This is a genomic window from Pseudomonas petrae (assembly GCF_021728295.1).
GTDB lineage: Bacteria > Pseudomonadota > Gammaproteobacteria > Pseudomonadales > Pseudomonadaceae > Aquipseudomonas > Aquipseudomonas petrae.
Window position 1 is genome coordinate 230687 of sequence record NZ_JAKJXE010000003.1, and the last position, 219787, is coordinate 450473.

The window sequence follows — 219787 nt, forward strand, 5'->3', positions numbered from 1 at the left end:
ATGTCATCGATCAGGCTGACGATGTCGCCAATCTCCTGGGAAGACTCGCCCAGGCGCTTGATGCGCTTGGACGTGTCCTGAATCTGCTCGCGAATGTTGTCCATGCCGGTGATGGTGTTGTGCACCACCTCGTTGCCCTTGTTGGCAATGGTTACGGACCGCTCAGCCACCGTGACGGACTCGGACGCATTGGCCGAGACCTGATCGATGGAGGTCGCCATGTCATGGATGGCATTGGACGCCGCCGCAATCTGCAACGCCTGATGCTCGGACGCCGCAGCCAGTTGCGTGGCGGTGGTCTGCGTATCTTTCACGGCGCCGAATACTTGTTCGGCGGTGAGGTTGATGGTCGACACCAACTCGCGCAACTGGTCGATGGAGTAGTTGATCGAATCGGCAATCGCACCGGTGAAATCCTCGGTGACCGAAGCCGCGACGGTCAGGTCGCCGTCTGCCAGGTCTTCGATTTCGTCGAGCAGGCGCATGATCGCGTTCTGATTGCGCTCGTTTTTCTCGGCGGTTTCGCGCAGTTGCCGGTTGGTTTCGCGCACCATCACCAGGCCAATCAGGATGATCGACGCCAGGGCCAGCAGGCCCAGGATGTAGCCGCCATAGCTGTAGGCCGCGCGGCCACCCGCCATGTGCTCGAAACTGTTGGCGAGCACCGATGCTTCGTCGAGAAGCGTCTGCGACAGGTTGAAGATGCTGCCCGCCGCTTCACGGACTTCCAGCAATTCCGGCGAGGTTTCGAGAATTTCGTCGACCGACCCGGACACGAACTGGAACAGCTCGGCGATCTCGGCCAGCCGCGCCCGCGCATCGCGGTCTTCGACCTGGGCGATCTTCAGGGTGGCGTTGCCTTCGAGCATGCCGTTGAGCACGCGTCCGTACTGGCTGGCATCGCGACCGAAAGCGTCCGCTGCCTGAACCGCCGTTTCGTCGCCCGATAACACCGTGTTGACTGCGCCCAGTATCCGCTCGGCCAGCAGCGACTGGCGTTGCGCAAGCGCCACCTGAGCTGCCGGCGCGCGGGTTTGCAGCAGGATGTCGACGACCTTTTCCGATTCGATCTGCAATTGCGGGATGGTCTCGGCCAGCGTCGCCGCGACCTGATGCAGCGAGAGCACAGTCTGCTCCCGGGCAAGAATCACGTCGGTGCTTTTGCGCAGGTTTTCCCAGTCGGTCTGCACGGCTTTCAGCTCGTCGCCCACAGCGGCGGGTGCGGCGGGCAGGCCGGTGTTCTTGTCGCCTTTCTTCAGATACTGCCAGCGCGTGTCGAAGTCGTTGCGCGCATCGGCAAGCAGCTTGAATGCCGCCGCCTTGCCCGCTGCCGCTTCCGTGGCGTTCTTGGCGATGCGCTGGGACAGCACGCGCAGCTCGCCGGCGTGGCCGATGTATTGTTTGTCGTAGTTGGACTGCGTGCTGAGGTACGCGAAGTTGACGAACAGCAGCATGATGAAAACGATGAGGCAGATGAACAGCACGACGATCTGCGATCGACTGCGCGCGCCTTCCAGTGACTTGCCGGTATTACTCATTTCTCAGGGCTCCGCCTGATGTTCGGTTTAGGAGGGGTCGCCGGGAACATAATGGTTGGAACACGCACCCTCTACTGTATGAGCCGGCTTGCCGGCGAACCCACCGTGTCAGGCATCGCATCTGCAATTGACCCACCGCATTCGCCAGCAAGCCGGCTCCTACAGGGGTTTGGGCAGTTGGAAGCACCGAGCGTGTGCGGGCGCGTGCGGTCGTGCGAAAGGTAGGGCACGCGGGCTTAGCAATACCGCCGCGCATCAAAGCGCCACATCCATGAAATCAGGCGACTGCACCAGCGCTCTGGGGCTGAACACCTGCCAGGCCTGCTCGCGCACGAAACGCCCTTGTATGTAAGGCGCGACGCGGGGTTCGCTGTCGTGCCCCGGTTCCGGCATCAGACTGCGCTCGCTGAAATGCTGCATGCCCAGCACTTCATCGATGAGCAAGCCGACAAACACACCCTGAAAATCGATCACCAGCACGCGACGCTGTTTGCGCAGGGGCGAGAGCTCGTGGCCGAAGAATGCGCACAGATCCATGATCGGCAACAAGCGTCCGCGCAGGTTGGCAATGCCCCGGACCCACGCCTTGGCGCCCGGCAACAGCGCACAGCGCGGCTCGTGGAGGATCTCGTCGACCTCGCCCATGGGCGCCACGTAATGGCGCTCGCCCATGCGAAAGCCGATGCCGGTCCAACCTTGTTGTCGGGTTTCCTGCAGCGGCAGGCCGGCAGCGAGGGAGCGGCAGCGCTGGTCGATATCGAGCAGCAGCTGGAAGGCGGTTTGTGACTGAGCCATGAGCGTCAGCCGGGGGTCAGCCCGCGAGCACCGCGTTCAGGGTTTTCATGAGGGTTTCTTCGTCCACCGGCTTGGTCAGGTAATCCCGCGCGCCCTGGCGTTTGCCCCAGACCTTGTCGGTTTCCTGATCCTTGGTGGTGATCATGATCACGGGGATCATGCTGGTGTCAGCGTCTTTGGTCAGCTGACGGGTCGCCTGAAAACCGTTGAGGCCCGGCATGACGATGTCCATCAACACGGCATCGGGCTTTTCCTGACGGGCCAGGGCCACGCCGTCGGCACCGTTCTCGGCCTTGAGGACCTGATGGCCGTGCTTCTCCAGCATGCCTGTCAGCTTGTACATTTCGGTCGGCGAGTCATCGACGATCAGAATTCGAGCCATGGTGCTTCCCCATAGAAACAGCCGTCCCGCACGAGGGGGTCGGCATCAAGATAGTTGTTGTTCGACTGCAACGAACCCGGGCACATGGGCCTTGATCGCACTGAGCAGTTCTTCCTTGCTGAACGGTTTGGTCAAAAACTGATCGGAACCGACGATGCGCCCCTTGGCCTTGTCGAACAGCCCGTCCCTTGAGGACAACATGATCACCGGCGTGGATTTGAACGCCCGGTTGTTCTTGATCAATGCGCACGTCTGATACCCGTCGAGCCTGGGCATCATGATATCGACGAAAATGATTCTGGGATGATTGTCGGCAATCTTGGCCAGTGCGTCGAAGCCGTCGATGGCGGTGATCACTTCACAACCCACGTTTTTCAGCAGGGTCTCGGCGGTGCGACGAATCGTTCGGGAGTCGTCGATGACCATCACTTTCAATGGGGCTGAATGCTGTTCCATATCTGCTCTACCATCGCCGCGGCGAATCAGATGGGTTGCCTTCTGCCGGGCATCTGGTTTTGGGTCGGGAGGATCGGGAAGTACCAAATCAGTGCCAAAGCACGGCTGGCGCAACACCGGATGCCGAGCCTTTTTAGCACACTCTCCACGGCCAATCCATAAAGCCTTGCCCCTTGACCCAAAGCCGGCGCGGCGCCACCCTGACGCCTATTTTCGGCCTGTCGTGGCCTTTACCGATCAGAGGATATTACCCATGAGCATTCGCCTGGGAATCGTCATGGACCCCATCGAGCGCATCTCCTATAAAAAGGACAGCTCGCTGGCCATGCTCCTGGCAGCGCAAGCCCGCGGCTGGTCGTTGTTCTATATGGAGCAGCACGACCTGTATCAGGACGCCGGCCAGGCCCGCGCCCGCATGAAACCGCTGAAAGTCTTCGCCGACCCGGCCCACTGGTTCGAGCTGGAAGCCGAAGTCGACAGCGGTCTGGACGACCTGGACGTGATCCTGATGCGCAAGGATCCGCCGTTCGACATGGAGTTCGTCTACTCCACCTATCTGCTCGAACAAGCCGAGCGCGCCGGCGTGCTGGTGGTCAACAAGCCGCAAAGCCTGCGTGACTGCAACGAGAAGCTGTTCGCCACGCTGTTCCCTCAATGCACCCCGCCTACCCTGGTCAGCCGTCGCGCCGACATCATTCGTGAGTTCGCCGCGAAGCACGGCGATGTCATTCTCAAGCCGCTGGACGGCATGGGCGGCGCGTCGATCTTCCGCCACCGCGTCGGTGATCCGAACCTCTCGGTGATTCTGGAAACCCTGACCAAGCACGGCCATGAGCAGATCATGGCGCAGGCGTATCTGCCGGCGATCAAGGACGGCGACAAGCGCATTCTGATGGTCGATGGCGAACCGGTTCCGTATTGCCTGGCGCGCATCCCGGCCGCCGGCGAAACCCGAGGCAATCTGGCCGCTGGCGGTCGTGGCGAAGCCCGCCCCCTGACCGACCGCGATCGCTGGATCGCCGCCGAAATCGGCCCCACGCTGCGGGAAAAAGGCCTGTTGTTCGTAGGCCTGGACGTGATTGGCGAGCACCTGACCGAGATCAACGTCACCAGCCCGACCTGCATCCGCGAGATCGACAACGCGTTCGGGACGGACATTGGTGGCATGTTGATGGATGTGATCGAGAAGAAGCTGCAGGCGCGCGCCTGAAAACAGGCATTTGGGATAACTCTCCTGAGGCCACCGTCCTGTAGGAGCGCGCTTGCCCGCGAACGCAGTGTGTCAGCAAAAAAACTGAATCTGACGCACCGCAATTGCGGGCAAGCGCGCTCCTGCAAGGGACGGCACCTCCCACTAATCGGCCCAGCCACATCAAACGCCAGGCAAGTCCTGACATTGCGTTATCATGCGCGGCCTGAATTTTTGCGCTAGGTGAGTAGTAATGCTGGCACATGTGCTGCCGGAGCGTGGATGAACGCTGCGGTCGACGATGATCTCCCCCTGTCCCTGACCCGCACCGGCGTGCGCCCTGCCGATCGCCTCGGGTTTACCCTGATGATCGCCGCACTGGTGCATCTGGCGGTCATCCTTGGCGTCGGTTTCACCTACGTCAAACCGGAAAAGATCAGCCAGACCCTGGAGATCACCCTCGCCCCTTTTAGAAGCGACACCAAGCCCAAGGACGCTGACTTCCTCGCCCAGGAAAACCAGCAGGGCAGCGGCACCCTCGACAAGAAAGCGGTGCCCAAGACCACCGAAATCGCCCCGTATCAAGACAACCAGATCAACAAGGTCACGCCACCGCCTGCCGCCAAACCGGTGATCAAGCAGGACGCGCCGAAGACCGCTGTCGCCACCAAAGCCCAGTCCCCGCAAAAGACCGTCGCCAGGCGCGACGAGGTCAAGCCGGAAGAACAGAAGAAAGTCGCGCCGACCATCGACAGCACGCAGTTGAACAGCGAAATCGCCAGCCTTGAAGCCGAGCTGGCGGATGAGCAGCAGGCCTACGCCAAGCGTCCGAAGATCCACCGTCTGAGCGCGGCCTCGACCATGCGCGACAAGGGCGCCTGGTACAAGGAAGACTGGCGCAAGAAAATCGAGCGCATCGGCAACCTGAACTACCCGGACGAAGCGCGACGCAAGCAGATCTACGGCAGCTTGCGCATGATGGTGTCGATCAATCGCGACGGTTCGCTGTACGAAGTGCTGATTCTCGAGTCATCGGGCCAGCCACTGCTGGATCAGGCGGCGCAGAAGATTGTCCGGCTGGCGGCACCGTTTGCGCCGTTCAGTGGCGATCTCGCCGATATCGACCGGCTCGAGATCATCCGCACCTGGAAATTCGCGCGCGGGGACAAGCTGTCGAGTAATTGATCAGCCGATGCCGCGCAATATGAAACCTGACCTGCGTCGCGATTTATCCGCCCGCGAGTCGGTTCTGCCAGTTGTCACAACAGCCCCGCGACGCCACACTAGGGCTCATGAAAAACGTCTCTCCGTCGTACCTCAAACATCAGTTTCTGATCGCCATGCCCCACATGCACGATGAGAACTTCGCTCAGACCTTGACCTACATCGTCGAGCACAATGCCAATGGCGCCATGGGCCTGATCATCAACCGACCGCAAAGCCTGTCGCTGGCAGACGTCCTTGAACAGCTGCGCCCCGAATTGCCGCCCCCTGCGCGCTGCAAGGACATCCCCATTCACCTCGGCGGCCCGGTGCAAACCGATCGCGGCTTTGTCCTGCACCCTTCCGGCCAAGTGTTTCAGGCGACCGTGGACCTGGGCGGCATTTCGCTCTCGACCTCTCAGGACGTTCTCTTTTCCATCGCGGATGGCTACGGCCCTGATCAAAATCTGATCACCCTCGGCTATGCCGGTTGGGACGCCGGCCAGCTTGACGCCGAGTTCGCCGCCAATGCGTGGCTCAACTGCGCGTTCGACCCGGCGATCCTTTTCGAGGTGGAAAGCGAGGACCGCCTCGACGCCGCTGCCGCCAAACTGGGCGTCAACCTCAACCTGCTCACCAGCCAGGCGGGCCACGCCTGATGGCCGGCCTGCGTCTGCTGCTGGGATTCGACTACGGCACCAAACAGATCGGCGTCGCGGTCGGCCAGGTGATCACCGGCCAGGCCCGCGAGCTTTGCACGTTGAAAGCGCAGAACGGCGTGCCGGACTGGGACAAGGTGCAGGCGTTGATCACCGAGTGGAAACCGGACGCCATCGTGGTCGGCCTGCCGCTGAACATGGACGGCACGCCCAGCGAGATGAGCGCACGCGCCGAGAAGTTTTCGCGCAAGCTCAACGGCCGCTTCAACCTGCCCGTCTACACCCACGACGAGCGCCTGACCACGTTCGAGGCCAAGGGCGAACGCGCCTCTCGCGGCCAGCACGGCAGCTACCGGGACAATCCCGTGGACGCCATCGCCGCAGCGCTTCTGCTGCAAAGCTGGCTGGAAGCCAACACCGCGCTGTTTGAAACCTGATCCATCTACGCTGCACCGAATTCGATTTACCCCGGCCGTTCGTGCAGCGCACGCCGGGGCACCTGAAGGAGCAACCATGAGCCTGCCAAATCCCGCCGAACTGATCAGCCAGATGGCGATTGATCTCAACGCGCACCTGAACAAACGCGGCATCCAGGAGCCTCGCTTCATCGGCATTCGCACCGGTGGCGTGTGGGTCGCGCAGGCGCTCCTCGAAGCCCTCAACATCCAGTCGCCGCTGGGCACGCTGGACGTCTCCTTTTACCGCGACGACTTCAGCCAGAACGGCCTGCACCCGCAAGTGCGCCCGTCGGAGCTGCCGTTCGAAATCGAAGGCCAGCACCTGGTGCTGATCGATGACGTGCTGATGAGCGGGCGCACCATTCGTGCGGCGCTCAACGAACTGTTCGATTACGGCCGCCCGGCCAGCGTGACCCTGGTGTCGCTGCTGGATCTGGACGCCGCTGACCTGCCGATCCGGCCGAACGTGACGGGCGCGACCCTGTCACTGGGGCCCAACGAGCGGGTCAAGCTGTCCGGGCCAACGCCGCTGACGCTTGAACTGCAAGACCTTTCCACCGATTCCGCCGCCCTCTAAGAGTCCTTTGCGATGACGCCTCTCGACGCCAAGCGCCCGCTGCAACTGAACCATCAGGGCCAGCTGCAACATTTTCTCTCCCTCGACGGTTTGCCCCGCGAACTGCTGACCGAAATCCTCGACACCGCAGACTCCTTCCTGGAAGTCGGCGCCCGGGCGGTGAAAAAGGTCCCGTTGCTGCGCGGCAAGACCGTGTGCAACGTGTTCTTCGAAAACTCGACCCGCACCCGCACCACGTTCGAGCTGGCGGCGCAAAGATTGTCGGCGGACGTCATCACGTTGAACGTGTCGACCTCCTCGACCAGCAAGGGCGAGACACTGTTCGATACGCTGCGCAACCTTGAGGCCATGGCCGCCGACATGTTCGTCGTGCGCCACGGTGACTCCGGCGCGGCGCATTTCATCGCTGAACATGTCAGCCCGCAGGTCGCGATCATCAATGGCGGCGACGGCCGTCATGCGCACCCGACCCAAGGCATGCTGGACATGCTGACCATCCGCCGCCACAAGGGCAATTTCGAAAACCTCTCGGTGGCGATCGTCGGCGATATCCTGCATTCCCGCGTCGCGCGCTCGAACATGATCGCGCTGAAGGCGCTGGGCTGCCCGGACATCCGCGTGGTCGCGCCAAAAACCCTGCTGCCGGTGGGCGTCGAGCAATACGGCGTGAAGGTGTACACCGATCTGACCGAAGGCCTGAAGGACGTCGACGTGGTGATCATGCTGCGGCTGCAGCGCGAGCGCATGTCGGGCGGCCTGCTGCCGAGCGAGGGTGAGTTCTACCGGCTGTTCGGCCTGACCACCGCGCGCCTGACCGGTGCCAAGCCCGATGCAATCGTGATGCACCCGGGCCCGATCAACCGCGGCGTGGAAATCGAGTCGGCGGTGGCCGACGGCGCGCACTCGGTCATTCTTAATCAGGTCACCTACGGCATTGCGGTGCGCATGGCCGTCCTGTCCATGGCCATGAGTGGCCAAACCGCACAACGTCAGTTCGAGCAGGAGATCGCCCAGTGAAGTTCAGCATCCTCGGCGCTCGCGTCATCGACCCTGTCAGCGGTCTGGATCAAGTCACCGACATCCATCTGGAAGCAGGCAAGGTTCTCGCCCTCGGCGCAGCACCCGCTGATTTCAGCCCTACGGAAACCATCGACGCCGCCGGCCTGATAGCCGCCCCCGGGCTTGTCGACCTGAACGTGTCGTTGCGCGAGCCGGGTTACAGCCGCAAGGGCAACATCGCCAGCGAAACCCGCGCAGCAGCAGCAGGCGGCGTCACCAGCCTGTGCTGCCCGCCGCGAACAAAACCGGTGCTCGACACTTCCGCCGTTGCCGAGCTGATTCTCGACCGCGCTCGCGAAGCCGGCCACAGCAAGGTCTTCCCTATCGGCGCGCTGAGCAAGGGTCTGGAAGGCGAGCAACTGGCCGAACTGATTGCCCTGCGCGACGCCGGTTGCGTGGCGTTCACCAATGGCATGGTGAATTTCCGCAGCAATCGCACGTTGTGCCGTGCCCTCGAATACGCGGCGACGTTCGATCTGACCGTGATCTTCAACTCCCAGGACCACGATCTCGCTGAAGGCGGCCTGGCCCACGACGGCCCGACGGCTGCGTTTCTTGGCCTGCCGGGCATTCCGGAAACGGCTGAGACGGTGGCACTGGCGCGTGACCTGCTGCTGGTCGAGCAAAGCGGTGTGCGCGCCCATTTTACGCAGCTGACCAGTGCGCGCGGCGTGGCCTTGATTGCCCAGGCGCAGGCGCGAGGCCTGCCGGTGACGGCGGATGTGGCGCTGTATCAGTTGATCCTGACCGACGAGGCGCTGACGGGCTTCTCTAGCCTCTATCACGTACAGCCGCCGTTGCGCACACGTGCAGACCGCGACGCGCTACGTGAAGCGGTGAAGTCGGGTGTGGTACAGGCGATCTCCAGTCATCACCAGCCCCATGAGCGTGACGCGAAGCTGGCCCCGTTCGGCGCGACCGAGCCGGGCATCAGCAGCGTGGAGTTATTGCTGCCACTGGCGATGACGCTGGTTGAAGACGGCCTGCTGGACCTGCCGACGCTACTGGCACGCCTCAGTTCGGGACCGGCCGCTGCGCTGCGCCTGCCAGCCGGAAAGCTCACCGCCGGCTCGCCTGCGGATCTGCTGCTGTTCGACCCTGCCGCTTCGACCGTCGCAGGCGAGAAGTGGCTGTCGAAAGGCGAAAACTGCCCGTTCCTCGGCCATTGTCTGCCGAGTGCAGTGAGGTACACGTTTGTGGATGGGCGGGTTAGCTATATCGGTTGACCGACGCGCTGAGGGATTCATTACAACTGACCCACATCCCGGCGGATTCCTACTCACGGAATTCCAACTGACACACCCAAGTCCGTAGGAGCCGGCTTGCTGGCTGGCTCCTACAGGATGTCGCAGGCTACGCACGTCCCATGTAGGAGCGCGCTTGCCCGCGAAAAGACTCACGCCTCACAAAGACGAAACTGACACCCTGCAGACGGATTCACAGGGTGTTGCGCACGGCGCAGAGTGCGCGTTCGGCACGATGAGTTATCGGCGGGCGTTCTTCACCGAGATCTGGTCATTCAGCGTCCAGAAGTCGTACAGCACGCCCAGCAGCGCCAATCCCCCTGTCAGCAGGTAAATGATCCCCGTGATCCATTTGCCCTGATACATCCGGTGCACACCGAACACACCCAGAAAGGTCAGCAGAATCCAGGCAAGGCTGTAATCGGTTGAGCCTGCGTTAAATCGCAGGTCCGCTTCCCGATCCATCGCCGGAATCAGGAACAGATCGATCAGCCAACCGATGCCCAACAGCCCCAGCGTGAAAAACCAGATCGTGCCGGTGACCGGCTTGCCGTAATAAAAACGGTGAGCGCCGGTGAATCCCACAATCCAGAGCAGATAGCCCATGACCTTGCTGTGGGTGTCCGGACGCTGAACGTCGGGTTGATAGGTGTTCATTGTTGACCTCGACTGCTGCGATAGAAAAAAATATTCGTAGGATTTGTGACTTTCGTGACGCCGTCCGACGTATGGCTTGAACCTCTTTTCAATCGTGCAAACCCTTGTTCTGCAAGGTGATCACCACAGTGAGATGACGATTCTGCGGCCTAAACTGACTTTAAGGGCAGTAAATTGTTCGACAAGGGGGCTCAGAATTTCGCAAAAAGCTGTTATAAAGTTGCGCGCTGACCAACAAGAGCCCTGCCTAATGCGTCCATTTTTCAAGACATGGCTGACTATTTGTCTATTTATGCCACTGGCCGCCCACGCCACCAATCGTGAGCAAACGCTTCCACCGAGCTTCACCGGTTTCACTGCCAGGTCCGAGTCGCCGGAATCCGTTTCACGCAATATTGCCGCTCAACGGGCTGCGATGGCTGCACTGGAACAGACGGCTACTCCACTCGAGTCCTCTGGCAAGCGAGCCACAGCTGTTAAAGGGAAATCGTCCCGCAGCACTCGCAAGATTTCGCAGAACACTGTCGCCCTGGCCAACACGGCGCAGATGGGTACCAAACAGAGCAGCACCGTGGTCAACCGGGCCGTTAACGCCATCGGTACACCTTATCGTTGGGGCGGCACCAGCCCAACAAAAGGGTTCGACTGCAGCGGACTGGTGAAATATGCCTTCAACGACGTGAGCGAAGTCGATTTGCCGCGCACCTCCAACGCCATGGCCGAAGGTCACGGGCAGAAGGTTGACCGCAAGGACTTGAAGCCGGGGGACTTGCTGTTCTTTAACATCAAGAGCCGCACGGTGAATCACGTTGCGATCTACCTCGGCAACGACCGTTTCGTTCACGCGCCACGCCGTGGCAAATCCGTGACGATCGATACGCTGAAGAAGCCGTACTGGGACAGCCATTACGTCGTCGCCAAGCGTGTGCTGCCAAAGCAGCCGCCGAGCCAGAAAGGCACTGTGCGCATCGCCCAGCGATAAAATCTCTCCGCGACGCGCTGTATGAACGTGCTAGCCGCGATTGCGGGCTGTCAGCTGAACACCTTTGGCTGACACATCGCAATCGCGGGCAAGCGCGCTCCTACAATGGGCTACTCATTAAAAGTTATCAGGCGTCTTCGCCTTCTCCCGCGCACTCTCGCGCGTGATCAGCCCCTTGCTGATCAGATCCTTCAGGCACATATCCAGCGTCTGCATCCCCAACGATCCCCCGGTCTGAATCGACGAATACATCTGCGCCACCTTGTCCTCGCGGATCAGGTTACGAATCGCCGACGTGCCGATCATGATCTCGTGGGCCGCGATACGACCTCCGCCGACCTTCTTCAACAGCGCCTGCGACACGATGGCGTGGAGCGACTCGGAGAGCATCGAGCGGATCATTGACTTCTCCTGAGCCGGAAACACGTCGACGATCCGGTCGATGCTTTTGGCGGCGGACGTGGTGTGCAGCGTGCCGAACACCAAGTGGCCGGTTTCGGCTGCCGTCAGCGCCAGACGAATGGTTTCCAGGTCACGCAGCTCACCCACCAGAATCACGTCAGGGTCTTCCCGCAGCGCCGAACGCAACGCTTCCGCGAAGCCGTGGGTGTCGCGGTGGACTTCGCGCTGGTTGATCAGGCTTTTCTTGGACTCGTGAACGAACTCGATCGGGTCTTCGATGGTGAGGATGTGGTGGTGCTTGTTGCTGTTCAGGTAATCGACCATGGCGGCCAGCGTGGTCGACTTGCCCGAGCCGGTGGGACCGGTGACCAAAACCAGGCCGCGCGGCACGTCGGTAATTTTGCGAAACACTTCACCCATGCCCAGCTCTTCCATGCTCAGGACCTTGGATGGAATGGTCCGGAACACGGCGCCCGCGCCGCGATTCTGGTTGAATGCATTGACCCGGAAGCGCGCCACGCCCGGCACCTCGAAGGAGAAGTCTGTCTCCAGATCTTCCTCGAAGTCCTTGCGCTGCTTGTCGTTCATGATGTCGTAGATCAGCGCCTGAACCTCTTTCTGGTCCAATGCTGGCAGGTTGATCCGCCGCACATCGCCATCGACTCGAATCATCGGTGGCAGGCCGGCAGAGAGATGCAAGTCCGACGCGCCTTGCTTGGCACTGAAGGCCAGCAGCTCGGTAATATCCATACAGCTCCTCATCACATAGAATGCCGCAGACTTTAGCCCTGCTGGCGCAAATCAATGTCCACGATAGCAGAGAACATTTCAACGCTCGCCGAGCGAATTCGCAGCGCGGCGCAAGCGGTGCAGCGCGATCCGGCGTCTGTCGGCCTGTTGGCGGTGAGCAAGACCAAACCGGCGAGCGACCTGCGCGAAGCCTACGACGCCGGCCTCCGCGATTTTGGCGAGAACTACCTTCAGGAAGCCCTCGGCAAACAGGCCGAATTGATCGACTTGCCCTTGATCTGGCATTTCATCGGCCCCATCCAGTCCAACAAGACTCGCGCTATCGCCGAGAATTTTGCCTGGGTGCATTCCGTGGACCGTCTGAAAATCGCGCAACGGCTGTCCGAACAGCGTCCGCCAGAACTTCCACCGCTCAACATCTGCATTCAGGTCAACGTCAGCGGCGAGACCAGCAAGTCAGGCTGCAGCCCTGAAGACCTGCCCGCACTGGCCCAGGCCATCAGCGCGCTGCCCAACCTGAAACTGCGCGGCTTGATGGCCATTCCCGAGCCCACTGACGACCGCGACGAACAGAACGCTTCATTCGCCGCCGTCAGCACGCTGCAGGCACAAATGGGCCTGCCGCTGGACACGCTTTCCATGGGCATGAGCCACGACCTCGAAGCCGCCATCGCACAAGGCGCGACCTGGGTGCGGATTGGCACTGCCCTCTTTGGCGCCCGCAATTATGGGCAGCCTTAACCTTTGCCCCACAGGAAACCGTTCATGAGCAAAACCCGTATCGCGTTCATCGGCGCCGGCAACATGGCCGCCAGCCTGATTGGCGGCATGCGCGCCCAGGGCGTCGACGCTGAGCTGATTCGCGCCAGTGACCCGGGCGCAGAAACCCGCGAGCGCGTGGCAAAAGAACACGACATCAAGGTGGTCGCTGACAACGCCGAAGCCATTGAAGGCGCCGATGTGGTGCTGTTGGCAGTCAAGCCGCAAATGATGAAAGCCGTGTGCGAAGCGCTGAAGCCTGCGCTCAAGCGTCATCAACTGATCGTGTCCGTCGCCGCCGGCATCACCTGCGCCAGCATGAAGGCCTGGCTGGGCGAACAACCCCTCGTGCGCTGCATGCCGAACACGCCCGCACTGCTGCGCCAGGGTGTCAGCGGTCTGTACGCCACCGCCGATGTCACCCCGGCCCAGCGAGAACAGGCCGAGACGTTGTTGTCAGCCGTCGGCATCGCGCTGTGGGTTGACGAAGAAGCGCACATCGACGCGGTGACGGCGGTATCAGGCAGCGGCCCGGCGTATTTCTTCCTGCTGATCGAAGCCATGACCGCCGCAGGCGTCAAGCTCGGTCTGCCGGCTGACGTTGCCAGCAAGCTCACCCTGCAAACAGCGCTGGGCGCCGCACTGATGGCCACCGGCAGCGACGTCGATGCGGCCGAATTGCGTCGCCGTGTGACCTCGCCTGCGGGCACCACCGAAGCCGCCATCAAATCGTTCCAGGCCGATGGCTTTGAAGCAATTGTGGGGAAGGCGCTGGGCGCCGCCGCACATCGCTCCGCCGAACTCGCCGAACAGCTGGGCAAATAAGGAGCCATTCATGAATGCACTCACCGGCGCCACGATTTTCGTCATCCAGACGCTCATCAGCCTGTACCTGACCATCGTTCTGCTGCGCTTCGTGCTGCAGCTGGTCAAAGCCAATTTTTATAATCCGCTTTGCCAGTTCGCCGTTCGTGCGACCCAGCCGTTGCTGAAGCCTATCCGTCGCATCGTGCCGAGCGTCTTCGGTCTCGACACATCCTCGCTGCTGCTGGCGATTGTCATTCAGGCGCTGTTGATGGCGTTCGTGCTGATGATGACCTACGGCACCATTGGCGATATCCCACACCTGTTGATGTGGTCGATCATCGGCATCACGTCGCTGCTGCTGAAAATCTTCTGGGTCGCGATGATCATCATGGTCATCGTGTCGTGGATTGCTCCGGGCAGCCACAATCCGGCCGCCGAGCTGGCGTACCAGATCAGCGAACCGATACTGGCGCCGTTCCGTCGCATCATCCCTAATCTGGGCGGTATGGACATCTCGCCGATCTTCGCCTTTCTGGCGATCCAGGTGCTGCAGTCCTACGTCATGCCTGCGCTGGCGGCCTATGCCGGCATGCCGCAAGAGCTGTGGCGGCTGATTTAAACGCTGCACCCTATCCCTTGTTGATGTTACCGCCAGGTTAATAGCCTGGCGCGGACTGGGTGTAGGAGCGCGCTTGCCCGCGAAGGCGTCGGAACATCCAACATGATCGTGTCCGGTCCACCGTAATCGCGGGCAAGCGCGCTCCTACAGGGCCTTGGGCGCGAAGTCAGATTGCCGGTTGTTGCGGGACTTTGTTGCCGCACCCCGGCGCGATCTTTAGACTTACGCCTCACTTCAGCGAGAGCAGGTCGATGTCCACGGTCTTTCCCAAAGATTCTGTCGGTCTAGTCACGCCGCAAACGGCGCATTTCAATGAGCCGCTGGCCTTGGCCTGCGGACGTTCGCTGCCTGCCTACGACCTCATCTACGAAACCTACGGTCAGCTCAACGCCGCCAAAAGCAACGCGGTACTCATCTGCCACGCGCTTTCGGGTCATCACCACGCGGCGGGTTATCACAGCGCCGAGGACCGCAAGCCGGGCTGGTGGGACAGCTGCATCGGCCCCGGCAAGCCCATCGACACCGACAAATTCTTCGTTGTCAGCCTGAACAACCTCGGCGGCTGCAACGGCTCAACCGGCCCCAGCAGTATCAACCCGGAAACCGGCAGGCCTTTTGGCGCCGACTTCCCGGTGTTGACGGTAGAAGACTGGGTGCACAGCCAGGCGCGTCTGGCCGACCGACTGGGCGTCGATCAATGGGCCGCTATCGTCGGCGGTAGCCTGGGCGGCATGCAGGCGCTGCAATGGACGATCACCTACCCCGAGCGCGTGCGGCATTGTCTGGCGATTGCTTCCGCGCCCAAGCTGTCGGCGCAGAACATCGCGTTCAACGAAGTCGCGCGGCAGGCAATCCTGACTGACCCGGAATTCCACGGCGGCTCGTTTCAGGAACACGGCGTGATCCCCAAGCGCGGCCTGATGCTCGCGCGCATGGTCGGGCACATCACTTACCTGTCCGATGACTCGATGGGCGAGAAATTCGGCCGGGGCCTGAAGAACGAGAACCTCAACTATGACTTCCACAGCGTGGAATTCCAGGTTGAAAGCTACCTGCGGTATCAGGGCGAGGAGTTTTCCGGGCGTTTCGACGCCAACACCTACTTGTTGATGACCAAAGCGCTGGATTACTTCGATCCGGCCGCCAACTTCAACGACAACCTCGCCGCCACCTTCGCCAATGCCAGCGCCAGGTTCTGCGTGATGTCGTTTACCACCGACTGGCGCTTCTCCCCGGCCCGCTCGCGGGAGCTGGTTGATGCGCTGATGGCGGCGAAAAAGGACGTCTGTTATCTGGAGATCGATGCGCCCCAGGGCCACGACGCCTTCCTGATCCCGATCCCGCGCTATTTGCAGGCCTTCTCCAGCTACATGAACCGAATTGCACTCTGAGGACACCATGAGAGCCGACCTGGAAATCATCCAAGACTGGATACCGGCAGGCAGCCGTGTGCTCGACCTCGGCTGCGGCGACGGCGAATTGCTGGCCTGGCTGCAGCAGCACAAGCAAGTGACAGGCTACGGCCTGGAAAACGACGCCGATAACATCGCGCGTTGCGTGGCACGGGGCGTCAATGTCATCGAACAGGATCTGGACAAGGGGCTGGGCAACTTCGCCAGCAACAGTTTCGATGTCGTGGTCATGACCCAGGCGCTTCAGGCCGTGCACTACCCGGATCGCATCCTCGACGAAATGCTGCGCGTAGGCCGCCAGTGCATCATCACCTTTCCCAACTTCGGGCACTGGCGTTGCCGCTGGTACCTGGCGAGCAAGGGGCGGATGCCGGTTTCCGAGTTCCTGCCTTACACCTGGTACAACACGCCGAACATCCACTTCTGCACCTTCGGGGACTTCGAAGAACTGTGCCGCGGTCGGTCGGCGAAGGTCATTGACCGGCTGGCAGTCGATCAACAGCATCGGCACGGCTGGGCCAGCAAGCTTTGGCCTAATCTGTTGGGTGAAATCGGCATCTATCGCGTCAGCAGCCCAGGCTTGCAGGACCACCAGATTGCCGTGTGACCCCACGCCGCAATGAGCAGGATCATGGGCCGTCCAGCGTCAGCGGGGCGATTCCAGACCTCACGGGCGACAGCGACGCGCGCACGCGCAGCTTCAATCAGCAGATTTTCACGCAGCCGATTTTCACGGACTCATCATGAACCTCACCCAGCTTGTACTGGCCAGCCATAACGCCGGCAAACTCAAAGAACTTCAGGCCATGCTCGGCGCTAGCGTACAGCTGCGCTCGATCGGCGAGTTCAGCACCGTGGAGCCCGAAGAAACCGGGCTGTCGTTCGTCGAGAACGCCATCCTCAAGGCGCGCAATGCCGCGCGCATTTCCGGCCTTCCGGCGCTGGCCGATGATTCCGGTCTGGCTGTTGATTATCTGGGCGGTGCGCCGGGCATCTACTCCGCGCGTTACGCTGACGGCCAGGGCGATGCGGCGAACAACGCCAAACTGCTGGACGCGCTCAAGGATGTCGCCACCGAGCAACGTGGTGCCCAGTTCGTCTGCGTTCTGGCACTGGTGCGCCACGCCGACGACCCGCTGCCGATCCTCTGCGAAGGCCTGTGGCACGGCCGCATTCTCAACGCGGCCAGCGGCGAGCACGGCTTCGGTTACGACCCGTTGTTCTGGGTGCCGGAGCGCCACTGCTCCAGCGCCGAACTCACCCCGGCCGACAAGAACCAGATCAGCCACCGCGCCCGCGCCATGGCCATCCTGCGTCAACGTCTGGGGCTGAGCCCTGATCAACAATGACTCAGGATTCCACGACCCGGCCGTTGATTCTGGGCGCGGCCGGCTTCACTTCAGAGCAGCCGCGGGCTCCGCTTGCCGAGCTGCCGCCGCTGTCGCTGTACATCCATATCCCGTGGTGCGTGCGCAAATGCCCGTACTGCGATTTCAACTCCCATACGGCGAGCCCGGTGTTGCCGGAGCAGGAATACGTCGACGCGCTACTGGCCGATCTCGACCAGGACCTGCCCCACGTCTTCGGCCGCGAGCTGAGCACAATCTTCTTCGGCGGCGGCACGCCCAGCCTGTTTAGCGCCGATGCGCTTGGCCGCTTGCTGCGCGGCGTTGAACAACGCATCCGCTTCGCCCCCGACATCGAGATCACGCTGGAAGCCAACCCCGGCACCTTCGAGCAAGTGAAATTCAGCGCGTACCGCGGCCTGGGCATCAATCGTTTGTCCATTGGCATCCAGAGTTTTCAGGAGGCCAAGCTCAAGGTGCTGGGGCGTATCCATAACGGCGATGAGGCCGTACGCGCTGCGGACATGGCCCGTCGGGCGGGGTTCGACAACTTCAACCTGGACCTGATGCATGGCTTGCCGGACCAGTCCCAGGACGACGCCCTCGGCGATCTGCGTCAGGCGATCGCCCTCGCACCGACGCACCTGTCCTGGTATCAGCTGACCCTGGAGCCGAACACGGTGTTCTGGAATCAGCCGCCCACGCTGCCGGAAGACGACATTCTCTGGGATATTCAAGAGGCGGGTCAGACGCTGCTTCGGGAAAACGGCTACGGCCAATACGAAGTCTCGGCCTACGCACAGCCTGGACGCGAAGCCCGGCATAACCTGAATTACTGGAGCTTCGGGGATTTCATCGGGATCGGCGCCGGGGCCCATGGCAAGCTCAGCCACCCGGACGGGCGGATCATCCGCACCTGGAAAACCCGGTTGCCCAAGGATTACCTCAATCCGGCCAAGGCCTTCCAGGCTGGCGAAAAGCTGCTGCCTATGGACGAGATGCCGTTTGAGTTCCTGATGAACGCCCTGCGCCTGACAAAAGGCGTGGACGCTGCATTATTTCAGCGCCGTACCGGTCTAAGCGTCGATTCACTCGCCAGCGCCCGTCTTGAAGCGGAACAACGCGGCTTGCTGGAGACCGATCCGTCACGGCTGGTGGCGACCGCTCGCGGCCAGTTATTCCTCAACGACCTGCTGCAGCACTTTCTTCTGTAAGGCTCAACACTAAGGACACTGAATGGAATTCGTACTCGACTTGCTGGCCACCGTCTCGCGCTGGAGTCGCAGCAATTTGTCGGAAATCGCCCTGGCATTGGTGGGCTGTCTGCTGATTCTGTTCGGGACTGACATCAAGGGCTGGATCGAAGGTCGCATCGGCAGCTTTGCCGGCGCCCTGCGAATCCCGATCATGGCGCTGCTCTGCACCGTCGGCAGTGGCGCTGCGCTGATTTATGCCACGCCATGGGTCGTGCGCGGCCTGAGCCAGTTCAACAACTACAGCCTGGCGCCGGTGCTGTTGGTGGTGCTGGTGTTGATCGGGGTCGTGGCGGATCGTAAATAGCCCAAAGGAAATGAAAAAGCGCCCTTGCCCGCGATGGCGGGAAGGGCGCTCTCTAGCAATAACACTCCGCTGTTGCCGAATGCGATCAGCCCATTAGCGAATGCTCTGGATGCTGCCTTTGTTGCCGGTCACTTTCACGTTCACTTGCTTGAAGATGAAGTAATCGTTGACGGTGACTTCGTAACGCGGCGCGACGATCAGATCGGAACCGGACGATTTGACGGCCTTGAACGCTGCGGCTGCCTTGGTGGAGGAGATCGGGTCCGGCAGAGGCAGGCCCATGCCACCACCGCTCGCGCCGCCGTAGGTCACACCGTCCGCAAACTGCGTATCACCGCCGATGTTCAACCAGCCGAACAGAACGTTGGTGGACGACTCGCCGCTGATGGCTTCACCGACTTTGACGTCAGCCTTCAGATCAGTCTTCACGTCGCCGGACAGCGAAGCGCTTGGCTGGCTGACGTTGTAACTGACACAGCCGCTGGTGGTCGCAATCAGCGTGGCGATCGCAGCCATTTGCCAAAACTTGTTCATCTTCATTCCTCGTCATCAATATTGATATATGCAACGGCGGGGACTATGAAGATCAGAACTGAAAATGGATGTCGGACGATTCCGAAGACCTTGTAGCCTTCTTAGGAAGAAATCGAAGGGTTCGTCGTACAGGGCAATTAGCGGCTGAAATGTGCTGTAAAAACTCAAAAGCGGCCACTACCGGGCCGCTCCTGGTCGAGAAGTGATCAGGCCAGCTTCTCGAACTTCAGATCCCAAACCCCGTGACCGAGCCGTTCGCCACGGCGTTCGAATTTGGTGATCGGACGTTCCGCAGGGCGCGGAACGCATTTGCCGTCTTCGGCGAGGTTGCGGTAACCCGGGGCCACATTCATCACTTCCAGCATGTATTCGGCATACGGCTCCCAGTCGGTCGCCATGTGCAGCACGCCGCCCGGCTTCAACTTGGTGCGCACCAACTCGGCAAATTCGGCCTGGACGATACGGCGCTTGTGATGGCGCGACTTGTGCCAAGGATCCGGGAAGAACAGCATCAGCCGGTCCAGGCTGTTGTCAGCCACACAACGGTTGAGCACCTCGATTGCATCGCAATCGTAAACGCGCAGATTGGTGAGACCCTGAGTCAGCACGCCGTTGAGCAAGGCGCCGACGCCCGGACGGTGCACTTCAACGCCGATAAAATCCTGCTCCGGCGCGGCGGCTGCCATTTCCAGCAGCGAGTGGCCCATGCCGAAACCGATTTCGAGGGTGCGTGGGGCCGAACGGCCAAACACCTTGTCGAAATCAACGGGGGCGTCCGCCAGCGGCAGCACGAACAGAGGCTTGCCCTGATCCAGGCCACGTTGCTGGCCTTCGGTCATGCGACCGGCGCGCATCACGAAGCTCTTGATGCGCCGGTGATGGCTGTCATCGCCGGGAGCTTTGGCATTTTCGTCATTCATCACTTCATCGTCCGGAAGTGGGTCGGGCGTTTGCGAATCAATCATCAACAGGCTCTTACTTGATCAGACCATCCAGCGGCGAAGACGCGCTGGCATAGAGTTTCTTGGGCATACGACCGGCCAGGTAGGCCATGCGGCCAGCCAGAATGGCGTGTTTCATGGCTTCGGCCATCAGCACCGGGTGCTGGGCGTGAGCGATGGCCGAGTTCATCAGCACCGCTTCGCAACCCAGTTCCATGGCGATGGTGGCGTCGGACGCAGTGCCGACACCGGCATCCACCAGCACCGGGACTTTCGATTCTTCGAGGATGATCTGCAGGTTGTACGGGTTGCAGATCCCCAGGCCGGTGCCGATCAGGCCCGCGAGTGGCATCACCGCGCAGCAACCGATTTCGGCGAGCTGGCGGGCAATGATCGGGTCATCGCTGGTGTAGACCATGACATCGAAGCCGTCCCGGACCAGCGTTTCGGCCGCCTTCAGGGTTTCGATGACGTTGGGGAACAGGGTTTTCTGGTCAGCGAGGACTTCCAGCTTGACCAGATTGTGGCCATCGAGCAGCTCGCGAGCCAGGCGGCAGGTGCGCACGGCTTCGATGGCGTCGTAGCAACCGGCAGTGTTCGGCAGGATGGTATAGCGGTCCGGCGGCAGCACGTCGAGCAGGTTCGGTTCGCCCGGGTTCTGCCCCAGGTTGGTCCGGCGCACTGCAACGGTGACGATCTCGGCGCCCGAGGCTTCGATGGCCAGTCGGGTCTGTTCCATGTCCGTGTACTTGCCAGTGCCGACCAGCAGGCGCGACTGAAAAGTACGACCGGCCACGGTGAACGGCTTGTCGCTGCGAACGTTGCTCATCTGAAATCCTCTTTACGGTTGAGGTTCTTGCAGTGCTTGCGGATCAGGCCAGCGGCACGTCGAAGGCTAGCCGCCACCAATGGCGTGCACCACTTCGACCTGATCGCCTTCGGTCAGCGTCGTGGCGACATGCTGGCTGCGCTGGACGATGTCCAGATTGAGCTCGACGGCGACTCGGCGCCCGGTCAGATCCAGACGTGTCAGCAATCCCGCGACGGTCTCGCCGTCGGGCAGCTCAAAGGATTCACCGTTCAACTGAATGCGCATGCGAGGGGCAGCCATCATTTTAGGGGGCGAGCATTCTAGCCCGATCGGCCGGTATGACCAAGGCAAAGCCACGCCATTCGTCTCAGGCGTGGCCGGTCGCTTGCGGCGCGTTGCGGTAAACGCGCGCTCCAGGCGGGGTCAGAGCGTGTCCAGGCCCAGGCGCCATGCCGTCCAGCCGAGAATCCCCCAGCCGATCAGAAAAAACAGGCCACCGAATGGGGTGATGATGCCCAGCTTGGTCGCGCCTGTGAGCGTCATCAGATAGAGGCTGCCGGAAAACAGGATGATGCCCAGCGTGAAGGAGATCCCTGCGTAGGTGACGAGCCGGCCCTGGATCTGCATCGCCAGCAGTGCCACGCCAAAAATCGCCAGCGCATGAATCAGCTGGTAGAGCACGCCGGTGTGGAAGACCGCCAAGTACTCGGGCGTCAGGCGGTTTTTCAAACCATGGGCCGCGAAAGCGCCAAGGGCGACGCCGGTAAATCCGAAGAAGGAGGCCAGCATCAGAAAGGTTCGTAACATGTACAACTCCAGGCAAGTTCAATGACGCGTGGTCTGTATAATGGCCCGCTCAACCGGTTCGGCCAAGCCATCTCTATGCTGCAATTACTTCTCCGTCGTGTCGCCAAAGGCCTGCTCTGGTTCGCAGCGGCAAGTGTCGTGCTGGTACTGATTTTTCGCTGGATCCCTCCTCCGTTTACCGCGTTGATGGTCGAACGCAAGATCGAATCCTGGTTCGACGGTCAGCCCATCGACCTGCAGCGCGACTGGGAGTCATGGGACAACATCTCCGATGACCTGAAAATCGCTGTTATCGCGGGCGAGGACCAGAAGTTCGCCGAGCACTGGGGTTTCGATATCGACGCCATTCAGGCTGCACTGGTTCATAACGAACGCGGCGGTTCGCTACGCGGGGCCAGTACACTGAGCCAGCAGGTGTCCAAGAACCTGTTTCTGTGGTCCGGTCGCAGCTACTTTCGCAAAGGCCTGGAGGTCTGGTTTACCGGGCTGATCGAAGTGTTCTGGTCCAAGCAGCGCATTCTTGAGGTGTACCTGAACAGCGTGGAATGGGACGACGGCGTCTTCGGCGCCCAGGCCGCTGCGCAGCATCACTTCCATGTGAATGCCAGCCAGCTTTCCACGCAACAGGCCAGCTACCTGGCCGCCGTCCTGCCCAACCCACGGGAGTGGAGCGCTAGTCACCCGAGCAGCTACGTCTCACAGCGGGCAGGCTGGATCCGCCAGCAGATGCGCCAGTTGGGTGGGGATGAGTATTTGATGGGATTGAATCACAGTCGAAAGTGGTGAGCTCAAGTCTGGCTTTATAGCTTTCGTAGGACTGGCTTTAGCCGGGAAAGCGTTACGCGTCGCGCCGCAATCCTAATGGTGCTCAACCCGGCCTCTTCCCGGCTGAAGCCGGTCCTACTCAGAAACCGCGTCCACCTTTCGGGATGGGCAGGGTCAGATTCGCGTTCACGCTGTAGTAGTTTCCGCATCAGGCGCAATACACCCCACAAACAAAAACGCCCCGATCATCTCGCGGCGTTTTGCGTTGCAGCGCAGGAATCAGGCCGCGATCGACAGCTTCAGCTTGTTCATCGCGCTCTTTTCGAGCTGACGAATACGCTCGGCAGAGACGTTGTACTTCTCGGCCAAGTCGTGCAGCGTCGCTTTTTCTTCTGCCAGCCAACGCTGATACAGAATGTCGCGGCTACGGTCGTCGAGCACGTTCAGCGCTTCGTGCAGGTTGGCCGTCGAGCTGTCAGTCCAGTCGGAATCTTCCAGCTGACGCGCCGGATCGTAACGATGGTCTTCCAGGTAATTGGCCGGCGACTGGAAGGCGCTGTCGTCATCGGCTTCTGCAGCCGGATCGAAGGCCATGTCGTGGCCGGTCAGACGGCTTTCCATCTCCCGCACTTCGCGGGGCTCAACGCCCAGGCTTTCCGCCACGCGATGCACTTCTTCATTATTCAGCCAGGCCAGACGCTTCTTCTGGCTGCGCAGATTGAAGAACAATTTGCGCTGAGCCTTTGTGGTCGCGACTTTCACGATGCGCCAGTTGCGCAGGATGAACTCGTGAATCTCGGCCTTGATCCAGTGCACTGCAAAGGACACCAGACGAACACCCATCTCTGGGTTGAAGCGCTTGACGGCCTTCATCAGGCCAACGTTACCTTCCTGAATCAGGTCAGCCTGAGCCAAGCCATAACCGGAATAGCTGCGTGCGATATGCACAACAAATCGCAGGTGGGCGAGCACCATCTGCCGAGCCGCCCCTAAATCCTGCTCGTAATAGAGACTCTCGGCCAGTTCGCGCTCCTGCTCGGGGGTCAGCAGTGGAATGCTGTTTACCGTGTGCACATAGGCTTCCAGGTTTGCACCTGGGACCAAGGCATAAGCAGGTTGCAAAGAAGTGGTCATACGAAAAACCTCCGACACATAACTCGTGCAGTTCAGCACTGCGAAATTGACCGGGAACCGCTAGACAAGTTCCCTTAGCTGAAAAGTCAATAGATGAAACAAAATTTACTCACAACACCACACAACACCACACAACACTCACATCACTAACGAGGTGCCAACTCTCTCAGATGGCGTGCCACTGCAATCCAGGCACCGATATACCCCAACAGCACCGCTCCAAGCAAGAGCGACACGCCGTCGGACACTGGCACGCCGGCGAGGGCAAAATCACTGCCGTACAACCCGGCCAGCTTGACCACCGCATCATTCAGCCAGTCCAGTCCGAATGCCAGTACGCCCCAGGACAGAACACCGGCACCCAGCCCGTACAACGCACCCATATAAAGGAAGGGCCGACGCACGTAGCTGTCGGTGCCGCCTACCAACTTGATGACCTCGATTTCCGTGCGACGGTTCTCGATGTGCAGACGAATGGTGTTGCCGATGACCAGCAGCAGCGCCGCGACCAGCAACACCGTCAGGCCGAACACGAACCGATCGCCCAGCTTGAGGATCGCTGCCAGCCGCTCGACCCAGACCAGGTCAAGTTGGGCCTGCTGCACTTTAGGCAACTCGGCCAGACGCGTACGTAATGCTTCCAGCGCGGCTTTGTCAACCTCCAGTGGCGTGACCAGCACAACACCGGGCAGCGGGTTTTCAGGCAATTCCTTCAACGCCTCGCCCAGACCGGACTGTTTCTGGAACTCGTTCAGCGCCTCATCGCGGCTGATGTACTCGGCGTCAGCGACGCCGCCCATTTCCTTGATCTGACGGACCAGGCCTTCGCCTTCGCTCGGCGATGCATCTAGCTGCAGGTACAGGGATACCTGCGCCGCACGCTGCCAGGAACCGCCAAGGCGCTCGACATTACTGAGCAACAAGGACAACCCCATCGGTAAGCTCAAGGCAATCGCCATCACCAGACAGGTGAAAAAGCTGCCGATGGGCTGTTTACCGAGACGGCGCAGGCTGTCCAGCAGGCTTGAACGGTGGGCCTCGATCCAGGCGCTGAACAGCGCGCCGAAACTCGGGCCATCGTCGTCATCGTGTTTTTTCTTTTGCGGCGCCGGATCTGAAGCCTTGGCCGCGACGCGCTCGGACACCTTGGAGCTGCGGGTGGCACTCATACCCCAGCCTCCCCGTCGCCGATCAATCGGCCACGCTGCAACGTCAGCATGCGATGACGCATGCGCGCGATCAGTGCCAGGTCGTGGCTCGCAATCAGCACGCTGGTGCCCAGTCGGTTGATGTCTTCGAACACGCCCATGATTTCGGCCGCCAGACGCGGGTCGAGGTTACCGGTGGGTTCGTCCGCCAGCAGCAGGGCCGGGCGGTGAACGATGGCGCGGGCAATGCCGACGCGCTGTTGCTGACCGGTGGACAAGTCGCCCGGGTACAGCTCGGCTTTGTCCGACAACGCAACGCGCTCAAGGGCCGAGTCGACGCGCTTGACCACTTCGGTCTTGGACAGGCCGAGGATCTGCAGTGGCAGCGCAACGTTATTAAATACCGTGCGATCGAACAGCAGCTGGTGGTTCTGGAACACGACGCCGATCTGCCGACGCAGAAAAGGAATCTGCGCAGTGCTGATCTGACCCAGGTCCTGACCCGCCAGCAAAAGCTTGCCGGTGGTCGGACGCTCCATTGCCAGCAGCAGGCGCAGCAAGGTGCTCTTGCCTGCACCGGAGTGACCGGTCACAAACAGAAATTCGCCACGACGTACTCGAAAGCTCAGCTCATGCAAGCCGACGTGTCCGTTCGGATAGCGTTTACCGACCTGTTCGAAACGAATCATGGGCGCTCCCGCTCGGCGAATAGGGCTTGGACGAACGGCTCGGCTTCGAAGGTTCGCAGATCGTCGATACCTTCACCGACGCCGATGTAGCGAATCGGCAGGCCGAATTGCTTGGCCAGCGCAAAGATCACGCCGCCTTTTGCCGTGCCGTCGAGCTTGGTCAGCGCAAGGCCGGTCAGCTGGACGGTCTGGTTGAACTGTTTGGCCTGATTGATCGCGTTCTGGCCCGTGCCGGCGTCCAGTACCAGAAGGACCTCGTGGGGCGCGTCGGCGTCGAGCTTGCCGATCACGCGACGAACCTTTTTCAGCTCTTCCATCAAGTTGTCTTTGGTGTGCAAACGGCCCGCCGTGTCGGCGATGAGCACGTCGACGCCGCGCGCTTTTGCCGCCTGAACGGCATCGAAAATCACCGAAGCCGAATCAGCGCCAGTGTGCTGGGCGATGACCGGAATCTTGTTGCGCTCGCCCCAGACCTGCAGCTGCTCAACGGCTGCGGCGCGGAAAGTGTCGCCTGCCGCCAGCATGACCTTCTTGCCTTCCAGCTGAAGCTTTTTGGCAAGCTTGCCGATGGTGGTGGTTTTACCCGCGCCATTTACGCCCACGACCAGGATCACGAATGGCTTGTGCTGCGATGTGATGACCAGCGGAGCTTCCACTGGCTTGAGCATGTCGGTCAGTTCGTTTTGCAACGACTTGTACAACGCGTCGCTGTCGGTGAGCTGCTTGCGCGCCACCTTCTGCGTCAAGTTGCGCACGATCGCCGACGTTGCTTCCACACCGACGTCTGCGGTCAATAGCCGGGTTTCCAGCTCGTCGAGCATGTCGTCGTCGATGGCTTTCTTGCCGAGGAACAGGCTGGCCATCCCTTCGCCCAGGCTGGCGCTGGTTTTCGACAGACCCTGCTTCAGACGCGCGAAGAAGCCCGGCTGCTTGGGTTCGGTGGATCCTTCGAACGGAACAGGTGGCACATGCGTTTCGACAACAGGCACGGCAGGCGCGGCTGGAACCATCGGCGCCATCGTCAAAGGCGGCGTCAACGACGGGAGATCATTGCCGGAAACCGGATCAGGCAGCGCGACCAGGGTAGGCTCGATAGATGCCACTTCGAACGACGTTGTGTCGATGACTGCCGGTTGAGCGGGCACTTCAGCCAGGGGAGCGGCTGCGGATTCCACGTTGGACTCGGTGTGAGCCGGAATGGACGGTGTAACGTGAGGCTCGCGCTCATCGGTGAAAGCGACTGGCTCTTCAGCGACAGGCAGGTGAAGCCAAGGCGCTTCGACAGGGGCCGAAAGCGCTTCAGTCGTAGCTGTTTGTGGCAAGGGCTGCGGCGCGGGTTGCGTCGGGCGCTCGGCAGGGATGACAGGGGCGTTGTGCTGCTCAGCAACAGCCGGGGCCTGATCGGGCACGGACTCTGGCGCTGGTGCGGGGGAATTCTGAGGCGGCTCGGGAGTGACTTCCTGCGGCTTTTTGCGCAGCCATCCGAACAGGCCTTTCTTCTCGCCAGCCGGGGCTGGGGTCTTCTTGTCGTCGTTGGAACCAAACATGGAGGACGGCTATCTCACGGTAACGACGCGCCAGAGCGGCGCCTCTGAAAAATTCTGTATGCGAAACAGACTGTAATAGAGCTCGCTTGTTCAGCCAGAGCCCTTCCGTTTACACCGTTTGCGCATCGCCTTCCGGCATTGGACGAAGAGTCCTACGTCACAGCCGTAGTCGCCGAGCAAACTGGCCGCTATCCTAACACCCCCGCGCCCGCTGACGCTAAGCAGGCCGTCTCCAAGGTTCAAATCACGAATGAATGCTCTTGCCCGCTGTGCCGCAGGCCTGCTGCTCAGCACAATCTGTTTGCCCTTCGCCGCATTGGCTGCCGACCCACAACCCACCACCGAATTCACGCTGGACAACGGCCTCAAGGTCGTCGTGCGTGAAGATCACCGCGCACCGGTCGTGGTTTCGCAGGTCTGGTACAAGGTCGGCTCCAGCTACGAGACGCCTGGTCAGACGGGCCTGTCCCATGCGCTGGAACACATGATGTTCAAGGGCAGCTCGAAGGCGGGTCCCGGCGAAGCATCGCTGATCCTGCGCGATCTGGGCGCCGAAGAGAACGCCTTCACCAGCGACGACTACACCGCTTATTACCAGGTGCTGGCCCGTGATCGACTGGCGGTGGCCTTCGAACTGGAAGCCGACCGCATGGCCACTCTGCGCCTGCCACCGGAAGAGTTCGCCCGGGAAATAGAAGTCATCAAGGAAGAGCGCCGCCTGCGCACCGATGACAAGCCGAATGCCAAGGCCTATGAGCGCTTCAAGGCCATCGCCTACCCCGCCAGCGGCTACCACACGCCGACCATCGGCTGGATGGCCGACCTTGATCGTATGAAGGTCGAGGAGCTGCGCCACTGGTATGAATCCTGGTACGTACCCAACAACGCCACGCTGGTGGTGGTCGGTGACGTGAAGCCCGATGAAGTGAAAGCCTTGGCTGAGCGCTTCTTCGGTCCGGTGCCGCGCCGCGATGTACCGCCGTCGAAAAAGCCGCTGGAGCTGCCCGAGCCTGGCCTGCGCCAGATCACCGTGCATGTCGCCACGCAGATGCCGAGCCTGATGTATGGCTTCAACGTGCCGAGCCTGGCCACCGCCACGGATCCACAGTCGGTCAACGCGCTGCGCCTGATTTCGGCCCTGCTGGACGGCGGTTACAGCGCGCGCATCCCAACGCGTCTGGAGCGCGGCGAAGAGCTGGTCACCGGAGCCTCATCCGACTACGACGCCTACACCCGTGGCGACAGCCTGTTCACCATCAGCGCCACGCCCAATCAGCAGAAGAAGAAAACCCTCGCCGACGCTGAAGCCGGCATCTGGCGCCTGCTCGACGAGCTGAAAACCAAGCCACCCGCCAAGGAAGAGCTGGAACGGGTCCGGGCCCAGGTGATCGCCGGATTGGTGTATGAGCGCGATTCCATTACCAGTCAGGCCAGTACCATCGGCGAACTGGAAACAGTGGGCCTGTCCTGGAAGCTCATCGATCAGGAACTGGCAGCGCTGCAAAGCGTGACGCCGGAAGACATCCAGAAAGCTGCACGCACTTACTTCACCCGCGAGCGCCTCGCCGTTGCGCATGTTTTGCCTGAGGAGAAAACCCAATGAGCCAGCGCAACGAATCCCGCTTTGCGCGAACGCGGGCCTGCTCATTCGCACTCGCCGTGACGTTTGGTCTGTTGGGTGCGGCATCGGCGATGGCAGAGACCGCCGCCGAAGCCCCGAAAGCCATCGACAAGGCGGCCAGTACGTTGGAATCCCTGAAGGAGCTGGACAGTAAAGCGCCGGCTCGTCGCTCGCTGAACATCCAGTCGTGGAATACCGCCGAAGGCGCTCGCGTGCTCTTTGTTGAAGCCCATGAGCTGCCGATGTTCGACATGCGCCTGCTGTTCGCGGCCGGCAGCAGCCAGGATGGCGCTACCCCTGGCATCGCGCTGGTCACCAACGCGATGCTCAACGAGGGCGTCAAAGGCAAGAACGTCAGCGCTATCGCCGAAGGCTTCGAAGGGCTGGGCGCTGATTTCGGCAACGGCTCCTATCGCGACATGGCGATTGCCTCACTGCGCAGCCTGAGCGCCGCCGACAAACGCGAGCCCGCGTTGAAACTGTTTGCCGAAGTGGTAGGCAAACCGACGTTCCCGGCGGACTCGCTGGCACGGATCAAAAATCAGCTGCTGGCGAGCTTCGAATATCAAAAGCAGAACCCGGGCAAGCTTGCAGGCGATGAGCTGTTCAAGCGGTTGTACGGCGATCATCCTTACGCGCACCCGAGCATGGGCACGGCCAAAAGCATCGCGCCTCTGACTTTGGCTCAGCTGAAGGCCTTTCATGCCAAGGCCTACGCCGCTGGCAATGCGGTGATTGCGCTGGCCGGTGATCTGACGCGCGCGGAAGCCGAAGCGGTCGCGGCCCAGGTTTCAGCCGCGCTGCCCAAAGGTCCGGCGCTGGCACAAACCCTCGCACCGACCGCACCCAAGCCGAGTGAAACCCACATCGAGTTTCCGTCCAAGCAGACGCACCTGATGCTGGCTGAACTGGGCATTACCCGAGGCGATCCAGACTACGCGGCCCTGTCACTGGGCAACTCGATCGTCGGTGGCGGCGGCTTCGGCAGCCGTCTGATGACCGAGGTGCGGGAAAAACGCGGCCTGACCTACGGTGTGTCTTCAGGCTTCACGCCGATGCAGGCACAGGGTCCGTTCATGATCAGCCTGCAGACCCGGGCCGAACTGAGCGAAAACACCCTCAAGCTGGTCAAGGACATCACCCGTGACTTCCTTGCCAATGGCCCGACCCAGAAAGAACTCGACGATGCCAAGCGCGAACTGGCCGGCAGCTTTCCTCTGGCAACTGCCAGCAATGCGGCCATCGTTGGCCAACTGGGCGCGGTCGGCTTCTATAATCTGCCGCTGACCTACCTTGAAGATTTCATGACGCAGTCCCAGAGCGTCACGGTCGAGCAGATCAAGACCGTGATGAACAAACATCTGGACGCTGACAAGCTGGTGATCGTGACTGCAGGTCCGACCGTCCCGCAGAAGCCACTGCCGCCCCCTACTGACAAACCCGCCGAGCAACCGCTCGGCGTTCCGGAGCACTGATGACCTCGACTTCCAAGCCGCCGCGTATCCACAAAGGGCACAAAATCCACACGGGCCTCGGCCAACTGCGGATCATCGGCGGCGAATGGCGCAGTCGGCGTCTGAGTTTCCCTGACGCCCCCGGTCTGCGCCCGACGCCGGATCGTGTGCGTGAAACCCTGTTCAACTGGCTGGCGCCGTACATCGAGGGCGCGCGCGTCCTCGATCCGTTCGCCGGCAGTGGCGCGCTGTACCTCGAAGCCCTGTCGCGCGGCGCCAGCATGGGTCTGGCACTGGACACCAACTCGATGGCGATTTCCAGCCTGCGCGAACACCTCGGCACGCTGCGTTGCACCGTCGGCAAAACCGCGACTGGCGACGCGCTACGCCATCTGGAAACCCAGCCGGCCGAACAATTCGACGTGGTGTTCCTCGACCCGCCGTTCCACCAGGACTTGCTGATGCCTGCTTGCACGCTGCTGGAAGAGCGCAACTGGCTGGCGGACAGCGCGTGGATCTACACCGAAAGCGAAACCGCGCCGTCGACACTGGGCATGCCCGCCAACTGGCGCCTGCACCGCGAAAAGAAAGCCGGTCAGGTTCACTACGCGGTATGGGAACGCAGTGCCGTCGCGAGCTGACCTTCCCGGGTTCGTCCCGGCGTTCGGCCTGGGCAACCCGCACTTGCAGACGCTGTGGGGACCGCTCTGGCGGCCGACCACTCACCTCGAGCGCCGGCGCGAGCGCATCTGGCTGGAAGACGGCGATTTCCTCGACATGGACTGGCACGGCCCGCACGACGCCACTGTGCCGGTCGTGCTCGTGCTGCACGGTTTGACCGGTTCGTCCAACTCCCCCTATGTCGCCGGGCTGCAGCACGCCATGGAAAAACGTGGCTGGGCGAGTGTCGCCCTCAACTGGCGAGGCTGTTCAGGGGAGCCAAACCTGTTGCCCCGCAGCTATCACTCCGGCGCCAGCGAAGACCTTGCCGCCGTGATCGATCATCTGCGCAAGGCCCGACCGTTGGCGCCGCTTTACGCTGTCGGGTACTCCCTCGGCGGCAACATCTTGCTCAAGCACCTCGGCGAAACCGGACTCGACAGCCACCTGCAAGGCGCTGCGGCGGTGTCGGTGCCGTTTCGTCTGGACGAATGCGCCGACCGGATCGGGCTGGGCTTCTCCAAAGTCTATCAACGCCACTTCATGCGCGAGATGGTCGGCTATATCAAGGACAAGCAGAGACGCTTCCAGCACGAAGGCCTCAGCGATGGGCTGGCGGAACTGGCGGCACTGGGTTCACTGAAAGACATGCGCACTTTCTGGGATTTCGATGGGCGCGTGACAGCGCCGCTCAATGGATTCGTGGACGCCCATGATTACTACCGGCGCGCCTCCAGTCGGTACTTCCTCGGCGCCATCCGCACGCCAACCCTGCTGATTCAATCCCTGGACGACCCGTTCGTGTTCAAGCACAGCCTGCCTGAAGCCTCTGAGCTGTCGTCCAGCACCGAGTTCGACCTGCAGAAAAAAGGCGGGCATGTGGGTTTTGTCGGCGGCACCGTCAGAACGCCGACGTATTACCTGGAGCAACGGATTCCGGCGTGGCTGACGGACGTCCATGGCGCGCAGATAAACCGCTAACGCGTGCACGATCGTTCAAGACACGTATGTGCCATCCGCTTACCATCCGGGGCATAAGGAGAAAAACCATGTCCCGTGATCAATTCTTTGTCCGCGGCCTTCGCGACAGCGTGCCGATGCTGGTCGGCATTGCACCATTCGGCATTATCTTCGGCACCCTGGCCGGCGTGGGCGGGTTGACGTTGTGGCAGGCCGTCGGCATGTCGATGTTCGTTTACGCAGGATCGGCGCAGTTCATCGTCATCAGCCTGATGGGCGCCGGGGCCGGCGCGGTGGTGATTCTGTTGACGACGTTCATCGTCAATCTGCGCCATGTGCTGTACAGCGCCACCTTGCAGCCGCAGGTTCAGGGTCTGCCACAGCGCTGGCGATTGCTGCTGGCGTTCTGGCTGACGGACGAAACCTTTGCCATCGTCCAGCGCCACTATTTGGTCCACGGCCGGACGCCGCTGGCGCATTGGTACTGGCTGGGCGTGGCGAGCTCGCTGTATGCCTGCTGGGTGAGCAGCTCACTGGTAGGCGTGCTGTTTGGTCAGGCGTTTCCCGACATGGCCAGCTGGGGCCTGGAGTTCGCGATGCTGGCAACCTTCATCGGCATCGTCGTGCCCCTGCTGCGCAACCAGCCGCAGATCGCCGCCGCGTTGGTCGCTGGCGCGGTTGCCCTGCTGACCTGGTCGTGGCCCTACAAGCTGGGGCTCATGGCCGCAGCCTTCAGTGGCATCGCGGCGGGGGTGTTTCTGGAAAGACGGCAGCCAGAAAGGCAGGACGACGTGACCCCGAACGAGGTGCGCCCATGACGTACTGGTGGCTGATTCTGGGCATGGCCGCGATCACTTTTTTGATGCGCTACAGCCTGTTCGCCTGGCCGAACCTGCGTTTCCCGCCGCTGGTGCGTCAAGGCCTGCATTACGTACCCACCGCCGTGCTGACCGCCATCGTCGTGCCCGGCATGTTGCTGCCCGACGGCGCGCACTGGCAGCTGTCGCTGGGCAACGCCTACTTGTTGGCCGGGATCGTGTCGATTGGCATTGCGGCCATCAGCCGCAATCTTCTGGCGACCATCGGCGGCGGATTGCTGGTGTTCTTCTTGCTGCGCTGGGCGATGGGCCAGATGTGATTTAGCAGACAAAACGGCCTGTAGGAGCGCGCTTGCCCGCGAAAGAGTCGTTCAACAACATCACTGTCACCTGACACAGCGCAATCGCGGGCAAGCGCGCTCCTACACCGATGCGCAGGGCTGCGACCTTAGTCCCCCGTCGCAACGCCCCGCTGCGGATCATTGATCCACTCGCTCCAAGACCCCGCGTATAGCGCCCCCAACGGATACCCGGCGAGGGCCAAGGCAAACAGGTTGTGACAGGCCGTCACGCCGGAACCGCAATAGGCGACGAGCTCATGGGCAGGACGACCTTGTAACGCCTCGGCGAAGCGCTGCTTCAGTTGCTCTGCCGGGAGAAAGCGGCCATCCGGCCCGAGGTTGTCAGTGAATGCCGCGCACTGCGCGCCGGGAATGTGCCCCGCAATAGGGTCGATGGGCTCGACCTCACCCCGGAACCGCGCAGGTGCACGCGCGTCGATCAGCGTCATGGCGGGATCGCCGATGCGGGCCAGCAGTTGCTCGGCCGTCAGCACCATCGATTCATCCGGCACGCCGTCGAACGAACCCTCAAGTTGGTGCGGTGGATCAAGACTCAGCGGCAGACCCGCCGCATGCCAGGCCTTAAGCCCACCATCCAGCACATACACACCGTCGCGCTTGCCCAGCCACGCCAGCAACCACCAGGCTCGGGCGGCATAAGCACCCGGCCCATCGTCGTACAGCACGATATCGCTCTGATTATTCACACCCCAGAACCGCAAGCGCTCGATCAGCGTCTGCGGATTCGGCAGCGGGTGGCGACCAGTGACACCTTTGGTGATGGCCCCACTGAGATCATTGAGCAAGTCAGCGTAGGAAGCGCCTTCGATATGGCCCTCTGCGTAGCTGCGCTGGCCGTAGTCCAAGTCGTCCAGCGACGAACGACAATCCAGTATCACAAGCCCGGGCTGGGTCAGGCGTTCTGACAATTGTTGCGGGCTGATCAATTGCGCGATGGACATGACAGGCTCCTGCAGGCAGTAAAAAATGGCGATATGACAATCGATTGAGACAACCGGGCCGATTCAGCCAGCGTCTTCCAGTGCCTTGGCCAATGGCACATAAAACTCCGCACACAGCGCATTCACCGCTTCCCGCGCCTGGGGCGTGACGTAGGCCAGTTCCAGCATCAGCACCTGATAGACCCCGCGACGAATCGCGTCCTCATTCAGATGGGCGGCGTTTTCCCGCGTGGTGCACAGAAAGCGTACCCATGACGTGAGGATGATCCACGCGTTGAGCGTCAGCGATTCGATCTGGACCTTGTCCATGCTCAGAATCTGCGCGTCGACAAAGCCGCTGTAAATGGACATCGCCTTGATCAGGCAGTGTTGGGAAAAGCGTCGGTAACGCACCGCCAGCTCAGGGTCGGTTTCAAGCAGGTGCTCGAGGTCGCGGTGCAGAAAACGGTAGCGCCACATGCCGTCGAGAATCGCCATCAAGTAATGGCGCTTGTCTTCAACACCTGGCAGACGGCCCTTGGGCGGGTGCAGAAAGCTGTCGACCAGCGTTTCGTATTCGGTGAACAACTCAGCGATGATCGCCTGCTTGTTAGGGAAGTGGTAGTACAGATTGCCGGGCGACATTTCCATGTGCGCAGCGATGTGATTGGTGCTGACGCTGCGCTCGCCCTGCTGGTTGAACAGCTCCAGGCTGCTGTGCACGATGCGTTCACGGGTGTTGATGCGTACGGTTTTGATGCGCGGCGCCATGTTCAACTCGAACGTCGAAACGTAACAGGGATGTGCCGGATCTTAACGCAAGCGTCGGGCCCGTTGCAGACTTCATCGCTCCACGGCAGTCGCCACCCTGAGCCTAACCACCGCTGCCACGCCCACGCCGAGCACGGCTGCCGCCAGCGCGTTGATCAAAATGACCCCGCGCAGCCCGATCGGCGCCGTCAGCACCCCGACCAACAGACCGGCAAGCGGCTGCGACAGATTGTTCAGCAGCGTGATGACGCCTACGGTCTTGCCGAAGTCGCGCGCCGGGATGACCCGCTGACGAATGCTGCGCATGTACACGTTGAACATCTTGTCGAAGCCGACGATCAGCAGAAAGCCGACAAGGTAGACCTCGGATGACGCACTCGTGGCGGTAGTGAATGCCCCCAGCAGCAAGGCGATGTATGACATCGAACCGAGCAGTTTCAGCGGCAGGCTGATCCGCGCAAGGACGAAGAGAATCGCGATGGTCAACAACGCGCCCGCCGCCTGCAGACCGGCGTAGAAATCTTTAGTCTCGCCAAACGAGCCGATCACCATGGCGGCCGAGCTGGCCAGCGTGACACCGACGATCAGGTTGACGCCGACCGCCAGCAAAATGATCTTCTTCAGTTCGGCCAACCGGAGGATGTGTCCAAAGGCGATTTTCAGTGGCTGCGTCCAGTTGCCTGCGTGCTGATCGAAGCGCTCCAGCGTGACATCGCTGTTGCGTCGCCAGACGCGTATGGCGAGATCCGCCGCAACGAAAACCAGCGCTGCACCGATGACAACGCCCCACCAGGGACAGATCTCCAGCGCCAGCGCCGCCAGCAAAGGCCCGAGCACCAGGCCGGTCTGGTCGGCGATTTGAGAGTAGGACAGCGTCTTGCCGTAGCGGTAATCAGGGAAAATATGCGGCATCACCACTTCCCGGGCCATGATCCCCTGGGTGGTCAGGACGCCGCAGATCGCCGACAGCCCGATCAGCCAGCCGATGCCGCCAAACAGGCCGTACAGCCCCATCGCGACCAGACAGATCAAGGCGCGGTAGATCTGGCTGATGTGCAGCAGCCGGATGGGCGAGTATTTGTCGCAAAGCGCGCCGCACATCGGGAATGCAAGGAAGCGCGGCAACGTCTCGACGAAGAACGCCAGCCCCGCCAGGGACGCGCTGTTGGTGGTCTGGAAAACAATCAGCGGCACCAGAAACAGGAGAACCTGATCGGCGAGGCGCGAGAGGAACAGGGAAATGAAAAACGCCAGATAGTCCGTGCGCATTGAGACTCCGTGTCAGGTATTTCGGGACGGCAGTGCAGCGTTTGCCCGGACAGTCTGGCGTGCGCCTGTGATTAAGCGCAAGGGCCGTTGACTTCGTAGAGCAATGACTCTAAAAGCACTGCATAACGTCAATAAGGACCGCTGCGATGCCCGTCGAATCCATGCTTCTGCCATATGCAGACGATGCTCCTTCTCCGCGCAGCAGTCAGGAGCAGGTATTCGACGCGCAGCGTCGCGCGTTCGCCGCCAATCCGATGCCGACTCTGCAAGAGCGTCAGCAATGGCTCGACCGCTTGCACACGCTGCTCAGCACCGAGCGTCAGGCGATCATCGACGCGATCAGCGCTGATTTCAGCCACCGCAGCGCCGACGAAACGTTGCTCGCCGAGCTGATGCCCTGCCTGCACAACATCCGGCACGCCCAGCGTCATTTGAAGAAATGGATGCGGCCTTCGCGCCGAAGCGTCGGCATGGCGTTCCAGCCCGCCAGCGCCAAAGTCGTTTACCAGCCATTGGGCGTGATTGGCGTGGTAGTGCCTTGGAATTACCCGCTGTATCTGGCCATCGGCCCGCTGGTGGGCGGATTGGCGGCGGGTAACCGCGTGATGCTCAAGCTCAGCGAATCCACGCCCGCCACCGGCGCGTTGCTAAAAAGCCTGCTGGCGCGGGTGTTTGCGGAGGACCACGTCGGGGTTGTATTGGGCGAGGCGGAGGTTGGTGCGGCCTTCTCCGGGCTGCCGTTTGATCATTTATTGTTCACGGGTGCCACCAGCGTCGGGCGGCATGTCATGCGCGCGGCGGCGGAAAACCTCACGCCCGTGACGCTGGAGTTGGGCGGCAAATCCCCCGCCATTGTGTCCCGCGACGTGCCGCTCAAGGACGCCGCCGAACGCATCGCTTTCGGCAAAACCCTCAACGCCGGACAAACCTGCGTGGCGCCCGACTACGTGCTGGTGCCCAGGGACCGCGTCGACGAATTCGTCGAATCCTACAAAGAAGCAGTCACACGCTTCTATCCGACGCTGGCCGACAACCCGGACTACACCGCGATCATCAATCCGCGGCATGTCGCTCGGCTGAACGCTTACCTCGCCGACGCGCAAGCCAAGGGTGCCCGGGTGATTCAGCTGTTCGCCGAGGGGCAGGACCGCAGAATGCCGTTCAGCCTGATCCTCGATGTCAGCGACGACATGCTGATCATGCAGGACGAGATCTTCGGACCGCTGCTGCCGATCGTGCCCTATGACCAGATCGAGCAAGCGTTCGCCTACATCAATCAGCGTCCCAGGCCACTGGCGCTGTACTACTTCGGCTACGACCGGCATGAACAGAACCGCGTGCTGGAGCAGACACATTCGGGCGGCGTCTGCCTGAATGACACCCTGCTGCATGTCGCCCAGGACGACTTGCCTTTCGGCGGCATCGGCGCGTCGGGCATGGGCCATTACCACGGGCACGAGGGGTTTCTGACGTTCAGCCATGCCAAAGGCGTGCTGATCAAGCAACGGTTCAACGCCGCACGCCTGATTTACCCGCCGTATGGAACGGCGATCCAGAAACTGATTCAGCGACTGTTCGTGCGCTGACACGTTTGCGAGTTCTGACTGACACAACGCGCCCGGCCAGCGGGACTGGCTGTGGAGCATTGTGGGACCGGCTTTAGCCGGGAAGGCATTTGGCGTCACACCACAAAATGTGTGGCGCTCAGACTGGCCTCTTCCCGGCTGAAGCCGGTCCCACTATTTGAACGCGGTCATCCTGTAGGAACCGGCTTTAGCCGGGAATGCGTTTCGCGCTACACCGCAGAATTGAGGGTGCCCACACCGGCCTCTTCCCGGCTGAAGCCGGTCCCACTATTTGAACGCGGTCATCCTGTAGGACCGGCTTTAGCCGGGAAGGCGTTTCGCGCTACACCGCAGAATTGAGGGTGCCCACACCGGCCTCTTCCCGGCTGAAGCCGGTCCCACTATTTGAACGCGGTCATCCTGTAGGACCGGCTTTAGCCGGGAAGGCATTTGGCGTCACACCACAAAATATGTGGCGCTCAGACTGGCCTCTTCCCGGCTGAAGCCGGTCCCACTATTTGAACGCGCTCATCCTGTAGGACCGGCTTTAGCCGGGAATGCGTTTCGCGCTACACCGCAGAATTGAGGGTGCCCACACCGGCCTCTTCCCGGCTGAAGCCGGTCCCACTATTTGAACGCGGTCATCCTGTAGGACCGGCTTTAGCCGGGAATGCGTTTCGCGCTACACCGCAAAGCTCCCCTACACTCTGCGGCGACTTGGCCGGTCCATTGCGCTGCGTTACCATCCAGTCCCCAACGAACTCCGACCAGGACGACGCGATGAACCGAGTGTTGTACCCCGGCACCTTCGACCCTATTACCAAGGGTCACGGCGATCTGGTCGAGCGCGCCTCGCGCCTGTTCGATCAAGTGGTCATCGCTGTTGCCGCCAGCCCCAAGAAAAACCCCCTGTTCCCGCTGGAGCAACGCGTCGCGCTTGCCCGCGAAGCGACCAAACACCTGCACAACGTGGAAGTCGTAGGATTCTCGACGCTGCTGGCGCACTTCGCCCAGGAACAGAACGCGAACATCCTGCTGCGCGGCCTGCGCGCGGTGTCGGATTTCGAGTACGAATTTCAGCTCGCCAACATGAACAAGCAACTGGCCCCGGATATCGAAAGTCTTTTTCTTACGCCGTCCGAACGCTATTCGTTCATTTCATCTACGCTGGTCAGGGAAATCGCAGCGTTAGGCGGTGATATCACCAAATTCGTACACCCCGCCGTGGCCCAGGCGCTGAGTGAACGCTTCAAAGCCTGAGCCCTTGCGTCGAGGTGAGGTGCATACCGAGCGCTAATGCGGCACAATTCGCCGCATTCGTTTTGATATGCCCCGGTGTCGACCGTGGCAGGAGTATCCATGTCCCTGATTATCACCGACGATTGCATCAACTGCGACGTCTGCGAACCCGAGTGCCCGAACGAAGCAATTTCCCAGGGTGAAGAGATCTACGTGATCAATCCCAACCTGTGCACCGAATGCGTCGGCCACTATGACGAGCCACAGTGCCAGCAAGTCTGCCCGGTGGATTGCATCCCGCTGGATGAAAACCACGTCGAGAGCAAGGACGAGCTCATGGCCAAGTACAACCTGATCACCAGCAAGGCATAACCGAACGCATATCCTGTCGGCATACGTGCTTTCGCCGAAGACACTGGCTTGTAACGCCTGTTGAATTGAGCGAGATACGCATGATCTCTATGCTGGAACGGATACCTGTTTTGTCAGGCGCAGTGTTTCTGCTGTGCGTTTTTTCGGCCCAGGCCAGTCCCGATCACCCTGAACAGGCTGCCATCGCCAGCCCGCATCCCATCGCGACGGCCGCCGGTCAGGAAATCCTGGTCGACGGCGGCAACGCATTCGATGCCGCCATTGCCATCAGCGCCACGCTCGCCGTCGTTGAACCTTACGGGTCGGGCCTCGGCGGTGGCGGATTTTTCCTGCTGCGCCAATCCGGCGACCCCGTTCAGTATCAGTTTCTGGACGCGCGGGAAAAGGCGCCGCTCAAATCCAAACCCAAGATGTTCCACCGCAAGGGGATCCTCCAACCGGACCTGTCCCTGAACGGACCACTGGCGGCCGCGATTCCAGGGCTTCCCGCTGCGTTGGTCGAACTCGCCGAACGCTATGGCCGATTGCCGCTTTCGATCTCGCTGGCGCCGGCGATCCGGGTCGCCTACCGCGGCTTCAAAGTGGACAGCGTTTATCGCGAACGCGCCAGTTGGCGGCTCTTTGCGCTACGTAACAACAAAGAAAGCGCGCGCCTGTTCCTGCGCAACAACGATGTGCCAAATCTGGGTGACGTTATCACCCAGCCGGAGCTGGCGCAGACGCTGGAGCGACTTGCCGACAATGGCCGCGCAGGGTTCTACAGCGGCCTGGTGGCGCAGGCGATGGTCAGCGGCGTTCGTCGCGCCGGCGGCATCTGGAATTACCACGATTTTGAAGAGTATGAAGTCATTACGCGCACGCCTATGCGCTTTCAGATGGCCGATCAACGCGAGCTGATCAGCGCACCGCCGCCCTCGGCAGGTGGCATTGCTCTGGCGCAAAGCCTGTTTATGCTGCAACAGCTGCCGTGGCGGGAGTCGGGCAAAATCCAGCGGGCGCACTTTGTGATCGAGGCGCTGCGCCGCGCTTACCGTGATCGGGTGTTGCTGGGGGATCCGGACTTCGTGCCCAACCCCGTAGCTCAACTCCTTTCCACCGACTATTTGCTGCAGCTGACCACCAGCATCGATCCTCACCGCGCTACGCCCAACAACATCCTGCCCCCCGCCCCGCGCTGGCGTGAGGGCGACAACACCAGTCATTTCGCCGTACTGGATAACGAAGGCAACGCCGTGACGGCGACATTGTCGCTGAATCTGCCGTTCGGCTCAGCGTTTACCGTGCCCGGCACCGGAATCATCCTCAACGATGAAATGGACGACTTTGCCATCGACCCCAACGGCCAGGGCAATTCGGCGGTGGCAGCGGGTCACGCCAATGCCATCGAGCCGGGCAAGAGACCGATCTCAAGCATGAGCCCGAGTTTTATCGAAGGCCCGCAATCGCTCGCCGCTTTCGGCACCCCGGGCGGCAGCCGCATCCCCAGCATGGTGCTGCTGTCGATGCTGCAGTACCTGGACGATCAGCCCATTGCCAGCTGGACATCGACCCCGCGCTATCACCACCAATACATGCCGGACGTGGTCGAGTACGAGCCCGGGACATTCACGGAGCAGGAATTGGCTGACCTGCGCGAGCGCGGTTATGCGCCGAAGGAGACGGCAAAGAATTTTGGCAATCAGCAGGTGCTGCTGTGGCACAAGAACAGTGCCCGGGTCGAAGCGGCCAGTGACCCGCGGGGCATGGGCGTTTCGACGACCTTCAAGCCCGATGGCGCGCTGAAGCTGATGCGCGCCTGCGCCGATCAGTCCTGCTTGCCGTAACCGTCGCCGGTGCAACCCAGGCAGCGGACGAATGCGGCCTTGCCCGGATCCACGACCAGCGCCTTGCCGGTGCGGCCAATGCCGCCGCCCGTGGCGGTGAATGGCAGTGCAACCACAAACAACCCGGCGCCAATGATGGTCGCGACGATGAGAATCGGCCGCGCAATCAGCAGGTCGCCGATCATCGCGTAGGCGGGAGGGCTTTCGATTTCGTAGACAGGATCACCACTGCCGGTCGCGTCCTGAGCCAGCGCAGGCGTGAATTGCAAGCCGAAGAACACGGCCAAGGTGGCAGCAAGCATGCGAAACGGGCTCATGGCATGGTCCTTCAGGCAAGGCAGATATGAAGCTATTCACTATAAACAGGGCGCGGGCTTACGCAAGGGGCGGCGTGTCTCATTGACGACATACGCCCTGTAGGAGGTATCGGATAATCCCTGGCGATCGCGCGGCGGTCAGTCATTCCGGCCGACCGCGCTGCTGCTGTCGGGGACTACTTCTGGCACTTCGGGCAGTAAACGCTGGCCCGCTGACCCAGCTTCACTTCTCGCAGCGTGGTCCCGCACACTTTGCACGGCTGCTCGCCGCGTCCGTAAGCGAACAGTTCCTGCTGGAAGTAACCGGGCTGGCCGTCCCCGCCGATGAAATCACGCAGCGTCGTACCGCCCCGCTCGATGGCTGCGGCCAGGATGCGTTTGATTTCAATCGCCAGCTTTATATAGCGCGCCTTGGATACGCTCCCGGCGGCGCGGCGCGGATCAATGCCGGCCGCAAACAACGCTTCGGTCGCATAGATGTTGCCGACGCCCACGACGATCGCGTTGTCCATGATGAACGGCTTGACCGCCATCGCCCGGCCGCGAGACAGCTCGAACAGACGCAGACCGTCAAACACGTCCGTCAGCGGTTCCGGCCCGAGGCGCGCGAGCAATTCATGGTTGAGCGGATCGAGGCTCCAGAGCATGGCGCCGAAACGCCGAGGGTCTGTGTAGCGCAAGGCCAGACCGGACTCGAGTTCGATGTCGACGTGCTCGTGCTTGAGGGGCGGCAGACCGACATCCACCAGACGCAAATTGCCCGACATGCCGAGGTGGCTGATCAAGGTACCGACCTCCGCCTGGATCAACAGGTATTTGGCACGACGCTCGACGGCCACGATTTTTTGCCCCGACAGGCGCACGTCGAGGTCTTCGGGGATTGGCCAGCGCAGGCGACGATCACGCACGATCACCCGGCTGACGCGCTGGCCCACCAGATGCGGCGCGATGCCCCGGCGTGTGGTTTCGACTTCAGGTAATTCAGGCATGCGGCAGCTCGATGAAGGGCAAGATCAGGCGCACAGGGTCAGTGCACGCTCAGCTCACGAATACTTTCTTTGAGGTTTTCGAAGTCGTAGCCGGACAAACCGACGTAGTCGAGCACCAGATGACCAACGCTGTTCCACTCGTGGTCGACGGGCTCGTTGCCCAGGACCCGGTGGGATTCGCAGACATGCTCGGCCATTTTCAAGATGGCCAGCATGTTTTTCAGCGGCGCATTGCGACCCGAGTCGTCCTGAAAAATCGCCAGCGCGTTGTGGTGATTGGCGATTGCGTTGCTGACATGTTCGGGCAAACGCCACGATTTGGCGGTGAAATAACCGACAACGGCATGGTTGGTATTAAGCAGCCTGTTCTCGGTGTCGATCACCCGGCACTCAGCGGTGGCGTTGGAATAAGCTTCTTCGAGCACGCTCATGTAATCGGGGAAGCGCTTGATCATCAACGGCACCCCGCAGTCATGAAACAGGCCCAGCGCGTAGGATTCGTCGACCGTTTGCGAGCCGATGCGCTTGGCGATCGTCAGACTGGTCATTGCGACGTCCTGGGCGGTGTCCCAGAAACGGTTGAGCACGACGATGGTTTCATCACTCATCTCACCCTTGATCGACTGCGCGTTGATCAGGTTGATGACCGAGCGACTGCCGAGCAGATTCACCGCCCGCTGAATCGAAGCGATTTTATTGCTCAGGCCGTAATGGCTGGAGTTGACAATTTTCAGCAGCGCGCCGGAGAGGCCCGGATCCTGCGCGATCAACCGGGCGATCGCACCCAGGTCAGGGTCGGGCATGTACTGCTCCATCTGCAAATCCACCATGATTTGCGGCTGGGGCGGAATGCTGATGCCTTGTAACGCCTGCTGGATCTGCTCGGACGTAAGCTCTTGGGACATAACTTCACACTCGGGGTCAGGCCACGATTCTAACCCCTGGCAGCCATGCGTCGACAACTGGGTGACGATTCAACGGATCCGACGGACAGCCAGACGGTAATCGAGCACGGCGCGCCCGCCAGCAGGCTGACGCGCTATACTCCCGCTCTTTTTTCCGGAGCGACGTCATGTCCCTGCCTAGCTTGCGCCTCAAGCCCAACGCCGATCGCCGCCTGCGCGCCGGTCATTTGTGGGTCTACAGCAACGAAATCGACGTCGCTGCCACCCCGCTCAACGGCTTTGCTCCGGGCGCTCAAGCCATTCTGGAAGCTGCTGGCGGCAAGCCGCTGGGCATTGTCGCGATGAGCCCGCAAAATCTGATCTGCGCACGTTTACTGTCCCGCGACGTCAAGCTGCCACTGGACAAGTCGCTGCTCGTGCATCGCCTTAACGTGTGCCTGTCACTGCGCGAGCGTCTGTTCGACAAGCCGTTCTATCGTCTGGTCTACGGCGACTCCGACCTGTTGCCGGGTCTGGTGGTCGATCGCTTCGGCGATATTCTGGTGGTGCAGCTGGCGTCAGCGGCCATGGAGCAGCTGAAGGACGACGTGCTCGCGGCGCTGATTCAAGTGATCAAGCCAAGCGGCATTCTGCTCAAGAACGACTCCGCCGCGCGCGACGCCGAAGGGCTGAACCGTTACGTTGAAACTGCGTTCGGCCTGGTGCCGGAGTGGGTCGCGCTGGAAGAAAACGGCGTAAAGTTCGAAGCGCCTGTGATGGAAGGCCAGAAGACCGGCTGGTTCTACGACCATCGCATGAACCGCGCGCGCCTGGCGCCGTACGCCAAGGGCAAGCGAGTGCTGGACCTGTTCAGTTACATCGGCGGCTGGGGCATCCAGGCCGGTGCGTTTGGCGCCAGCGAAGTGTTCTGTGTCGACGCGTCGGCTTTTGCGCTGGACGGCGTGGAGCGTAACGCGGCACTGAATGGCTTCGCGGAAAAGGTCACCTGCATCGAAGGCGACGTGTTTGAAGCGCTGAAGGAGCTGAAAGCAGCTGAAGAGCGTTTCGATGTGATCATTGCCGACCCGCCTGCATTCATCAAACGCAAGAAAGACATGAAAAACGGTGAAGGCGCCTACCGCCGCCTGAACGAGCAAGCCATGCGCCTGCTCAGCAAGGACGGCATTCTGGTCAGCGCTTCCTGCTCGATGCACCTGCCGGAAGACGACCTGCAAAACATCCTGCTTACCAGCGCCCGCCATCTGGACCGCAATATCCAGCTGTTGGAACGCGGCGGCCAGGGCCCGGACCACCCGGTCCACCCGGCCATCCCCGAAACGCGCTACATCAAAAGCATCACCTGCCGGTTGTTGCCCAATAGCTGATGTGGCGCCTGGACTGACGCCTTCGCGGGCAAGCGCGCTCCTACACTGACCGCGCAGGCCCGCGACGTTTGCGTTGTCCGCGTTGTCCGCGTTGTCCGCGTTGTCCGCGTTGTCCGCGTTGTCCGCGTTGTCCGCGTTGTCCGCGTTGTCCGCGTTGTCCGCGTTGTCCGGTAGACGATGTGGCCAGCAGTCGACGCGGTCAACTGTAGGAGCGCGCTTGCCCGCGAAAAAATCTCACAGCCACACGGCATCCCAGAGCGGATAATCCCCCACGCGTTTCACCAGCCCGGCCCGCAACGGATTGGCAACGATGTAACGCGCGACGGCTTGCAAATCTTCCTCCCGCCTTACCGCCCGGTCGTGATAACCCTTCTGCCATACCCGAAGCGGTGTGTAACCCGCCCGCATGATCGCCAGCGCGCTGCCGGATTTAACCCGGCGCACCAGCATTCCCAAGGTCCCCTCTCTCAATACTACAAGCCAGTGAAAATGGTCCGGCATGACAACCCACGCCAGAGATTCTGCAATGCCAGCCTGCTGGGCCCGGCGAAACTCCTCGACCACCAGCCGGCCGGTGCGCCAGTTGGCGAACAGAGGTTGTCGGCCATGCACCACAGAGGTCAGAAGATAAATCTGCCCTACTCCCGAATATCGGCCTAGCCGCAAATCAGCGCTTCTTTGTGACATTCGCATTCCTTTGCGCAGTGAGAGGTGTGCGAGATCAGGCTAGTGCACAGGCGATCAGTCCTGCGGCAAACAGATATTCCGGATGTGTCCGCGATGACGCGTTCGCGGGCAAGCGCGCTCCTACAGTGGACCGCATAGATCCGTGATATCAGCGTTGTCCGCGATGTCGTGTATCGCGTCTCATCCGCCATGTACATCGAGGAATGTCGTCGGCAACCGACGCGGTCAACTGTAGGAGCGCGCTTGCCCGCGAAAAGGCCTGAAAGTCACCAGAGCTCCCGAATCAGACCTGAGACCTGACGGCCACCACTTCCCACCATTCCCTCCCGCCCTCACAGGTGTAGAATCAGCGCTATTCATCGCCAGTCACCCCCGGCGGGTTTATGAGCTCAGGCTGGGCGTACGGTGATCCCGTATCGTTCGGTTTCTTCGTTGCATCCGGTCACTGCCTTTTGCACACGACGTCACTAGAAGCTCACTCCCTTCCTCATTCAGCCGATTAGCCGGAGTGTTCCAATGCCTGATTACCGTTCGAAAACGTCCACCCACGGCCGCAACATGGCCGGCGCGCGCGCCTTGTGGCGTGCCACGGGCATGAAGGACGACGATTTCAAAAAGCCGATCATCGCCATCGCCAACTCATTCACCCAGTTCGTGCCGGGCCATGTCCACTTGAAGGACCTGGGTCAGTTGGTGGCGCGAGAGATCGAAAGAGCAGGCGGCGTGGCCAAGGAATTCAACACCATCGCGGTGGATGACGGCATTGCCATGGGCCATGACGGCATGCTGTATTCGCTGCCCAGCCGCGAGATCATCGCCGACTCAGTCGAGTACATGGTCAACGCCCACTGCGCCGATGCCATCGTCTGCATCTCCAACTGCGACAAGATCACCCCCGGCATGCTCATGGCTGCGTTGCGCCTGAACATCCCGGTGATCTTCGTTTCCGGCGGTCCGATGGAAGCCGGCAAGACCAAACTCGCGAGCCACGGCCTGGATTTGGTCGACGCGATGGTCATTGCCGCCGACCCAACCGCATCCGACGAGAAAGTCGCCGAGTACGAGCGCAGCGCTTGCCCGACGTGTGGTTCGTGCTCCGGTATGTTCACCGCCAACTCGATGAACTGCCTGGTTGAAGCCCTGGGGCTTGCGCTGCCGGGTAACGGTTCCACGCTGGCGACTCACTCCGACCGCGAAGCGCTGTTCCTGCAGGCCGGCCGCACCATCGTCGACCTGTGCAAAACCTACTACAAAGACAACGACGACTCGGTGCTGCCGCGCAACATCGCCAACTTCAAGGCGTTTGAAAACGCGATGACCCTCGACATCGCCATGGGCGGTTCGACCAACACCATCCTGCATTTGCTGGCCGCTGCCCAGGAAGCGGAGATTCCGTTCGACCTGCGCGACATCGATCGCCTGTCGCGCCGCGTGCCGCAGTTGTGCAAGGTTGCGCCCAACATCCAGAAATACCACATGGAAGACGTCCACCGCGCCGGCGGCATCTTCAGCATCCTCGGCTCGCTGGCCCGTGGCGGCCTGTTGCACACCGACTTGCCGACCGTGCACAGCAAATCCATGGAAGAAGCCATCGCCAAGTGGGACATCACCCAGACTGACGACGAAGCGGTGCATCACTTCTTCAAAGCCGGCCCTGCCGGTATTCCGACCCAAACGGCTTTCAGCCAGTCGACTCGTTGGGAAACCCTGGACGACGACCGCGAGAACGGCTGCATCCGCAGCGTCGAGCACGCGTACTCGCAAGAAGGCGGCCTGGCCGTGCTGTACGGCAATATCGCAGTGGACGGCTGCGTGGTGAAAACCGCCGGTGTGGACGAGTCGATTCACGTGTTCGAAGGCAACGCCAAGATTTTCGAAAGCCAGGACAGCGCCGTACGCGGCATTCTGGCGGACGAAGTAAAGGCCGGCGACATCGTGATCATCCGTTACGAAGGCCCGAAAGGCGGCCCGGGCATGCAGGAAATGCTGTACCCGACGTCGTACCTGAAATCCAAAGGCCTGGGCAAAGACTGTGCGCTGCTGACTGACGGGCGTTTCTCGGGCGGAACCTCTGGCCTGTCCATCGGCCACGCTTCTCCTGAAGCCGCAGCCGGTGGCGCGATCGGTCTGGTTCGTGACGGCGACAAAGTGCTGATCGACATTCCCAATCGCTCGATCAATCTGATGATCGACGACGCGGAAATGGCCGAACGTCGCGCCGAGCAGGACAAGAAAGGCTGGAAGCCGGTTGAGTCGCGCCCTCGCAAAGTGACCACCGCGCTGAAGGCGTATGCATTGTTGGCCACCAGCGCCGACAAGGGTGCCGTGCGTGACAAGGCGATGCTCGATAAGCTGATGCCGTAAGCATCACCCCGCACTGAAAAACACCCCGCAGGTCGGGGTGTTTTTTTGTCTGCCTGCCGCTTAGAGGAGGTAAGGCTCGAACACGCGTCGAACATCCACCCGGGCCTTCAATTTCGCCGCCACCAGATAAAGCCCGGCGACCTTGCGATGCAGGAACAGCACATCGACCGGTGGTGTGTGCCAGAAATCCCGGTCAGTCCCCAACTGCCATCCGGCATCGCGCAACTGCGAAGCCAGATCGGACGTGCCGAAATCGTAAGCGCCGTTATGCCGCAATGGCTCGCAGGCCTTGATGATCAGGTCGATCAAAACCTGGCGATGGCGCGGCAGGTTTTCACCCTGAAAATAACCCACCTCAAGTGCCTCTTTCGCCAGTGTCGTCCTGTCTGCGCGCAATCCCGCATTGAGTAAACGACGATAGGCCTGGGCGGTGTCCGGTGCATAAAGTCGTGTGGCGCCGAAGTCGAGCAGCACCAACCGGCCGGTATCCTGCTGGTAGCGATAGTTGGCGAAGTTTGGATCGGTCTGCACGCGACCAAACTCGAAAACCTCGCGCAGTAACAGGCCAAACAGCAACGTGATGATTCGGTCACGCACTGGCTGAGAAGCCTGCTCCAGCGACTCCACGGCAACGCCATCGGCAAAAGACATGACCAGAATATTTGATGTGCTCCATTGCCCATGGGCCTTGGGCACCAGAAAGTCGCTACTGTCGGCCAACAACTCACCGAAAGCGCGCAAATGCTCGGCCTCCTGCAGGTAGTCGGCTTCATCCTGCAATTGACGCTTGCCCTCGTCGAGCAACGGTTTCACGTCCATTTCCTTTGGTAGCAGGCCCGACATGCGCAACAACGTCGCAACGTTGTCCACATCACTGGCGATGCTCTCGCGCACGCCGGGATACTGGACCTTGATCGCCAGACGTTGACCGTCCTTGCTGACGGCCTCATGAACCTGACCGATAGACGCGGCCGCCAGCGGTGTGAAGGAGAATCGCTCAAAGCGCGCTTCCCAACCTGTGCCCCAGGCCTCGTTGAGGACCATCACCAATTGGCTCATGGGCATCGGATTCGCTTCAGAGCGCAAACGCGAAAGGACCTGACTAAGTTCTGGCGGCAATAGATCACCGGCATCCATCGACAGCAGCTGACCCACTTTCATGGCGGCACCGCGTAGTTGCGACAACTGCTCGGTTACCCGGTGCACATTGCCTGGCGTCAGCAACAAATCACTGAGCGAGGGCCGCTTACCCTGCGCCCATTGCCGCGCACCGTCAGTCAGCATTGCACCCGCAACGCCCGTGGCCAGGCCGCCGAAGCGCATCAGTCTTGAAAGGCGACCGCCCGGTACGGGCGTAGAACCGGACACCGGCGGTTTCATGAGCCAATGGCTACAGTGATCGCGCCCAGCAGCAGGCAAAGACTGGCGACCAACGTTAAACGCAGACGCATTGGCAAATACCAGGCGGGCAGTGTCGTGGCTTTCACCAGACGCCGGTCCTGCCAGTAGTGCGCGACGAAACCGAAAATCAACAGCAAAAGCCCCAGCGGTGCCGGCAATAACAGAGCAGGCCAGGCGATCAGCGCCGGGATGACACTCCAGATGAACCGCCCGCGACACTGATCGGCATTCAAGCCTTGCAAGGTCATGGCGAACCCCCAATGCAGCGCGCCCACAAAGCTCAGGATCACGGCCCCGTAAGCGACCAGCGCCTGCGTCAAGAAAGGACGGTATTGGACTGAGAACAGGATCAGCAACAGCAGCCCAACGAACGGCAGCAAGCCACCATAACCCAGCAGGCCGACATACCTTGGCGACGAAGACAGCGACAACGCTTTCATTTGAGCCCCTTCAAGTCATTTACTTGAAGGACTATGGCTCAAAAGTGCAATCCTGTTTAGCTTCTCTTCGCACGGAAAAGGGACCACGTCCTGTCACCCACTGATCAAGGCCTTGATCCATAGACGCTGAGACCTTCACATGAATACGTTGATCTATTGGTTCCGTCAGGACCTTCGGCTTGCCGACAACCCTGCGTTCACTCAGGCGTGCGACCAGGCTCACCTGTTGCTGCCGGTGTATTGCGCCTCGCCGCAGACGTCAACGCCGTGGGGCTTTCCACGAAAGGGACCTCACTGCCAATCCATAGAAAGCGCAGCGGTGAACGCCCTGGCCAACCAGTTGACGGCCAAGGGCAGCGCACTGCTGCAAATGGAAGGTGATCCCGTTGAACAATTGATCGCGCTCGCGCGGCGGCTGGGCGTCGAAAAAATCGTCTGCGAACGCATCGCAGCCCCTGAGGAGGAGGCACAGGTTGAAGCGCTGCGCGCCGACGGTCTTCAGGTCGAAGATCACTGGCAGTCCAGCCTGCTCACACTCGACTCGCTGCCGATGCACGTCGAGCAACTGCCGGACGTATTCAGCAGCTTCCGCCGCTCGGTGGAAAAAGCTCGCACGCCCTCGCGCACCGTGCTGGACGCACCGGCAGCCCTACCTGAATTGCCAGACGGCATAACCGCCCAGCCCACACCGTGCATCAAATCGCCCGATCTTGATCCACGCTCGGCCTTTCCTTATCAAAAGCCTGCATTCGATGGCAGCGAGCAATCGGCGCTCCAGCATCTGCATCAGTATTTCGACCGGCAACTGGCGAATAGCTACAAGGCGACCCGCAACAACCTGAGCGCGGTAGACGACTCGACCAAGTTCTCACCCTGGCTTGCGCTGGGTTCACTGTCAGCACCGCAGATTGATCAGGCGCTGAAGGCTTTCGAAGCCGAACACGGCGCCAACGACAGCACGTACTGGATCTATTTCGAGTTGCTGTGGCGCGATTACTTTCGCTTGTTGCACCTGAAATACGGTCGCCTCCTGTACCGCGCCAGTGGCCTGAAAGGTGGCAGCGAACCGGGCCACAACCCACAGGGTTTTGCGCGCTGGTGTCGGGGTGAAACCGGGGAAGCATTGATAGACGCTGGCATGCGGGAATTGGCAGCGACCGGCTATTTGTCCAACCGAATGCGCCAGATCGTCGCCAGTTACCTGATCTTCGATCTCAAGGGCGACTGGCGCGCCGGGGCCGCGTGGTTCGAGGCGCAGCTGGTGGATTACGATGTCTACAGCAATCAGGGCAACTGGCTGTACATCGCCGGCTACGGAACGGACCCGAGGGGCGGTCGGCGCTTCAATACCGCGAAACAGGCCGACGAGCATGACGCCGACGGCGCGTATCGCAGGTTATGGGCCTGACAGTGCGCGGCGCGGCAATCGCCGCGCCGCGCGATGAGACGGCTTACTGAATCTCGTCCGGCTTGACGATTACCCAGTTCTTGTCCGCCGTGACCGGCAAGCCCTCTTTGGCCTGAGCCTCGGCGTTGGTCTTCATCATGCCGTTGAGCTGGGTCATGTACTTGTCCTTGCGATTGACCCACAGATGAACACCACCTTTGCTGACGTCGACGCTGTGGAACAGCATGTAGCCATCGCTGGACGGTGTGTCGCCGCCCACCAGCACCGGTTTTTTCCATTGATCGATGTAGGTCAGGATTGCCGCCTGCTTGCCGGCCATCCAGGTTGCCGGGGTCCACAGGTAAGGGGTCAGCTCAAGACCGAGGTTGGCCTTTTCATTGTATTTGCCGGCGGTGATCTGCTTGCGCGCGGTGGTCAGTTCGCCTGTCTCGCGGTTCTTCAGCAGCGTGGTCACGCCGATGACGTTTTGCGGCTTCACGTTGTAGCCGTACTTGGGATCAGCGGCGACCATGCGAACCAGCTCTTCGGAGGCCGCGGTCATCACATAGACCTCGATGCCGTTTTCCATCAGCTTGTTGTACAGCTCGGCCTGACCGGTGAAGACCTTGGGCGGCTGCACTTCGATGGTCTTGACCACGTCGCCTTCGTAATACGTGCTCGGCACGGGCTTGCCCGATGCCATCAGTTCGTCGACGTAGCCTTTGAGTTCTTTGAGGGTGAAGCCGGAAAACACCTGCGCCACCCACGGGTAGCAGACCATGTCGTCGATTTCGCAAAGGCGGTAGTAGTAGCTGAACAGGCTTTCCTTGTGGTCAGCGGTGTCCTTGAACGGGATGAGCTTTAGGGAAGGATCGAGCGTCTCGCGGGTGATCAGCCCTTTGTTTTCCATGTACGGCAGCAGCGACTCTTCCAGGTCGTAGCGGTAGCTGGTGTTGTCCATGTCAAAAACGGCGAAGTTACCTTTGTTGGCATTTGCCGCAATCATGGCGTTGAGCTGCTTGGCAGCGGGCTCGGGCCAGTGGGTCAGCTCGGTGGCGAACGCCTGTCCGGCAAGGCCCAGACACATCGCAGTGGCCAATAATGCTGGTACGAATTTCATGGTGATCTCCTCCCCTTTTTTGGTTCGAGGAGGACCGTAACAAAAAGCCATGACTGTTTGGATGCGTCAGCGACAGCGTCCGTCCTGATGGCGTCACCTTGATCGCCATTCGCGACAGATGACATTAAAACGACGTTTTTGTGACAAGACTGAGCCTTTTTAAATCTGTGGGAGCCGGCTTGCTGGCGAGCGCGTCGTGTCAGGGGATTAATGGGTGGCAGACACAACGCATTCGCGGGCAAGCGCGCTCCTACAGTTGACCGCACTCCCCTGTAGGAGTGAGCTTGCTTGCGATAGCGATATCAGACTCGCTCCCAAACCTCGAAGCTGTACGCAGGCTTGTCATCCAGTGCCGGGTTCTCTGTATTCGAGACCAGCGTCCACCGGCCCTCGTCATACTCCGGAAACCACGCATCGCCTTCAGGACTCAGCGCCACGCGGGTCAGGTACAGGCGGTCAGCGTGCTCGAGGGCCTGGCCATAAAGCTGGGCGCCGCCGATCAGCATCACTTCGCTGACACCTTGCTCGCGCGCCCACTCCTCAGCGCGATGCACCGCCGCTTCCAGAGAGGTGAAAACCTCCGCGCCCTCAAGCTGCAAATCCTGTTGGCGAGTGACCACCAGATTCAACCGGCCGGGCAGCGGACGGCCGAGCGAATCCCAGGTCTTGCGACCCATGATGATCGGCTTGCCCAGCGTGGTCGCCTTGAAATATTTAAAATCCCCCGGCAGGTGCCAGGGCATGGAATTGTCGACGCCGATGACCCGGTTTTCAGCGAGTGCGGCGATCAAGCTCAGGGGGAGATGTTTTTTCATGGCGCGAGGATATCAGAGCGCCCTCTCCCAGCACATTCACTCGCCACGCGGTCCAAGCACCGATACCCGTTCGCTGCGCGATCGCAGCCACACCGGTTATGCTCACCCACGACTTTACCGACGAGACGCCGCGTGACTGCACTGACTCCCCTTGATGAACTCTGGCTGACCGAAGCCGTGCGCTTGCGTGAAGAACACGCCGGCGCGCTCGAAGACGAAGAAGCCAACCGCCGCGCCCGCGCCGCTGCGGGCGACCTGCAAACCCGGATCAAACACCGCGCCCTGTGGCTCGCCGAACGTGACGGCATGCGCAAGGCCCTGCATCACTGGAAACAAGGTGCGCGTCTGGCGTTGATCCTGCTGGCGGTTTTCGCGGTGGTCAGCGGGGCCGGACTGGCTTTCGCCGCATTGGGCGACGGACAGACGCCCGTCAATGTGTTCTGGGCGCTGGGCAGCCTGCTCGGCCTTAATCTGATTCTGCTGTTGAGTTGGGCCACAGGCGTGCTCTTCGTCGGGGAAAGTACCGCTGGCCTCGGTCGCCTATGGCTGTGGCTGAGCGAGAAACTGGCGCGCGATGCCCAGGCGGCGCAGCTCGCGCCTGCGTTGATATTGCTGCTCCAACGCAAGCGTCTGAACCGCTGGGTGCTGGGCATCTGCGTCAACGGCCTGTGGCTGCTTGCCCTGCTCAGCGCCCTGGTGCTGCTGCTCTTGCTGATGGCGACGCGGCGCTACGGCTTCGTCTGGGAAACCACCATTCTGGGCAGCGACACCTTTGTCAGCCTGACCCGAGGCCTGGGAGCGATCCCCTCGCTGCTGGGTTTCAGCGTGCCCACCGAGTCCATGATACGCGCCAGCGGAGACAACGCGCTCGCCATCGAAAACGCCCGTCAGGCCTGGGCCGGATGGCTGGTCGGCGTGCTGGTGGTGTTCGGAGTTTTGCCGCGCCTGCTGCTGACGATATTTTGTTACCTGCGTTGGCGCGTGGGTCGACAAGGGTTGGCCCTTGATCTGAGTCACCCCGGTTTCGTCGAACTGCGCGAGCGCTTGATGCCCAGCAGTGAACGGCTGGGCATCAACGACGCAGCGCCCCCTCAGCTTCACGCGGTAAACACAGGTCCATCAGCGAGCGAAAGCCAGGGCGCGCTGCTGGTCGCCATCGAGCTGGACAATCAGCAGCCGTGGCCGCCCGAGCTTCCCGACAGCGTGGTGAACGCCGGCATTCTCGACTCCCGGGAGTCACGGCGTAGGCTGCTCGACCAATTGACACGCTATCCGCCTGCGCGCCTTGCCATCGCCTGCGACCCACGTCGCTCGCCGGATCGCGGCAGCCTGGCGTTGATTGCCGAACTCGCGCGGTGTGCTACCGCGACGCGCATCTGGCTGTTGCCTGCCCCCACCGGACAGGCGCTGGACGCCGACCGACTGGAGGATTGGCACACAGCGCTGCAGCAGCTTGAACTGCACTGGACCGACAGTGCGCCAGTGACCTGGCTGGAGAGCGCACATGACTGACAAGGACGCAATGCGCCCGCTGAAACTAGCCGTGGTTGGCCACACCAACGTCGGCAAAACGTCGTTGCTGCGCACGCTCACGCGCGATGTCGGCTTCGGCGAAGTCTCCCATCGTCCCAGCACCACGCGGCATGTCGAAGGCGCGCGGTTGTCGGTGGACGGCGAAGCGTTGCTGGAGCTGTACGACACGCCCGGTCTGGAAGACGCCATCGCCCTGCTCGACTATCTTGAACGGCTGGACCGACCCGGCGAACGGCTCGATGGCCCGGCGCGGCTCGGACGCTTTCTCGAAGGCAGCGAGGCGCGTCAGCGTTTCGAGCAGGAAGCAAAGGTGCTGCGCCAGTTGCTCGCCTCCGACGCAGGCCTTTACGTGATCGACGCGCGGGAGCCGGTGCTTGCCAAGTATCGCGACGAGCTTGCCGTGCTTGCCAGTTGCGGCAAACCGTTGCTGCCCGTGCTCAATTTTGTCAGCAGTGCGCAGCAACGCGAACCAGACTGGCGTGAAGCACTGGCGCGTATTGGCCTGCATGCGCTGGTGCGCTTCGACAGCGTTGCCCCGCCCGAAGATGGCGAACGCCGCCTGTATGAAAGCCTCGCCCTGTTGCTGGAAACTTCACGCGAAAGGCTGGAGCGTCTTATCGCAGACCAGCAGGCCCAGCGTGACGCCCGCAAGCAGAGCGCAGCCAGGCTGATCTCTGAACTGTTGCTGGACTGCGCAGCCTGCCGTCGAAGTGTTGCGACGGATTCCGGTCAGGTGCAGGCCGCCATCGACGGTCTGCGCAAAGCCGTGCGCCAGCGCGAACAGCGTTGCGTCGAGTCGCTGCTCAAGCTCTACGCGTTTCGTCGTGAAGACGCCTCGGCCAGCGATTTGCCGTTGATGGATGGCCGCTGGGGCGATGACCTGTTCAATCCCGAAACCTTGAAATTGCTTGGCGTGCGCGTGGGTGGCGGTATCGCTGCGGGCGCGGCGGCAGGTGCAGGCGTGGACTTGCTGGTCGGCGGCATCACGCTGGGTGCGGCGGCAGTGGTCGGCGCGATTGCCGGCGGCGCTCTGCAAACAGCGCGCAGTTACGGCGGCCGCCTGATGGACAAGTTAAAGGGTCAGCGCGAACTGACTGTCGACGATGCCGTGCTGCGACTGCTGGCGCTGCGCCAACGGCAACTGCTGCAAGCGCTTGAAGTGCGCGGCCATGCCGCGATGGAGAGCATCAAACTGACAGAGCCTCTGGACAAGACCTGGCGCGAAGGCAAGCTGCCGGAGGCGCTGCACAAGGCACGGGCGCATCCGCAATGGTCGTCGCTGAATCCGGGGGCAAAGCTGAACCAGAGCGAGCGGCAGGAGCAAGTCGAGGCATTGGCGAAGACCGTGCTCGTCTGAAATGAGCGACAGAAATGATCTGCCTGGCAGCAGCCGACAGTCGCATCGATTATTTTGCGATAGGGGAATTGCGCGCGGACCGGTATGATCGCGCGCCCGATACACCCGGAAGCACACGCGCATGAAACCCACCTTGATCGCCGCTGCAGAACTCGACCGCATCGAGACCTGGCAGAAATACTCCAGCTATATGTGCGGAGGCTGCGTGTCCAGCTGCTGCACGCTGCCTGTGGAAGTGAAGATCAAGGACCTGATCCGCATCGGCATCGTCGACGAGTTCGAACAGGGCGAAAACCCGAAGAATATCGCCAAGCGGTTGCAGAAGGACGGGATCGTCGAGCGCTTCAATCAGAAGTCCGGGATCTTCACCCTGCAGCGCATGAGCAACAACGATTGCCTGTATCTGGATCGTAAGAGCCGCCTGTGCACGATCTATGAAAAACGCCCCGACACTTGCCGCAACCACCCGAAGATCGGCCCGCGCCCGGGTTACTGCGCGTACAAGCCAAAAGAAGTCGTGCGCGAAAGCACCGGTACGCTGAATTCGAACTCCGGCCGGGTGCCGTTGAAGTTCTAAAGCCTCTGTAGGGTTCGCGTACGCCTTCCCGGCTAAAGCCGGTCCTACTAGTACGCACGGCGTCAGTGGGACCGGCTTTAGCCGGGAAGAGGCCAGTTCGAGCGCCACCGGCAGCAGCGCCCTTTCATCGCCTAAACCCCACACAAACAAAAACGCCCCCGACCTTGCAGTCGGGGGCGTTTTTTTACGGCTGACTAAAAGTTAATCAGTTGCCGCTTTTCTTGGCAGCGCGGGTACGCTCGCTTTCGCCAAGAATTTTCTTACGCAGGCGGATCGACTTCGGCGTCACTTCGCACAGTTCGTCTTCTTGAACGAACTCGAGCGCTTGTTCCAGCGTGAAGCGGATAGGCGGAACCAGAGCGATGGTTTCGTCTTTACCGGAAGCACGCATGTTGTCGAGCTTCTTGCCTTTGGTTGGGTTGACGCCCAGGTCGTTGTCGCGGCTGTTGATGCCGACGATCTGACCTTCGTACACGTCTTCGCCGTGGCCCAGGAACAGTTTGCCGCGAGCTTGCAGGGTTTCCAGCGAGTAAGTCAGAGCCTTACCGGTCGCAACCGAAACCAGCACGCCGTTCTGACGGCCGGACATGTCGCCGGACTTCATCACGTCGTAACGGTCGAAGATCGAGGTCAGGATGCCTGCACCGGAGGTCAGGGTCAGGAACTCGTTACGGAAACCGATCAGGCCACGTGCCGGGATGTTGTACTCAAGGCGAACACGGCCCTTGCCATCCGGAACCATGTTGGTCAGATCGCCCTTACGGATACCGATCTGTTCCATGATTGAGCCCTGCGATTCTTCCGGCAGGTCGATGGTGACGTTTTCGTACGGTTCGTGCTTGACGCCATCAACCATGCGGATGATCACTTCAGGACGACCAACACCCATTTCGAAGCCTTCGCGACGCATGGTTTCGATCAGTACCGAGAGGTGCAGCTCACCACGGCCCGAGACCTTGAACTTGTCGGCGGTGTCGCCTTCTTCAACGCGCAGCGCAACGTTGTACAGCAGCTCTTTGTCCAGACGCTCTTTGATGTTACGGCTGGTGACGAACTTGCCTTCTCGACCGCAGAAAGGCGAATCGTTGACCTGGAAGGTCATGGATACGGTAGGTTCGTCGACGGTCAGCGGCTTCATCGCTTCAACATTCTGTGGGTCGCACAGGGTGTCGGAGATGAACAGCTCTTCGAAGCCGCTGATGCAGACGATGTCGCCGGCAGCAGCTTCTTCTACGTCTACACGGTGCAGACCGTGGTGACCCATCAGCTTCAGGATACGGCCGTTACGGCGCTTGCCGTTGGCGTCGATCGCCACAACCTGGGTGTTCGGCTTGACCTTGCCACGGGCGATACGGCCAACGCCGATGATGCCCAGGAAGCTGTTGTAGTCCAGTGCCGAGATCTGCATCTGGAACGGACCCTCACGGTCGACTTTCGGCGCAGGTACGTTGTCGACGATCGACTGGTACAGCGGGGTCATGTCTTCGGCCATGGCGGTGTGTTCCAGACCGGCAATACCGTTCAGCGCAGAGGCGTAAACGACTTTGAAGTCCAGCTGTTCTTCGGTGGCACCCAAGTTGTCGAACAGGTCGAAGATCTGGTCCAGAACCCAGTCCGGACGCGCGCCCGGACGGTCAACCTTGTTGATGACCACGATTGGACGCAGGCCGGCTTCGAACGCCTTCTTGGTCACGAAACGGGTTTGCGGCATAGGGCCGTCTTGAGCGTCGACCAGCAGCAGAACGGAGTCAACCATCGACATCACGCGCTCTACTTCACCACCGAAGTCGGCGTGGCCCGGGGTGTCAACGATGTTGATGTGGTAGCCATTCCAGTTGATCGCGGTGTTCTTCGCGAGAATGGTGATACCACGCTCTTTTTCCTGGTCGTTGGAGTCCATCACGCGCTCATCGTTGAGCTCGCCGCGTTCCAGGGTGCCGGATTGACGCAAGAGCTTGTCAACAAGGGTAGTTTTACCGTGGTCAACGTGAGCAATGATGGCGATGTTGCGTAGATTTTCGATCACTTGTGTATCTCGATCAGAGGATTCGGTCAGCTGCCTGATTGTAGGCAGCTATGAACGGTAGAGCCGGCGAAAGCCGTTACGGCTGACGACTGGTGTCGGGGGGCCGGTGACGCAAGCCACAGGCAAACAGCCCCGGGCACTTAGCTCGGTCGATAAACGCGCACATTGGCATGCCCCTCACTGAGCAGATGATGAGCATGCAGGCGACTCATGACGCCTTTGTCGCAATAGAGCAGGTACTGGCGCGTGTCATCCAGTTCCTTGAAACGGCTGTTCAATGCAAAGAACGGCAGCGTTTGTACTTCAACGCCAGTCAGAGCCAGCGGGCGGTCTTCAGTGTCATCCGGGTGACGGATGTCGATAACCACTTGCCCGGCCAGCGCCTGACTGACTTCTTCAATCTGAATGTCCTGGCCCAATTCCTCGATCACGCGATCGATCGGTACCAGACGAGCGTTTTCAAGCGCACGCTCGAGCACGGCCATGTCGAACGATTTTTCTTCGTGCTCGACCCGGTTGCGCTTAGCGGCGGTCTTCGGATTCACCGAAATCACACCGCAGTATTCGGGCATGTGCCGGGCAAAATCGCCGGTGCCGATCTGATCGGCCAAGTCGATGATGTCCTGCTTGTGACTGGCGATCAGCGGTCGCAGGACCAGCTTCTCCGTCACACAGTCAATAACCGACAGGTTGGGCAGCGTCTGGCTGGACACCTGAGAAATCGCCTCGCCGGTGACAAGCGCGTCGATTTCCAGCCGGTCGGCAATGTCGCTCGCAGCGCGCAACATCATACGCTTCAATACTACGCCCATATGACTGTTATCGACTTTTCCGAGAATTTCTCCCAGAACTTCCTCGAACGGTACGCTGACGAACAGCACTCGCTGGGAGCTGCCGTACTTCTTCCAGATGAAGTGCGCGACTTCCATCACGCCCAGTTCGTGGGCACGTCCGCCCAGATTGAAGAAGCAGAAATGGCTCATCAGGCCACGGCGCATGATCTGGTAGGCCGCCACGGTGGAGTCAAAACCACCGGACATCAGGATCAGGGTCTGTTCAAGCGAACCCAGCGGATAACCGCCAATGCCGTTGTGCTGGCTGTGAATCACGAACAGGCGCTGGTCCCGGATTTCGATTCTGACTTCGACTTCCGGCGCCTTCAGCGAGATGCTGGCGGCGTTGCATTCACGGCGCAGCTTGCTGCCGACGTATTTTTCGACGTCCATGGAGCTGAAGTCGTGATGACCGGCACGCTTGCAGCGCACCGAGAAAATCTTGCCGGGGATCGCATCGCCGAAGTGCAGTTTGCACTTCTCGTAAATGTCGTCCATGTCGCCCAGCGGATATTGGTCAACCTGCAGAAAGTGCGTGATGCCGGGCATGCAGCTCAGCCGCTCGGTCATCTCGCGCAGGACTTTGGCATCCTCGACCTTCGTTTCGACCTCAAGGTTGTCCCACACACCATCCACCACCAACGCCGGGTCCAGATCGCGGAGCACCGTACGGATGTTCTTGGCCAGCTGTTTGATGAAGCGCTTGCGCACAGGCCGGCTTTTGATAGTGATTTCTGGGAAGACTTTGACGATTAATTTCATGAAAACAGCGCGCTAGGTCCCGGTCGAAAAAGGGGGGCGCGGATTATAGCGGAAATTGCTCAAGGTTTAACCAGTTATCGTATAGCCAATCGTCCGCGCACCAAAACGGCCCTGTATACAATTACTTAGCACCACAACGGTGCGCATGTTTTCGAATTTGCGACGTTTAGTACGCTTAAAGGCAGGTATTCCCTCGGAAAACCCAACACAGGGCATTGGCATGCAAATTGCTCCCTTGTGAGGCAGGTTGCCTTGGTCGAGTATCGCGCCCGGCATCACCCAAATTGAAGGGCCAACCACTACTCAGGCCCTAATCCACCCCGGAGGACAACATGTCGAAGTCGGTTCAACTCATCAAAGATCATGACGTTAAGTGGATTGATCTGCGCTTCACGGACACCAAAGGCACTCAGCACCACGTGACCATGCCGGCCCGCGATGCGCTGGAAGACGACTTCTTCGAAGTCGGCAAAATGTTCGACGGTTCCTCCATCTCGGGCTGGAAAGGCATCGAAGCCTCCGACATGATCCTGCTGCCGGACGACGAAACCGCCGTCCTGGATCCGTTCACCGAAGAGCCTACCCTGATCCTGGTGTGCGACATCATCGAACCTTCGACCATGCAAGGTTACGACCGCGACCCACGCGCCATCGCTCACCGCGCCGAGGAATACCTGAAGTCGACCGGCATCGGTGACACTGTATTCGCCGGCCCTGAGCCAGAATTCTTCATCTTCGACGAAGTGAAGTTCAAGTCCGACATCTCCGGCTCCATGTTCAAGATCTACTCCGAACAAGGTTCATGGATGTCCGACGCGGACATCGAAGGCGGTAACAAGGGCCACCGTCCAGGCATCAAAGGCGGCTACTTCCCGGTTCCACCGTTCGACCACGACCACGAAATCCGCACCGCAATGTGCAACGCTCTGGAAGAAATGGGCCAAGTCGTCGAAGTTCACCACCACGAAGTGGCAACCGCTGGCCAGAACGAAATCGGCGTGAAATTCAACACGCTGGTTAAAAAGGCTGACGAAGTTCAGACCCTGAAATACGTCGTGCACAACGTTGCCGACGCTTACGGCCGCACCGCTACCTTCATGCCCAAGCCTCTGTACGGCGATAACGGTTCGGGTATGCACGTTCACATGTCCATCTCCAAAGATGGCAAGAACACCTTCGCAGGCGAGGGTTATGCCGGCCTGTCCGACACCGCTCTGTACTTCATCGGCGGCATCATCAAGCACGGCAAGGCACTGAACGGCTTCACCAACCCGGCAACCAACTCGTACAAGCGTCTGGTTCCAGGTTTCGAAGCCCCGGTCATGCTGGCCTACTCGGCTCGTAACCGTTCGGCGTCGATCCGTATTCCTTACGTCAACAGCCCTAAAGGCCGTCGTATCGAAGCACGTTTCCCGGACCCGGCAGCCAACCCGTACCTGGCGTTCGCTGCACTGTTGATGGCTGGCCTGGACGGCATCCAGAACAAGATCCACCCTGGCGATGCTGCTGACAAAAACCTGTATGACCTGCCGCCTGAAGAGGCGAAAGAGATTCCACAAGTTTGCGGCAGCCTGAAAGAAGCCCTGGAAGAGCTGGATAAAGGTCGTGCGTTCCTGACCAAAGGCGGCGTATTCAGCGACGACTTCATCGACGCTTACATCGCTTTGAAATCCGAAGAAGAAATCAAAGTGCGCACCTTCGTACACCCACTGGAATACGAGCTGTACTACAGCTGCTGATCCAGTCGCGCCGGCGAAAGCCGCGTGAAAAAGAGGCCTCCTTCGGGAGGCCTTTTTTGTGCCCGCCGTGCGCCACCGCATGCAGATGGGCAACACCTTCCACGTGCAACGCCACGATGGCTTTTCTCCTTGCCTGCTCCTGCGTCATGTACATACATATGTAACGCACTTGAGATGACCTACTGGGGCAATATGGTCAGCACTCCTACTTTTCCGAAAACGTGAATCACATGCCTCGCCGATCGCGAGCCAAGATCACTCATGCGAGAACACACCATCATGCTCAAGCTGATTCAGATGGCCCTCCTTACGCTGGCCATTTTCGCGCCAGGCCTTTATGCAGCGAACGCTCAGCAGCCTCCCGCGCAACTTCAACCGCTTATTGCGGCCATGGAGCAACGGCTGGAAATCGCCAATGACGTGGCGCGTAGCAAATGGCACAGCGGCAAGCCGGTGCAGGACAGTGAGCGCGAGCGTCTGGTGATCCAGAACGCCGAATCGCGGGCGGGCGAATTCAAACTGGCCGCCGACGACGTACACGAATTTATGACCGCCCAGATGGAAGCCAACAAGATGGTGCAATATGCGCGCATTGAGCAGTGGCGTGAAACCGGCCACTCCCCGGAGAAGCCCGAATCCAGTCTCACAGATGGCATCCGGGGTCGGCTGGACACGCTGCTGCCGGTGTTGATGCAACGTTACTCGGCGTTTCAACCTTATCGCAGTGATGCCAAATGCCCAGGCTGGGTGCAGTCGGAAATCCAGCGACAGGCAAGTGATCCCTTCATCGTGACCGCGCTGCAACGGGCGGCAGGCGACCTCTGTCGGACCACGGCAAGCCAGTGAGCAGGCAAGCGGGTCCGCTTCTCGAATGACACTCTTGATCAGTATTCCTCTATGCTGACCCGTGCCGCGCCATGCATTTAGCGCGGCACCATTGTTGGTTGTCCTGATCGCTGCACTGGAGTGTTCATGCGTCAATGTCTCGCCCTTCTGTTGCTGGTGTTTGCACTGCCCGCTGCCGCGCAGATCTACAAATACACCGATGCCTCCGGGAACACGGCCTACAGCAATCAGCCGCCGAACGGCACAAAAGCCGAAACCGTCGAGTTGCCGCCGCTCAATAGCGTCGAGACCGTCGTGCCTGCCGCGCCGCCGCCACTGCCCGCGACGCAGAACCAAACCCAGAACCAGCAAAGCGCCGCTGCCTATCAGGTGCTCGCGCTGAAAGACCTGCCCCAGGACGAAGCGCTCCGCGCCAACAACGGCTCGTTCACCGTTGGCGTCGCCATAGAGCCTCGTTTACAGCCCGGGCATTTGCTGCAGTTGATTGTGGACGGCGCGCCCTACGGCCAGCCCACCAACATTCCGCGGCTGCAGGTCATGGAGCTTGACCGGGGCGAACACAGCCTGTCGGTTCAGGTGCTGGAAAATCAGCGTTCAATCCAGCAAAGCGAGACGGTCAACCTGACAGTGCAGCGGGTCCATGTCGGTCGACCTTAAACGCCGGTGTCGGCTAGCACTTGCCCTGTGCCTGCTGTTCAGCGTGAGCCAGTCCGTCCTCGCCGAGGTGTATACCTACGTCGATGCGGACGGCAATCGGGTCTTCACCGATCAGCCTCACCGCAACGCGAAGAAGGTCGACATTGCGCCGACCAATCGGGTCGCCCAACCCACGAATGTGCCCAGTCGGCCATCCAAAGCAAAGCCGGCGGCCAGCCCCATCTTTCATTATCAGTTGCTGCGCATTCTGGCGCCGGAGCCTGACAGCACGATTCGCGACATTGAGGGCAACCTGAACGTCACCGTCAGCAATGATCCCGAGTTGCAGCCAGGCCACGTGTACCGGTTGCTGCTCGACAGCAAACCCTATGGCGAGCCAACGCGCAGCCCGGTTTTTCCGCTGACAAACATCGACCGCGGCACTCACCAACTGTCCGTGGAGATCATCGATCAATACGGTCGGGTGCTGGAGCGAACCCCTAATCAGCCCTTTCACCTGATACGCATCTCTCTGGCCCAGAAGCGACTCGCACAGCCCTGCAAAACCGATGATTACGGCGTGCGCCCCGAATGCCCCATCAAGGACAAGCCGGAAGAGGAGTCGAGCTTCTTTCCGTTTTTCCGCTAAACCCTGCCTGACCGGCTATGCTCCATTGTGGTGCGCAACCTGAACGAGGTTTCGCCCTAAAAGCCCATTTTGGTTCGGCATTCAGGAATCCATGCACTGTCGCCGGGCCTGCCGTCCAAAAAACGCTCGTAATTCCTCAATCCGCGCTTCTTTTCGGAGCCTTGGTTTGTTTTTTGCATTTTGTAATGAATGCGCGAGTACATCACACGTTTCAGCGGTTTTCATACGCTGGCAAAGACCAATCAGAGCCTGCACTCACGGCCCAGCCCGTGTGCATAGAGCCAAAAGAGGTCACCGGGATTCATGACTATCAGCGATGCGTTGCATCGGTTGTTACTCGACAACCTGACCACTGCCACGATTCTGCTCAACTCGGACCTGCGCCTCGAGTACATGAATCCTGCCGCTGAAATGCTGCTGGCCATCAGCGGTCAGCGCAGCCACGGACAATTCATCAGCGAACTGTTCACCGAATCTGCCGAAGCGCTCAGTTCGCTTCGTCAGGCAGTCGAACAGGCGCATCCGTTTACCAAGCGTGAGGCCATGCTGACCGCACTCACCGGCCAAACGCTGACGGTCGATTACGCCGTGACGCCGATTCTTTCCCAGGCCGAGACCATGCTGCTGCTGGAAGTCCATCCCCGTGACCGCTTGCTGCGGATCACCAAGGAAGAGGCTCAGCTGTCCAAGCAGGAAACCACCAAAATGCTGGTGCGTGGCCTGGCCCATGAAATCAAGAACCCCCTCGGTGGGATTCGCGGCGCCGCGCAGCTGCTGGCACGCGAGCTACCGGAGGAGAGCCTCAAGGACTACACCAACGTCATTATCGAAGAGGCCGATCGCCTGCGTAATCTGGTCGACCGCATGCTGGGCTCGAACAAGCTGCCGATGCTGGCGATGACCAACGTGCATGAAGTGCTCGAGCGCGTGTGCAGCCTGGTCGAAGCCGAAAGTCAGGGATGCATCACCATCGTGCGCGACTACGATCCGAGCATTCCCGATGTGCTGATCGACCGCGAGCAGATGATTCAGGCGGTGCTCAACATCGTGCGCAACGCCATGCAGGCCATCAGCAGCCAGAACGAGCTGCGTCTGGGCCGCATCAGCCTGCGCACTCGCGCCATGCGCCAATTCACCATCGGCCACGTGCGCCATCGTCTGGTCAGCAAGATCGAAATCATCGACAACGGCCCCGGCATTCCGCCGGAGCTGCAAGAAACTATTTTTTATCCCATGGTCAGCGGCCGCCCGGATGGCACCGGGCTGGGCCTTGCCATTACCCAGAACATCATCAGTCAGCACCAGGGGCTGATCGAGTGTGATAGCCATCCTGGCCATACAACATTCTCGATCTTCCTGCCGCTGGAACAAGGAGCAGCGTCGACATGAGCCGTAGTGAAACTGTCTGGATCGTCGATGACGACCGTTCCATCCGCTGGGTACTGGAGAAAGCCCTGCAACAAGAGGGCATGACCACGCAAAGTTTCGACAGCGCCGATGGCGTGATGAGCCGACTGGCCCGCCAGCAGCCGGACGTGATCATTTCCGATATCCGCATGCCCGGCGCCAGCGGCCTGGACTTGCTGGCGCGCATTCGCGAACAGCATCCGCGCCTGCCGGTCATCATCATGACCGCTCACTCGGACCTCGACAGCGCCGTGGCGTCCTATCAGGGCGGTGCGTTCGAGTACTTGCCCAAGCCGTTCGACGTTGACGAAGCCGTTTCGCTGGTCAAACGCGCCAACCAGCACGCTCAGGAACAGCAAGGCCTGGCCGTTCCGCCAGCCCTGACCCGCACGCCGGAAATCATCGGCGAAGCGCCGGCGATGCAGGAGGTGTTTCGCGCCATCGGCCGCTTGAGCCACTCCAACATCACCGTGCTGATCAACGGCGAGTCCGGGACCGGTAAAGAACTGGTTGCCCACGCCCTGCACCGCCACAGCCCGCGCTCGGCGTCGCCGTTTATTGCACTGAACATGGCTGCGATTCCGAAAGACTTGATGGAGTCCGAGCTGTTCGGCCACGAAAAAGGGGCGTTCACCGGCGCGGCGAACCTGCGGCGCGGGCGTTTCGAGCAGGCCGACGGCGGCACCCTGTTTCTCGATGAAATCGGCGACATGCCGGCCGATACCCAGACCCGACTGCTGCGCGTGCTGGCCGACGGCGAGTTCTACAGGGTGGGCGGCCACGTGCCGGTCAAAGTCGACGTGCGCATCATTGCGGCGACTCACCAGAATCTGGAAACGCTGGTCCAGGCCGGCAAGTTCCGGGAAGACTTGTTCCACCGCCTGAACGTGATCCGCATTCACATCCCGCGCATGTCCGACCGCCGTGAAGACATCCCGACATTGGCACGCCACTTCCTCAGCCGCGCGGCGCAGGAGCTGGCCGTTGAACCCAAGCTGTTAAAAGCGGAAACAGAGGAATACCTCAAGCACCTTCCGTGGCCGGGCAACGTCCGCCAGCTGGAAAACACCTGTCGCTGGATCACGGTGATGGCGTCGGGCCGCGAAGTGCATGTGAGCGATCTTCCGCCTGAACTGCTGAGCCTGCCGCAGGACGCTGCTCCGGTGACCAACTGGGAACAAGCGCTGCGCCAATGGGCCGATCAAGCGCTGGCCCGTGGCCAGTCCAGCCTGCTGGACAGCGCCGTGCCAACGTTCGAACGCATCATGATCGAGACCGCGCTCAAGCACACTGCCGGCCGTCGTCGCGACGCCGCGGTGCTGCTGGGCTGGGGCCGCAATACCTTGACCCGCAAGATCAAGGAGCTGGGCATGAAGATCGATGGCGGGGACGACGATGAGGGGGATGAGGCCTGAGTGAACTGTCATTTCTGACAGTTTACGAACCGTTGGATAAGTGATTAGCTCCCTGAATCAAGGAAAGACAGGGAGCTCAACCAAGTGAAAGGACTCTGGCAACAGCTGAGCGATCGGCTGTCATTCAACCGACGCCCACCCCACTCCATCGCCAGACAGACGCGGATCGTCGATTATTCAATCGTTGAAATGGCAGCACTGTTGCGCAGCGGCGAGCTCACCTCTGAGCAGATCACCCTTGCCTACCTTGAGCGAATCGACCAGCTCAACGGCCCGCTTGAAACCTACGATGAAAACGGTGGCTACAACGCCTTCGTCCGGATTGCTCGTGACACCGCGCTTGAGCAGGCCTGGGCCGCTGACCAGTGGATCGCCTCCGCCAACGACCCAAGGGGGCCGGCACCTCTACTGTGTGGAATACCGTTGGGGATCAAAGATTCCATCGCCATAGAAGGGCTGGAGAGTAAAAACGGTACTCACCTGTTTACCGGCAACATTGCCCATAAACATGCCACAGTGGTTCAGAGGCTGGTGGATCAAGGTGCAGTGATCCTTGGCCACACGATCTGCTCGGAACGCTCAGGCAGCACCAACGGCGATTTTGGCTGTAACGCCTGGGACATCACCCGGGTCCCCGGAGGCTCGAGTTCAGGCTCGGCGATAGCCCCGGTATTACGGCTGTGCGCCGCAGCACTGGGAGAAGAAACTGCAGGCTCGATTCTCATTCCCGCCGCTGCAAACGGCACCAGCGCAATCAAGCCCTCATCTGCACGGGTTCCAAACTCCGGAGTCATGCCGCTGACCATGGGATGGGACGTGGTCGGGCCCATGGCGCGATCGGTAGCAGACGCCGCCCTGATTTTTACTGCAATCAGTGGCCCTGACCCCGAAGGTGATGTCCTGTCCCTGGGCGTTCCGTCCCAGTTGCCGCCGATCAGCATTCAGCCTTCTCCAGGAGCGGCCCCGCTGGAAGGAATCACTATCGGCATTCCGCAGACCGACTGGATGTTTGACCCCAGGAATCCAACGGCTACCCCGCCGCCTGCACAGACCTACGACCAAGACTATAGAGAGGCGTTTGAACGCTTCAAAGGCCAACTCAGAGCGTTGGGCGCGCGAGTGATCGAGATTGAAGGACTTGACCTCCTTGACGAACGAAACTGCCCCTATGTACGGGGAAACTATGAGTTTGCGATTATTCAGGAGCCTTACATGGCGGTATCTCCGGTGAAGGTCACGAGCTATTGCCTGCAATATGAAGCGAACTACTGGGGTGCGGTGCTTGAGTTCGCTCAAAACCGTCCTGACGAGGTTCGCGTGGAGCTGGAACGTCTGTTTGACACAACCTATATGCACCCGGTCCCGGAGCAGTTGCCGTACGCAATGCGGCTCCAGGCAGAAGCCCTGCGCCGCGAGCATCTGGCGCTATGGCAAGCAACGCTGGACGCGCAGGACGTCGACTTTCTACTGGTCATGCCCTTGGGATCTCATGTAGGAAAACGACTGAATCAAGAGGTGCCAAACGAAGAGAAAGGCATGCAGGTGAGGCGAAATTTCTATGACTTGCCCAATGGCCTGGGCTTGCCCGTCGTCACCTTTCCCATTGGGTATGGGCGTTCAGGCGTAGACACGGACCTGCCCATCAACGCTGCATTCTGGGGGCCTCGTTTCAGCGAAGCCCTGATCATTCAGGCGGCTATCGACTTCCAGCACCACCACCCCGAATATCACAACGCCGCACCCGCCGAGGTGGCTCCACGACCGGCCGTGAAGGCGCCAGCGCAGAGCCGTGTCTGGCCCGTCACACCGAGGGATTCCAACGACCCAAGGATCATCGAACAAGCAGGGAGACGGTCATGAAGACACGTCTCGATGCTTTCTTTGTCGTCGGGTGGCGCCCTTTGTTGAGCGCTCACATGCTGCCTTGCGCCGATCAGGGATCAGCCAACATCCACTTCTGGGTACCTTATAAGCTGTTACGCAGCATCGTGGTGTATCCGGCAACGGTTGATACCTCTGCCAGCGGCGTCATTGCGCCGAAGAAGGCTTTTCCCACAAGTTGATCCCGCCTTCCACCGCGAACCGATCGATCTCAGCGAGCTCTTCCTGGCTGAACTCAAGGTTGTCCAGGGCGCCGACGTTCTCGATGATCTGCTCCGGACGGCTTGCACCGATCAGCGCAGAGGTGACGCGTGGATCGCGCAACGTCCAGGCCAGTGCCATCTGCGCCAGACTCTGGCCGCGACGCTTGGCAATCTCGTTCAGCGCACGCACGTGCTCGATGTTCTGCTCCGACAAATGCCCCGCCTGCAGCGAGCCGCCGCCGGGACGGTTGACCCGCGCGTCCTTCGGAATACCGTTCAGGTATTTGTCCGAGAGCAGCCCCTGGGCCAGTGCGGTGAACGCGATGACGCCCGAGCCGAGTTCTTCGGTGGTGTCCAGCAGGTCTTTTTCCACCCAGCGATTGAGCAGGTTATACGCCGGCTGATGAATCAGCAGCGGCACTTTCCACTCTTTCAGCAGGCCTGCGATTTCCCGGGTTTTGGCGCCCGAATACGACGAAATCCCGATATACAGCGCTTTGCCCTGCTGTACAGCGGTGGCCAGCGCGCTCGCGGTTTCTTCCAGCGGGGTGTCCGGGTCGAAGCGGTGGGAATAGAAGATATCGACGTAGTCCAGACCCATGCGCTGCAGGCTCTGGTCGAGGCTGGCGAGCACGTACTTGCGCGATCCGCCGCCCTGTCCGTAAGGCCCCGGCCACATGTCCCAGCCGGCTTTGCTGGAAATGATCAGCTCGTCGCGGTACTGCTTGAAGTCTTCTTTGAGCAGGCGGCCGAAGTTGATCTCGGCACTGCCGTAGGGCGGGCCATAGTTGTTGGCGAGGTCGAAGTGGTTAATGCCCAGATCGAAGGCCGTGCGCAGCATGGCGCGCTGGGTGTCGATCGGCGTGCTGTCGCCGAAGTTGTGCCACAGCCCCATGGAGAGCGCGGGCAACACCAGGCCGCTGCGGCCTACGCGACGATAGGGAATGCGTTCATAACGGTTTTCGGCAGCGATGTAAGTCATCCAGTCCTCTCTTTCTTGTATGGAAGTCAGGTCACAAAACGAACCTGCGAGATTACTCGGATTTCTCTGCGGTGAGGGGGTTCCAACGAGTGGACGGATGCCACCCCTCAGCGCCGATAGCCAGCAATGGGCATCCCATTGTTCGCTTCAACCGAACAACGAAGGCATTTCTGGGGCATTTATCAGCGCGCTAAGGCGTGTGAAGCTGCATCCACTTTCAAATGAATTGGAGACTCACCATGACGCAGTCAACGCCAGACACCCCTCGCCTTGTCGCCATCGTCACCGGCGCCTCCCGTGGTATCGGTGCGCAGATCGCCCGGCGCCTGAGCCGCGACGGGTTTGCGGTGGTGGTGAACTACGCCAGCAGCGCGGCAGAGGCCGACGCCCTGGTTGCGCAGCTCAATGCCGAGGGGGGTCAGGCCATCGCGATCGAGGCTGACGTTGCCAATGCTGACGAAGTACGCCAGTTGTTCGAGCAAACGGAAACGCAGTTGGGCAAGGTCAATGTGCTGGTCAATAACGCGGGCGTCATGAAGGCGTTGCCGTTGGCAGACACCAGCGATGAGCAGTTCGATCAGGCGTTCAATATCAATACCCGCGGCACCTTCAACACGTTGCGCGAAGCCGGCGCGCGGATGGACGACGGCGGCCGCATCATCAACTTCTCCACCACTGCGCTGGCGCTGAACCTGCCGGGCTACGCGATCTATAACGCGACCAAGGCGGCCGTAGAGGCCTTCACCCATGTGTTTGCCAAGGAGCTGCGCGGGCGGAATATCACCGTGAATGCGGTTGCGCCGGGGCCGGTGGCGACCGAACTGTTCCTGCAAGGCAAGAGCGAGGAGCAAATCCAGCACTTCGCCAACATGCCGCCGTTGCAACGCCTGGGGCAGCCGGAAGATATCGCCAGCGTCGTGTCCTTCCTTGCCGGCCCGGATTCAGGCTGGGTGAATGGGCAGGTACTGCGGGCGAATGGTGGCTTGGCGTAAAAAACCAAGCTGCAGAAACGCGCGTGCCCGCGAAGATGTCGTCTCAGTCTCCGGTTAGGTGACTGACACGACACCGTCGCGGGCACGCGTTTTCCTGCAAAACAAGCAGCCTCAACGCACCAGGTGCAGGAACTGCATGTGGCGTTCGTACTGGTCGAGGATGTCGTTGATGACCTGCTCCTTGGTGTAGCCCACCAAGTCGTAGTCCTGACTGCCTTCGCTCAGGTGCACTTCGGCGCGGTAGTAGCGGCGGTTGTTCAGCTGTTTGGAGCCCATGCCGCCGCGTGCGAAAGACGGCGTGAAGTAGCCACGCATGGTCACCTGGTACACGAACGGACGCTCTTCACCGTGGCCGATTTCCAGGCCCACGGTGTCATTGGCCGGATCCGGCTGAGTCACGACGGTCAGGCCCTTCTCGACGAACACTGCCGTCACTTCTTCAATCGCCGGACGCACGGTCTGATCGAGGAAGCGGTAAACCTCATCACGCGACGGGAATGCCACAGCCTGGGTCAGACGCTGACGCCAGCCGCCGCGCCGGGCTCCGGAAACCGGTGCCAGCGAATAGAGCTGCGCGATTTTGCGCTGGGATTCCATGTAGAAGGCCTTGTGCAACCCCCACATCATCAGCAGCAGAATCAGCGAGAACGGCAACGAGGTCAGCACCACAGCAGACTTCAGTGCATCGATGCTGCCCGAGAACAGCAGGCCGCTGGTGATCAGCGCGGTCATCACCCCCCAGAACACGCGCAGCCATTTCGGGCCGTCTTCGTCCGGGCTGCCGCCTTTGGCGGACAGCGTCGACAGCACCACGGTGCCGGAGTCGGCCGAGGTCACGAAGAACACGAAGCTGATGAACACCGTCACGGCAATGACCGTCCGGCTCCAAGGGTACGTCTGCAGCATCAGGTACAGGGTCATCGACGGATCTTCGATGGCCGATTGGCCCAACGCCGCCATCCCGTGGTTCAGCACCAGATCAATGGCGCTGTTACCGAAGATCGACATCCAGGCCAGGGTGAAACCCAGCGGGATCAGCAGCACGCCACAGACGAATTCGCGAATGGTGCGACCGCGTGAAATACGCGCAATGAAGAGGCCTACAAACGGCGACCAGGCAATCCACCACGCCCAATAGAACACCGTCCAGCCGCCCAGCCAGTCGCTCGGCCCGTCGTACGCATACACGTCGAAGCTCTTGACCGGCAATGCGCCGAGGTAATCGCCGATGTTCTGCACCAGCGTATTGAGCAGGTGCTGCGTGGGTCCGGCAAACAACACGAACAGCAGCAGCGCGCAGGCCAACAGCATGTTGATGTCGGACATGACGCGCACGCCCTTGTCGACGCCCGCGATGGCTACGAGGATCGCCGCGCCCATCATCAGGGTGATCAGGCCGACCTGAATCCATTGGGTGTGCGGCACGTTGAACAGGTAGTCCAGCCCAGAATTCAGGTGCAGTACGCCAAAGCCCATGTCGGCACCGAGGCCGAAGATGGTGGCGATAATGCCGAAGCCGTCGACCGCATAGCCGATCGGGCCGTTGATGCGCTTGCCGATCAACGGATACAGCGCTGAGCGCAATGCCAGCGGCAGGTTATGGCGATACGCGAAGTAGGCCAGTGCCATGCCGACGAACGCGAACACGCCCCAACCGTGCAGGCCCCAATGCAGAAACAGCAGCTGCATGGCCTGACGCGCCGATTGTGTGGTCCCGCCTTCGCCCTGCGGCGGCTGCAGCATGTGGGTCAACGGCTCGGACACACAGAAGAAGAACAGCGTGATGCTGATTCCGGCGGCGAACAGCATGCCGGCCCAGGACAGGTAGCTGAACTCGGGTTCGTCGTGGTCAGCGCCAAGCTTGATCTTGCCGTAACCTGAAATCGCGGTGACAACCACGAACAGCAGATACAGGGTCATCGCCAGCATGTAGTACCAGCCAACGGTGTTGGCGGCCCAGTTCTGCGCGGCGAGCAACCAGGCACCCGAGGCTTCCGGGAAACCGATCACGACCAGTCCGAAGATCAGGATGAAGCTGGCGGCAAAGTAGAAAACAGGGCCGTTCATGCGAACAGGCGTGCTGTTCGGAGTGCTCGAATTATTCATATGAATACCGCCGCGCGGGCGAGGGGATCGATCATGCAACGTGTATGCGGCAAAGGTAGGCCTCCTGAGATCAGCGGGCAGCGAACCACCGGTTTAACTTGATTGAACGTTCAATTAAAACACGAAAAAGCGGCCGGAGACTAATGCACAGGGCGTGACGCTCTCTCAGGCGAGGGTAGGACGGACGGCGAAAGCCTTTCGTTCCGTGGGTTTGGGAGGGTTTTCAAAGCACTGAACAAATCGTGGGAGGCTTAGCGATATGGCGACTGACGCCTTCCTGGCTAAAGCCGGTCCTACACGATGTACGCGGTCGATTAGTAGGACCGGCTTCAGCCGGGAAGAGGCCAGTGTGGGCACCCGAAGATTTGCGATATGGCGACTGACGCCTTCCCGGCAAGAGCCGGTCCTACAAGATGCATGCGGTCAATTAGTGGGACCGGCTTCAGCCGGGAAAAGGCCAGTGTGCGCGTCCCTGGATTTGGGATATGAAGGGCTACTTCGGACAGCCATCCTCGTGCTGCAGACTCGCCTGATTGACGTTGCTGCCCGCCGGCACGCCGCGCGTGAGCCACACGTTGCCGCCGATGGTCGAGCCCTTGCCGATGGTGATGCGCCCCAGAATCGTCGCGCCGGCATAGATCACCACGTCGTCTTCGACGATCGGGTGACGCTCATGGCCCTTGAGCAATTGACCGTCTTCATCGGAGGGGAAGCGTTTGGCGCCCAGCGTAACGGCCTGATAAATGCGCACGCGCTCGCCGATGATTGCAGTCTCGCCAATCACCACGCCTGTCCCGTGATCGATGAAGAAGCTCGGGCCGATCTGCGCGCCGGGATGGATGTCGATGCCGGTGGCAGAATGGGCAAGTTCGGCGCTGATGCGCGCCAGCAAGGGCAAACCGTTGTGATAAAGGTGATGGGCCAGACGATGGTGAATCACCGCCAGAATGCCCGGGTAGCACAGCAACACCTCATCGACACTGCGCGCGGCGGGGTCACCGTGATACGCCGCCAGCACGTCAGTGTCGAGAATGCGGCGAATCGTCGGCAGTGCGCTGCCGAAATCCTGAATCAACCGTTCCGCATGCACATCCGCGCAGCTGGCATCCTGGCCTTTCTGCCGGGCGGCGTAGCGCAGTTCGAGCCGCGCCTGATCGAGCAACGAGTTCAGCGCCACGTCGAGGGTGTAGCCGACGTAGAAGTCCTCGCTCTCTTCGCGCAGGTCCACCGGCCCCAGCCGCATCGGAAACAGCGCGCCGCACAGCGCATCAAGAATGTCGCGCATGGCCTCGCGGGACGGCAGCTCGCGGCCACCCTTCTCGCCGCTGATCCGGCCGTTGCTGGTACGCCAGTCATCACGCGCGGCGCGCAATTCGCCCACAATCCGCTGCAGTTGCCAGTGGCCGGTCACGCCCTCGGCGCAGGATTCCGGGGACAGGTCGGGAATAGTGCTCACGCAGATTTCTCCTCAATTCAACGGCGAGTCAGGCTGTGAAGGCCGAAGTGGAATCACTCTACGACATCCATTCGCGGCAAAAAAATAACTATTTTCGGAGGGCTTCTGCGCAGGGGATGGAGGACGGCGGGCTGTTGCCCTGTGGGAAACGTCTGCCTATAGTCCTGCGACTCAACTGCAGACCTGTCGACGCCACCATGATCAAGCAACAGCTCGCCCGTTTTAATCGTTTGGAATTGCTCGGCGGTCCGACGCCTTTTGAAAAGCTGGAACGCCTCTCGACCTGGGCCGGCCGCGACATTTACGTGAAACGCGACGACATCACGCCGCTGGCCATGGGCGGCAACAAGCTGCGCAAGCTGGAATACCTCGCGGCCGATGCCCTGGCTCAAGGGTGCGACACGTTGATCACTGCGGGCGCCATTCAATCCAACCACGTGCGCCAGACCGCCGCCCTCGCCGCACGCCTTGGCCTGGGCTGTGTTGCACTGCTGGAAAACCCGATTGCGACTGACGACAGCAATTACCTGGGCAACGGCAATCGCCTGCTGCTGGACTTGTTCGATGCCAAGGTCGAGCTGGTCGAGAACCTCGACAATGCCGACGACCAGTTGCACGCCCTGGCCAGCCGGCTGCGTCTCAGTGGCAAGAAGCCCTACCTGGTGCCGATCGGCGGCTCGAATGCCCTTGGGGCACTGGGTTACGTGCAGGCCGGCTTTGAACTGGCCGAGCAAATCAAGCAAAGCGGGCTGTCATTCGCAGCCGTCGTGCTCGCGTCGGGCAGTGCCGGCACTCACAGCGGCCTGGCGTTAGCCTTGGCGGAAGAACTGCCCGAGCTGCCGGTGATTGGCGTAACCGTGTCGCGCCCGGAAGAAACCCAGGCGCCCAAGGTTCAGCGCCTGGCCGAGCAAACCGTCGAACTGCTGGGCGAATCCTTACCCGCCGCGTTCAAGGTGCAGCTGTGGGATGAATACTTTGGCCCACGGTACGGCGAGCCGAATGCCGGCACGTTGGCGGCGATCCGGCTGGTGGCCAGTCATGAAGGGCTGTTGCTGGATCCGGTGTACACCGGCAAAGCCATGGCCGGACTGCTCGACGGCATTGGCCGGCAGCGCTTCGAAGACGGCCCGATCGTCTTTCTCCACACCGGCGGCGCGCCTGCCTTGTTTGCGTATCAGGGCGTCTTCTCAGCGGGATAGAGCCTTCGTCACGCTCCCGCGCAAAGGGTCGCGGGGGCGCCATATTCTAAAAACTGATAAGCAATCCGCTTTTTATTATTTTTCATCTCCTGATGCGGGTCTTATGATCGCCGCCAGCCGGCGCGCAGAGCCTCGCAGGCGACTGAAAAAGCTGGATAAACGCGTGATGCCAACGTAGCTTCGTCGGGTCTGATACTTGCCTGACATTCCAATTAAAACAGGGGACTTTCATGAACATGTCTGCAATCCGCCGCACCTTTCTGTTGTCGGCCTTCAGCCTGGTGCTGGGCACCGGTCTGGTCAGCCAGGCTGTCGCTGGCGAACAACTGGCAACGATCAAAAAGAATGGAACCCTCAATGTCGGCCTGGAAGGCACTTATCCACCGTTCAGCTTCGTGGGTGAAGACGGCAAACTGACCGGCTTTGAAGTGGAGTTCTCTGAAGCGCTGGCCAAGGAGCTGGGCGTCAAGGTCAAGCTGCAAGCCACGCCGTGGGCTGGCATTCTGGCCGCGCTGGAATCCAAGCGTCTGGACGTTGTGATCAACCAAGTGACCATCTCCGACGAGCGCAAGAAAAAATACGACTTCTCCGAACCCTACACAGTGTCGGGCATTCAAGCATTGGTGCAGACCAAAGACGTCGGCGTGATCAAAACGGCTGCAGACCTGAAAGGCAAAAAAGTCGGTGTTGGCCTGGGCACCAACTACGAAGAGTGGCTGAAAGCCAACGTGCCTGATGCCATCGTCAAAACCTATGACGATGATCCGACCAAGTATCAGGACCTGCGTGTCGGTCGCATCGACGCCATCCTCGTCGACCGCCTTGCTGCACTGGAACTGGTCGCCAAGACCAAGGACAAGCTGGCGGTATCCGGCGAACCGTTCTCCCGTCAGGAATCCGGTATCGCACTGCGCAAGGGCGAGCCTGAATTGCTGGATGCGGTCAACAAAGCCATCGACAAGCTGCGCGCCGACGGCACCCTCGCCAAGCTGTCGGACAAGTACTTCAAGGCTGACGTGACCAAATGATCCCAGAGAGCCTTCAGCTCGCGCTGGACTCCGCGCCCTTTCTGCTCAAGGGCGCGTATTACACGGTGGGCTTGAGCCTGGGGTCGATGTTCTTCGGATTGGTGTTGGGCTTCGGCCTGGCACTGATGCGTTTGTCGAAGATCTGGGTCATCAGTGCGGTCGCCAGGGTTTACGTGTCGTTCTTCCGCGGCACGCCGCTTCTCGTCCAGCTGTTCATGATTTATTACGGGCTGCCGGACCTGGGGATTGAACTGGACGCGATTACTGCAGCGCTGATCGGTCTGTCGCTGAACATGGCCGCGTATGCCTGCGAAATCCTTCGGGCCGCGATCGGTTCAGTGGACCGAGGGCAATGGGAAGCCGCCGCGAGCATTGGCATGACGCGCGCCCAGACCATGCGCCGCGCCATCCTGCCGCAAGCTGCACGCACCGCGTTGCCCCCGCTGGGCAACAGCTTCATTTCACTGGTCAAGGACACGGCGATGGCCGCCACCATTCAGGTGCCGGAAGTGTTCCGCCAGGCGCAGCTGATCTCTTCGCGGACGCTGGAAATTTTCACCATGTATTTCACCGTTGCGGTGATCTACTGGGTGCTGTGCAGCATCCTGGCGCATTTTCAAAATCGCCTGGAAGCACGGGCCAACCGCCACGATGTGGAGTCCTGAGGCATGATCACGGTTGAAAAACTGACCAAGCAATTCAAGGGCAACGAAGTGCTCAAGGGCATTGACCTGACGGTCGAGCCTGGCGAGGTGGTGGCGATCATCGGCCCTAGCGGGTCGGGTAAAACCACCCTGTTGCGCTGCCTGAACCTGCTGGAAGTGCCTACAAGCGGCAGCATTGTCGTGGGCGACATCAAGGTCGATTTGAGTCGCCCGCTGAGCCAGCAGCAGGGTCTGATCCGGCAGCTGCGCCAGCATGTCGGGTTCGTCTTCCAGAACTTCAATCTGTTCCCGCACCGCACCGCGCTGGAAAACGTCATTGAAGGCCCGACAGTGGTCAAGAAGATGCCGCGCGAGCAGGCCATCGAACTGGGCCGCGCGCTGTTGGCGAAGGTCGGCCTCGCGGGTAAAGAGGACGCTTATCCGCGCCGTCTGTCCGGCGGCCAACAACAGCGCGTGGCGATTGCCCGTGCGCTGGCCATGGAGCCGGAAGTCATTCTGTTCGATGAACCGACGTCGGCGCTTGATCCCGAGCTGGTGGGCGAGGTGCTGAATACGATTCACGCACTGGCCCTGGAGAAACGCACGATGGTGATCGTGACCCACGAGATGAGCTTCGCGCGGGACGTCGCCAACCGGGTGATCTTCATCGACAAGGGCGTCATCGTTGAACAAGGTGAGGCGAAAGAGCTGTTTGCCAATCCCAAAGAAGAACGCACAAGGCAGTTTCTTGAGCGCAGCAGGAATTAGTCCGACACGTTATGTGTTCAAAACGGCGCCAACAGGCGCCGTTTTCTTTGTCGTTCATATTTAGAAAAGCGTTGATCCACTAAAAGTTCTACTGTTTCGACTCCGACGACCCGTCGCGAACCTATCTACTTTCTCTATAAGAACAGCCAACACTCTTCGCACCGTTGATTGACCATTTTTACGTCAACAAATAACTCCATCACACACTTCCCGTCCGTCATCTGGCCGTTGTACCTGCACGCTTTCCCGTTGAAGCAGGACCGCAGTCGCATCTCCCATCTCCCCTCTCAACATGGGACAGTCGAGTGTAGGAAACTTCTCCATTTGCCCCACACAGCGTTTAAAACGTTAATCCTCATTGACACAAACACCGCAACACAATTAGCTGAAAACGCCCTCAGTTCATTCACTTCTTAAAAACAGCAATTCACTAATTGCCACCATTTGTAATGTTTGCCATGCCTGTGTATCCCGGCGTGTACTAGCGCCAGTCGTTTCCACATTGCAGCTACGATGAATAAATCACCTGACATGCCTGAACCAGGCCCACATTCGAAGAGTATTAAAAGATGATCCACACCCCTGTAATCACTCAGTCTTTCAAGTTGATGGCCCCGTATCTGCCGCAGTCGAACAAGCACGGGATTGGCGCCCTTGCGGCGGCCGACCTGCAGGTACACATTGCTCCCTGGCCAGAGATGGACTGCGGTGACTTGATCGAATTGTTTTGGGGAGGCTGTTATGCCGCGTCAAAACTTTTATCGGAGTCCGACATCGGGCATACATCCGTCCTACATGTACCCGAAAGTTTTCTTCGAAGTGGAAAAGTTAAAACCTACTATCGCGTTACCAAAATTGGCAGCGAACCCATTAAGTCTCCTGGCGCCAAGGTGTGGGTCAAACTGGAGACTCCCGGCGGTCAATTGGTCAGCGGCGAGGGCGATGAGAATCAGGGACTGGCACCGGTGACGTTCGCCGACTCGGTCATGCAGGACGGTTTGACCGCGTGCCACTTCAATGAGGGCGTTCAACTCACCCTCGACGCTTATCCCAACATGGATGCCTACGATGAGATCACCCTTCGCTGGGGCGACATGCGTCTGGACTTGCCAGCGCTTACCCAGGACGACGTTGGCCTGCCCATCGTTGTCGAGGTACCGGCAGAGTTGGTGCGCGAGGCCGGCGATGATCCCCATTTAGAGGTCAGCTACTGCGTGATTGACCGGGTCGGCAACAACTCGCGCTGGGCGCCGGCGCGGCTGATCAAGGTATCGACCGACATGACCGATGAGGCCGAAACTTGATATCGGCCCTGTCCAGGACGCTGTCGCGGCGCACCATCGAAGCGCTGCGACACGTCTGCTGCCCGCCACCTGGCGTTCTGCAACCGTGAACAACTCCACAGATCAGCAACGGAGAAGAAACCTCCCACATCATCTGCAACAGCGTCCTACAGCTTCCCCCCTCACTACGCGAAAACGGGCTGCTAGCCTGCGGTGAAACCCTTCACGAGGTGTTCGCCATGCCCTGCAGACATATCGTCAAGTACGTGATTCTGGCGCTGGCCTTCGGGTCATGCCTGACCTACACGCAAGCCACGGCGCTGGCAACGTCAGCCGCTATTTCACCTTCTATGCTTATTCCTAAATGTGAGTTTATTTAATTTTTATACGCGCTTAGGGTATATGCACCGGACCACCGGACCATCGTCAATTTTCTCGCCGCCACAGCGGTATTGATTCGAGGTTCGAATGGTTCAGCACAATGATCCCAGTGCTCGCGCTCGTAAAGGTCACCACCATGACTGATCTGAGCGCCCCTTCTGTCCAGCACACCCTGGACGTGGCTCCTCCCCTGCTCCCTGCCAACATAGTGCGCAACGACGCCGACGCCATTGCTGCGGCCCATGAACTGGCCGCCGTCGTACGTCCCCATGCCGCCACGCGAGACCGCGAGCGGCAACTGCCCTGGTCGGAAATCGAGCTGTTTACCCGCAGTGGCCTGGGCAGCATCTCGGTGCCGCGCGCGTACGGCGGGCCGCAGGTGTCATTCGTGACCGTGGCCGAAGTCTTCGCCATTCTCTCGGCAGCTGACCCTGCCGTGGGCCAGATTCCACAGAACCACTTCGGCATCCTCTATTCGCTGATCGGCAGCGCTACCGAGGCCCAGAAACACACCCTGTTCGGCAGCGTGCTCGGCGGCGCACGTATCGGCAATGGCGGCCCTGAGCGCGGAACCAAAAACACCCTCGACGTCCGCACGCGACTGACCGCAGACGGTGATCAGTTTTTGCTCAACGGCCGCAAGTTCTACTCGACCGGCGCGCTGTTCGCCCACTGGGTGGCGGTCAAGGCCATTAATGACGACGGCAAACAAGTGCTGGTGTTCGTGCCACGCGGGACGCCGGGGCTGCACATCATCGACGACTGGTCCGGCTTCGGTCAGCGCACCACCGCCAGCGGCAGCGTGCTGCTGGAAAACGTGCGCGTGAGTGGCGAACGGGTCGTTGATAACTGGAAGCTGGGCCTGGCGCCGAACATTCAGGGCGCGGTTTCGCAGCTGATTCAAGCCGCCATTGATGCAGGCATTGCCCGGGAAGCCATCGACGAAAGCATTCGTTTTGTGCGCGAGCGTTCACGGCCCTGGATCGACGCCAATGTCGAGCGTGCCGGCGACGATCCGTATGTGATCGCCGACATCGGCAAATTGAAGCTCGAGCTGCACGCCGCCGAAGCGCTGCTGCGCAAGGCCGGGCGGGTGCTGGATGAGATTGCCGCCGAACCCATCGACGAACAGTCGGCGGCGCGGGCGTCCATCGTGGTCGCCGAAGCCAAGGTGCTGACCACGCAAATCGCCCTGCAAGCCAGCGAAAAGCTGTTCGAGCTCTCGGGGAGTCGCGCGACGCTGGCCGAATTCAATCTTGATCGTCACTGGCGCAATGCGCGGGTTCACACCCTCCACGACCCGGTGCGCTGGAAGGTTCACGCCGTCGGCGCATGGCACCTGAACGGCACCCTGCCTGCTCGTCATTCCTGGATATAACCAGACAACTGGAAGCACACCTATGAGCCTTCAAACCTTGCCGCGTGACACGCAGGCGACCGCCGTGACCGCGATCATTCGCGACGATGCCGAGGCGCTGCACAGCGCCCGCACCCTGGCGGAAGAGTTCAAACAACAGAGCGCCACGCGTGATCGTGAACGGCGCCTGCCGCATCAGGAACTGGAAGCGTTTTCCCGCTCGGGACTGTGGGGCATCAGCGTACCTAAAGCCTTTGGTGGCGCCGGCGTGTCCAATGTCACCCTGGCCGAAGTCATTCGCATCATCTCTGCCGCCGACGCCTCATTGGGTCAGATTCCGCAGAATCATTTTTACGCGCTGGAAGTACTGCGCGTGAACGGCAGCCCGGCACAGCAGGCGCGACTGTACGCCGAGGTGCTCGCCGGTCAGCGCTTCGGTAACGCGCTGGCTGAATTGGGCACCAAGACCGCCCACGACCGCACCACCCGCCTGAGCCGCGACGGCAGCGGCAATGGCTGGCGTATCAACGGCCGCAAGTTCTACGCCACCGGCGCGCTTTACGCCCAACGCATACCGACCTCGGTGGTTGATGACAATGGCGTGCAGCAGCTGGCGTTTGTGCCGTCGAACGCAACGGGGCTAAGTGTGATCGACGACTGGAGCGGCTTCGGCCAGCGCACCACCGGCAGCGGCTCGGTGGTGTTCGATAACGTGTATGTCGAAGCCGATGACGTGGTGCCGTTTCAAACCGCCTTCGAGCGCCCGACCACCGTCGGCCCGCTGGCGCAGATCCTCCATGCCGCCATCGACACCGGTATCGCCCGCGCTGCCTTTGAAGACGCGTTGCATTTCGTGCGTACCCGCACTCGGCCGTGGATCGACTCCGGCATCGAAAAAGCCGTCGATGACCCGCTGACGCTGCACAGTTTCGGCAAACTCGGCATTCGTCTGCACGCCGCCGAAGCCTTGCTCGAACGTTCGGGCGAGTTCCTTGATCGGGCGCAGGCCGAGACCACGCCCGAAAATCTGGCGCAGGCATCGATTGCGGTCGCGGAAGCGCGGGCGATCAGCACCGAAATCTCATTGGAAGCCGGCAGCACCTTGTTCGAACTCGCCGGTTCCCAAGCCACGCTGGCGGAGCACGGCCTTGACCGGCACTGGCGCAACGCGCGGGTTCACACGTTGCACGACCCGGTGCGCTGGAAGTATTACGCCATCGGCAATTACTACCTCAATGACGTCAACCCGCCACGCCGGGGGACGATCTGATGAGCAAGAAAAAGATCCTGCTCAATGCGTTCAACATGAACTGCATCGGCCACATCAATCACGGTTTCTGGACACACCCCCGAGACACGTCGACCCAGTACAAGACCCTCGAATACTGGACAGATCTGGCGCAGTTGCTGGAGCGCGGGCTGTTCGACGGCTTGTTTATCGCGGACATCGTCGGGGTCTATGACGTCTATCAGAAGTCGGTGGACGTGACGCTGAAGGAATCGATCCAGTTGCCGGTGAATGATCCGTTGCTGCTGGTATCAGCCATGGCCGCGATCACCAAAAACCTCGGCTTCGGTCTGACTGCCAACCTCACCTACGAGGCCCCGTACCTGTTCGCCCGGCGCATGTCGACGCTGGATCACCTGACACGCGGACGCGTGGGCTGGAACATCGTCACCGGGTATCTGGACAGCGCCGCACGCGCGATGGGCCTGACCGAGCAGATCGAACACGACCACCGCTACGACCAGGCCGATGAATACCTGGAGGTTTTGTACAAGCTGTGGGAAGGCAGTTGGGAGGACGACGCGGTGATCGAGGACCGTCAGGCGCGCATCTATGCCCAGCCGGAAAAAGTCCACTACGTGCGACACAGCGGCGAGTTCTATCAGGTGGAGGGTTATCACCTGTGCGAGCCGTCGCCGCAGCGAACGCCGGTGTTGTTTCAGGCGGGCAGTTCCGAGCGCGGTTTGCAGTTTGCCGGCAGCAACGCCGAGTGCGTGTTTATCAGCGCGCAGAACAAACCCGCGACCCGCGAGCAGGTCGACAAGGTCCGTGCCAGCGCCGTGGCCGCCGGGCGTAACCCCGATGACATCAAGGTCTTCATGGGTCTCAACGTCATCGTCGGCGCCACCGAAGAAGCGGCGCGGGCCAAGCATGCGGAGTACCTGAACTACGCCAGCGCCGAGGCCGGGCTTGCGCATTTTGCTGCGTCCACCGGCATCGACTTCGCCGACTACGAGCTCGACGAGCCGATCCAGCACGTGAAAGGCAATGCCATTCAGTCAGCGACGAAGATTCTCAAGAACAACGACTGGACCCGCCAGAAGTTGCTCGATCAGCACGCCCTGGGCGGCCGTTACATCACGCTGATCGGCTCGCCCGAGCAGGTCGCCGACGAGCTGGAATCGTGGATCGCCGAAACCGGACTGGACGGTTTCAACCTCACCCGCATCGTCACCCCGGAGAGCTACGAGGATTTCATCGACCTGGTCATCCCGGAGCTGCAACGACGGGGCTCATACAAGACCGCGTACGAACACGGCACCTTGCGCGAGAAGCTGTTTGAGGACGGCGACGCAAGGCTGCCTGAACGGCACGCGGGGGCGAGCTACAGAACGCGCCCCGACGTGTAGGAGCGCGCTTGCCCGCGAAGACGGCCTCACAAACACCCAAGATTCAAACCAGACCACTGACCCGGATTACCCGCCATGACCAAAACCCTCCTCACCCTCGCGCTGTCCGTGGGCCTGTTTGCCGGCGTCACCCACGCCGCCGATCAACCGCTCAAAGTCGGCACCACGGCCGCGTTTGCCATACCGCTGGAAGCGGCCGTCGCCGAAGCCGATAAACAAGGCCTGAAGGTCGAGCTGGTGGAATTCACCGACTGGATCGCGCCTAACGTCAGCCTCAACGCTGGCGACATCGACGTGAACTACTTCCAGCACATCCCGTTTCTGGAAAACGCCAAAGCGGCGTCGGGTTTTGATCTGGTGCCGTACGCGCCGGGCATCATCAACAACGTCGGGCTGTATTCGAAGAAGTACAAAAGCTTCGATGAGCTGCCAACCGGCGCCACCGTCGCAATCGCCAACGATCCAATCAACAGCGGTCGCGGCCTGCAACTGTTGGCCAAGGCCGGCTTGATCACGTTGAAACCGGGCGTGGGTTACAAGGCCACCGAAGACGACATCACCGCCAACCCGAAGAAGATCAAGCTGATCCAGGTCGAAGCCGTGCAACTGGTGCGCGCCTATGACGATGCCGATCTGGTGCAGGGCTACCCGGCCTACATTCGTCTGTCGAAGACCTTCGATGCCGGCTCGGCGATTCTGTTCGACGGCCTTGATCACCCGGAGTACGTGATTCAGTTCGTCATCAAGCCCGACCACAATGATGACCCGCGTCTGGCCAAGTTCATCGACATCTACCAACATTCGCCTGTCGTGCGCGCCTCGCTGGATAAGGTCAATGGCTCGCTGTATCAGGTTGGCTGGAAGAATTGATCATGACTGCATCCGCGCAACGCGCTTTAGCGCTTGAGGCTGCTACCCCTCATGCCGCCGAGCAAGCCGACCTGCACCCGGAAAAGCACCGCGCCCATGTGCGCTTCATCAATCTGTGTAAAGTCTATGAAGGTCCGCAAGGGCCGGTGCCGGCGCTTCAGGGCATCGATCTGGATATCCAGCGCGGTGAGGTGTTTGGCATCATCGGGCGGAGCGGCGCAGGCAAATCGTCGCTGATCCGCACCATCAATCGTCTGGAAAAACCCAGCAGCGGGCGCGTGCTGATCGATCAGGTGGACATCGGCGACTTCAACGAAGACACGTTGGTGGAGCTGCGCCGACGCATCGGCATGATCTTTCAGCATTTCAATCTGATGTCGGCCAAGACCGTGTGGCAGAACGTCGAGCTGCCGCTCAAGGTCGCGGGCGTGCCGAAGGCGCAGCGTCAGCGCAAAGTCGCCGAGCTGCTGGAGTTGGTCGGGCTGGAAGGCAAGCACAAGGCGTATCCGGCGCAGTTGTCAGGCGGGCAGAAGCAGCGCGTCGGCATTGCCCGGGCGCTGGTGCATGACCCGGCCATTCTGCTGTGCGACGAGGCGACCTCGGCCCTCGACCCGGAAACCACCCAATCGATTCTCGGCCTGCTGCGCGAGATCAACCAGCGCCTGGGGCTGACGATCATTTTGATCACCCACGAGATGGCAGTAATCCGGGAAATCTGCGATCGCGTGGTGGTGCTGGAAAAAGGTGAAGTTGTCGAGCAAGGCCCGGTCTGGCAGGTATTCGGCAACCCGCAGCATGAAGTGAGCAAGACGCTGCTGGCGCCGCTGCAACACGCGCTGCCGGAGGATGTGCAGGCACGCTTGCAGCCGCACCCTTTCGAGCATCACGCCAGCGTTGTGCTGGATCTGCAGTTCACCGGCAGCGACGGCAAAGAGCCTGACCTTTCAGCGTTGTTCAGCGCCTTTGGCGGGCGGGTGAGTCTGCTGCATGGCGGCGTCGAACGCATTCAAGGGCGTGCATTGGGTCATCTGCTGCTGGCGGTGAGTCATTCGCCGCTGTCGGCGGAAGAACTGCTCAGTCGCGCCCGCAAACACGCGCAGCACGCGGAGGTACTGGGTTATGTGGCTTGATCGTCTGTGGCAGGGCGTCATCGACACCTTTCTGATGGTGGGCGTGTCGTCGCTGATCGCGTTGATACTGGGCATTCCACTGGCGGTGGTTCTGGTCACCAGCGGCAAGGGCGGCATCTTTGAAGCACCCAATGTGAACCGGGTGCTGGGCGCGTTCGTGAATATTTTCCGTTCGGTGCCGTTCCTGATTTTGATGGTGGCGCTGATCCCGTTCACGCGGCTGATCGTCGGCACGACCTATGGCGTGTGGGCGGCGGTGGTGCCGCTGACCATTGCCTCGACGCCATTCTTCGCGCGCATTGCGGAAGTGAGCCTGCGCGAAGTTGACCATGGCTTGATCGAAGCGGCACAAGCGATGGGTTGTCGCCGCTGGCACATCGTCTGGCACGTGCTGCTGCCTGAATCACTGCCGGGCATCGTTGGCGGATTTACCATCACCATCGTGACGATGATCAATTCATCGGCCATGGCCGGTGCCATCGGTGCCGGTGGCCTGGGGGACATCGCTTATCGCTACGGTTATCAGCGGTTTGACACGCAAGTGATGCTCACCGTAATCGTGTTGCTGGTGATATTGGTGGCGGTGATTCAGCTGGGCGGGGATCGATTGGCGTTGCGTTTGAATAAGCGGTGAATGGGTAGGATTTTTCCTCTTACAAGGTGCGAAAGCTCCATTTATTTTCGAGCAAGGAATTGCTTCAGTTAAATCCGCTAGCCTTGCAGGCCTTGAAAGTTGAAGCATTGGGAGACTGGCAGATGCAAGAGAAGGAACTATCAGACGCTGTTTTCAGCACCGTCATGAGTTGCAGAGAGAAGGGGTGAATCTCGGGCCTTCCAGCCTGGTAACTTTCAATTTGCGAAGCTCGATGATGACCATGCCCAGGCACGTTGATACTCCCTTCGCAGTCGTGGACAACGGGTGCTATTGCGCATGAGGTAATTGAAGGGGTACGTACGAACTCATCGTTACCCGAAACCACGTTTGAAACGCTTTGGGAGTGCACGAAGGAGCATTACGGCCTGACCGCCGCGACAGCGATTACGGCCTCAGCAGGAATTCCCATCAGCAAGACAGCCGTTGGAACATGGGTGCACGCTGGCTCAAGCAGAACGACCAACCTCGCCAGCCTGATCGGCATGCGCTTCTTCCCCCGCACACTCATCCGCCAACCGAGAGCCGCCAGGATGGCAAAAGCCACCTTCGGCACAGTAAGGGTCTTCGGCGTTATCGGAAGAGGAATTCCCTTCGTGGCTGCAGGGCTGGCAGTATTCGACCTGGTGAGCATAGGTCTGTGTGCATATGAGGCGAGACATGCAAAACAAAGCTGATCGGGCGCAACTGACTCAGGAAGTGATTGAGCTTTTTGTCTCTATCATTGGCTTTATCCCGCGAAACAACGTCACGCACACCACCAATTTCATTCGCGACTTCGACATCATAGATGACGACCTCACCTGTTTCATGATGCAGGTGAAGTGGAAATACAAACTGAAACCAACGCCTGAAGATTGGGCACGGATCGAAACCATCGACGAGGTGGTTGATTTGATCCTTGCTGAGCAATTGATCAAAACCTGAGCGGGGGTATATTGACGGCTTTCCGCGCCCAGACGACCGCCTCATGAAACTCGATCCAACCGACCTCGCTCAGATCACGGCCACCACCCTCGGCAACTACAACGATGTCGCCGAGGGCTTTCGCGAAGGGACCCGCGATCATGACGTCAGTCAGAACATCGACGCGCTGCTTCGCAATATCACTGGCCCGGCACCGTTTCAGATTCTCGATTTCGGCTGCGGACCAGGGCGTGATCTGCAGACATTCGCTGCTATGGGCCACATCCCGACTGGCCTGGATGGCTCTGAACGCTTCGCCGAGATGGCCCGTGCCGACAGCGGCTGTGCCGTGCTTCACCAGAACTTCCTTGAACTTGATCTGCCCGCAGAACGCTTCGACGGCATCTTCGCCAATGCCTCGCTGTTCCACGTGCCGCGTCAGGAATTGCCTCGGGTGCTGCGTGAATTGCGAGCGGCACTCAAGCCCGGCGGCGTGCTCTTCAGCTCAAATCCCCGGGGCAGTAATCAGGAAGGCTGGCAGGGTGAGCGGTACGGGTCATTTCACGATCTGGAATCGTGGAGTGCCTTGCTGACCGAGGCCGGGTTCAGTGAAGTCGAGCATTACTACCGACCGCCGGGATTGCCGAGGGAGCAACAGCCGTGGCTGGCGAGCGTCTGGCGCAAGGTATGACGGTTGCAGGTCTGCCGTAGCGCCGCCTGAACACCGGTCGCATCAGCCGCCTTCCCCTGTTGCGTGATAGACGCTGACCGCTCCGTCAGGCCCAACCGCCGTCACGCTATGCCCTGCAAACGAATGGGTCCCTAACTCACGCGGCTTGCCATCGAAGTTCGCCACCAGTCTTGTTCCATCCGCAAATGTCGTCTGTTGAACCAGTCGATCACGGGTCAGCCAGCTGAACGCCGTCATCGCCTGAGTGCCAAGGCGCTCGTGCAGCGGCCTGAAAAACCTGTCCTGACGCTGTATCACCGGCAACCGCTCGCCCAATGTCCCGCTGCTCAAGTGATAAAGCGGGGGGACGTTATAGAGCAACTGAGTGAGCTCGTTCTCTTGCCTGACATTCACCAGTTTCAGGCTGTCAAAAAGCCAGTGATGGGCAGTGATGACCGACCCATGGAACACGGTTTGATAGAGCGGCAAACGGGTCGTCGGGTTGAAGTGAACGGTGCGATAAGGCTCCTTGATCGGCACCGGTTTGAAGAACACGTCCGGCTGCTCCGGCGGATACCAGCTGCCGAGGTACCAGCGGGAGGACGTGTGCTGGCTGAGCTCCGGATCACCCCAGCCGATCACCGGCGTCTGCATGCCATGGGCGAAAAGGATGCCTCGGGCGGTGACGGCATTGCCGTCCTCGGAACCTGAGGGCAGCGCTTGTGCTTCAGCCAACCACTGCGAAGCACTGACGTTTGCCCCAGCGTTTTGCATCTGGGTCATGGTCGCACCGGGGCGATAGCTGTCAAACAGCATCCCCGTGGCGTAGGCATCGAGAAACCAGCTGTTGAAACCGGCAGCGGCCTGGACGGCCGCAACCCGCGCCTCCATCAGTGGCCGGACACAACGCGGATCGGTGTAATGCCCTGACTGTTGAAAACCTGCTTTGAACGTTCCGTCCTTCAGCACGATGGCGCATTGACGATAGGCGTCGCTGCCCAGGTGAGCGGTTACCCAGTCCGAATTTTCATGAGTCGCCAGAGCCGTTTCGTAGGAATCATAGGGCGCAATCAGATAACCCGCCTGCACGCCGGCGCGTACAGCCTCGGGATGCCAGAGACCGCCCTCCCATCCTTCGCCGAGCCCAAGCCAGAGGCGTGACAAACCGGATGCCTGCAAACTTTTGATGCCCTGCAGGGACAGAGCGCCGCCCCATGTCGACGGGTCGTCAGCGAGGGCGCCGGCAAACAGGCGGGCGACCTCCCCGCGAAGCTCGCCATAGCGCGAGACCAACCGCGACACGCCGGGCTGGGCATCACGTTGCCAGGCTTGCCGTGCGACTGAGTTAAATGCGTTGTTCAGACTGCGCAGCAGGGTGACCCGTTGCCAGAGCTGCAGTTGGGCGTGGCTGCCACTCAGCAAAACCAAGGCCTTCTTATCCAGCCGTTTGCGCAATTGCACGGCGAGTGGGTCATCGGATGCCAGCACCTGAGTCAGGCGCTCCCATGACTGAATGTCATCAAGCGCGAGCAGGTCGTTACCCCACAGATACACATGGGCTGCGCCGAGCAGCTTGCGCCCCTCAGGGGTTTTCTCGAACTTGCTTTGCAGCGTCTGATATTCGCCATTATCGATGAGCCACTGCCGATAGCGCCTTGCACCAGCAAGCGGATCGGGGGCGTCCAGAGACAGACGAAAGGTCAAAGGCACGCTGACATCCAATGCCGTGAACGCATGACTGGCGGACAACCTCAGGGCTTCACCCTGCGGATGCAAACGCAGGCGATTGTTGAACGGGTTGGTCAGCAGCCAGGTCAGGGTGAACGCGCCGTGGTCCATTCCCCATAGCGGCAGGCTCAGGTCCTGTGTGGTGTTGATCTCGCCCTGGGCCACAAGAAACTGCTGCCAGACAGTGTCCCCCCGAGGGACGTAATGCCCCTCGGCCATCGGCCAGATCAGCGCCTTGCCCATGGCGTCGCCCGGCTGATTCAGAAACTCCAGCACCCCCGCGCTCCGGGCCTTGATGGTCAGCAAGAGGTCACGTTGCTGCAGCCGGGCTTCGAGATGCCAGGCGCCTTCGTCCCATTGCCAGGAGAGATGCTCCGGCGTGGTCTTGAGCGCACTGACGCGGCGAGCCTTGACCCCGCTTGACGCCTGCAAGGCAGATTGCCCGCTCGGCGAGACACGGACCGCGAGGGTCTGCGGATCAATGTCCACGCGCCAGAAGGCGTTTTCCAACGTTTCAGCCGAACTGCCGAATGGCAGCAGCCAGCCCAACAAGAGACAGACACACAAGCGCACAGAGATAAAAGACATGCCGAGCCCCGCGAAGCGATTCAGCGGGGCACAGTAAGGCAAGGACCGACAAGTGTCTGTCGGACCGTTCCTAAATTAAGACTGGTCTAAAGTCTCCTCGCTCGCCTTCTCTTGTTCAGCCTTCTCTTGCTCGGCTTTCTGACGGTCCTCGTCACTCGGCTCCTTGATCTTGTACCAGGCCACGTATAGCGCCGGCAGGAACAACAGCGTCAGCAGGGTCGCGATGATGATCCCGCCGATCATCGCGTAAGCCATCGGCCCCCAGAACACTTCGCGGGCGATGGGGATCATGCCCAGGCTTGCCGCCGCAGCGGTCAGCAGGATCGGGCGACGACGGTGTTCAGTCGCTTCCGCCACTGCGTCCCACGGCAGATAGCCGGCCACTTCATACTCATGAATCTGCGTCACCAGAATCACCGAGTTACGAATGATGATGCCGATCAGCGCCAGAATCCCGAGGATCGCCACAAATCCCATCGGCGTTCCGGTCGGCACCAACGCAAGCACCACGCCGATCAATCCCAACGGCGCGACACTGGCGACGATGAACATCTTCTGCACGCTGTGCAGCTGGATCATCAGGAAGGTCGCCATCAGGAAGATCATCAACGGCACGACCTTGGCGATCGGCCCCTGGGCCTTGCCGCTCTCCTCCACCGTACCGCCCGTGGCGATCTTGTAACCCACCGGCAAACCGGCGGCGAACTTGTCGATCTCGGGCTTGAGCTCCTTGACCAGATCGGTCGGCTGCATCTCGTCGCTCACGGCAGCCTTGAGCGTGATCGTCGGTTTACGATCGCGACGCCACACCAGCGGCTGTTCCAGTTCATAGCGCACGTTGGCGAATGCGAGCAGCGGAATCGACGTGCCCTGGGGCGTAACGATCTGCAGGTTCTGCAGGGTTTCCGGCGACCCGCGCTCGGAATCCACCGCACGACCGACGACGTTGATCAGGTAGATGTCGTCGCGCACCTGGGTCACCGCCGAGCCGGTCACGATGCTGTTCATCAACTGCGCGACGTCCTCGGACGACAAGCCCAGTTGCCGCGCCTTGTCCTGATTGATGTCGATGCGCAGGACTTTGCCGGGCTCGTTCCAGTCGTAAATCATCTCGCCGATGTGCTGGTTGTTGTCCAACAGCGTGGCGAGTTCGATGGCGTGCTGGCGCACTTCATCAATATTCTCGCCGCTGACCCGGTACTGAATCGGACGCCCCACCGGAGGCCCCATTTCCAGTGCCTGAACGTAGGTGCCGATGCCGACGAAGTCATCACGCAGGCGCTTTTTCAAACGCTCGGTCAACGCGCCGCGCTCTTCCAGCCCTTTGCTGACGATGACCAGCTGCGCGTAGTACGGGTTTTCCAACTGCTGATCCAGCGGCAGATAGAAACGCACCGCACCTTCGCCGATGTAGCTGCTCCAGCTGACAATGTCCGGATCGTCCTTGAGCGTGGCCTCTAGCTTGTCCACTGCGCGACGCGTCTCGTTGATCGACGCGCTCTGCGGCAGGTTGAGGTCGACCAGAATCTCGGGGCGGTCCGATGAGGGGAAGAACTGGTTCTGCACAAAGCGCATGCAGAACAGCGAAGTGGCGAACAGCAGGATCGTGATGATGATGGTCAGCCAGCGATGACGCATGGCCCAGAACATCGAACCGTTGAAGGCTCGTGCGATGCGTCCGGGCTTGGCGTTCTCGTCGTGTTTCTTGATGTTTTCACTGAGGATGTGCACGCCGATCACTGGCGCGAACAACACGGCGACGACCCAGGACACCAGCATGGCGACGGCAATCACGGCGAACAGGGTAAAGGTGTATTCCCCTGCCGAACTCGCGTTGAGGCCGATCGGCACGAAGCCCGCGACCGTCACCAATGTACCGGTGAGCATCGGGAAGGCCGTCGACGTGTAGGCGTAGGTCGCGGCTTGGGCTTTGGTGTCGCCTTTTTCAAGGCGCGACACCATCATCTCCACGGTAATCATCGCGTCATCGACCAACAGGCCGAGTGCAATGATCAGGGCGCCCAGGGAAATACGCTGCATGGTGATGCCACTGTATTCCATGAACACGAAGACCATCGCCAGCACCAGCGGGATCGAGCAGGCGACCACCAGCCCTGCACGCATGCCGAGGCTGATGAAGCTGACAATCAACACGATCACGACCGCTTCAAACAGCGCGCTGGTGAACCCGCCAACGGCTTTCTCCACCACTTGCGCCTGATCGGAAACCACATGCACGCCGACGCCGATCGGCAGGTCGGCGGTGGCGGCGGTCATGCGCTCGTGCAACTGCTTGCCGAACTCCTGAACGTTGCCACCTTTCTTCATGGCGATGGCCAGGCCGATGGCAGGCTTGCCGTCGAAGCGGAACAGCGGTTTGGGTGGATCGACGTACCCGCGCGTGATTTCGGCGATATCGCTCAAGCGATAGAAGCGATCGTTGAGACGCAGGTTCACATTTTCCAGGTCTTTTTCCGACGCGAACTGGCCGGAGGTGCGCACGGAAATGCGCTCCGGACCGGCCTCAATGACCCCGGCCGGCGTCACGGTGTTTTGCGATTGAAGACTTTGCACCACCTGACGCTGATCAAGCCCCAGGGCCGCCAGCTTGCGGGTGGAGAAGTTCAGGTACAGCACTTCGTCCTGCTCGCCGATCATTTCGACTTTGCCCAGGCCTGGCACGTCGCGGATCTGGACCCGCACTTGCTCCACGTAGTCGCGCAATTGGCGCAGGGTCAGACCGTCAGAGGTGAACGCGTAAATCGAACCGTAGACGTCACCGAACTCGTCGTTGAACGCCGGACCTTGAATACCTTGGGGGAACTGCCCGCGAATGTCGTCGATCTTCTTGCGCACCTGGTACCAGATGTCAGGAATGGCCCCTGCGCTGGTGGTGTCGCGCAGGTAAACGAGAACAGTGGACTCACCCGGTCGGGTGTAGCTTTTTACATAGTCGAGGGAATCGAGCTCTTCGAGCTTTTTCTCGATGCGATCGGTGACCTGCTCCAGGGTTTCATCCACAGTCGCGCCCGGCCAGCGGGTTTGTATGACCATGGTCTTGATGGTGAACGAAGGGTCTTCTTCACGACCCAGATTCATGTAGGAAAACACGCCCATCAGCAGGCCGACGAACATCAGGTACCAGACGAAAGACTGATGCTTGATCGCCCAATCGGAGAGGTTGAACGTCCCTTTCATCGTGGGCTTTCCTTATCGACTTTGATTTTCTGCCCCGGCTTGAGGCTGTTGACCCCGGCGGTCACAACGCGATCGCCGTTGTTGACGCCATCGGCCAACACCACCGAATCACCACTGCGGCTAACGACTGTCACGACGCGTGGAGAAACCGTCTGATTTTGCATGTCGATGACCCAGATCTGCGTCTTGCCATCGACCTCCTGCACGGCCGTGGCCGGAAGCTCGATGCGCGGCTTGATCGCCGAGCTAAGGGTCACACTGATCGCTGTGCCCAAACGGAACGCCGCCGGCGTATCCGCCAGGGTCAAACGTGCGCGACGGGTGCGGGTGGTGCTTTCGGCCTGAGGCTCGAGTTCTCGCACGGTCGCGGTGGTGTTGATCTCTGGTTCCAGCTGGCTGGCGACTTTGAACACCACGTCGCTGGGCAGTTGATCACCCAGTTGCGCCGGCAGGTCAATGACCGCCTCTTTGATGTCCGGGCGCGCCAGTGTCACCACCTGCTCACCTGCGCTGACCACCTGGCCGGCCTCGACTTTCCATTCGGTGACCACGGCATCGTGATCGGCGCGCAGCTCGCTGTAGCTCAGCTGATCCTTGGCCTGCTGCGATGCGGCCTTGCCCTGATCGTAGGAAGACTGGGTGGTTTTGAGGTCGGTGACTGCGACATCCAGCGCGGCCTGGGCGCCAACGCCGCGATCGAACAACTCTTGTTGCCGACGGGCGTTGGCCTGGGCGTTGATCAACTGCGCTTCGACCCGGGCCAGATCGCCCTGGGTCGAGCGCACCTGGTTCTGTTGGTCGGTCGGATCGAGCACGGCGAGCATGTCGCCCTTCTTCACCTGTGCGCCAACGTCGACGCTACGCTGGGCGATGCGGCCCGAGACGCGAAAGCCCAGGGTGCTTTCATAGCGCGCAGCAATGTTGCCGGCGAAACGGCCCAGGCTTTCTTGCGCCTGGGGTTTAACCTCAATGAACAGCACCGGCCGAATCGGCTCGGGCGGTGGCTCTTCCTTGCTGCACGCGCTCAACAGCAGAGCGGTCAACACGATTCCCGACAGGCGCCTCATTGCTGGCCTCCTGTCGGTTGTTTTGAAGGATCGGGGGACACGTCGGCGAGTTCCACCTGCATATCCGGGTGCAGCAACTGGTTACCGGCAACGACCACTTTTTCACCATTCTTCAGACCGTCGACAATGATCACTTTGCCCGTCAGGTAGCGCCCGACCGTCACGCCGCGCAGGCTGACCTTGTTGTCACCATCGACCACCCACACCGCCGGTTTGCCGAGCTGATCGCCCAGGCCTTTGGTCAGCGCGGACCACGGCAGCTCGACGCTGGTCCTGGCCGGCACGCTCAGGGCGGCACTGACCACCGAACCCAGGTCCATACCCGGTGGCAGCGAGGTGAGTGCGATCTTCACTTGCAGCGTGCCGGTCTGCGCCGACACGGCCGGGGTGACTTCACGGACTTTACCGACGGCCTTGACCTTCGGTTTGTCCAGCAGCGTCACTTCGACTGGCTGGTCGGTGGGCGGGTTAACGAACAGCGACTCATAGACGTTGAACACGGCATCGCGCTCGCCATCGCGGGCCAGGCTGAAGATCGGTGCCGTCGGTTGCACGACCTGGCCGACTTCAGCCTGCCGCGCGGTAATGATGCCCGGCGCATCGGCAATCAACGCCGTGTAACCCAACTGCTCGCGGGCGTTGGCCAGTTGCGCCTGGGCCGCTTTGAACGCGCTCTGGCTGCTGCGCAATTGCGCCTGGGCCGAATCGTATTCACTGCGGCTGGTGTAGCCCTTGGGCAACAGTTTTTTCTGACGCACGAAGGCGGCGGCGGTTTGTTTCACGCGCGCCTGCTCGGCGGCAACGGCAGCGATGGCGGAATCGACGTTGGTCTGCAGGTCTTTGGGGTCGAGTTTGGCCAGCACTTGCTTGGCTGACACCCGATCGCCGACATCGACCGTCCGCTGAATGATCTTGCCGCCCACCCGGAACGAAAGCTGCGTCTGCACCCGTGCCTGAACATCACCGGTCAGCGCCACGTCTGCGGCGAAATCGACCGTCTTGACCGCCTGCGCCTGCACGCGCGCGCGCACCGGTTCCTGGGGCTTTTCCTTGCCACAGCCGGCGAGAAAGGCCAGGCACAGACCGATGGAAAGAACGGTCAGACGACCACGAAAAAGACAGGGTTGGGCGGGCATGCAAGCTCCTTTGTGCCAATGCCGTTGCGACACCGCGCCGCCGGACGCCGTTGCGATGTGATCATGCGACTGTGAGCGCGGATCAGGGTTCCTTGGTGCTACTGAACTCTGCCGGAATCTATAGAGCACCCCAATCTACGCTAGAGCCCGCTTGTCCGCGATGGTGGCCGATCTGCGAAATCAATATTGGCCGGCCCCATGCATTCGCGGGCAAGGTGGCGCGCCACCCCGGTCACTCCTCCAGTTTTCGTGTCCGTATTCGAGACCCCTATAAGACCCACACCCCGAGGCATGCCCAACGCACATGTCAGACGCGAATCCCATGTAGGAGCGCGCTTGCCCGCGATGGCGGTGGGTCTGAGCCATCAATGCTGCCTGACACAATGCATTCGCGGGCAAGCGCGCTCCTACAATTTTGCCTCGCGCTCAATATCTGCGTCGGGCGCAAATCCCCTGTAGGAGCAATCGGAGGTTACGACGGTCGCAAAGGCGGTGTGGCTGACACACCGCCTTCAGCAGCCCGACCAACATTGAGGATCAACTCCCCGCGCCACCGTGGGCTTCTTCGAAGAAGAAATCCTTCCAGCTGTCAGCCTTGTTTTTCAGGACGCCGAGGTCGTGCAGTTTTTCAGCGTAGATGAATGTGCGCTGGGGCACGACGGTGAAGTCGATTTCTGGATCGGAGACGATTTTTTCCACCAGCGGCAACGGCAATTTCGATTTCTCGACGTCGATGTAAGTCTTGGCCGCCGCAGGTTTGTCGGCCTTGATGATTTTCTCGGCCTCCGCCAGTGCGTCGTAGAACGCCTTGTAGGTCTTCGGGTTTTCGTCGTGGAATTTCTGAGTGGTGTAGAGCACGTTGAACGTTGCCTGACCGCCCAGCACGTCGTAAGAGCTCAGCACCTTATGCACATTGGGGTTTTCCAGCTCCTGATACTGAAACGGCGGGCTGGAGAAGTGCGCGCTGATTTCCGACCCGCCGGCAATCAGCGCTGACGTGGCATCCGGGTGCGGCAGGCTGACCGAGATGTTGTCGAATTTCTTGAAATTGTCGTTCCCTAACAGCTTGGCGGTTTCGATCTGCAACGTACGCGACTGGAATCCCACGCCCGCCGCCGGCACCGCGATGCGGTCTTTTTCGGTGAAGTCGTTGAGGGTTTTCACGTTCGGATTGTTGCTGAGCAGGTAATTGGGCATCGAGCCCAGCGAGGCGATCGCCTTGACGTTCTGCTTGCCCTTGGTCCGATCCCAAATGGTCAGCATCGGCGGCACGCCCGCTGACACCACATCCAGCGCGCCGGCCAAGAGAGCTTCATTCATCGCGGTGGCGCCGGAGATGCTGTTCCAGTCGACCTTGATGTCCAGGCCCTGTTCCTTGCCGTGCTTCTCGATCAGTTTCTGCTGCTGAACGACGTCCAGAATCAGGTACCCGATGCCGAACTGCTGGGCGATGCTGATTTTGCCTTCAGCGTGGGCGCCGCTGCTCAACAATGTGCCAACCAGACCCAGTGCGGCGGCGAGCGCTGTCAGCGTCGGGCGCTTGAACGGTGCAGCTGTCTTTGAAAGATCCATACATTTCTCACGATGAAAGCTAAAGGGGTGACGGCCTCATTGCTCATCCAGCGGCCACAAGGCGGAGCGTTCGTTTGATAAAGCAGATCAGCGCTGCATGCCCCACCGCTTCACGGTCAGGCGCTCGACGTTGCTGAACAGCAGGTTTTCCACCAGCAGACCGATGATGATCACCGCCGCCAGGCCCGCGAACACCTTGTCGGTGTACAGCTCGTTGCGGTTCTGGAAGATGTACCAGCCCAGACCACCCTTGCCCGAAGACGCGCCGAACACCAGTTCTGCGGCGATGAGGGTTCGCCAGGCAAATGCCCAGCCGATTTTCAGGCCCGCGAGAATCGACGGCAGCGCTGCCGGAATCAGGATGTACCAGACAAACCGCAGGCCCTTGAGGCCGTAATTGCGCCCAGCCATGCGCTGGGTTTCAGAGACGCCGAGAAACCCCGCGTAGGTATTCAAGGCCAATGCCCAGAGTACGGAATGCACCAGCACGAAGATCAGACTGTTTTCACCCAGGCCGAACCACAGCAGCGACAACGGCAGCAGCGCGATGGCCGGCAGCGGGTTGAACATCGCCGTCAGCGTGCCGAGCAGGTCGCGCCCCAGTTGGGTGGACACGGCCAGCGTGGTCAGGCCGAACGCCATAACGATGCCAATCAGGTAACCCTTGACCAGGACCGTCAGGGAGATCCAGACCTTGGTCAGCAATTCACCGCTGGCGATGCCTTCAATAAAGGCCTGAGCGGTTTGCAGAAAGCTCGGCAGCAGCAGGTCGTTGCCCTGAATGCGCGCGGCAATTTCCCAGAGGATCGCCAGCGCCACGAGGATCACGGCTTTACGCACCCAGCTGACCTGCCAGATGCGTTGCGCGAGGGGAATGTCGCGGGCCAGGTCTTCCTGAGTGAAAGGCTCCAGCACGACTTCGTATTCTTCCCGCAGAGGAGGTGAAAGGCTCATGGGTGCAATCTCATGTGCGCCACGCCCCTGTAGGAGCGCGCTTGCCCGCGATTGCGGTGTGCCTGTGACATTGATGTCCTCTGACACACCGCAATCGCGGGCAAGCGCGCTCCTACAAGGGATGTGCGTGTTAATAGGCAATACGAACATCCTGAAACCGCAGATCCGGCTCGACCGCAGGGGCTTCGCCCTCGTCGAACAGCAGCCGGTGAATGCGCTGCGCAGACGCCTGGAACTCGACGCCGCCGAGGCTTTTCAGGGTGTACTGATGGCTGTTGATCTCGGCGCGCACGCGGCCCGGATGGGGCGACAGCAGCAGAATCCGGTTGCCCACCACCAGCGCTTCCTCGATGGAGTGGGTCACGAACAGCAGCGTGAAGCGCACCTCTTCCCACAACTCCAGCAGCTCTTCCTGCATCTTGCGGCGGGTCAACGCATCGAGCGCGGCGAAGGGCTCGTCCATCAGCAGGATCTTGGGCTGCATCGCCAGCGCCCGGGCAATCGCCACGCGCGCCTTCATGCCGCCGGACAAGGTGTGCGGATAGGCATCGGCGAAAGCGCTCAGGCCGACTTTCTCCAGGTAAAACCGCGCACGCTCCTCGGCCTCACGACGCTTGAGGGTCCGCGAGGCCAGCAGCGGAAACATGACGTTCTGAATCACCGTCTTCCACGGCGGCAACTGGTCGAATTCCTGAAACACCACAATCCGGTCCGGCCCCGGTTCCCTGACCTGCTGGCCGGCCAGACGAATCTGCCCTTCGCTGGGCTGGATGAACCCGGCCACGGCCTTGAGCAGCGTTGACTTGCCGCAGCCCGACGGGCCGAGCAGGACAAAACGGTCGGCAGGATCAATTTCAAAACTGACTTGGTGGGTGGCCCGCACCACGCGTTCCGGCGTGCGGTATTCAAGGCTGACGCCCTGTACTTGCAGCAGCGCTTCAGCGGTGGGCTGATTGGCCTGATGCGTGTTCAAGCGATCGCTAGCCGTGTGGCTTTGCAGAACAGCATTCATGGAGCTCTCCTGAATCAGAACGGCGCATCGCCCTGAATGGTGGTGCGGTGCAAGCGACGGCGGAGGTGATCGGGCGTGCCGCCGGCCAGATGAATCAGCGAACGGTTGTCCCAGAACACCATGTCGTTCTCCTGCCACTTGTGGCGGTAAACGCCTTCCGGACGAACGCTGTGGGCGTACAGCTCAGTGAGAATTGCCTGACTCTCGTCTTCCGGCAAGCCGACGATGTGGGTCGTGAAGCCTTCGCTGACGAATAGCGCCTTGCGCCCGTTTTCCGGGTGGGTACGCACGATCGGGTGGCTGACCACTGCGACCTGCGCCAACTGTTCAGCGCTGAGGGTCGGGCGCCAGTTATCGGCGTTATGCCCATGGCTGTAGCGGGACGTATAGCTGTGCGCGGCGTTGCGCCCTTCGACGGCCTTGCGCAGATGCTCTGGCAGCGTGTCCCAGGCCAGGTGCATATCGGCGAACAGGGTGTCGCCGCCTTCGCTCGGCAGCTCCTGGGCGTAGAGCATCGAGCCCAGGCTCGGCAGCTCTTTGTAGGAAAGGTCCGAGTGCCAGTATTTGCCGGCATCGCCCAGCCCGACCGGCTGACCGTTCTCGACGATATTGGAGACGATTAAAATCTCGGGATGATTGGCGAGCAGGAATTGCTTGAGCACATGAATCTGCAGGACGCCAAAACGGCGGCTGAAATCGATCTGCTGCTGCGGGGTGATGTGCTGATCGCGGAAAACGACAACGTGATAATCGAGGTGCGCTTGATGCACGCGGGCAAAATCGGCGTCGTTGAGCGGACGGGACAGATCCAGCCCGACGATTTCCGCGCCCACCTTTTCGGCGAATGGACGCACATCGAACTGCTGACCGGGCGCTTGCGCGGACGAAGCGTGGGAGGCTGCTGGCATGAGAACTCCGACTCCAAAAGGTGTGGCTGAGGAGGGAGGACTTTAAAGCTATAAGAAGCGAAGTTTAAATATCGATAGGGCATATGCATAGCGCCGAACGACCTAGCGACGGCCTTCGGCCATCACTGCCATGTGCGAGTGGCTGGTAGCGGACTCATGCAAAGGGCCGGCGCTTTAAACGCAAAACGCGCTTGCCCGCCGTCACTTCCATGCACCCGATGACAGTGCGTCAGCGGAGCGGGAGCAACCGCGGGCAAGCGCGTTTTGTACACATGAATGCGCTGCAACCGCGCATTCAGGCCTTCATCAGAACGCCGGGATAACTGCGCCGTCGTACTTCTTGTTGATGAAGTCTTTGACCTGCTGGCTGGTCAGCGCCTTGGACAGCTTTTCGATCGCGTCGGTGTGAGCATTGTCGGTACGGGTGACCAGGTAGTTCACGTACGGCGAGTCGGAGCCTTCCAGAATCAGCGCATCCTTTTTAGGGCTGAGCTTGGCTTCCAGCGCGTAGTTGGTGTTGATCAGATCCAGGTCAACCTGGTCCAGCGCGCGCGGCAGCAGAGCCGATTCCAGCTCGCGGAACTTCAGCTTTTTCGGGTTGGTGGCGATATCTTTCGGCGTCGACAAAGCGTTGGTCGGGTCTTTCAGGGTGATCAGGCCGTTCTTCTGCAACAGCAGCAGGGCGCGACCGGCGTTGCTGCCTTCGTTCGGAATGGCAACGGTTGCGCCTTCAGGCAGCTCGGCGATCGATTTCCACTTTTTCGAGTAGCCGCCGAACGGTTCGACGTGTACGCCGACGCCGGTCACCAAAGTAGCGCCCTTGCCTTTGTTGAAGCCGTCCAGGTAAGGCTTGGTCTGGAAGTAGTTGGCGTCCAGACGCTTCTCGTTCAGTTGCACATTGGGCTGCACGTAGTCAGTGAAGACCTTGATCTGCAGGTCCACGCCTTCTTTGGCCAGTTCAGGCTTGATCAGCTCGAGGATCTCGGCGTGCGGAACAGCCGTAGCGCCCACGACGAGCTTCTCGGCAGCTTGTGCAGCGCTGATGCCCAGGGAGAGAGCAGCCGCCAGTGCGGTGAACAAAAACGTCTTCTTCATGCGATGTCCTTAATAGAAATCGGGTCGCCTCGTGGGCGATTTTGTCTTCGGTCTGCCGCGGGATCGACCCTTGGCAGGGTGGCGGCTGATGCGGACAGTACCGAGATTTTTTATTCCGAGACAATACTTTTTAGTCGGATGGTTATGCTTTTTCGTTCTCAGGGGGCATTTTGCCAGCCGGCTATTCGATGCGTGAGACCCAGAACGCTCATCGAACCGGCAGATTCAAATGCTCGGGCAGGATTTCCGCGCCGCTGCTGACCAGCAGCGCGAAGTGAATGACGTTCTCCAGCTCTCGCGTGTTGCCCGGCCAGTAATGCGCTTCAAGCACCCGCTGCGCGTCGTCGCTGATCAGCGGCATCTCGAAATCGAAGCGCTGGCTGTAAATCCCCAGGAAGTACTCGGCCAACGGCAGGATGTTTCCGGGCTGCTCGCGCAACGCCGGCAGGTCGAGGCGTCCTTCGTTCAGGTAGCGATAAAGCCGCTCGTGGAATTTGCCGGCGGCGACCGACAGGCGCAGATCGATGCTAGTCGCTGCAACCAGCCTGACGTCGACCTGGCTGGGCTGTGTGGCGCCGACGCGGGTGACTTCGTGGTTTTCCAGCGCCGCCAGCAACTTGATCTGGATCGCCATCGGCAGGTCGGCGATCTCATCCAGGTACAACGTGCCGCCCGTTGCCGAGCCGAACCAGCCTGCCCGACTGCTGGCAGAACCGCTGTAGGCGCCGGCGGCGTAGCCGAACAGTTCGGCGTCGGCGTAGGTCGAGCTGATGGCGCCGCAGTTGACGGAAACAAACAACCCGGCCCGGTCGCTGCCACGGTGAATATGACGCGCCAGCAATTCCTTGCCCGTACCGGATTCGCCGCGGATCAGCACCGGCAGGTCCAGCGGCGCCAGCAGTTCCATCTCTTCGCGCAACTGCCGCGATCGTGGATCGATGAACACCAAGGCCTTGGCGCGGATGCTCAACGGGCTTTTTTCAGCATCAGGAAAGGTCAACAGCGGGTTGCTCGAAATGTCGGAAAGGCTCATGGCAGGCTCCCGCCCGGCCATCCATTGACCAGAGCGTTTTAAAAAAAAGGCCGCAGCGCCTGTCGGTTCACTGCGGCGAAAATGATCGTGAGAAAAGTGGGCTCAAGCGCAACGACCGTTGCGAAGGCGGTGGTCATGCGCGGCGGCGGTTGAATTGCTCGATGCGCCCTTGCAGCCGGTACAGGTAAGCGAAACCCTGTTCCCAACGCTGATGGCCGGACTTCACGTTGATATGGCCAGCGCCGCTGAGGATGCCGATTTCGGCGCCCCAGTTGCGGGCCATTTCCATCGCGCGCAACGCACTGACGGCTGAGTCGTTGTCCGAGCTGACCACTTGGGTCGGGAACGGCAGCAGGTGCTCGGGAATCGGTGCGAAATTGCGGATCGCCGGCGGGCAATTGGGGCGTTTGACGTCAGCGGGGGCCACCAGCAAGGCCCCGCGCACCTGACGCAAACTCGCCAGTGGCGCCAACTGCGCCCAATGGGCGACGGTAACGCAACCCAGGCTGTGGGCGATGAGAATTACCGGTGTGCTGTCAGAGGCGATAGCGCGTTGCAGTTCACCCACCCAATCTTCGCGGCGCGGCGTGAGCCAGTCGGCCTGCTCCACGCGCACGCTGTTGGGCAGGCTGTTCTGCCAGTGCGTTTGCCAATGGTCGTCGGCAGATCCTTGCCAGCCTGGCACGATCAAGTAACGGATCGATTCGTTATGCATGGCCTTCGCCTCCTGCATGTTGCGTTCATGGGGGCGAGTATAGGGATCGGATATATATTCGAAAAAGAATAAGAAGCTATTTATTAATAGCTCGAAAATATATGTCGCTGCTTCAGGGGATGGCGCAAAAAAAGAGGGCCACCCCCTGCCTTAAAGGGGTGACCCTGATAATCACGCTGTCTGCCCCCAGCTCGCCGGGGATGAGCAGAGATTAAGGGGCGGTTGTTACAGAAATCTTTATCGAGAAAATTTTCTCAGAAGCCGACGTCATCGGCGCAATGGGCAGGCAGGTATCAACCGCGCGCAGGCTTTAGCACTGTGTCGTTTTCGGTCGCTCGTTCAAACCGGTTGGCCCGCCAGAAGGTGCCGAAATCATTGAAGCGCACCCCCATCTCGGCCATCACCTTGTGCGCAACGGGCGCCGTCATCTGGCGGATATAGAACGGCTCCTTCACCACGAAGTGATGAATGCCATGGGTGCTGCCGAAGTTGAAGCAGAACGCCTGCAGCGGCCACATCCACCACGGATTGAGCACTTGGGTCTGTTGCATGACATTGCCCATCTCGACGTCGCCGTAGTAATGCATGTTCGAACTGACGAAATGCAGACAGAAGGTACGCAACACATTCGGACCGACCAGCACCACGACAGCGATGTCGATGACGTGCATGACCGCCAGCGTGTTCGCCGACCAGTCAATCGGGCTGCCCATCAGACCGGCAATGCCATTGGCGGCATGGAAGCCGAGAAACACGTACCACGCGCTCCAATTGAGCAGCGCCAGCGGCGCATAAACGCGAAGGGTGCGCTTGAGAATGCTGAATTTATGCGCCCAGGTTTTCGCCCGCAGCATGCGGATCAGCGATGACATGACGTTATCGCCAACCATCAGCAACCGCGCCAGCCCCCAGCGCTCGCCATTGGTGATGGCGCGCTCTTCCATATCGGCCTCGGTGCCGGAGACCTTGTGGTGATTGAGATGCAGATGCCGACGAATCCAGGGATTGATCGTGCTCGGCCGCGCCAGCCAGACCAGTGCCAGCATCAGGTTATGGGGCACGCGCTGCTTGCGAAAATACATGCTGTGGATCAGATCGTGTTCAAGCTCGTGGGTCAGCGAGGCGAAGAACGCATTCAGCAGCAGGCACGCCCACCACGCCAGGTAACCCCCGAGATAGAGGGCCGCGCTGCCGATCATGCCGGCCAGTGCGAAGAACAGGATGCCGGCGCCGATCGCGTCCTGATGCCGCAGCAACGGATAGCGCTCTCGCAACGCGGCACCGTGGGCCGAAACCACCGCACGAATATGCGCTGATCGTTGTTGTGCATTCAGTCCGGCAGCACTTGCAGAAGTGTCGTGCATGCTTCCATTCTCCGGTTTCAGGATGAAAAAACGTGGCACCACTGTGCCGCTTCAGCCGGGAAGCTGCCTGACCGTGAACGCCAATCTGTAGACCGGAAGCGCCAACTTGTATGTCTGAGCCGAGCATCCTCGCCAGCTGGACCCGCGCCCTGCGCAAGCAACTCGATGCCCTGGGCCTCGACAGCCTCGCACTGAGCCGGGCTGCGGGCCTGGATCCGCAGCTGATGGATGACCCCAACGCTCGATACCCGGTGACGGTAACCACCCGTTTTTGGGAACTGGCGGTGCAGGCGAGCGGCGACCCGGCGCTGGGATTGCGGGTTTCACGTTTCGTCAGCCCGACGACCTTTCATGCGCTCGGTTATGCGCTGGTCGCCAGCGGCTCGTTGCGTGAGGTGTTCGAGCGCATCGTGCGTTATCACCCGGTGGTGAGCGACGCGCTGGTCATGAGCTTTGAACGTGTGGACGAGCGTTACGAATTTCGTTTCCGCGTGCCCGACGGCAGTCCGATGCCGGCCAATGAGGCCATGGACGCCTTCGCCGCCATCTATGTGCGCACCTGCCGCAACCGCTTGGGACGTCATTATGCGCCACTGGCCGTGCACCTGATGCGGCCGCAGCCTGAAGACCCGCAGCCGTGGCATGACGTCTTCCGCGCACCGCTGTTCTTCGGCGCGACGGAGAATCTGCTGAGCTTTGCCTGCGAGGATTTCGACAGCCATCTGGATGACGCCAACCCCGAGCTGGCCGAGCACAACGAGGCCGTGCTCAACCGCACCCTCGAACAACTCAGCGCACTGACCTGGGAGCGCAAGGTGCGTGGCGCCATCGAAACTCAACTGCCGGAAGGCGAGCCGTCGGCCGAGCGCATCGCCGATACGCTGCACCTGAGCCTGCGCAGCCTTCAGCGCCATCTGGCCGACGAGGGTTGCCGCTACGACCTGCTGCTCAATCAGTGCCGACAGAATCTGGCGCTGCAACACATGCGCGACCCGGGTTGCTCGCTCAGTGAAGTCGCCTACCTGCTTGGTTTCGCCGACACCAGCAGTTTCAGCCGCGCGTTCAAGCGCTGGACCGGCATGACGCCCAGCCAGTATCGCGAAGGAATGAATCGCTGACGGGTGACGCCATCACGCGCCTGCGCCGGTCAGGCGATGAAGCGCCGCCTCGCGCAGACATTCGGTGTCCAGCACGCCGATAAGATCGTGATCGCGGCGCACGATCTGCCGTTCGGCAAAGTGCCCCAACACCCGCTCGACCACCTCACCGCTCAACCCGAGGCAGCGATTGGACGCCATGTCGACGAGGGGCACGCTGCGCGCGGAGCGATCCATCTCGCCATAGGCTTCGGCGAGCATGAGCAGCCGAAACGCTACGCGTTCTTCGGTGGGCATCAGGGTGATGTCTTCAATGGCGGGCACTGCGAGCCCAAGCTTGCGCCCCAGCAACTCGCGGAAATGTCGCCACAAGGCTGGGTTTTCAGCCAGCAGTTGCTTGAGTGGCGCATGAGGCATGTGCAGGAGAATGACCGCGCCTTGGGCGAAGACGTCGTGGGTCGCGGGCAGGTCGTCGAACAACGAGGCTTCGCCAAACCAGAACGGCCGATAGCCTTCTGCCGGGGGCACGTCCGTTTGCTGCGGGTTGAGGGGATTGATGCGTAACGAGCCCGTGAGCAAGGCGTACAAGCCAGGCGCAGGATCGCCGCGCTGGAAGATCGATTTGCCGGGCGTCACCCGGCGCTGTCGCATGCCGGTTAGCAAGCTATCCTGCAACAGCGCAGGCAGATCGCGGAACCATCGGTCGTTGATAAACCATGAGCGCCATTGGGTTCCATTCGTCATGTGAATCTCCTTTTGATAGCCGGCGTTTTGTTGCAGGCTGAGCCGTCCAGCGGACTCAACCAAAAAAAATCAGCGGCATGATCCACGTATCCATAGAGGAATAACAATGAAAAACCTCGTCGATCATCTCAGCCAGTACGCGGCCTACCACCGCGACACCCGCAATATCGTCACCCACTTTGTCGGCATTCCCTTGATCGTGATCGCAGTGGCCGTGCTGTTGTCACGCCCCGGCTGGACCAGCTGGTCCCTCGGCGGGCTCTGGGTGTCGCCGGCCTTACTGGTGAGTCTGGCGGCTACGTTTTTCTACCTGCGGCTGGATGCCTTTTTCGGCGTGCTGATGGGTGTCCTGCTTGCGCTGTGCCTGTGGCTTGGCGCAAACCTGGCGCAACAAACCACCATGGTCTGGCTCAGCGCAGGCGTCGGGTTGTTCGTGCTCGGTTGGGCGATTCAGTTTGTGGGCCATCATTACGAAGGCCGCAAGCCGGCGTTTGTCGACGACCTCACAGGCCTGATCATCGGCCCGCTATTTGTCGTCGCCGAAGCGGCTTTTTTGCTGGGAATGAGAAAAAAGTTGCAGCACGCCATCGAGGCGCGGGTGGGCAAAACGCACCGGCGGGATCTGAAAAAGGCTGCGGTTTAAGGCTCACACCCAGTGTAGGAGCGCGCTTGGCCGCGAATGCATGGGGTCAGCCGACGTGGATGTCACTGACCCACCGCCTTCGCGACTGTCGTAACCTCCGATTGCTCCTACAGTGGATTTGCGTCCAGCCCGGATTGTGATTACCCGCACAAACCTGTAGGAGCGCGCTTGCCCGCGAATGCATTTTGTCAGCCAGTGATGCGTGGACTGCCCCACCGAATTTCGCGGGCAAGCGCGCTCCTACAAGGTCCGGGGTGCGCGTCGGACCCGCTTAAATACTCTCCCTCTTCTGCCAGACCTTCGGCTTGAAGAACAGCGTCTCGCCGCGCGCCAGTCCGGTCAGGCTGTCGTGGTCTTTCACCACTTCCGCTTCGATCAGTTCCGGTTGCCCCTCGACTTTCAGTGTCACGCGCGTCGTTGCGCCCAACGGACGGATGTCCCGCACTTCCGCCGCGTGGTGCCCTTCCACTTCATGCCGTGACAACGACACCTCATGCGGGCGGAACAACACGTGGTTGTCTTCACCCAGGTGCAGGCGGTTTGAATCACCCAGAAAGTGATACACGAAGTCGCTGGCCGGGTTCTCGTAGACATCGCCCGGCGAGCCGATCTGCTCGATCACACCCTTGTTCATCACCACGATGCGGTCAGCGACTTCCATCGCCTCTTCCTGGTCGTGGGTCACGAATACCGAAGTCAGGTTGATGTCTTCGTGCAACCGCGCCAGCCAGCGACGCAGCTCCTTGCGCACCTTGGCATCCAGCGCGCCGAACGGCTCGTCCAGCAGCAACACTTTGGGCTCCACCGCCAGGGCACGGGCGAGGGCAATCCGCTGACGCTGACCGCCCGACAGTTGCTCCGGATAGCGGTCCGACAGCCAGTCCAGCTGCACCATATTCAGCAGCTCATGCACCTTGACGGCGATCTGGCTCTCGTTCGGGCGCTGGTTCTTCGGCTTCATGCGCAGGCCGAAGGCGACGTTGTCGAACACGGTCATGTGGCGAAACAGCGCGTAATGCTGGAACACGAACCCTACGTTGCGATCGCGCACGTCGTGGCCGGAGACATCCTCGCCGTGGAACACAATGCTGCCTTTGTCCGGCGTTTCCAGCCCGGCAATGATGCGCAGCAGCGTGGTCTTGCCACAGCCGGACGGGCCCAACAGCGCCACGAGCTCGCCACTCTGGATATCCAGACTGATGCCGTCGAGGGCCTTGAAGGCGTTGAAATTCTTGCTGACGTTACGGACTTCGATCGACATGAATTATTCCTCCGCCGCGTTTTTGCGCAGACGGCTAATGCGCGCTTCGCTCCACTGCTTGAGCAGCAGGATGAACAGCGCAAGGATCAATAACAGGCTCGCCACGGCAAATGCAGCCACGTGGTTGTACTCGTTGTAGAGAATCTCGACATGCAGCGGCAGGGTGTTGGTCACGCCGCGAATGTGGCCCGAGACCACCGACACCGCGCCGAACTCACCCATGGCCCGCGCGGTACACAGCACCACGCCATAGATCAGGCCCCATTTGATGTTAGGGACCGTCACGTGCCAGAACATCTGCCAGCCATTGGCACCGAGCAGGCGCGCGGCTTCTTCTTCCTGGGTGCCCTGCTCCTGCATCAGCGGGATCAGCTCGCGGGCCACGAACGGCACCGTCACGAAGATGGTCGCCAATACGATGCCCGGCAGGGCGAATACGATCTGGATGTCGTGGTCCTGCAGCCAGGGGCCGAACACGCCACGGGCGCCGAACATCAGCACGTAAATCAGACCGGCGATGACCGGCGAGACCGAGAACGGCAGGTCGATCAGCGTGACCAGAATCGCCTTCCCGCGAAACGAGTATTTACTCACGCACCAGGCCGCCGCGACGCCGAACACGACGTTGAGCGGCACCGAAATCAGCACTGCGAACACGGTGAGCTTGAGGGCCGACAGCGCATCGGGCTCCAGGATGGCCGCGAAGAACCCGCCCAGGCCGTTACTCAAGCCCTGGCCGATCACCACCACCAACGGCAGTAACAGGAAGAAGGTGAAAACCAGCCAGCCAAGGCCGATCAGAATGCGCCGCGAAACCGCGCTGCCACGACGGGCAGCATTGGCGGAGGACGCAGCAATGAGCGATGAACCAGACATACGTGCGCCTCCTCAGTTAGGGGTTTCGATGCGTCGCTGCAAGAGATTGATCAGCAGCAACAGCACGAACGACACCAGCAGCATCATCACGCCAATCGCCGTGGCGCCGGTGTAGTCGTACTGGTCGAGCTTGACCATGATCAGCAACGGCAGGATTTCGGTCTTCATCGGCATGTTGCCGGCGATGAAAATCACCGAGCCGTATTCACCTACGCCCCGGGCGAAGGCCAGCGCAAAGCCGGTCAGCCAGGCAGGCAACAAGGCCGGCACGAGGATGTGACGGAACACCTGAAGGGGTTTGGCGCCAAGGCACGCCGCTGCTTCTTCGACTTCGCGGGGGATGTCCGCCAGCACCGGCTGAACCGTGCGCACCACGAAGGGCATGGTGACGAAGGTCAACGCCAGGGTGATACCGAAGGGGGTGTAGGCGATCTTGATGCCCATGTCGGCGGCGAACTGGCCGATGAAACCCGTCGGCGTGTACAGCGCAGTCAGCGCGATACCTGCAACGGCGGTGGGCAATGCGAAGGGCAGATCGATCATCGCGTCGATGATCTTGCGACCGGGGAAGGTGTAACGCACCAGCACCCAGGCCAGCAGCGTGCCGATGATGCCGTTGATGATCGCCGCGCAGAACGCTGTGCCGAAACTCAGCTTGAGTGCTGCAAGCACGCGGGGCGCCGTGACGACGTTCCAGAACTGAATAGCGCTCAGTTGGGAAGCGTGGATGAACATCACCGCAAGCGGTATCAGCACAATCAGACTGAGGTACACCAATGTGTAGCCCAGCGTCAGCCCGAAGCCGGGTATGACGGGGGATATGCGTCGAGACATAAAAGTCCTTGGTTTACACACGTTACCCGGAACAAGTCCGGGTCCATTTATTCCGTTGGCGCTGCGCGGAAAAATCTATCAGAAACCGCACCCGATGCCAGTGATCCCCCTGTAGGAGCGCGCTTGCCCGCGATAGCCATCTGCCTGTGCCAAATGCATTGACTGACACGACGTCTTCGCGGGCAAGCGCGCTCTTACACAGTTCAACGATTACTGCGGGATGTAGATCTGATCGAACACACCGCCGTCATCGAAGAACTTTGGCTGAGCGGATTTCCAGCCGCCGAAGTCTTTGTCGATGGTCAGCAGGTTCAGTTTAGGGAACTGCTTCTCGTACTTGGCGGCCACTTCCTTGTCACGAGGACGATAGAAGTTTTTCGCCGCGATTTCCTGACCTTCCTTGCTGTACAGGTGCTTGAGGTATTCAGTGGCGATCTCGGTGGTGCCGTGCTTCTCGGCGTTCTTCTCGACGACGGCCACTGGAGGCTCGGCCAGAATCGACAGCGAAGGTACGACGATGTCGAACTTGTCGGCGCCGCCGTCTTCTTTCAGCGCCAGGAACGCTTCGTTTTCCCACGCCAGCAACACATCACCCTGGCCGTTGTTGACGAAGGTGATGGTCGAACCGCGTGCACCGGTGTCCAGCACAGGAACATGTTTGAACAGCTTGCCGATGTATTCCTTGGCCTTGGCTTCGTCGCCGTTGCCAGCCTTCAGACCGTAGCCGTAAGCCGCCAGGAAATTCCAGCGAGCGCCGCCCGAGGTTTTCGGGTTGGGCGTGATGACCGACACGCCGTCCTTGATCAGGTCGGCCCAGTCATGGATGCCTTTCGGGTTGCCCTTGCGCACCAGGAACACGATGGTCGAGGTGTACGGGGTGCTGGCGTCCGGCAACTTGGTCTGCCAGTTCTCAGGAATGGTCTTGCCCAGTTTGGCGATTTCGTCGATATCGCCCGCGAGCGCCAGGGTCACCACGTCGGCAGGCGAGCCGTCGATCACCGAGCGGCCCTGCTTGCCCGAGCCACCGTGGGACTGGTTGATCTTCACGGTGTCGCCCGGATGGGATTTTTTCCAGAAGTTGATGAATTCGGCGTTGTAGTCTTGATACAGCTCGCGCGTAGGGTCGTACGACACGTTCAGCAGGGTGAAATCCTTGGCGACAGCAGAACCGGCGAACACCGCACTGGCGAGAGCGGCCAGCGCATAACGACGAATGGACATGAATCAAGCTCCTGGACAAATTTTGTGTTGTTGGCTTTTCTAGTTTTAGGTCATGCAGTGTTCGTTATGCGGGAGCGTGGCTCAGCCCTGCTTGTTGCTCGGGTTCTGCAGACGGAATTTTTCCTTGCGCTCGATCTGCACCACCTGTGCGTTGTGCACCGTGATTTCAACCGCGCCAAAACGCAGGTCACGCAGCGCGCTTTGAATTTCACGCAAAATGCTTGCTTCATCCTGGCCGTCAACGCTACGGAGAGATGCGCTCATGTTCGTGCTCCTTGAAAGATTTGCCGCAGCGTGGGGGGCGACCGCTGCTTGTGGCGTGAGCGCGATATTAGAGACGCGGAGATATTCTTAAAAATACTATTTAAGAATGCAGATATAACCAAATGGCATTTATAGAGTAGGTATGCAGCCGGTTTGTGTTCAGCCCGGATTTAAGGTGTGGGCCAGCCCAGTGTAGAAGCGCGCTTGCCCGCGATGCAGGCAAGACGGTTTATCAGGGTCACCGCGTTATCGTTCATCGCGGGCAAGCGCGCGCCTACACAGGCATCGCCTGCCCCGCCGCCGTATCAAGCAGAGACAAACACCGGCGCATGACCCCCATGAATCGCAGCAATCGCGAGCGAGCCAGATAAATCAGTACTGCACTGACGGCCAGCCAGAGATAACCGCCGGTCTGTTGCGCCCGCGTCAGCAGGGTCGCGTCCCCGATCAGCCGCGGCAGTAAGTAATCACTGATCGCCAGCCACACCATCGACACAAGCCCGTACAACGTTGCGGTGCGTAGCGCATCCCGCGTAATGCTCGACATAAAATAGAAGCGACCTTGCGAAAGTCAGAAATTACAGAACAAGAAACATCTTGCGACGCTTCTCTAAAAGACCGACTGTTTTTATCTGTGAGCTAAGTGATAATGCGTGCCTCTGTCTCAGGGTCTGCTCAGGCGGATCCGTACATCGCACGCGTTACAACCGAGGGCAACTCAGCCTATGTGGAACAACGGTCTGCTCGACCTTTCCGTCTGGCAATTGGTCGCAGTCACCCTGGCGATGACACACGTCACCATCGTCGGCGTCACAGTCTATCTCCATCGCTATTCAGCGCATCGCTCCCTGGAACTCAACGCCGGGCTCAAGCACTTTTTCCGTTTCTGGCTGTGGCTCACCACGGCGCAGAACACCCGCGAGTGGACCGCCATCCATCGCAAGCACCACGCCAAATGCGAAACCGTCGATGACCCGCACAGCCCGGTCATCAAGGGGCTGTCGACCGTATTGCGCAAAGGCGCCGAGCTGTACCGCGCCGAAGCGGAGAACCCCGACACGCTGCGCATCTACGGCAAAAACTGCCCCGAAGACTGGATCGAGCGCAACCTGTATTCGCGCTATCCCCTGTTGGGCATAGCGATCATGGGCGTGATCGATCTGGCGCTGTTTGGCGTCATCGGCATCACCGTCTGGGCGATCCAGATGATGTGGATTCCGGTATGGGCGGCGGGCGTGGTCAATGGCCTGGGCCATGCGGTCGGCTATCGCAACTTCGAATGCCGCGACGCCGCCACCAATCTGGTGCCCTGGGGCATTTTAATCGGCGGCGAAGAGCTGCATAACAACCACCACACCTACCCCAACTCGGCCAAGCTGTCGGTCAAGCGCTGGGAGTTCGACATGGGTTGGGCGTGGATCAAGGTGTTCAGCTGGTTGCGCCTGGCGAAGGTGCAGCGGGTCGCGCCGATCGCGCACCGTGTGGAAGGCAAGGGCCATCTGGACATGGACACGGCAATGGCCATTCTCAACAACCGTTTCCAGATCATGGCTCAGTACCGCAAGCTGGTCATCGGGCCGTTGGTGGCACAGGAACTGGCGAAAGCCGATGCCTCCGTACGTCATCAGTTCCGTCGTGCCAAACGCCTGCTTTCCCGCGAGCCCAGCCTGCTCGAAGACAAGCATCAAGCGCGCATCCAGACCATGCTGGAGCACAGTCAGGCACTGAAGGTGATCTACGAAAAACGCCTGGCGCTGCAGCAGATCTGGGCGAAGACCAGCAGCAATGGTCACGACATGCTGGCGGCCATCAAGGACTGGGTCCACGAGGCCGAAGCCAGTGGTATTCAGTCGCTGCGTGACTTCGCCGATCAGCTGAAAACCTACTCGTTACGGCCTCATCACGCTTGATGCCGTTGATCGGTGACCACTCGTCCGGGTGGCACCGATCGGAACTTAGTGCCATTACTCCTATCTCATTAACACCTTCGCACTATGCTGTGTGACATGTTGTGGCATGCGCCGCACCTTATTCTGAGATGCAGTGCTCATGGACAACCAGACTCCCCACGTTGAGACGCCCGCCGCAGCAGAAACCCTTCTGGCGCTGATGCATGCCCAGGCGGAAGTGGCGCGCCTCAGCGAGCGCGAGCAGTTGTTCAGTTCTCTGCTGGTCAGCGTCAACGCCGTGTTGTGGGCGTTCGACTGGCAGACGCAACGCATGATCTATGTCAGCCCTGCCTACGAGCGCATTTTCGGCCGTTCCGCCGGTTTGTTGCTCGCGGACTACAGCGAGTGGCGTGACAGCATTTACCCCGACGATCTGGACTACGCCGAGCGCAGCCTGAGCGAAGTGCTCGAAAAGGGCTCCATCGAGGACCGCGAGTACCGCATCATCCGCGCCGATGGCCAAGTCCGCTGGCTGAGTGATAAATGCTTTGTCAGTCATCAGGCCGAGCACAGCCAGCGCCTGATCGTGGTCGGCATCGCCGAAGACATCACCGAGAAGAAGCACCTCGAAGACGAACTGCAGCGCCTGGCCACCACCGACGTGCTCACCCAGAGCAGCAACCGCCGGCACTTCTTCGAATGCGCTCAACGCGAGTTCGAGCAGGCGCGTTTGCAGGGCACGCCGATGGCGTTCCTGTTGCTGGACGTGGATGATTTCAAGCTGGTCAACGACACCTACGGCCACCAGGAAGGCGATCTGGTGCTGCAACGCATTGCCGAATGCGGGCGCAAGACACTGCGTCGCGGGGATTTGTTCGGTCGGATTGGCGGGGAAGAGTTCGCCGCCGTGTTCCCGGGCTGTGCGCCGGAAATGGCCCAACAGATTGCCGAGCGGTTGCAGCGTGAGATTCAGCGCCTGAGCTTTCAGTGCAATGACAAAACCTTCGGCATCACCGCAAGTCAGGGGCTGACCAACCTCGGCGAGCAGGACCAGAGCCTCGAAGCGCTCTACGCCCGCTCTGACGCTGCGATGTACCAGGCCAAGCGCCAGGGCAAGAATCAGATTGTGTTGGTATAAGTCTGCTTTTCTGAAATCAACATCTGGCTAAGCCACCGTCTTGCTGCGCAACCCTTCCAGATCTGACTCGCTGACCTTCAAGAGCCGCGCCGATTTGCTTTTCGCCAGTGCCTCCAGCGGGTCTTCAAGTCCGAGCGAGCCCATCTGCCCCGCCACATTCATCGCCAGTACCTCGCGAGTGAAAACGCCGGTGTTGTATTGGTACACCGCTGCAATCAATTCACGCAGTTCCAGGGGCAGCCGCCAGCGCGTACGCAACGCAGAGCCGAACGCGGCCGAATACTGCGCCACCGCCCGGCGAATGGTTGCCTCATCCAGCGCGCCGCCGGCGATCAGCCAGTCCTGCAAACAGCGCAACACCGTCAGGTCGCCCAGGCCCCTGAGCAAACCGGCGCAGTAACAACGCTCGTGATCGAGATCCAGCTTGCGCGCCAGCGTGCGCGCGCATTCGGCGGTGCGTTGCGAGACCTCCCAGATTTCGGTGGCTTGCAGCAATAACGCTGCATCCGTCAGCACTGCCCCACGCTTGAGAGCCAGGCCCTGCACCAGATTGACGCTCTGGGTGGCGCCCAATACGGCGAGCGCCTGCCCCAGGGTCTGCACGGGCTTGCCCTGATGGTGGGACGCGCTGTTGGCGGCGGCAATCAACAGCGCGGTGACGTGGGGGTCGTGGGTCAACGCCTGTTCCAGCAGCTTCAGATCGACACCCGACGCTCCACGACTACTGGCAATCGCCGCCGTCACGTCAACGAACAGCGGCCCGCCGTCGGCCACTTCGCGACGCTTCTCCAGAAACGCATCCAGCCCGACACCCGGCGCCAACGCGGGCACCGCACAGGCAACCTGCGCGCCGTCCTGCAACAGCAGCGTTTCCAGCCGATGGCGCAGGCCTTCCATGTTCAGGGGTTTGGTGAGGTAGGCGGTGGGCGCCAGTTGCACGGCTTCACGCACACTGACGCTATCGCTGCGACTGCTCAGCAGAATGAAACGAACCGGCGGCTGGCGACGCAACTGCCGCAGCCCGCGCAGCAGGCTCAGGCCATCCACGCCCGGCAACTCGCGGGAGGCGATCACCAGGTCCGGGATGTACCCGCTCATCCGCTCGATGGCCTCTCGGCCATTCGAACAGATGTCCAGCTGTGCGTCGCAACGCACGTCGAGGACTAATTCGTTGAGCATCTCGCGAGCCCAGGGGTCTGCTTCTGCGATTAACACGCGGGGAACGGCTAGCGCCTCTACAACGGTCATCATGACTCTCCGGCATCAGTCTCATTACCTTAGTCAAAGACTGCGCAGGGAGACAGACCGAAAGAGAATTTTCTGACGTCAATAAACAAAAAAACCTGCCGAAGCAGGTTTTTTCTGATGAATCAGTCACATTCTTATCAAACGTGCCTGCGGCTGATCGACATGAAGTCAGGCAATTTCAGCAAAGCATTCTTCGATGATCTTCAGGCCTTTGTCCAACTGCTCGTCCGGCGAGGTCAGCGGGACCAGCACCCGCAACACATTGCCGTAAGTGCCGCAGGACAGCAGGATCAGCCCCTTATCACGGGCCTTTGCGATCACTTGCGCGACGGCAGCAGCGTTTGGCTTGTGGGTATCGCCATTCTCGAAGCACTCGACGGCGATCATGGCGCCCAGCGCGCGGACTTCACCGATGACCGGGTACTTGGCCTGAATGGCGCGCAGGCCAGTGACCAGACGCTCGCCAACGGCTTTGCAGCGATCAAGCAGGTGCTCTTCTTCGAACACTTCCATCACCGCCAGCGCAGCAGCGCACGCGATCGGGCTACCGGCGTACGTGCCGCCCAGACCGCCCGGGGCGATGGCGTCCATGTATTCGGCCTTGCCGCACACGCCGGCCAACGGGAAACCACCGGCGATGGACTTGGCGAAGGTGGTCAGGTCGGCGCTCACGCCCATCTGTTCCATAGCGAAGAAGGTGCCGGTCCGGCCAGCGCCAGTCTGCACTTCGTCAGCGATCAACAGAATGCCGTGCTTGTCGCACAGTTCGCGCAGACGCGCCATGAACGCTTTAGGCGCAACGTAGAAACCGCCCTCGCCCTGCACCGGCTCGATGATGATCGCGGCGATGTCTTTCGGCTCGGCGTCGTTTTTGAAGATGCGCTCGATGCTGGCGATGGAATCGTCAACGCTGACACCGTGCAGCTCGTTCGGGTAGATGGCGCGGAAAATACCGCCCGGCATCAGGCCCATGCCGGCCGAGTACGGGACAACTTTACCGGTCAGACCCAGGGTCATCATGGTGCGGCCGTGGTAAGCGCCGGTGAAGGCGATGACGCCCGCACGGCCTGTCGCGGCGCGGGCGATCTTGACGGCGTTTTCAACCGCTTCGGAACCGGTGGTGACCAACAGGGTTTTCTTGGCGAAATCGCCCGGCACCTTGGCGTTGACCTTCTCGCACAGCTCGACGTAAGGCTCGTACGCCAGCACCTGGAAGCAGGTGTGGGTCAGCTTGGTCAGTTGCTCTTGCACCGCTGCGACGATTTTCGGATGCAGGTGACCGGTGTTCAGTACCGCAATACCGCCGGCGAAGTCGATGAACTCGTTGCCTTCAACGTCGGTGACGGTGGCGTTCTTCGCGGATTCAGCGAAGATCGGGTGAATTTGACCAACGCCGCGTGGGACAGCAGCTTCGCGGCGTTTCATCAGGGATGCGTTAGTTTTGCTCATCATTTCCTCATTCGCCGCTCATCGGGCGGCGCGGTTCAAGGATCAAGCAGCGGGGTCAACAGCGACAGCATACGATGATCGACTGTCGCGGCTTCCCGGCCACCAATAGGTTAGTGCCACTGAAACCTGCGAAACGGCGCTCTCGCGTCCCGCAGGTTGTAGAACAGTTACTTCACTCTGCCACTCAGCGGGTTCAGATGCTGAGGCAGAGGTATTTGATTTCCAGATAATCTTCGATGCCGTACTTGGAGCCTTCACGGCCAAGACCGGACGCCTTGACGCCGCCGAATGGCGCTACTTCGTTGGAGATCAGGCCGGTGTTGATGCCCACCATGCCGTACTCCAGCGCTTCAGCCACACGGAACACGCGGCTCAGGTTCTGCGCGTAGAAATACGACGCCAGCCCGAACTCGGTGTCGTTGGCCATGGCGATCACTTCGGCTTCGTCTTTGAAGCGGAACAGCGGGGCCAGCGGCCCGAAGGTTTCTTCCTTGGCCACGGCTGCGTTTTTCGGCACGTTGACGAGGATAGTCGGTTCGAAGAAGTTGCCTTCCAGGCTGTTGCCGCCGCTCAGCACTTTCGCGCCTTTGCTCAACGCGTCAGCGATGTGTTCCTTGACCTTGGCCACGGCCTTTTCGTCGATCAGCGGACCGGTGGTGGTGCCTTCCGCCAGGCCATCACCCACTTTCAGCTTGGCCACCGCTGCCTGCAGCTTCTCGGCGAAAGCGTCGTAGACCGCGTCCTGCACGTAGATGCGGTTGGCGCAGACGCAGGTCTGGCCATTGTTGCGGTACTTGGAAATGATCGCGCCTTCAACGGCCTTATCCAGGTCAGCGTCGTCGAACACGATGAAAGGCGCGTTGCCACCCAGCTCAAGCGAAACCTTCTTGATGTCGTGGGCGCATTCAGCCATCAACTGGCGACCGATTTCGGTCGAGCCAGTAAACGACAGCTTGCGCACGATCGGGTTGCTGGTCAGCTCGCTGCCGATATCGCCTGCGCTGCCGGTCACCACGCTGAACACGCCAGCCGGAATGCCAGCGCGCTCGGCCAGTTCAGCCAGTGCCAGTGCGGAATACGGAGTTTGCGAAGCGGGCTTGAGCACCATGGTGCAGCCTGCCGCCAGCGCTGGGCCGGCCTTGCGGGTGATCATCGCAGCGGGGAAGTTCCACGGCGTGATCGCAGCGGTGACGCCGATCGGTTGCTTGAGGACGATCAGGCGCTTGTCCGGCTGATGGCCCGGGATCACGTCGCCGTAGACGCGCTTGGCCTCTTCGGAAAACCACTCGATAAAGGAAGCGGCGTAGGTGATTTCGCCTTTGGCCTCGGCCAGCGGCTTGCCCTGTTCCAGGGTCATCAGACGACCGAGGTCGTCCTGATTTTCAATCATCAGTTCGAACCAGCGACGCAGCTTGCCGCCACGCTCTTTGGCGGTCAGCGCACGCCAGGCCGGCAGCGCCTTGTCAGCGGCTTCGATGGCGCGGCGGGTTTCAGCAGCGCCCATCTTCGGCACGGTGCCGAGAATCTCATTGGTGGACGGGTTGTTGACCTTGATGGTCTGACCACTGTCGGCATCAGCCCAGGCGCCATTGATGTAAGCCTGCTGGCGGAACAACTTCGAGTCTTTGAGCTGCATTGCGGCCTCCTGAACAGCACCGCGCGCGGCGGAGCGAATGGTTGTGTGCGGGCGCCTCGACCGAGGCCGCCGCCGGATAAGACTGTCGCCGGCCCTGATTGAAGAATAGAAGAAAGGCCGGGCGGGGCGTTTGAAATCTCAAACGAATCCTAGGGACAACAGGGGTAAAGGACAATAGTGCGTTCGAAAAAAAGAACGGCTGGGCTTTGGGTGGGGATGAATTCGGATGAGCGTAGCGGGGAGCATGCGTATGCGGTTGTCATGCGGGGGTACACTCACAGCTTGGCCTGGTCTCACTAAATTGTGAACGGCGGGTCATCGGCATGGACGCGTGCAGGCCAGATGAGTATTATGGCGCCCGCGTTGCACCTGTAGCTCAGCTGGATAGAGTACTGCCCTCCGAAGGCAGGGGTCATGGGTTCGAATCCCGTCAGGTGCACCATCTTCTATCCCTTGTATTACAAAGGGTTAGCTCCACTGACAGAAACCTGTCCTAGTCCTGAAAGTCGTTTTTGCCACAAATTTGCCACACTCAATGTGGCGGGAATGGTCGAAATGGCAACAATCAGGAATCGCGGCGAGTATCAGTGGGAAGCGCAAATTCGTCGCAAAGGCTATCCAGCCCAGCGCAAAACCTTCGAAACCAAATCCGACGCCCAAGCCTGGGCACGCATGATCGAAAGCGAAATCGACCGGGGCATCTTTGTCTCTCGCGTCGAGGCTGAACGCACCGCCTTTCATCAACTCATCGATCGCTACATCTCCGAAATTGCTCCAAAGCATAAAGGCGCGTATTCGGAAATCAAACGCTTGGAAGCGCTCAAGCGTCATCCGCTCGCAACTCGCATCGTGGCTACCCTCACCTCCTCAGATTTTGCCCGCTACCGTGACGAGCGCCTGAAGATCCGCAAGGGCAATACGGTGAAGCGTGAGCTGGCATTGTTTCAGTGCGTGATTGAGGTCGCTCGCCGTGAGTGGGGCATTCATCTTGCAGAGAATCCAGTCAGGATGGTCAGCCGCCCTAGCTACAACGACGAACGCTCGCGACGGCTCGACCCAATTGAAGAGCAATACATGCTCGGCGCGTTAGAGCTTTGTGAACGACGTGCTGATGGGACCTACGCCGATGCATCACACAATCCATGGATTCGGCCCATCGTCCAACTGGCGATTGAGACGGCGATGCGCCGTGGCGAGATTTTCGAGCTGCGATGGAAGAATGTGAATCTGGAACGTAGGACCGCGCACCTGCCCGCAACCAAGAACGGCCTACCCAGAACCGTCCCGCTTTCGCCGAAAGCTATACAGTTGCTGAAGGATCTACCGCGCTCGCTGTGCGGGCGAGTGTTCCCCACCACCGCTGATGCCCTCAAGAAAGCCTTCGTAAGAGGCCTGGAGCGAGCCAGGCTGAAATACTTAAGGGAATGTGAGACGGCGCAGGTAACGGCTCAAGAGGACTTCCTGATCAATCTACGCTTTCACGACCTGCGGCATGAAGCGACCTGTCGGCTTGCGACCAAACTGCCGAATTTGATCGAGCTCGCGAGCGTGACGGGGCATCGGGAGGTGAACATGCTGAAGCGGTATTACAACATTACTGCGGAAGAGCTCGCAGCAAAGCTGGCCTGATAGGACCAAACCCGTCTGTCGCTATTGCTCAGACGGCCCCCCCATTATGTTCGACTTTGCCGGCCGTTTGCATCGGACTTGACCAGTACCGTTAGCTACCTCAACTGGTTCGTTTCCATTCATGCGATAGGTGCTTGTCTGGTTAACGATTGGGGCGCGGATGGTTCGAACTGGCGAACAATGAGAGGGACCTGGCGGCCACCTTCGATGACGTGTAGCACGCCTCCCACAGCTTGAACCCCTTTAGTATCCCAAGCGAGACCTAAGCTTTGGTTTTCCTCAACGGCTCGCAACACGGCCTCCTCCATCAGCCTCGAAGCGTCTTCGCGGCCTATGGAATCAATCAGTGATTTCCGCATACCAGATACCTCATTGGCTATAAGAGCAGATTACCATGGGACGGCCCGCTGCCACCGACACATCCAACGCTCTGGGGTAACGGGCAGAAAACGGCCAGTGATAGAGGTTCATTATGGGCTTCTCCCATCCTAAGACAGTCTCCATCCATCGCTGCTTCTTGAATCGCTTTATATGCTTGAGGACTCAATCTAATATTGATGCAGCTCCTATGCCCTCTTTCCGATTGCAATCTTTATGATTATATAAGCGAAATATTTATATCCATGGGAAGTAATGTCAGCATATATTTGATCTCCATGTTTCTTGGCCGGAGAATGTCGTCACCAGCTTGTACATCACTCGATCAATTGCAGAAATAAACTTCTCTACATCTTCTATTCGCTTTATAACGTCTGTTGGCGAAACACCTGGAATTTGTCCTGTGTGTGCTAGCTGACTTCTCAAGCTTCCTAACGATTCTAGCAAGCTCTGAGAGTTGCCTTTCAAAACGATATCAAGTTTAGTGAAAATTTTTGGCTCGCCAATCCTATGGAATATCTTTTTGATGTTCTCAACGGAAGGGTACTTGTGATTTGTAAAAATATCTTTTCCTGTAAATCTGAATATCGTTTTTGAGTTGTCGACGACCGTGCCAGCGTGAGTCTTCAGCGATTTTGCAACGGATGTGAGCGATTCAACTTCAGAATGTGTACCGATCGCAGTGCCATAAATTTTTGTTTTGTCAATCCTGTGGAGGAATAAATGAGCCTGCAAATTCTCTGGGATTTCTGACCCTTTGATTGGCACAGACTGTAGGCCATTGGCTAACGCTGAAAAAATATCAGAAATATAGTTTTCCAGCGTTGCGTGAGCCAGAAAAATTGACGCTGCTACCACGTATTCTCTGATTGTTGACTCTATTCTTTTATTTTGCGACTTCCTTATTCTGGATTTGATTTCCTTAAAGTCTGACGTTGTGGTCTTCCTTGCAGCGCTGATCGAGTACGGCATTTCAGGCTTTTTTCTTGTAAGCGTTTTGTATTGCTTGAGCTCGATATTTAACTTGTGTTTCGTCGCTAGTTGCTACACCGATCGAGCGACGAAATTTTGGATCGTTTTCGACCAGCTTCCCCAGGATGGATTGAGATTTCTCTTGAGTTAATTTAGCAAGAGTGTTGGTTGATCCGAGCTCGTAAAAGCCGACCATCAAAGCATCGTATAGCGCAGAATTGAAATTGCTAATTATGTTGAGATCCCCATCAAAAAGTTTGAATGTCAAATCTCCAAGATGCGACCTTACCAAGTTCAAGGTATCAACAAAACTTTTAAGCAGTGCAGACTTTCGCCTCTCTGTTATCTTCCTATTCGAATCCGAGAAGTCATTGATGAAAGTCGCCAGCGGCTTCTTGTAATTCTTATGATTTTCACTCAGCGCCCAAAATCTCAAAACAAGCTCCTCAGCCTTCATACGCTTGTCATTTTTTATTTCAAGAGCAGTGAGAAAGTTTGAATCTTTAACCGCCTTAGTGGCGAGAGACATTAAATCGCCAAAATATAGCCCATGCCTAAGCTCTTGCGGAGTAAGCTTTGTGGCACCCGAGTTCAGTCGTTCAAAAACGTCAAATTTAACCTGCGGGTGAGTATCTTTTAAAATAACAATGCATCTTAGTGTTCGATTCTGGATGTGGCGTTGAAAACGCGGATCCAGTTCAAAAAATCTACTACCATCAAGTTCGGGGTAAGCGGTTAGCCCTTTTAGCGGAAACTCATTGCTAAAATATTTTCTCATTGTAGTTAGACGCTGATTCCCGTCTATCACGGAGAGCTTTTCGTCGGACTCTTGATTCAAGTAAATAACTGGTATTGGGCACTGAATTATAAGGGATTCTATTAATCGAGATGCTTGTGCATCAGACCACACATATCGCCGCTGAAATTTCGGTATAAAAATTGACCCATCATTGAGCTTTTCAACAATGGTTTCAACCGTGAAGTCGTAAGTCTCAGTATGCAACTTTCTCTGTTCAGGTGGTATTGAGAGTACACCATCTGCGAAATCGTCCTGTTCCAAAGCCTCAGGAAAGAGTACATCTGCTAACTGCTCTGCTGTGCGCTTGCCGGCCATCGTACTGCCCCCCAAATTTCACTAGAATGACTTGTAAGGTGCTAAGGATCAAGCATTTACTCGACTACATAGAGAAGGCTTAGCTAAGCCCGCTTCTGATCGGAAGCACCCACTCTTGACAAACTGCTTTTCGGCCCCAGAAGCATGTCACATGCGGATAACGGTAGCGTTCAATGATACGACCCCAGCGAATCTTGGATTACTATTCGGACCCTGAACTAAAAAATTGAGGGTGTATGGTCTACCCCCCCACACACATTCGGACTCTTAAAGTTATTGTTTTGGCTTGTATTTTTTTCTCACTCTAAGGACTGGATCAATATCAATCGCAACTATTTCAACTGAATAGTTTAATCCCCGAAGAACCTTAAGAGCATTTTTCAAAGTAACTTTTGAAAAAAAAGGTAGCTCTAGAGGTAGTTTTTTTGTAGCCGCAATAGCGTAAACTATTTTATAGCTTGCGGGATCTGGTCGCGGGAGGGGATCTGCCAACTTTATCGATTGAGGAAGTTTTTAGTTAAGCTTTTTTCTAAACTCAGCATCCCTCACGAATGCTTCGGCCGACACGCAACCCTGTGAGAACAAATGGCTTAACGTGCTTGAACTCCTATAGTATTTAACGTGGATTAAATCCTTTCCATTTCGAACTAAATCACAAAACTCAAGCTTGTCATAAGCCCCCCCTATCTTAATATTTTTCTTATCAAGCAACTCGAATGATGGATCACTTGTTAGAGCCTGATTGTAATCCTCTTCTCTATCCTCATTGTAAATTGGGAAGCAATGTTTGTACGTCTCAAGGCTTGCCAAACTTGCGTCGACAGCTGTTAGGAACTCACTATTAACTTTATACCAGGTCGAACTTCGCAGGATAAATTGATCAGCGCCATACTTGAGTTCAGCATATAGACACTTGTAAGCGCTCCAGCTTTTTATAGCATGATACTGCGAATCATTTACGTGGACTGAGGTGTGCTTAAGACTTTCAATAGATATTGGTAGTGATTTACTATTGAGATACGATATAAGTTGTGGTAGTTCAAGTACTGCGTGTCGCTCACTGCGCGCGTACAGATCAAACGAGTAGCCGATCTGTTCTTCCCAGTCGACAATTTCTGGTTCCCCAAGCCATAAGCAGGACAAGTCTTGACCGCAAAGTATTTTTTCTAATTCGAGATCGAGTATATTAATATCATCGTGATCTCTAACCTTGTTCACATTGTCAACCCATTCAAAGCTATCTGGAAGCTTCTGCTTATACCTCTTGAGTGCTTCCCCAAGAATTCTTTCCAGTTCATTTAGCTCTGTATTGGTGATTACTGTTAGTGCATCTCTCCCAGTAACGTGAGATCCGAATAGCTCAACGGTTGAAATGCCAGTGACGGCGTACAACATTTCCAAGTCAGAATCTATATGCAGGTCGAATATATCAACTTCCTTAGTGCTCTGAGTACGTGAATTCAGAGGATTATGGTCGTAACTTGATTTATCTAAGCTTCTAAGCTTGTCTGGATCAACCGAGTTCAAGGTAACGCGCAATCCAAAGTCGCGTTCAATTGCCTCTTCCTGTAAAAGGTGAAAGCCTGTACCAAATGTTAGTATAAATTTATTCTGGTGCACTGTAATGCAAAGAACGGCTCCGACGCTGCTACTGCTTCCAAAGGCATCAAAAGGAACTTCAGGTCTGGATGTGAACAGCTGAGTCCATGGTGGTGAGTGCTTTGGAGGTTCCTTTTTTATATATAATTTTGCGCTCACTAATCCGGAAATATCAAGCTCAATTGGTGGATTGGTATTTTCTAGTTTCAATAGATCGAAGTCAGCAGTTTTCGGATTTTTCGCTAAATAAATGGATAGTTTTTCTTTTCGTTCTTTTTTTATTTTTCGTGCGTTAGCGGCTGGATGACTAGACGCGGTTGCGACGACGCTTCCTATTTGCATAGCAACTTCTCCTAGCGTTACATCTTCAACCTGTTTACTGTTACTAACAAAAGCAAACCTTCGGTTTGCAATTTAATTTTTTGCATTTTTAGCTGCAGAGTGCCTTGAAATTCCAACCTCTGACCGCTCCGAAGGCAAGCATAGACCAGCACCCACCAATCATCCTCCTTTCTTTAAGCCACCCGAAATGATTCGATGGACAACTGACTGTTCAAGAACTCTCACCTTCGACTATATGGCTGCTCAGAAACGTCTGCTTCTGGCCGTTTGGTGCCTGTCGCCAAGGGCCGCTTTATGTCCAGGCTGTGTGAAAACCCTCCACCCGAAAATGAACTGCGCGCTCTCACGTGAAGTTCGCAAATGCTGGCGTGGTTTGCAGACCCAGATTTCGCGTAAAAGCGCAGTTTTCAGCACGTCTTTTGAACAGCGCATTGGCGGTCGGGGTTTTCACACAGCCTGGGTCGAAAGCAGCCGGTCGTGGCTGGTCGCTTTGGACCCACAGCGGCTGTCAGCATGGGTAGCAACTGGCTGATAGCAGTCTAAGGAGAACGGTCGCTCTCCCAAGCAAGCTAATGCCTTTGCTCCCACAAGCCATTTGTTAAAAAGGTGTCCTAGCCGTCAGCCGCTGTACTGGCGAATTCTGTGCCGACCAGATCAATCGAGCGATAACCCGATGCCAGTAGATTATGAAACCATCCAAAAAATACAGAAGCTTGGCGACGACGTCCTGATCGGCGTTTCTGAGGTTGCCGCATTGACGGGATTCAGCGTGCTTACGGTCCGTCAGCGCAAGTTGCCCGGTCTGGAGCCTGTACCGGGCCTGTCAAGGCTGAGATGGAGACTAGGCGATCTAAGAGAGTGGATGCGCACGGGCAATACTGAAAGCTTTCATCGCCCATCCATGCCAACTGCCTCAACAAATCCAAAACGTACAGGGAGGCCGACCAAGAAAGCGCAGGTGGAGGCGCGGCAATGATCGTCCATTACGCCATCGCCCGACATCTGCGGCAGGAGCCGTGAAGATGGGTAGACAACGAACCATCAGGGACCAAAATTTTTGGCGCTCACCACGCCTTTTGAATTGCAGCACCGAGGACAAGGTGGCATTGCTGCATCTGCTAACGGCCCCTGACAGCAATATCACTGGCGTGTACCCCCTCGTGCCTCGCATTGCAGGAGCTGAGATTGGCTGGACGGCAGAACAATGGTTGCAAGTCATGCATCGCCTCCAGGATCAAGGTCTCGCTAAATACGACCAGGTGAAATATGTCGTTTGGGTGCGTATATGGTGGGATCACCACACTGCCACGCAGGTGACAGGGCCGAAACTAAGAGCAAGAGCGGTTGAGGAAATTCGCCGCATCCCCAGCGAATGGCTTGATGATTTCATGCGCGATTTCCACGACAGACTGGACAATGGTCAGCAACGCTTGATCAATGATGCCCTCCTCCCGCGCTCAAACCCAGCGGTAGGAGATGTATCGATACCACAAGCATGCGGTATCGATACCATATCGGACCAAGCCCGGCATAACTCCAAACCTCAACCTAAACCTAAACTATCAACTGAAACCAAAACGACCAGTCGCTCTTCTTATAAGCTGGACATGTCCGGAATCCCCACCGAATATCAGACGGATGTTTACAAAGCACTGGTGAAGGCAAAGACCTTAGGAAAGCTCCGAAATGGGGGGCAGCTTGTTGTCAGTGCGATGGCAGAAAGGTATCGATCTGCATCGGGTAAGCCGCAGGACGCAACGGCACTCACCATGTATCTGGCTGAACATTTGAACAGGCTCGATTCGCCGTGAGCAGCAGGTAGCAGGTAGCAGGTCATGGCAGAAGTCAGTCCAATTCGAGAGGAGGAATGCTATGACTAGTCGAAGCCGTGCAATAACTGATCGAATAACCGTACAAGCCCGGATTTGGCAATGGGGTATGTCGTGGTCCTTTGGCATGGCCACGCATGCCGATACCAGGGTAATCGGTGACCATTATTCAGAGCATGCTTCGATGAAGCTGCATGGCTCCATCCGATATCCCGAAGCGTTCAAATATCCGACATTGGAATGCTACCTATACGTTGACCCGCTACTCCTAGACCGAAAGGCAGCGGCTAGCTGCATCGGCTCAATGCAGGCGTCTGGCAAAAGACTGGTTGCGTATGTAGCTATTCACAACGAGCGATTCAACAGTCTAGTGGCCGTTGCCAATCGTCTCGTTGCCTTAGAGATCAATGCAGAGCCATTGAGATACCGCAAGGCCAGGATCATGGGTCTCCACCTCAGCACAGAGCTGGAGCCTGATTGGTGATGGCATTAGCTTGATCGCGGAAGGTGCCCCTAATGTAAGTCATGGCACCTCGAAGCGACCTGACGGTCTGCTACCAAGCTGCCAAAGTCGATCCAGCTGCCAGTGTCACCGGGCATTGCGAGATAAACACGTTTGAGGATCACTTGAGCCCTAGGGCCAAAGCGCTAGGCCAACCAGGCCTGAGGCTAATCAGTCGCATCTAAACCCAATGAGCGTGCGAGCTTCCTAACTTCATCGTATCGTCGAATGGAGGGAACTGCCTTTATCTCTAGCTCCAAGTCCTTGAGTGCAAGGTTTTTGTAAAAGCGCGTGGCCATTTCCTCTCTGTGGATAGCAGTAGGTGAAACTAAGCGTTTACGCTCGTTCAAAAGCTCGCGCGCGCTGATTTGAGCAACCTCACAGAGATAGGCTTTCGATATCAAATCGCAGCACACCCATGTACTAATCCACCGCTGCTCCCGAGCCCAGAATACCAGTCGTTGAAACGTCCACCATGTCATCCGGGCATGCCCGCTGGTGTACCGCCGCAACGTCCTAGCCTCGACACCAAGCTCTAATTCAGAGATGGCATCTTCAAGCTGAATTTTCGGCAGCCGTGATTTCCGCAAAATGCCAGTGAACAAATAGTTCACTAAATTTTGGGGCACTCGCGCAGCAAAATGTTTCCGCCCGCTTGCAAAGTGTGCATGGAACTCACGAGCCACAAGCTCGAATGCCTCATACTCTTCAATACCCAGGGTCTCTGTTTCTGTTTTTCGCATGCTGCCATTCTTAACCTAACAATAGCATCTGTCAAAGCGTGGCCTAGATGGCGGGATGCCCTCCAGCTAACATTCGATACCGTTCACAGCAGTCGAATACAGTGACTATGAACATCGATTACGAAGCCATCAAAAATTTCGAAGCTCGCAGGTCCCATACTGATCATGATAACGATCCGCAGGAGGTCTCAACGATGATCCAACCGTCAGATGCTCATCGATTAGAAATCGCTCAGGACGTATTGGGTTGCTTGATAGCGCTCCGTTCCGAGTCGATTTTCTACGAGCGGAAGAAAGCCCAACCGAATGTTGAAATAATCAGCCAATGGAAAGCAGAGCGGAACACCCTCTTCGACCTGACCCGCAGTTTGAACTGTAACGACCGGGATCCCATCGAGAATGTCATCGCGACCTATGGCCCCTCTGCCAGAGCTCTGTTTGAGCAGGAGGATAGTCTGAGCAGCTAGCGCTGTGCACCGGCTACCCAAGGTGCGTATCAGTTAAGCCGTTCCACTTTTACTGACATGCGTTCAGCCGCCCGGAGATGCTGCATTCAGTCTGAATCCGACAGCGTGGAGCGTCTGGCAGGCTTTGACTCGGGAATGAGCTCAGGTATCAGCTTGAGCTCTCCCGCATAGACCATTAGGGTTCCGCACCTGGTAAACGGCTTACCACCGTTCACCGCGTCTACAGATTTCCGTCGTAGTGCAAGCGACCACATTTTCTTCAGCCAGCTTTCACTCATAGCGTTTACTCCAGTTGTGGATGACATGCCCAGATTTTTCTACCGCATGCCTCCCTCAGCATCAAAAGATCGACCCGTCCCTGTGCTGCGAGGTGTTTTTCTCTTCTTACCCGAGCGATGCACGCACAGCCACCAACGGCAATCGCGCGCACTTCAAATTTTTGACACCATTACAGGCAACGCCCTGCTTCGTACAGCGTCTTGCTGCGGTGTTGTCTGAAAATCACCGCGCTCACTTCGCAAAAAATTCGGATGATCAATTTTGTTAGATCGATGACGTCTGACTCTCGTGTTTATCGAGTCATTGGACGATTCCCTCTGCCCCCTGCTCAATGATGCTTTTATTCATCGAGGGCTAAGAAATCCAGTAACAACGTACAGCCAATTTTTAGTCACCGACATCGTCCACGACGGCTGCAACCATTTGGTGGATAAGAGCTGGGACAAGGTAGGGTTTGTGCTACCGCCATGAATGGCGTGCGCACAACCGGCAACGCTTCAGTCGTTGTACTCCCTTGCTTTGCCTACCTTACCTGCTCAGGGCAAGCCCCGAGACCCCACCACGGCCGCTGGCCGCAAAATTTTGGTAGAACACCATGCCATCGATGGTTCACATCTCGGTAGAGATGCCTGACAACGCCAGAACCTCATGCTCTGCAAGCCCCCGCCTACGCTGCGCCAATCCGAGGGGCGAAATAAGCGCCTCATGCTCGACGACTTGCTGTTCAAGCAACCGCCCTAAAAGCAGCAGCTCTCCCTGCGATTCGAGTGCGCGAAGCTGCTCCGGAGAATTAAACGCCCAGCGGTCAAGAATCTGCCAGCCGCAGGCGTGATACGAAGTCGATCGGCGGACAGAATCGATGGTCGCAGCCGCCAGGACGCCCGACGCGATTCTCAATGGGGTGTGGTTAGTCAGCATGGGCAGATTCCCTTTGTTGTAGGCAATTGATCATTCGGGTGTTCTGCGCAATGGAAGAGGTTCTGAAGCCGCCTTTGCGCCTTAGCTCTCGAATGTGAGCGAGCGAAAAACCAAGAGTGGATAGGACGGCAACATCGTCAGAGGCGAGCGCTTGATTCGCCAAACGCATGGTGGCGTTGGCTTGCTTCAGTTGAGCGATATCTACCTGCCAAACACTGCCTGCCGTTACGTCGGTCATCGGGCCACTCCGAATAGCTAAGTGAAGGCTCCATCATCCAGCTAAGTGCTGAAGATTGAATGCAGCCGTGCCTCCGTATTGGTCACGTCGGCCGCTTTAAGCGCGAGGCTAAACGTCGGAATTGCCAAATCGCTGGTCAACAGCTCCAACCGATGGTTGCTCTTGCCGACTGGAAGGATGCGCCAGGAGCGAATCTCATCCAAACGGAAGAGATGACCGCCCTGACCAACGGGGTAGGCCAGCAACCTTTTCGATTGCAGGTCGACACCAACGTAGGCGTCATTGATCTTAGCGAACACCTCTACCTGCGGATGGAACCCTTCAACCTGATAGCCGACAACCATTTTTCTCAGCTTATCGGCATAGCTCTGGTTGACTCGCGAGAACAGCCATCCGCCCCCGACGAAGTAGAGAACCAAGACCCAGAACATCCACCGAATCGCTGGGTCTTCGCTACTAGTCAAACCCAGAAAGAATGTCAGGTTGAAGCCAGAAAAAACCACCACGACTAGCAAAAGCGCACCCACCGGCAAACACCCGACGGCCCATGCCACGCGAAACAACTCCCAGATAAGTCCCATGCAGCCTCCTAAACCAAACGTGCACAGATAAAATAACTGAAAATCAGATATCCCAAAAGCAGATATAGCGTGATCAGCCGAACCTTGCCAGGACACGGCTATGACCAAGGCTATTTATCGACGCGAGCACGTGATCTTTTTGCAGGTGTTAAAGCGCATTAGGGTTGAATCAGGCATGACCCAGGCCCAGTGCTCTGCCGCGCTGGGAAGGCCGCAATCGTTCATGAGTGATGTGGAGAGGGGGGTGAGGCGGTTGGATATGGTTCAGCTTCGTGATCTGTGTCAGGTTTTGGGTAGTGACCTTGTCGAGTTCACCAAATCTTTCGAGGCAGCACTCAATAATTAAAAAAGCGCAGGTATAAACGCATCGTCGATCCCGAGGCAGCAACACCTCGGGCGAATTGTCACTCAACCTGCATCTTAGGGCAGGGCAAACTGTCTGAAAGCACTTGGTGCGATATAAATACTCGCCCTGCTGCTGCATTATAAATTTCCACCTACACCTTTGAATTTTTCAACAAAAGCGGCGATTTTTTGGAAGGCATCTTGCTTCTTCTGGAGATATTTCGGATTAAGCGGACTCATTTTTGGTAAGATGGCATTAAGCTCAGTTCCATTATCGCTAGCAAATTCCCTTTTTAGCGAAGTGGCGATGTAGCGTTTAGCTGCCCCTTCATTCAGTTCCTCATCGCTGATCAACTCGTGCGCCTCGCGCCGCTGTTCTGATTGGGCAAAAGTGTAAAAAGCGTCGATCACACTAGCCTTGTCAGCAATCCCATCAAGCTCGGTCTGGTTGATGAAGTCCACCACCAGGCTTTCTTTGGCGCGATTGCCCAGGCTGGCGCGAATCACCCGGCGCATCTCCTCGACCAGCGCCGCCTTGCCCTTAACCTTCTTGTTCTTCTCGAAGATCAGCTCGAGAATGTAATCCAGGTTAATTTCCTGGGACTTGAGCAGGTCCACCTCGAACACCACATCGTCCCAGTCAATGGTGGACTTGCCTACTTCGTTACCCGCTTTCTCGCGCCGCAGCCAATCTCGGATGTCATTGTAGGTGGAACGATAGTCTTGAACCTTGCGCTCGACAGGTAGGCGGATGGTCTGCAGCTCGGCAAGTTTCTCGTCATCTAGGTGGTGTTCAACCTTAAATGCTTCCACGGTCTGAGGGTCGCAGATATCGACCGTTTGCAGCGCCTTGAGCGCGGCAAACTCGTCGTAGTTCTGCAGCACGTTTTCCACGCGCAGGTAATCGCCGAACAACTTGGCGAAGGCTTTCTTTTCCGATTCCTTGATGATATTGGCCGGGTCGGGAAAACGCTGCTCCAGTTCCGTCACCACATCCATGAAGCCACGCCGCGCCTCACCGGTCATCGTGTCAGTGAAGCCCTCCATGTACTCCTTATAACTTTTTTCCAGCACCACGTTGCGGGTATTCTTGTCGCCAAACAGCGTGATGGCGTCGACTGTGGCCTGCTCCAGATCGCGGAAGGTGACGATATTACCGAAAGTCTTGGTGGCGTCGAAGATGCGGTTGGTGCGTGAATAGGCCTGGATCAGGCCGTGATAGCGCAGGTTTTTGTCGACGAAGAGCGTGTTGAGCGTTGGCGCATCGAAGCCGGTCAGGAACATGCCTACCACGATCAGAAGGTCGATCTCCTGATCCTTCACGCGCTTTGCCAGGTCGCGGTAGTAGTTCTGGAAGCCCTTGCTGTCCACACCGAAACTGCTTTTGAACAACGCGTTGTAGTCAGCAATCGCCGCGCTCAGGAACTCTTTAGCGGTGATATCCATCGCCGATACTTCGAAACTCTCATCGACGATGTCGCCAACGGCGTCCTGTTCTTCATTGGGGGCGAAGGAGAAGATGGTGGCGATGCGCAGCGGCTTGTCGCTGCCTTCCTGCAGCTTCTGCAGCGTCTCGTAGTACGCCTTGGCGGCATCAACGCTGCTCACCGCGAACATGGCATTGAAGCCCTTGTTTGCCCCCTGCAAACGATGGGTCTTCTGGCGAAAATGCGTGAGCAGGTACTGCGAGATTTCGCGGATGCGTGTGGGGTGGAGCAAAGCCTGGCGGTTCTCCGCAGCGCTGAGTTTCTTCTCGTCCTGCTCGGCTTCCAGAGCTTTGAACTGAGGACGGACATCGTTGTAGTCCACCTTGAACTTGAGCACCTTCTCGTCACGGATGGCATCGGTGATCACATAGGAATGCAGCTCGCGGCCAAACACGCTACCGGTTGTATCCGCGCCCAGCGCATTCTTTGGGAAGATCGGCGTGCCGGTGAACCCGAACTGATAGAAGCGCTTGAACTTCTTCTTCAGATTCCTCTGCGCCTCGCCAAACTGGCTGCGGTGGCACTCGTCGAAGATGAACACAACCTGCTGCTGGTACACCGGGAGGTCGCCTTCGGTCTTCATCAGGTTGTTTAGCTTCTGGATGGTGGTGACGATGATCTTGTTGTCGTCCTTGTCCAGATTACGCTTAAGGCCTGCTGTGCTCTCCGAGCCATTGACGCTGTCGGGTGAAAAACGCTGGTACTCCTTCATGGTTTGGTAATCCAGATCCTTGCGATCCACCACGAAGAATACCTTGTCGATGAACTCCAGCTCAGTGGCCAAGCGCGCAGCCTTGAAGCTGGTCAGCGTCTTGCCCGAGCCAGTAGTGTGCCAGATATAACCGCCGCCCTCGGTGCTGTTCCAGCGCTTCGCCTGCCTGGCACTGCGAATCTTCCACAGGATGCGCTCGGTGGCGGCAATCTGGTACGGGCGCATCACCAGCAGGGTGTTGCTGACGTCGAACACCGAATAGGTGAGCAGTACATCGAGCAGGGTGCGCTTCTGGAAGAAGGTCGCGGTGAAGTCCTTCAGATCCTTGATCGGGCTGTTGTCGGCCTGCGCCCAGTTCATGGTGAAGTCGAAACTGTGCTTGTTGCGCCGCGTGGTGTTGGCGAAGTAGCGCGTATCGGTGCCATTGGAGATCACGAACAGCTGCAGATACCTGAACAGCGAATGGTCGGTGTTGAAGCTCTCCTTGCTGTAGCGGTGCACCTGATTGAAGGCTTCGCGGATCGCCACGCCACGCTTCTTCAACTCTACCTGCACCAGCGGCAGGCCATTGACCAGAATCGTCACGTCGTAGCGGTTGGCGTGGCTGCCCGCTTGCTCGAACTGTTTGATGACCTGCATCTTGTTGCGAGCCAGGTTCTTCTTATCCAGCAGGTAGATATTCTGGATGCGCCCGTCATCGAACACGAAGTCATGTACATGATCGTCGTGAACCTTGCGGGTCTTGTCGAGGATACTGTCGCTGGGCTTGTCCAGCCAACTTTCCACGAAGCGCGCCCACTCGGCGTCGGAAAATTCGACGCCGTTCAGCGCCTGCAACTGCGTGCGCACATTGGCCAGCAGCGCCGGCATCGTCTTAAGACCTATGGAATGCTCATAGCCCTGATTGACCAAATCCTGGATGAACTCGCGTTCCAGATCGCCTTCGCTCTGGTAGCTCTCGGCAACTTTCCATTCCTTGGCGTATTTATCCAGGACAATGAAGTTGTTAGATTCGGCGATGACCTTGCTGTGCTCAAGCATTTTGTTGTTCCTATTGCCAGTAGCGGTGGCTGCTCTTCAGGTGGTCGAGCAACAGTTTAACCATCGCTTTCTCTGCAGGCGTTGGCTGGGCGATCGCTTCATTCGATAGCGTACTGTGGCTGGTGAAATTGAGAACTCTGCTCAGATAAAGCTGCTTGTCATTAGGCAAAAGCTCGGACCACTTCGGGTGGCCAAGAAAGCTGGCTGTTTTCTCGTAGAGGTTGCGCAGCAAGGTGAAATGAAACCGTTCAACCTTATTTTCAGCAATCGCCTGCTCAATGGTTTGCTTTAGGTGCAGGTGATAGGAAAAGCTCTTGTTGGCGTCGCCGTGTTTTTCAGTGAGCACAAAGCTGCCGTCTTCAAACCGCTCGAGCATGTAACAGGTCTTGCCATTCAGTTCATTAAAAAGCACGTTGTAGAACAGTGGGCTGTGCGTCGAAACGATAAACTTCAGATTGGACTGGCTTGATTTGATCAGGCTGGCCAGATTTACTGCCAGCTCAATCAAATGGTTTTCATCGAGAGAGCTAACGGGGTCGTCAATGAACACATACTCCAGCTGATTAAAGGCGCCGGTCTCGCGTTCGCTCGACTCGGCGACATTGAGAATAGTCACCGCCTGATCCAGCAGGGTGTAGAAAACACTCCAAATGAAATTGCTCTCTTCCCCTTTGGAAAGCTTGATATTAGGGGAATGCTCCTCGTTACCGCGCTCCAGGGAGAAGGTGACTTCGTCAAAGTTGGCGCCGAAATGCGGCGTTAGCTTGTCGTTCGCATAACGCTGGAAATAATGAATAATATTTCCATCTTGCCCGAGGTCCTTGAGTAGCGTCAGAAGCCAGTTGGTATATGAATTGGGCTGAATCTTCAGTTTGTACTCGGCATCACTCGCTAGGTCGTTATCCCAATAGAATAGGTCTTCAGTGAAGGCGTTGTAATAAAGAATCTTGTTACGCGGTAGCTCGGGCGCGTCGACTTCCTCATCGCCCTCTTCGCCATTGGCTTTGGGTGCAATCAGCTGCTTGAATTCACGCGACAGGCGCGTCTTGCCAGTGCCGTTAAAGGCGTAGATCAGCTGCACCTTCTTGTTGGCGTTCTTTAGCTGCTCAGCGATCTCTGTCAGGGTCTCGCTCATTTCAGGCCACCGCCTCTTCCTGCGTGGGGAAGCTCAGCAGTTGGTCTCGGTAGTGCTCGTACTGCTTCTGACGCAGCGCGATCTCGCGAGGCAGGCATTCGCTGATGGAGTTGGTGAGGACGTCGAACTTATCGAGTATGGCGACGATGCGGGCTTGTTCCGCCAGTGACTTATCGGGGTCTCTGGGGAATGGGACCGGAATTTCGACCTTTGAAAATCCATTGATCAGCAGCGTATTGACCTTGGTTCTAGCCACATGCTTTGCTTTTTTGGCTATGAAATACTGCGTCTGCATACAGTAAGAAACAAACTTTGGATTCATTGAATGCCGAAAAGCATAGCAGTGATCATGAATCGCAACCCTCTCATCCCCAAGCCATGCGACTGCTTTGCCAACATCTTCAACAGTTTCACCAACATCGGTTAGCACCACATCCCCCGGTTCGGCATAACGCAGCGAACCTGCCATGTCATCTCGAACCTTTGAAAATGCGTGGTCCACCCACACACCATATCGGGTATAAATTTCACCGTAGTGGATGACGCTAACGCCTTCTTCGACGTAATCAGCCTTGGTAAAACGCTTCCCACGAATGAACTCGCCAATATCCCCCAGCGCCTTCCATTCCACTTCCCCGCCCATTTTTTCAAAACTCAACAATTGCTCGCGATAGTACTTGTATTGTTTTTTTCGAGCGGTGAGCTCTGATGTAAGCTCAGCGGTGAGCTCAGCAGTAAGCTGGGTAAATGTGTCCAGTATGCGGACGATTTCTTGTTGAACCTCAATAGGGGGAAAGGGAACCGAGTACTCTTCACGTATAACAGATGGGTGAGCCTTTTTTGTGTAGTCGAAAAATTTCGTTGCCCAAGCCGCAGAGAGTGCGTGAAATAGGAAGCGCGTGCTCAAAATATTATTTTCTTTGACCTTCAGCCATCCACAAACGTTAGTAACGGAATACCTGTGCACATCTCGGAAAAAGAAACGCCCTCCTCCGTCTATTGACCAGCTAATCCTTTCATCTTCAAACATAAATTTTCCGTAACGGCCAAACTCACCAATGCCAGCGGCCGATGAAGAGTAAACAGGGTATTCGCCTGGACAGGCGGACAAGTCGATTTTTGATATGACGCTGCCTCGACCCAGTGCAACCACCCCTGCATCTTCTAGTTCTCCAAGGCTTCTAAAGACAACCCCTGTCGGACAATATTTCTCAATCAGACGCTTTAACTTGCTCACACCTCAATCTCCACGACGATGGCATCAATCTCTTCGCGCAGTTTTTTGATGTTTGCGACCGTGGTTTTTAGCTTGGCATTAAGCTGGGCAATATCCACAACTTCGCGGATATCTCTTGTTTCCACATAACTGCTGACCGACAGGTTGTAATTGTTGGCGGCCACCTTTTCCAAAGGCACTGACCGTGCGAAGTGATCGTCATTCTCCTTGCTATCGAACACCTGCATGATTCTCTCGATATGCTCGTCTGCCAGCAGATTATTGTTTGTACCCTTCTTGAAAAGCGCACTAGCATCAATGAACTGGATGGAGGTATCAGCTTTGTTTTTTGCTAATACTAGAATGTTCACGGCGATAGTAGTGCCGAAGAACAGATTAGACGCTAGCGAGATCACCGTCTCCACATAATTGTTGTCCACCAAATATTGGCGGATCTTCTGTTCGGCGCCACTTCGGTAAAAAATGCCGGGGAAGCAGACGATGGCCGCGCGGCCCTTGCCTGAAAGGTAGCTCAGCGCATGCAACACGAAGGCGAAGTCTGCCTTGGACTTGGGCGCCAGCACGCCGGCCGGAGCAAAGCGGTCATCGTTGATCAGCGTGGGGTCGTCGCTGCCGATCCACTTCACTGAATACGGCGGATTGGAGACGATGGCGTCGAAGGGTTTGTCGTCACCGAAGTGAGGGGCGCGCAGCGTGTCGCCGAGCTGGATATTGAACTTGTCATAGTTGATGTTGTGCAAGAACATGTTCATCCGCGCCAGGTTGTAGGTGGTGTGATTCACCTCTTGGCCGAAGAACCCATCCTCGATGACATGAGCGTCGAAATGCTTTTTCGCCTGCAGCAGCAGCGAGCCGGAACCGCACGCCGGGTCGTAGATCTTGTTGACGCTTGTCTGCTTGTGCATCGCCAACTGGGCGATCAGCTTGGATACATACTGCGGGGTAAAGAATTCGCCGCCTGATTTGCCAGCATTGGCCGCATAATTGGAGATGAGGAACTCGTAGGCGTCCCCGAATAGGTCGATGTGACTGGCATCGAATCTGCCGAACTCCAGTTTGCTCACACCCTTGAGCACATCAGCCAAGCGCTTGTTTTTGTCGGCAACGGTATTGCCTAGGCGGTTGCTAGTGGTGTCGAAGTCAGCAAACAGGCCTTTGATGTCCTGCTCGGAGGCGTAACCATTGGCGGAACTCTCGATGGCGGCAAATATGCGTGCCAAATCGGTGTTCAGACTATCGTTGGTGCTGGCCTTGGTGGCGACGTTACTAAACAACTGACTGGGCGCGATGAAATAGCCCTTGGTCTTGATTGCGTCGTCCTTGGCTGCGGTAATCAGCGGGTCGTCATCTTCCATCGCAGCATAATCGACCGAGCCATCACCACCGGTGATGTAGTCAACGAAGTTCTCGCTGATGAAGCGATAAAACAAGGTGCCGAGCACGTATTGCTTGAAATCCCAGCCGTCGACTGCGCCACGCACGTCATTGGCGATGGCCCAAATTTGACGTTGCAGGGCGGCACGTTGTTGGGCACTGGTCATACGGTTTTCCTAGTTCAAAGGGCCTGGCTCAGATGGGAGTACGCGCCAGAAGAATTTATGTGTATAGCTTTAAGCAGGCCAATACAGCCGCTTCAACGGAATGACTCGTTTGGTCTATGCGTCGGTTGCGTCGTAGTGTTCGATCAGTGCGCGGACCACATGGTCCAGTGTCCACATCGTCACCGGTATGGGAGGCGCGGTCGGCTTCGTATTGAGCGTCCTTGGTGAAACCGCCAGTACTGACGTACAGCCCGCGATCATCCTTGTGGCGGCCACCAAGAAAGCTGCGTACTTCTTGGCTGCCCATCTGCCCCTTACGGTGCTTGACCTCCACCACGATCCGCGGATGCTCGAAACCAAAGCCGTCGGGCGAGGCAACGATGTCCTTGCCACGGTCTGAGTCAGGTGGCGAGACTTGGGTCTTGTAGCCCATGGCGCGCAGGATGCCAGCGACCAGCTGCTGCATGTCGTCCCAGTCCAGTTCGTTGACCCGGTCCTTGATACGTTCCAGTGCCTGCGATTCAATATCGGCGAGTGGATCTGCGATGACTTCCTCGGCTTCATCTTCCACTGTTGGCGCTGGTTTACCCTTCAGCGCGGCCAGCACTTCGGCCGCTGCATTGGACGGCACCTCGAATAGGGTCAAGGTTGAGCCCAGGCTGTATTTGGTGCTAGTGCCCAAGTTGTCGCGCGGCAGTTCCTGCCCTTGCCACTGCACCTTGCGCACTAGCGACATGCCTTGCTCGCCCCACTCGGGATGGTGCTCGACCGGACCGGAGACCTTGCCAATTGAGTACAGACGATTAGCGGGCGAATAGGTTACGACCCAATCGCCATCCTGTATGTCATTGACGAACCGCCAGACTTGAGATGCGCCCGAGATAACAGTCCCTTGTTTTGCTTGGGGTTCGATGGACTGGTACAGAGCGATCAACTGTTTACGTCCGACACCAGGTTTGGCATGCGCGGCCAGCCGACTCCAGCCCACGGCTGCAACGCCGCGCTCCCGAAAAGCCTCATACAGGCTGCCACCTTCGCCGCGTACCATCCACATCCTGGCCATCGTGTTCCCTCTCATGTTCATGCCATCATTCCAACACGACCAAGAACTCGATCGCCAGTACAGTCGGTTGGACATCCCGGACATGGCGTTGCAGCGAGACCAGACCGTAATGCGCCATTAGACGCAAGGTGCGTGACAGATTCGGGACCTTACGGCCGCTGAGTTCAGCCAGCTCTGTTAATGACTTCGGATGCTTCTCATGGATTAAGCGCAACAAACGTCGGTTGTCGTCTGAGAGCACAGCAGCAAGTGATGCCAACGAATTGAACCAAATCTGCGGCGTCTCGCTCCCCGGTAAATGAGGATCAGCGCCATCTGGTCGATGAATACCAACGATGCACCGCTTCATGTTCCATCCCGAGATCTGTCTTTGGTCGAATATATCAGTATGTGATAATCATCGTCGAACTCAAGTCTCACACCTACCCTTGCTACCGTATGACATTGGTAACCTCCAACTGCCACAAATTTGCCACACTCGCCCAGCTAATCCGGGAGAAAACCCGCTAACCTCAGCTAACACAACCCATTGATTTCCCAGCTAATCCCCGCTAAAGTATTGATTCTAAACGTCGACTTTTAGGACTCCGAAGGCAGGGGTCATGGGTTCGAATCCCGTCAGGTGCACCATATAGCAGTCTAGACCTGTCTCTGACAGTCTACGAAACACCCCAAGAAGCCCGCCCAGTGCGGGCTTTCTTGTTTCTGGCTATCCCTTCCTGTCTACCCCTATAACTTCACGCCGTGTATGCCCACGTGTATGCTTTGAGATTCATTGAACTGGAGGCATACACGCAGTGAAGCGTGCTGAAATCAAACGCCGCCCACTGGCCGACACTACTAATGGTCCTGGCTGGGCCTAGGTGGCTACCCCGAAATCAGTGGGTCGCTAGCCAGGCAGAAGGCGGCGCAACTACGGGATGACGCATCGACTGGTAAAAATCCTTTAGTCAGTAAGCAGGCTCGCAAGATTGCTGACCGGGTCGCGGCCAACAACACTTTCGAAGCATTAGGGCGCGAATGGTTTGAGGCTAGGCGCTCAAGCTGGGAAGCCGGCACGTCCCGTCGAGTCCTTGGTGCCCTGGAGCTTCACGTGTTCCCCGTTTTCGGCAAACGCATCTACACAGAAATACTTCCTCTTGAATGGATGGAGTTTCTGCGCGGCATGGAGCAGAAAGGGATCATTGAGCAAATGGGCAGAGTTCGGGCCTTCTGCAAAGAGATCTACGACTTGGCACGCGTGACGGGCCGAGCGATCCACAACCCCCTTGAAGGCCTCAATAAATTTCTACAGACACGCAGTGCAGAAAATTATGCACACGTAAACGTGAATCCCTGCTTCCTGAATTGGAAAAATTGGAAGCAGAATTGCTCCCTTTCGAAGCCGCGCTAGAAAGTCCCGAAGGCGTAGACCACGATCAGGTAAGGGCGATCAGAGACGAGTTCAATGCACGCAAACGCCGAATCGACTCGATAAAGTTCGAGATCTCTCGAATCAATCAAGCACTGCATCGCCGTGAGGCTGTCGCAGAGCAGGATCCACGGATAGCTGAGTACATATCAGGCATGGAAAACTGGAAGACCGACAAGGAAGAACTTCTTGCCAAACGAGAGAGCCTTAGCGTCCGACTGGAGCTGATCAGCAAGAAGCTGTGGAGGATATGAGCAAGGCACGACAAGCCGAGACAGAGGCAGCATCGGCCTATGCCAGGGCTGTAGCGTGGGGTGATGAAGAGGGCGAAAATACTGCGATGAATGATGCACAAAAAGCCGCCAAAAACCTCGTGGCAGCCACTGAACATAACCGGCGACAACAACTGATTATCACTGCGCTTGAGGAGGAGCTGGTGACGGTGGACAAACACGTCGTTGAAGCAGAAGAGGAGTACAGGAAACTCGAGAGCTCTGCCTTGTATGTGGCACATTACGCTCTGGAGGAAAAGTGGAATACAGCCGCACGGCAATTACTGGATGTGGGGGCTAAGTTGTACGCCGCCGGAAGTTTGATCGGGCGTGATGGAATAACGTTCTTGAAACTAAGCATCCCCGAGCTAGGCGAAAATTATGGCCACTGGCAGCTTCGTGATGTATCCCAGCAGGCTAATTACGACGTTATGGATATTCTGGCGCGGTAGTCCTATAAGATGAGCTAAACATCCATAAAAAGCCGACCTCTGTCGGCTTTTTATGTTTAGAGTACTTCCCCATTTAGAACTAAGATTTAATGACTTGAAAAGCTCAAAAAAACAGAACTTTAAATATATAGCCAATCTGATAAAACACCAGCTTTAATGTAAAGCGCTACCAGCGCACAACTAAAGAATTAAAATATCAGAATATTCAAGTACTTGGTGCTTTAACAACATAAGCTAAAACCCGATTAGTATCCTTGGCTGGGGCGCACCGGTTAGATCGCGAAGCATAGGCAACAATCGCTGACAACCTACAGAACATCGACGCAGCAAAAAGCGAAACACAGCGGCTTTCAGAAAAGCTCGATCGCTAAACCCGCACCCTGTTAGATACTCTTCGTATCGACTTACTGCGCGCAATACATCATCATCTCCAGTGATTTGAAGAGTCGCAGTAAAGCAATAGTTACGAAAATCCCCAAGCCACTGATTGAACGTACGCTCGTCTAAGACATCACGCGTCCAGCGCTCCTTTATGTGAAAAATCTCATCCCAAGTCTCGATCGCTTCGTTCGTAGGTAGAAACTCTATCACCCAATCCGACACAATCGGCCCAGGCGTCATCTCATCAACCACACTGTTACTTAAAGAGATGCCCACTCCCGCGGTATGATAGGGATCACACGCAGCCCTACGCCGGCCATCATTTGCCCGCAATGGATCTTGTATATGCTTGTACGAAGCGTTACAACGGCCTCCCATTGGGGCCAAGTTACGTAGATTGGCAGCTGCAAAAGGATATTTAGACCTAGGAATATAATGATCTAGATCTTCCTGTGGCGCTCCGGGAGCATCGAGTCCTTCGCATCCACAGAACGGACATACACGGGCGGGAATGCTGTTACACAGAGCCAGATATTGGCGCTGACGAATTTCATAATCGGTAAGAAGGCCAAAAGCGAAAGTAAACAAATCTTTGGCTGGCTCACGAATACGCTCAGGAAGGTTTGCGAGTTCCTCACAATCACATCGACGAATTAACAGATCTGAAATTTTATTCTGCGCCTCAACGGCCTCGAGCACAGATTGGCGCTCAGCAGCGTTGAGCGTTTTTATTGCAGTCGTATAGGCCTTGAGCCTTTTCTCAAGTCCTTTCCTACCCGATAATCTATCACGATATGCTTCAGGAAAGAGACGGGGCCAGCTAGGCATCCGCTTTCCAGCCGTCACAAGTTCATGTACGCGTTTAACAGCGACAATGAGGCAGTCGTGCAACCAATTCTCAGCAGTAACAGCTACAGGGTAACCAAATAACATGTCAGTCTCCAGACTGACGCTGCAACTGACGAACACGGTCAGCGAGCATAATTTTTTCGACTGAATCACCCAGGTCTTGCATGCGCTCCTGAATTTCTTTTGGATCGTAAGACGCGTTTAGCTCCTCTATCACCGCTTTGGGGACGTCGGAAATAGGCGGACGTATATCAAAGCACTCGCCAAGAATTGCATCGAATGTTGTACCGAAGGTTTCAACATTTGGGTGACGAACTTCTATTTTTCCCGTCGCACTATTCTTACTGAATATAAGAACACGCTCCTTCGCCATATCAGAAGGAACGAATGGAGAGTGAGTTGTAAGCAGACAATCCTGCATCGATGCTGGGCTTGCATCTTTACGCCTTCCGGTTGCCGTTGGAAGGTCGAGCACCTTAGAAATAAGTTTCACCCTCCACTTCGGGTTGAAGTGAGATTCCGGCTCATCCAAAAGAAAGAGCGCTTGAGGAAAAGAAACCATACACATCGTACCTAACAGCTGAGCCTGCTGATGCTCCCCATCAGAGAGCGATACATAATCAACAGTTCCACGACCGCCCTGGGCATCAAACACGACCCGCTCAAATCTGAATACTTTGTCTTCGTCCTGAGGCTCGGGTAACCGCGAGGCAAACTTGCGCAATTGAGTTTCACGCTTGAATCTATCGCGCGCCGCTTTTGGTATAGCAAGATCATTGAGCATCGCTAGCTTGTGAAGCGCAGCATAAAGCGCTAAGGCGCTAGACCAGAAACTAGAAAATGCTTTGCGCGTCTCTTCAGTGACAAAAAAATCGAACGTATAGCTGTCGCTAGTAGGCTCGTAATGGAAACTAGTCGCACAGCGCTGAAGCTGGTCTAGATAGAGTTCTAGCTCACCTGTTAGTTGAATCCCTTTACGCCTATTACGTCCTTTTTTTGCCGCGGCTTTTGGGGCAGCCGAGTGTGCCAACTGTATGACACATCGAAACGAATGAAGATCCTGCACACGAGCATCACTCAACAGCGCATCGCGCTCCTCGAGTGCGCCTAAAAGTAGGTTGGCCACCAGTACTTCGAGATGCGTTCCGTAGTCAATCAGCATTAATCTTGTATCAGGTACCGGATCAGCCCGAGTTGATTCATTCAAGGCTCGTCGGCCCACCTCCTCAGCATATCCACTACGAGACACCAAGAAAGGTAAACTTAACGTCTCGTTTGCACCCGAGGTGTAACCCACTACCTTCGTTGGTAGTAGTGCAGCTGTGGCGGCACTCGTAAGGTCACACTCCACCCAATCACCATCTACTTTCCTATCAAGCCCTACCACCGCTTTTTTCCGCCCTTGCGCAAGCCGGCGCGCACGGACATGTACAGGCTTGTCATGTTTTGGTTCTGAGATCAGATATTCGATCTCAAAAAGCAAATTCTCGTTACCCTCAGCGCGTTCCTCGTCAGGTACTGCAGCGTGAAGCAAGGACTGGAAAGCTTCAGCAATAACTTGAATAAGTTGTGACTTACCTGCCCCATTAGGCCCTATGAGGCAAAGCGGTTCGAAATCGCTTACAGAAGTAGACGAGCCTCTCAAGCGCACATCAAGTCCGTCTAACAACCCACCACAAGATTTGGCAGTGATGATGTGAACACGTAAGAGTTTCATTCATCCACCTGCTTAAACTTCATAGCTTTCGCGCCGACATCGAAAAATTGCTTCAAGCCGGATTGATTGTCAGCAAGCAACATAAAAAGCTCTTCCTTGAGTGATTCATAATCCCAAGAAACTACCTTGTTAAGCTCCTCAAAAGTGAAGCCTTCTTTTGGCATCCGACCAACAACGTCTGATAGTTGATCCCTTGGTGCGGATTTCAAAGGCTCGCTCCTCGATAGCTTTGTAATGTTGGCAATGGACTGGTCGTTTGCCCTCATGGCCGAAATACGCTTGACTAGTTCACTCGCAGGCTCGTCCGCAGAATCTTGTGTAACAAGCTCACCCCGAAATGCTTTATTCAGCATTGAAGGGATTAGTTTCTCAACCTGGGCGCGGGCTGACGTGTAATTGCTTTCAAGGATGTCGGCGAGTGCAAAAAAAGACTCAACTCGGCGTACAATTTCCGTTTGCTCTGCCACCGAGGGCAACGCAAAAGAAAAAGCCGCGAGCTTCTTAGCGTTTATATTCGACTGACTTACGCCATCGGATTTCACACTCCAACAATATGCACGACCTTTGGGGCTATTTAAACTGTAATTCAGAAAATCTGGTAACAAAAACTCACCACATCGAACACGGATTAAATAGCCTGCATAGATGGCTGGCTGCTCACCTTTATAAACAGCAGTCTTGCCAACTAGTGCTGGACTGTTCGTTCGATTGAACAACACATCCCCAGGGGTTAATTGGTACTTGGCGATTTCAGCGTCATCAGAGGTGTAAACAAGATCGGACCAGTCTAGTCTTGCATCTTGAATATTTCCCATGCGAAGTACCGGAACCGCACCTGATCTAGCTGATTTGACGGCCGAACCATAAGAGAAATCGGTAGCTACCTCATCGAGCCGTACAAGTTTCCAATTCTTTACTGTTGGCTCTTGCCAATCCTCTATAAGCTCTCCATTCGTCGCGGCCATCAACACCGATTGCCGAAGCCGTGTTAGGTAAGCGGGTACTAGATCTAGACGGGTACGACAAGCATCCACTCGCGTCACTAACGCATCAAGCCTATCGGCGATACGACGCTGCTCTGATAGAGGTGCAATTGGAATAGTAACTGAATATGCGTCATCGCGATTAAGTCCCGGTATCGCAGTCGCCCTGTTCAGTGACCGAAGGTCTAACGAAGTAAGCAAGTAATACCAATAACGAAATGACATACCCCACAGCTCATCGACGAAGTACGCAGTGTCGATAGGCCATGATGGATGCTTCGCATGATGAATTGCTCCTACGCTCCCCTTTCTGCCAATGATAAGAGCCTCGGATTCAACTAGTGCTGAGCCATGCTCACCAACAACTCCGTTCGATCCGTACACCGTTGCGCCAACACCAGATCGCGAACGTTCGGGAAGAGACTTCCCGTACTTAAACTGCAAAAGCTCACCTAACGTGGCGGTTGTCCAACCTTGAGGCAAAGGGGTTGTCACATTTCCACCTCATCTACCTCTTCACCCAACTCGGCTAAAATTCCTCGTAGGTCATCCAACACTAGCTCCAACTCGCCGATAGCATCGCGAACCAATAATGCCGGCTCACAAGACGCCTCGATCGCTGGCTCGCTTTCGTCTTTAAGCCAAGAAATATCCAGATTGTCGCCTCTTGCCGCGATTTGATCGCGAGAGAACGCACGCCAACGCCCCTGCTCTCCTTGCTCTCTACGATTAAGCAGGCTATCTAATCCACCCATTGGGTCGTCGCCAAAAGCAGCTTCAAACTCGGTGAAGTAATCACGAGTCAGCTGAGTGCGCTTACCGAATTGGGGCATATTGGAGCGAAGATCATAGATCCAAACCTGCTTTGTATTGTCTTTAGCCTTCTCGCCACGAGAAAAAAACAACACATTGGTTTTCACTCCGTGCGCATAAAAGATTCCGGTCGGTAGACGCAAAATGGTGTGAAGATTATAGCTGTCCAGCAATTCGCGGCGTATCTCAGCACCTACATTGCTTTCAAATAGCACATTATCGGGCAACACCACAGCAGCCCGCCCTCCAGGTTTGAGAGCGAGCATGATGTGCTGCACGAAACAGAATTGTTTATTACTTGTGGAGAAGGTGAAGTCAGTACGTGTTGGCAAGCCCCCACCCTTCTTGGTGCCGAAAGGGGGGTTGGTTAGGATAAGTGACGCGCCAGCTTTTGCCAGCACCGCGCCTTCCGGACCTAGCGTGTCACCATAGTGAATGCCACCATTCGTAGGCCCACCTTCACCAGCACTCTCGATGCCGTGCAACATAAGATTCATCAATGCTAAGCGATGAGTATCCTGCACATGTTCCATGCCAAAAAATGTGGCGCAACGCAGCTTGCGCTGCTGAGCGTCGGTGAGCGCGTCAAAATCATGGTGCTCTTTCAAGTAATGATGTGCCGCAATCAAAAAGCCGCCGGTTCCGGCAGCCGGATCCTGGATGCGGTCTTTTAGATCTGGTTTCATTACCGCCACCATACTGTCGATCAGCGCGCGCGGAGTAAAATACTGTCCGGCTCCACTTTTCTTCTCATTGGCATTCTTCTCTAACAAGCCCTCATAGATATCGCCCAGCCCCTCCTGTCGAGCACTATACCAATCAAGCTTGTCCATCTCAGTTACTAAGGTAGACAGTGTGGCCGGTTTTTTGATGAAGCTGCTGGCGTTGGCAAAAATCTCCTTCACCAATGGGGAGCCGTGGCTACCAAGACGAATCAACGTGACTTTATAAAATTCAAGACGTTTGAGCGCACTTTGCGCCAGCAGGTCAGCCCAATGACATCCATCTGCCAGTTGGTCCCCTTGGCCAGTCTCATCCGCCATTTTAAGAAACAGCAAATAAGTGAGCTCGGTGACGTACTGGTGATAGGTCACACCATCATCTTTGAGAACGTTGCAGAGGTTCCAGAGCTTGCCGACGATATCTTGAGTAGTCATGCGACAGAAGCTAAGCAGGAGGTAGCCAAGCGCCATGTCAGGCGGCTGGGGGAGGAGGAGGAGGGAGTTGTCGCCAAAGGCATCGTTGAAGGCTTCCAAAGTTTTGCAGCAACTGGCCGTCAAATTTTTTTGTACAGATTGTTAAGCCACGTCGAACCACGTGAAATGACCTACAGGACTGGCAAAACCTCCCGATCGGCCCGAGGTGATGCGCCTTACTCTGAACTGAAATTCTCTTTGTGACGGTCGTGCTATGGTAAGCCTGAGTGTCTCAGTTATGCCTGAAAATTGAAACAACTGACGAAGAATTTGCCCCCCTGCTGACACATTTTGGGCTTAGTTGCTTGGTCTTTTTACGGGCTACACGCGGTCGTGTGAGAAACGATAGCAATGCGCCCTCAAAGGCGATTTTGAGCTGATTTGCACCCCTACCGAAAAAAACAGGGCTTGCGACTCCGCTTCGCGGGAGTTCCAGCGTAACCAACGGGGCGTCAAAGAAATCGTGTCACACCGTTTGGTGATGTTACACGCAGTGAAACAAGTGTTCTCGATTGGTGCTTCAAATAAATAATTCAATAATTTCAATTGGTTACTGATATTCGTAACACCTGTTACACGCGTTACACGCGTTACACGCGTTACACCAGTTTTGTCACAGTTCCAGGTGACGTCCCCGCCCCCCCTAGGATTTGTAGGCCTACAGCGAACAACCTACCTAGATCCTCCCAAAATATAGCCCCCCTATCGGTACAGACCATGCCTGTGTATTTCATTCGAGATCCAAGCAGCGACTCAATCAAAATTGGTCGTAGCGCGACGCCGCAAAAACGCATTGGTCAATTGCAGACAGGTAACCCCCACCCCCTTGAACTGATGGGGTGGATCGAAACTGAAGACGACGTGCTGGCGGAGCAAGGTCTGCACCGGTTCTATAAGGCTTATAGAGGAATAGGTGAGTGGTTCGCTATAGATCAAGACGATGTGCTGGATCAGCTAAAGCGTTTTAGTGGGTTTGTGCCAGTAAGCGGCGACTCATTTGCCATTTTTGGCTATGACAGAGACGGTATTCCCGAATACGTTGGTGTCTGCAAATGGGGAGACTTTGAGTACGATGAATGCTGTCCTTTTTGCGGTTGTTTCTGCGGAATGCACTATCAGGAGTCGACCTACATGTATCACTGCCTGAATTGTGATGCGTATACAGATTTTTCGGAGTTGAATCGCTCCCTTGATTCAGAAGACGACGCCGGGGACCCTGACGGTATCTGAACGATACGGGGTCGGAAACCCGCCGGACTTTGTTAGCGAACTAGTGCCCAGCTTAGTGAACAAGTGCCCAGCTTAGTGAACAGGTGAACCGGGTGAACACACAGTTCACCAGTGCAATTGCACAAGATGTTGGGAGGTCGCCGGGGACCCTGAGCATTTCCGAATGACACGGGGCACAAAACCCGCCGAATCGTGTTAGCGGCTGGATTTTCTACGTTGGTTGACAGGTTGACGTGGTTGACACCATCCCCAACGTTGACGGGGCTCAACCGTTCGCTATCAACAACACGCTAGCTCACCTTTACCGTTGCGGTAACGATGCCCTCTTCTCTTCAATATCCTTTCAATTTCAACGTTGAAATTTCAGTAAGCTGATGAAACTACCACTACCAAGATCTCGCGGGTTTCATGCCCCGTACCTAACAAAACTCTCCAGGGGCCCCGGCGATTTTTTCGTACTCTCGTTTACACATCACGCGCGCTTTGACCAGTCTAGAGATCACATCGGACGCTAGCGTTACTGGGAAATTACGTGCGTTCGTCATGTCCACGTGTTTCGGTTGAGCTTCTATACTCGCCTCTCGCAACCCTAAATTGAGGCTTCAACATGAGCGATCCAGACTCCTTACTTGACCCTGATTTCTTCATACCGCCGTCAGCTTTCCCGTCTTCTGAAGACGGACTGTTTAAGTCCCAGGAGGACTGGTGGAACAATGCGTGTGTGAATTGGGGAGGGGGGTATCGTTGGACGCTTTACGCGTCAGGGTACAAGGACGCTGCCGATGTGCTGGTTCAGCGCATTGAGGAACACAGCTCCGGCCAGGACACTCAGGTCTACCCTATTTTATTTCTATACCGCCAGTACCTAGAACTACAGCTCAAAGAGCTCATTCAGATGGGTAGATTAGTCATTGGTAGGGAAAATGGCTTTCCGAAAGATCACCATATCGGACGTCTTTGGGCGATCTGCTATCCCCTTCTAGAAGAAATATCACCAGGTGATTCAGTTGAGAAGCTACAAGAAGCAGGCCGCCTGATCGACGAATTTGCATTAATCGACCCCACGTCTCAGGCATTTCGCTATCCAGAGGATAGAGATGGGAAGCCGTCGTTGCCGGGCATCGCGACCATTAACCTTCGGAATGTACGTGAGGTAATTGAGAAAATCGCAACGATGCTTACAGGGGCTGGCTGTGTAGTTGACGAACACCTCCAATTTAAACGAGACATGGAAAGTGAATATCGCAACGAATATTGAGCACGTATTGGCATTGGAAGACCGGTCGCCGCGACAGGTCGAACAGCGGCAATTCGAAATCCATATGGACTCCAGCGACTGAGCTGCTTTATGCCTATGTGTATGCCTAACCGCATAGACACGGATAAAACCCTTACAAAATGGGCATCTCAGCCTCCAGTTCAAACGACGTCAGGGCACCATCTTCTATCCCTTGCGTCGCAGGGGGTCAGCGTTACTCCCCATACCTGCTCTAGCCCTGAAAGTCGTACCCCATCGGCCGAGGCATCTTTGTCTCTCGCGTCGAGGCTGTAGGCACCGCATCTCATCAACTCATTATCGCTGCATCTCCTAAGTCGCACTGAAGCACAAAGGCGCGTACTCGGAAATGGTGCCGATGTTTTCAGGCGTTGGTGCAAGCACAGTGATACGGGTCTCAACATCAGACATTTATCGGCCACAGCCAGTGGACTTGTTTTGATTTTTCTGGCGCCTGAAATACGGAAACCTGTATAAATCCGCTTGGCGTCATGCACCTTGAACAAGGTCACGCCGGTATATGGAAATTCAGCTTTTGTCTCAGGCGCCCGCCTGGGAAACAGGGAGAGACAATGCAATGGTTTTCTCGTCGTGGTGCCCCACGCAAGTTCATCCCACCGCACTTGCATACCCCCAATCCGGCGCACCTTCACACCTCGCCACGCCTCCACGCTTGCCCAGCAGCACGGCTGCCCCGTGGATGGGCATGACGACAAGGTTCCGCCAAATATCACCTGTCGGCAGACAGCTCATAGGGCTGACAGCCGACTGTCCCACTCGGCTGAGAACCGATCACAGAAACTCTTTAAGGACGCCTGAATAAAGACATGAGCAATCCTCCCAACCCCTACACCTACCTGATACGAAGCCTGATCTTTGGCTTGGCCGGCGTGGTCATGCTTGCCATTGCCGGTTCTATGGCTTACTGGCGTTACGAATTTTTGTCTCAGGCGCAGCGAGCCCCTGGTGTAGTGAGTAAGCTTAACGCTGGCGGTTCGCACCCCGAAATCGAATTCACCAGTGCTGACAACCAAGTCATCTCATACGCACAGGGCGGGATGATTTCTGGTTATGAAGTTGGGCAACCGGTTCAGGTGCTCTACCTTGCCGAAGACCCTAAGATGACGGCTGTCATTGAAGACCAGGGCGCGCTATGGGGCGATTCGGCGTTGATAGGGCTGATAGGCTTGGGCTGTGCTTTAGCGGCGCGATCCGAGTTCTCCAGCGGTAGAAAAAAAACCGCCGTACCGCCCTCAAAAGGACGTTAAACCATGACTCACTCGATCATTCCCCTACCTGTTAATTTCAGTCGGTGGACCTACGAAACAGCGAGTAGTGGAGGGCTGACTATAGCGTTCGCAGCTGGAAGCGGCGGATCAATCACCCTTAAGACACCCGATGGAAAAGAGGAGAGTTTTCGCTACGGCGGCCTGGGGGCTGGCATCGGTTTTGGTGCCCGGCTTCCACGTTTCGGCAAGGTCAACCTTAATATAAAAGGCAAAAGCGTTGGCGGTGTAGGGGCATTGGAATCCTTTCGTAGCAAAGGCTGGGTCTTGGTGTCTGACGCCTTGAAAGACCGTGATCTGACGCGTGATGACATTACTGGGGCCTGCGTGTTCTTGGAGATTGGCCTCGGCCTTGGTGCCGGCGGATCGAGCACGGCTATGCTATTCGGGCTTGATCCGAAACTGCTGGCACTGACGCTGGCACTGAATGCAATGCCTGCGGCCTCGGCATTCGCTCCGCAGATAACGCTGCGTCACTTACTTCAATCGGCTAAGGGCGCGGTGGTGATGGCCGGATTTAATGTCGGCGTACAGGCGGGCGTTGGCGGGGCGATCTATTTGGGCGGGTTGTTCTGATCCCGGGAATCTGACTCGGCTAAGGCGTGAGGCCGCTTAATAACTGAAATAAAAAAACGGCCCTGCTCATTGAGCAGGGCCGTTTTTGTTAACGCTCAAACGCCTTCAATCACGCATTTGGGCAAGGCACGGGGGCCCAGTCGCCCAGATCCGGGCTTTTGCACATCGCGTTAACCTGCGATTGACCGGTCGCTGCAACCTGCTGGCTTGCAGCCTGCTTGGTTTTCGCGTCCCGCAAGGTCTTCTCGGTGGTCACTGCTTCCTGAGGTACGGTTGGCAGCTTTTTCTTCGTAGCGGCTTTTTTCTTGCTGGCCGGAGTAACAGATGTGGTGTCTGCCGCGGCGACAGTGGCAACGTCGATACGCTGCACGCCAACGGTTTGCAGGTCTTTTTCGTACGCTTGGGTGTAGTTGTTGAGGCTTTCACCGGTGCGACCGTTCACGGTGGTGATCAGGTCGTTGGACTCTTTGAGGCCCGCGACGATTTCAGCCAGACGCTTGCGGCCTTCGGTGTCGTTGATGGTCTTGGCTTTGCGGCCCGCGATCAACTTGGTGAACTCGCTCTGGTAGCAAGATTGCGACGCCTGGGCGTATGCGGTGCTGCGGTCCATGTCGCCGACGCTCTTATTGATGTCGGTTGCGTAGGAGCCGATGCGCTGCTTGTCGTCAGCAATCTGCTTCTGCTTCTCGGTGTAGTAACCCGCTGCACCGCCAACCACGGCGCCGCCCGCTGCACCGATGGCGATGTTGCGCTTACGGTCTTCAGAGCTACCGACCATTGCCCCGGCCAGTGCGCCACCCAGAGCGCCAACAGCGGCACCGCCGAATACGGACTTGGTGGTGTCACCGTCAGTCTCACGCAGGTGTTTGACCGGCTCGTAGCAGGTTGGGTAGAACTCAACCTTGGTGCTGGCGCCCACTTTGGAGACCGGCGAGCTGGCACAGCCCGCCATCAGTACGGCGCTGAAGCCTACGGCAGCCAATAGCAGCCCACGGCATTTGGAGGTCGATACAACGGGTTTACGGCTTAGCTGCATGTTCGTGCTCTCTGTTTTGGTTTTACAACGCCGGTACGGCCACTGGCCGCCCGGACTCCCTTTCACTCGCTGGACACCGGCCATTACGGCCCAGTGGTCGGTGCAAGCAATTCCTTGAGGATCGCCGGTGGGTCCGCGCGCTTTTGCTGACGGTAACTGCCCACATGGCGAACAAATACTGTGGCGCGAGCCACCAGGCTTTTGCCCACGACCGGTTTTCGATTGAGCTCTTCCTTGACCCGTTGAAACTGCGCCTGGATCACCGCATCGGTGTAGCGCGTACCGGTAGCAAGGTTGTCGATGTAGATCGCCACTGCGCCATCGAGCGCGCTGGTGCCGTTTTCGATGGCCATGGCAAACAGCTTGGCGCTGGCCTCATCCTTGGCATCCAGCGCTTGCTGTCGGCTTTTCCTGAGGTTGGTCAGGCGGATGTTGTAGTTGTTGACGGTTTCAGCCACCAGGGCCGATGACTGGATCAGGTTGCCTGCCGCTTCTTCGCGCTGCTGGGCGATCAACGACACGTTGCGTTTAAGCTCTTCATTGACCAGTCCCAACTCGGCTTGCAGCTTGGGGTCAGTGCTGGAGGAGATAATCGTGTCCAGGCGCTTGGTCGGGTCCTGAGTGTCGTCGATGGCGTCAGTCAACGACGCCAGCCGGCCCTCCTTCTGCCATTGCTCGAACAGCTCCTTGTAACGCGAGCGCGGCGCAGAAAGCGCACCAACGGCCACACGAAAACCGGTGGTTTCGTTGCTTTGCTCAGTGCCATCGGCAGCAAAAAGCGGGTACTCACGGCGCATCCCGGTGAATAGCGTGCCCTCACCTTCCAGGTAATTGCCGCCCTTGGCGACAAAGCCGCCGTAAGCCCCCTGAAGACGCCCGGCATGCACCAGCTGAAATGATTCCTGAACCATTTCAGCGGCGTTGCCGAGCACGTCGAACAGGCCGATGGGGTTAGGTAACTTGGTACCGATGGGCATCAGTCGCGCCGCTTGACCGGTGCCGCCCGCGACCTGGTTGAACACCGCCCAATCGCTCAACGGGCCGTCTTCTTCACTGCCTTCTACGTGGCGCGGAAACAGGCGCCCTTCAAGCTCCTGACGGCTGACGGCCTGACCGCCACGGGCGGCATATTCCCACTCGACTTCGGTGGGCAGTCGCACGAAACCCACGCCGCCGTCGTCTTCTGTTTTGCCCCGCCCGCTGATGGGCAGCAGCTCACGGTGATACTTCATCAGCCAGGCGCTGTAGACCGCCGAGAAGCGTTCGGCCTCATAGCGCGACAGCTTGACCTTGGGCAAGCGCCCGGCCATGCCTTGAGGGACGTCGCAAACCGGAGCAGGCTCACCGCTGGCCAGTGCCTGCGCCATGACCGCTGCGTACTGGCGCGCGGTGACCTCGTATTTACCGATGAAATACATCATGGGTTTTAGCGGGGTGCCCGCATCGGTTTTAGGCAGCAACGGGCTGATGGTTTTACGCCAGGCACCGGGCAAGTCGCCGACGGTGAACTGCCCGTTAATGAAGTCCCGGCGGTAGCCGGAAATGAACGATTGCTTGTAGCCCGGCTCACCCTCGGCAAATGGATAGCCCAGGCTTACTTCACGATCGTCCAAGGTGCCTTGGGCCAGCACGTAGACATAACGAAACACCATTTCCCCGTCGCACGGCAGTGGCAACACCACGTCATCCGGCAAGGGTTTAGGGTTATCGAGCGAGTGGTCTGGCGCATCAACCTCGGCCGCCTGTACCCACGACGGCACGCCCAACGGCGCACACAAAGTGGCAAGGGTCAACGCCAGGACGGCCCTGCGCAACTTATACATCTCTGATTCCTTCCGACGCTTCGATACGCGCCACACGCCAGCCGCCGAGCGCCGCTGCCAACACACTGGCACCGAGTACGCCTGACAGCGCGATGACGTAATGACGCAACAGCAGGTGACTGGCATGCTCGCCGGGCACCTGCACAAACAAATGATTGAGACCCGATTCGGCCACGCTATACAGCAAGACGCTGATCAGTGCCGCCAACACGCCGCTGTAGAGCGCTTGCAGGACCACGAACAGCAACAGCGCCCCGGTGCTGAACCCCAGTAAACGCAGCACCGAAAGATCTCGACGCTTGCGCGCGACCGCCGCCAATGCCCCGGCGAAGATCGCTGCCACGGCGCCGACCACGGCCAATGCTGCGATCACCCAAAAGACGATGGAGAGATTACGGCTCAGCGATTGCACTTGCGCGATGGTCTGCGCTTGCGTTGAAACCAGCTGATTGCGGGCGGCGAAATACACCCGCAGCGGCTCGACGTCGTTGAGGCTCCGGGCGTACAGCCGAAATGCGGGGTAAACGCGCTGCTCATCGGCAGTTGGCGCATCGCCCGGCCAGCCAAACGCCTGCACCGCCAAGCCGTCTCGGTAATCTTCCACCGCTGCGAGCAATGCCAGCGGCGCGAAAATCGCATCGCGCCCAAACGCTTCCAGCCCCAATACCGCCGTGACGTGCAGACGCGTGCGTTGCGCTTGAAGTTGACCGGCCATCTGACGGCTGAAAGACGCCTCTAGCCAGTCGCCCGCTTTGGCCCCCAGTTTTTCGGCGGAGGTCGCGCTGAGGATGACGCTGTACAGGTCGGTGGGTGCAAGTACGTTGCCCAGCAACGGATCGCCCACGCCACTGGGAATCATCTCGACGTTTACCGCGCGATCCAGCCCCTCCATAGAGAGGTCGGCGGTGGCCGCGATCTGGCGGGTACGGGGCAACGCGAATGCGACGTCGGGCCTTTGCGCCAATGCATCGATGAACGCTGCGCTGAATCGGCCGCCGCCCATGGGAATCACTTCACGCACTGCCGGGTCGCGCTCCAGGCGTTCGGTCAGGCTGCCCACCAGCCCAAATTTGAGTCCGAACAACACCAACAGCGGTGCAATGACCGCCACCAGCGCCAACACCGCACAGGCTGACAGCCGTGAGTCCGCGCGGTAGTCGTGCCAAGCCAGAGAAGCCACCAGCGCAACGCGCATCATCGACCTTCCTCAAGCGTGGCCGTCACACCACCATCGGCGTCGCGCGCACAACGGATGTGCAGCATGTGCAAGCCTGCGTCACGTGCCAGCGCTTGGTCATGGGTTGCGATCACACAACAGGCCGCCTGTGCCCTGACACGCCCCAGCAGCAGTTGCATCACGCGCAGCGCGTTGAGCGGGTCGAGTGCCGCAGTGGGTTCATCGGCCAGCAGCAGACGCGGGTTGTGCGCCAGCGCCCGCGCACAACTGACGCGCTGACGCTGCCCCACAGACAGCGCACCGGGTTTCTTGCTCAACTGCTCGCTGACCTCTAGCTGCGTTGCCAACTGCTCGACGCTGCCATCGTCTGCCAGCCCCAGCAGTTGCCGGGACAAACCGATATTGGCGCGCACATCGAGATAACCCAGCAGCCCACCGGTTTGCAGCACATAACCCATCTCTCGACTGCGCAAGGCGGCCAAGCGGTTGTGCTGTGCATCGCGCCACAGCCCGGCAACGTCGACATCGCCCTGCTCGCTCGAGAAGTCAAAGCGCTGCGCCGAGTCCGGCGACAATACCAGCGCCAGCAGGTCGAGCAGCGTGCTTTTGCCACAACCGCTAGGCCCCACCAATGCCCACTGCTGACCCGCCGCCAAGTCCAGACAGGGGATCACCAGACTGTATCGCTGGCTGCCCTCGCCGCGGGTTTTGCGCACCTCTCTCAGGCTTAGCATCATGGCAGTGTCGACAGCGGCACGCGGTACAACGCGTCACCCGGCTCGGCATCACCGAAACGGACCCAGTTGGCGAGGTCGTTGTGGAAGGTTTCGTAGAGGCGGATTTTCGAATCCAGCTCATCAATGAAGTCCTCCTGCTCGGCCACACTCAACGACAGCCACAAGTCCTGCGTCATGCTCAGGGACTTGCTGCGATACGGCAGCCCCTCCAGATACTCGCCCAGCACACCGCTCTGCGCCAGGTTGCCGCCTTTGTTCAACGCGGATGGATCGCGGCTCATGTAGGCGCTGGCACTGGCGATTTCCTGGAAGAAGTCCCTAGGCGAGCTTTGCGTTTTGCGCGCAGCGTCAACGATCAGCTTGAGCGACTGTTGCAGGTCATTGAGCTGCAACTTGCTGAGCATGACGCAGACTTGAAACTGCGGCAGCGCAGGGTTGGTCAGGTCGCGATCGGTGGTCCAGGCACTGACCAATTGCGGAGCGCGAGCGCCCGATTGATGACCAAGGAAGTCCATGCGCATGGCGTATCCGATGGCCGCAGATTTATCAGCCACGGTAGGTGCTGCAGGTAATGCAGGGGCTGACGGCGCCTGGTTGTTGCGTACCTGATGCACAAGGTCGGCAAACACCGAGCCGATTTCAGACACGCGCTGGCCGAACTTCTGCACATCACCGCCGGGCACGCCCACGTACAGGTCACCGATCTTCGGGTTAGCGTCGGCGGTCAGCGTGCGGTATTGCTGCTCGGCGAACGCATGGTTCTTTTTGCCTGCATCGGTTTTCAGGTGCAGCGCGTAGATTTTGATTTGCTTGCCCAGCGCGGCCTGTCGCACCTCGGCCTCGTTCATCTGGGTGCTGCTGTAGAGGTCGTTCTTGCGCAGGGATCCGGCATCAGTGACCAACAGAATCAGGCGCCCGCCATACCCCGTCCAATCCATGCCGTTAACCGCCTGCATGACCCCGGCAAAAGCGTCCTCGTTAAAGGACTGGCTGGAGACGTCGGTGGCTTTGACCTTTCGCGCCAGCTCCAGGAAACGTTGCGGATCACGCCCTTGATCCAAGGTCACGAGCGTCTTGCTGAGGTATTCCAGGCCAGGTGTTTTGCTGACGTTATTGCGAAAGCCCACCATGCCGAAGCTGACGTGATCCAACTCGCCGCGCTTGGCAATCTGGTTCTGCAGTTCTGCGACCACGTCGCGCACCTGGTCGATGTACGGCTGCATCGACACTGAGGTGTCCACCACCAGCACGATGCCCGTGCGGAAACCGTCCTGGGTGAAAGGTGCCTGCGCCCGAGCACCCGCCTCGTTCTTTTGTGGGGTGTTGCCGGGGTCGATAGACGCAACATTGAGCATCTGAACCGGCTGGCCGTTCTGGTCGAAGGTCTCTTTGGAGTCGAAGATCGGCAGCAGGTAAAACTGATTCTGTGGAATGGCGCTGGCGGCAGGTTCCAGCGCCAACACCTGGTGAGTGTCGTCGGCGTTCTTTTGCGCATTGAGCAGCAGCGTTTTGGCGGCCGCCGGGTTGTTTAGCAACTGCTCCAGATGGCTGGCGTCGTGCATGAACATCGCGGGGGCACGGCCGGAGCGCTCGCTGAATTTGAGCACCAGGCTCTGCTTCCAGTCGCTGAGCTGATCGAGTGGCAACCAGCCTTGGCTGTGCCCGTCGCTGGCGGCGCCCACACGCAACCACTGGCTGCCGTTGAGGCTTTGACGTTGATAGACGTACAGCACCGAGAACGCTGGCAGTGACGGGCCATCCGCAGGGGCGCCTGCCTGGCTGGCAAAACGTGCACCCGGCTTGCTTAACACGCGCTGGAACAGAGTTTTCTTGCCGACCATCAACAGCGGTCGATTGCCGCCGTCGGCATCCCCGGTCAAAGGTTGCGCGGCAACGGCTGGCGGGGGGCTCGCAGGACTCGTGGGCGGCGTCGTGCCCATGCTCTGCGACGCAGGGCCATCAGGCGTGGCAGTGCGATCAGGCGTTTTGTCCGCCGAAGCAGGCGGGGCAATTGCCGAAGCACTCGGCGCGTCACTCAGCCACCAATAGGCCGCACCGCCCAAGCCCAAGGCGGCCGCAACTGCGACCGCCAACATGGCCAGCACGGGGCCTTTACGCTGCTCGGAGTGGGTCGAAGACTGCAGCGGCGGGGCCGGGGCAGGCTTATTTGGCGTGGCCGATGGAATCCCAATGGACACCGGCGTAGGCCCCGCCAAATCAACCTTCGCAACCGGCGCACTCTTGACCTCGACCGGTGGCAGCGCCAGCGGGCGAATCAGCGTGGCGTCAACAGCGTCCTGTGGCAGGTTGTCCAATGCTGCAATGAGTTCGGCGGCATCGGCAAAGCGCTCGTTACGGTCCTTGGCCAACAGCTTGCTGAGGATGAACTGATAACGCCCGTGGTGGATCGGCAACTCGGGCAGCGGCTCAGTCAGGTGAGCCAGCGCCGTGGACAATGCGTCGATGCCGATGTAAGGCAGCTTGCCCACCAGCATTTCATAGAGCACCACGCCTAATGCATAAAGGTCGGCGCGGCCGTCGATTTCCTGCCCGCGGGCTTGCTCGGGGCTCATGTAGCTGGGCGTACCGACGGCCAGCCCTGCCTGGGTGAATTGCGTGCGGTCGTCCAGCGATTTGGCGATGCCGAAGTCTGAAAGCACCGCAGAGCCGTTGGCGCGGAACAGGATGTTGGCCGGTTTAACATCGCGGTGTACCAGGCCTTGGGCATGGGCATAACCCAATGCCGAGGCAATCTGGCGAATATAGGTCAAGCCCTGCTCGGCGGTAACACCCGCGGCCACGCGTTCTTTGAGCGTGCCGTTGGGCAGGTACTCCATGGCCATGTAATACAGGTCGCCGACATTGCCAATGTCGTGAATGGTCACGGTATGCGGGTGCGACAGGCGCGCGAGCATCTTGCCTTCACGCAGAAAGCGCTCGCAGAACGTCGGATCGGCCGCCAGGGACGCAGCCATGATCTTCAGCGCGACTTTGCGCTCCAGCGAGCGCTGCGTGGCCAGATAGACGGTCGCCATCGCGCCCTCGCCAATCTCACCCTCTATGTCAAATCCGGAAATCAGTATGTCCATGGGTGGGTCTTCAAGAGGCTTTGACGACGATGGCCGTGATGTTGTCGGGGGCGCCCCGGGTAAGTCCCAGATGCACCAGGCTGCGAACCACCTGATAGGGGTCGGCGTGGCCTAGCACATCGCGAATTTCGTGGTCTTCGGCGGTCTTGTTCAGGCCGTCACTGCACAGCAACAAGGTATCGCCCGGCAGGATATCCAGATGAGTGATCCCCAGATCCAGCGCGTCTGCCACACCGATGGCCCGCGTGACGATATTGGCACGCGGGTGCACCCGGGCTTCGGCTTCGCTAAGCAACCCGCTGTCCTGCAAGTCCTGGACGTAACTGTGGTCTCGGGAAATACCCTGCAACTCACCGTCACGCAGACGGTAAAGACGGCTGTCACCGGCCCACAGGCATACGCCCTGGTTGCCTTGCGCCGCCAGCGCAACGACTGTGCTGCCCATCATGCTCACCGCACGCCGAACGGTTTCTTCGCGCACGGCCGCATTGACCTCGACCAGCGCTGCGCGCAGCGCTAGGGTGTACATCGCTAACGTGTCCAAGGGTGATGCACGACGCAAGCTGTCGACGATCAGGCTGGCAACGTAATCACCCGCTGCGTGCCCGCCCATACCGTCCGCGACCGCCCACAGGCCGTTTTCAGGCAGCTCCAGAAACGCGTCTTCGTTGATCTGCCGCACCATGCCCACATGGCTGTAGCTGGCGCTGCGGTATTGAATGTGTTGAGCGAATGCAGGCATCTAGATCGACGTCCCTTGTCCCAGCAGGTAGCTGCCGAATTCCCTGGCTTCAGGCAGGCCCTGACAGCGCATGAGCCCTGCCGCGATGTGCTGTGATCCATTGCCCCACCAAAGGCTGGCCCGCGTGCACGCCAGTTCAGCCAGCACGCGCTGACGGGTTTGCGGGTCGGTGGTGTCGGTACGCTGCAGACCGGCAAAGTGGCTCACTGGCTCGGCGCTGATCGTCGGCAGGCATCCCAGGGTTGAGAGGCCGTCCTCAAAGGCTGAAAAATCAGCACCAGGCTCCAGGGTCGCCAACATCAATGCTTCGACGTGATCAAACCATTGCTGCGGCGCACTCACTAACGCGGCCAACGACTGGTCTGGCTCGATCACCTGTGCAACGGTGAGCGGAAAATAGCGCCCCACCCGATCAATGCTGGGCATCAACACCCCGGCCACAGCCTGAGGGCCACAGACACCCGGCGCCACAACGAAACGCCATAGTGGGCTGACCAAATAGGCGTTAAGCCACGCTTGGCCCAACTGCTGCTGGCTGACCTGCAGACCCGCCGAGAGCCAGGCATCCCACGGTTGAATGAAATGCTGTGCCAGGCCACGGCTTACGAAGTCGCCGCGGCTGGCCAGCTTGCCGTAAAAGCCCGGCATGGTCATAACCGCTCCGGCAGGCTGAAGCCGCTCAATACACGGTTCTTGAACGGATTGAAGGCGCTGTTGGCGCGCAGCTCATACGAGATGCTGGCGCTGTCGACCCGCAAACGTAAGTTGAAACGGTCGGGCGAGCCGGCTGACACCAGATCCGACTGCTCCAGCAGACGGAACCACGCCCACGGACCGTCCAGCGTGATACCGGAACGACCACTGGCCGCAGGGGGAGAGATCGACAGGCGCACGACGCCGATGCTGCCAGCGTTGGGCCATTGCATCGCGACAGGGCGGCTAGGGCCGTGGTCATAACTGATTTGCTGGCCATCCAGATCAAGCAAGAACTGCGTGATCGAAGCGTCCATCGCCACCGGTTTGAGTTCGAAGCGCACCGAAGGCTGCACACCACCTGAGCGGAAAAACGCGTCGCGAATCGCCGCAGCACGCTGGAAGGTTTGCAACACTGACGCGTTGATGCCCAGTTTCTGAGCAGCGCCCGGCTGCCAGCGCCAGCTCGATGCTGAGGTGTCCACGTAGTCCTGCAGGTATTTGCGGAAATAGTTATCCATCACCCCGCCCACCCCGAAAAACTGACCAAAGTCATCCAGCGTGGCATCGCGTGCACTACCCGGCGCTAACGGATAGCGACCGCTCAGCGACTGGCGATACACGTTCACCACATCAGTGATCCAAGCAGCGTTCAGTTGATTGCGCACCCCGCCCATCATGGTGTTGGTGGTGGAGCTGACCACCGACTTGACCAGTCCCTTGACCACTGGCGGCTCGCGATCCGCGGTCAGGTTGACACGCGTTGCCGCAACGCTGGCTGAGTTTTTCGCTTCGCCCAGCAGGGCCTCACCGCTGGCGCCCGCCATGGCGCTGACTTGTACATAGAGCGCATTCATGTCGGCCAACAGGCCGTCAATGGCGGCAGGCTCACCCTCGCCCTTGCTGACGAACGCATTGAGTTCGGCAAAATGGACGCTGACCGGGTCTTCTGCTACGACAGCCGCAACGGCATTGCTGGCTTGTTCTTGCCCCAGCATCGAGCCCAGGCGCTGCTTAAGCTGGTCAACGCCACCGTCGACCTTCTTGGCCTGCTCGGCGATGAGCTTCTCGCCTTGTTGCAGGTTGGTTTCGTTGGCCACCGCCACCAGCAGCTTTTTCAGCGGTGAGGTGGGCCCGGAAATCACCCGCAAGACGTCAGAGGCTTGAGCGACGCTGGTGATGGGCACAAAGTCGATGTCTGCAAGCAACGCATCCCACTGGCGTTGGTAGTCCTGAAAGTACAAACGGCGCACATCCGCGGCCAGGCTGGCGACGTTCTGTTGATCAGCAGGCTCCACCCCCAGCACCCATTGCTCTTCGGCCAACGTCCCGGCCTGGCTCAAGCTGGTCGCCAGAAACGCATCGCGGTAACCCTTAGCTGTAAAAAAGCCGCTCAGTGGCGCGCTCAACGGCTTGCCACTTTTGCGGGCGAACACCAGGGCGGCATCACGCCCGGCGGCTTCGCTCATGCGGAAGTCTGTGACGCCGTCCGGCAGCTTCTGGCGCTTGACTCGGTCATACACGCGTTGCGCCACGGGCAGTTGTTGCAACTGACGGCGCAAGTCGTCGATCAGCCGCTGGTCCAGTCGCGCATTGGGTGGATGACGCTCAAACAACGCCTGCAAATGCTCGCCCAGTGCCTGGCGCTGATCGGGCGGCAGGTCACGCGGCAGGCTTTGGTCCCAGTCCAGCGTGACCCAGGCCTTGATGAAGTCCGGATCGAAATGCTCGCTGTCGGCGAGCATCAGATACGCCTTGAGCCCTTCATAGAGAAAGTCCGAGCTGCCGCCGCTGTGCAGTTGCTCTTCAATCCGGGTGACCAGTCGCGGCGCGAAGACCGCAATCAGCAGCTTGCGGTACACGCTGCCCGATTCAGCCTGCAGCATGTCGCCCTGATACAAACCCAATCCCTGTGACATGGCAGGGGCATCGCCTGCCAGATTGCGCACCGCATTGAGCAGTGGCAACACCGCCAACACATCACGCTGCGCGGGGCTCAGGCTTTGTACGCTTTGCCCCAGTGGCGCGACTTTTTGGTCGACCTGGGCGATGTAGGCCTGGTTGGCGCGGTAACTGATCACCCAAAGCGTGCTGACCAACACCACCACTGCAACGGTGGCAGCCAATGCAGCACGCGCCAGCCATTTGCGTCGACGTTCGACCTTGGGGTTTACACCCACCAGCCCACGCTCGGCGAACGCAACCGCCGTGAACAGCTTTTCAATGAAGTAGCTGCGACCGGTGCCGGTCTGTCGCGCCAGGTGCTGACGGTCCAGGCTCATGCTCTGGGCCATGGCTCCGATCAGTCGGTCAATCGGGCTGCCTTCCTGCGTACCGCTGGTGAAATACACCCCGCGCAGCAACGCACGGTCTTCAAACGCGTTGGGTTTGAACACACCGTCGAGGAACGCTTGCAGCGTATCTTTGAGGGCTCCGAACTGCTGCGGAAAACCGTAAATCAGGTCACGCCGTGCCGGGTCACGCGCTTGCTGCAAGCGCTCGACCAGACGCGCGTTCAGGCGCTGCTCAAGCAAGGCGAACTCGTCAAGGAAATGCCCGATCGGCCCCTCTGTGTTTTTGGGATTGTCCAGTGCGAAGGTCATGCCCCACACCTGCGCGCGCTCCTCTTTGCTCAGGGCATCGAAGAACTCCATGAAGCCCGGCACCAGGTCAAGTTTGGTCAGCATCACGTAGATCGGGAAGCGCACGCCCAACTGGCTATACAGCTCCTGGATGCGCAAGCGAATAGCCGCCGCGTGAGCCGCACGCTCAGCTTCGCTGCCCAGCAGCAGATCAGACAGACTGATCGCAATGAACGCGCCGTCGATGGGGCGGCGTGAGCGCTGCTTTTTCAGCAGGTCGAGGAAGCCCAGCCACGCGGCCTTGTCGACCTGTGCGTGACTGTCCTGGGTGGTGTAACGGCCTGCTGTGTCCAGCAGCACGGCTTGGTCGGTAAACCACCAGTCGCAGTTGCGCGTACCGCCCACGCCACGAATCGCACCGGCGCCCATCTGCGCTGCCAGCGGAAAATGCATCCCGGAATTAACCAGAGCCGTAGTCTTGCCCGCACCGGGCGGACCAATGATCACGTACCAAGGCAACTCATAGAGATTGCGCCGCTCATCGCCGCCCAGGCGCGCGTGCTTGAGCAGCTTGAGCGCCTCATCCATGCGTTGGCGCAGCGTGGCCAGCTCTTCGGCGGTGGCGACGCTGGCAGGGTCTGGCGCCGTTTCAGCGGCCAGACTTTGCATCACCTGCGCGGCATGGCGACGCGCTTGGATGATGCGAAACACTCGCCAGGCGATCCAGACGGCGAACAGCACAATGATCAGTGTCCAGCGCCGCCCTTCGGACACCAGCACGTCAAGCAGCGGACCAACAAACCAAATGATCAGGCTAAGGGCAATCAGACCCAGAACAGGCACGACCCAGCGAACGATAAAACCGAGAAACGCCTTCACTCAACCCCCTCCGCCAACACAGTGATTTCAACGCGGCGATTCTTCGCCCGTCCTTCGGCTGTTGCATTGGGCGCCACCGGCGCGGTGTCGCTGCGACCTTCTGCGGAGAAGCGCTCAGGCTGGCCTGTTTTGGCTGCCAGGATTTGCAGCACTTGCTCGGCACGGGCCTGAGACAGCGCCCAGTTGGACGGGAAGCGCAACGTGGCAATAGGCCGATTGTCGCTGTGCCCGGTGACTCGCACCTGGCCTTTGACTTTGCGAATGGCATCAGCAATGCGCAGCATCAGAGGCTGGTAGTCGTCGACAATGGTTGAGCTTGCCGAGGCAAATAATTCGTCGCCGCGGATGGTCACCACCGAACGATCCACCGCATCTTCCACCGCCACGCGATTAGCCTTGATGTCCTCAGCCAAAAAGCCCGCCAGGCGCGGACGCTCAATGACTTTAGGCTGGACCACGGCCGGGGTGATGGCCTGCACGGGGATCTCGCCCAGTGCATGAATATTTTTGAAGACCGGCTCTGCATCCGACGCAAGCTTCAGACGCAAGCCGAACAACAACAGCAGCAACAGGGCTACGCCGATGGCGACAGCGACCCAAGGCGGCATGAATTGCGACAGGCGATCACGCGCCACCGTCACGCCACGCCAATGCGGCGATAACTCGCGCTCGATCTCGCCGCGCGCCGTACGAATTGCCGCACTGGTGCGCTCGCGCAAGGCATCAAGCTGGCTACGGCCATCCCTCATCACTCGGTAGCGACCTTCAAAACCAAGGCACATGCACAGGTACAGCATCTCCAGCAGATGCAGACGTTCGCGGGGCGTTTGCAAGCAATGCTCCAGCAGCTGAAAGACCTTCTCACCGCCCCAGGCTTCGTTGTGCACGGTGATCAACAGGCTCTGCTTGCCCCATTCACTGGCGCTGCCCCACGGTGTACTCAGCACGGCTTCATCCAGCGCGGTGCACAATGCATAGCGCGCCAGCAGCACCTCGTTGCGCGCCACACCGGCCGCCTGCGCACGCTCTTCGAACTGGCGCAGGTAAGCGAGCAGTTGCGCGCGCAAACTGGCCGGGGCCGGGTGAGCAATGGTGTTGCGCAAGCGCGTGAGCAATGCCAGCAGCGGACCGGCTGCGGCCTCCAGCGGGTTCAGGCCCTGCGACTTGCCGGTTGGCAGGGGGGGCGCCGCCACAGAAAGGGGCGGCAGCGGTTCACTGCGCTCGGCAGATTGCGGATCGCGGCCACCGGGGCGCGGCATAAACTGCGTGCGGTCGTTGGCCGGCGTGCCAGGGCCAAAAGGATCATCGTTGGAAGACATCGCGGTTTATCCTCGGATCGCCCAAAAAGCCAGGTTCAGGCCCGGGAATTCACCGGCCACATGGAACGCGAAACCACCCGAATTCATCAGTTCTTTCCAGTGCTCGCTGCCCCGGTCGAGTTCGTAGTACGTGGACCCCACGTGGAAGGGAATCTGCCGTGGCGCCACCGGCAGAGGCAGAAGACCAATGCCTGGCAACTGCAAATTGACCATGTCGCGGATGTGCTCCACCGAGCCGACTTTGCTCTGCTGGCCGAAACGCCCGCGCAACGCTTCGCTGGGCATGTCGGCCCGCACCACCAGGATGAAGCTGGCGCTGTCGATCAGGTTACGGTCGGCGAGCATGGCCACGTGAATGCCGTAGGCTTTTTCAACAATCGGAATCGGCGTGGCCTTGCTGTCGATCAACATCGACAGTGCCTCACGTAATGCCAGCATGACCGGCGCAAAGCTCAGGGCCAGGTCATCATGCTGGTAGCGGACAAAGGCCTGCGGGCGACGCCCTGCACTGGAAAAGGTCGCAAAGTCGCCCGCCAGGCTCACCAGTTCGCTGTATAAGCGCTCAGGGTGCAGCGGGGTCAGTTGGCTCAGGTGATTGATCAACGGCTGCGCGCGATTGACCAGCTGCAGCAGCAAGAAGTCCGCAATTTCCGAAGCGCCACCGGCACCCGATGCGACCACGCGGCCCGCCAGCGCTTCACCGCGCTGATGCAGCAGCCCAGACAGTTCGCCCAGAAAAGTCGCGAGCAACCTGGACGCCGCGACGTCAAGCACGGGCGGGATGTAGGCCTCATCAAGGACCAACGCCCGGTCAGCTCGTTTTTCTTTTACCAGCGCCAGGCCGATCGCTGCATAGTCGCTCAAGCCGTCACGCTCAGTGACCAGACGCAAGGCCCTCGCCCCCACCGCTACCGGCGCGCGATTTTCAAACGGCGCATTGTCGTCGCGCACTTCGCGCACCTGGCTGACAAAGCGTGCACTCGCCACCGCTTCTCCTTCATCCACCGTGTCACGCTGGCCCGCGCGCTTGAGTGGCAGCGCCAGATAAACCAGACCATCACGCAGGTTGTCGTCGATGTTCAGCGGGCTGGGCGCCAAGTCATCATGGGGAATGTTGAACGGTGTGCCATCGGGCAACAAGCCGCGCGCCGAGACAATCGCCAACTTGCCCTGCGCCAAAAGCCCTTGGTCCAGCAACAGCTCAGAAAACCCCCACGCCCCGGCCGACAGCGGGCGACTGCGCGCATCAATGAGGTTCTCCAGGTAGCGGTCATGCTGCTGAAAGTGCTGTGTTCCAATGAACATGCCTTCCGACCAGACCACACGATTGTTCCAGGACATGGATTCTCCGATTGCCTATTGGGCGGGACGAGTGGGGGTAGCTGCCGGAGCGCTGGTCACCGCGCGGGCATCAAGACCGATGTGAAAAGTACCGACCTTGCGTGGCGCGACACTGACAACAGTGCGCCACTGAGCCTGGTCGATTTCGCGATAGCCGACCACCAGCCCGATCTGGCGCGTGGTGCTGTTGAGGTCGCGAGAAAGGGTCAGTTGCTGCCCCGGCTGGACCAGCACTTCGTCCTGATCAATCAGGTCGGCACCCAGCGTTGCCTGGGCACGCTCGGCCAACGCGAAATAATCGGCGCGCAAGAAACTGGCCGTGTTTTTCAATTCAAAGATACGCACGCGCACAGGCGCGGGCTGACCGTTGGCGCCAGGATTGAGTCCAGCGACCGCGTTGAAGTGCAGCTCAACGGTCGCCGCATCCGCGCCCTTCTCAACCGCGTCGGCGGACGGTGGCGTCTGCCCGTTCTTGGCGCACCCTGCCAACAACAACGCGATGGACGCTGCCATTACCACTTTTCCAAACATCCTGCGTCCTCATGACGTGCTGACTGTATTTCCGTTTTTCCGGGTGCCGCTGCGCTTCAGGATCGCCGCTGTCGGGTGCTGTGCTCTTCGTAGGCGCGGCTGAACTCACGTCCGAACAGGTCTTGAAAGTCTTCTTCTGCTTCGCGGGAGATCTGCGCATACAGTTCGGTGAACTGCTGCCAGTTCTGCGCGTGACGCGAACCGAACAGGTTCGACAGCGCGCCGGGCTTGCCCATACGCGCCTCAAGCTGGGAGGGTTCGAAACGTTTGAGCAGCGCGTTGATCGCCGCCTCCACACCTGCCATCACCGCCAACTGGTGCGCACGCAGATCATCAAAGCTGTCAGCAATGGCGAGGTCCGGCGACATAAACGCATGATTGCCGTGGCGCAGCAGCAACAGCAGTGCCTCATCAACATTCGGCGCAAACTTCAACGGGTTGTTTTCCACCGGGCTGATCATGGTCTGCTGCATCCGGAACTCGCCTTTAAGGCTGCTGCGGGCACGCAACACATCGATCAAGCCTTCCACCATCAACCGATAGCTGCGACCGACTAACTCCATCTGGGCCTGGGCTTGCGCCGGGTCGATGCGCAACTGGTCGAGCCCTGCCCCGCGCAAAAAAGCGTGAAGAAGGTCTGCACAACCGCTGATCGCGGGCGGCACTGAGGGCTCAACGCGCTCAACGGCAGGCATCTGCACCGGATCTGGATCAACGGTGAACGCTGGGGCCACATCAACAGGCACGACCGGCACCACAGGCGCAACGGCCAACGGCAGTGGCTTCGCGGCGACATCCGACAAGAAGTCCCAATCATCAGGGATGACATTCGACGCCGACGCGGGCGTCATAACGGGCGCGCCAAGTGCCTGAGGGATGGGGGGGCGAAAATCATGACGTTCGACCGGGACGTGATCCGACTGGGTCGCAGGTGGAACACTGGCCGGGGTCAGAAAATCGAACAGATCGGGAAACGTGTCCTGCGCAGCACCGCCTTTAAAGTGGGCCGTCGCAGGTGCGTCGTTGGTGAGGGGGGTTGGGCTGTTCTGGCGCCCCATCAGTGCCTCAAAACTGCTGGAGGCCTCAAGACCGAAGGGGCTGGAGTCGGCCAGCGTTGAATCAGCATCAATACGCGCGCCAATTTCGTAGTCGCCAATACGGATAACTTCGCCGTCTTCAAGCCATTCGCTGTTGCCGCGACGCAGGCGAATACCGGCCTTGACCAGCTCAACACCATTAGTGCTGTAGTCGGTCAAGTAGTACCGACCGTCCTTGTACTGAATAGCGCAATGTTTGGCGGACACCAAGCGCTCAGGGTCGGGAAGTACCCAGTCGTTTTCCAGACTACGGCCAATCGCCATCACCCCTTTGTCCATCGACTTCTCAGGGAGTTGTCCGGGGGTTATTTTGTGATAGCTGGTAATAGTCAGACAGAGCGACACTGCGCCTCCTTGCTTACACTTCTCGGACCACGGTTCGAGGCCCAGCTCCCTAAGACCCAGGACCGAATATTGTGAGAAAACGCTCAATAAAAGTGAGATAAAGACCAGCTTCTGGCTTTTTCCCAATTTTAGACACAGTTGAATGACAGTCGTCCACAGGTCGACCTTGCGCTCATCCATTCTGCCGTCTGTATCACATCCGACCCAAAGGGCGTATAGCTTACCTTGACAAAGGGTAAGTTCCACACCAAAAATGACATCCGTTTAAAGACATATGACGCCTATGTGGCATCACAGGCTTTACAACGCCGCATTTGCTCCTCCCTTGCTCTAATTAAAATTTTTATTGCTCTGATGTGCATGCGACCGATAAGGAGATCGATTTTGGTGGATGTTCCGTTGTTGCTCGCCGCTGTGTCAGCGAACTCTCCCTGTGGCGAGGACCTGGAATACGACGCCGATTTCCTGCAATTGGAACGCGACGCTCAAGGGAAGCCTGAGCGCTCCATGGGCGACGCCGTGCAACAGGCAGAACCCCCGAACTGGCGACAGATCGAACAGTCCAGCACCACCCTTCTTCAGCGCAGCAAAGACCTTCGCGTCACTCATTTCCTGCTACAGAGCGCCTTGGCCCTGGACGGCTTTGCCGGGCTGGCCAACGTCCTGACCCTGATCAATAGCCTGCTCGGCCAATACTGGGCCACGCTGCATCCGCAACTCGACGCCCAAGACGATAACGACCCTACCGTGCGCATCAATGCGCTGGCGGGTATCGCCTGCGAAACCAACGTTCGGTTGCTGCGCGAGAGCCTGCTGGCCCGTTCACGCACCTTCGGTTCGATCAGTCTGCGCGCAGCCCTGAATGCCAGTGGTCTGCAGACCTTTAGTGACGAACACCTCAAACCCGAAGAGCTGGCCGGCGCCCTGCGTGACAGTGACCCCGAGCAACTGAGCGCCCTTCGCTCAGCGTTGCAGGAAGCTCACGACGCGGCCCATGCCATCGAACAGTACGTCTCGCAACAGGTGGGCTCGGCACAAGGCGTGGACCTGTCCGCCCTCAAGCAGCCGCTTAAACAGGCGCTGCATATTCTGGGTGAATACGCGCCGGCTTTTGCTGAAGTCCACTCACCTTGCCAGGAGATTGTCGACGCTCAGCCTGAGGCCCAAACGGCCGCGGCCTCGGTTGCGGCACGGGGCAATGCAGAGATCGGTAACCGCGACGATGTCGTGCGCAGCCTTGATCGCATCCTTGCCTACTACGCACTCCATGAGCCTTCAAGCCCCTTGCCGATGCTGCTTAGCCGTGCCAAACAGCTGGTCAACGCTGACTTTGAGGCGATTGTGCGCAATCTGATTCCCGACGGTATGTCGCAGTTCGAAAACCTGCGAGGGCCCGACGCCGAGTAACGCTGCTCGCCTGCATCGCGAGCCCGCCCCGGCCAAGACCCCGCAACCCCGTTACCGGCCAATACCGATGACGCCAATTACGTCGCAGCAGCGACCAGGAGGAGCAACGTGGCGAACACCAGTTCTCAGAAATTCATTGCGCGCAACCGCGCACCACGGGTTCAGATCGAATACGACGTTGAGCTGTACGGCGCCGAGAAAAAGGTCCAGCTGCCTTTCGTGATGGGTGTCATGGCGGACCTGGCCGGCAAGCCTGCCGAGCCTTTGGCCGCTGTAGCGGACCGTAAGTTTCTGGAAATCGACGTCGACAACTTCGACTCACGCCTCAAGGCGATGCAGCCGCGAGTCGCGTTTCACGTGCCCAACGAGCTGACCGGCGAAGGCAATCTGAGCCTGGACATCACCTTCGAAAGCATGGATGACTTCAGCCCTGCCGCCGTGGCGCGCAAGGTCGACTCGCTCAGGCAGTTGCTGGAAGCGCGCACTCAGTTGGCCAACTTGCTGACCTACATGGATGGCAAGACCGGCGCAGAAGAAATCATCATGAAAGCGATCAAGGATCCGGCCCTGCTCAAGGCGTTGGCCAGTGCGCCAAAACCCCAGGACTCCGAGCCGAAAGCCTAATCAGGACGAACGATCATGACCGAATTACTGCGTGATAATCAGGCCCCGTCGGGCCGCACCGAAGAAGCCAACGAGTTCGCCTCGCTGCTGCTGCAAGAGTTCAAACCCAAGACCGACCGCGCGCGCGAAGCCGTCGAGACGGCTGTGCGCACCTTGGCTGAGCAAGCCTTGGCACAGACCGATCTGGTCTCCGACGACGCCATCACCTCGATCGAGTCGATCATCGCCGCCATCGACGCCAAGCTCACCGCTCAGGTCAACCAGGTCATTCACCACCCCGAGTTCCAACAGCTGGAAAGCGCTTGGCGTGGCTTGCACTACCTGGTCAACAATACTGAAAGCGATGAGCAACTGAAAATCCGCGTGCTGAACATTGCCAAGCCGGAACTGCACAAGACCCTGAAGAAATTCAAGGGCACGGCGTGGGATCAAAGCCCTCTGTTCAAAAAGATGTACGAGGAAGAGTACGGACAGTTCGGCGGCGAACCTTACGGCTGTCTGGTGGGCGACTACTACTTCGACCAGTCGCCACAGGACGTGGAACTGCTGGGCGAGCTGTCCAAGACCTGCGCAGCCATGCACGCGCCGTTCATCGCCGCGGCCTCGCCGACCGTGATGGGCATGAGCTCGTGGCAGGAGCTGTCCAATCCGCGTGACCTCACCAAGATTTTCACCACTCCTGAATACGCAGGCTGGCGCTCGCTGCGTGAGTCCGAGGACTCGCGTTACATCGGCCTGACCATGCCGCGCTTCCTGGCTCGTCTGCCGTATGGCGCCAAGACCGATCCGGTTGAGGCCTTCGCCTTCGAAGAAGACACCGACGGCGCCGACAGTGCCAAGTACACCTGGGCCAACGCAGCCTATGCGATGGCCGTCAACATCAACCGCTCGTTCAAACACTACGGCTGGTGCTCGCGGATTCGCGGCGTGGAGTCCGGTGGCGAAGTTGAGAACCTGCCCGCGCATAGCTTCCCCACCGACGACGGCGGCGTGGACATGAAGTGCCCGACCGAAATCGCGATCTCGGATCGTCGCGAAGCAGAACTGGCCAAAAACGGTTTCATGCCGCTGCTGCACAAGAAGAACACAGACTTTGCCGCGTTCATCGGCGCTCAGTCGTTGCAGAAACCGGCCGAATACGACGATCCGGACGCCACCGCCAACGCCAACCTGGCCGCTCGCCTGCCGTACCTGTTCGCCACCTGTCGCTTCGCTCACTACCTCAAGTGCATCGTGCGTGACAAGGTCGGCTCGTTCAAAGGCCGCGATGAAATGCAGCGCTGGCTGCAAGACTGGATTCTGAACTACGTCGACGGTGACCCTGCGCACTCCACCGAAACCACCAAGGCCCAGCACCCGTTGGCGTCCGCTGAAGTGGTAGTTGAGGACGTTGAGGGTAACCCGGGTTACTACACGTCGAAGTTTTACCTGAAGCCGCACTATCAGCTTGAAGGCCTGACGGTGTCGTTGCGCCTGGTCTCCAAGCTGCCGTCCGCAAAAGGCGCTTGATCACCGTTTCATCGTGGGCACTGACTGACTCGCGCTCATAAAAATCCACATTGCTCAACGGGCTGATCTCGACGACGAGGCAGCCCGGCACCCCAAACAGTGGCAGCCGCCACTTCAGGAGAAAACATGGCTGTTGATATCTTCATCAAGATCGGCGACATCAAGGGCGAGTCCATGGACAAAGCCCACAAGGAAGAAATCGATGTGTTGAACTGGAGCTGGGGCATGTCCCAGTCCGGCAACATGCACGTCGGCGGTGGCGGTGGTGCTGGCAAGGTCAATATTCAAGACCTGACGATCACCAAGTATGTCGATAAATCCTCGCCAAACCTGATGATGCACTGCGCCAGCGGCAAGCACGTCGACAAGGTCACTTTGGTGGTGCGCAAGGCCGGTGGTGAAAGCCAGGTCGAGTACATGAAAATCGACCTGGAAGAAGTGCTGATCACCTCCCTGCACACAGGCGGCTCAGGCTCGGACGACCGTCTGACCGAGAACGTGACCCTGAACTTCGCTCAGGTCATGGTCGAGTACCAGGAGCAGAAAGCTGACGGCTCCAAGCAAGGCGGCCCGATCAAGTTTGGCTGGAACATCCGTTCGAACACCAAACGCTGATATGACGCACGCGCCCTGCCAGGGATGGCGGGGCTCGTACTATTAGACTTCTGACGCAGGATGCTTGAAGCATGGCCAAACCTTCATTTATCAATTTGTGGAACAGCTATCCACCTTATCCGTCAGCTAAACCTGCTTGTGATGGCCCTTGGTCAAATCAGTGTGCTATTCGCATGAGCATCGCGCTTTGCGGAGAGAGAACGCTACCCGTCAATTCTTCCACCTACTCTGAACCCCGTTGCGCTCATGGCCACGCTCGCGGTGCAGAGTCGTTAGCGAACTGGCTCTGGAAGAAAAGTCAGATAGGCCCCCCGAAAATCCTTGGCAATAGTGCTGATGAACGGAACAGTTTGCTGACTAAAACAGGGATTATTTTCTACAAAGATTTCTACTATCAGCTTACCGACCCCGAAGGCCGCCCGAGTGGTGATCATATCGACTTGTGGAACCGTGGAATGACCGCAAGCAAAAACAGCGATTACTTCTACAGGGCCAAGACAGTCTGGTTCTGGGAACTGCCATGATGAAAAAGAATGTGTTGTTTGCCTTGGGCATATTCAGCATTGCAGCCTGCGCCGATCCCGCGCCCTCTGACAGCCCAGGCCTTGTTCACGCGAGTTTCGCTGGAAAAAACGTGAGCTTGATTAACGAAAACGGGCGTTGCGCACTGAGCCTTTCCGCCGCGCAATCCATTACGCTGGACATGATATGGCCCTGCCGATTCAGCGAAGATCGACAGAAAAACGTGCGAGTGGAATCCTACCGGCAAGCACAAGTGCTGATGGTAGAGCGTAGTGAGCATCTGCCTGCTCCCAGCAAGGACTGTGCGACAGATCTGCAAGCCATTCGTTACTTCAAAGGCAGGCTGGAAGTTGCGCCCGTCAGTCAAATCGCTGCGTGCGGACCCGGCTACTGGGATCAGAAAGCTCTGATCTGGGATTTCGACTGGTGAACGACCTGACCCTGCGCGAACGCCTGCAACCGTCGCTGCTCGACCGGCTGACGGATGATGAGCCCGGCAACCTTCAGGAAGGCACCGACAAGCGCGTTTTGTCGCTGAGCCAACTGAAAGCGTCGGTGATGCGTGATCTGACCTGGCTGCTCAACAGCACGTCATTGCTGGACGCTGACACCACACTGAATACACCCGCAGGCACGTCAGTGATCAATTACGGCCTGCCTGCGCTAGCGGGTAACACCGCGTCGAGCATCGACGTGAGCGTTCTGGAAGGGCTGATCTATCACGCCATTGCCACCTATGAACCGCGCATTTTGCGCAATACCTTGCGTGTCCGAGCACAGACCTTGCCGGATCAAATGAACCACAACGCCCTGAGCTTCGAGATTGAAGGCGATCTATGGGCCCAGCCCGTGGCCTTGCCCCTGTTACTGCGCACTGATCTGGACCTGGAATCCGGGCATGTTCAGGTCGTGCCTGCCCAGCAACGGAGGCGCACATGAACCCTCGCCTGCTGGAACTCTACAACCAGGAACTGCAACATGTGCGCGAGAGCGCGGCAGAGTTTGCCAAGGAATACCCCAAGATTGCCGGGCGCCTGACGCTGTCAGGTATCGACTGCGCCGACCCTTACGTCGAGCGCCTCCTGGAAGGCTTTGCGTACCTGACCGCCCGCGTGCAGCTCAAACTGGACGCTGAGTACCCGACCTTCACGCACAACCTGCTGGAAATCGCCTATCCGCACTACTTGGCGCCGACGCCGTCGATGACCGTGGTGCAGATGCAGATAGACCCCGACGAAGGCTCGCTCACCAGCGGCTTCAGCTTGCCGCGCAACAGTGTCCTGCGCGCCACACTGGGTCGCGAGTCGCAGACGCCGTGCGAATACCGCAGTGCCCACGACGTCACCCTGTGGCCGCTGAACGTTAGCCAGGCTGAATACTTCGGCAACCCCGCAACCGTATTGGGCCGCTTGGCGGCGGCCGAACCCAAGGCCAAGGCCGGGTTGCGCATTGTTCTGCGCAGCGGGGCCGAAACGCCGCTCAACAGCCTGACCCTGGAAAACCTGCCGCTGTACTTGAACGGCGCCGATGAGCAACCGTTTCGCCTCTACGAGCAGTTACTTGGCAATGTCTGCGCCGTGTTTGCCCGCCAGCCCGGTGCCGACTGGGTCGAACGCCTGCCAGCCGAGGCCCTTAGGTCGTGCGGTTTCGATGACCGTGAAGCGGCCATGCCTGTCGTGGCGCAGGCGTTTCAAGGCTATCGGTTGCTGCAGGAATACTTTGCGCTGCCGCAGCGCTACCTGTTCGTTGACTTCACGCATCTGGGCCGCGCCGTTCAACGCTGCACGGGCCAGGAGCTGGAGTTGATCGTGCTGTTTGATCGCCTGGATCAAACCCTGGAAGGCAGCATTGGCCCGCAGCAATTTGTGCCGTTCTGCACCCCCGCTATCAACCTGTTTTCACGCCGGGTCGACCGGATTCACTTGTCCGACCGGGTCAGTGAGCACCATGTGATTGCCGACCGCACACGGCCGATGGATTTCGAGATTCACTCGCTCACCAGTATGACCGGCCACGGCACGGGACCCGAGCAACCGTTTCTGCCGTTTTACGCGGTGCGTGACCCGTCACGCTATGGCCGCGACAAAGCCTATTACACCCTGCGCCGTGAGCCGCGCGTGCTGTCCAGCGAGCAGCGGCGCAACGGGACGCGCTCCAACTACGTCGGGAGCGAAACATTCGTGAGCCTGGTGGACACCCAGCAAGCGCCGTACCGCCATGACCTTCGCCAATTGGGCGTGACAGCCTTGTGCACCAACCGCGACCTGCCGCTGTTCATGAACGTGGGCGGTGGCAAAACTGACTTCACGCTGGCCGACAGCGCCCCGGTAACCTCGATTCGCTGCCTGGCCGGGCCAAGTCGTCCGCGTGCCAGCCATGCCCACGACCAAAAAGCCTGGCGCCTGATCAGCCAGTTGTCGCTCAACTACCTGTCGCTCAACGAAGAAGGCCAAGGCGCTGCAGCCCTGCGCGAACTGCTGCGCCTGTACGGCGACAGCAACGACAGCGCCCTTCAATTACAGATAGAAGGCCTGCGCGAGGTACGCAGTAAAGCCTGCACACGCCGCCTGCCGATGCCTGGGCCGATTGTGTTCGGGCGTGGTCTTGAGATCACGCTGGAGTTTGACGAGAACGCCTTTCGCGGCACCGGCGTGTTTGTGCTGGGCGCGGTGTTTGAGCGCTTTCTGGCGCGCTATGTGTCCATCAACAGTTTTACCGAGACCGTGATTCGTACGAGCGAACGCGGCGAGATCATGCGATGGAAAGCCAATCCCGGCCGTCGTCCGACCCTGTGAGTACGCTCACCGACATGCACGACACGCCGTGGAAGTACGACTTCTTCCAGGCAATGCGGCGGATCGAGTGTGAGTCACCGCACTTGCCACGCTTTGGCCATTCTGTGCGACTGGCCGATGACCCTTTGCGGCTGGGACAGCAGCCCGAGTGTGCGTTTGCACCCTCAACACTGGCGGCGCTGACACCTGCCGAGGACGGCAAGGCTGCGCGGCTGGAGCAGTTTTTCTTTGGCCTTGGTGGGCCAAATGGTCCGCTGCCGCTGCACCTGACCGAGTATGTGCGCGATCGTCAGCGCAATAATGCCGACAGCACCAGCAAACGTTTTCTGGACGTGTTCCATCATCGCTTGCTGAGCCTGTTTTACCGAGCGTGGGCCGAAGCCAGGCCAACCGTCAGCCACGACCGGCCAGACGACGATTACTGGTCGGCGCGACTCGCGGCGCTCAGTGGTCGCGGCATGCCGAGCCTGCTGCGCCAAGGGCTGATCCCTGACACGGCCAAGCTGCACTTCAGCGGGCATCTGGCAGCACAAACCCGCTACCCCGACGGTTTGAAAGCCATTCTTGAGCACTACTTTGGTCTGCCGGTGGAGATCGAGGAGTATGTGGGCCAATGGCTAGAGCTGCCCGAACGCAGCCGCCTCTCGGTCAGCGCCAATCAGTTGGGTGTCGATTTTTGTCTGGGCAGCCACGTGTGGGACCGTCAACACAAATTCCGTATCCGCATCGGCCCGCTAAAGCTCGATCAATACATGGGCATGCTGCCCGATGGCGAACCGTTTAAACACTTGGTCGCCTGGGTTGCGGAATACCTGGGGCATGAACTGGACTGGGACCTGAACCTCATTCTTGAACAACCCCAGGTGCCCAAACTGCAACTCAACGGCCAGTTTCGCCTGGGTTTCAACACTTGGCTGGGCCAGCCAGCACGAGACCCTCGGGACCTGATTCTGGCCCGCCATTACGCCGACCTGACGCGCTGCGCGCAGCCGCTGTCGGCCCACTCTTCAGACTCTTACGCAGGAAGCACAGCACATGGGTGAAATCAGTCGGGCAGCACTGTTTGGCAAACTGAACAGCGTCGGCTACAAGGCCATCGAAGCCGCAACCGTGTTCTGCAAGCTGCGGGGCAACCCTTATGTAGAGCTGGCGCACTGGTTTCATCAGCTGCTGCAATTGCAGGACTCGGACCTGCACCGGATCATCCGTCAGTTCAACGTTGAGCCCGCGCGCCTGGCCCGCGACCTGACCGAAGCACTGGACCGCCTGCCGCGTGGTTCGACGTCGATCACCGACTTGTCTTCGCATGTCGAAGAGGCCGTTGAACGCGGCTGGGTGTATGGCAGCCTGATGTTCGGCGAAAGCCAGGTGCGCACGGGCTACCTGCTGCTGGGCATTCTCAAAACGCCGAGCCTGCGCAACGCACTGTTGGCTTTGTCGGCCGAGTTCAGCAAGCTCAAGGCCGAGACCTTGAGCGAGCGCTTTGACGAGTACGTCGGTGACTCCCCGGAAAACGCCCTGAGTGCAAACGACGGCTTTATGGCAGGTGCAACACCGGGCGAAGCCAGTGGTGCCATCGCCCCTAGCGCCATGGGCAAGCAGGAAGCGCTCAAACGGTTCACCGTCGACATGACCGAGCAGGCCCGCAGCGGCAAGCTTGACCCAATCGTTGGCCGCGACGATGAGATTCGGCAGATGGTCGACATCCTCATGCGCCGTCGGCAGAACAACCCGATTCTCACCGGTGAAGCGGGCGTAGGCAAAACAGCGGTGGTCGAAGGGTTCGCGCTGCGCATCGTGGCCGGTGACGTGCCGCCCGCCCTCAAGGACGTTGAACTGCGCAGCCTGGATGTCGGCCTGCTGCAAGCCGGTGCGAGCATGAAAGGTGAGTTCGAACAGCGCCTGCGTCAGGTCATTGAAGACGTTCAGGCCTCGCCCAAGCCGATCATCCTGTTCATCGACGAAGCCCACACCCTAGTGGGTGCTGGCGGCGCGGCAGGCACCGGCGACGCCGCCAACCTGCTCAAGCCTGCGCTGGCTCGCGGCACCCTGCGCACCGTGGCCGCCACCACCTGGGCTGAGTACAAGAAGCACATCGAGAAGGACCCGGCCCTGACCCGCCGCTTTCAGGTGGTGCAAGTCGCAGAACCTTCAGAAGACAAAGCGTTGCTGATGATGCGCGGCGTGGCCTCGACCATGGAGCAGCATCACAAGGTGCAGATCCTGGATGAAGCGCTGCAGGCGTCAGTCAAGCTGTCCCATCGCTACATCCCTGCGCGGCAGTTGCCGGATAAATCCGTCAGCCTGCTCGATACCGCCTGCGCACGGGTTGCCGTGAGCTTGCATGCCGTGCCTGCGCAGGTCGATGACAGCCGTCGGCGCATCGAGGCGCTGGAAACCGAGTTGCAAATCATCGCGCGTGAACACGCCATTGGCATCGCCACCGGCACACGACGCATCCACAGCGAAACGTTGCTGGGCACTGAGCGCGAACGCCTTGCCGAACTCGAAAGCCGCTGGAGCGAAGAGAAAACGCTGGTGGACGAACTCCTCGCCACCCGCGCCGAACTGCGAGAAGGCGCCGGTGTGGTGGACAGTGATACCGGTTCTGAACAGGGCGATGCCTTGCGTGAAAAGCTGGTTGACCTGCAAACCCGCCTCAGTGCCCTGCAAGGCGAAAGCCCACTCATTTTGCCGACCGTGGACTATCAGGCCGTCGCCTCGGTGGTTGCCGACTGGACCGGGATTCCCGTTGGGCGCATGGCGCGCAATGAGCTGGAAACCGTGCTCAAGCTCGACCAGCACCTGAGCAAACGCATCATCGGTCAGGACCACGCGCTGCAAATGATCGCCAAGCGCATCCAGACCTCGCGCGCAGGCCTGGACAACCCAAGCAAACCGATTGGCGTGTTCATGCTGGCCGGTACCTCGGGTGTTGGCAAGACCGAAACCGCGCTGGCGCTCGCCGAAGCCATGTACGGCGGTGAGCAGAACGTCATCACCATCAACATGAGCGAGTTCCAGGAAGCGCACACCGTTTCCACCCTCAAGGGCGCGCCGCCAGGTTACGTGGGTTATGGCGAAGGTGGCGTGCTGACCGAAGCAGTACGGCGCAAGCCCTACAGCGTGGTACTGCTGGACGAGGTGGAAAAAGCGCACCCGGACGTGCACGAGATGTTCTTCCAGGTCTTCGATAAAGGCGTGATGGAAGACGGCGAAGGCCGCGTGATCGACTTCAAGAACACCTTGATTCTGCTCACCACCAACGCGGGCACCGAGCTGATTTCACACCTGTGCAAAGATCCGCTCAACGTGCCGAACCCGGACGACATTGCCACTGCACTGCGCAAGCCTTTGCTGGAGATTTTCCCGCCGGCGCTGCTCGGACGCTTGGTGACCATCCCGTATTACCCGCTTAGCGACACCATGCTCAAGGCCATCACCCGCCTGCAACTGGAGCGCATCAAGAAGCGCGTAGAAAGCACGCACAACGTGGCCTTTGAATACGACGACGCGGTGGTCGATTTGATTGTTTCTCGCTGCACCGAAACCGAAAGCGGCGGGCGGATGATCGACACCATTGTGACGAACACACTGCTGCCGGACATGAGCCGTGAGTTTCTTACGCGCATGCTCGACGGCAAGCCAATGGCGGCGGTACGAATCGGTGTCAGCGATCAGCAACTGGATTACCACTTCAGCGATGTCGGTTGAGCGTTATTAATCCGTGTAGGAGCGCGCTTGCCCGCGAATGCGATCGGTCTGAGATGACTGCATCAGCTGACCCAGCCCATTCGCGGGCAAGCGCGCTCCTACAAGGGCCATCAAGTCATTGAGATAACCCATGCAGTTCAAGCAACTCACCCGCCTCGCCCAAGTCAGCAGCCCGCTGGGGCCCGATGTTTTGCTGCTCAAACACATGAGCGGCGGCGATGAGCTGGGGCGTATGTTCGATTACGAATTGCAGCTGACATCGACTGACGCGGCCATTGACCTGAACCAGTTGCTGGGCAAGCCGATGAGCCTGTCGCTGCAGCTGATTGACGGCAGCGAGCGCTACTTCCACGGGCTGGTTGCGCGGTGCAGCCAGAACGTCGATGCCGGTCAGTTCGCCAGTTATCAGGTCACGCTGCGGCCTTGGCTGTGGTTGCTGACGCGCACTTCTGACTGCAAGATTTTCCAGCACCAGAGCATTCCGCAGATCATCAAACAGGTGTTCCGCGACCTGGGCTTTTCTGACTTTGAAGACGCCCTCAGCCGCCCCTATCGCGAGTGGGGATACTGCGTTCAGTATCGGGAAACCAGCTTCGACTTTGTCAGCCGTTTGATGGAACAGGAAGGGATTTACTATTTCTTCCGTCATGAAAAAGACCGTCACGTCCTGGTCCTGGCTGACGCTTATGGCGCGCATCAACCGGCACCTGGCTATGAGTCTGTTCCGTATTACCCACCAGACGGCCAGCATCGCGAGCGCGATCACCTCAACAACTGGCGGTTGGCGCAGGAAGTCCAGCCGGGCTCTCTCGAACTCAATGACTATGACTTCCAGCGCCCAGGCGCCCGCATCGATGTGCGCTCAGCCATGCCACGGCCTCATGCGGCAGGTGATTATCCGCTGTATGACTACCCCGGCACGTACGTGCAAAGCGAGGACGGCGAGCACTACGCCCGCACGCGCATCGAGGCGATTCAAAGCCTGCACGAACGCGTCGAGTTCAGCGGCAATACACGCGGGCTGGGTTCGGGGCATCTGTTCAGCATGACCGGCTTCAGCCGCCCGGACCAAAACCGCGAATACCTGATCGTTGCCGCCAGCTACATGATCAGCCAGGAAAGTCTGGAAACCGGCACTAGCGGCGCAGGCCTGCAGTACGAAAGCGCGATGTCGTGCATCAGCGCGCAACAGAGCTTCCGCCCGATGCCGCAGACCGTACGCCCCATCGTCAAAGGCCCACAGACCGCACGCGTGGTTGGCCCCAGCGGCGAAGAAATCTGGACCGACCAATTCGGCCGGGTGAAGGTGCATTTCTATTGGGACCGCCACGACCAATCCAACGAAAACAGCTCGTGCTGGATTCGTGTATCGCAAGCCTGGGCAGGCAAAAACTGGGGCTCGATGCAGATTCCACGCATCGGTCAGGAAGTCATCGTCAGTTTTCTGGAAGGCGACCCTGATCGACCGATCATCACAGGCCGGGTCTACAACGCCGAGCAAACCGTGCCCTACGACCTGCCCGCCAACGCGACCCAGAGCGGGATGAAAAGCCGTTCGAGCAAAGGCGGCACACCCGCGAACTTCAACGAAATCCGCATGGAAGACAAGAAGGGCGTCGAGCAGCTGTACATCCACGCCGAGCGTAATCAGGACATCGTCGTCGAAGTGAACGAAAGCCACTCGGTGGGGCATGACCGGAACAAGAGCATCGGGAACACCGAGACGGTGACGATTGGGCTCGACCGACTGCGTGCGGTGCAGCACGACGACGTTTTGCTGGTGGGTTCGAGCAAGACCGACAGCATCAGCCGCAGCTACCTGATCGAGGTCGGCGAAAACCTGCGTCTGGTCTGCGGCAAGAGCGTGCTTGAGCTCAATGCCAGCGGGCAGATCAACCTCACTGGCGTGCAGTTCAACTTCAACACCGAGGGCAGCGCCGAGATCAACACGGGCGGCCATCTGCACCTGAACATCGGCGGCGGACCAGGTGCCACGCCTGACGGCCAAGGCGAAAAAGGCAGTATCGACGCCGCCGTCAAAGCCATGTTCCCCGAGCCGAAATCCGGCCAGTAAAAATCTTATTCGAGAGAAACCGCCGCCATGATGTACCGCATCAACGAATTCCAGTTCGCCCTGCCGGAAAGCGCGTTGCAGGACGCCTCGATCAACATCCTCAAGTTTCCCGAGCTGGGCACTTCGCTGATCGTCAGCCGCAGTTTTCTGGCGGAAGACGAAACCCTGCACAGCAACTTCGACGCCCAGCTCAAGCGCCTTGAACAGCAGGTCAAAGAGCTGCGTTATCAGCCGGCGCTAGCCATTCGAGTCGGCGCCGCACAGGACATAGAGGCCCTTGAGCTGCGCAGCCAGTTCAGCAAAGGCGACGAGAAGGTTTTCCAGTATCAGCTGGCGTTGATGCTGCCCGGCACGCGCAAGATGCTCGCCCTCAGCTACGTTAAGGCGCAGCCGCTGGGCGAGCCCGAAGCAAGGCATTGGTCGACGATCAAACAGTCATTGCAGTTCGACGGTATTTAATGAGCGCCGTGAATGTCTGACGCACGCTGGGCCGCTCGGGTGGGCGATGCGCTGTCGCACACCTCAATGATGGCCGACATTCTCGGCGGCGTGCTGGAAGTGGCCGCCAACATTGCCATCGGCGTACTGGCGACCGCTGCGGTGGTCGCGGCGACGGGGATTACGGTGGCCACTGGCGGCATCGGCGCCTGCGTGCTGGGCGCGGTGGTCGGACTGGTTGTCGGCGTGGTGATGAGCAAAACCGGCGCCGACAAGGGCCTCAGTTCGTTGTGCGAGGACATCGGCAACGGCCTCTTCCCGCCCACGCCTCAGGCGCTTATTTCGACGGGCTCCACCGACACTTTCATCAACGGCATTCCCGCCGCGCGGGCGGCAGGGAGCGTGCCTTCAACGCTTGTGCCAAGTGGGTCCGTACCCAGTGAAGACGTTAACGCCCCGGAGGAGCAGGCACAAGAAGAGCCGACCTTTCTAGACATGGCTCAGGGCTTCTTCTCTCAGCTATGGCGCCCTACCGTGGCGACACCGGGCCCTGGCGTTGTGCCCAAGCCACTGGATCTGGTGGTCTGTACGCGCCATCCACCCATGCCCCCTCAGTTCCTTGCCGAAGGCTCAGAAAAAGTCACCATCAACGGACAACCTGCGGTGCGCAGCGGCGACCGCAGTACATGCGAAGCCACCGTCGTTTCATCCGGCCTGATCTCACCGAACGTGCGCATTGGCGGCGGCAAAGTGGTGGTGCGCGAAATCCGCAGCGGCAAGACACCGGGCATAGGCTTGGCGATTACCGCGCTGATGATGCTTAAAGGCAGCAAGGGGAAATTCATCAGCAACCTGCCTTGCATGCTCATGGCGGGCGCAAATTCGTTCGTGACCAGCGCGGCAATCAGTGCCGCCAGCAATGCAATTGTCGCCGCCACCAACCCCGTACATGCAGCGACCGGCGCCAAAGTACTGGGCGACATCGACGACCTGGATTTCATTCTGCCAGGTGTATTGCCGATCACGTGGCAGCGTGTTTACAACAGCCGCGACGAGCGCCGCAATGGAATCTTCGGTGCGGGCTGGAGTGTCGCTTTTGAAGCGAGTGTAGAAACGGTCCTGCATGTCGATGGCGGACACACACTGATCTACACCGACGAGCAAGGTCGACGCATTGACATCGGCTGGGTCGCCCCGGGCAGCGCGGTCTATAGCAGCGGCGAGGGGCTTAATGTCCGACGCCATGGCAATGGACAGTTGCTCATCGAAAGCGACGACGGACTGTACCGCCTGTTCGAGCCTGGCGATGGGTCTTTGCTGCGCCTAAGCACGCTGGGTGATCGTAATGACAATCGGATTCACATCGACTATGACGACCAAGGGAGAATAGCCCGCCTTCGCGACGGCTTCGGGCAGTGCACGGCCGAGCTGACTTACGCAACCCAGTGGCCCGGACGACTGCACTGCATCGAGCGGATATACCCCGACCAAACCCGCGAGCTACTGACCAGCTACGAGCAAGACATTCAGGGTGACCTGGCCGTTGTACGTGACGTGAAAGGGCATCAGCAACGGCGCTTCGTCTACGACAACGCGCGCAGGATGATCGAACACCAGTTGCCGATAGGGCTGCGCTGCTTCTATGACTGGAAAGTGTTCGAGGACGGGCATTCGCGCGTCATCCGACATTGGACCGATGACGGAGACGCGTACACCTTCGACTACGATCTGGATAACGCCAGCTTGCGTATCCACGACAGCCTGAATCGCACCAGCATGCGACGTTGGAATATCGACCTTCAGATCACAGAGCATACCGATAACCTTGGGCAGATCTGGCGCTTCGACTGGGACGATGAACGCCATCTTACGAGGGCTGTGGACCCTGCAGGAGGGCAATGGCAATACAGTTACGATGACTTCGGAAACCTCTGCCAGTCCACTGACCCTATGGGCAGAAGCGAATCGATCGTCTGGCTTTCACACTGGGCACTTCCACTGACAGAAACCAATAGCGCAGGGCACAGCTGGCGCTACCGATACGACACACGCGGCAACCGTACTCACGAAACTGATCCGTTGGGGCACACCACACGTTATCGATATGACGCACGTGGGAAACCTGTAGAGATCATCGATGCCAGCGGCAAACACAACTATTTGAGATGGAACACACTGGGTCAACTGATCGAGCATGTTGACTGTTCGGGTTATCCGACACGCCTTGAGTACAACGTACGCGGCATGCTCTGCGCGAAAATCGATGCGACGGGCGAGCGCATCGAATATGAGTACGATGAACTCGGTAGGATGTCGCTGACACGCACCCCTGATGGTCGGACTCAGCACTACCAGCGAAACCCTGGCGGTCAATTGACCGCCGTTATCGACCCGGCTGAGCACTCGACCGTTTATCACTACGATCGGCGTGGCCAGGTGAGTCGACGCATCGACGCCCATGGCCGTACGGTGCACTTCCGTTATGACAGCTTCGGCCGCCTTCTGCAGCTGACCAATGAGAACGGTGAACACTACCGTTTTGCATGGGACTCGGGCGACCGCCTGACCGTGCAGCAAAACCTTGACGGCAGTGCTCGGCACTATGCTTACGATGCGCTGAACAATGTTGTGCAGACCGAAGATATACCCGCCCCTCAAGGTAACGGCATGGCCGTGGTGCCGACTGCGGCGCTCTCACCGATCGTCCATCGTTTCGAGCGCGACGCGGTCGGCCGCATGCTCGCCAAAACCACCGATGACGGGCGTCATGAATACCAATACGATCCGTTGGATCAACTGCTCGGTGTAAGTTTTACCGACCGCAAAGGCCAGACTCAGGCACTGAAGTTTGCCTACGATCCGCTCGGTCAACTGCTGGAGCAGAGCAGTGCGGCAGGGAACCTGCGGCATCATTACGACGAGCTCGGCAACCTGGCTCAGACGGAGCTGCCCGACGGTCGTTGGTTGAACAACCTGTATTACGGCAGCGGGCATTTGCACCAGATTAATCTGGACGGGCTGGTCATCAGTGACTTCGAACGTGACCGCCTGCACCGGGAAGTCTCCCGCACCCAAGGGCAGATGCTGACCGTTAGCGATTATGACCGTGGTGCCCGCCTGCGCTCACGCCTTACCCGCAGAGCCAACCAGCCCTCACAACTGCCGGCTCCGGCCCAGCAGCATTTTGATTACGATCCGAGCAATAACCTCGTTGGCCGCCTGGATCGCCAAACCAATGTGACGCAGAACCAGCGTGTGCATTACGACGCAACCGGTCGTATCGTTGCCAGCCAGGAGAGTGTGCACGGCCAGCATGAGACATTCGCCTACGACGCCGCAGCCAACCTGCTAGACGGCCCACGCGTAACGGGCTTGATCGTTCACAACCGACTGTTGACCTATCAGGACAAGCGCTACCGATATGACGCCTGGGGGCGCCTGATCGAGAAACGCGTCGGAAAATTTCAGGTTCAGCGTTTCGGCTACGACGCCGAACATCGATTAATCACGGTGTGCACGCAGCGAGGGAACCAGGAAACAATCGTACAGATGGCCTACGACCCGTTAGGTCGACGCAAGGCCAAGATCGAACGCGACCCTCGAGGATACGTTTTAAGCGAGACCCTTTTCGTCTGGGACCGCCTGCGCTTGCTGCAAGAACATCGACACAGTCAGACCAGCCTTTACCTGTATGCCGACGACAGTCATGAACCCCTGGCGCGCATTGATGGCAGCGGCACACTGCAGAAAGTACGGTACTACCACAACAACGTGAACGGTCTTCCCGAACAACTCAGCGAAGCTGATGGACACTCGGTATGGCAGGCGCGTTATCAGGTATGGGGTAACACGCTTGAGGAGGTCCGTGAGCCTTACTTCATCGAAGAGCAGAACCTGCGCTTTCAGGGCCAATACCTGGATCGTGAGACCGGTCTGCACTACAACACCTTCCGCTTCTACGATCCGGACATCGGACGCTTCACCACGCCCGACCCTATCGGCCTGGCGGGTGGTCTAAATCTTTACGCGTACGCACCCAATCCTTTGGCGTGGGTCGACCCGCTTGGCTGGTCATGCTCCTCGGGCGGGAAAACTGCAATTTCACGCAACTCCGCACGCAAGCTTTTAAAAAGTCGCGGTCGCGACAAAAAAAGTCAGCAAGAAACGGTCGACAGTTTCGAGGGCCAGATTTACGCGACACGCGGAAAAAAAGGTGATGTCTTTACGATCACGGAAGACACGCCAGGGGCAGCTTCTCAGGTATTTGTGACACGCGGCTCAGCAGGCGCAACGGCCGCTGACAGGCGTGCCAATCTGGCGCTCCCGCCGAACAACTCCGCAACGTATGAAGGTAATATTGCGCTGACCAAAAATCAGGTGTTGCTCGAAGGAAAAGTGGCCCCGCAACCTCAGTGGGGGGCAGACAAAACTGGCGGGGGGTGGCAGGTCGTCACCTCCGGTGGCAGATACACAGGAGCAACGACGCGACTATGAACATACGGGCATGCAGCGATTTGATTTGCGATCATCTGACGCAATCGTCTTTTCAGAAAGAAGCCGATGAAGTCCGCCAACTGACCGATGCCGTGCTCAACGAGACCGGATCATTGGGCGAGCGACAGGACGCTGCCAAGCAGTTGATCAGCCGATGCCATGTGAAATGGCTGGGCGATTACTTCATTGTGGGCGTCTCGTACGATCAGTGGCTGAAACTGCTGACTCAGTTCAGCAAGCTGTTGAGTAAGGTGTAACGCGTGCTGGCGTTACCTTATGGGGCACATGGCACGAAGACGCCCCGCAGCTCGTTTTTCATGAGCGCCGTGAATGTCTGACGCACTCTGGGCCGCTCGGGTGGGCGATGCGTTGTCGCACACCTCGATGATGGCCGACATTCTCGGCGGCGTGCTGGAAGTGGCCGCCAACATTGCCATCGGCGCACTGGCTACCGCTGCAGTGGTCGCGGCGACGGGGATTACAGTGGCCACTGGCGGCATCGGCGCCTGCGTGCTGGGCGCGGTGGTCGGACTGGTTGTCGGTGTGGTGATGAGCAAAACCGGGGCCGACAAGGGCCTCAGTTCGTTGTGCGAAGACATCGGCAACGGCCTTTTCCCACCCACGCCTCAGGCGAATATTTCGACGGGCTCCACCGACACTTTCATCAACGGCATTCCCGCCGCGCGGGCGGCAGGGAGCGTGCCGTCGACGCTGGTGCCAGCGGGCTCACCCGACAGCGCAGCGCCCGAAGAGCCAGAAACGCAATCTGAAGAACCGGGCTTTCTCGACATGGCCAAGGGCTTCTTCGCGCAGATGTGGCGCCCCACCGTCGCGACGCCGGGACCGGGCGTTGTGCCCAAGCCGCTGGATCTGGTGCTCTGCACGCGTCACCCGCCGATGCCACCCCAGATGCTCGCCGAAGGTTCGGACAAGGTCACGATCAATGGCCAGCCCGCCGTGCGCAGCGGCGATCGCAGTACGTGCGACGCGACAGTCGTGTCCTCGGGGTTGATCTCGCCCAACGTGCGCATCGGCGGCGGCAAGGTGGTGGTGCGGGAAATCCGCAGCGGCAAGACGCCCGGGGTTGGCCTGGCGATCACCGCGCTGATGATGCTCAAGGGCAGCAAGGGCAAGTTCCTCAGCAACCTGCCGTGCATGCTGCTTAGCGGCGTGAACTCGTTCGTCGTCAGTTCGGCCATGGGTGCGCTGACCAACGCCATCGCCGGCTCGCCAAACCCGGTGCATGCCGCGACCGGCGCCAAAGTCCTGGGCGGCGATGAAGAGTTGGACTTCGTACTGCCGGGCATCCTGCCTATTGAGTGGCAGCGTTTTTACAGCAGCCGTGACGAGCGCCGCGATGGCCTGTTCGGCGCGGGCTGGAGCGTGGCGTTTGAGGTCAGTGTGCGCATCGAAGCCCATCCGGAGGGTGGCGAACGGCTGATCTACATCGATGAGCAGGCGCGCAGCATCGATATGGGGGCGATCCCACTCGGCGGCGCGGTATTCAGCGCAGGCGAAGGGCTGGCCGTGAAGCGGCATGGCGATGGTCAGTTGCTGATCGAGAGCGAGGACGGGGTTTATCGGCTGTTCGAGCCGACGCTGACCGATGCCTCTTTGCTGCGCCTGACGCAACTGGGCGACCGTAACGACAACCGTCTTTATCTGGATTACGACGCTGGCGGTCGGCTGATTCAACTGCGCGATACATTGAACGCTTTATGCGTGTCGATGGCCTATTCGGCGCAATGGCCGCGTCGGGTTGAGCGTGTCGAGCGCTCTTTTAGCGATCAAACCCAGGAAGTTCTGGCGAGCTATGCCTACGACGCTTTTGGCGATCTGGCCGAGGTTCGCGATGCGCTTGGCGCGGTACAGCGACGTTTTGCTTACGACAGCAGGCAGCGCATGGTCGAGCATCAACTGCCGACTGGCTTGCGCTGCTTTTATGAATGGGCGCTGATTGATGGGCGCGATTGGCGCGTGGTTCGTCACTGGACTGACGAGGGCGATGAGTACCGCTTCGACTACGACCTGGGCGCGGGCAGCACGCAGATCACCGACAGCCTGAACCGGCGCAGCACGCGCCTGTGGAACAGTCAGCACCAGATCACCGAGTACACCGACAATCTCGGCCAGACCTGGCGTTTTGCCTGGAACGACGAGCGTCAGTTGCTCTCTGCTGTCGATCCGCAAGGTGGCAAGTGGTCGTACAGCTACGACGACGCTGGCAATGTCAGTGCCACCGAGGATCCGCTGGGGCGCAGTGATTCCACGGTCTGGCTGGAGCACTGGTCGTTGCCCTTGGTCGAAACCGACGCCGCCGGCAACAGTTGGCAATACCGCTACGACCCGCGGGGCAATTGCACCCACGAAACCGACCCGCTGGGGCATGTCACGCGCTATCGCTACGACGGGCGTGGTCAGGTGATCGAGATCATCGACGCCATCGGCAAGCGCAAACAGCTGCGCTGGAATGAATTCGGTCAGTTGATCGAACACGTGGATTGCTCGGGTTATCCGACGGCCTTCAGCTACGACCAACGCGGTTACCTGCAGGGCATCACCGACGCGCTGGGGGAGCGCACGCTTTATCAGCACGACGCCCAAGGGCGGCTGTTGCGCAGCCAGTTGACGGACGGTCGGGTTGAACACTACGTGCGTGATGCCAGCGGATTGCTCACCGGCTATACCGACCCGGCCGGCCATACCACGCGCTATGAGTACGACCGCCGGGGTCAGGTGCGCCAACGCCTCGACGCGCACAATCGTCAGGTGCAGTTCAGCTACGACGCCTATGGCCGACTGCAGGCGCTGACCAACGAGAATGGCGAGAGCTATCGTTTTGTCTGGGATGCCGCGGATCGGCTGGTGACGCAGCAGGATCTGGATGGCAGCCAGCGGCGTTATGGCTACGACGCATTGAGTCATCCGGTTCGCCTAGAGCAGTTGCCTGCGCCTGATGAAAACCAGCGTATTACGGATTCGATTGTTCACTCCCTGGAGCGCGACGGAGTGGGCCGGCTGATCGCCAAGGTCACTGGCGACGGGCGCACAGAGTACCGCTATGACCTGCTGGATCAGCTGATTGAAGTCGCGTTTGCCGATGAGTTTGGTCAGCAACAGACGCTGGGGTTTGCCTACGACGCGATGGGGCAGTTGCTCAGCGAGCACACGGCGGCTGGCGTGCTGCAGCATCACTACGACGAACTGGGCAATCTGACTCAAACGCAACTGCCCGATGGCCGTTGGCTCAACCGTCTGCATTACGGCAGCGGTCATCTGCACCAGATCAATCTCGATGGGCAGGTCATCAGCGACTTAGAGCGTGATCGCCTGCATCGCGAGGTGCTGCGCAGCCAGGGTCAGATCAGCACGCGCAGCCAGTACGACCGCACGGGGCGTCTGCGTTCCCGGTTGCGTCGGGCCACTCATCAACCGCCGCAACTGCCTGCCGAATCGAGCAGGGAATTTGAATACGATCACGCCGACAATCTGATCGGACGACTGAATCGCAACCGCCAGCGTGACCAGCGAACGCTACTGCACTACGACGCCACCGCGCGGATCATGGCCAGTCAGGACAACCTTCAGGGAAACAGCGAAACCTTCGCCTACGACGCCGCCGCCAACCTGCTCGATGGCCCGCAATCCGGCGCCGGGCGGGTCGTGCACAACAGGCTGCTGACGTATCAGGACAAGCGTTATCGCTATGACGGCTTCGGGCGGATGATCGAAAAACGCAGCGCCCGCCACGGCACCCAACGTTTTGCCTATAACGCCGACAGTCGCCTGATCGAAGTGCGCAACCCGAATGGCCACGTCGTACGCATGATCTACGACCCGCTGGGCCGACGCATCGGCAAACGCGAACAAGACCAACACGGCCAATTGCTCGGCGAAACTCGCTTCACCTGGGACGGCCTGCGCCTGCTGCAAGAACAACGCAACAGCCTGACCAGCCTGTACGTCTACGCCGACGGCAGCCACGAACCCCTCGCCCGCATCGACGGCAGCGGCGCCCTGCAAAAAATTCGCTATTACCACAACGACCTTAACGGCCTGCCCGAGCAGTTGACCGAAGCTGACGGGCATGTCGTTTGGCAGGCGCGTTATCAGGTCTGGGGCAACACCGCCGAAGAGGCCCGCGAGCCGTACTTCATCGAGGAACAAAATCTCAGATTTCAGGGCCAATACCTTGATCGCGAAACCGGACTGCACTACAACACCTTCAGGTTCTACGACCCGGATGTGGGAAGGTTCACGACGCCGGATCCTATTGGGTTGGCGGGCGGGATTAATCTCTATCAGTACGCGCCGAATCCGGTTGGGTGGGTGGATCCGTGGGGTTGGAATTGCAACCCCAACAAGAAGACGTCCTATCAGGCGACAAGTAGGAGGGATGCGTTTCGACAATTAAAGCGTGATGCCGGTATTCCAGTCAGCGCAGCTCCAACAAGGCTATATAGACAACCGCTCGATGATGGATACGGCAGTCCGGTTATGCAAAATGGAGAAGCTGTGATGACAAGAAACTATGAGTACGTCAATATCAGGGGTAGCAAAATTACTATTCAAGAGCACAGTTACGGCCACTCGAAGGCAACACATATGCATGGCGCAGAACCGCACTTCAACGCTCGGCAGGGAGATAAGCTGCGCTCCGGCTCAGCGGACGGCACTCACGGCCACTACAATTTTGGCATCGAAAAATGAACATCATCGACTGTATCTATAACAACACATTCCTTAAAAGCATCTTTCCTGAAGGGCTCACGGATACTGTGCTCATTGCGCACATCGGCTTCGACCCAGACTCTGAGTTTAGTTTAAATATCCATACACGACAGAAACCCTCTCGAGAGATACCCAAATGGGGAGCTTGGGGAGTAAATTACGACACTGTCGTCATCGCAATGCTAGGCACAGGGATTGATGACATAGAGATTGCGGATTGGAACAAAATCGATTACAGCAATGTGGAGTGCGAATTACGCGACCGCAAATTATGTATCCAAACTAAAGGCGAGGGCTGGAAAATAGCATTTACGGTTAGCACGCTGACATTTCAACAGTGCAGGACGTACCTTTCTTAACGATTGCCCACCTCATCCTGATGCGGGCATTGGGGCAATGATTCTTACTGCCGCTATCAAACTACCAACAACCGCTGCCGCAGCTTGCCGATCTCGTCGCGCATTTGCGCCGCCGCTTCGAATTCCAGGTCGCGGGCCAGTTGGTATCTTCTCTTCCAGCTGACGAATGCATTTGGTGATTTCGCTCGGCGAGCGCAATTCGGCTTCGTACTTGGCGTTTTCCTCGGCGGCTTTGGCCATGCCTTTACGCTTCTTGCTGCGCGAGCCGTGTACGGTGGCGCCTTCCATGATGTCGGCAACGGCCTTTCCCCGCCCACGAAGCTGGGGTTTGCCTACGACGCGATGGGTCAGTTGCTCAGCGAGCACACGGCGGCTGGCGCGTTGCAGCATCACTACGACGAACTGGGCAATCTGGCTCAAACCCAACTGCCCGATGGCCGTTGGCTCAATCGCCTGCATTACGGCAGCGGCCATCTGCACCAGATCAATCTCGATGGGCAGGTCATCAGCGACTTCGAGCGTGATCGCCTGCATCGCGAGGTGCTGCGCAGCCAGGGGCAGATCAGCACGCGCAGCCAGTACGACCGCACGGGGCGTCTGCGTTCCCGGTTGCGTCGGGCCACTCATCAACCGCCGCAACTGCCTGCCGAATCGGGCAAGGAATTTGAATACGATCCCGCCGACAACCTGATCGGACGACTGCATCGCAACCGCCAGCGTGACCAGCGAACGCTGCTGCACTACGACGCCACGGCGCGGATCATGGCCAGTCAGGACAACTTTCAGGGAAACAGCGAAACCTTCGCCTACGACGCCGCCGCCAACCTGCTCGACGGCCCGCAATCCGGTGCCGGGCGGGTCGTGCACAACAGGCTGCTGACGTATCAGGACAAGCGTTATCGCTATGACGGCTTCGGGCGGATGATCGAAAAACTCAGCGCCCGCCACGGCACCCAACGTTTTGCCTACAACGCCGCCAGCCGCCTGACCGAAGTGCGCAACCCGAATGGCCACGTCGTGCGCATGAACTACGACCCGCTGGGCCGACGCATAGGCAAACGCGAACACGATCAACACGGCCAATTGCTCGGCGAAACGGTCTTTACCTGGGATGGCCTGCGCCTGCTGCACGAACAACGCAACAGCCTGACCAGCCTGGACGTCTACGCCGACGGCAGCCACGACCCCCTCGCCCGCATCGACGGCAGCGGCGGCCTGCAAAAAATTCGCTACTACCACAACGACCTCAACGGCCTGCCCGAAAAGGTGACCGAATCTGACGGCCACGTCGTTTGGCAGGCGCGTTATCAGGTCTGGGGCAACACCGCCGAAGAGGCCCGCGAGCCGTACTTCCTCGAGGAACAGAACCTCAGATTCCAGGGCCAATACCTTGATCGCGAGACCGGACTGCACTACAACACCTTCAGGTTCTACGACCCGGATGTGGGAAGGTTCACGACGCCGGATCCTATTGGGTTGGCGGGCGGGATCAACCTTTATCAGTACGCGCCGAATCCGGTTGGGTGGGTGGATCCTCTGGGATGGAAGCCTTGCTTCCGGGACACTAAGGCTCAAGCTCATGCCGAGTCGATTATCAAGAGACATGGTGGTGTTGCGGCTGGCGAGAACAGATACAAAATGCCTAACCGACGTGCTGCGCGTCAGGCTGCGTCTGAGATTGCTGGCAACTTGGGCTCGAGACCTCTGCCAATTACCAAAGCAGACTTCCGAGGAGGGCCACCCTCGTGGAAAAACTCTCAAGGAAGGATAGGCATGAAAAACCAGTCAGAGACGTCCGGATGGAGGGATGACTCACCTGGCCATCCCCAACTGGGCGCAGGCCCTCATGTGAACGCCTGGAATAATGAACAAGGCATCACATCCAACCTTCATTTGGATTACTGATATGAAAAAGCTGGTTGTACGCTCCAGTTCAAATCTGGAAAAAGCTTTAGAGGATAAGGTAGAGCCTTACTGGTACACCGTTCTGCGTGATGAACATCAATCCTCGATACGGTCAGAAAAAAACCCATGGAACCAAGATGCGGCCGAGCTTGAGAAAACAGTATATCTCGCAGACGATTGCGTAATTACGATGCGCCCCGCTCGCTATGCATTAAAAAATGATGGCTCCTACGATTACGAAAAGGACCACTACTTTTTAGAGATTTCGAACCAAGACAGCTCCATAGTATTTAGCTCAGCTCGCGTCTATGTATGGGAGGAAGTGAATAGGTTGGCTGTTTTTTTTAAAGGACTTTCTTTCACCACTGCCACTCGCGTCTGGAAAGTAAAAAAGCTGTAGCGCATCAACTTCCCACTCCTGTCACCTGAACAATAAATGTCTAACCCACTCTACGCAGCCCGCCTGGGCAACGCCCTTTCCCATACTTCGATGATGGCTGACATCCTCGGCGGTGTGCTTGAGGTTGCGGCTAACGTGGCGATCACAGCGCTCGCCACTGCTGCCGTAGTAGCGGCAACGGGGATTACCGTGGCGACGGGCGGGATCGGTGCGTGTGTGTTGGGGCGGTGGTTGGGGTGATTGTCGGCGTTGCGATGAGCAAAACCGGGGCCGACAAGGGGCTGAGTTCGTTATGCGAGGACATTGGCAACGGCCTGTTCCCGCCCACGGTGCAGGCCAATATCCTCACTGGCTCGACCGACACATTCATCAACGGCATCGCTGCGGCGCGGGCCGCCGGGGCAGTGCCTTCGGAGTTGGACGCCAGCGGTTCGCAAAAAGGAGGCAAATGTGGATCGCGGTGAGTTGGCCGAACAGTTGAAAACAATCCAAGCCCCCGTCGACAGCTACGCCATCGGCGAAATCAACGACGAGGCTCTCTGCCTGGTCGAAGAAAACGGGCGCTGGTCGATCTTCTACAGTGAGCGCGGATTGCGCACCGAAGAGCAGCACTTCAGGGACGAAAACAGCGCCTGCGTCGCCTTTTTGCAGCGCCTGAAACACATGTTTGGCATCCGATGAGTCAGGGGAGATCGGACCGGGGCTACGCAGCGGTCCTGTAACACCTTGGATCGATCAGGCTTGCCAAAGATTTACCAATCTCCGTCCAAGCGATAACCACTCCACGTACCTCCCCGGCGGCTAGACAACGAATTTGCTCACCAACCCCTGCAGATGCACACCCAAACGCGCCAGCTCAACGCTTGACGCTGCTGTTTGTTCACTGGCGGAAGCGGTCTGCTCGGAGATGTCCCTTACGCTGAGAACACTGCGATTGATTTCTTCGGCCACGGCACTTTGCTCTTCAGCAGAGGCGGCGATTTGCTGGTTCATCGACTCGATGGTTGAAATTGAGCGGCTGATGTTGCCGATCGAAGCCCCTGCATCACGCGCCAGCTCCACGCTGCTGTCAGTCAGGACGCGACTGTTTTCCAGGGTGTTCGCCACCTGTGCGGTCCGGCTGTGCAGACCACCAATCAATGTCGCAATTTCTTCGGTCGACGCTTGGGTGCGCTGGGCAAGACTTCTCACTTCATCCGCAACCACAGCAAAACCTCGTCCGGCTTCGCCAGCGCGCGCGGCTTCAATAGCGGCATTGAGTGCCAGCAAGTTGGTTTGCTCGGCAACGGCCTTGATAACGTCAAGCACTCCGCCGATCTTATTGCTCTCTTGCTTGAGCTCATCCATCGCGGTCTTCGAATGACCCACTTCGGTTGCGAGCTTTTCGATCTGGAGCACTGCCTTGGCGACAACTGCATCCCCATCGCGGGCTTCTTTGGAGGCGCTGACCGCCGCATGTGACGCCTGCTCTGCGTTCCTCGCCACTTCCTGAACAGTGGCGGCCATTTCATTCATGGCTGTTGCGACCTGATCGGTTTCGCTTCTCTGGCTATTGACCCCCGCACTGGTCTGCTCGGTCACTGCCGACAACTGTTCGGCAGCGCTCGCGATCTGAGTGACGCCGTCACGCAAGCCCCCCATCAATTGCCGCAGGTTCGTGGTCATTCTGTGCATGCTGGTTTGCAGCAGGCCAAGTTCGTCTCGCCTTACCGTCACTTCGCTGTAGGTCAGATCACCGTTTGCTACTCGATCAGCCAACTGCAGCGCCTCGCGAAGCGGCCCCACGATGACGCGTGTGATGACCCATGCAGCCAATGCGCTGATGATGAGCGCGATACTGAGCCAAATAATCAACATCTTGTTGGCTTGACCAACGTCCTCAATACGCAGCGAAACCTGGTTTTGTGCCAACTGATCGGCGGAACTCAGCAAGATCTCGATGGTTTTCGTGATACCCGCCTGTCCTTGGTTAATCGCAGCCTGTGCTTCTGAGAACTGAGCGATGGCAGCCTGGTATTTACTCAGTGAAGCCTGGAGACCTTTAATGACATCAGGTTGAAATCCGGCGGCTTGCAGGGATTGGGTGTTGTTCAAGACCGTGGCGATTGAAGCGATCGCCAGCGGCTGCGCGTCAGGTTTGAGCGTGTAAGTGTACCCACGCACATCAAAGCGCATTTTCTGAAAGAGCGTCTGCTCCTGCCTGATTGCATCTTGCTGTGCGGGCGTGCCTTCTGGCAAATTGGCGAATACGTCAAGGCGTTGAAGCGCCTCCGATGCATCGTCGCCGTTACTGCCAAATACGGCTCGACTGGCTTCGCGAGCGTGGGTCCCATTGATGACATCGTTGTAAAAACCCTTGTACACCGTCATCGCGGCTGTCGCGGTTTTTACATGGGGGATATTGACTTCGGAATCCAGTATTTCGCGTAAATAAGCCAAATGACCGTCTAGATTGCCGTAGGCTTTCAGCCAGCTGGCGGCGTTTGCGTCGTCAGAATTCAGGCTGTAAACCGGCCGGGCTATGCGCATGTCCCGCGTCAGCGTTGTGAGTTTCGCGATATCAGACACACGCTCACTTCGTTCGCTGAGTGAGGAGATTCCTGTCCACCCCGTGAAAGCGATCAGCACGGTAAATATGATCACCAGGGTGAAGCCGAGTACAAGCTTTGACCTGACAGTCATATTGATCAATATATTATTTAACATGGCGCCCTCTGAAAGTTATAGGTATTCACATAGGGGAGGGCTACTCTCTGCCATACCTACCTCCTTAAACTTCGGCCACGCGCAACGAAACTTTAGTGAAATATCACTTTTCATCCGCTATCGGCCTAATAGTGCATTTTTATCGACGATAACTGGCTCGAATATGAAAGTTCAACTTATTTGCCGTTTCGTTGCGTGCCCGATGGACGGTCGTGTCGGCCGGGGGCTGAGGTAACCTTGGGCTTAAAAGGTTGGAAATGATGCTGCTACAAGCCAAGTGCGCCAAGGTCGGGCCTTTCAAGGCTAAAGAGTTAGGGAAAGTGACCATCGGTGGATGGAAGCTGGATCAGCCGCATACAACACACACTTACTCTTTACGTTAATTGTGGCTATTGCCCATCTCATGGCAACTTCTCTTTTAAATAGCTAGCATCGTTAGATACCTAATTAATAAGCACTCACGCTGGCTGCTGTTAGTTGATCACCACTTAAATCCCGCGAGGTATTTATAGTGCAGACCCATTGCCTGGCAAGCCGGTAGAATCTTAAACTTTCACCGCAACAAACCGGCGGCCTGAACCAGCTTGAGACCCCATTCCACTCGCTCGGGAATAGCATGGATCAACTGCACCCGGTCTCCCCCCAGCAGTGCTCTGAGCTGATGGGGCGCGAACACCAAATCGATAAATTGAAGGGCCAGCGCATCAGGATCCGAGGGTTGGTCCGGGCCTGCCAAAATGGCCGAACGCACTCTAGTGAACCCGCCTTCCCACCCGATGCGGTTCACTTCGGCCGCCAGCAGCGGGGTCCGACTGGAAGTGGCTATCACCAGGCGCATCATAGCCAGGGTATCGGGTTGCAGCGCATGTTCGAGAATGCCCTGGCCCACGTGCCTCAGGCGGCCTTCGAGCGGGAGCGCGGGAATCGTTTCCGCAGGCACCAACAAGGTGGCGACGTGGCGCCGCACCACGGCCTCGAACAATGCCTCTTTATTGGCGTAGCGCGCATACAGAGTGGCTTTGCTGGCGCCGGCCGCCCGGGCGATGTCTTCGCATGAGGTGCCTTCGACGCCATTGGCCAAAAAGCGCTGCAGCGCGGCATCCAGCAATCGGCGCTCGGCCTCGCCCGCCTGGCTTTGCCTGGGTCTGCCGCCTTTGGATTTGGTCGTGATCAACGTCATGGCCGGCAACTTACCTACCTCTTGTTTGCGCGTCAACTAAACGGTAACGTTCAGTTAAATCGGCGCAGTCAGCGCCGTTTTTACTCTTTGAAACCGACCAGGAAGGCGCTTTGTGAATCACACGACTGCTTTACCCATTGTGGTTGCTGGCGCTACAGGAGACTTGGGCCACCGCGTAGCCCGGGCGCTGGTTGAGCGCGGTGCCCATGTCGTAGCGCTGGTTCGGCCAGGCACTGAACAAGCGCGGCTGGCGGGCCTGCGCAATAGCGGCGTTGCGATCACGCCCGTTTCACTGGATGACGCTCAGGGCCTGCGCCGTGCCGTTGCCGGCTCGGGTTGCGTGGTGTCTACGCTCAACGGCCTGGGAGAGGTGATCATCGAGCAGCAAGGCAGGCTGTTGGAGGCCGCTGTAGCCGCTGGGGTGCCTCGGTTCATTCCCTCGGATTATTCGCTCGACTACACCCGTACCCGCCCTGGTGAAAACCGCAACCTGGACCTTCGCCGGCGCTTCGCCACCCAACTCGATACGGCCGACATCGCCGTCACCTCTGTCCTCAACGGCGGCTTTCTGGAGCTGCTCGAGGGCGACGCGCCTATCGTGCTGCCCGGACGCCGAGTACTGCATTTCGGTGACGCACAACAGCCGCTGGACTTCACTGCCAAGGACGACGTAGCCGCCTTCACCGCCGATGCCGCGCTCGATCACCACACGCCGCGTTTTCTGCGCATTGCCGGCAACAGCGTGACGCCTGCGCAGATTGCCAACATCCTGACCGAGCTGACCGGGCAGCACTACCGCACACTGCGCCCCGGGAATATCGGCACACTGTCCGCCCTTATCTCCGTGGTGCGCGCGCTTACGCCTGCCAGTAAAAAGCCCTTCCCCGCCTGGCAAGGGATGCAATACCTGCGAGACATGATGAGTGGGCGCGGCAAGCTGCTCAATCTGGACAACGACCGCTATGGCCAACGTGAATGGGCATCCGCCCGTGACACATTGGCCCGTACCCATGTGCAAGGGATCAACCCATGACCTACCCTCTCGAGTCGTTCCCCCTTCATATTCCCCAGGCGCAACTCGACGATCTGGCCGAGCGCCTGGCGCAAACCCGCTGGCCTGATCCCGAGACCGTGTCCGACAACAGCCAGGGACCTCGGCTTGAGCGCCTGCGGGCGCTGGTCGAGCGTTGGCGTAACGGCTATGACTGGCGGGCCACCGAAGCCCAACTTAACCAGTGGGACAGCAGCCGGACCGAGATCGACGGCCTTGGCATCCACTTTCTTCACATACGCTCGCCTCACCCTGACGCCCTGCCCTTGCTGATGACCCATGGCTGGCCAGGCTCCATTCTGGAGTTCAGGGCGATGATTGGCCCCCTCACCGACCCGACTGCCCATGGCGGCGAGGCCAGCGATGCGTTCCATCTGGTGATCCCGGCGCTACCGGGTTTTGGTTTCAGTGATAAGCCACGTTCGCCGGGCTGGGGCGTGGGCAAGACTGCGGCGGCCTGGGCGCAATTGATGGACCGTTTGGGATATGGCCAGCGCTGGGCCGCCCAAGGTGGCGACTGGGGCGCAGCCGTAACCACCGCACTTGGACACATGCGCCCGCCCGGCCTGATCGGCATTCACCTGAACATGGTGATGTACCAACCCACTGAAGATGAAATCGCGCAGGCCACCCCTGAAGAGCAACGCATGCTGGCTGACGCGCAACGCTATGAGCGAGAGCTGTCCGGTTACATGAAGGTGCAAAGCACCCGGCCGCAGTCGATAGGCTTCTCCCTAACGGATTCGCCCGTTGGCCTGGCGGCGTGGTTTTACGCGCTGTTTCAGGATGCCTCTGACAGCGGCGGAGCACCCGAGCGGGTCATCGAGCTCGATGCGCTGATCGACGACATCATGCTGTACTGGCTGCCTAATGCGGGTGCCAGCTCGGTCCGTTTCTATTGGGAGGGGATGCGCGAAATGCAACAGCAAGGCCCTGCACCCGCCGTCCCCATCCCTGCGGGCGTGAGTATGTTCCCGGGCGAGCTGCTTCGCCTGTCACGGCGCTGGGCACAGGCGCGTTTCGATGACCTGCGGTTCTTCGCTGACGCCGAGCACGGCGGCCACTTCGCTGCCATGGAGAACCCGGGAACGCTCACCGCGCATGTGCGTGAGACCTTCCGCCTGTTGCGTTGATACCTTTGCTTTGCTGGCTTGAGCGGCGGCACAGGCATCACATCGTCCAATCTGTAACAAAAACGAGAAAAATCTTCCGCCTGTAGAAGCTTTCCTACTATAAAAGGCTGCCAGCGACGCGCCGTGCACTTAAGTATCAAAATCGGAATCGCAAGAAACCACGCAGTCAGCAACGTATAAAACAAGCACCACCCAGGACATCCGGGAAGAAACTTACTACTCATGGACCATAAGGAAATTTCAAATGAACACGACAGATCAAGTACAAAGCCGGAGCGCGTATAGCGAGAAATGGCAGCAACGTTTCTCATTTTTTGACGAGCATGGCGCGCCAAACTCGCCGACTTTCAAGCCAGCATGGCTGAAGCTGCCTCTCAAACAAAGGATCAAGGTCAACGCGAACATCATCGCGTTTTTCTTCGGCCCGATTTACCTGTTCGTCCTGGGCTTGTGGAAGAAAAATCTGACGTTGATCGGCATTTTGCTGGCCATCAGTATCGTGTCGGAAATCTTTTACTCCGCAACCAACTTTGCCTACGCCAAACAGCTTGACTTGGCTGTGGGTGTCGTCATAAACGCCCTGTACGCAAGGACCACAAACTACGCCTATTACCTCAAGGAAATTAAAGGCGAACAAGGCTGGAACCCGTTCAAAGGCATGCGTTGGTAAGGTAAAGACGGACCGCAGAGCGTCGTAACTTTCACTGCCTCCGCGTTGTGAAAGACGAGCCTTGCCATGGTGTTGCGCGCACGCGATGCCATGGCCGCTACAGCATGAGCCAGACATTCAGGCGTCGCCCGACATTAGCCTGAACTGGTCAGCGCATTCGACATGTAGTAAACGTGTCGGATGCTCTGGCTCGCTGATTCCAGCCCGTCACGATTTCAGCGGCGGCGGGCTGGTCAGGGAACATTGAGCGCTGAGGGAGCTCACACCTCTTGCCTTTGAACCGTCCTGTTGGTGACCCCCTCTATGGAACACATACTCCCGGAAGCCTGGCTGAACGCGCTGCCGTTGCCTTGGCTCAATACCCTCGTGGCCGCCGCCGTCGCGATTGGCATCGCACTGTTAGGACGCTGGATTGCGCTGGTCTTGCTCCGCCGCGTCGCGAAATCCTTCGTCTTCGCTCAACAGCTCATTCATCGTGCCGAGCCCCCGACGTTGTGGCTGATTCCACTGCTGGCCCTGCAAACCGTCTGGACTTCTGCCCCCGATGATCTGATGTTGATCAATGGGGTTCGCCATCTGAACGGCATGCTGGTGGTGGCCGGGTTCACCTGGCTGGCGTTGAGTTGCGTGAAGGCCATTGGCGAAGCGGTCGCGATCCGCAATCCGCTGGACATTGAAGACAACCTGCAAGCACGCCGGATTCAGACGCAAGTGCGGGTGCTGGTGCGCTGCCTTAATGTGCTGGTGCTGCTGTTCGGCACAGGGCTGATTCTGATGAGCTTCCCCCCGGTGCGTCAGATCGGCACCAGCCTGCTGGCATCGGCAGGGCTTGCGGGACTGGCCGCCGGTTTCGCCGCAAAGCCGGTGCTGGGCAATTTGATCGCGGGTCTGCAAATCGCGATATCTCAGCCGATTCGCCTGGATGACGTGGTGATCGTTGAGGGCGAGTGGGGACGCATCGAAGAGATCAGCGGCACGTACGTGGTGCTGAAGATCTGGGATGAGCGGCGGATGGTGATTCCGTTGCAGTACTTCATCGAGAAGCCCTTTCAGAACTGGACGCGCAACACGTCGAGCCTGATTGGCTCGGTGTTTCTGTGGGTGGATTACGCGCTGCCGCTGGAGGAGTTGCGCGAAGAGGCGGAGCGTATCTGCAAGGAAATCCCGCACCTCTGGGATGGCCGCGTCTGCGTGCTGCAGGTCACGGACACCACCGATAAGGCGATGCAATTGCGGGTGTTGTTGAGCTCAGCGGATTCATCGCGCAGTTGGGATGCGCGGTGCCACATGCGCGAACGGCTAATCAGTTTCGTTGCCCGGCAATACCCGCAGTGCCTGCCTCAGCTGCGTGCGGAGATGTCTTCGCGCACCGTTCAGCCGGAGCGCGAAGGCCACGAAGCGCCGACAGAAATCGCGCGTCAGCCGCCAGTCTAAAAACAGGTAGCCGCAAGTTGCCCGGCCACCCGAGTGGTGGCCGGGCAAGCCTCACTGTCCGCCGCTGAACATCACAAACTTGCCCATCATCGCTGCGGCAAACTGTTGCGCCGGCATCTTCACGCCGTTGAAGTCCACCACGTCGTTGGCATAATGCAGGCTGGAGACGATGTTGTCGCCATCGACCTTGCCCACTTGCAACATGACCGCCATGCCGCCCACCGACTCTGCTGCTGCCTGCGCCTGTTGCGCGATGGCGGCGGGGTCAGTCAGACCCTCAGACTTGGCGCGCAGTGCGGCCAGGTCCTTGATCATCGGCTTGGAGAGCACCAGTTTGGCGTCCAGCTGAGTGAGCAACTGCTTGAGCAATTCCGCGCCCGGCTGATCAAGCGCCGAAGGATTACTCAAGTCCATGGACAGGCTGAACTGGCTCTCGCCGCTGGCCGTTTTGAGCGAGAGCTTTTCCAGCTCGATGTGCGGCTTGGCCCTCAGCATCTTGCTGACTTCGGCCTGCACCAGCGCCTGATCAGCCGGGCTCAAATGTGGCGTGTAGGTTTCACCCATCGCCGCGGCGGCTTGGGCTTGAGGCTGCACTTTCTCCTGATAGATCTTCATCAGCGCCTGGGTTGACGCGATGTCGAAGTTGCCGAACTTCCAGAGCATTTGCATGGCGCCGATGTCGCTGCCATTGAAGCTGATGTTACCGATGTCGTAGGTCACCTGAGCATTCAGGTTGCCTTCCACTTCCTGCAACAGGCTGGTGTTGACGAAGTCTTTGAGCTGAATGGCAGGCTGGCCCGCCGCCTGGAACGTAGCCGAGGCGATCTTCGCATCGGTGTGGCCCAGGTAGAAACCCGATTTGCCCTTGGTGCCACCCGTGTTGAAGGTGAAATCCTTGAGCGTCAGGTGCACCGGGCCTTCTTCGGAGGTCGCGGTGACGTCGACGCTGCCCAGCACACCGTTGGCCTCAAGCTTCTGGCCATCACCCGAGCCCGAGGCATTCAGGGTGAAACCGGAAAACTTGAACGCGCCGGTCTGATCGGTGAATTCGAATGGCAGCAACTCCACACGCCCCAATGCGGCGCGGTCATAGCCCATGCTGAAGTGGCCGGTCAGCGGCGGCTGGCCGTTGGTCATGGCAAACCATTTTTCGGAGAAGGCGTTTTTCTCGATCTGCATGTTGCTGGCGGCCATTACCGGTACCAGTTGCAGTGATTTCACGCGGCTCCACGGCAATGGTCCGTGCTCGATGTTGTCGACAAACAGCAGCTCGACCGGCTGGCCCTCATTGAATTTGGGGTCCTGGATATTCAGCTTGTAGTGCGCGGTGCTGGTGAAGAAGTGGCGGTCCAGGGAAAGGAGCTCAACACTCGCCTTGCCTTCATGCCCGACGAAGGCGGCTTGAAGCTGCTGATTGCCTTGCTGGATGGCGTCATTGAGCGCGCCTTCCAGCCGTTTTCCGGTGTACCAGGCGCCAGCGGTGATGAGGACGCCCGCAACCACAATGACGCCTACGGCGATGTTGACTGATTTTTTCATGTATCGACTCGAAGATGTCCGTTCTTGAAGAGAGGTCTTGCCTTCCTTGACCCCGGAGGGTTTCGGCGCCACACAAAGCGGCCGAGCAGCACCTTGCGCTGCCGAGAGCCCGGCGAGATTAGCACTTGGCGAGAAGGTTTTGCAGCCGTTGCGCCTAGCCACGACGTTCGCCGAAGCGTTAGGCTGGACGCCAATTTGCTAACGGGATCGATGAGATGAGCGAAGTGCAAAAGCCCAAGGGTCCGGTCAAGGCGGTTATCTTCGACATGGACGGCCTGCTGCTGGACACCGAAGGCATCTACACCGAAGTGACCGATACCATCGCCAAGCGGCATGGCAAGACGTTCGACTGGGCTGTGAAGCAGCATTCCATTGGCCGCGGCTCGCAGGATTTCGCTGAGTACGTGATCAGCGCGCTCGAGCTGCCGATGTCTCCCGAGGAGTTCCTGACCGTTCGCCAACCGATGCTGGACGAGCGCTTCCCGCACGCCTTGCCGATGCGTGGCGCCGAGGCACTGGTGCGTCACCTCGCCGAGCACAACATCCCGATTGCGGTGGGCACCAGTTCTTCCCTGCACTATTTCCACGCGAAGACGAGCAATCACCGCGCCTGGTTTGAGCTGTTTAAAGACGTGGTGACGGCGGATCACGCCGAGGTCACAGCGGCCAAGCCTGCGCCGGACATCTTCTTGGCCGCAGCGCGCCACCTTGGCGTAGACCCGAAGGATTGTCTTGTGTTTGAAGACTCGCCATTCGGCGTCACCGCTGCCAAGACCGCAGGGATGTATGCCGTGGCCGTGCCGGACTCACACATGCCGATCGAGCAATACGCGCACGCCGACCTGATATTGGGTTCGCTGACCGAGTTTCCTCTGGAGGATTGGGGTTTGCCGGGATTTGCCCGCTGATTATCTGAAATGCAGTAGCGCGCTTGCCCGCGATGGCGTTGGTCTACAACGAACGCGTGGACTGACTGAATGCATTCGCGGGCAAGCACGCTCCTACGTTGAGAGCGTAGTACTTCAAGCATTTGGCGCCCGCCTGGAAAGTCGACGCTTTTTTCATGCCGATAGGCTGCAGATCAACTCGTACGTCTAGCCTCATCCAACACGCGTCAAATCGACCCCCAGCGCACGAGCAAACGCCTTGACCAGTGGGCTCCGGGGGGCGTTGTGTCTCAGGATGAGGTTGACGGGTGTGCGTAAAAAGATCAGGTCGGGCCGCAAGGCGCGCAGCTGACCGTCGCGGATCAGATTGCGCGTGTAATGTGCGGGGAGAAAGCCGATGAAACGGCCGGTCAGGATCATCATGGCGACCGCTTCTACTTGGGAGGCGGAGGCGCTCTGGCTGTCGGAATTGACGAAGCTCGCCTTGTCACGATGGATCGCATACCGATGATTCACGATATCGAATGCGCGCAGGCTGTCGATGCTCAGAGCGCTGTCATCCGCCTCGAACAGCGGATGCCCCACTGCGCAATACGCGTGGGAGGTCTCTTCGTACAACTCGAAATAATCAAACTCTTCGCGCCGCTGATACACCGGCACGATGCCAAGACTCACGCGCCCTTCGACCATTGCGCGCTCGACTTCATCCAGTTGGGACGCTTGCACGCGCAGTCTGACTTTGGGCGCTTCATCGTGCATTAGTCTCAATGCGGCAATTAGCGGCGAACTTTTATCGGTCAGGGTGTTATCAATTACGCCGACACTCAAATCGCCAATCAACTCATTCTGCGCTGAACTAATCCGGTCGCGAAAACTGTCCACCGACGCGAACAATTCGATAGCCGCCTGATAGACCAGCTTGCCTTCTTCAGTGAGATGAAACCCCTCCCGGCCTCGTGTGCACAGGCGCATGCCGATACGGATTTCAAGGTCTGAAATCTGCTTGCTGATGGCTGCAAGGCCCACGTTCAGCTCGTTCTGTGCGGCGCTGAAGCCGCCCGCCTCCACCACGGCCTGAAAAACCCGCAACAGCTTGAAGTCCATTCCGCTGAGAGTAAGAGGGGGGCGTATTCCCGGTTTAGGCGGCACGTTTCCAGAATTGGAAAGTGGAGTTTCCATAATGCTTATTGACCTCGCCTATTGGATTCAACAGGCTCTGACTCACAACAAAAACGTGCCCGATTGATAATAATGAACACAGAAAAACCTGATTGGCAACCGCGCACGCGGTACTCCGCTTCATAGGTCGGAAGCGGATCCAACTTTAATTAACCTGACACTTTGATCAGGACTTTCACCTCGTAACTGCCCGCTATCCAGGACGAATCCTTTTTGTGCACCGTCGGGCCCTCGTCGTTGCACAAAGGCTGGGACGATTGAGCAGGTCAGGCAGGCGCGGTCTGCATACAGCTTCGGAGAGACACATGAATCAGAATCAGGCGGAGCAGCTGCAAGCCGAGCGCAGGAAGACCGAAAACGCGTTCGACATCACCCAGTACGAACACGTCCCACGCCGCTATTACGGGCGCATTTTCTTCGCGACCCTGATCATCATTGCCCTCGCCGGCCTGGCCCGCGCGTTTGCCAACGGGCAGATCGAGTGGAGTTATATCGGCCAGTTTCTGACCTCCGAAGCCATTCTGTGGGGACTGCTGAACACCATCATCATGTCGATTCTGGCGATGGTCCTCGGGGTGGTGATCGGCGTGATCACTGCCATCATGCGCATGTCGGCGAACCCGATTTTGCGTTACGTCGCGATCACCTACACCTGGCTGTTTCGCGGCACGCCGCTGATTTTGCAGTTGCTGCTGTGGTTTAACCTGGCGCTTATCTTCCCGGTCATTGGCATTCCCGGCGTGTTCGAGATCGACACGGTAAGCCTGATGACGCCCTTCGTTGCCGCGCTGTTGGGGCTGAGCATCAATCAGGGGGCGTACACCGCTGAGGTCGTGCGCGCAGGTTTGCTGTCCGTGGACACCGGTCAGTACGAAGCCGCCAAGTCCATCGGCATGCCGCGCCTGCAGGCACTGCGTCGGGTGATTCTTCCCCAGGCGATGCGCGTAATCATCCCGCCGGTCGGCAACGAATTCATCAGCATGGTGAAGATGACCAGCCTTGCCAGCGTCATCCAGTATTCCGAATTGCTGCACAACGCGCAGAACATCTACTACGCCAACGCCCGAGTCATGGAGCTGCTGATCGTCGCGGGGATCTGGTACCTGGCCGTGGTGACGGTCCTGTCGTTCGGCCAAAGCCGGCTGGAGCTGCGTTTTGCCCGCGGCGCCGGCAAGCGTTCGTAAGTCAGGCCCAGGAGAATCAGCATGAGAAACATCGTCAAAGCCGTCGGCCTGAACAAGTACTACGATCAGTTCCACGCTCTCAAAGACGTCAGCATTGAAGTCGAACAAGGCGAAGTCCTGTGCATCATCGGGCCCTCGGGGTCGGGCAAGAGCACGCTGCTGCGTTGCGTCAATCAGCTCGAAAAAATCGACAAGGGCGGTTTGTGGGTCGACGGCGAGCTGGTGGGCTACCGCATCGTTGGCAACAAACTGCACGAGCTGACGGACGCTCAGATTGCACGTCAGCGGTTGAGCACCGGAATGGTGTTTCAGCGCTTCAATCTCTTCCCGCACATGACCGCCTTGCAGAACGTGATCGAAGGCCCGATCCAGGTGCTCAAGCGCTCGCCCAAAGAGGCCAACGAAGAAGCCACCGAGTTACTGGCCCGCGTCGGGCTGGCGGACAAGCGTCATGCCTATCCCGTCGAGCTCTCCGGCGGCCAGCAACAGCGTGTCGCGATCGCTCGCGCATTGGCGATGCGGCCCAAGCTGATGCTGTTCGATGAACCCACTTCCGCCCTCGATCCGGAGTTGGTGGGCGAAGTGTTGTCGGTCATGCGTGACCTGGCGCACAGCGGCATGACCATGATCGTCGTGACACACGAACTGGGCTTTGCCCGCGAAGTTTCCAATCGGATGGTGTTCATGGACGGCGGCCAGATTGTGGAGGCCGGCACCCCGGAAGACATTCTAATAAGCCCACAAAACCCAAGAACCCAAAGCTTCATTTCTGCCGTTCGCACTTAAACCAGAACAAACGAGAACGACCATGAAAAAGATCCTCATCCCCAGTTTGCTCGCCGGCTTGATCGCGTCCGCGTCGGTGTTCGCCGCGCTCCCCGCCAGCCTCAAGGACAAGGGCGAAATCACCGCCGCCATCGTGCCGAACTACCCGCCGATGGACTTTAAAGACACCAGCACCAACACGCTAACCGGCCTGGATGTGGATCTCGGCAACGCCTTGGCCGAGCGCCTTGGCGTCAAGATCAAATGGCAGGAGACCGCCTTCGAGCAGATGGTCAGCGGCCTGGTGACCAAACGCTTCGATATCATTCTGTCGGGTATGACCGACACGGCCGAGCGGCAGAAGTCGGTGACGTTCATCGACTACTTCGCCAGCGGGCCGCAGCTGTACACGCTGACCAAAAACGCTGATCTGAATGAGCCCGCCGATCTGTGCGGCAAGAAAGTCGGCACCAGCCGCCGTACCACATGGCCTGCGGAAATCGCGGCGTGGAGCAAGGAAAACTGCGAAGCGAAAGGCAAGCCGGCGATCATCGTCAGCGGCTCCGAAGGTTCGGCTGACGCTCGCGCGCAGCTGCGTCAGGGTCGGCTGGACGCGGCGATGCAGGGCAGCGAAACCATTCCGTACCTGATGTCCCAGGAGAAGGACACCTACAAGCCGCTTGGCCTGGCGATTTCGAAACAGTTCACCGGCTTGGGCGTCAGCAAGTCCAACCCTGAACTGGCGGCGGCCATCGCCGAAGCGATGCAGGCCATGGTCGACGACGGTACCTACGGCAAGATCCTCAAAAAGTGGGAGCTGGAACAGGGCGCGGTGACCAAGGTGGGGATGAATCAAGGGCAGTAAACGGCTACGCGATGTATCACGGACGAACCCTAAGCACGGATTTCGGTTGGAGCGCGCTTGCCCGCGATTGAGGTGTGTCAGTCGATGAATAGAGATCAGGCATGACGCATTCGCGGGCAAGCGCGCTCCTACAGAAGGAAGCGCTGACATAAAGGAAACCAAGAGTGCTCACCTACTCCCTCGTCATCCGCCGCTTGATGATCTGCTCATTGACCATCGTCATGAGCCGGGCGATGACCAGCCCGCTGCTGACGCTTTTCCTGAGTACGAGACTGGGGCTCAACCAGCAAGACGTCGGGCTGCTGATGGGCATCGCGGTGTTCATCGCCACGCTGCTGGGGCTGTATGGTGGCTACGTCATTGACCGGCTGGAAAAGCGGAAATTGCTGATCCTGGCGATGCTGTCCAGTGCCGTCGGCTTCGCGCTGCTGACCTTCGCCCACAACGTCTACCTGACGACCCTCACGCTGGTGATCACTGAAACGGCCTCGGCGCTGTTCCTGATCGGCTCAAAGGCAATCATCAGCGAAAACCTGCCCATCGGGCAGCGGGCGAAGGTTTTCTCGCTGCGCTATACCCTCACCAACATTGGCTACGCCACAGGCCCGATGCTGGGCGTGATCATTGCCGGGCACCTGCCATTGGCGCCGTTTTTCATCGCCAGCGCCATCGCGTTCTGCAGTCTTTTCTTGATGCTCGGCATCCCGCGCACAGTCGCAGATACCGAACACCCACCGCGCAGCTTTCTCGACACTCTGATCACGCTGAAAAACGATCGCACGCTGATTCTGTTCACGGGCGGCAGCTTGCTCAGCACCATCGTGCATGGCCGGTATACGTTGTACCTGTCGCAGTTTCTGCTGGTCACGCACACCGCGGAACAGGCGTTGAAAATCCTGTCAGCCGTTCTGGCTTGCAACGCGGTGACGGTGATTTTGATGCAGTACCAGATTGGCCGCTTTCTCAAGCGCGAGCTGCTGCCGTACTGGATCTGCCTCGGCACAGCTTTGTTTGCGATCGGGCTCATCGGCTTCAGTTTTGCCGAAACGACCCTGGCTTGGTGCGCTGCGATGTTCGTTTTCACCTTAGGCGAGATGATCATTTACCCCGCCGAATACCTGTTCGTCGACACCATCGCACCTGATCACCTTCGCGGCAGCTACTTGGGTGCGCAGAATCTGGCAGCCTTCGGCGGAGCGTTGAGCCCGGTGATCTGCGGCTACTTATTGATCAATAGCCCCGCGCCGACCATGTTTTATGTCCTTGCGTGCCTGACCGCCATGGGCGGCACATTGTGCTTTCTGGCCGGGCGACACGCGAAGCTCACTCACGCTGACATTTCCTTGTGACCCCGTGCCCGGCCACACGCGGCTCCGTCAATTTGTCACTTTTCAAAACCCGCCCAAACAGGTGAGTATGTCCGGCCTAGAGCTGTCGGTCTGATCGGTCTTTACGAGGCCCCTTGCAAGCCTGTCCCAGACTGTCCTGATTTCCACTTCCCCGACGAAAAGGATATCGAGCAATGAAATACCGCACCCTTGGCCAATCCGGCCTCCAGGTTTCAACGCTGACGCTGGGCTCCATGATGTTCGGCGTGCAGACGGGCACCGAGGAATCCCTGCGCATCATCGACAAGGCCTGGGATGAAGGCGTCAACTTCATCGACACGGCCAACGTCTACAACGCCGGCCGGTCTGAGGAAATCGTTGGCGAGGCCATCGCCAGACGGCGCAGCGAGTGGGTCCTTGCCACCAAAGTTGGCAGCAGCTCGGGCAATACAGCACCGAACTCCAGCGGCCTGAATCGCAAGCACATCTTTAATGAAATCGAATCCAGCCTGCGTCGTCTCGACACCGATTACATCGACATCCATTATCTGCACAAGGAAGACCACAACACGCCACTCGAAGTGACCGTGTCTGCCATTGGCGACCTGATTCGCGAGGGCAAGATCCGGTACTGGGGCGTGTCGAATTTCCGCGGCTGGCGTATCGCTGAGGTGGTCAATGTCGCTCAGCGTCTGGGCGTCGACAAACCGGTGATCAGCCAGCCGCTGTACAACATCGTCAACCGTCAGGCCGAGCTGGAGCAGATCACTGCAGCGAAGTTCTACGGCTTGGGTGTTGTGCCCTACAGCCCGCTGGCGCGCGGCGTGTTGAGTGGCAAGTACGCCCCCGACGTAACGCCGGACAGCAGCACCCGCGCCGGCCGTCAGGACAAGCGCATTCTGGAAACCGAATGGCGCAGCGAGTCCTTGCACATCGCCCAGAAACTGCAGGCGTATACCCAGGCCAAAGGTGTAGGTCTGGTGGAATTCGCCATCGCCTGGGTGCTGAACAACCAGGCCGTGACTTCAGCGATCGTCGGACCGCGCACCGAGGAACAATGGGACAGCTACACCAAAGCGCTCAGCGTGAACATCACTGCCGAGGACGAAGCGTTCATCGACTCCCTCGTGACACCCGGGCATGCGTCCACGCCGGGTTTCAATGATGTGCAGCATTTCGTGACAGGCCGCTATATCTGATATCGATCAGCTGTGAAGCCGCCTCGGTTGCCGCGAATGCCTTGCGTAACCGAGGCTGGACATCCCGTTCCCAATCCCCGATTGATGGCAATACCTGTACGCTCAATCCCTTGTAGAATGCGGCGCCGAGGCAGCACGCTAATCTTGTATCAAAGTTTGACAAGGCCAGCAGTGGTCTCTAGTGTTTCATTGGATCCAATAACTGGTCAGCCGAAGAAGATCAAGCATGCGCAGGACTGAGAAAGAGCAATTTCTGCGGGAAACCCTGGGTGATGAGCAGCCGCCTGCGCATCTGGCGCGTGCCGTCATCGAAGAAAAACTGCGCAGCGCCATCCTTGAAGGTCGCCTCCCGGCAGGCATTGCCCTGCGCCAGCAAGAGCTGGCGACGCTTTTCGGTGTCAGCCGTATGCCCGTCCGCGAGGCGCTGCGTCAGCTGGAAGCTCAATCGTTGCTGCGCGTCGAGACCCACAAAGGTGCGGTCGTTGCCCCGTTGATCAACGAGGACGCTACGGATGCCTACGCGTTGCGCATCCTGCTGGAGTCCGAGGCTCTGCGCCAGTCCATCCCGCTGCTGACCGCCGAAGACATCAACACGGCGCGTGGGTACATCGAACAGCTTGAGGTCGAAACCGACTACAGCATCATGGGTACGCTCAACCGCCAGTTCCATATGACGCTGTATTCGAAAGCGCACAACAAGCGCCTGCTCAAACTGGTCGAGGACGGCTTGAACGAGGAAGAGCGCTTCTTGCGTTTCAATCTCAAGCAAATGAACCTGGGCAAGGTGTCCCAACACGACCACCTTGAATTGCTGGAGATGGCCGGCGCCGGTGATGTGGACGCCACGGTTGACGCGCTGACTCACCACTTGAATCGTGGTGTTGAAGCCATCAATGCCTACTTGAGCGCCCGTAGGGCGGAAGAGGCAAAACCTGCGGTGGCCTCACGAAAACGTGCCGTCACCCAGTGACATTCACTGCTGTTTTCAATCTTGACCTTGCTCGCCACTGGCTAATCGGCCGAGAAGCACAAGGGATCAACGAACGCCGTTCATGATGGCGTATGCGCCGAAGGACCCGGCTCCACGGTTATGACGCCTTTATCAAGGCTCGGGGAAGCTGAGTGCAAGCCGAAAAGAACAAATGGCTGATGGTGGTCAATTCCGGACAACCCGTCAGAACCCGCCTGATTTGCTGTCCTCACGTAGGAGGCGATCCGGAGCATTTCCGTGACTGGTCCGAAGGCCTTGCCGATCACATCGAGCTGGTAACGCTGCGTCTGCCCGGCCACGGCAGTCGGCTCAAGGAAACGCCCTACGATCAATGGGCGCCCTTGCTGCAAGACACCTTCCTCGCGTTGCAGCCCTATCTGAGCGAACCCCACGCGTTTTACGGCCACAGCTTCGGCGGTCGGGTCGCTTATGAAATGGCCAGGCTGGCGCAGAATCATTACCCGAATCTGACCCGTCACCTGTTCATTTCAGGCTGCCGCAGCCCTGACAGCCGACAACCTTGGCCGTTTTTGCACACACTGCCGCAAGACGACTTCATCCAAGCGCTGATCAGGTTGGGCGTGCTCCCGAACACGTTCGCGCAGGATAAGAAACGCCTGAAGCTGCTGGAGCCTGTCGTGCGCAGCGACGTAAAGCTGTCGGAGATCTGGTCACACTGCGCGGACGAGGGCCTCGACATCCCGTTGACCGGTCTCTACGGCAGCGATGACCCCGTCGCCACGGCCGCCAGCATGATGAAATGGCGGGAGTTCACTCGTCGCGAGTTCGAACTGATCGAAGTGCGCGGCACTCATGACTTTCTCAGCTCGCAACGCGACCGCCTGCTACACATCATCAACACGCACCTTGGCTTGCTGGGCGGCTGAAGAAAAGCCGCCGCCCTCTTCTTCTGCATCGACTCCTTAAGCTCTTCCTTCTGACGTCTCCTACGACCAAAAACCGGCCCGCCTACGCTCGGGCCGTCGCTAATGCACCTATCGTGAAACTTGGCCGTCGTTGACGCGGTGCACCGCCGTGTTCAGGCAAACTCGGACGACGAATCGGTCTGCAGCCGGTTCAGGAAAGGCAGTTCTCATGGAGCGGCAAAAGGAGCGTTGCCCTGGGCGGAGACATTGAAGTGAACCCTGAATGTCGCCCAAACCAAAAATTCCCGAAAACTGTATTAGCCCGATAAAGCGCAACGCTGAACGAGGTATTCGTTCATTAATTTCAATTCTGGCCCTAATAAGCCGGAAGGGTTGCGCTCGCCCCAATAAAACTTTATTCAGAAGTTTTATCGCTTTCTCTCGCGGCCGATTTATATACGCCGTTAATTATATTAAAAAGTATTTGCGAAACCATTTGAAACTGTTCTAACGTTTTCTGGCCGCCACCGTTTAAGGGCTATACGCCCACAGACGCTGGTCAGCAAGGGCATAGGCCAAGTGAGCATGCCGGATTCCAGCCTGCACGATTATTGACCATTAACGAAGTAACGTTCGCAGCTCCTTATTGCCCGACATTTACGGAAGTCATGTTGTCTGCGGTTAATACGGCAACTTAAGACGACCACCATTTTTCGGCAATTAAAGAGTTCGTGACGCACTCGATCTATCAAGGACGTAACAATGGATATTCTCAAACAGCAACTTATCGCAAAGAAATCAGAACTTAGCGCGCACCCTGTTTTTTCCGAAATTGATTCACTGCACACCCTGCAGCGGTTCATGGAGGTGCATGTGTTCGCGGTCTGGGACTTTATGTCACTGACCAAACGTCTGCAGCAGGAACTGACGTGCACCCGACTCCCCTGGCTGCCGCCGCGAGATCCGAAGGCAGCGCGGCTCATCAACGAAATCGTGTTGGGTGAGGAGTCGGATGACCGGCCGGGACGCCACGATCATTACAGCCACTTCGAACTGTACCTGGACGCCATGCGAGAGATCGGTGCAAGTACGGCGCGCATCGAGCATTTCGTCGAACTGTTGCGCGAAGGCATTCACTACAAAACAGCGCTCGACAGCGTCGGCGCAGGCAGAGCGGCCACGCACTTCGTCCGCGACACGCTCGACATCGCTTTGAATGCGCCGGCGCATTGCGTGGCTGCCGCGTTCCTGCACGGTCGCGAGAGCGTTATCCCACAGATGTTCCAGCGGATTCTCGACGATTGGGGCATCACTGCCGACAAGGCACCGACCTTCCGCTACTACCTGGAACGCCACATCGAGGTGGACTCCGAAGACCACGGTCCGGCTGCGGAATCATTGCTGGCCAGGCTAGTCGCGGGCAATGAACAGCACCAGCGCGAGGTGTATGCCGCCGCCATCGCCGCGGTCGAAAGCCGCATCGCGCTGTGGGACGCCCTGCGCCTGACCCTGCGTGAAACGGCGCGGGAAGTCAGCGCATGAGCCCGTCCCGCCTCCGTAACCCAGAAGCCCTCCACACAAGGACGCCATGATGAAAGCCGAAGACTACCTGTCATTCGTCGATGCCTGGGAAGGCCGCGCGACGATTCGGACACGCCCGCGCCGCATCGTCGAAAACGATGAAAAGCTGATCTACCCGCTCAGCCGGCAGCCACTGGTGATAAGCGAGACGTTCACCCGCGAATGCGCCCATCTGCTCGATCTGGCGCTGGTGCAGAGCCTGTACAAGTTCATCAACGACGTCGTGATTTTCGAGACCGAAATCGTCGACAAGACCGCGCGAAGCATCGCCAAAGACAACTTCGCGATTCGCTTTCCCTTCGCTTGCCGCTACGACGCCATGACCGTGGTCGTCGATGAGGATTACCACGCTCTGGTGGCGATGGACTTCATGCAGCAAACCATCGCACTGACCGGCGTCCAGCCGATCCCGTTGCCGCAGGAAATCGAACTCAGCCGGGCCATTCCCGCTGCACTGGCACTGGCGCCAGAACACTTGCGCAGCCCAGTCGAACTCATCTGCGTGGCGATTGCCGAGAACACCGTGACCAACGACGTGGCCGCGTTCGCCAAAGACGACACGGTGAAGCAGTCCGTCAAAGGCCTGATGGCGGACCACCTGCTTGATGAAGGACGGCACTCCGGTTTCTGGGCGCGTCTGGTCAGGATCTACTGGCACGCAGCGCCCGAACAGGACAAGCAGCTCATTGCGCAGATCTTGCCAGTGTTCATTGCTCAGTATTTGACCAATGACATCCAGAAGTCTTTTGACTTCGTTCTGATCAACAGCTTACCCGTCGCAGAACCGATCAAACGCGCTCTGAGGGAAGAGACGCAGGCGATGTGCTTCCCGATCAATCGCCACCATCCGCTGGTGGGCAACATCATGCGTTTCTTCACCTCCAGCTCGATGCTCGACTCCCCCTGCGTTCAGCGCGCCCTTGCCGACTATCTAACGGCCGGAGGCCTGCAATGAAGCGCCTGGAGATTGTGCTTATCGGTCATAGCCAGGCGATGAGTGAGCTGAGTGCAGAGCTGGACGCCCACGGGCACCTGATTCACCATCTGCGCGATGAGGCCACGCTTGAGCTGACAGCGCTGAAGGAGGCGCCGCTCCTCATCGAAGACGGCACGCTGGACCTGTCCCATGCAGGATTGGGCGCGTTCAAGAAAGCCGTTCATCTGGGCCTCCGGATGGGGCTTATGCAGGGGAGCGAGCAGGCACTGCCTCAGCTGGAGATATTGTGCTGGCTCGGGACAGCTACGGCGCAGCGCTTGATCGCACGCCATGCCGTGGCTGCCACGCTTTCCGGTAATGGACGCGTGCTGAGGGATGCCGCGGTCGCAACGCTGGTCGATAACGTAGCGATGCTGGTCAGCCGGTTCTCGCGTGATACCGAGTATTTTGCGCGCGCCGGGCGCGTCGACCCTCCGCACAGCGAGCGCCAGGAAAGCCTCCTGCGGCTGGACCGACTGGCCTTCGAGCACTGCTTCAACTTCACTGCGGCGCCAGAATTGCTGCGCGTTGCCGAGCAGACGCTGGTAGCACGCCTGGATCATAGCTTCAGCGAATTCGCCGGGCGCACTGCGCTGAGTATCGACGGCGAGCGCATCAGCTATGACCAACTGCGCGCGCACAGCGTCGCGATCCAGACGCAGATACAGGCCATGCTGCCGCACGCATCAGCTGGACCGTTGGTGATTGGTATTTGTATGCCGAAATCTGCGGCGCTGTTCGCAGGGATCCTTGCCATCCTGGGCAACGGAGCCGTGTACCTGCCATTGGACCCCAGCCAGCCTCTACAGCGTCAGCAGTACATCCTAGAAAACGCGCATGCCTGTTTGTTTTTGCACGATGGGACTCATCCGCTGGCGGGCGTTGCTGTGCCGGGGCTGGATATCAGTCACATCGGGATCGTGCCGACGGCGCAGTCGCTGATGCGCTATCGCCCAGAGACCGACGCGCCGTGCATGGCGCTGTACACCTCGGGCACGACCGGACACCCGAAAGGCGTGATGCTCAGTCAGCGCAACCTGAGCCATTTCACGGCCTGGTATGCACACTATGTCGAGCTCTCCGAACACAGCCGTGTGCTGCAGTTCTCGACGCTGAGTTTTGATTCGTCGGTCATCGACATATTCCCCACGCTGCTTAGCGGCGCTGAACTGATTGTTGCGAGCGACGACCAGCGTCGTGATCCGCTGCAACTGTTTGAGCTGCTCGATCTGAATCTCAGCCACGCGTTTCTGCCACCCGCCTTGTTGAGCATCCTGCCGATTGACCGACCGCTGAAGCTCAAGCACTTGTGCACCGGCGGTGATGTCTGCGAGCCCTACGTGATTGAACGCCTGGCAGCGCAATGTCACTTCCACAACCTGTACGGCCCGACTGAGGCCACGGTGCTGATCACAGCCGGCCGGTTTCAACCCGGCGGGAGCAACCGCAACTTGGGTCAACCGATCGCCAACAGTCAGGTCCTGATTCTCGACGAGGATATGCAGCCCGTCGCGGACCAGATGCCCGGCGAGCTCTACATCGTCGGGCCGGGCGTGTGCCTAGGTTACATCAACAACCCTGCGCTTACCGATGAGCGCTATGTGCATGTCGCGCTGGGTGATGGCCAAAGCGTGCGCGCCTATCGCACCGGGGACATCGGCAAATGGACGAGTGATGGCATCGAGTTGTCCGGGCGACGTGACAACCAGGTGAAGATCCGGGGATTCAGGGTCGAGCCTGAGGAGATCGAGCATTGCCTGCGCGACAGCCAGCTGTACCGCCAAGTTGCGGTGGTGATTGACGACCAGCGACGCATCCTGGCTTTTCTCGCGCAACCGCACGGCGTAGAACCTGACGCCGCTCGGCGTTTGCTCAAGGACCATGTCGCCGCTTTGTTGCCCGACTATATGCGGCCGAACGCCTACACGGAGTTGGCGAGCATGCCGTTTGCCAGCAATGGCAAGATCGATCGCAAAGCGCTGTTGCAGCTGCCCGTGAAAATGCTGGAGCAAGCCCCGCGTCGTTTGCCCGACACAGAAAACGAGAGGCTGCTACTTACGTTGTGGGCGGATCTGCTCGAACTTCCGCCAGGCGAAATCTCAACCGACGAGAGCTTCTTCAATTTGGGTGGCCACTCGATTCTGCTGTCGCAGATGCTGCTAGGGATTCGCGAACGATTCGGCCGCAGCATCCCTATCAATCGCTTCATCGAGGCGCCAACGCTGACCAATCTGGCGTCACTGCTCGACAGCGACGGCACCACCTCATGGACCGTCAGCCCGAAAGCATCCATGGATGCTTCGGCGCCCTTCGAGCTGCCGGTACTGCCTGTGGAGCGCATGGGCGACGTCCATAAAGTCATCGTCACTGGTGCCAACGGTTTTCTTGGTGTTCACATCGTCGAAGCGCTGTTGGCGTGGGGCGCAACCGAGGTTGCCTGCCTGATACGTGAAAGCGCAGGGATGACGGCGCAAGACCGCTTTATCCAGGCAATGCGCGAAAACCGTCTTCAGCATTTGGATCTGGCGCGAGTACGGGTTTATGCCGCCGACGTCACACGGCCACAGCTCGGGTTGAGCAACGAGGTGCATGAGCGGCTTGATCGCGAGTTTGGCGCGCTGGTGCATAACGCCGCGAACGTCAACCATGTCCAGGATTACGAAACGCTGGCCAAGGATAACGTTGAGCCGATCTTCGAGTGTTTGAAGTTGTGCGAAGGGCGCAGCAAGAAAGTGTTCAACTTCGTGTCGACGCTTTCAGCTTCAAGCGCCGTTGGGGCTGACGGTCGCGTCCTCGAAGCTCCTGCTGCCGAGACACCGCCGATCTACATCAAGAACGGCTACAACCTCTCCAAGTGGGTCGCCGAGCGCATTCTGCAGCAAGCCCGTGAGCGAGGCGCGTGGGTGAACATCTACCGGCCCGGCAATATTGCATTCAACAGTACGACCGGTGTCTGCCAGCCGCACAAAAACCGCCTGATGCTCATGCTCAAGGGTTCGATGCAACTGGGCCAGGTTCCAGACTTCTCCATGACCTTCGACCTGATGCCTGTCGATTTCCTCGCCCGATTCATCGGCTTTCACGCCAGTCGTTACCAGCCAGCCCACGCAGTCTTCAACCTCCACAACCCGGAGCCGTTGAGCTGGAGCAATTACGTCAGCGCGTTCCGTGAAGCGGGCAGTGATTTCGAGATGGTCAGCGTCAGTGAGTGGCAAACCCAGTTGAATCGGGTGGACAGCGAGAACGCTTTATTCGGCGTGCTCGGCTTTTACCTCGACGGGTTTGAGGAAGACATCGGAGACATATCGATGATCGCGTACCAGAACGCCCATGCGGGTGTTCAACGGATGGGCGAGTGCTACCCCTCGAAAACCCCGGCGCTGCTGCGCAAGGGCTGCGAGTACCTGAAGGAGATTGCCTTCATCTGATACACCCCAACGCAACTTCCCCTTAAGTTATGGAGAACAACATGAACGCTATTCAGCCGCTCAACACCCTTGGCTCCCTTTCCCCCGATACGTTGATTACCAATCCTGGTGGGGAACCGGTGGTGTCTGCAATCTCGATAAACGCACCGGCGCGTGAGGTCTGGAAGGTCGTAGGCGATTTCGGTGGTTTCACCCGGTTCATTCCGGAGCTTGAAAGCATCGAAGTGGTTGGCGAAGGTCCTGGGTCGGTACGTTACAAGAAATTCAAGGAGGGTGGCCTGCGGGTTGTCGAGCAACTCAACTCACACGACGATGACGCGATGGCTATGACTTGGACAACCATCTACAACAACCTTGGCGTCAGCAAGCTCTGGGCCTCGATGACGGTTTTCCCCAAGGACAGTGCCAGTTGTGTCGCTACCTGGACCATCGTTGCCGAGCCTACTGATGACAACTCGATGGACGCTGAGGGCTTCAGAGAGTTTTTACAGGGCTTCGCTGATGGTGCAATGAAGAACGTGCCAGTAGCTCTAGTCCGCTCAGGGGATTAAGCCTACTGCGCATCAGTGCAGGGAGCGTAGACGACAAAACCCCAGTCTGCGTAAGCAAACTGGGGTTTCGGAATTCAATCTTGACGATGACCTACTCTCACATGGGGAAACCCCACACTACCATCGGCGATGCACCGTTTCACTGCTGAGTTCGGGATGGGATCAGGTGGTTCCAGCACTCTATGGTCGTCAAGAAATTCTGTAGCCGATCCGTTACTGACGTAACGTTCCAGCGAAAATGTATGACCTTCACT

General features: G+C 58.8%; 186 protein-coding genes, 1 tRNA gene, 1 rRNA gene and 8 pseudogenes (1 of these 196 only partly in view). 107 read left to right on the plus strand and 89 right to left on the minus strand.

The window, feature by feature from the left end; all coding sequences use genetic code 11:
• From L4G42_RS06760 to pilG, 4 genes are all read right to left on the minus strand, one after another.
• Positions 1–1538: the 5' portion of a methyl-accepting chemotaxis protein gene (locus L4G42_RS06760; RefSeq protein ID WP_237254519.1), read on the minus strand. 499 nt of this gene lie to the left of the window's left edge; 1538 of the gene's 2037 nt are visible here — the first part of the coding sequence; the start codon lies at positions 1536–1538; its stop codon lies off the left edge, out of view.
• Between the two features lie 255 nt (positions 1539–1793).
• The gene (locus L4G42_RS06765) at positions 1794–2333 is read right to left on the minus strand and encodes a chemotaxis protein CheW (RefSeq protein ID WP_237254518.1); all 540 of its coding nucleotides are present in this window, start codon (positions 2331–2333) and stop codon (positions 1794–1796) included.
• A gap of 16 nt (positions 2334–2349) precedes the next feature.
• A complete protein-coding gene (gene pilH / locus L4G42_RS06770) occupies positions 2350–2715 on the minus strand; it encodes a twitching motility response regulator PilH (protein WP_065991171.1) in 366 nt (121 codons plus the stop codon).
• Between the two features lie 45 nt (positions 2716–2760).
• On the minus strand, positions 2761–3171 hold the full coding sequence (gene pilG / locus L4G42_RS06775) for a twitching motility response regulator PilG (RefSeq protein ID WP_065991170.1): 411 nt from the start codon (positions 3169–3171) through the stop codon (positions 2761–2763).
• Positions 3172–3424: 253 nt separating this feature from the next.
• Here pilG and gshB point away from each other — a divergent pair, with 253 nt between their 5' ends.
• From gshB to L4G42_RS06810, 7 genes are all read left to right on the plus strand, one after another.
• On the plus strand, positions 3425–4381 hold the full coding sequence (gene gshB / locus L4G42_RS06780; protein WP_122536406.1) for a glutathione synthase: 957 nt from the start codon (positions 3425–3427) through the stop codon (positions 4379–4381).
• A gap of 261 nt (positions 4382–4642) precedes the next feature.
• Positions 4643–5545: an energy transducer TonB gene (locus tag L4G42_RS06785; protein WP_192172974.1), complete on the plus strand. Its 903-nt coding sequence runs from the start codon at positions 4643–4645 to the stop codon at positions 5543–5545.
• A gap of 107 nt (positions 5546–5652) precedes the next feature.
• Positions 5653–6222 carry a YqgE/AlgH family protein gene (locus tag L4G42_RS06790; protein ID WP_237254517.1) on the plus strand — a complete coding sequence of 190 codons (570 nt, stop codon included), beginning with the start codon at positions 5653–5655 and terminating at the stop codon, positions 6220–6222.
• The gene (ruvX, locus tag L4G42_RS06795; protein ID WP_237254516.1) at positions 6222–6659 is read left to right on the plus strand and encodes a Holliday junction resolvase RuvX; all 438 of its coding nucleotides are present in this window, start codon (positions 6222–6224) and stop codon (positions 6657–6659) included. Before L4G42_RS06790 ends, ruvX begins: the two co-directional genes overlap by 1 nt.
• 76 nt (positions 6660–6735) lie before the next feature.
• On the plus strand, positions 6736–7257 hold the full coding sequence (gene pyrR / locus L4G42_RS06800) for a bifunctional pyr operon transcriptional regulator/uracil phosphoribosyltransferase PyrR (protein WP_172610020.1): 522 nt from the start codon (positions 6736–6738) through the stop codon (positions 7255–7257).
• Between the two features lie 12 nt (positions 7258–7269).
• A complete protein-coding gene (locus L4G42_RS06805) occupies positions 7270–8274 on the plus strand; it encodes an aspartate carbamoyltransferase catalytic subunit (RefSeq protein ID WP_237254515.1) in 1005 nt (334 codons plus the stop codon).
• Positions 8271–9542, plus strand: coding sequence for a dihydroorotase (locus tag L4G42_RS06810; protein WP_237254514.1), 1272 nt, complete (start codon positions 8271–8273; stop codon positions 9540–9542). The genes L4G42_RS06805 and L4G42_RS06810 overlap by 4 nt, the downstream gene beginning before the upstream one ends.
• 258 nt (positions 9543–9800) lie before the next feature.
• Here L4G42_RS06810 and L4G42_RS06815 read toward each other — a convergent pair whose 3' ends face one another.
• Positions 9801–10217: an NINE protein gene (locus tag L4G42_RS06815; RefSeq protein ID WP_237254513.1), complete on the minus strand. Its 417-nt coding sequence runs from the start codon at positions 10215–10217 to the stop codon at positions 9801–9803.
• A gap of 250 nt (positions 10218–10467) precedes the next feature.
• Here L4G42_RS06815 and L4G42_RS06820 point away from each other — a divergent pair, with 250 nt between their 5' ends.
• On the plus strand, positions 10468–11199 hold the full coding sequence (locus tag L4G42_RS06820; protein WP_237254512.1) for a C40 family peptidase: 732 nt from the start codon (positions 10468–10470) through the stop codon (positions 11197–11199).
• A gap of 117 nt (positions 11200–11316) precedes the next feature.
• On the opposite strand, the gene L4G42_RS06825 is transcribed toward L4G42_RS06820, so the two are convergent.
• Entirely contained in the window at positions 11317–12351 is a 1035-nt protein-coding gene (locus L4G42_RS06825; protein WP_237254511.1) for a type IV pilus twitching motility protein PilT, read from the minus strand.
• A 54-nt stretch (positions 12352–12405) separates the two neighbouring features.
• Here L4G42_RS06825 and L4G42_RS06830 point away from each other — a divergent pair, with 54 nt between their 5' ends.
• The 8 genes from L4G42_RS06830 to L4G42_RS06865 all read left to right on the plus strand — a co-directional run bounded on the left by L4G42_RS06830 (position 12406) and on the right by L4G42_RS06865 (position 18854).
• Positions 12406–13092: a YggS family pyridoxal phosphate-dependent enzyme gene (locus L4G42_RS06830; protein ID WP_237254510.1), complete on the plus strand. Its 687-nt coding sequence runs from the start codon at positions 12406–12408 to the stop codon at positions 13090–13092.
• A 24-nt stretch (positions 13093–13116) separates the two neighbouring features.
• Entirely contained in the window at positions 13117–13935 is an 819-nt protein-coding gene (proC, locus tag L4G42_RS06835) for a pyrroline-5-carboxylate reductase (protein WP_237254509.1), read from the plus strand.
• Between the two features lie 10 nt (positions 13936–13945).
• Positions 13946–14536 (plus strand): YggT family protein, encoded by a 591-nt coding sequence (locus tag L4G42_RS06840; RefSeq protein WP_133775608.1) that lies wholly within the window; start codon positions 13946–13948, stop codon positions 14534–14536.
• Between the two features lie 251 nt (positions 14537–14787).
• Positions 14788–15927, plus strand: coding sequence for a homoserine O-succinyltransferase MetX (metX, locus tag L4G42_RS06845; RefSeq protein ID WP_237254508.1), 1140 nt, complete (start codon positions 14788–14790; stop codon positions 15925–15927).
• Positions 15928–15934: 7 nt separating this feature from the next.
• Entirely contained in the window at positions 15935–16555 is a 621-nt protein-coding gene (gene metW / locus L4G42_RS06850) for a methionine biosynthesis protein MetW (protein WP_237254507.1), read from the plus strand.
• Positions 16556–16688: 133 nt separating this feature from the next.
• A complete protein-coding gene (gene rdgB, locus L4G42_RS06855; RefSeq protein ID WP_237254525.1) occupies positions 16689–17297 on the plus strand; it encodes an RdgB/HAM1 family non-canonical purine NTP pyrophosphatase in 609 nt (202 codons plus the stop codon).
• Positions 17294–18508 carry a radical SAM family heme chaperone HemW gene (gene hemW, locus L4G42_RS06860; protein WP_237260676.1) on the plus strand — a complete coding sequence of 405 codons (1215 nt, stop codon included), beginning with the start codon at positions 17294–17296 and terminating at the stop codon, positions 18506–18508. The genes rdgB and hemW overlap by 4 nt, the downstream gene beginning before the upstream one ends.
• A gap of 22 nt (positions 18509–18530) precedes the next feature.
• Positions 18531–18854, plus strand: a complete 324-nt coding sequence (locus L4G42_RS06865; protein ID WP_237254505.1) for a DUF3392 domain-containing protein — start codon at positions 18531–18533, stop codon at positions 18852–18854.
• 93 nt (positions 18855–18947) lie between these two features.
• Here the strand turns inward: L4G42_RS06865 and L4G42_RS06870 are convergent, their stop codons facing one another.
• The 5 genes from L4G42_RS06870 to L4G42_RS06890 form a co-directional block, all read right to left on the minus strand.
• On the minus strand, positions 18948–19388 hold the full coding sequence (locus L4G42_RS06870) for a hypothetical protein (RefSeq protein ID WP_065991133.1): 441 nt from the start codon (positions 19386–19388) through the stop codon (positions 18948–18950).
• Between the two features lie 206 nt (positions 19389–19594).
• Complete coding sequence (gene trmB, locus L4G42_RS06875) at positions 19595–20308, minus strand: tRNA (guanosine(46)-N7)-methyltransferase TrmB (protein ID WP_237254524.1); 714 nt, start codon at positions 20306–20308, stop codon at positions 19595–19597.
• 55 nt (positions 20309–20363) lie between these two features.
• A complete protein-coding gene (locus L4G42_RS06880) occupies positions 20364–21158 on the minus strand; it encodes a thiazole synthase (RefSeq protein WP_074892362.1) in 795 nt (264 codons plus the stop codon).
• 66 nt (positions 21159–21224) lie between these two features.
• Positions 21225–21425: a sulfur carrier protein ThiS gene (gene thiS, locus L4G42_RS06885; RefSeq protein ID WP_237254504.1), complete on the minus strand. Its 201-nt coding sequence runs from the start codon at positions 21423–21425 to the stop codon at positions 21225–21227.
• A gap of 138 nt (positions 21426–21563) precedes the next feature.
• A complete protein-coding gene (locus L4G42_RS06890; protein WP_237254503.1) occupies positions 21564–21947 on the minus strand; it encodes a DUF423 domain-containing protein in 384 nt (127 codons plus the stop codon).
• A 75-nt stretch (positions 21948–22022) separates the two neighbouring features.
• Between L4G42_RS06890 and mtgA the strand changes: the two genes are divergently transcribed.
• Positions 22023–22733 carry a monofunctional biosynthetic peptidoglycan transglycosylase gene (mtgA, locus tag L4G42_RS06895; RefSeq protein ID WP_237254523.1) on the plus strand — a complete coding sequence of 237 codons (711 nt, stop codon included), beginning with the start codon at positions 22023–22025 and terminating at the stop codon, positions 22731–22733.
• Between the two features lie 258 nt (positions 22734–22991).
• Here mtgA and rpoH read toward each other — a convergent pair whose 3' ends face one another.
• The 4 genes from rpoH to ftsY form a co-directional block, all read right to left on the minus strand.
• Positions 22992–23846, minus strand: a complete 855-nt coding sequence (gene rpoH / locus L4G42_RS06900) for an RNA polymerase sigma factor RpoH (RefSeq protein WP_037018833.1) — start codon at positions 23844–23846, stop codon at positions 22992–22994.
• Positions 23847–23992: 146 nt separating this feature from the next.
• On the minus strand, positions 23993–25015 hold the full coding sequence (gene ftsX, locus L4G42_RS06905; RefSeq protein WP_237254502.1) for a permease-like cell division protein FtsX: 1023 nt from the start codon (positions 25013–25015) through the stop codon (positions 23993–23995).
• Complete coding sequence (gene ftsE, locus L4G42_RS06910; protein WP_037018829.1) at positions 25012–25683, minus strand: cell division ATP-binding protein FtsE; 672 nt, start codon at positions 25681–25683, stop codon at positions 25012–25014. Before ftsE ends, ftsX begins: the two co-directional genes overlap by 4 nt.
• Complete coding sequence (gene ftsY, locus L4G42_RS06915) at positions 25680–27230, minus strand: signal recognition particle-docking protein FtsY (protein ID WP_237254501.1); 1551 nt, start codon at positions 27228–27230, stop codon at positions 25680–25682. Before ftsY ends, ftsE begins: the two co-directional genes overlap by 4 nt.
• Positions 27231–27480: 250 nt before the next feature.
• Here ftsY and L4G42_RS06920 point away from each other — a divergent pair, with 250 nt between their 5' ends.
• The 6 genes from L4G42_RS06920 (at position 27481) to L4G42_RS06945 (ending at position 33063) form a co-directional block, all read left to right on the plus strand.
• Complete coding sequence (locus L4G42_RS06920; RefSeq protein WP_237254500.1) at positions 27481–28833, plus strand: M16 family metallopeptidase; 1353 nt, start codon at positions 27481–27483, stop codon at positions 28831–28833.
• Entirely contained in the window at positions 28830–30326 is a 1497-nt protein-coding gene (locus tag L4G42_RS06925) for a M16 family metallopeptidase (protein WP_237254499.1), read from the plus strand. The genes L4G42_RS06920 and L4G42_RS06925 overlap by 4 nt, the downstream gene beginning before the upstream one ends.
• Positions 30326–30946 carry a 16S rRNA (guanine(966)-N(2))-methyltransferase RsmD gene (gene rsmD / locus L4G42_RS06930; RefSeq protein WP_065991110.1) on the plus strand — a complete coding sequence of 207 codons (621 nt, stop codon included), beginning with the start codon at positions 30326–30328 and terminating at the stop codon, positions 30944–30946. Before L4G42_RS06925 ends, rsmD begins: the two co-directional genes overlap by 1 nt.
• Complete coding sequence (locus L4G42_RS06935; protein WP_237254498.1) at positions 30930–31946, plus strand: hydrolase; 1017 nt, start codon at positions 30930–30932, stop codon at positions 31944–31946. The genes rsmD and L4G42_RS06935 overlap by 17 nt, the downstream gene beginning before the upstream one ends.
• Positions 31947–32014: 68 nt before the next feature.
• Positions 32015–32743, plus strand: coding sequence for an AzlC family ABC transporter permease (locus L4G42_RS06940; protein ID WP_237254497.1), 729 nt, complete (start codon positions 32015–32017; stop codon positions 32741–32743).
• The gene (locus L4G42_RS06945) at positions 32740–33063 is read left to right on the plus strand and encodes an AzlD domain-containing protein (protein WP_237254496.1); all 324 of its coding nucleotides are present in this window, start codon (positions 32740–32742) and stop codon (positions 33061–33063) included. The genes L4G42_RS06940 and L4G42_RS06945 overlap by 4 nt, the downstream gene beginning before the upstream one ends.
• Before the next feature lie 128 nt (positions 33064–33191).
• Here L4G42_RS06945 and L4G42_RS06950 read toward each other — a convergent pair whose 3' ends face one another.
• From L4G42_RS06950 to L4G42_RS06960, 3 genes are all read right to left on the minus strand, one after another.
• Positions 33192–34046 (minus strand): sulfurtransferase, encoded by an 855-nt coding sequence (locus tag L4G42_RS06950; RefSeq protein WP_237254495.1) that lies wholly within the window; start codon positions 34044–34046, stop codon positions 33192–33194.
• 63 nt (positions 34047–34109) lie between these two features.
• A complete protein-coding gene (locus L4G42_RS06955; RefSeq protein ID WP_065991100.1) occupies positions 34110–34796 on the minus strand; it encodes a TetR/AcrR family transcriptional regulator in 687 nt (228 codons plus the stop codon).
• A gap of 72 nt (positions 34797–34868) precedes the next feature.
• Positions 34869–36065: an MFS transporter gene (locus tag L4G42_RS06960; protein ID WP_237254494.1), complete on the minus strand. Its 1197-nt coding sequence runs from the start codon at positions 36063–36065 to the stop codon at positions 34869–34871.
• 161 nt (positions 36066–36226) lie between these two features.
• On the opposite strand from L4G42_RS06960, the gene L4G42_RS06965 reads away from it, so the two are divergent.
• The 4 genes from L4G42_RS06965 to ggt all read left to right on the plus strand — a co-directional run bounded on the left by L4G42_RS06965 (position 36227) and on the right by ggt (position 41064).
• Positions 36227–37651: a coniferyl aldehyde dehydrogenase gene (locus tag L4G42_RS06965; RefSeq protein WP_237254522.1), complete on the plus strand. Its 1425-nt coding sequence runs from the start codon at positions 36227–36229 to the stop codon at positions 37649–37651.
• Positions 37652–38410: 759 nt separating this feature from the next.
• Complete coding sequence (gene coaD, locus L4G42_RS06970) at positions 38411–38890, plus strand: pantetheine-phosphate adenylyltransferase (RefSeq protein ID WP_065991094.1); 480 nt, start codon at positions 38411–38413, stop codon at positions 38888–38890.
• A gap of 99 nt (positions 38891–38989) precedes the next feature.
• Positions 38990–39241: a YfhL family 4Fe-4S dicluster ferredoxin gene (locus L4G42_RS06975; RefSeq protein ID WP_065991092.1), complete on the plus strand. Its 252-nt coding sequence runs from the start codon at positions 38990–38992 to the stop codon at positions 39239–39241.
• A gap of 89 nt (positions 39242–39330) precedes the next feature.
• Positions 39331–41064 carry a gamma-glutamyltransferase gene (gene ggt / locus L4G42_RS06980; RefSeq protein ID WP_237252902.1) on the plus strand — a complete coding sequence of 578 codons (1734 nt, stop codon included), beginning with the start codon at positions 39331–39333 and terminating at the stop codon, positions 41062–41064.
• Here ggt and L4G42_RS06985 read toward each other — a convergent pair.
• The 3 genes from L4G42_RS06985 to L4G42_RS06995 form a co-directional block, all read right to left on the minus strand.
• Complete coding sequence (locus L4G42_RS06985; RefSeq protein ID WP_237252894.1) at positions 41046–41381, minus strand: multidrug transporter; 336 nt, start codon at positions 41379–41381, stop codon at positions 41046–41048. The genes ggt and L4G42_RS06985 overlap by 19 nt on opposite strands.
• Before the next feature lie 176 nt (positions 41382–41557).
• Complete coding sequence (gene mutM / locus L4G42_RS06990) at positions 41558–42370, minus strand: bifunctional DNA-formamidopyrimidine glycosylase/DNA-(apurinic or apyrimidinic site) lyase (protein WP_237252893.1); 813 nt, start codon at positions 42368–42370, stop codon at positions 41558–41560.
• Between the two features lie 38 nt (positions 42371–42408).
• Complete coding sequence (locus L4G42_RS06995) at positions 42409–43221, minus strand: HDOD domain-containing protein (RefSeq protein WP_237260729.1); 813 nt, start codon at positions 43219–43221, stop codon at positions 42409–42411.
• Positions 43222–43442: 221 nt separating this feature from the next.
• On the opposite strand from L4G42_RS06995, the gene L4G42_RS07000 reads away from it, so the two are divergent.
• Positions 43443–44639 carry a class I SAM-dependent rRNA methyltransferase gene (locus L4G42_RS07000; protein WP_237252892.1) on the plus strand — a complete coding sequence of 399 codons (1197 nt, stop codon included), beginning with the start codon at positions 43443–43445 and terminating at the stop codon, positions 44637–44639.
• A gap of 234 nt (positions 44640–44873) precedes the next feature.
• On the opposite strand, the gene L4G42_RS07005 is transcribed toward L4G42_RS07000, so the two are convergent.
• Positions 44874–45332, minus strand: a complete 459-nt coding sequence (locus L4G42_RS07005; RefSeq protein WP_237252891.1) for an REP-associated tyrosine transposase — start codon at positions 45330–45332, stop codon at positions 44874–44876.
• Positions 45333–45842: 510 nt separating this feature from the next.
• On the opposite strand from L4G42_RS07005, the gene ilvD reads away from it, so the two are divergent.
• Positions 45843–47690 carry a dihydroxy-acid dehydratase gene (gene ilvD / locus L4G42_RS07010; protein ID WP_237252890.1) on the plus strand — a complete coding sequence of 616 codons (1848 nt, stop codon included), beginning with the start codon at positions 45843–45845 and terminating at the stop codon, positions 47688–47690.
• 60 nt (positions 47691–47750) lie between these two features.
• On the opposite strand, the gene L4G42_RS07015 is transcribed toward ilvD, so the two are convergent.
• Both L4G42_RS07015 and L4G42_RS07020 read right to left on the minus strand, forming a co-directional pair.
• Positions 47751–49058 carry an ABC1 kinase family protein gene (locus tag L4G42_RS07015; protein ID WP_237260678.1) on the minus strand — a complete coding sequence of 436 codons (1308 nt, stop codon included), beginning with the start codon at positions 49056–49058 and terminating at the stop codon, positions 47751–47753.
• 8 nt (positions 49059–49066) lie between these two features.
• Complete coding sequence (locus tag L4G42_RS07020; RefSeq protein WP_237252888.1) at positions 49067–49531, minus strand: DUF3429 domain-containing protein; 465 nt, start codon at positions 49529–49531, stop codon at positions 49067–49069.
• Positions 49532–49670: 139 nt separating this feature from the next.
• Here L4G42_RS07020 and L4G42_RS07025 point away from each other — a divergent pair, with 139 nt between their 5' ends.
• Positions 49671–50939 carry a DASH family cryptochrome gene (locus tag L4G42_RS07025; RefSeq protein ID WP_237252887.1) on the plus strand — a complete coding sequence of 423 codons (1269 nt, stop codon included), beginning with the start codon at positions 49671–49673 and terminating at the stop codon, positions 50937–50939.
• 43 nt (positions 50940–50982) lie between these two features.
• On the opposite strand, the gene L4G42_RS07030 is transcribed toward L4G42_RS07025, so the two are convergent.
• Together L4G42_RS07030 and L4G42_RS07035 are read right to left on the minus strand one after the other, a co-directional pair.
• Positions 50983–52038 (minus strand): HAD family hydrolase, encoded by a 1056-nt coding sequence (locus tag L4G42_RS07030; RefSeq protein ID WP_237252886.1) that lies wholly within the window; start codon positions 52036–52038, stop codon positions 50983–50985.
• Between the two features lie 302 nt (positions 52039–52340).
• Complete coding sequence (locus L4G42_RS07035) at positions 52341–52853, minus strand: dihydrofolate reductase (protein ID WP_237252885.1); 513 nt, start codon at positions 52851–52853, stop codon at positions 52341–52343.
• 132 nt (positions 52854–52985) lie between these two features.
• On the opposite strand from L4G42_RS07035, the gene L4G42_RS07040 reads away from it, so the two are divergent.
• The 3 genes from L4G42_RS07040 to L4G42_RS07050 all read left to right on the plus strand — a co-directional run bounded on the left by L4G42_RS07040 (position 52986) and on the right by L4G42_RS07050 (position 56320).
• Complete coding sequence (locus tag L4G42_RS07040) at positions 52986–54365, plus strand: DUF2868 domain-containing protein (protein WP_237252884.1); 1380 nt, start codon at positions 52986–52988, stop codon at positions 54363–54365.
• A 10-nt stretch (positions 54366–54375) separates the two neighbouring features.
• Positions 54376–55743 (plus strand): GTPase/DUF3482 domain-containing protein, encoded by a 1368-nt coding sequence (locus L4G42_RS07045; protein WP_237252901.1) that lies wholly within the window; start codon positions 54376–54378, stop codon positions 55741–55743.
• A 121-nt stretch (positions 55744–55864) separates the two neighbouring features.
• Positions 55865–56320 carry a YkgJ family cysteine cluster protein gene (locus L4G42_RS07050; RefSeq protein ID WP_237252883.1) on the plus strand — a complete coding sequence of 152 codons (456 nt, stop codon included), beginning with the start codon at positions 55865–55867 and terminating at the stop codon, positions 56318–56320.
• 205 nt (positions 56321–56525) lie between these two features.
• On the opposite strand, the gene typA is transcribed toward L4G42_RS07050, so the two are convergent.
• On the minus strand, positions 56526–58346 hold the full coding sequence (gene typA, locus L4G42_RS07055; protein WP_237252882.1) for a translational GTPase TypA: 1821 nt from the start codon (positions 58344–58346) through the stop codon (positions 56526–56528).
• 140 nt (positions 58347–58486) lie between these two features.
• Positions 58487–59941, minus strand: coding sequence for a tRNA uracil 4-sulfurtransferase ThiI (gene thiI / locus L4G42_RS07060; protein ID WP_237259764.1), 1455 nt, complete (start codon positions 59939–59941; stop codon positions 58487–58489).
• Positions 59942–60273: 332 nt separating this feature from the next.
• Here thiI and glnA point away from each other — a divergent pair, with 332 nt between their 5' ends.
• The 8 genes from glnA (at position 60274) to L4G42_RS07100 (ending at position 68696) form a co-directional block, all read left to right on the plus strand.
• Positions 60274–61680 (plus strand): glutamate--ammonia ligase, encoded by a 1407-nt coding sequence (glnA, locus tag L4G42_RS07065; RefSeq protein WP_037018763.1) that lies wholly within the window; start codon positions 60274–60276, stop codon positions 61678–61680.
• 261 nt (positions 61681–61941) lie between these two features.
• A complete protein-coding gene (locus L4G42_RS07070) occupies positions 61942–62526 on the plus strand; it encodes a chorismate mutase (protein WP_237252880.1) in 585 nt (194 codons plus the stop codon).
• Positions 62527–62652: 126 nt separating this feature from the next.
• On the plus strand, positions 62653–63183 hold the full coding sequence (locus L4G42_RS07075) for a DUF4124 domain-containing protein (protein WP_237252879.1): 531 nt from the start codon (positions 62653–62655) through the stop codon (positions 63181–63183).
• A complete protein-coding gene (locus L4G42_RS07080) occupies positions 63167–63811 on the plus strand; it encodes a DUF4124 domain-containing protein (protein WP_237252878.1) in 645 nt (214 codons plus the stop codon). The genes L4G42_RS07075 and L4G42_RS07080 overlap by 17 nt, the downstream gene beginning before the upstream one ends.
• 303 nt (positions 63812–64114) lie before the next feature.
• Positions 64115–65200, plus strand: coding sequence for a nitrogen regulation protein NR(II) (glnL, locus tag L4G42_RS07085; RefSeq protein WP_074890143.1), 1086 nt, complete (start codon positions 64115–64117; stop codon positions 65198–65200).
• Complete coding sequence (gene ntrC, locus L4G42_RS07090) at positions 65197–66633, plus strand: nitrogen regulation protein NR(I) (RefSeq protein WP_237252877.1); 1437 nt, start codon at positions 65197–65199, stop codon at positions 66631–66633. The genes glnL and ntrC overlap by 4 nt, the downstream gene beginning before the upstream one ends.
• Before the next feature lie 84 nt (positions 66634–66717).
• A complete protein-coding gene (locus tag L4G42_RS07095) occupies positions 66718–68493 on the plus strand; it encodes an amidase (RefSeq protein ID WP_237252876.1) in 1776 nt (591 codons plus the stop codon).
• Positions 68490–68696 (plus strand): hypothetical protein, encoded by a 207-nt coding sequence (locus L4G42_RS07100; protein WP_237252875.1) that lies wholly within the window; start codon positions 68490–68492, stop codon positions 68694–68696. Before L4G42_RS07095 ends, L4G42_RS07100 begins: the two co-directional genes overlap by 4 nt.
• On the opposite strand, the gene mgrA is transcribed toward L4G42_RS07100, so the two are convergent.
• Positions 68662–69699 (minus strand): L-glyceraldehyde 3-phosphate reductase, encoded by a 1038-nt coding sequence (mgrA, locus tag L4G42_RS07105; protein WP_237252874.1) that lies wholly within the window; start codon positions 69697–69699, stop codon positions 68662–68664. The two genes, L4G42_RS07100 and mgrA, sit on opposite strands and share 35 nt — an antisense overlap.
• A 239-nt stretch (positions 69700–69938) precedes the next feature.
• Between mgrA and L4G42_RS07110 the strand changes: the two genes are divergently transcribed.
• A complete protein-coding gene (locus tag L4G42_RS07110) occupies positions 69939–70691 on the plus strand; it encodes an SDR family oxidoreductase (protein WP_237252873.1) in 753 nt (250 codons plus the stop codon).
• 111 nt (positions 70692–70802) lie between these two features.
• Here L4G42_RS07110 and betT read toward each other — a convergent pair whose 3' ends face one another.
• Both betT and epsC read right to left on the minus strand, forming a co-directional pair.
• Positions 70803–72758 carry a choline transporter BetT gene (betT, locus tag L4G42_RS07115; RefSeq protein ID WP_237252900.1) on the minus strand — a complete coding sequence of 652 codons (1956 nt, stop codon included), beginning with the start codon at positions 72756–72758 and terminating at the stop codon, positions 70803–70805.
• Between the two features lie 532 nt (positions 72759–73290).
• Positions 73291–74235, minus strand: a complete 945-nt coding sequence (gene epsC, locus L4G42_RS07120; RefSeq protein ID WP_272904028.1) for a serine O-acetyltransferase EpsC — start codon at positions 74233–74235, stop codon at positions 73291–73293.
• Between the two features lie 215 nt (positions 74236–74450).
• On the opposite strand from epsC, the gene L4G42_RS07125 reads away from it, so the two are divergent.
• The 13 genes from L4G42_RS07125 to L4G42_RS07185 all read left to right on the plus strand — a co-directional run bounded on the left by L4G42_RS07125 (position 74451) and on the right by L4G42_RS07185 (position 87799).
• Positions 74451–75452, plus strand: coding sequence for a D-cysteine desulfhydrase (locus L4G42_RS07125; RefSeq protein WP_237252872.1), 1002 nt, complete (start codon positions 74451–74453; stop codon positions 75450–75452).
• 230 nt (positions 75453–75682) lie between these two features.
• On the plus strand, positions 75683–76480 hold the full coding sequence (tcyJ, locus tag L4G42_RS07130) for a cystine ABC transporter substrate-binding protein (protein ID WP_237252871.1): 798 nt from the start codon (positions 75683–75685) through the stop codon (positions 76478–76480).
• Positions 76477–77145 carry a cystine ABC transporter permease gene (gene tcyL, locus L4G42_RS07135; protein ID WP_133775647.1) on the plus strand — a complete coding sequence of 223 codons (669 nt, stop codon included), beginning with the start codon at positions 76477–76479 and terminating at the stop codon, positions 77143–77145. The genes tcyJ and tcyL overlap by 4 nt, the downstream gene beginning before the upstream one ends.
• Positions 77146–77148: 3 nt before the next feature.
• Entirely contained in the window at positions 77149–77892 is a 744-nt protein-coding gene (gene tcyN, locus L4G42_RS07140; RefSeq protein WP_237252870.1) for an L-cystine ABC transporter ATP-binding protein TcyN, read from the plus strand.
• Positions 77893–78461: 569 nt separating this feature from the next.
• A complete protein-coding gene (locus L4G42_RS07145; protein ID WP_237259763.1) occupies positions 78462–79196 on the plus strand; it encodes a hypothetical protein in 735 nt (244 codons plus the stop codon).
• A 496-nt stretch (positions 79197–79692) separates the two neighbouring features.
• Positions 79693–80934: an SfnB family sulfur acquisition oxidoreductase gene (locus L4G42_RS07150; RefSeq protein WP_237259762.1), complete on the plus strand. Its 1242-nt coding sequence runs from the start codon at positions 79693–79695 to the stop codon at positions 80932–80934.
• 37 nt (positions 80935–80971) lie between these two features.
• A complete protein-coding gene (locus tag L4G42_RS07155; protein ID WP_237252898.1) occupies positions 80972–82183 on the plus strand; it encodes an SfnB family sulfur acquisition oxidoreductase in 1212 nt (403 codons plus the stop codon).
• Entirely contained in the window at positions 82183–83550 is a 1368-nt protein-coding gene (locus L4G42_RS07160) for an LLM class flavin-dependent oxidoreductase (protein ID WP_237252867.1), read from the plus strand. Before L4G42_RS07155 ends, L4G42_RS07160 begins: the two co-directional genes overlap by 1 nt.
• Positions 83551–83625: 75 nt before the next feature.
• A complete protein-coding gene (locus L4G42_RS07165) occupies positions 83626–84420 on the plus strand; it encodes a MetQ/NlpA family ABC transporter substrate-binding protein (RefSeq protein WP_237252866.1) in 795 nt (264 codons plus the stop codon).
• Positions 84421–84422: 2 nt separating this feature from the next.
• Positions 84423–85550: a methionine ABC transporter ATP-binding protein gene (locus L4G42_RS07170; protein WP_237252865.1), complete on the plus strand. Its 1128-nt coding sequence runs from the start codon at positions 84423–84425 to the stop codon at positions 85548–85550.
• Positions 85540–86184, plus strand: coding sequence for a methionine ABC transporter permease (locus L4G42_RS07175; protein WP_237252864.1), 645 nt, complete (start codon positions 85540–85542; stop codon positions 86182–86184). Before L4G42_RS07170 ends, L4G42_RS07175 begins: the two co-directional genes overlap by 11 nt.
• Positions 86185–86862: 678 nt before the next feature.
• Positions 86863–87129, plus strand: coding sequence for an acyl carrier protein (locus tag L4G42_RS07180; RefSeq protein ID WP_237252863.1), 267 nt, complete (start codon positions 86863–86865; stop codon positions 87127–87129).
• 43 nt (positions 87130–87172) lie between these two features.
• Positions 87173–87799 carry a class I SAM-dependent methyltransferase gene (locus L4G42_RS07185; protein ID WP_237252862.1) on the plus strand — a complete coding sequence of 209 codons (627 nt, stop codon included), beginning with the start codon at positions 87173–87175 and terminating at the stop codon, positions 87797–87799.
• 42 nt (positions 87800–87841) lie between these two features.
• Here L4G42_RS07185 and L4G42_RS07190 read toward each other — a convergent pair whose 3' ends face one another.
• The 12 genes and pseudogenes from L4G42_RS07190 to L4G42_RS07245 form a co-directional block, all read right to left on the minus strand.
• On the minus strand, positions 87842–90094 hold the full coding sequence (locus tag L4G42_RS07190; RefSeq protein WP_237252861.1) for a glycoside hydrolase: 2253 nt from the start codon (positions 90092–90094) through the stop codon (positions 87842–87844).
• Positions 90095–90169: 75 nt separating this feature from the next.
• A complete protein-coding gene (locus tag L4G42_RS07195) occupies positions 90170–93292 on the minus strand; it encodes an efflux RND transporter permease subunit (protein WP_237252860.1) in 3123 nt (1040 codons plus the stop codon).
• Positions 93289–94359, minus strand: a complete 1071-nt coding sequence (locus L4G42_RS07200) for an efflux RND transporter periplasmic adaptor subunit (protein WP_237252859.1) — start codon at positions 94357–94359, stop codon at positions 93289–93291. The genes L4G42_RS07195 and L4G42_RS07200 overlap by 4 nt, the downstream gene beginning before the upstream one ends.
• Positions 94356–95495, minus strand: coding sequence for an efflux RND transporter periplasmic adaptor subunit (locus tag L4G42_RS07205; protein ID WP_237260680.1), 1140 nt, complete (start codon positions 95493–95495; stop codon positions 94356–94358). The genes L4G42_RS07200 and L4G42_RS07205 overlap by 4 nt, the downstream gene beginning before the upstream one ends.
• Positions 95496–96032: 537 nt before the next feature.
• Positions 96033–97067, minus strand: coding sequence for an ABC transporter substrate-binding protein (locus tag L4G42_RS07210; RefSeq protein WP_237252857.1), 1035 nt, complete (start codon positions 97065–97067; stop codon positions 96033–96035).
• A gap of 87 nt (positions 97068–97154) precedes the next feature.
• Positions 97155–98021: an ABC transporter permease gene (locus tag L4G42_RS07215; protein WP_237252856.1), complete on the minus strand. Its 867-nt coding sequence runs from the start codon at positions 98019–98021 to the stop codon at positions 97155–97157.
• 130 nt (positions 98022–98151) lie between these two features.
• Entirely contained in the window at positions 98152–99033 is an 882-nt protein-coding gene (locus L4G42_RS07220) for an ABC transporter ATP-binding protein (protein ID WP_237252855.1), read from the minus strand.
• A gap of 14 nt (positions 99034–99047) precedes the next feature.
• Positions 99048–99941: a TauD/TfdA dioxygenase family protein gene (locus L4G42_RS07225; protein ID WP_237252854.1), complete on the minus strand. Its 894-nt coding sequence runs from the start codon at positions 99939–99941 to the stop codon at positions 99048–99050.
• A gap of 306 nt (positions 99942–100247) precedes the next feature.
• Complete coding sequence (locus L4G42_RS07230; RefSeq protein WP_237252853.1) at positions 100248–101036, minus strand: MetQ/NlpA family ABC transporter substrate-binding protein; 789 nt, start codon at positions 101034–101036, stop codon at positions 100248–100250.
• A gap of 217 nt (positions 101037–101253) precedes the next feature.
• Positions 101254–102069 (minus strand): annotated as a pseudogene (locus L4G42_RS07235) (sigma 54-interacting transcriptional regulator); the annotation flags it as partial.
• Between the two features lie 133 nt (positions 102070–102202).
• The gene (locus L4G42_RS07240) at positions 102203–102784 is read right to left on the minus strand and encodes an alpha/beta hydrolase (protein WP_237252852.1); all 582 of its coding nucleotides are present in this window, start codon (positions 102782–102784) and stop codon (positions 102203–102205) included.
• A 293-nt stretch (positions 102785–103077) separates the two neighbouring features.
• A complete protein-coding gene (locus L4G42_RS07245) occupies positions 103078–104148 on the minus strand; it encodes a fatty acid desaturase (protein ID WP_237252851.1) in 1071 nt (356 codons plus the stop codon).
• A gap of 110 nt (positions 104149–104258) precedes the next feature.
• Here L4G42_RS07245 and L4G42_RS07250 point away from each other — a divergent pair, with 110 nt between their 5' ends.
• The gene (locus tag L4G42_RS07250; protein WP_237259759.1) at positions 104259–105266 is read left to right on the plus strand and encodes an AraC family transcriptional regulator; all 1008 of its coding nucleotides are present in this window, start codon (positions 104259–104261) and stop codon (positions 105264–105266) included.
• A 12-nt stretch (positions 105267–105278) separates the two neighbouring features.
• On the opposite strand, the gene L4G42_RS07255 is transcribed toward L4G42_RS07250, so the two are convergent.
• Positions 105279–105989 (minus strand): Crp/Fnr family transcriptional regulator, encoded by a 711-nt coding sequence (locus tag L4G42_RS07255; RefSeq protein WP_237252849.1) that lies wholly within the window; start codon positions 105987–105989, stop codon positions 105279–105281.
• A gap of 106 nt (positions 105990–106095) precedes the next feature.
• Here L4G42_RS07255 and L4G42_RS07260 point away from each other — a divergent pair, with 106 nt between their 5' ends.
• Positions 106096–106632 carry an Mpo1 family 2-hydroxy fatty acid dioxygenase gene (locus tag L4G42_RS07260; protein WP_237252848.1) on the plus strand — a complete coding sequence of 179 codons (537 nt, stop codon included), beginning with the start codon at positions 106096–106098 and terminating at the stop codon, positions 106630–106632.
• A gap of 271 nt (positions 106633–106903) precedes the next feature.
• Here L4G42_RS07260 and L4G42_RS07265 read toward each other — a convergent pair whose 3' ends face one another.
• The 6 genes from L4G42_RS07265 to L4G42_RS07290 form a co-directional block, all read right to left on the minus strand.
• On the minus strand, positions 106904–107893 hold the full coding sequence (locus L4G42_RS07265; RefSeq protein ID WP_172610084.1) for a sulfate/molybdate ABC transporter ATP-binding protein: 990 nt from the start codon (positions 107891–107893) through the stop codon (positions 106904–106906).
• Positions 107894–107896: 3 nt separating this feature from the next.
• Positions 107897–108769: a sulfate ABC transporter permease subunit CysW gene (gene cysW / locus L4G42_RS07270; RefSeq protein ID WP_237252847.1), complete on the minus strand. Its 873-nt coding sequence runs from the start codon at positions 108767–108769 to the stop codon at positions 107897–107899.
• Positions 108770–108781: 12 nt separating this feature from the next.
• Positions 108782–109603 carry a sulfate ABC transporter permease subunit CysT gene (gene cysT, locus L4G42_RS07275; RefSeq protein ID WP_237252846.1) on the minus strand — a complete coding sequence of 274 codons (822 nt, stop codon included), beginning with the start codon at positions 109601–109603 and terminating at the stop codon, positions 108782–108784.
• A 210-nt stretch (positions 109604–109813) separates the two neighbouring features.
• Positions 109814–110824: a sulfate ABC transporter substrate-binding protein gene (locus tag L4G42_RS07280; RefSeq protein ID WP_237252845.1), complete on the minus strand. Its 1011-nt coding sequence runs from the start codon at positions 110822–110824 to the stop codon at positions 109814–109816.
• An 81-nt stretch (positions 110825–110905) separates the two neighbouring features.
• Complete coding sequence (gene oscA, locus L4G42_RS07285; RefSeq protein WP_065990977.1) at positions 110906–111088, minus strand: sulfur starvation response protein OscA; 183 nt, start codon at positions 111086–111088, stop codon at positions 110906–110908.
• A gap of 274 nt (positions 111089–111362) precedes the next feature.
• Positions 111363–111635 (minus strand): hypothetical protein, encoded by a 273-nt coding sequence (locus tag L4G42_RS07290; RefSeq protein ID WP_237252844.1) that lies wholly within the window; start codon positions 111633–111635, stop codon positions 111363–111365.
• A gap of 178 nt (positions 111636–111813) precedes the next feature.
• Between L4G42_RS07290 and desA the strand changes: the two genes are divergently transcribed.
• Positions 111814–112998, plus strand: coding sequence for a delta-9 fatty acid desaturase DesA (gene desA / locus L4G42_RS07295; RefSeq protein WP_237252843.1), 1185 nt, complete (start codon positions 111814–111816; stop codon positions 112996–112998).
• A gap of 139 nt (positions 112999–113137) precedes the next feature.
• Positions 113138–114115 carry a GGDEF domain-containing protein gene (locus L4G42_RS07300; RefSeq protein ID WP_133775676.1) on the plus strand — a complete coding sequence of 326 codons (978 nt, stop codon included), beginning with the start codon at positions 113138–113140 and terminating at the stop codon, positions 114113–114115.
• A gap of 27 nt (positions 114116–114142) precedes the next feature.
• Here the strand turns inward: L4G42_RS07300 and L4G42_RS07305 are convergent, their stop codons facing one another.
• From L4G42_RS07305 to gabD, 3 genes are all read right to left on the minus strand, one after another.
• Positions 114143–115366 (minus strand): HDOD domain-containing protein, encoded by a 1224-nt coding sequence (locus L4G42_RS07305; protein WP_237252842.1) that lies wholly within the window; start codon positions 115364–115366, stop codon positions 114143–114145.
• A 165-nt stretch (positions 115367–115531) separates the two neighbouring features.
• A complete protein-coding gene (gene gabT / locus L4G42_RS07310; RefSeq protein WP_192135860.1) occupies positions 115532–116812 on the minus strand; it encodes a 4-aminobutyrate--2-oxoglutarate transaminase in 1281 nt (426 codons plus the stop codon).
• A 193-nt stretch (positions 116813–117005) separates the two neighbouring features.
• Positions 117006–118448, minus strand: coding sequence for an NADP-dependent succinate-semialdehyde dehydrogenase (gene gabD / locus L4G42_RS07315; RefSeq protein WP_237252841.1), 1443 nt, complete (start codon positions 118446–118448; stop codon positions 117006–117008).
• A gap of 365 nt (positions 118449–118813) precedes the next feature.
• Here gabD and L4G42_RS07320 point away from each other — a divergent pair.
• Together L4G42_RS07320 and L4G42_RS07325 are read left to right on the plus strand one after the other, a co-directional pair.
• A tRNA-Arg gene (locus L4G42_RS07320) sits at positions 118814–118890 on the plus strand.
• Positions 118863–120077 (plus strand): site-specific integrase, encoded by a 1215-nt coding sequence (locus L4G42_RS07325; protein ID WP_237260682.1) that lies wholly within the window; start codon positions 118863–118865, stop codon positions 120075–120077. The genes L4G42_RS07320 and L4G42_RS07325 overlap by 28 nt, the downstream gene beginning before the upstream one ends.
• A gap of 636 nt (positions 120078–120713) precedes the next feature.
• On the opposite strand, the gene L4G42_RS07330 is transcribed toward L4G42_RS07325, so the two are convergent.
• The 3 genes and pseudogenes from L4G42_RS07330 to L4G42_RS07340 all read right to left on the minus strand — a co-directional run bounded on the left by L4G42_RS07330 (position 120714) and on the right by L4G42_RS07340 (position 124482).
• A complete protein-coding gene (locus tag L4G42_RS07330; RefSeq protein WP_237260685.1) occupies positions 120714–121427 on the minus strand; it encodes a HEPN domain-containing protein in 714 nt (237 codons plus the stop codon).
• A 1-nt stretch (position 121428) separates the two neighbouring features.
• Positions 121429–122541 carry a DUF262 domain-containing protein gene (locus tag L4G42_RS07335; protein ID WP_237260687.1) on the minus strand — a complete coding sequence of 371 codons (1113 nt, stop codon included), beginning with the start codon at positions 122539–122541 and terminating at the stop codon, positions 121429–121431.
• A gap of 273 nt (positions 122542–122814) precedes the next feature.
• A pseudogene (locus L4G42_RS07340) lies at positions 122815–124482 on the minus strand (TIGR04141 family sporadically distributed protein).
• Positions 124483–125504: 1022 nt separating this feature from the next.
• Between L4G42_RS07340 and L4G42_RS07345 the strand changes: the two are divergent.
• Positions 125505–126293, plus strand: a complete 789-nt coding sequence (locus L4G42_RS07345) for a hypothetical protein (RefSeq protein ID WP_237260688.1) — start codon at positions 125505–125507, stop codon at positions 126291–126293.
• 687 nt (positions 126294–126980) lie between these two features.
• Here the strand turns inward: L4G42_RS07345 and L4G42_RS07350 are convergent.
• The gene (locus tag L4G42_RS07350; RefSeq protein ID WP_237260690.1) at positions 126981–127556 is read right to left on the minus strand and encodes a hypothetical protein; all 576 of its coding nucleotides are present in this window, start codon (positions 127554–127556) and stop codon (positions 126981–126983) included.
• Positions 127557–127663: 107 nt separating this feature from the next.
• Here L4G42_RS07350 and L4G42_RS07355 point away from each other — a divergent pair, with 107 nt between their 5' ends.
• Positions 127664–128023, plus strand: a complete 360-nt coding sequence (locus L4G42_RS07355; protein WP_237260692.1) for a hypothetical protein — start codon at positions 127664–127666, stop codon at positions 128021–128023.
• 888 nt (positions 128024–128911) lie between these two features.
• On the opposite strand, the gene L4G42_RS07360 is transcribed toward L4G42_RS07355, so the two are convergent.
• Genes L4G42_RS07360 through L4G42_RS07370 form a run of 3 tightly spaced genes read right to left on the minus strand, consistent with a single transcriptional unit; the run spans position 128912 to position 130039 of the window.
• Positions 128912–129220 carry a hypothetical protein gene (locus tag L4G42_RS07360; protein WP_237260694.1) on the minus strand — a complete coding sequence of 103 codons (309 nt, stop codon included), beginning with the start codon at positions 129218–129220 and terminating at the stop codon, positions 128912–128914.
• Positions 129210–129458 carry a hypothetical protein gene (locus L4G42_RS07365; protein WP_237260696.1) on the minus strand — a complete coding sequence of 83 codons (249 nt, stop codon included), beginning with the start codon at positions 129456–129458 and terminating at the stop codon, positions 129210–129212. The genes L4G42_RS07360 and L4G42_RS07365 overlap by 11 nt, the downstream gene beginning before the upstream one ends.
• A gap of 41 nt (positions 129459–129499) precedes the next feature.
• Positions 129500–130039, minus strand: coding sequence for a hypothetical protein (locus L4G42_RS07370; protein WP_237260698.1), 540 nt, complete (start codon positions 130037–130039; stop codon positions 129500–129502).
• Positions 130040–130139: 100 nt separating this feature from the next.
• Between L4G42_RS07370 and L4G42_RS07375 the strand changes: the two genes are divergently transcribed.
• A complete protein-coding gene (locus L4G42_RS07375; RefSeq protein ID WP_237260700.1) occupies positions 130140–130385 on the plus strand; it encodes a helix-turn-helix domain-containing protein in 246 nt (81 codons plus the stop codon).
• A 137-nt stretch (positions 130386–130522) separates the two neighbouring features.
• Here the strand turns inward: L4G42_RS07375 and L4G42_RS07380 are convergent, their stop codons facing one another.
• The 6 genes and pseudogenes from L4G42_RS07380 to L4G42_RS07405 form a co-directional block, all read right to left on the minus strand.
• Positions 130523–133624: a type I restriction endonuclease subunit R gene (locus L4G42_RS07380; protein ID WP_237260702.1), complete on the minus strand. Its 3102-nt coding sequence runs from the start codon at positions 133622–133624 to the stop codon at positions 130523–130525.
• A gap of 10 nt (positions 133625–133634) precedes the next feature.
• Complete coding sequence (locus L4G42_RS07385; RefSeq protein WP_237260704.1) at positions 133635–134759, minus strand: ATP-binding protein; 1125 nt, start codon at positions 134757–134759, stop codon at positions 133635–133637.
• A gap of 1 nt (position 134760) precedes the next feature.
• Positions 134761–135996: a restriction endonuclease subunit S gene (locus L4G42_RS07390; protein ID WP_237260706.1), complete on the minus strand. Its 1236-nt coding sequence runs from the start codon at positions 135994–135996 to the stop codon at positions 134761–134763.
• Positions 135993–137537, minus strand: coding sequence for a type I restriction-modification system subunit M (locus tag L4G42_RS07395; RefSeq protein ID WP_237260708.1), 1545 nt, complete (start codon positions 137535–137537; stop codon positions 135993–135995). The genes L4G42_RS07390 and L4G42_RS07395 overlap by 4 nt, the downstream gene beginning before the upstream one ends.
• A 114-nt stretch (positions 137538–137651) precedes the next feature.
• A pseudogene (locus L4G42_RS07400) lies at positions 137652–138600 on the minus strand (restriction endonuclease).
• A 25-nt stretch (positions 138601–138625) separates the two neighbouring features.
• Positions 138626–138949, minus strand: coding sequence for an HVO_A0114 family putative DNA-binding protein (locus tag L4G42_RS07405; RefSeq protein ID WP_237260711.1), 324 nt, complete (start codon positions 138947–138949; stop codon positions 138626–138628).
• A gap of 495 nt (positions 138950–139444) precedes the next feature.
• On the opposite strand from L4G42_RS07405, the pseudogene L4G42_RS07410 reads away from it, so the two are divergent.
• The 3 genes and pseudogenes from L4G42_RS07410 to L4G42_RS07420 all read left to right on the plus strand — a co-directional run.
• Positions 139445–139930 (plus strand): annotated as a pseudogene (locus L4G42_RS07410) (tyrosine-type recombinase/integrase); the annotation flags it as partial.
• A 26-nt stretch (positions 139931–139956) separates the two neighbouring features.
• A complete protein-coding gene (locus L4G42_RS07415; protein ID WP_237252903.1) occupies positions 139957–140265 on the plus strand; it encodes a hypothetical protein in 309 nt (102 codons plus the stop codon).
• Positions 140262–140735 carry a hypothetical protein gene (locus L4G42_RS07420; protein ID WP_237252840.1) on the plus strand — a complete coding sequence of 158 codons (474 nt, stop codon included), beginning with the start codon at positions 140262–140264 and terminating at the stop codon, positions 140733–140735. Before L4G42_RS07415 ends, L4G42_RS07420 begins: the two co-directional genes overlap by 4 nt.
• Positions 140736–140969: 234 nt before the next feature.
• On the opposite strand, the gene L4G42_RS07425 is transcribed toward L4G42_RS07420, so the two are convergent.
• Genes L4G42_RS07425 through L4G42_RS07440 form a run of 4 tightly spaced genes read right to left on the minus strand, consistent with a single transcriptional unit; the run spans position 140970 to position 146734 of the window.
• The gene (locus L4G42_RS07425) at positions 140970–142049 is read right to left on the minus strand and encodes a hypothetical protein (RefSeq protein WP_237252839.1); all 1080 of its coding nucleotides are present in this window, start codon (positions 142047–142049) and stop codon (positions 140970–140972) included.
• 1 nt (position 142050) lies between these two features.
• Positions 142051–143682 (minus strand): restriction system-associated AAA family ATPase, encoded by a 1632-nt coding sequence (locus L4G42_RS07430; RefSeq protein WP_237259758.1) that lies wholly within the window; start codon positions 143680–143682, stop codon positions 142051–142053.
• Positions 143679–145160 (minus strand): restriction endonuclease subunit S, encoded by a 1482-nt coding sequence (locus L4G42_RS07435; protein ID WP_237252837.1) that lies wholly within the window; start codon positions 145158–145160, stop codon positions 143679–143681. The genes L4G42_RS07430 and L4G42_RS07435 overlap by 4 nt, the downstream gene beginning before the upstream one ends.
• On the minus strand, positions 145157–146734 hold the full coding sequence (locus tag L4G42_RS07440) for a class I SAM-dependent DNA methyltransferase (protein ID WP_237252835.1): 1578 nt from the start codon (positions 146732–146734) through the stop codon (positions 145157–145159). Before L4G42_RS07440 ends, L4G42_RS07435 begins: the two co-directional genes overlap by 4 nt.
• Positions 146735–147391: 657 nt before the next feature.
• On the opposite strand from L4G42_RS07440, the gene L4G42_RS07445 reads away from it, so the two are divergent.
• The 4 genes from L4G42_RS07445 to L4G42_RS07460 all read left to right on the plus strand — a co-directional run bounded on the left by L4G42_RS07445 (position 147392) and on the right by L4G42_RS07460 (position 151042).
• Positions 147392–147904, plus strand: a complete 513-nt coding sequence (locus tag L4G42_RS07445) for a GIY-YIG nuclease family protein (protein WP_237259757.1) — start codon at positions 147392–147394, stop codon at positions 147902–147904.
• A gap of 607 nt (positions 147905–148511) precedes the next feature.
• Positions 148512–149162 carry a HEPN domain-containing protein gene (locus L4G42_RS07450; RefSeq protein ID WP_237252831.1) on the plus strand — a complete coding sequence of 217 codons (651 nt, stop codon included), beginning with the start codon at positions 148512–148514 and terminating at the stop codon, positions 149160–149162.
• Between the two features lie 845 nt (positions 149163–150007).
• Complete coding sequence (locus L4G42_RS07455; RefSeq protein ID WP_237252829.1) at positions 150008–150448, plus strand: DUF3592 domain-containing protein; 441 nt, start codon at positions 150008–150010, stop codon at positions 150446–150448.
• A 3-nt stretch (positions 150449–150451) separates the two neighbouring features.
• Entirely contained in the window at positions 150452–151042 is a 591-nt protein-coding gene (locus tag L4G42_RS07460; protein WP_237252828.1) for a hypothetical protein, read from the plus strand.
• Positions 151043–151151: 109 nt separating this feature from the next.
• On the opposite strand, the gene tagQ is transcribed toward L4G42_RS07460, so the two are convergent.
• From tagQ to tagH, 12 genes are all read right to left on the minus strand, one after another.
• Positions 151152–152078 carry a type VI secretion system-associated lipoprotein TagQ gene (gene tagQ / locus L4G42_RS07465; protein ID WP_237252826.1) on the minus strand — a complete coding sequence of 309 codons (927 nt, stop codon included), beginning with the start codon at positions 152076–152078 and terminating at the stop codon, positions 151152–151154.
• Between the two features lie 83 nt (positions 152079–152161).
• The gene (locus L4G42_RS07470; protein WP_237260713.1) at positions 152162–153901 is read right to left on the minus strand and encodes a formylglycine-generating enzyme family protein; all 1740 of its coding nucleotides are present in this window, start codon (positions 153899–153901) and stop codon (positions 152162–152164) included.
• Positions 153894–155096, minus strand: a complete 1203-nt coding sequence (locus tag L4G42_RS07475; RefSeq protein WP_237252897.1) for an ABC transporter permease — start codon at positions 155094–155096, stop codon at positions 153894–153896. Before L4G42_RS07475 ends, L4G42_RS07470 begins: the two co-directional genes overlap by 8 nt.
• Positions 155096–155812 carry an ABC transporter ATP-binding protein gene (locus L4G42_RS07480; protein ID WP_272904026.1) on the minus strand — a complete coding sequence of 239 codons (717 nt, stop codon included), beginning with the start codon at positions 155810–155812 and terminating at the stop codon, positions 155096–155098. Before L4G42_RS07480 ends, L4G42_RS07475 begins: the two co-directional genes overlap by 1 nt.
• A complete protein-coding gene (locus tag L4G42_RS07485) occupies positions 155812–158904 on the minus strand; it encodes a serine/threonine-protein kinase (protein ID WP_237252821.1) in 3093 nt (1030 codons plus the stop codon). The genes L4G42_RS07480 and L4G42_RS07485 overlap by 1 nt, the downstream gene beginning before the upstream one ends.
• Positions 158905–158914: 10 nt before the next feature.
• Entirely contained in the window at positions 158915–159646 is a 732-nt protein-coding gene (locus tag L4G42_RS07490; protein WP_237252819.1) for a PP2C family protein-serine/threonine phosphatase, read from the minus strand.
• Entirely contained in the window at positions 159647–160300 is a 654-nt protein-coding gene (gene tagF, locus L4G42_RS07495; protein ID WP_237252817.1) for a type VI secretion system-associated protein TagF, read from the minus strand.
• On the minus strand, positions 160297–163800 hold the full coding sequence (gene tssM, locus L4G42_RS07500; RefSeq protein WP_237260715.1) for a type VI secretion system membrane subunit TssM: 3504 nt from the start codon (positions 163798–163800) through the stop codon (positions 160297–160299). The genes tagF and tssM overlap by 4 nt, the downstream gene beginning before the upstream one ends.
• Positions 163797–165119, minus strand: a complete 1323-nt coding sequence (locus L4G42_RS07505; protein WP_237252813.1) for a DotU family type VI secretion system protein — start codon at positions 165117–165119, stop codon at positions 163797–163799. Before L4G42_RS07505 ends, tssM begins: the two co-directional genes overlap by 4 nt.
• A gap of 6 nt (positions 165120–165125) precedes the next feature.
• On the minus strand, positions 165126–166460 hold the full coding sequence (gene tssK, locus L4G42_RS07510) for a type VI secretion system baseplate subunit TssK (protein ID WP_237252811.1): 1335 nt from the start codon (positions 166458–166460) through the stop codon (positions 165126–165128).
• A 15-nt stretch (positions 166461–166475) separates the two neighbouring features.
• Positions 166476–166991 (minus strand): type VI secretion system lipoprotein TssJ, encoded by a 516-nt coding sequence (gene tssJ / locus L4G42_RS07515; protein ID WP_237252809.1) that lies wholly within the window; start codon positions 166989–166991, stop codon positions 166476–166478.
• Positions 166992–167047: 56 nt separating this feature from the next.
• Positions 167048–168433 carry a type VI secretion system-associated FHA domain protein TagH gene (tagH, locus tag L4G42_RS07520; RefSeq protein WP_237260731.1) on the minus strand — a complete coding sequence of 462 codons (1386 nt, stop codon included), beginning with the start codon at positions 168431–168433 and terminating at the stop codon, positions 167048–167050.
• A 387-nt stretch (positions 168434–168820) separates the two neighbouring features.
• Between tagH and tssA the strand changes: the two genes are divergently transcribed.
• From tssA to L4G42_RS07600, 16 genes are all read left to right on the plus strand, one after another.
• Complete coding sequence (gene tssA / locus L4G42_RS07525) at positions 168821–169840, plus strand: type VI secretion system protein TssA (protein ID WP_237259755.1); 1020 nt, start codon at positions 168821–168823, stop codon at positions 169838–169840.
• Between the two features lie 108 nt (positions 169841–169948).
• Complete coding sequence (gene tssB / locus L4G42_RS07530; protein ID WP_205485926.1) at positions 169949–170464, plus strand: type VI secretion system contractile sheath small subunit; 516 nt, start codon at positions 169949–169951, stop codon at positions 170462–170464.
• A 15-nt stretch (positions 170465–170479) separates the two neighbouring features.
• On the plus strand, positions 170480–171973 hold the full coding sequence (gene tssC, locus L4G42_RS07535) for a type VI secretion system contractile sheath large subunit (RefSeq protein WP_237252805.1): 1494 nt from the start codon (positions 170480–170482) through the stop codon (positions 171971–171973).
• A gap of 126 nt (positions 171974–172099) precedes the next feature.
• On the plus strand, positions 172100–172588 hold the full coding sequence (locus L4G42_RS07540; protein ID WP_205485900.1) for an Hcp family type VI secretion system effector: 489 nt from the start codon (positions 172100–172102) through the stop codon (positions 172586–172588).
• A gap of 71 nt (positions 172589–172659) precedes the next feature.
• On the plus strand, positions 172660–173112 hold the full coding sequence (locus tag L4G42_RS07545) for a type VI secretion system amidase effector protein Tae4 (protein ID WP_237252803.1): 453 nt from the start codon (positions 172660–172662) through the stop codon (positions 173110–173112).
• The gene (locus L4G42_RS07550) at positions 173109–173540 is read left to right on the plus strand and encodes a hypothetical protein (protein ID WP_237252801.1); all 432 of its coding nucleotides are present in this window, start codon (positions 173109–173111) and stop codon (positions 173538–173540) included. Before L4G42_RS07545 ends, L4G42_RS07550 begins: the two co-directional genes overlap by 4 nt.
• Positions 173537–174049 carry a type VI secretion system baseplate subunit TssE gene (gene tssE, locus L4G42_RS07555; RefSeq protein WP_419789349.1) on the plus strand — a complete coding sequence of 171 codons (513 nt, stop codon included), beginning with the start codon at positions 173537–173539 and terminating at the stop codon, positions 174047–174049. Before L4G42_RS07550 ends, tssE begins: the two co-directional genes overlap by 4 nt.
• Entirely contained in the window at positions 174046–175905 is a 1860-nt protein-coding gene (gene tssF / locus L4G42_RS07560; RefSeq protein WP_237252799.1) for a type VI secretion system baseplate subunit TssF, read from the plus strand. Before tssE ends, tssF begins: the two co-directional genes overlap by 4 nt.
• Complete coding sequence (tssG, locus tag L4G42_RS07565) at positions 175869–176948, plus strand: type VI secretion system baseplate subunit TssG (protein ID WP_237252797.1); 1080 nt, start codon at positions 175869–175871, stop codon at positions 176946–176948. Before tssF ends, tssG begins: the two co-directional genes overlap by 37 nt.
• The gene (gene tssH / locus L4G42_RS07570; RefSeq protein ID WP_237259754.1) at positions 176941–179619 is read left to right on the plus strand and encodes a type VI secretion system ATPase TssH; all 2679 of its coding nucleotides are present in this window, start codon (positions 176941–176943) and stop codon (positions 179617–179619) included. The genes tssG and tssH overlap by 8 nt, the downstream gene beginning before the upstream one ends.
• Before the next feature lie 130 nt (positions 179620–179749).
• Positions 179750–181693, plus strand: a complete 1944-nt coding sequence (locus tag L4G42_RS07575; protein WP_237260718.1) for a type VI secretion system Vgr family protein — start codon at positions 179750–179752, stop codon at positions 181691–181693.
• A 27-nt stretch (positions 181694–181720) separates the two neighbouring features.
• Positions 181721–182152: a DcrB-related protein gene (locus L4G42_RS07580; RefSeq protein WP_237252791.1), complete on the plus strand. Its 432-nt coding sequence runs from the start codon at positions 181721–181723 to the stop codon at positions 182150–182152.
• A gap of 12 nt (positions 182153–182164) precedes the next feature.
• Positions 182165–186625 carry an RHS repeat-associated core domain-containing protein gene (locus L4G42_RS07585; RefSeq protein WP_237260720.1) on the plus strand — a complete coding sequence of 1487 codons (4461 nt, stop codon included), beginning with the start codon at positions 182165–182167 and terminating at the stop codon, positions 186623–186625.
• Positions 186622–186882, plus strand: coding sequence for a hypothetical protein (locus L4G42_RS07590; protein WP_237252787.1), 261 nt, complete (start codon positions 186622–186624; stop codon positions 186880–186882). Before L4G42_RS07585 ends, L4G42_RS07590 begins: the two co-directional genes overlap by 4 nt.
• A gap of 73 nt (positions 186883–186955) precedes the next feature.
• Positions 186956–191335, plus strand: coding sequence for an RHS repeat-associated core domain-containing protein (locus L4G42_RS07595; protein WP_237252786.1), 4380 nt, complete (start codon positions 186956–186958; stop codon positions 191333–191335).
• Positions 191332–191715, plus strand: a complete 384-nt coding sequence (locus tag L4G42_RS07600; protein WP_237252784.1) for an Imm50 family immunity protein — start codon at positions 191332–191334, stop codon at positions 191713–191715. The genes L4G42_RS07595 and L4G42_RS07600 overlap by 4 nt, the downstream gene beginning before the upstream one ends.
• A gap of 56 nt (positions 191716–191771) precedes the next feature.
• On the opposite strand, the pseudogene L4G42_RS07605 reads toward L4G42_RS07600, so the two are convergent.
• Positions 191772–192024 (minus strand): annotated as a pseudogene (locus tag L4G42_RS07605) (UvrB/UvrC motif-containing protein); the annotation flags it as partial.
• Positions 192025–192036: 12 nt separating this feature from the next.
• On the opposite strand from L4G42_RS07605, the pseudogene L4G42_RS07610 reads away from it, so the two are divergent.
• The 4 genes and pseudogenes from L4G42_RS07610 to L4G42_RS07630 form a co-directional block, all read left to right on the plus strand.
• Positions 192037–193620: pseudogene (locus L4G42_RS07610) on the plus strand (RHS repeat-associated core domain-containing protein); the annotation flags it as partial.
• Position 193621: 1 nt separating this feature from the next.
• Positions 193622–194020 (plus strand): hypothetical protein, encoded by a 399-nt coding sequence (locus L4G42_RS07615; RefSeq protein ID WP_237259752.1) that lies wholly within the window; start codon positions 193622–193624, stop codon positions 194018–194020.
• Between the two features lie 36 nt (positions 194021–194056).
• Positions 194057–194457, plus strand: a pseudogene (locus L4G42_RS26275) (hypothetical protein); the annotation flags it as partial.
• A gap of 13 nt (positions 194458–194470) precedes the next feature.
• Entirely contained in the window at positions 194471–194701 is a 231-nt protein-coding gene (locus L4G42_RS07630) for a hypothetical protein (protein ID WP_237252779.1), read from the plus strand.
• Positions 194702–194821: 120 nt separating this feature from the next.
• Here the strand turns inward: L4G42_RS07630 and L4G42_RS26280 are convergent, their stop codons facing one another.
• From L4G42_RS26280 to L4G42_RS07640, 3 genes and pseudogenes are all read right to left on the minus strand, one after another.
• Entirely contained in the window at positions 194822–195694 is an 873-nt protein-coding gene (locus L4G42_RS26280) for a methyl-accepting chemotaxis protein (protein ID WP_419789351.1), read from the minus strand.
• Positions 195677–196726, minus strand: a pseudogene (locus L4G42_RS26285) (methyl-accepting chemotaxis protein); the annotation flags it as partial. The pseudogene L4G42_RS26285 and the gene L4G42_RS26280, both read right to left, overlap by 18 nt.
• A 553-nt stretch (positions 196727–197279) precedes the next feature.
• The gene (locus L4G42_RS07640) at positions 197280–197906 is read right to left on the minus strand and encodes a TetR/AcrR family transcriptional regulator (RefSeq protein ID WP_237252775.1); all 627 of its coding nucleotides are present in this window, start codon (positions 197904–197906) and stop codon (positions 197280–197282) included.
• 112 nt (positions 197907–198018) lie between these two features.
• On the opposite strand from L4G42_RS07640, the gene L4G42_RS07645 reads away from it, so the two are divergent.
• The 4 genes from L4G42_RS07645 (at position 198019) to L4G42_RS07660 (ending at position 202194) form a co-directional block, all read left to right on the plus strand.
• Positions 198019–198939 (plus strand): NmrA family NAD(P)-binding protein, encoded by a 921-nt coding sequence (locus tag L4G42_RS07645; RefSeq protein WP_237252773.1) that lies wholly within the window; start codon positions 198019–198021, stop codon positions 198937–198939.
• Positions 198936–200090 carry an epoxide hydrolase family protein gene (locus L4G42_RS07650; RefSeq protein ID WP_237260724.1) on the plus strand — a complete coding sequence of 385 codons (1155 nt, stop codon included), beginning with the start codon at positions 198936–198938 and terminating at the stop codon, positions 200088–200090. The genes L4G42_RS07645 and L4G42_RS07650 overlap by 4 nt, the downstream gene beginning before the upstream one ends.
• A 244-nt stretch (positions 200091–200334) precedes the next feature.
• The gene (locus L4G42_RS07655; RefSeq protein WP_237252770.1) at positions 200335–200760 is read left to right on the plus strand and encodes a DUF2628 domain-containing protein; all 426 of its coding nucleotides are present in this window, start codon (positions 200335–200337) and stop codon (positions 200758–200760) included.
• Positions 200761–201063: 303 nt separating this feature from the next.
• The gene (locus L4G42_RS07660; RefSeq protein ID WP_237252768.1) at positions 201064–202194 is read left to right on the plus strand and encodes a mechanosensitive ion channel family protein; all 1131 of its coding nucleotides are present in this window, start codon (positions 201064–201066) and stop codon (positions 202192–202194) included.
• 51 nt (positions 202195–202245) lie between these two features.
• Here L4G42_RS07660 and L4G42_RS07665 read toward each other — a convergent pair whose 3' ends face one another.
• A complete protein-coding gene (locus tag L4G42_RS07665) occupies positions 202246–203733 on the minus strand; it encodes a YdgA family protein (protein ID WP_237259751.1) in 1488 nt (495 codons plus the stop codon).
• Positions 203734–203948: 215 nt separating this feature from the next.
• On the opposite strand from L4G42_RS07665, the gene L4G42_RS07670 reads away from it, so the two are divergent.
• On the plus strand, positions 203949–204641 hold the full coding sequence (locus tag L4G42_RS07670; protein WP_237252764.1) for an HAD-IA family hydrolase: 693 nt from the start codon (positions 203949–203951) through the stop codon (positions 204639–204641).
• 192 nt (positions 204642–204833) lie between these two features.
• On the opposite strand, the gene L4G42_RS07675 is transcribed toward L4G42_RS07670, so the two are convergent.
• Entirely contained in the window at positions 204834–205799 is a 966-nt protein-coding gene (locus L4G42_RS07675) for a LysR family transcriptional regulator (protein ID WP_237252762.1), read from the minus strand.
• A gap of 305 nt (positions 205800–206104) precedes the next feature.
• Between L4G42_RS07675 and L4G42_RS07680 the strand changes: the two genes are divergently transcribed.
• The 11 genes from L4G42_RS07680 (at position 206105) to L4G42_RS07730 (ending at position 219533) form a co-directional block, all read left to right on the plus strand.
• Positions 206105–206983, plus strand: a complete 879-nt coding sequence (locus L4G42_RS07680; protein ID WP_237252760.1) for an amino acid ABC transporter permease — start codon at positions 206105–206107, stop codon at positions 206981–206983.
• A 21-nt stretch (positions 206984–207004) separates the two neighbouring features.
• Complete coding sequence (locus L4G42_RS07685) at positions 207005–207769, plus strand: amino acid ABC transporter ATP-binding protein (RefSeq protein WP_237252759.1); 765 nt, start codon at positions 207005–207007, stop codon at positions 207767–207769.
• 22 nt (positions 207770–207791) lie between these two features.
• Entirely contained in the window at positions 207792–208613 is an 822-nt protein-coding gene (locus tag L4G42_RS07690) for an ABC transporter substrate-binding protein (protein WP_237252757.1), read from the plus strand.
• A gap of 164 nt (positions 208614–208777) precedes the next feature.
• Complete coding sequence (locus tag L4G42_RS07695; RefSeq protein WP_237252755.1) at positions 208778–209962, plus strand: MFS transporter; 1185 nt, start codon at positions 208778–208780, stop codon at positions 209960–209962.
• A 173-nt stretch (positions 209963–210135) separates the two neighbouring features.
• Positions 210136–211140: an aldo/keto reductase gene (locus tag L4G42_RS07700; protein WP_237252753.1), complete on the plus strand. Its 1005-nt coding sequence runs from the start codon at positions 210136–210138 to the stop codon at positions 211138–211140.
• A 226-nt stretch (positions 211141–211366) separates the two neighbouring features.
• Positions 211367–212110: a GntR family transcriptional regulator gene (locus L4G42_RS07705; RefSeq protein ID WP_237252744.1), complete on the plus strand. Its 744-nt coding sequence runs from the start codon at positions 211367–211369 to the stop codon at positions 212108–212110.
• A 152-nt stretch (positions 212111–212262) separates the two neighbouring features.
• A complete protein-coding gene (locus L4G42_RS07710) occupies positions 212263–213018 on the plus strand; it encodes a thioesterase II family protein (protein ID WP_237252742.1) in 756 nt (251 codons plus the stop codon).
• A 741-nt stretch (positions 213019–213759) separates the two neighbouring features.
• Positions 213760–214539, plus strand: coding sequence for a DUF3050 domain-containing protein (locus tag L4G42_RS07715; RefSeq protein ID WP_237252740.1), 780 nt, complete (start codon positions 213760–213762; stop codon positions 214537–214539).
• A 49-nt stretch (positions 214540–214588) separates the two neighbouring features.
• Positions 214589–215533, plus strand: a complete 945-nt coding sequence (locus tag L4G42_RS07720; RefSeq protein WP_237252738.1) for a diiron oxygenase — start codon at positions 214589–214591, stop codon at positions 215531–215533.
• The gene (locus L4G42_RS07725; RefSeq protein ID WP_237260726.1) at positions 215530–218982 is read left to right on the plus strand and encodes a non-ribosomal peptide synthetase; all 3453 of its coding nucleotides are present in this window, start codon (positions 215530–215532) and stop codon (positions 218980–218982) included. Before L4G42_RS07720 ends, L4G42_RS07725 begins: the two co-directional genes overlap by 4 nt.
• A 41-nt stretch (positions 218983–219023) precedes the next feature.
• Positions 219024–219533, plus strand: a complete 510-nt coding sequence (locus L4G42_RS07730; RefSeq protein ID WP_237252734.1) for an SRPBCC family protein — start codon at positions 219024–219026, stop codon at positions 219531–219533.
• Between the two features lie 78 nt (positions 219534–219611).
• On the opposite strand, the gene rrf is transcribed toward L4G42_RS07730, so the two are convergent.
• Positions 219612–219727: ribosomal RNA gene (gene rrf / locus L4G42_RS07735) — 5S ribosomal RNA — on the minus strand.
• Between the last annotated feature and the right edge of the window lie 60 nt (positions 219728–219787).

Excerpts from the sequence above, each read along its gene's own strand:
- L4G42_RS07150 (WP_237259762.1), top strand. The coding sequence starts at position 79,693 with ATGACTGATCTGAGCGCCCCTTCTGTCCAGCACACCCTGGACGTGGCT.
- L4G42_RS07730 (WP_237252734.1), top strand. The coding sequence starts at position 219,024 with ATGAACGCTATTCAGCCGCTCAACACCCTTGGCTCCCTTTCCCCCGAT.
- tssH (WP_237259754.1), top strand. The coding sequence starts at position 176,941 with ATGGGTGAAATCAGTCGGGCAGCACTGTTTGGCAAACTGAACAGCGTC.
- L4G42_RS07370 (WP_237260698.1), bottom strand. The coding sequence starts at position 130,039 with ATGGGACTTATCTGGGAGTTGTTTCGCGTGGCATGGGCCGTCGGGTGT.
- tssJ (WP_237252809.1), bottom strand. The coding sequence starts at position 166,991 with ATGTTTGGAAAAGTGGTAATGGCAGCGTCCATCGCGTTGTTGTTGGCA.
- tcyL (WP_133775647.1), top strand. The coding sequence starts at position 76,477 with ATGATCCCAGAGAGCCTTCAGCTCGCGCTGGACTCCGCGCCCTTTCTG.
- L4G42_RS06820 (WP_237254512.1), top strand. The coding sequence starts at position 10,468 with ATGCGTCCATTTTTCAAGACATGGCTGACTATTTGTCTATTTATGCCA.
- L4G42_RS07045 (WP_237252901.1), top strand. The coding sequence starts at position 54,376 with ATGCGCCCGCTGAAACTAGCCGTGGTTGGCCACACCAACGTCGGCAAA.
- L4G42_RS06940 (WP_237254497.1), top strand. The coding sequence starts at position 32,015 with ATGTCCCGTGATCAATTCTTTGTCCGCGGCCTTCGCGACAGCGTGCCG.
- L4G42_RS07455 (WP_237252829.1), top strand. The coding sequence starts at position 150,008 with ATGAGCAATCCTCCCAACCCCTACACCTACCTGATACGAAGCCTGATC.
- tagQ (WP_237252826.1), bottom strand. The coding sequence starts at position 152,078 with ATGCAGCTAAGCCGTAAACCCGTTGTATCGACCTCCAAATGCCGTGGG.
- L4G42_RS07050 (WP_237252883.1), top strand. The coding sequence starts at position 55,865 with ATGAAACCCACCTTGATCGCCGCTGCAGAACTCGACCGCATCGAGACC.
- L4G42_RS07350 (WP_237260690.1), bottom strand. The coding sequence starts at position 127,556 with ATGCGAAAAACAGAAACAGAGACCCTGGGTATTGAAGAGTATGAGGCA.
- L4G42_RS06825 (WP_237254511.1), bottom strand. The coding sequence starts at position 12,351 with ATGGATATTACCGAGCTGCTGGCCTTCAGTGCCAAGCAAGGCGCGTCG.
- L4G42_RS07660 (WP_237252768.1), top strand. The coding sequence starts at position 201,064 with ATGGAACACATACTCCCGGAAGCCTGGCTGAACGCGCTGCCGTTGCCT.
- L4G42_RS07595 (WP_237252786.1), top strand. The coding sequence starts at position 186,956 with ATGTCTGACGCACTCTGGGCCGCTCGGGTGGGCGATGCGTTGTCGCAC.
- L4G42_RS07680 (WP_237252760.1), top strand. The coding sequence starts at position 206,105 with ATGAATCAGAATCAGGCGGAGCAGCTGCAAGCCGAGCGCAGGAAGACC.
- L4G42_RS06925 (WP_237254499.1), top strand. The coding sequence starts at position 28,830 with ATGAGCCAGCGCAACGAATCCCGCTTTGCGCGAACGCGGGCCTGCTCA.
- pilG (WP_065991170.1), bottom strand. The coding sequence starts at position 3,171 with ATGGAACAGCATTCAGCCCCATTGAAAGTGATGGTCATCGACGACTCC.
- L4G42_RS07290 (WP_237252844.1), bottom strand. The coding sequence starts at position 111,635 with ATGTCGAGCATTACGCGGGATGCGCTACGCACCGCAACGTTGTACGGG.
- ftsY (WP_237254501.1), bottom strand. The coding sequence starts at position 27,230 with ATGTTTGGTTCCAACGACGACAAGAAGACCCCAGCCCCGGCTGGCGAG.
- L4G42_RS07215 (WP_237252856.1), bottom strand. The coding sequence starts at position 98,021 with ATGAGCCTTTCACCTCCTCTGCGGGAAGAATACGAAGTCGTGCTGGAG.
- L4G42_RS07540 (WP_205485900.1), top strand. The coding sequence starts at position 172,100 with ATGGCTGTTGATATCTTCATCAAGATCGGCGACATCAAGGGCGAGTCC.
- L4G42_RS07655 (WP_237252770.1), top strand. The coding sequence starts at position 200,335 with ATGAACACGACAGATCAAGTACAAAGCCGGAGCGCGTATAGCGAGAAA.
- L4G42_RS07385 (WP_237260704.1), bottom strand. The coding sequence starts at position 134,759 with ATGAGCGAGACCCTGACAGAGATCGCTGAGCAGCTAAAGAACGCCAAC.
- tssG (WP_237252797.1), top strand. The coding sequence starts at position 175,869 with ATGGAAAGCCAATCCCGGCCGTCGTCCGACCCTGTGAGTACGCTCACC.
- L4G42_RS07000 (WP_237252892.1), top strand. The coding sequence starts at position 43,443 with ATGTCCCTGCCTAGCTTGCGCCTCAAGCCCAACGCCGATCGCCGCCTG.
- gabT (WP_192135860.1), bottom strand. The coding sequence starts at position 116,812 with ATGAGCAAAACTAACGCATCCCTGATGAAACGCCGCGAAGCTGCTGTC.
- tssC (WP_237252805.1), top strand. The coding sequence starts at position 170,480 with ATGACCGAATTACTGCGTGATAATCAGGCCCCGTCGGGCCGCACCGAA.
- tssF (WP_237252799.1), top strand. The coding sequence starts at position 174,046 with ATGAACCCTCGCCTGCTGGAACTCTACAACCAGGAACTGCAACATGTG.
- L4G42_RS06890 (WP_237254503.1), bottom strand. The coding sequence starts at position 21,947 with ATGTTACGAACCTTTCTGATGCTGGCCTCCTTCTTCGGATTTACCGGC.
- coaD (WP_065991094.1), top strand. The coding sequence starts at position 38,411 with ATGAACCGAGTGTTGTACCCCGGCACCTTCGACCCTATTACCAAGGGT.
- L4G42_RS07580 (WP_237252791.1), top strand. The coding sequence starts at position 181,721 with ATGATGTACCGCATCAACGAATTCCAGTTCGCCCTGCCGGAAAGCGCG.
- L4G42_RS07160 (WP_237252867.1), top strand. The coding sequence starts at position 82,183 with ATGAGCAAGAAAAAGATCCTGCTCAATGCGTTCAACATGAACTGCATC.
- L4G42_RS06785 (WP_192172974.1), top strand. The coding sequence starts at position 4,643 with ATGAACGCTGCGGTCGACGATGATCTCCCCCTGTCCCTGACCCGCACC.
- L4G42_RS07575 (WP_237260718.1), top strand. The coding sequence starts at position 179,750 with ATGCAGTTCAAGCAACTCACCCGCCTCGCCCAAGTCAGCAGCCCGCTG.
- L4G42_RS07260 (WP_237252848.1), top strand. The coding sequence starts at position 106,096 with ATGAAAAACCTCGTCGATCATCTCAGCCAGTACGCGGCCTACCACCGC.
- L4G42_RS07175 (WP_237252864.1), top strand. The coding sequence starts at position 85,540 with ATGTGGCTTGATCGTCTGTGGCAGGGCGTCATCGACACCTTTCTGATG.
- L4G42_RS07005 (WP_237252891.1), bottom strand. The coding sequence starts at position 45,332 with ATGCGAATGTCACAAAGAAGCGCTGATTTGCGGCTAGGCCGATATTCG.
- L4G42_RS07225 (WP_237252854.1), bottom strand. The coding sequence starts at position 99,941 with ATGCCAGCAGCCTCCCACGCTTCGTCCGCGCAAGCGCCCGGTCAGCAG.
- L4G42_RS07030 (WP_237252886.1), bottom strand. The coding sequence starts at position 52,038 with ATGAAATTCGTACCAGCATTATTGGCCACTGCGATGTGTCTGGGCCTT.
- L4G42_RS07125 (WP_237252872.1), top strand. The coding sequence starts at position 74,451 with ATGATCAAGCAACAGCTCGCCCGTTTTAATCGTTTGGAATTGCTCGGC.
- L4G42_RS07480 (WP_272904026.1), bottom strand. The coding sequence starts at position 155,812 with ATGCTAAGCCTGAGAGAGGTGCGCAAAACCCGCGGCGAGGGCAGCCAG.
- L4G42_RS06805 (WP_237254515.1), top strand. The coding sequence starts at position 7,270 with ATGACGCCTCTCGACGCCAAGCGCCCGCTGCAACTGAACCATCAGGGC.
- metW (WP_237254507.1), top strand. The coding sequence starts at position 15,935 with ATGAGAGCCGACCTGGAAATCATCCAAGACTGGATACCGGCAGGCAGC.
- L4G42_RS06965 (WP_237254522.1), top strand. The coding sequence starts at position 36,227 with ATGCTTCTGCCATATGCAGACGATGCTCCTTCTCCGCGCAGCAGTCAG.
- mtgA (WP_237254523.1), top strand. The coding sequence starts at position 22,023 with ATGCTGCAATTACTTCTCCGTCGTGTCGCCAAAGGCCTGCTCTGGTTC.
- L4G42_RS07600 (WP_237252784.1), top strand. The coding sequence starts at position 191,332 with ATGAACATCATCGACTGTATCTATAACAACACATTCCTTAAAAGCATC.
- tssK (WP_237252811.1), bottom strand. The coding sequence starts at position 166,460 with ATGTCCTGGAACAATCGTGTGGTCTGGTCGGAAGGCATGTTCATTGGA.
- L4G42_RS07110 (WP_237252873.1), top strand. The coding sequence starts at position 69,939 with ATGACGCAGTCAACGCCAGACACCCCTCGCCTTGTCGCCATCGTCACC.
- L4G42_RS07035 (WP_237252885.1), bottom strand. The coding sequence starts at position 52,853 with ATGAAAAAACATCTCCCCCTGAGCTTGATCGCCGCACTCGCTGAAAAC.
- betT (WP_237252900.1), bottom strand. The coding sequence starts at position 72,758 with ATGAACGGCCCTGTTTTCTACTTTGCCGCCAGCTTCATCCTGATCTTC.
- L4G42_RS06880 (WP_074892362.1), bottom strand. The coding sequence starts at position 21,158 with ATGAGCAACGTTCGCAGCGACAAGCCGTTCACCGTGGCCGGTCGTACT.
- L4G42_RS06950 (WP_237254495.1), bottom strand. The coding sequence starts at position 34,046 with ATGTCCATCGCGCAATTGATCAGCCCGCAACAATTGTCAGAACGCCTG.
- L4G42_RS07685 (WP_237252759.1), top strand. The coding sequence starts at position 207,005 with ATGAGAAACATCGTCAAAGCCGTCGGCCTGAACAAGTACTACGATCAG.
- L4G42_RS06790 (WP_237254517.1), top strand. The coding sequence starts at position 5,653 with ATGAAAAACGTCTCTCCGTCGTACCTCAAACATCAGTTTCTGATCGCC.
- L4G42_RS07195 (WP_237252860.1), bottom strand. The coding sequence starts at position 93,292 with ATGAAAGGGACGTTCAACCTCTCCGATTGGGCGATCAAGCATCAGTCT.
- proC (WP_237254509.1), top strand. The coding sequence starts at position 13,117 with ATGAGCAAAACCCGTATCGCGTTCATCGGCGCCGGCAACATGGCCGCC.
- ggt (WP_237252902.1), top strand. The coding sequence starts at position 39,331 with ATGCTGGAACGGATACCTGTTTTGTCAGGCGCAGTGTTTCTGCTGTGC.
- pyrR (WP_172610020.1), top strand. The coding sequence starts at position 6,736 with ATGAGCCTGCCAAATCCCGCCGAACTGATCAGCCAGATGGCGATTGAT.
- L4G42_RS26280 (WP_419789351.1), bottom strand. The coding sequence starts at position 195,694 with ATGCACAGAATGACCACGAACCTGCGGCAATTGATGGGGGGCTTGCGT.
- L4G42_RS07210 (WP_237252857.1), bottom strand. The coding sequence starts at position 97,067 with ATGGATCTTTCAAAGACAGCTGCACCGTTCAAGCGCCCGACGCTGACA.
- ntrC (WP_237252877.1), top strand. The coding sequence starts at position 65,197 with ATGAGCCGTAGTGAAACTGTCTGGATCGTCGATGACGACCGTTCCATC.
- L4G42_RS06960 (WP_237254494.1), bottom strand. The coding sequence starts at position 36,065 with ATGCGCACGGACTATCTGGCGTTTTTCATTTCCCTGTTCCTCTCGCGC.
- L4G42_RS07165 (WP_237252866.1), top strand. The coding sequence starts at position 83,626 with ATGACCAAAACCCTCCTCACCCTCGCGCTGTCCGTGGGCCTGTTTGCC.
- L4G42_RS07675 (WP_237252762.1), bottom strand. The coding sequence starts at position 205,799 with ATGGAAACTCCACTTTCCAATTCTGGAAACGTGCCGCCTAAACCGGGA.
- tagF (WP_237252817.1), bottom strand. The coding sequence starts at position 160,300 with ATGACCATGCCGGGCTTTTACGGCAAGCTGGCCAGCCGCGGCGACTTC.
- L4G42_RS06870 (WP_065991133.1), bottom strand. The coding sequence starts at position 19,388 with ATGAACAAGTTTTGGCAAATGGCTGCGATCGCCACGCTGATTGCGACC.
- L4G42_RS07330 (WP_237260685.1), bottom strand. The coding sequence starts at position 121,427 with ATGCCGTACTCGATCAGCGCTGCAAGGAAGACCACAACGTCAGACTTT.
- L4G42_RS07305 (WP_237252842.1), bottom strand. The coding sequence starts at position 115,366 with ATGATGACCGTTGTAGAGGCGCTAGCCGTTCCCCGCGTGTTAATCGCA.
- L4G42_RS07265 (WP_172610084.1), bottom strand. The coding sequence starts at position 107,893 with ATGTCGATCGAAGTCCGTAACGTCAGCAAGAATTTCAACGCCTTCAAG.
- L4G42_RS07700 (WP_237252753.1), top strand. The coding sequence starts at position 210,136 with ATGAAATACCGCACCCTTGGCCAATCCGGCCTCCAGGTTTCAACGCTG.
- L4G42_RS07470 (WP_237260713.1), bottom strand. The coding sequence starts at position 153,901 with ATGTATAAGTTGCGCAGGGCCGTCCTGGCGTTGACCCTTGCCACTTTG.
- L4G42_RS07615 (WP_237259752.1), top strand. The coding sequence starts at position 193,622 with ATGAAAAAGCTGGTTGTACGCTCCAGTTCAAATCTGGAAAAAGCTTTA.
- L4G42_RS07355 (WP_237260692.1), top strand. The coding sequence starts at position 127,664 with ATGAACATCGATTACGAAGCCATCAAAAATTTCGAAGCTCGCAGGTCC.
- L4G42_RS07250 (WP_237259759.1), top strand. The coding sequence starts at position 104,259 with ATGTCTGAGCCGAGCATCCTCGCCAGCTGGACCCGCGCCCTGCGCAAG.
- L4G42_RS06920 (WP_237254500.1), top strand. The coding sequence starts at position 27,481 with ATGAATGCTCTTGCCCGCTGTGCCGCAGGCCTGCTGCTCAGCACAATC.
- L4G42_RS07640 (WP_237252775.1), bottom strand. The coding sequence starts at position 197,906 with ATGACGTTGATCACGACCAAATCCAAAGGCGGCAGACCCAGGCAAAGC.
- ftsX (WP_237254502.1), bottom strand. The coding sequence starts at position 25,015 with ATGAGTGCCACCCGCAGCTCCAAGGTGTCCGAGCGCGTCGCGGCCAAG.
- L4G42_RS06975 (WP_065991092.1), top strand. The coding sequence starts at position 38,990 with ATGTCCCTGATTATCACCGACGATTGCATCAACTGCGACGTCTGCGAA.
- L4G42_RS07585 (WP_237260720.1), top strand. The coding sequence starts at position 182,165 with ATGTCTGACGCACGCTGGGCCGCTCGGGTGGGCGATGCGCTGTCGCAC.
- L4G42_RS06830 (WP_237254510.1), top strand. The coding sequence starts at position 12,406 with ATGTCCACGATAGCAGAGAACATTTCAACGCTCGCCGAGCGAATTCGC.
- cysT (WP_237252846.1), bottom strand. The coding sequence starts at position 109,603 with ATGTCTCGACGCATATCCCCCGTCATACCCGGCTTCGGGCTGACGCTG.
- desA (WP_237252843.1), top strand. The coding sequence starts at position 111,814 with ATGTGGAACAACGGTCTGCTCGACCTTTCCGTCTGGCAATTGGTCGCA.
- L4G42_RS07070 (WP_237252880.1), top strand. The coding sequence starts at position 61,942 with ATGCGAGAACACACCATCATGCTCAAGCTGATTCAGATGGCCCTCCTT.
- L4G42_RS07460 (WP_237252828.1), top strand. The coding sequence starts at position 150,452 with ATGACTCACTCGATCATTCCCCTACCTGTTAATTTCAGTCGGTGGACC.
- tcyN (WP_237252870.1), top strand. The coding sequence starts at position 77,149 with ATGATCACGGTTGAAAAACTGACCAAGCAATTCAAGGGCAACGAAGTG.
- L4G42_RS07670 (WP_237252764.1), top strand. The coding sequence starts at position 203,949 with ATGAGCGAAGTGCAAAAGCCCAAGGGTCCGGTCAAGGCGGTTATCTTC.
- L4G42_RS07335 (WP_237260687.1), bottom strand. The coding sequence starts at position 122,541 with ATGGCCGGCAAGCGCACAGCAGAGCAGTTAGCAGATGTACTCTTTCCT.
- L4G42_RS07550 (WP_237252801.1), top strand. The coding sequence starts at position 173,109 with ATGATGAAAAAGAATGTGTTGTTTGCCTTGGGCATATTCAGCATTGCA.
- L4G42_RS07505 (WP_237252813.1), bottom strand. The coding sequence starts at position 165,119 with ATGTCTTCCAACGATGATCCTTTTGGCCCTGGCACGCCGGCCAACGAC.
- L4G42_RS07650 (WP_237260724.1), top strand. The coding sequence starts at position 198,936 with ATGACCTACCCTCTCGAGTCGTTCCCCCTTCATATTCCCCAGGCGCAA.
- gabD (WP_237252841.1), bottom strand. The coding sequence starts at position 118,448 with ATGCAGCTCAAAGACTCGAAGTTGTTCCGCCAGCAGGCTTACATCAAT.
- L4G42_RS07170 (WP_237252865.1), top strand. The coding sequence starts at position 84,423 with ATGACTGCATCCGCGCAACGCGCTTTAGCGCTTGAGGCTGCTACCCCT.
- L4G42_RS07395 (WP_237260708.1), bottom strand. The coding sequence starts at position 137,537 with ATGACCAGTGCCCAACAACGTGCCGCCCTGCAACGTCAAATTTGGGCC.
- L4G42_RS07255 (WP_237252849.1), bottom strand. The coding sequence starts at position 105,989 with ATGACGAATGGAACCCAATGGCGCTCATGGTTTATCAACGACCGATGG.
- L4G42_RS07200 (WP_237252859.1), bottom strand. The coding sequence starts at position 94,359 with ATGAGGCGCCTGTCGGGAATCGTGTTGACCGCTCTGCTGTTGAGCGCG.
- L4G42_RS07080 (WP_237252878.1), top strand. The coding sequence starts at position 63,167 with ATGTCGGTCGACCTTAAACGCCGGTGTCGGCTAGCACTTGCCCTGTGC.
- L4G42_RS07185 (WP_237252862.1), top strand. The coding sequence starts at position 87,173 with ATGAAACTCGATCCAACCGACCTCGCTCAGATCACGGCCACCACCCTC.
- L4G42_RS07405 (WP_237260711.1), bottom strand. The coding sequence starts at position 138,949 with ATGAAGCGGTGCATCGTTGGTATTCATCGACCAGATGGCGCTGATCCT.
- L4G42_RS07190 (WP_237252861.1), bottom strand. The coding sequence starts at position 90,094 with ATGTCTTTTATCTCTGTGCGCTTGTGTGTCTGTCTCTTGTTGGGCTGG.
- metX (WP_237254508.1), top strand. The coding sequence starts at position 14,788 with ATGTCCACGGTCTTTCCCAAAGATTCTGTCGGTCTAGTCACGCCGCAA.
- trmB (WP_237254524.1), bottom strand. The coding sequence starts at position 20,308 with ATGAATGACGAAAATGCCAAAGCTCCCGGCGATGACAGCCATCACCGG.
- L4G42_RS07325 (WP_237260682.1), top strand. The coding sequence starts at position 118,863 with ATGGGTTCGAATCCCGTCAGGTGCACCATCTTCTATCCCTTGTATTAC.
- L4G42_RS07725 (WP_237260726.1), top strand. The coding sequence starts at position 215,530 with ATGAAGCGCCTGGAGATTGTGCTTATCGGTCATAGCCAGGCGATGAGT.
- mutM (WP_237252893.1), bottom strand. The coding sequence starts at position 42,370 with ATGCCTGAATTACCTGAAGTCGAAACCACACGCCGGGGCATCGCGCCG.
- L4G42_RS07715 (WP_237252740.1), top strand. The coding sequence starts at position 213,760 with ATGGATATTCTCAAACAGCAACTTATCGCAAAGAAATCAGAACTTAGC.
- ilvD (WP_237252890.1), top strand. The coding sequence starts at position 45,843 with ATGCCTGATTACCGTTCGAAAACGTCCACCCACGGCCGCAACATGGCC.
- L4G42_RS07180 (WP_237252863.1), top strand. The coding sequence starts at position 86,863 with ATGCAAAACAAAGCTGATCGGGCGCAACTGACTCAGGAAGTGATTGAG.
- L4G42_RS06985 (WP_237252894.1), bottom strand. The coding sequence starts at position 41,381 with ATGAGCCCGTTTCGCATGCTTGCTGCCACCTTGGCCGTGTTCTTCGGC.
- L4G42_RS07705 (WP_237252744.1), top strand. The coding sequence starts at position 211,367 with ATGCGCAGGACTGAGAAAGAGCAATTTCTGCGGGAAACCCTGGGTGAT.
- L4G42_RS06955 (WP_065991100.1), bottom strand. The coding sequence starts at position 34,796 with ATGGCGCCGCGCATCAAAACCGTACGCATCAACACCCGTGAACGCATC.
- pilH (WP_065991171.1), bottom strand. The coding sequence starts at position 2,715 with ATGGCTCGAATTCTGATCGTCGATGACTCGCCGACCGAAATGTACAAG.
- L4G42_RS06945 (WP_237254496.1), top strand. The coding sequence starts at position 32,740 with ATGACGTACTGGTGGCTGATTCTGGGCATGGCCGCGATCACTTTTTTG.
- mgrA (WP_237252874.1), bottom strand. The coding sequence starts at position 69,699 with ATGACTTACATCGCTGCCGAAAACCGTTATGAACGCATTCCCTATCGT.
- L4G42_RS07025 (WP_237252887.1), top strand. The coding sequence starts at position 49,671 with ATGAATACGTTGATCTATTGGTTCCGTCAGGACCTTCGGCTTGCCGAC.
- tcyJ (WP_237252871.1), top strand. The coding sequence starts at position 75,683 with ATGAACATGTCTGCAATCCGCCGCACCTTTCTGTTGTCGGCCTTCAGC.
- cysW (WP_237252847.1), bottom strand. The coding sequence starts at position 108,769 with ATGTCTGGTTCATCGCTCATTGCTGCGTCCTCCGCCAATGCTGCCCGT.
- L4G42_RS07690 (WP_237252757.1), top strand. The coding sequence starts at position 207,792 with ATGAAAAAGATCCTCATCCCCAGTTTGCTCGCCGGCTTGATCGCGTCC.
- L4G42_RS06840 (WP_133775608.1), top strand. The coding sequence starts at position 13,946 with ATGAATGCACTCACCGGCGCCACGATTTTCGTCATCCAGACGCTCATC.
- L4G42_RS07205 (WP_237260680.1), bottom strand. The coding sequence starts at position 95,495 with ATGCCCGCCCAACCCTGTCTTTTTCGTGGTCGTCTGACCGTTCTTTCC.
- L4G42_RS07240 (WP_237252852.1), bottom strand. The coding sequence starts at position 102,784 with ATGCATAACGAATCGATCCGTTACTTGATCGTGCCAGGCTGGCAAGGA.
- L4G42_RS07345 (WP_237260688.1), top strand. The coding sequence starts at position 125,505 with ATGGGTAGACAACGAACCATCAGGGACCAAAATTTTTGGCGCTCACCA.
- L4G42_RS06815 (WP_237254513.1), bottom strand. The coding sequence starts at position 10,217 with ATGAACACCTATCAACCCGACGTTCAGCGTCCGGACACCCACAGCAAG.
- L4G42_RS07300 (WP_133775676.1), top strand. The coding sequence starts at position 113,138 with ATGGACAACCAGACTCCCCACGTTGAGACGCCCGCCGCAGCAGAAACC.
- L4G42_RS07450 (WP_237252831.1), top strand. The coding sequence starts at position 148,512 with ATGAGCGATCCAGACTCCTTACTTGACCCTGATTTCTTCATACCGCCG.
- L4G42_RS07425 (WP_237252839.1), bottom strand. The coding sequence starts at position 142,049 with ATGTTATTTGGTTACCCTGTAGCTGTTACTGCTGAGAATTGGTTGCAC.
- L4G42_RS07665 (WP_237259751.1), bottom strand. The coding sequence starts at position 203,733 with ATGAAAAAATCAGTCAACATCGCCGTAGGCGTCATTGTGGTTGCGGGC.
- hemW (WP_237260676.1), top strand. The coding sequence starts at position 17,294 with ATGACTCAGGATTCCACGACCCGGCCGTTGATTCTGGGCGCGGCCGGC.
- thiI (WP_237259764.1), bottom strand. The coding sequence starts at position 59,941 with ATGAAATTAATCGTCAAAGTCTTCCCAGAAATCACTATCAAAAGCCGG.
- L4G42_RS07020 (WP_237252888.1), bottom strand. The coding sequence starts at position 49,531 with ATGAAAGCGTTGTCGCTGTCTTCGTCGCCAAGGTATGTCGGCCTGCTG.
- L4G42_RS07145 (WP_237259763.1), top strand. The coding sequence starts at position 78,462 with ATGATCCACACCCCTGTAATCACTCAGTCTTTCAAGTTGATGGCCCCG.
- L4G42_RS07485 (WP_237252821.1), bottom strand. The coding sequence starts at position 158,904 with ATGGACATACTGATTTCCGGATTTGACATAGAGGGTGAGATTGGCGAG.
- L4G42_RS06865 (WP_237254505.1), top strand. The coding sequence starts at position 18,531 with ATGGAATTCGTACTCGACTTGCTGGCCACCGTCTCGCGCTGGAGTCGC.
- L4G42_RS07445 (WP_237259757.1), top strand. The coding sequence starts at position 147,392 with ATGCCTGTGTATTTCATTCGAGATCCAAGCAGCGACTCAATCAAAATT.
- glnA (WP_037018763.1), top strand. The coding sequence starts at position 60,274 with ATGTCGAAGTCGGTTCAACTCATCAAAGATCATGACGTTAAGTGGATT.
- rsmD (WP_065991110.1), top strand. The coding sequence starts at position 30,326 with ATGACCTCGACTTCCAAGCCGCCGCGTATCCACAAAGGGCACAAAATC.
- L4G42_RS07375 (WP_237260700.1), top strand. The coding sequence starts at position 130,140 with ATGACCAAGGCTATTTATCGACGCGAGCACGTGATCTTTTTGCAGGTG.
- L4G42_RS07100 (WP_237252875.1), top strand. The coding sequence starts at position 68,490 with ATGAAGACACGTCTCGATGCTTTCTTTGTCGTCGGGTGGCGCCCTTTG.
- L4G42_RS07380 (WP_237260702.1), bottom strand. The coding sequence starts at position 133,624 with ATGCTTGAGCACAGCAAGGTCATCGCCGAATCTAACAACTTCATTGTC.
- oscA (WP_065990977.1), bottom strand. The coding sequence starts at position 111,088 with ATGAGCGCATCTCTCCGTAGCGTTGACGGCCAGGATGAAGCAAGCATT.
- ruvX (WP_237254516.1), top strand. The coding sequence starts at position 6,222 with ATGGCCGGCCTGCGTCTGCTGCTGGGATTCGACTACGGCACCAAACAG.
- ftsE (WP_037018829.1), bottom strand. The coding sequence starts at position 25,683 with ATGATTCGTTTCGAACAGGTCGGTAAACGCTATCCGAACGGACACGTC.
- thiS (WP_237254504.1), bottom strand. The coding sequence starts at position 21,425 with ATGCGCATTCAGTTGAACGGTGAATCCTTTGAGCTGCCCGACGGCGAG.
- L4G42_RS07720 (WP_237252738.1), top strand. The coding sequence starts at position 214,589 with ATGAAAGCCGAAGACTACCTGTCATTCGTCGATGCCTGGGAAGGCCGC.
- L4G42_RS07365 (WP_237260696.1), bottom strand. The coding sequence starts at position 129,458 with ATGACCGACGTAACGGCAGGCAGTGTTTGGCAGGTAGATATCGCTCAA.
- glnL (WP_074890143.1), top strand. The coding sequence starts at position 64,115 with ATGACTATCAGCGATGCGTTGCATCGGTTGTTACTCGACAACCTGACC.
- L4G42_RS07220 (WP_237252855.1), bottom strand. The coding sequence starts at position 99,033 with ATGAATGCTGTTCTGCAAAGCCACACGGCTAGCGATCGCTTGAACACG.
- L4G42_RS07430 (WP_237259758.1), bottom strand. The coding sequence starts at position 143,682 with ATGAAACTCTTACGTGTTCACATCATCACTGCCAAATCTTGTGGTGGG.
- L4G42_RS07280 (WP_237252845.1), bottom strand. The coding sequence starts at position 110,824 with ATGTCCATTCGTCGTTATGCGCTGGCCGCTCTCGCCAGTGCGGTGTTC.
- L4G42_RS07420 (WP_237252840.1), top strand. The coding sequence starts at position 140,262 with ATGAGCAAGGCACGACAAGCCGAGACAGAGGCAGCATCGGCCTATGCC.
- L4G42_RS07230 (WP_237252853.1), bottom strand. The coding sequence starts at position 101,036 with ATGAAGAAGACGTTTTTGTTCACCGCACTGGCGGCTGCTCTCTCCCTG.
- L4G42_RS07490 (WP_237252819.1), bottom strand. The coding sequence starts at position 159,646 with ATGCCTGCATTCGCTCAACACATTCAATACCGCAGCGCCAGCTACAGC.
- L4G42_RS07075 (WP_237252879.1), top strand. The coding sequence starts at position 62,653 with ATGCGTCAATGTCTCGCCCTTCTGTTGCTGGTGTTTGCACTGCCCGCT.
- L4G42_RS07475 (WP_237252897.1), bottom strand. The coding sequence starts at position 155,096 with ATGCGCGTTGCGCTGGTGGCTTCTCTGGCTTGGCACGACTACCGCGCG.
- rpoH (WP_037018833.1), bottom strand. The coding sequence starts at position 23,846 with ATGACCACTTCTTTGCAACCTGCTTATGCCTTGGTCCCAGGTGCAAAC.
- L4G42_RS07590 (WP_237252787.1), top strand. The coding sequence starts at position 186,622 with ATGAACATACGGGCATGCAGCGATTTGATTTGCGATCATCTGACGCAA.
- L4G42_RS07545 (WP_237252803.1), top strand. The coding sequence starts at position 172,660 with ATGGCCAAACCTTCATTTATCAATTTGTGGAACAGCTATCCACCTTAT.
- gshB (WP_122536406.1), top strand. The coding sequence starts at position 3,425 with ATGAGCATTCGCCTGGGAATCGTCATGGACCCCATCGAGCGCATCTCC.
- L4G42_RS06765 (WP_237254518.1), bottom strand. The coding sequence starts at position 2,333 with ATGGCTCAGTCACAAACCGCCTTCCAGCTGCTGCTCGATATCGACCAG.
- L4G42_RS07245 (WP_237252851.1), bottom strand. The coding sequence starts at position 104,148 with ATGCACGACACTTCTGCAAGTGCTGCCGGACTGAATGCACAACAACGA.
- L4G42_RS07360 (WP_237260694.1), bottom strand. The coding sequence starts at position 129,220 with ATGCTGACTAACCACACCCCATTGAGAATCGCGTCGGGCGTCCTGGCG.